This window comes from Antarctobacter sp., from assembly GCF_048262615.1.
GTDB lineage: Bacteria > Pseudomonadota > Alphaproteobacteria > Rhodobacterales > Rhodobacteraceae > Antarctobacter.
The window spans coordinates 21,151-223,109 of record NZ_JBLXFB010000008.1; the positions used below are offsets into that span (position 1 = coordinate 21,151).

The window sequence follows — 201,959 nt, forward strand, 5'->3', positions numbered from 1 at the left end:
TGCGGTCAGCGTTTCTTGAGCGGGACGCCGTAGAGTTCCATGCGGTGGCCCTTGAGCCGGTAGCCGAGTTTTTCGGCAATCTTTTCTTGTAGCGCCTCGATGTCGGGGTCGACGAATTCGATCACTTCGCCGCTGTTGAGGTCGATCAGGTGATCGTGGTGTTCGCGTTCCGCGTCCTCGTAGCGGGCGCGGCCGTCACCGAAATCGACCCGTTCGAGGATGCCCGCCTCTTCGAAGAGTTTCACGGTGCGATAGACCGTGGCGATCGAGATGTTCGGATCGCGCGCCGAGGCGCGGGCATAGAGGTCTTCTACGTCCGGGTGATCGGTCGCGCTGTCGAGCACATCCGCGATGGTGCGGCGCTGTTCGGTCATGCGCAGGCCTTTGGCGGCGCAGCGTTCGGCGATGGTGTCTGTCATGGGCCCGGCGTGATTTGTCTGGGGGTCTTATTAGGCAATGCCGCGCGCGAGGCCAAGCCTCGAACGCGCCGGGCGCGCAGGACGTAGAGCGCAAGGGTGAGCACGACAATTGCACCGCCGATGAGCATGCGGTGCGAGGGCGCCTCTCCGGTGCCGATCCAGACCCAGAGCGGGGCGAGCACGGTTTCCAGCAGCAAAAGCAGGCTGACATTGGCGGCGGCGGTGTGGCGGGAGGCCTGACTGAGGGCGAAGAAGGACAGCGGCAGGACGACGATGCTGGCGGTGAGGATGGCCCAGAGGGTGCCGTCGGTCATCTGCGCCGGGCCGGTGACGATCCAGCCTGCGGTGCCGGCGATCAGCGCGCCGATTCCGATTGCCGGGAGCAGCGGCAGGTCGGGGTTGTGGCGCAGGGTGACGAAGTTGAGCGCCAGCGCGAGGGCCACGCCAAGGCCGCAGGCGGCCCCCGCCAGCGAGGCGGTGTCCAGCGCCGCCGCGCCGGTGTCGGTGACGGCATAGCCCAGCCCCGCCAACACCAGCGCGATGGCGACCCATGTGGCGGTCGAGGTGGATTCGCCATGCAATATGCGGGCCAGCAGGGCCGACCAGACCGGCACCGTCGCCACCCCCAGCAGGACCGGGGCCACCGGCGAGACGGCGATGCCCACCGGGAACAGCGTGGCGTTGAGCGCGTGGCAGAGGATCACCATCGCGGCGGTCGGGCCTGCGAGGCGGCGCAACTCTGTGCGCGGGGCGCGGGTTGTGAGGCCCCATGCGATCATGAAGATCGCGCCCATGCACAGCCCGCGCCAGCCGAGCATCTGGAACCCGTCCATGCCGGAGAGACGCAACAACAGCGCGTCCGGTGTCAGGATAAGCGCCCCGGCCAGGGCAAGGCCGAGGCCGAAGGCGGGAGAGCGCGGCACGACGCGCGCCTCAGGCGTAGAGTGGTTGCAGGCCCATCTGCATGTGCAGCATGTTCACCACCGCCTCATCCAGCTGCATCGCCCTGGCCAGCCGGTCGAGGTATTGCGCCTCTTCCTGGGTGTCGACGCGGATGGTCATGAGCGAGGCGGAATAGACCTGCATGCGCTGCGCCTCGGGGACGTCGGAGGCCAGCGCCTCGGGGTCGACGGGGGCGGCAAGCTGGGCCTTGATGAACGCCCGGTCCGACGGCTCGGCATCGTCGCCGAGGGTTTCGAGGATCTTTGCCTGTTCGGCGCGGTCGATGTCGCCGTCGCTTTTGGCGGCCTGAATCATCGCGCGCAGCATCAGCCCTGCGGCCTCTTCGGCCTCTGGCGGGGCGGCCTGCGCGGTCATTGCGTTCAGCAGTCCGGATGCGCCCTGACCCTGTGCGCTGGCGGTGGTGCCCGCCATGGCGGCGAACATGCCCGCCATGCCGGTGCCGCCCGCGCCCAGTTGCGACAGGAGGCCCTCACCCTTGCCGGTGCCCGCGCGACCCATGATCGCCGACAGGTCGAGGCCACCGGACTGGAGCGATTTCATCATGTCCGCCATCGGGTTGGCGGCACCCGAGGCACCGCCGGACATGCCACCCATAGCGCCCATGCCACCCTTTTGCATGGCCTCCATCATCTCTTGCATGCCGCCGCCCTCCGGCATCTGACCGCCCATGAGCTTGCCCATCTGCGCCTGAAGCGAGGCGGCCTGAGTTTTGGCTGGCACTTGCGCGCCGCCCCCCAGCAGCGCCCCCATCCCCTGACCGCCCGAAAGCCTGTCGACGCCGCGTGCGGCGGCGTATCCGATGGCCACCTTGGCCAGTGTTCCCATGAGACCCATTTGACGTTTCCTCCTTGGCGGTGCTGCATTGCGACCGACTGTGGCAGAAGAACGGGCCTTCGCACAGGGGAAGTATCCGCACAAAGTATCGGTCGCCTGATGTCGTTGCCGGATTGACCTTACGGGTGCGCGGGTGTCCAAGGAGCCATGGAACGCAAGCAACAGATGGACCTCGCCGGGGCGGTGGGGATGGTGGTTTTCGCCACGATGCTGGCCTTTAACCAAGTGGCGATCAAGTTCACCAACGATGGCTTTGGCCCGATTTTTGCCGCCGGGGTGCGGTCTTTGCTGGCGCTGGCGGTGCTGGCGCTGTGGATTCGGTTCAGCGGGCGGCGGGTTGGCGGGCTGCGGCACACGCTGTGGCCGGGGCTGATGCTGGGCCTGCTGTTCAGCGTAGAGTTCATTTTCCTGTTTCTGGCGCTGGATCTGACCAGTGTCTCACGCGCGTCGATCACCTTTTACGCGATGCCGGTCTGGCTGGCGCTGGTGGCGCATTTCACCCTGCCGGGTGAGGCGCTGTCGCCGCGCCGCGCCTTGGGGCTGGTGCTGGCGATGACGGGTGTGGCCTGGGCGCTGGCGAACCCCGAGAGCCGGGGCGCGGGCGATTTCCGGGGTGATATACTGGCGCTGCTGGCGTCCTGGTCCTGGGCGGGAATCGCGCTGACAGTGCGGCTGACGCGGGTGTCGGAGCTGCCCGCCGAGGGGCAGTTGTTTTGGCAACTGGCGGTCTCGGCGGTGGTGCTTTGCGCGGTGTCGCCGCTGTTCGGGCCGCTGCTGCGCGAACCGGACGCGCTCAGCCTGTTCGGGCTGGGCTTTGGCGTGTTGGTCGCTTCATTGGGGTTCTTGTTCTGGCTGCGGCTGATGGGGATTTATCCGGCCTCTGACATCGCCTCTTTCAGCTTTCTGTCGCCGGTGATGGCGGTGGCGTTTGGCTGGATGATCTTTGACGAGCCTGTGGGGCTGGGGTTCCTCGGCGCGCTGGTTCTGGTGGGCGTCGGGATCGTGCTGATCAACCGGCGGCGCAAGAGCCGGAAAGACCCGGTGGTTCCGGCACCCTGATTCGGGTTCCCTAAGGTCTGCGGCCCTGTCAGGTGCCGCAGAAGGTGGCGCGGACGCGTTCGTCCTGTGCCGGGGGGCGGCGCAGATCGGCGGTGGCGTCATTGGCGGCGAAAGGTGTCGCAAGGGCTGCGTTCAGCCGGTGAAACGGCGCGTCGTCGCCTGCGACCGCTGCCTCGATCATCTGTTCGATGCGGTGATTGCGCGGGATCAGCACCGGGTTCACCGCGCGCATCAGGGTTTGCGGGTCGTCTTCCGATTCAAGGCGGGTTGTCCAGCGCGTCTGCCACGCGTCAAAGGCGGCGCGGTCGGTGAACTGGTCGCGTGCGTCCCCTTCGGCCAGCGCGCGGAAGGTGTTTGTGAAATCGGCGTTATTCTCATGCATCAGCACCAGCAGGTCGCCGATCAGGGTCAGATCCTCCTCTGAGGCCTCGGCCAGTCCGATTTTCTGCCCAAAGCGGTGACGCCAGTGCTGGCGCAGCATGTCGGGCATGGTGTGGATGGCTTTGGTGAAATCCTCAACCGCCTTGTCGGTGTCGGGCATCAGCGGCACCAGTGCGGTGGCCAGTTGCGCCATGTTCCAGACGATGATGTCGGCCTGTGCCGCGTAGCCGTAGCGCCCGAAACGGTCGATGGAACTGAACACCGTGTCGGGGTCATAGCTGTCCATAAAGGCGCAGGGGCCATAGTCGATGGTTTCGCCCGACAGGGCGCAGTTGTCGGTGTTCATGACACCGTGGATAAAGCCCACGGCCATCCAGCGGGTGACCAGATCGGCCTGCCGTTCCATGACGGCGGTGAGCAGGTCCAGCGGGTCTTTGGCGTGCGGATAGTGGCGGTCGACCGTGTAGTCGAACAGTGTTTGCAGGCGGTCGGTGTCGCGCTGCGCGGCAAAGACCTGAAAGGTGCCGACGCGGATATGGCTTTGCGCCACGCGGGTCAGGATGGCACCGGGCAGGGGGCGTTCGCGGATGACGTCCTGTCCGGTGCGGATCGCCGCCAGAGCGCGGGTGGTGGGGATGCCAAGGGCGTGCATCGCCTCTGACACCACGTATTCGCGCAGCACCGGGCCCAGCCATGCGCGGCCATCGCCCCGGCGGGAAAACGGGGTCGGGCCAGAGCCTTTGAGTTGAATGTCGCGGCGGATGCCGTCGGTGCCGATAACCTCACCCAGCAACAGGGCGCGGCCATCGCCAAGCTGCGGGTTGAACTGGCCGAATTGGTGGCCTGCGTAAAGCTGGGCCAGAGGTTCTGCCCCCTCGGGGAGCGCGTTGCCGCCCAGCAGCGCCGCCAGCGCCGGGTCGTCCGCGCCGGTGATGCCCAGCAGGGCGGCCAGATCGCTGTTGAAGGCAACGGTGCTGGGGGCCTTGACCGGGGTCGGCCCCTGACGGGCAAAGAAGCCATCGGGCAGGCGGGCGTAGGAATTGTCAAAGGGGATGTGCAGGGTCATGCCCCCGATATAGGCGGGGCGGCTGCGTCGCGCCAGCGGCACGGGTGGAATTCTGCCGTTGGCGGGTTACAGAACGCGCGACATGAACAGGTATTGGTCACGCTGTTTGAACCGGGCGCGGCCGTAAAAGCGGTGGGCGCGGTCGTCCTGTCGGTCGACCTCAAGGTGCAGGGCGCGCACGCCTGCCGGTTTCATCGCCTTGGCGATGCCGTCCAGCGCCTCCAGCCCCATGCCGCGGCCACGCACGGCGGGGCGGATATACAGTTCGTCCACGATGGCATCCAGCCCGCCGAATTCCACCGACCAGCCAAAGGTGAGCACGATGTAGCCCACCGGCGCGCGGCGCGGGCCAACCAGCCAGACCGCCCCATGGGGCGATCCGCTCAGCAACGGGGCGATGGCCCCGGTGCGATGTTCCTCGGTGGTGTCAAAGCCCATTTCGGTGTGAAAGGCGGCCACAAGGGCCAGCAGCTTGTCGGCGTCGTCCTCACCCGCCAGATGAAGCGATTTCATAGACGTGCCAGTCTTTCCGTCAGCAGGGTGAAAAAACCGTCCGCGTCGATGTCGCCCATGAAGGTGGCGTTGGGCGCGCGGTCGGTGACGTGCCACCAGTCGGCGACGGTCATGCCGCGTGTCAGGTCTGATTGCGTCTCGATCTCGACGTTGACGAAGCGTCCGGTGAAAAGGCCGGGCCGGATCAGGTAGGCGGTGACGCAGGGGTCGTGCAGGGGCGCGCCGTCCGAGCCGTATTTCTCTTTGTCGAAGCGTTCGAAGAAATCGGTCATCTGGGCGACCGCATGGCCGACATCGGTGCCCAGTGCGCGGAACGCCTCGTTCCGGGCGGTTGTCACCAGTGCCTTATGGGTGACGTCCAGCGGCATGACGGTGATCGGCGCGCCGCATTTGAACACGATGTCCGCGGCTTCGGGATCGACGTAGATGTTGAATTCGGCGGCGGGGGTGATGTTGCCGACCTCGAAATAGGCCCCGCCCATCAGCACGATCTCACCGATGCGGGCGGCGATGTCGGGGGCTTTTTGCAGCGCGGTGGCGATATTGGTCAGCGGCCCCAGCGGGCACAGCGTCACGGTGCCCGGCGGCCGCGCGCGCAGGGTGTCGATGATGAAATCGACGGCGTGCCGGTCCTGAACGGGCATGGTCGGCTCTGGCAGGTCGGGCCCGTCAAGGCCGGTCTTGCCGTGGACGTGTTCGGCGGTGACGAGTGTATGGGCCAGCGGACGGTCGCAACCGGCGTAGATCGGCGTGTCGGGCTTGCCCGCCAGTTCACAGACCTTGCGGGCGTTGAGGGTGGTCAGCGCCAGCGGCACGTTGCCCGCGACGGAGGTGATTCCCAGAACCTCGATCTCTTCGGGGGAGGCCAGCGCCAACAGGATGGCGACGGCGTCGTCCTGACCGGGATCGGTGTCGATGATGATCTTTTTCGGGGCCATCCGGGATCTCCTGCCTGCTGCCGGAGGAGTGGCACGCAGGGCAGGGCGGTGCAAGGCGGATCGCTGCGTCGGCAAGGGATTGCCGGGGGGTGTCGGGCGGGAGTGGCGCGACGGCGGTCAGGCCGAGCAGCTTGCCCCGCCCAATACGCAGAATTTGGCGCAATGGGGGTGGTTCAGGGGCACGACGGCCTCTGCCTGTTCCAGCGTCTCGCCCATATCGAACTGCGGATCATATGGCAGCAGGGTGCAGGCCACGACCGAGGGGCTGGCCGCGCCTTTGCGTTTGACCACCATGCGCGAGGAGGCGCACATCACGTCCTTGGGCGATTTGCCAAGAATGTCCCAGCAGTCGGTTGTGATCTCGGGGACTTCGACGGTCATGTCCATTTCCGGGAACAGCACGCATTGGCCGGGGTCGGCGGCGTCGATGGCAAAGCCTTCGGCCTTGAACAGGCGGGCAAACCCGGCGCGGGCGTCGGCTTCGGCTTCGTTCCACATGCTGCGGCCCGCCACGGCCATGGCGATGCCCGCGTCGCGCAGCCAGCGCATGCCCTCTATCGTCTTGTCGAAGGTGCCGGTGCCGCGTTCGGCGTCGTGGTTGCCGGGCGACCAATGGTCGAGCGAGATACGCAGGGTGAGTCGGTCCGCGTGCCGGGCCTGCAAGGCCTCCAGCCCCGCGCGCATTGCCGGGCGCATCATCGGGCGCATGGCGTTGGTCAGGATCAGCACCCGGTAGCCGCGTTCCAGACAGCGGCCCGCCATTTCGATCATCTGCGGATTCATGAAAGGCTCACCGCCGGTAAACCCGATCTCGGTCACGCCCCAGTTCCGGGCGTTGAGCTGATCAAGGTACGATGAGACCTCATCGGCGGTGATATAGACAAGGCTGTCGTTTTCCGGGGAGCTTTCGATGTAGCAATTCAGACAGGCGATGTTGCACAGCGTTCCGGTATTGAACCAGAGCGTTTGGGGATCGCTGAGCGCCACTGTGGCGCGCTTTTCACCCTTGGCGGTGAAGTTCGGATCTTTGAATTTGCCTTCGTTGGCGGCAACTGTGTCTTTCATTGAGCATCCTTCACGTCTGATTTACTGACGTAATGGGTTGGCCCTGATGGAACCAGACCCAAGGTTTTGCCTGACGCCATTGTGAAGCTTCACATGGATGTTAGACTTTCACCTGAACATGGGTTATGCGGAGCGCGACAAGGGTCGTTAGCGCTAACGGTGGGTGCCGGAGCGGCACAGGCGACCAAACAGGAAAGGCACGGGACTCATGGTTTCACGCGTTATTCCGGTCGAGCCTTTCGACCTGGTAATCTTTGGGGCGACGGGCGATCTGGCCCGCCGCAAGATCCTGCCGGGCCTGTTCCGGCGCTATTGCAGCGGACAGATGCCCGAGGATGCGCGCATTCTGGGCGCGGCCCGCAGCGAAATGGACACCGCGGGCTTTCGCCAGTTGGTGGCCGATGCGGTGGCCGAATTCGGTGGCGGGCGGCACTGCGAGGATGGCACGCTGGAGCAGTTCCTTGAGCGGGTCGATTATGAGGCCGTCGATGCCATGGGCGATGGCGGCTGGGAGGCGCTGAAAGGCCATCTGCGCGACGGGATTGTGCGCGCCTTCTATTTCTCCGTCGCGCCGTCGCTGTTTGGCGCGCTGGCGGAGCGGCTGCGGCATTTCGCTTTGGCCGACGATGACAGCCGGGTGGTGGTGGAAAAGCCTTTTGGTCACGATCTGGCCAGCGCCAAGGCGCTGAACGCCACGCTGCGCCAGCATTTCGCCGAGGATCAGATTTACCGAATCGATCATTATCTGGGCAAGGAAACCGTGCAGAACCTGATGGCGGTGCGGTTTGGCAATATGCTGTTCGAGCCGCTGTGGAACGCGCAATATGTCGATCACATCCAGATCACCGTGGCCGAAACCGTCGATGTGGGCGGGCGCGGCGGCTATTACGACAAATCCGGCGCGATGCGGGACATGGTGCAGAACCATCTGATGCAGTTGTTGTGCCTGATCGCGATGGAGCCGCCCGCGCGGTTTGAGCCCGATTCCGTGCGCGACGAAAAGCTCAAGGTGATCCGCGCGCTGGACCCGGTGGACTATCACCACATCGTGCGCGGGCAATACGATGCCGACGACACCCAGCCGGGCTATCGGGCGCATGTGGACAACCCGCGGTCGACCACCGAAAGCTTTGTGGCGATGAAATGCCATATCTCGAACTGGCGCTGGGCGGGCACGCCGTTTTATCTGCGCACCGGCAAAAAGCTGCGCGGGCGCACAAGCGAGATCGCAGTGGTGTTCAAGGACGCGCCGCACTCGATCTTTGATTCGGAGTCCGGGCGGCATCGCAACGTGCTGTCGATCCGGTTGCAGCCGAATGAGGGCATGACGCTGGATGTCACCATCAAGGAACCGGGGCCGGGCGGCATGCGTCTGGTCGATGTGCCGCTGGACATGTCCTTTGCCGAGGCGCTGGGCCCGGAGGCCGAAGATGTGCCCGACGCCTATGAGCGGTTGATCATGGACGTGATCCGGGGCAATCAGACCCTGTTCATGCGCGGAGACGAGGTCGAGGCGGCCTGGGCCTGGACCGATCCGATCATCGCCGGCTGGCAAAGCCGGGGCGACGTGCCCAAGCCCTATGACGCGGGCACGGCGGGGCCGGAAGACGCGCTGATGCTGATGCACCGGGACGGACGCCGGTGGCGGGAGATCCGGGCGTAACAGGGAAGGCCTGTCATGAGTTATGAATTCGTCGAGTATCAGGACCGCGAAATGCTGGTCATTGACCTCGCCAACCAGTTGGCCGGGGACCTGCGCGCGGCCTTGGGACACGAGGACCGCGTGGCGTTTGCCGTGCCGGGCGGCACCTCGCCCGGGCCGGTGTTCGATCACCTCTGTGCGGCGGATCTGGACTGGTCGCGGGTGGACGTTCTGCTGACGGACGAACGCTGGGTGCCCGAAGACAGCCCGCGGTCAAACACGGGGTTGCTGCGCGAGCGGCTGTTGGTGGATCGCGCCGCCAAGGCGCGTTATCTGCCGCTATACGCCGATGCGCCGCAGCCCGAGGGCGCGCTGGATGCGCTGGCCGCGCCGATTGCTCAGGAACTGCCGCTGGCGGTTGTCTTACTGGGCATGGGCGCGGACATGCACACGGCCTCGATCTTTCCGGGTGCGGATCTGCTGCAAGAGGCGCTGTCGTCAAAGGCGCCGATTCTGTTGCCGATGCGCGCGCCCGGCGCGCCGGAGCCGCGCATCACGCTGACCGCGCCGGTGCTGAACGGCGCGATGAAGAAACACGTTCTGATCTATGGCGCGGACAAGCGCGCGGTGCTGGAGGCGGCGCGCGGGAAACCGCCCGTCGAGGCCCCGATCAACGCGGTTCTCACCGATGCCGTGGTGCATTGGGCCGCCTGACGGCGGCGGATCACCGTAACGCTGTGACGTGCCGCCCGCACATGGGCGGCCAGACGGAATGAAGAGCACCGCCAACAGGGCGGGCAAGGGGGCACGATGTTCGAAGATCTCAAGGCACTGGCAGCCGCGCAGGGCGATCGCCGGATCGAGGCGCTGTTCGAAGACACCGGCCGCGCGGAGGCGTTCAGCCTCGCGGCGGAGGGTCTGTTGTTCGACTATTCCAAGACGCAGATCGACGACAAGGCGCGCGCGGCCCTGCTGGCGCTGGCCGAGACGCGCGACGTGGCGGTCCGGCGCGACGCCATGTTCGGCGGCGAAAAGATCAACGAGACCGAGGGGCGGGCGGTGCTTCACACCGCGTTGCGCAATCTTGATGGCGCGACGGTCAAGGTGGACGGCGTGGATGTGATGCCGCCGGTGCTGGAGACGCTGGGCCGGATGGAGACGCTGGCGGATGAGATCCGTGGCTCTGAGATCACCGACGTTGTGAATATCGGCATCGGTGGGTCGGACCTTGGTCCGGTCATGGCGGTGCTGGCGCTGGCCCCCTATCACGACGGGCCGCGCACGCATTTTGTGTCCAACGTCGACGGCGCGGATATCACCGACACGCTGAAGGCCTGCAATCCGGCAACGACGCTGTTCATCGTCGCCTCCAAGACGTTTACCACCATCGAGACCCTGACCAACGCCCGCAGCGCCAAGGCGTGGCTGGCCGAGAATGGCGTGTCGGACACGGGCAAGTTTGTGGCCCTGTCGTCGAACCTTGAAAAAGCGGCAGAGTTCGGCATCCCGGCGGAACGAGTCTTTGGGTTCGAGGACTGGGTTGGCGGACGCTATTCGGTCTGGGGGCCGATTGGCCTGTCGCTGATGCTGGCGGTGGGGCCGGAAAACTTCCGCGCCTTCCTGACCGGCGGCATGAAGATGGACCGGCATTTCCAGTCCGCGCCTTTGGCCGAAAACCTGCCGGTGCTGTTGGCACTGGTGGGCATCTGGCACAATCAGGTGCTGGGCCATGCGTCGCGGGTGGTGCTGCCCTATGACAACCGGCTGATGCGGCTGCCCGCCTACCTGCAACAGCTTGAGATGGAGAGCAACGGCAAGGGCGTCAGCATGGACGGTGCCGATCTGCCCTATAACTCTGGCCCCGTGGTCTGGGGAGAGCCGGGCACCAACGGCCAACACGCCTTTTACCAGTTGATCCATCAGGGCACGCGGGTGATCCCGGCAGAGTTCCTCGTGGCGGCGCAGGGGCATGAGCCGGCGCTGAAGCATCACCACGCGTTGCTGGTCGCCAACTGCCTAGCGCAGTCCGAGGCGCTGATGCGTGGCCGGTCCCTGGATGAGGCGCGCGCCAAGGTTGCGGACAAGTTCGAGGGCGATGAGCTGGAGCGGCAGGCGCGGCACCGGGTGTTCCCCGGCAACCGCCCGTCCACCACGCTGATCTATCCGCTGCTGGACCCCGAGACGCTGGGCAAGATCGTGGCCCTGTATGAACACCGGGTGTTTGTCGAAGGGGTGATCCTTGGCATCAACTCTTTTGACCAGTGGGGCGTGGAACTGGGCAAGGAACTGGCCACCGCACTGGGGCCGATGGTGACAGGGGAACAGCCGGTTGACGGCAAGGATGGCTCAACCGCCCAATTGCTGCGGTTCGTGCATACGCACGGGCGCGGTTGAAGTTCCATCAATCGGAAAAAACTTTAACGGGAACGAAGGTGAAAAACGGCGCGTTTTCAAGGCAGATCGAACGAAACAAAGGAGATCGCCATGACACGCTTTTTGCTGACTGTCGCAACGACTGCCCTCGTTCCCGCTCTCGCGCTGGCGGAAAGCCACGCGACCGGTGACACCATGGACCCGGCCGCCGACCCGGCGCCGATGGAACAGGCCGACACGGCCGATCCGATGGCCACCGACGCGGACCCCAAGGCCACCGATATGGCCGAGGATGCAGATCCGGTTGCCCCCAAGATGGACGCGGACAAGATGGACACCGGGCATTCGATTGGCCTGATGGCCTCTGCCAAGGCTTCTGTGATTATCGGCTCGCCGATCTACACGCTGGCGACCGAAGTGCAGACCGACTGGGATCCGAACGTGGACTATACCACCGTTGCCGACGAATGGACGCGGATCGGGTCGGTCAACGACTTGGTTCTGGGCGAGGACGGCAAGATCACCGGTCTTGTGGCCGAGGTCGGCGGCTTCCTTGGGATGGGGGATACGCTGGTGCTGCTGCCGCTGGACCAGACCCGCATGGTCACTGTGGACGAGGCAAGCTATGCGGTCGTGACCCCGTATACCAGCGAGCAACTGACCGAGATGGAAAAGGTCGAGTGACCTGACAGACATGACTGCCAGCGCCCAGGGATTTTCCCTGGGCGTTTTGCGTTCTGGCGTCAGGTCGGAATATCAAAGCCCGGTGCGGCCAGTTCAAACCCGTCGAACCGAAACCCCGGCGAGACGGTGCAGCCGACCAGCGTCCAGTCTCCAAGGGTTTCGGCAGCCTGCCAATGGCCCGGTTCCACGCTGCCCTGCGGGCGTTGCCCGGCGGCCAGATCGGGGCCAAGGATCATGTCCTGACGCGGCCCGCTGTCGGTGGCCGCGCGCATCAGGCGCAGCGGCGCGCCGGAATAGTAATGCCAGATTTCCCCGGCATCGACGCGGTGCCAGTGGCTGCGCTCTGCCGCTTTCAACAGAAAATAGATGCAGGTTCCGGGCGAACGTCCGCCGTCCCCGGCGGCCTGCCATGTCTGGCGAAAATGCCCGCCCTCGGGGTGGGGCGTGAGGTCCAGCAGGGCGATGATCTCATCCGCGGTCATGCAACGTACGGTCCTCTGAGGTTTGGTTAACGCAGCAGGCGCACTTTTTGGCCATCGACAGAAAACCGAGCAGGAGAGACAAGATGTCGACTCTGACGACCGAAGTCCGCAGGATGGCTGAAGAAATCGTTGCCCGTGAGGGCGGCTATGTCAACGACCCCGACGATCCCGGCGGGGCGACGAAATACGGCGTGACGATCCACACCATGCGGCGGCTGGGCCTTGACCTGACCGGAGACGGGCGGGTGGATGCCGAAGACGTGCGCCAGATCACCCGCGATCAGGCGGTGACGATCTTTCTGACACATTATTTTGTGAAGCCGCGCATCGCGGAATTGCCGGGACCGCTGCATGAGACGGTGTTCGACATGTATGTGAACGCGGGCGGGAATGCGGTGAAGATCCTGCAACGCCTGCTGAAGCAGATGGGCGAAGAGGTCAGCGTGGACGGCGCGATTGGCCCGCAGACCATCGCCGCAACGGCGCGCGCCTATGGCAAGGCCCCCGCCCATATGGTCGACGCCTACGGCATCGCGCGGCGGAATTACTATTTCCGCATCGCTGACAATCGGCCCGCGTCGCGCAAATACGCGCGCACTCGGGCTGGCGGCAAGGGCGGCTGGATCAAGCGGGCCGAGGCGTTCATCTCGCCGCGATACCACATGTCGGAGGCCGAGTTTCACGCGCGGGTGGCGGCATGGGGCTGATCGGTCAACTTCTGGGGGCGCTGTTCGGCTCTGGCCGCAACGTGGTGGCCGAAACCGCAGAGGTGTTTCGCATCAACGCCGAGGCGCAGGCGCAGCGTGGCCACGACGCGCAGGGCGCGGCGCTGGCGCAGATGGCCGGAGAGTTCCGGGTGGTGCGGCGGGGCTGGTTCGACCGCTTCATGGATGCGCTGAACCGGGTGCCGCGCCCGGCGATGGCGCTGGGCACGCTGGGGCTTTTTGTGGCGGCGATGGTTGACCCGGTGTGGTTTGCGGCGCGCATGGCGGGCATCTCGCTGGTGCCAGAGCCGTTGTGGTGGCTTTTGGCGGCGATTGTCAGCTTTTACTTTGGCGCGCGCCATCATGCCAAGGGGCAGGATTTCCAGCGCGATCTGGCGGCGACCATGGCAGCGGTGCCGCAGGTGGTGAAGACGGTGCGCGACGTCGAGGCGCTGCGCGATGTGACGCCGGTGGGCGAGGCCCCGCTGGAACCGGCCGGTTTCGACCTGCCCGCCGACAACCCGGCGCTGGCGGATTGGCGCGACGGGCGCGGCTGAGCCCGGCGATACATTGCGACATTGTGATCTGATCCGCGGGCCGATTTCGATTGGCCCGCATTTTTCGCGGCCCTATAGTCCGGCTCATGATTACAGAGCTCGGACATTTCGCCCTCATCCTGGCCTTTCTGGTCTCGATCGTTCAAATGGTCATGCCAATGATCGGCGCGCACAAGCGTTGGCCGGGCTGGATGGCGGTCGGGGAACCGGCGGCAACGCTGCAATTCCTGCTGGTTGCGGCCAGTTTCGCGGCGCTGACCCACGCCTTTGTGGTCTCCGATTTCACGCTGCGGATCGTCTATGAGAACAGCCATTCCGACAAGCCGATGCTCTACAAGATCTCGGGCGTCTGGGGCAATCACGAAGGGTCCATGCTGCTTTGGGTGCTGATTCTGGCGCTGTTCGGGGCCTGCGCCGCATGGTTTGGCTCCAACGTGCCACCGACGCTGCGGGCACGGGTGCTGGCGGTCCAAAGCTCTGTCTCGGCGGCGTTTTACGCCTTTATCCTGTTCACCTCGAACCCGTTTCAGCGGTTGTCCGTCGCTCCGATCAACGGCACCGACCTCAACCCGCTGTTGCAGGACCCCGGTTTGGCCTTTCACCCGCCGTTCCTGTACCTTGGCTATGTCGGGCTTTCGATCTGCTTCAGCTTTGCGGTTGCCGCGCTGATCGAGGGGCGCGTTGACGCGGCTTGGGGGCGCTGGGTGCGGCCCTGGACGCTGGCGGCGTGGATCTTTCTGACCATCGGCATCGCGCTGGGATCGTGGTGGGCCTACTATGAGCTGGGCTGGGGCGGTTTCTGGTTCTGGGATCCGGTGGAAAATGCCTCTTTCATGCCTTGGCTCTTTGCCGCCGCGCTGCTGCATTCCGCCATCGTGGTGGAAAAGCGCGAGTCGCTCAAAAGCTGGACGATCCTGCTGGCGATCCTTGCCTTCGGGTTCTCGCTGATCGGGACGTTCATTGTGCGGTCGGGCCTGCTGACCAGCGTGCATGCCTTTGCCAACGACCCGGTGCGCGGCAAGTTCATCCTGTATATCCTGCTGTTCTTCACCGGCGGTGCCCTCACGCTGTTCGCGGCGCGGGCGCAGGCGATGGAGGCGAAAGGCGTCTTTGGCGTCGTCAGCCGCGAAAGCGCGCTGGTGGCGAACAACATCCTGCTGGCGGTGTCCAGCTTGGTGGTTTTCGTCGGCACCATGTGGCCCTTTATGGCGGAGATGATGTTCGACCGGAAGCTGTCGGTCGGTGCGCCGTTCTTCAACATGGCCTTTACGCCTTTCATGGTGGTGCTGGGACTGATCATGCCCATCGGCGCGATGATCAGCTGGAAACGGGGCAAGCTGGGCCGGGTGTTCCGGGCGTTGCTGCCTGCCTTCGGGCTGGCCGTGGCGCTGATGGGGCTGGTCTGGGCGATGCAGACCGGTCGCAGTCTGATGGGGCCGATTGGTGTTTTCCTTGGCACATGGCTGGTCGCGGGGGCGGCCACCGACCTGATCAGCCGCACCGGCCAGAACCGCGACCTGTCGCGTCTGTTCCGGCTGCCGCGCTCTGAATGGGGCAAGGCGGTGGCGCATTCGGGCCTTGGCGTGACCATGCTGGGCATCGCCGGGATGCTGGCTTGGCAACAAGAGGACATCCGCGTTGCCAGTCTGAACGCCCCGTACGAGGTTGGTGCCTATGAGTTCACCCTGCAAGACGTGCAGCGCGTGCAGGGCCCCAACTATATTTCGACCATGGGGCAGGTGCTGGTCACCAAGGCGGGGCGCGAGGTTACCGTGCTTAGCCCCGAGAAACGCATCTACCCGGTGGCGCAGATGCCCACCACAGAGGCCGCCATCGACTATCGGTTCATGCGTGACGTCTATGTGGTGATCGGCGATGCGCAGGACGGCGGCGGCTGGGTCATGCGGGTCTATATCAAGCCGCTGGCGAACTGGATCTGGGGCGGGGCCATCCTGATGGCGCTTGGCGGCGGCCTGAGCCTCAGCGACCGTCGCTACCGGATCGCGGCGGGCGCGCGCAAGGCGGCCCCGGTGCAGGGGGTGCCTGCGGAATGAGGCGGTTGCGGCGCTACATCCTTGGGTGTGTCCTTGCCTTGGTTTCGACCGTGGGGATGGCGGTGCAGCCCGACGAGGTGTTGGACGATCCGGCGCTGGAGGCGCGGGCCCGCGATATCTCGGCGGGGCTGCGCTGTCTGGTCTGCCAGAACGAGAGCATCGACGAAAGCAACGCCTCGCTGGCGAAAGACCTGCGGCTGCTGGTGCGTGAACGTCTGCTGGCGGGCGACACGGACGCGGAGGTGGTGGCCTTTATCGTCGATCGCTACGGCGAGTTTGTCCTGCTGAAGCCCACGACCGGCGGCTGGAACTGGCTGCTCTGGGCCACTGGTCCGGGGCTGTTCGTGATCGCGCTGGGGATGGGCATTGTCTATATTCGTCGCCGCGGCCAGATGCCCGCAGGCGGAGAGGCGGGGCTGAGCACGGATGAGCAAAAGCGGCTGGATGAGTTGCTGAAAGACTAGGCCGGGCGGTCTCAGGCAGGCGCGCCCATCTGTTTCGCCACAAACCATTGCGTCCCGCAGGGCGCGCGAAAACCGCCGCGCCGGTCGCCATCGCCTTTTTCCATCATCGGTTGGATCTCTGTCGCGCCCTGCGCCAATGCGCGCGCAAAGGCGGCGTCGGGATCGGGCAGGTAGAGATGGATCATCGCATCCGCGCCGCCCTCGGCCCCGCCCATCATCAAGACGGTATCGCCGATCCGGCATTCAGCGTGCATGATGCGGTCGCCGTCGTGGATGACACGCAGACGGGTGGCGCCAAAGACCGCCTCGCAGAATCGCAAGGTCGCCTCGGGATCGGACAGGATCAGGTAGGGGGACAGATCGGTATAGCCGTCGGGTTTGTAGGTCATGGCCAGAGCATGGCAGAGGGCGGGGCGCGTGGTCAACGCTTGCAATGGACCGGCGGGGCGTCCTCTGCTAAGACGCGGGTCAGGGTCCGCAGTTCACCCAGGCGTCGCCGTTTGCTAAACCTGCTTTTCCGACGGTTCCCATGGATTGCTTGCGCGATGCCCATGGACAAGGGCGACCCTCCAATCCCCGATCCGGGGAGGCGGTATCGGTGACGGAGCAAACCCATGTCGCGAGATCCCATATCCCTGACCATTCCGGACCTGTCCGGTTTTGCCAAAACCCTGCGGGCCGGGTTGGATAGCCCGCCCTCACATCTTGAGATGCTGGGGCTGATCGCCCGCGCGGCGGGTTTTCGAAACTACCAACATCTGCGCGCGCGATTGTCCGAGACCCCGCCCGAGCCTGTGGACGACAGGGCCGTGGCGCGGGCGGGACGATTTTTCGACGAAAAATCGCGCTTCACCGATTGGCCGGCAAAGACCAGCGTGCAGGGGTTGTGCCTCTGGGTGATCTGGGCGCAACTGCCGCCCGACACGATCTGGACCGAACGGCAGGTCAGCGGCGTGATCGACGGGCTCTGCACCTTTCGGGACGCGGCGCAGATCCGGCGCGCGATGATCGAGCACGGATTGCTGCGGCGCGAAAGGGACGGCAGCGCCTATGTGCGGGTCGAGCGCAAGCCGACGCCGGAGGCGCGGGCGCTGATCTCTCGGGTTCGGCATCTGTGACGCCGCGTTTGGCTTTGCCTTTCCGGGGGGAGCGATGTTTCATGCGCGGCAACGAAAAGGGAGTTCGCCGATGCACTACGACATGATCACCTACGGGGTGGCCGAGGACGTCGCCACCGTGACGCTGAACCGGCCCGACGTGATGAACGCGCTCAACACCCAGATGCGGGCCGAGATCACCGATGCGGTGGCGCGCGGCGGGCGCGAGGCACGGGTGGTGGTGCTGACCGGGGCGGGCAAGTCGTTCTGCTCGGGTCAGGATCTGGGCGACCGGGCCAATGCCGCCAACCTCGATCTGGAACGCACCCTGCGCGACGAATACGTGCCGATGCTGCGGGCGATCTATGACTGCCCGGTGCCGACGATCAGCGCCGTCAATGGCGCGGCGGCGGGGGCAGGGGCCAATCTGGCGCTGTCGGCGGATGTGGTGATTGCAACCGAGTCGGCGTTTTTCCTGCAAGCCTTTACCCGGATCGGGTTGATCCCCGATGCGGGCGGCACCTGGCTGTTGCCGCGTCAGATGGGGCTGGCCAAGGCGATGGGCGCCGCGCTTTTTGCCGAAAAGATCACCGCCCGGCAGGCGGATGACTGGGGCATGATCTGGGAGGCGGTTGCCGACGACGCCTTTGCCGCCCATGTGGCGGGACGCGCGGCGCATCTGGCCAAGGGGCCGACCGCCGCCTATCTGCGCGTCAAACAGGCGCTGCGGGCCAGCCATGACAACGATCTGGAAACCCAACTGGGCGTCGAATCGAAATTGCAGGGCGAATGCGGCAAGACCCGCGATTTTAAGGAAGGCGTTGTCGCCTTCATGGAAAAGCGCCCCGCGATCTACGAAGGGCGCTGATCCGAAGCGACGGCGAGATCAGATCAATTCCAGCAGCGGGTCGTCCTCGCTGGTCTCGTCGGCGACCGGGGCATGCTCTTCTTCCGGCGCGGCGGCGGCCATGATCGAGGTGTAGAATACGTCGTATTCGTCCGTGCAGTCCATCGGCGGCGGCGGCGTCGGCTCGCAGGTGCCCACCAGCTTCAGCGAGTCTTCGCGGCCGTCCTCTTCCGTGCCGACAGAGGTCAGGCGCAGGGCAAACGCCTGCCCCTCGAAATCATCAAGGCTGAGGCCGTCGGGGTGGCTGAGGACAAACGAGGTGCTCTGGATGTCGTCGCTGCCAATGCCCTGAGAGCCGATCTCGACCCCGCCGTCGAACTCGCCGTAGGTGTTGAGGATATCGCCTTTGATGTTGGCGCCGTGGCCAAGGTTGCTGACGTCGTTGGCGGCGAACTGGCTGCTGGAAACGTCCGCGCCGGACACCATCAGATCGTCAAGCTTGCTTTCGTCGTTCATGTTGAAGAAGACGCCGCGCAGGTCGCCAATGGTGGCGTCGCTGCCGTCGGGCATCTCAACGTCGACCTGCATTTCGCCGTTCGCCAGCTCTGTCAGCGTGACCGTCACCTCCAGCCCGGAGGCATCGGTGATGGTGAATTCGCAGACGCCATCGTCATCGACATCGTCTTCGCCGTCATCCTCTGCGGCCTCACCGTCGTGCGGCAGCAGGACCTTACCCTCGCCACCGTCGGAATTGACCACAAGCGCAAGCTTTTCGAGGTCGATGTCTTCGAGTGTCAGTGGCACGCCGCTGTCGCTGTAGAGCGTAAAGCCCAGACCGGTGACATTGCCCTCGGTGCTGTCGGGCACCTCGCCGAATTGCAGGCTGACGTCATAGCCTTCGGCCAGCGTCGCGCCGTTGGAGAGGGTCATCTGATCGTCGTCGCCGGTGTCGAAACCGGTGATGTTGCCGGTGTTCACAAACGGCCAGACCGTCAGTTCCGCGTCCAGCAAAGCCTCATCCGTCAGGTCAAAGAAGAACCCGTCCAGATCGTTCGGTGCGACGCCGTCGATGTCCGAAAGGCGGATGATGAGAGAGCCGTCGGACACCTCGCTTATCAGGACAGAGACAGAGGGATCGCACCCAAGTTGTACAGTGATCTCACGCGTGATTGTCATGGGTCAGTCTCCTTGCCGCCGCGATGTCTGGATTGCGCGAGACTGCAATCCGGTCAGGATTGAGGCAAGTTTTTGATGATTTCTTCCTGAAAATCAGGCCGTTCAACAGATGATTGGGAAACAGTAGATCGACGGTAAAAAAATTGTCGTCGGTTCGGGGCAGGGCGCAGGACACCAAAAAACCCGCCACGCGAATCGGCGTGGCGGGTCTGGTTTCGGGTCTGGCGGCTGTCAGCGGTTTTCGATGTCCACGTAGTCGCGCTCGGTCTCGCCCAGATACAACTGGCGCGGGCGGCCGATCTTGTTCTGCGGATCGTTCAGCATCTCTTTCCACTGGCTGACCCAGCCAACGGTGCGCGACAGGGCGAAGATTGGCGTGAACATCGAGGTCGGGAAGCCCATCGCCTCGAGGATGATACCCGAATAGAAATCGACATTCGGGAACAGCTTTTTCTCGGCAAAATAGGGATCGGCCAGCGCCTGCCGTTCCAGTTCCTTGGCGGTGGCCAGAACCGGGTTGTTTTCCACCCCCAGCAGGTCCAGCACCTCATCGGCGGACTGCTTCATCACCTTGGCGCGCGGGTCGAAGTTCTTGTAGACGCGGTGGCCAAAGCCCATCAGGCGGAACGGATCGTTCTTGTCCTTGGCGCGGGCGATGTATTCCGGGATGTTCTCGGGCGCGCCGATTTCCTTGAGCATTTCAAGGCAGGCCTGATTGGCGCCACCATGTGCGGGGCCCCAAAGGCAGGCCACACCCGCGGCGATGCAGGCAAACGGGTTCGCACCCGAGGACGAGGCCAGTCGCACGGTCGAGGTCGAGGCGTTTTGTTCGTGGTCGGCGTGCAGGGTAAAGATGCGGTCCATCGCGCGGGCAAGGATCGGGTCGACGACATATTCCTCAGCCGGAACGCTGAAGCACATGTGCAAAAAGTTCGCCGCATAGTCCAGATCGTTGCGCGGGTACACGAAGGGCTGACCGATCGAGTATTTGTAGGCCATCGCCGCAATGGTCGGCATCTTGGCGATCAGGCGGTGGCTGGCGATCTCGCGCTGGCGCGGGTCGGCGATGTCGGTGCTGTCGTGGTAGAAAGCGGCCATCGCCCCGACCACACCCACCATGACCGCCATCGGATGCGCGTCGCGGCGGAACCCACGGAAGAAGTTGTACATCTGCTCGTGGATCATCGTGTGGCGGGTGATCGTGTTCTCGAAGTCTTCAAGCTCTCCGGCCTTGGGCAGATAGCCGTAAAGCAGCAGAAAGCAGACCTCCAGATAGTGCGATTTCTCGGCCAGCTGGTCGATGGGATAGCCCCGGTGCAGCAGCTCACCCTTGTCGCCGTCGATAAAGGTGATGGTCGAGTCGCAGGACGCGGTCGAGGTAAAGCCGGGGTCGTAGGTGAAGACGCCCGCCTGACCATAAAGCTTGCGGATGTCGATCACGTCCGGACCGGCGGTCGGCGAGTGAATCGGCAAGTCAAAGTTGGTTCCGTCGATCGTCAGCGTCGCGGTCTTGGTGGTCTCAGCCATGCTTGTCATCCCTCTGGTATCGTGGGGCGGGGCCGGAATGCGGCCCTGCCGGTTGAAGTCACATGGCCGGTTCCGGGGGCCTCAGCCCTCTTTTTCGGCCGCAGCCCGAGCGAGACGCGCGAGGCTTTCGTCGCGGCCCAGAACGAGCATCATGTCAAAGACCGACGGGGTCACCGCACGCCCGGCAAGCGCGGCCCGAAGCGGGCCGGCAAGCTTGCCGAACTTGGTTCCCTGATCTTCGGCGAAACGGTTCAGCACCGTCTCCAATTCCTCTTTGGTCCAGCTAGCATCTTGCAGCTGCGGCGTCAACGCGGCCAGTATACCACGGGATACCGCGTCGAGGTTCTTCGCCGCCTTCTCATCCGGAACGATCGGCGTGTCCGTCAGAACAAAATGAGCCTTTTCAAGCAGTTCCGGGAAGGTTTTGGCCCGCTCCTTGAGGCAATACATCGCACGTCCCAGACCATCGCGTTTTTCCTCGGGCAGTTTAACCTCACCGGTTGCCTCTAGGTAAGCCTCGATTTCATGCAGCAGCGCAGCATCATCCGCGACAGCGATGTGCTGGCCACACAGATTTTCCAGTTTCTTCAAGTCGAAACGCGCCGGAGACTTGCCGATTCCACCCAAGTCGAACCAGTCTTTTGCCTGCGCATCGGTAAAGAATTCGTCATCGCCGTGGCTCCAGCCCAGCCGCGCAAGGTAGTTGCGCATGCCCGCGGCGGGGTAGCCCATCTTTTGATACTCGTCGGCCCCCAGCGCCCCGTGACGTTTGGACAGCTTTTTTCCGTCGGGTCCGTGGATCAGCGGGATATGGGCGTAGATCGGCAGCGGCCAGCCCATCGCGGTGTAAATGCCCATCTGGCGCGCGGCGTTGTTGAGGTGGTCGTCGCCCCGGATCACATGGGTCACGCCCATGTCAAAGTCATCGACCACCACCGCCAGCATATAGACCGGCGTGCCGTCCGACCGCAGCAGCACCATATCGTCCAGCTGATCGTTGCGGATGGTGACGGTGCCTTGCACCTCGTCTTTGATGACGGTCTCGCCCTCGGTCGGGGTCTTCAGGCGCACCACATAAGGCGCGTCCGGATGCGTGGCGGGGTCCGCGTCGCGCCACGGGCTTTGGAACAGGGTGGACCGTCCCTCGGCGCGGGCGGTTTCGCGGAAGGATTCGATCTCTTCCTGGGTCGAGAAACATTTGTAGGCTGCCCCCTTGGCCAGCAACGCGTGCGCGACCTCGGCGTGACGGTCGGCGCGGGCGAACTGGCTGATCACCTCGCCGTCGTGGTCAAGACCCAGCCAGTCCAGCCCGCGCAGGATCGCCTCTGTCGCCACGGGGGTGGAGCGGGCGCGGTCGGTGTCCTCGATCCGCAACAGGAACTTGCCGCCGCGTCCACGGGCGTACAGCCAGTTGAACAGCGCGGTGCGCGCCCCGCCGATGTGCAGGAAACCAGTGGGCGAGGGAGCGAAACGGGTGACGACTTGAGCGTCGGACATCGTGGTTAACCTTTTCCTAACGGCGGGGAGGGTAAGTTAGGGCGTTCCTTAACGAGCCACCCATCGGGGGGCAAGCATGGGTCAACCCCTCTCTTGGCTGTCATCGGTCCTTCTGGGACAGCGCGGCCACCTGTTTCCATGGGCACCGGTCTGCCTTGCGACCGGCATCGGGATCTTTTTCGCCCTGCGGATTGAGCCGCCGGTGTCTTTGCTGTGGGTGTGCGGGTCGCTTGGCCTGCTGGCGGTGCTGCAACACCGTGCCGGGCCGGTCTGGGGGCCGCTGCTGGCGGCATTGGCGTTGGCCTCATTGGGTTTTGCGCTGGCTGGTGCGCGGGCGCATCGGGTCGCTGGTCCGGTGTTGGATTTCCGCTATTACGGGGCCATCGAGGGGCGGGTGATCCAGATTGATCGCTCTGCCTCGGACGCGCTGCGGCTGACGCTGGACCGCGTGGTGCTGGAACGGATGGACCCGGACGATGTGCCGACCCGCGTGCGCGTCTCTTTGCACGGCACCCAAGGCTATCTTGATCCGAAACCCGGTCAGGTGGTGATCCTGACCGGGCATCTGTCGTCGCCCGGCGGCGCGGTGGAACCCGGCGGTTTTGATTTTCGCCGCCACGCCTGGTTCCTGCGGCTGGGGGCGGTGGGCTATACGCGCACCCCGGTGCTGTTGCTGGAACCGGCGAGCGAGGGGCTGCGCGTGGCGCGGTTGCGGCTGTGGCTATCGGCACGGGTGCAGGCCGCGCTGCCCGGAGAGCGCGGTGCCTTTGCCGCCGCGATCATGACCGGGGACCGCTCTGGCATGGGACAGGACACGTTGCAGGCGCTGCGCGACAGCAACCTTGCGCATTTGCTGGCGATCTCCGGACTGCATATGGGACTGCTGGCGGGGTTTGTCTTTGCGGCGTTGCGGCTGGGGCTGTTGTTGCACCCGCACGTCCGGCATCACTGGCCGGTCAAAAAACTGGCGGCGGGCGGCGCGCTGCTGGCGGCGGCGGGTTACCTTGCTTTGTCGGGTGGTAACGTGGCGACGGAACGGGCCTTCATGATGGTGGCCGCCGCGCTCTGCGCGATGATGCTGGACCGCCGCGCGCTGAGCCTGCGCAGCGTCGCGATTGCGGCGCTGGTGGTGCTGGTGATGCGGCCCGAGGCGCTGCTGGGCCCCGGTTTCCAGATGTCCTTTGCGGCCACCACGGCACTGGTGGCGGTGTTTGAACGGCTGAGCATCTGGCAGCGCGACCATGACCTGCCGCGCTGGATCGCACCGGTGCTGTCGGTGGTCGTGTCCTCGGCGGTGGCGGGCGCGGCGACCGCGCCGGTGGGCATGGCGCATTTCAACCAGATCGCCCAATACGGCCTGCTGGCCAACCTTGTCGCGGTGCCGGTCATGGGCATTTGGGTGGTGCCGCTGGCGGTGCTGGCGGCCTTGCTGATGCCCTTTGGTCTGGACTGGATCGCGCTGAAGGTGATGGCGCTGGGGTTGGGCTGGATCTTGGGTGTGGCGCATACGGTCGCGGGCTGGGACGGGGCGGTGGGGCATATCGTGGCCCCTGCGCCGGTTGTCCTGCCGCTGATCGCGGCGGGTGGGCTGTTCCTCTGCCTCTGGCGCGGGCGCGGGCGGCTGGCGGGGCTTGCGCCGCTGGCGCTGGCCGTTGTGCTCTGGGCAGGGACAGAACGGCCCCCGGTGCTGATCGCCGACAGCGGCACGCTGGTCGGGCTGATGACACCGACGGGACGGGCGCTGTCACGGGACCGCGGATCGGGTTTTGTGGCCGAGGTCTGGCTGGAGAATGACGGACAGGGCTACAGCCAGCCGCAGGCGGCGGCCCTCTGGCCGGACCCTGTCACGGATCGCACGGCGCGGGCGGATCTGGAGGGGCTGCACATCCTGCACCTTCAGGGCAAACGCGCCGCCGCCCGCGTCTCGTCCTGCCAACGCGGTCAAATCGTCGTCTCCAGTGTCGATATCGACCTGCCCGGCGGGTGTGAGATCTTTGACCCGGCGCGCCTGCGCGAAAGCGGCTCTGTCGCGGTCTGGTTGGACGATGGTACACCGCGCATCGTCACAAACCGCGATCTGTCGGGCACAAGGCTCTGGCACGGTGGCGCGCCAGAGGATTTTCGGCTGGCGTGGCGTGCTCAGTAAGTGCGGATCAACCCGACAAGACGCCCCTGCACGGTGACAGAGCCCTCTGGCAGGACGCGCGGTTCATAGGCGGGGTTCGCGGCCTCAAGGATGATCATGTCGCCCTTGCGGCGGAACCGTTTCAGCGTGGCCTCATAGCCCTCGATCTGGGCGACGACGATATCGCCGTCCGACGCATCGGGGGATTCGCGGATCACCACCACGTCACCGTCGTTGATGCCCGCATCGATCATCGAGTCGCCCTTGACCTCAAGCGCGTAGTGGCGGCCCTGTCCGCGCAACATCTGACCGGGAACCGACACCCCCGGCGCGGGATCGTTGATCGCCTCGATCGGGCGACCGGCGGCGATGCTGCCCACCAGCGGCAGTTCCGTCAGGTTCGCGGCCCCCAGATTGAACGCGCCAGAGGGACGGTTGTCGGCGCGGTCGCCGTCGATCACCGTGGGGGTAAACCCGACCGGATGGCCACCAAGGCTTTCGGGCAGTTTCACGATTTCGATGGCGCGCGCCCGGTGGGCCAGACGGCGGATGAACCCACGTTCCTCCAGCGCGGTGATCAGCCGGTGAATGCCCGACTTCGACCGCAGATCCAGCGCGTCTTTCATTTCATCGAAACTGGGCGGGACGCCATCACGGGTCATCCGTTTGTTGATGAACTCCAGAAGATCCAGTTGTTTCTTCGTCAGCATGGCGCAACCCCGTGTTTGTTAACTTTTGTTCTACGGGTGTTCCTGTTTTGTGTCAATAATGCCGTCGATCTTGCGTGGAATTTGTTGCGGGTTGGCGTCAGGACGCCAAAGGGTGCCCGCGCACACGGGTCTCCGGTTTCGGAAAAACCCTCGGGCGGGGTGCCTGCATTGACTACCCCGCATTGACTACAATGGCAGATAGGCGACGGTCTCACCAACTGCGCGCGCGGGGTCTTTGACCGGGCGCACCAGCAGCGCATTTGCGCGGCTCAGCACGCTGAGCAGGCTGGAATCCTGACGGTCGAGCGCGGCAATGCCGTCCCCTGACAACTCTGCCCGCATATAGTGTTCGCGCGGACCGTTTGCCGTCAGCGGTGCGGCAAGCCGTGCCGTCAGGCGCGGCGCAGGGACCGCACCCAGACCCAGCATGGCGCGGATCACCGGGGCTACAAACACATGGCCGCAGACCATCGCGGACACCGGGTTGCCGGGCAGGCCGATCATCATGGCGTCGTTCAGGCGGCCGGACATCAGCGGCTTGCCGGGACGCATGGCGACCGTGTGAAAGGCGCGGTCCATGCCCAGTTCTTCGGCCACTTGCGCCACCAGATCGTGATCGCCCACGGAGGCCCCGCCAATGGTGATCACAAGGTCCGCGTCTTCGACCAGAGAAAACCCGTGGATGAGCGAGGCAGAGGTGTCGCGTGCGATGGGCAAAATGCGCGCTTCGGCCCCAAGTTCACGCAACAAGGCCTGCAACCCGAAGGTGTTCGAGGCGATGATCTGGTCGGGGCCGGGGGTTTCGCCGGGCATAACCAGTTCATTGCCTGTGGAAATCAGCGCCACGCGCGGCCTGCGGGTGACAGGCACCTCGGCGATGTTCATGGCCGCCAGCAGCGCCACATCCTGCGCGGTCAGGCGTTTGGGCGCGTCCACCGACTGGCCGACGCGGAAATCAGTGCCTGCGGGGCGGATGTAAGTGTTTTCGTCAAGGTCGTCGTGCAGGGTGATCCGGTCACCATCGCGGGTGACGTCCTCCTGGATGACGATGCGGTTGGCACCTTCGGGCACCGGCGCGCCGGTGAAGATTCGCACGGCCTCGCCCGGTCCGACAGAGGCGTCAAAGCGTTTGCCGGCCGCGCTTTCGCCGATGACGGTAAAGCTTTGCCCCGCTGCGGCCTCGGGAACCGCATAGCCGTCCATGGCCGACGCGGGAAACGGCGGCTGGTCGCGCCGCGCGGTGACCGGGCGCGCCAACACCCGTCCCGCCGCCTCTGTCAGAGGCACGGTTTCCACCGGCAGCGGAGCGGCCAGAGCAAAGAGGTGGTCGAGGGCTTGGGTGACGGGGATCATGTCGCCTCAAAGCGCCCGGATTTGCCGCCGTCCTTCAGCAGCACGCGGATGCCGCCGATCTGCATTGCCTTGTCCACCGCCTTGACCATGTCATAGACCGTCAGCGCGGCGGTCGAGACGGCGGTCAGCGCCTCCATCTCGACACCCGTCTGGCCGGAGGTCTTGACCGTCGCGGTGATGCGCAGGCCGGGCAGGTCGGGGTCCGCCACCAGATCGACGGTCACCTTGGTCACCGGCAGCGGGTGGCACAGCGGGATCAGTTCGGGCGTTTTCTTGGCCCCCATGATCCCGGCAAGGCGCGCCACGCCGATCACATCGCCCTTTTTGGCGCGGCCCTCGGTGATCAGGGCAAAGGTCTCGGGTGCCATTGTCACATGGCCCTCTGCGGTGGCGATGCGGTCGGTCACGGGTTTGTCCGAGACATCGACCATATGCGCGTTGCCGGCGGCGTCGAAATGGGACAGGCCGCTCATGCCGGCACCGGGTTGGCCAGCAGCGTGCGGGTTGCTTCGGTCACGTTGTCCTGCCGCATCAGGCTTTCGCCAATCAGAAAGGCGCGCGCGCCGTGGGCGGCCATGTCCGCCAGATCGGCGGGGCTGTTCAGACCGGATTCGGAGATCAGGAAACGGTCCTCCGGGATGCGTTTCGACAGGTCGCGGGTCGTGTCCAGCGTCGTCTCAAAGGTCTTGAGATTGCGGTTGTTCACACCGATCAGCGGGCTTTTCAGCGCCAGCGCGCGGTCGAGTTCCGCGCCGTCATGCACCTCGATCAGCACGTCCATGTCCCAGCCCTGTGCGCAATCCTCCAGTTCCGCCGCCTGCGCGTCCGACACAGAGGCCATGATGATCAGGATACAGTCCGCGCCAAGGGCGCGCGCTTCGGCCACCTGATAGGTGTCGTACATGAAATCCTTGCGCAGGGCGGGCAGGGCGCAGGCGGCGCGCGCCGCCGTCAGAAAGGGTTTCGCGCCCTGAAAGGACGGCGTGTCGGTCAGCACCGACAGGCAGGTGGCACCACCGGCCTCATAGGCGCGGGCCAGTGTCGCCGGGTCGAAATCGGCGCGGATCAGCCCCTTGGACGGAGAGGCCTTTTTGATCTCTGCGATCAGGCCATAGCCGGTCTCTGACGCCGTCATCAGCGCCCCGGCAAAGCGGCGCACGGGCGAGGCGTTGCGGGCGTCGGCCTCAACCTCTGACAGGGGTTTGGCGGCCTTGTCGGCGGCCACTTCGTCCAGCTTGTAGGCCTTGATCTTGTCGAGGATGGTTGTGCTCATGGGGCAGGTCTTTCCGGCGTCGTCCAGTTGATCGGCGTCTCGCCCCTGTCTTTAAGCCAGTCGTTGATGCGCGAAAAGGGCCGCGAGCCGAAAAAGCCCCGACGCGCCGACAGCGGCGAAGGATGGGCGCTGGTCAGGATCAGGTGATCCGCGCCGGTGATATGCTTGGCAAATCCCTGCGCGTGCGCGCCCCAAAGCAGGAAGGCGCGGGGGTGATCCGACAGCGCGGCAAGCACCTGTTCGGTCAGGCGCGACCAGCCAAGCCGGGCATGTGCGCCCGCCTTGCCCGCCTCAACCGTCAGCGCGGTGTTCAGCAGCAGCACGCCCTGTTCGGCCCAAAACCGCAGGTCGCCGTTGGCGGGGGCAGCGCCCAGATCCGCCTGCATCTCCTTGTAGATGTTGGTCAGGGAACGGGGCAGGGGGCGCACCTCCGGCTCGACCGAAAAGGCAAGTCCGTGGGCGTGGCCGGGCGTCGGATAGGGGTCTTGCCCAAGGATCACCACGCGGGTGGCTCGCGGCGGACAGGCCTCCAGCGCGGCAAAGATCTGTGGGGCAGGCGGCAGCACCTGCGCGTCGCTTTGGGCAAGATGCGCCGCGATCCGGGGCAGATCCTGCACGAAAAACGGCAGATGCCGCCAGCTTTGTGGCGCGGTCAGGGGCGCGACGCTCACGCCGCCTGTGTCGCCTTGGCCAGCGCCTGCACCTTGGCCAGCGCCGCGCCGCTGTCGATGCTCTGCCGCGCCCGCGCGACCCCGTCGCGCAGGTCGGTGGCCTTGCCCGCGATCACCAGAGCGGCGGCAGAGTTCAGCAGAACCGCGTCGCGATAGGCGGACTGCGCGCCGTCCAGCAGCGCGCGGAAGGCGTGGCCGTTTTCCTCGGGCGTGCCGCCGACGATGTCCTCAAACGGATGCACGGGCAGGCCCGCGTCCTCGGGGTGCAGTTCGGCCTCGTGGATGCTGCCGTCCTCTTCCAGCGCGGCGATCCAGCTGACGCCGGTTATGGTCAACTCATCGGTGCCGTCCGATCCATGTACCAGCCAGGCCCGTTCGGACCCCAGTTTGCCCAGCACCTCGGCCATCGGACGGATCAGATCGCGCGTGAACGCCCCGGTCAACTGGCGCTTGACGCCGGCCGGGTTTGTCAGCGGGCCGAGGATGTTGAAGATGGTGCGCGTCGCCAGTTCTGCCCGCACCGGGCCAACGTGAGCCATGGCCGGGTGGTGCATGGGGGCCATCATGAAACAGATGCCAACCTCGGCCAGCGCTTTTTCCACAACGGCGGGGCCAACCATCACGTTGATCCCCATCTGCCCCAGCGCATCGGCAGCGCCAGATTTCGACGACAGGTTGCGGTTGCCGTGCTTGGCCACGGTCACACCCGCGCCCGCCACCACAAAGGCGGTGGCGGTCGAGATGTTCAGCGTGCCTTTGCCGTCACCGCCGGTGCCGACAATGTCCATCGCCCCCGCAGGGGCGACGACCTTGTTGCATTTGGCGCGCATGACGGCGGCGGCGGCGGCGTATTCATCCACCGTCTCTCCGCGTGTGCGCAGGGCCATCAGCAACCCGCCGATCTGGGCCGGTGTCGCCTGACCGGCAAACAGGATGCCGAAGGCGCGTTCCGCCTCGGCGCGGGTCAGTGGGCGGTCGGCGCTGGTGCCGATCAGGGGGCGGAGATCGTCGCTCATGCCGGCACCTTCAGGACGTCGAGAAAGTTCTGCAACATGGCATGCCCATGTTCGGAGGCGATGGATTCCGGATGGAATTGCACGCCGTGGATCGGCAACTCGCGGTGCATCAGGCCCATGATGGTGCCGTCCTCCAGCTCTGCCGTGACTCTTAATGTCTCGGGCAGGTCTGACCGGCGCACCACAAGGCTGTGATAGCGGGTTGCCTTGATCGGTGATGGCAAGCCTTTGAACACGCTTTCCCCGTGGTGGTGCATTGAACCCATCTTGCCGTGCACGATCTCATCATGGCGCACAACAGTTCCGCCAAAGGTCTGACCGATGGTCTGATGGCCAAGGCACACGCCCAACAGCGGCGTGCCCGTTTCTGCGGCGGCCTCTGTCAGCGCAAGGCAGATGCCCGACTGGTCCGGCGTGCCGGGGCCGGGGGACAGGACGATACCCGCCGGGTTCAGCGCCATTGCCTCTTGCACGTTCAACGCGTCGTTGCGCCAGACCTGCACGTCAGCCCCCTGTTCGCCCAGATAATGGACGAGGTTGTAGGTGAAACTGTCGTAGTTATCGATCAAGAGCAGCATGGCCGGGCCTTCGTCTGCAAGTGGCTTGGCAGGGTCTGTGAGCGGGGACGCGAACGAGGGCTGGCGGCCCGGGGCCACGTCGCGGTATACATGCACAGGCCCTACTGGTGGCGTCAAGACCGGCAAGGGTGCAAGACTACAGGACAAAGGCGCCGGAACAGGCGCACGACAGGTCGGAGAGAGCAGCATGGCAAGGGGAATTCTGTCCGGGGCGATCTGGGGCGCGGTGTTTTCTGGCGCGGGGCTGGCGGCGATCTCGCTGAACACGCCGCTGCCGGAACAGCGTGCGATGGTGCCGCCGCCTGCCGGGCAAGTCGATGGCAGCCTGCTGGTGGAGACGCCCGATCCGGGGCCCGATCCGAGGCCCGACATAAAACCTGACCAGACACCGGTGATGCCGGTGTCCGAACCGAAACCTGACCCGCAGCCTGCCGCGCCCGTTCCTGATGCGCCCGATCCGTCAAAGCCGCGCATTGTGGAAACGCCCGAGGCCGACCCCACGGCCAAACCCGATGTGTCGAAACCCGGCGTCAGACCGCAGCCCGAGGCCGGGGTGGACCGCCCGTTGGCCCCGACAGGCACGCTGCCCGCGCCCGCCGATCCGGTGATCGCCGGGGCCGATACCGCGCCGCCGGAGCCGCCGCAGGTGGGGCCCGCGCCCGATGCACCCGATGGCGCGGGGCCCGATGTGTCCGATGCGCCCCGGCTGGCGGGGCAGGACGCGCCGGTGCTGCCCCCGGCGCAGGCCACCGCCCCCGGCGCGCCGCGTCCAGAGGCGCAGCCGGTCATCGTGACCGGACCGGCGCAACCTCCGGCCCCGGTGGTGCCCGATGTGGACAGCGCCTTGATCCCCGAAAGCCTTGATCCCGCACCGGCCCCGGTTCCCGAGACCCCGGAGACCCCGTTCGCACGAGAGCCTGAACCGGTGGCACCCGCCCCGGACCCCGCCGACACCCCCCCGGCACCAGAGATCGCCGCCCCGGCGCCGACCCCGCTGCCCACGGGCCCCGCCATCGGCAAACCCGCAACCTCGTTGTTCAATCGCGCGCCGGACGCCGCGCCTGACGCCACGCCGGTTCCGGACGCGGACGGGACACTGGTGGCGGAACGCTCCGGTCCCTTGGCGGCGCTGCCCGAGGACAGCCCGCTGGTGCGGTTCTCGGCCCCGGTGACGGTGCCGGACGGCGTGCCGCGCATGGCGGTGGTGCTGGTGGACGACGGCAGCGGGCCGCTGGGGCCGTCGGGGCTCAAGGCGTTTCCCTTTCCGGTCAGCTTTGCCATTTCGCCCGCGCATCCAGATGCGGCGGCGGCGGCGCAAGGCTATCGCGATCTGGGATTCGAGGTGTTGGTGCTGGGCGATATGCCCGACGGCGCGCAGGCCGCCGATGTCGAGGTGACGATGGCCGGGCTGATCCGCGCGATCCCGCAGGCGGTGGCCGTGCTGGAAGACCCCGATGGCAGCCTTCAGGACAGCCGCGAGGTGTCGTCGCAGGTGGCGGCCTTCCTTGGGGACAGCGGTCACGGGTTGATCACGCAGCCCAAGGGCCTGAACACCGCGCAGAAGCTGGCGCTCAAGGACGGTGTGCCCGCGGTCACGCTGTTCCGGGATTTCGACGGCGAAGGGCAGGATGCCTCGATGATCCGGCGGACGCTGGATCAGGCGGCGTTTCGGGCGCGGCAAGAGGGCGGCGTGGTCATGATGGGACGGCTGCGCGCCGACACGATTTCGGCGCTGGTGCTCTGGGGGTTGCAGGACCGCAGCGACACCATCGCGCTGGTGCCGGTGTCGGTTGTTCTGGCCGAAGCGCTGGACGGCTAGCGCCAACGCGGTTGCGAAACCGCGTTAAGGGCTTTGCAAAGCCCTTGTCACCGGCGCGCCTGACGCGTCCTGTTGCGCCCAGCCTTCCAGCACGCGCGCCAGATCGCCGTAGCCGGTGAACCGCCGCTCAAACGCCAGCCCCAGACGTTCGGCCTGCGCCTCGGCCCGCGCGGTCAGGTCCGGATCGTCGGTCTGCGCCAGATAGACCAGCTTTTCATAGTTGCCAAAGTACATCTCACGCAGTTGCGGATGCCGGTCGAGGCCCAGCGGCCGCCAGACAAAGGCGTCGAACTGTCGGCTCAGGAAATCGGTCAGGTAGAAGGAGGTGATCTCATCGCGCGATTCGAACTGGGCCAGCCCGTCGAAAAACGCGTAACAATGCGGGCCGGCCACCATCTCGACCCCCATCCGGTCGCAGGCGGCCTGCAACAGACCGCCGGTGCCGCAGTCGGCATAGACTACGCAGATCCGCGCATACTTGGCGCGATGGCTCTCGACCGCCGCCCGCACCGCATCGGTGATCTTTTCGGGGTGGTTGTGCAGGATGGCGGGCAGACAGGCGAGGTCCATGTGATCCCAGCCGTTCAGCCGCACCAGCGCTAGAATCTCGCGCGCAAGCGCGCCGCAGGCCAGCAGCAGCACGCGCCCCTCGCCGACAGGGCGCAGGCCCTCGGCGGTCAGATGCGCATCGGACAGCTGGTCAGGTGCGGGTGTCGTCATGGGGCACATGCGCCATGGCCCAACGCGCAAGCAGCGCAAGCGCGAGCAGAACGGGAATGACCGTCAGAACCCCGAAGGACGACATTGCCCAGACCGTCAGACCCGCCGCGAAAACCACGGCGCACACCAGCAGGGCAAAGGATGTCACGGGCATATGGGTCTCCTTCCGTCCCTTTTAATATGGGCCAAAGGTGTAAAAAGAAAAAGCCCCTTTGCATCATCGTGATCGCCCGTACCGTGTGTTGACGCAGTGTCAGGCGATATCCCGCGCCTGCGCGGGGGCCAGACGGACAGCGGTGCCGTAGGCGACGATTTCCGACGCGCCCTTGGCAATGGCCGAGGTCTGGACCCGCATGCAGATGATGGCATCGGCCCCCAGCGCCTGCGCCTCTGCGACCATCCGGTCCAGCGCCTGTTCCCGCGCGCCCGCCATCAGCGAGGAATAGCCGGACAGCTCACCGCCGACGAGGGATTTCAGCGCCGCGACGATATCGGTGCCGACATGTTTGGCGCGCACGGTTGCGCCGCGCACAAGGCCCAGCGTTTCGGTCACGGGCCGCCCGGCGACGGTTTCGGTGGTCACGATCAGCATCAGTGGTTCATCCCGTCATAATGGTCTTCTTCGGCATTGCCGACGCGTTCAGAGATGACGCGGTAAAGGACATAGCCCACCAGCGCGGCGGGCAGCAGGGCAAGCGCGCCAAAGGGCACCTGAAACGCCGCCAGCAACAGCGCCGCCAGCCAGAAGGTCGCGACCATGCCTGCGATGACGCAGACCACGATCAATACAAATGTGTCGAGTTTCATGGGCCGGTCCTCCCCGATGACCAGAGTAGCCCCGGAGAGTGACAAAGGAAAGCGGCAGAGAGGCAGGGGGCTTTAGCCCGCCGCCATCTGGTTGTGTTTGCGCGCGATGAACTTCTTGGCGGTTTCCACGGCGACCGCCGCATCACGGCAATAGGCATCAGCCCCGATGGCCTTGCCGAATTCCTCGTTCAGCGGCGCCCCACCTACGAGAACGATGTAATCGTCGCGGATCCCCTGTTCCTTCATCGTGTCGATGACGACCTTCATGTAGGGCATGGTGGTGGTCAGCAGCGCGGACATGCCAAGGATGTCCGGTTTGTGCTCTTCCATCGCGCCAAGATAGGCGTCGACGGCATTGTTGATGCCCAGATCGACAACCTCGAACCCGGCGCCTTCCATCATCATCGCCACAAGGTTCTTGCCGATGTCGTGGATGTCGCCCTTGACGGTGCCGATCACCATCGAGCCCATGCGCGGCGCGCCGGTTTCGGCCAAGAGCGGCTTGAGGATGAACATGCCCCCCTTCATCGCGTTGGCGGCCAGCAGCACCTCGGGGACAAACAGGATCCCATCGCGGAAGTCGTTCCCGACGATGGTCATGCCGCCCACCAGCGCCTCTGTCAGGACGCGGTAGGGGGCCCAACCGCGTTCCAGCAGGATGTTCACACCCTCTTCGATCTCTTCCTTGAGACCGTCGTAGAGGTCGTCGAACATCTGTTGGACGAGTTCCTCATCGTCCAGTTCAGAGAGGATGATGTCGTCTTCTTCGTCGGACATGACGTGATTCCCTTGCTTTGACATGCCGTGACATGCCGTCGTTACAACGACTATTCGTCGTTTTTGCCGAATTTCAATTGGTGGATTGCGACATGGAACGCAGCGGGACCGACCTTGGGCACCCGGCGTGCGTAAAACTTGCACATGTTCCCGTTGTGTTCTAGTTTTCGGGCATGTCGTCTTCCGCCCGCCCTGTCGATCCTGCTCTGGCCCGTGGCCGGGCCGCGCTCAGCCGTGAGTGCGGGCGTTATGAACGGCTGCGGCGTGAGGATGTGCATGACGGCTGGGACCTGCCCGAAGAGGGTGCTGTCTTTCGCACCGAGGTCAGCGAAGAGGTGCCGCGCTCTGTCATCACCTATGTGCGCTCTCCCGATCTGCCGTTTGACCGTTCGCTGAACCCGTACCGGGGGTGTGAGCACGGGTGCATCTACTGTTTCGCGCGTCCGACCCACGCCTGGCTGGGCCTGTCGCCGGGTCTGGATTTCGAGACGCGGCTGGTGGCGCGGCCCACAGCACCGCAGGTGTTGGCGCGGGAATTGCGGGCAAAGAAATACAGCGTCGCGCCGCTGGCCATCGGCACCAATACCGATCCCTACCAGCCGGTTGAACGGGACCGGGGCATCATGCGCGCCTGCCTTGAGGTGCTGCGCGACTTTCGCCACCCGGTTGCGATTGTGACCAAGGGCGCGTTGATCGAGCGCGACATCGACATCCTGTCGGACATGGCGGCGCAGGGGCTGGCGCGGGTGGGGATTTCCGTCACCACGCTGGACGAGGGCCTGTCGCGCCGGATGGAACCGCGCGCGCCGGGGCCTAAACGCCGCTTGCAGGTGATCCGCAGGCTGGTGGAGGCCGGTGTGCCGGTGCGCATCATGGCCTCGCCCATGGTGCCGGCACTGACCGACCCGGAACTGGAGTCGATCCTGACAGCGGGCGCCGAGGCCGGGGCGACCTCTGCCAGCTGGATCATGCTGCGTCTGCCGCTGGAGGTGGCGCAGCTGTGGCAGGACTGGCTGCACGAACACTATCCCGACCGGGCAAACAGGGTGATGAACCACCTGCGCGACATGCACGGCGGAGAGGTCTATTCCTCCAAGTGGTTTGCCCGGATGCGTGGCGAGGGCCCCTATGCGGACTTGGTGGCGGCCCGGTTTGCACGGGCGGCGCGGCAACTGGGACTGGACCGCAGCCAGCCACCGCTGCGCTGTGACCTCTTCGCCCCGCCACCGCAAAGCGGCGATCAACTCAGCCTGTTCTAGGCCGGGCTGCTGCCGTGCGATGATCGGGGGAGGGGACATGTTCAGATCGGGTCCAAGGGGTTCAGGGTAGCGCAATGGGACCGGCGCAAAGGCTGCGCCGGGCGACTGATGCCAATGACGAAACAGGCGCGCCCCACCGGTCCGGCGGGGCTTCGGCTCAGGAGGTCCGCCGACGCTTGTTGCGCCGCTCTCTTGTGGGGCCTTCGCCGTCGGTGCCATCGCTCTCGGATGAGAACCCGCCAAGCGTCTGTGTGATCTGTTCCAGCGTGGGGCGCGGTCCCGGCTCGTTGGTTTCCAGCGCCGCGCGCATCGCGCTCAGGTGATCGGGCATTGTGCCACAGCAGCCGCCGATGATGCGCGCGCCGCAATTGCGGGCCATCAACGCATATTCGGCCATCAGCGCCGGCGTGCCATCATAGTGGATGTGGCCTTCGTGGTATTTCGGAATCCCGGCGTTGCCCTTGGCGATAATGGGGCGTTCGGCCTCCGCCGCGACGAAACCCAACACCGTACGCAACAGGTCCGACGCGCCCACGCCGCAGTTCGCGCCAAAGCCGATCGGCGGATTTGGCAACCCCTCGACCATCTTGACCATATCGGCCGAGGTCATGCCCATCATGGTGCGCCCGGCGGTGTCAAAGCTCATGGTGCCGCACCACGGCATTCCGGCGTTGGCAAAAGCCTCGGCGGCGGCCTTGAATTCTTCGGGGGCCGAGATCGTCTCGACCCACAGCACATCCGCGCCGCCATCCTTCAGGCCGTTGGCGGTTTCCTCGAACATCTCGACCGCGCGTTCATGGCTGAGCGATCCCGCCGCGCCCATGATCTCGCCCGTCGGGCCGACCGATCCGGCCACGATCACCTCACGCCCCGAGGCATCCGCGATCTCACGGCCCAGTTCGGCGGCCAGCTTGGACAACTCATAGGCGCGGTGGCCCGCATCGTGCAGTTTCAGCCGCGAGGCATTGGCGCCAAAGGAATTGGTCAGGAACAGGTCCGACCCGGCATTGACCGCGCCCCGGTACAGCGTGCGGATCTTGTCCGGCTCATTCTCGTTCCAGAATTCCGGCGCGTCACCGGATTGCAGGCCCATGTTGAAAAGATTCGTGCCCGTGGCCCCGTCCGCCAGCAGCCAGTCGCGCTGCGCAAGGGCCCGGGTGAGTGCGTCGGTCATTTGTGTCGCCTTTCCGGAGGTCGTCGCCCGCGTGTTTCACATCCAACCAGCGCAGGCAAATTCATAATTATCATCATTTACATGAGGAAGGTTTGTCGCCGGGTCAATCGGGGGCCGCGGACAGGTGGCCCGACAGGCCCCGGCAGACACGGTGGGTCATGCCAGCAAAGCGGTGGGCATCCGGTCACCAAGGCCGACAAGCTGCGCGAGTGACCACAGGGCCGCGCGCGGAATATTGACACCCCAGGCGGCGGTTTCGCGCGCCAGAACCTTGGCTTTCTGAAACAGAGTCCGGCCTGGGTCGCGGCTGGCGCAGACATCTGCTGGCCGCCCGCCCCATGCAAACGACGCCCAGGCGCGCCAGCCGTGATAGGCCTCTGTCACAAGGATCAATTGGGCATCAGGCGGCAGGTCGGGGCGCGAGAACAGCGCGTTTTGCAGGGTCGAGAGCGACCGCGTCTCAAGCATTAGGGCCGTGACTGGGATGCCATCGGCGCGGGCAATTTTCGCCAGCAACAGCGCGTTGCTGGTGGCCTTGTCCGGGGGGCCGCCGGTCAGGTGCAAGCGCGATACCTTGGCGCGATCATATAGCGAGATCCCGGCGTGGATGCGGCCAGACTTTGCCGTTTGTACCCGTTTCAGGTGCTCCGTGCCGCCGCCCAGCACCACGGCGATATCATAGGTCGTGTCCACTTCGGAACAGTCGCGCGTCAACAGCGTCGATCCTATGGCAAGCAAAAGGCACAGCGCCGCGTACAGCGTCGCGCCCTTCAGCGGTCGGACCAACTGCTGTTTTATTCCCACTCGATGGTGCCGGGCGGTTTCGAGGTCACGTCATAGGTCACCCGGTTGATGCCCTTGACCTCGTTGATGATCCGCGTGGCCGTCTCGCCAAGGAAGTCATGGCTGAACGGGTAATAATCCGCCGTCATGCCGTCGACAGATGTCACCGCGCGCAGGGCGCAGGCGTAGTCATAGGTCCGCCCGTCGCCCATCACGCCCACGGTGCGCACCGGCAGGATCGCCACAAAGGCCTGCCAGATCTTGTCGTACAGCCCGTGTTTGCGGATCTGGTCGATATAGACCGCATCCGCCTTGCGCAGGATCTCCAGCTTTTCGCGGGTGATCTCACCGGGGCAGCGGATCGCCAGACCGGGGCCGGGGAAGGGGTGACGCCCGATGAACGAGGCGGGCAAGCCTAACTCATGCCCCAACGCGCGCACCTCGTCCTTGAACAACTCGCGCAGGGGTTCGACCAGCGTCAGCCCCATCTTTTCCGGCAAGCCGCCGACGTTGTGGTGCGATTTGATCGTTACCGAAGGGCCGCCGCTGAACGACACCGATTCGATCACATCCGGGTACAGCGTGCCCTGCGCCAGAAAGCGCGCGCCCTCGATCCCGTCGGCGTATTTCTGGAACACGTCGATGAACAGCTTGCCGATGATCTTGCGCTTGGTTTCCGGGTCGGAGACGCCGTCGAGTTCGCCCAGAAAGAGTTCCTGCTCCTGCGCGTGGATCACATGCAGGTTCATGTGGTCGCGGAACATGCCGACCACTTCTTCGGCCTCGTGCAGGCGCAACAGCCCGTGATCGACAAAGACGCAGGTCAGCTGGTCGCCGATCGCCTCGTGGATCAGCGCCGCCGCGACAGAGCTGTCGACCCCGCCGGACAGCGCGCAGATCACCTTGGCGTCGCCCACCTGCTCGCGGATCTTGGCAATCGCCTCTTCGCGGTAGGCACCCATGGTCCAGTCGCCCTTGAACCCGGCGGCGCGCACGAAATTCTCGTACAGGGTGGCGCCGTTGGGGGTGTGATGCACCTCGGGGTGGAACTGCACCGCGTAAAACCGCCGCGCCGGATCGCCGGTGATGGCAAAAGGCGCGCCGGGCGAGGTGCCGAAGACCTCGAATCCGGGCGCGATTTCGGACACGTGGTCGCCGTGGCTCATCCAGACCTGCTCACGCCCGGAGCCATCCATGAACCAGCCGGTCAGCATGTCCAGCCGCCGCTCGGTCGGCTGCACATAGGCGCGGCCAAATTCAGAGGTGCCCTCACCGGCGACAACCTTGCCGCCCAGATCCTGCATCATGACCTGCTGGCCATAACAGATGCCCAGAATCGGCACGCCCAGATCATAGACCGCGCGCGGCGGGCGCGGGCTGCCCTCCCGCGTGACCGAATCGGGCCCGCCGGAAAAGATCACCGCCTTGGGCGCGAAATCGCGCAGAAAGGCGTCGGTGACATTCTGGTAAGGGTGGATTTCACAATAGACATTCAGCTCACGCAGGCGGCGCGCAATCAGCTGCGTTACCTGGCTGCCAAAGTCGATGATAAGGAGGCGGTCATGCTGGATCTCGGTCATGCCTTCCATTAGGCAGGACCGCCGCAAAGTTCAATGTGGCCTGTGCTCAGCCAGACAGAAAGGCATCGGTGCGGTCCAGCATGGCGGCCCATGCCGGATCTTGCGGCAATAACATGTGGCTGCGGCTGTTCAGCCGGACAAATTGCGCCCCCGGCAGATGTGCGGCCAGTTTCTGACCCTGGCTCAGCGGATGGATGGCGTCGCCTGCCGCGTGAAAGATCAGCGCCGGGATGCGCACCTTGGGCAGGTCGTCGCGGACATCGAACCGGTCGATCACCTTGCGCAGGGTGACGGCACGCTCCGGGCTGGCGGTCGACAGTTGCATCGCCACCAGTTCGGCGCGCTGCGCGCGTGTGGCGTCGGGGGCAAACAGCGTGGCAAAGGCCTGCATGAAAGGGCTGTCGGCCTTGCCCCATCCGGCGCGGATCATCGCCAGCATGGTGTCCTCGTCCAGATCCTCTCCGGCGGCGGCGCGGTGCACGCGGCCTTCGACATAGCCGCCCACAACCACCAGCCGCCGGACCCGATCCGGCCAGCGCGCGGCAAAGCGGATGGCGACGGGGGCGGCCTGCGAGGCGGCAAACAGGTCAAAGCGGTCCAGCCCCGCCGCATCGGCCACCGCCGCCAGATCATCGGCAAAGACGTCGATCCCGGTCAGGGGGGCGTCGCGCTCTGACAGGCCGGTGCCGCGCAGGTCATAGCGGATCAACCGGCGACCGGCGGCGAGGCGGGCGATCAGCGGCCCCCACAGGGCGCTTTGCGTGTCCATTTCCAGATGCGACAGCCAATGGCCGATCCGCACCAGCGGCGGACCTTCGCCAAGCGCACTCCATGCAATGGCGGTGCCATCGGAGGACAGCGCGTACCTGACATCGGGCGGCGGCATCGCCGCCGGGGCAGGGGGCGCGTCCTGATCCAGTTGCGCGACAAAGGTGAACCCCCGCCGGGGGATCGTGCGCAAAATGCCCTGTTCCTTGCCGGAATCGCCCATGGCGGCCCGTGCCGCGCTGATCCGCGCGCTGATCGTCGCGTCCGAGACGGCAAGCCCCTTCCACACCACCTCGACCAGCCTGTCCTTGGAAACGACGCTGCCGCCCGACTGCGCCATGAAGGCGATGAGGTCAAAGACCTGCGGTTCGACATGCACCTCTTGCCCGGCGCGCACCAGTGTCCGCCGGTCGAGGTCCATGGAACATGAGGCAAAGCGCAGGATCATGGTGCCAGTGTCCCGCGTCCGCGCGGTTTCTCAAAGGGATTTTGAGAGCAGCAGGCCAATGACAAGAGTTTCGCAAGACAATGACAAGCGCGTCTTCAAGCGGCGGCGCGGTGTCGGTGGTCAGATGATCCTATCGAAACGCCAGCCGGAGTGACCGACATGACCCGCCACCCAGACACCTTTCGCACCCGCCCCGACGGGTCCATCGATACCGCCTATTACATGGCCCGTGGCCGCGTGCTGCGCTCTGAGGCGGCGCATGCGATGGTCCGTCCCGATCCCGAAACACCCCGCCCGCGCCGTGGCTTTGCCCGGCTGTTCGGCGGGGCCGCTGTCTGACGGGCCGCCGATCCGTCAGCGCCCCCCCCCGCGTGCCGAAAAAGGCGCCTTTCTGCGGCGCGCGGGGCCCTACCCCATGGAGTAAGACTTGACGCGCCCGCGCTGCCGTCCGCGTTGCACGTCCGCCCGCCACGACCAATACGCCATCCCCGCCGCCGCGCCGACGTACAGCACACCGGCGACGACCAGCAGTTCCCCCGGTACAGGGCCCACATCCGCGCGGGACATGGCATCGTCCCAACTGACCACAGCGGTTGGATGCACCGCCAGCTTGCCGGCAAAGGCCATCGCCTGAATGAGCAGAATCCACAGATAGTTGGACCGCAACCGGCGCCCGACAGAGGTCATCATGCTGACGTGGTAGGTGGGGGCCAGATAGTCCTGCGCCAAGGTCTTTTGCCAATTGTCCTCCAGATGCAGGTCGCCGTCGTCCAGCATCGGGGCGTAGAAGTGCTTTTCCATCCAGCGGCAGCGCGCGCGCCAGACGTTGAAATAGCGATAGCGCCGCGCCTCCAGCATCAGGAACAGCAGGATCAGCACGCCCACCAACACCAGCGGCAGGGGCGACGAATCCGGCGAGGCAAAGCTTATCGACAGCGCCACGCCCAGCGTCACCACGGCCCAGTTTGTCGTGGTGTCCAGCCGGGTCCGCCAGATCGTGCTGCGGTAAACCTCGCCCCGATAGAGATGGGCAACGGCGGTGATCTCGGACGAACTGAGCGTCTTGCGCTCTTTCTTGGGTTCGGGCTCCGGTCTTGTCTGTTGGTCGGTCAGGGCGGCCTCTCCTCCCATGGTGCTGGCCTCCTTTCTTTTTTCCCACTCTGGCGCGAAGTGGCGCGCAGGTCAAAGACGCGGTGAAAGCGGCTTGCGATTCCCGGTGCGACGGGATCGGATGCACCGGGACCATGACAGGGGGCAGAGCAGATGCGGGTACTGACGGAATTCGGGATGGGCACGTCGCTGCGCCGGGGCGACTACACAGAGGCGGCGGCGCGGGCGCTGCGCGATGCGCTGTGGAAATCCTCGATCAACGCGGCAGAGTGGCTGGGCCGCGACAAGGCCGAGATGCGCTTGCAGGTGCAGATCGCCGTGCAAAAGCCAGAGGCCGTGGATGCGGCGGAACTGGCCGGGGTGTTCCCCTATGGCGCGGCGGATATCTCGGTCGGCTTTGGCGGGCTGGATGTGCCGCGCCCCGAAGGCCTCGGCAATCCGACGATCCTTGCCCACGCGGCGATCACCGTCACCTTTGCAAAGGATGCGGCATGACACAGCGACTGATTGTGCAGATGGGCATGGGGGTCGGGGACACGATCAGCGAGGCCGCCACGCGGGCGATTGCGGATGCGCAGGGCCGCGCGCGCATACACATAGAGGCACCCTTTGCCACCCGCCTGACGCTGGGCCTGCCGCAAGCGGCAGAGGTTGACCCCAGCGATCTGGCGCGGGCCTTTGGCACCCCTGACGTGGACCTGCATGTGGTGGCGGGCGGAATGCACCTGCCGCAACCCGGTGGGGGCGCGCTGTTTGTCGTCAGCGCCGCGATTGAGAGGTTCCCGCAATCCCTTCCCGCGCAGGGGTGACCCCGCGTCCGGCCGGTGGCGGTTTTGCCTTGCCACAGGCGCGCCTTGACGATGTGCGGCACACCGGCCAGCGCCTTGGTCCCCCCGATGCGGCGCGTGCTTGACCGGGCATGACAGGAATATGTCGCTTTTTCCTGCCAAGCGCCGCAATCGCGCGAAAGCCGTCGGGGCGAAGCGAGTAGATACAGACCACACCCATTCCGGGCGCTTTTGTGCGCCCATTTCGGTCGAGGACGACAGATGGCAGACGTGGCAGCGCGCAAACGGACACGGGGCGGCGGCGGTGCCGCGCGCCGGGCGGAACGGACCTCGGTTCAGGTGGACACGGCAAAGTACATCGAGCGCAAGATCCCGAACCTTGAAATCCTCGACGAAGCCGCGTTGCAGCTGATCGAGGACCACGCCGAACAGGTTCTTGAGGAAATCGGCGTCAACTTTGTCAACAACCCCGCCGCATTGGACCGCTGGCGCGCCGCCGGTGCAAATGTGGACGGTGAACGGGTGCGGCTGCCGCGCGGCCTTGCCCGTGCGCTGATCAAGACCGCCCCCGCGCAATTCACCCAACACGCGCGCAACCCCGAACGCTCTGTCGAGATCGGCGGCAAGAACCTTGTGCTGGCGCCGGTCTACGGCCCGCCCTTCGTGCGCGATCTGGACGGCGGTCGGCGTTACGCCACGATCGAGGATTTCCGCAAGTTCGTGAAGCTGGGGCAGATGTCGAAATGGCTGCACCATTCGGGCGGGACGGTCTGCGAGCCCACCGACGTGCCGGTGAACAAACGCCATCTGGACATGTTGCTGGCGCACATGACCCTGTCCGACAAACCTTTCATGGGGTCAGTGACAGAACCCAGCCGCGCGCAGGACAGCGTGGACATGTGCAAGATCCTGTTCGGCGAAGAGTTCGCAACCAACAACGCGGTCATGACCTCACTCATCAACATCAACTCGCCGTTGACCTTTGACGACGTGATGATGGGCGCGCTGGAGGTCTATTCGTCGAACATGCAGGCCTGCATCGTCTCCCCCTTTATCGTTGGTGGTGCGATGGCCCCGGTGTCAGTTGCCGGGACGCTGGTGCAGGTGTTGGCAGAGGTTCTGGCCGGCGTCGCCTATTCGCAACTGGTGCGCCCCGGTGCGCCGGTGATCTTTGGTGCCTTTGTGACCTCGATCGACATGAACTCTGGCGCGCCCACATTCGGCACGCCCGAGGCGTCGCAGATCACCTATGGCGCGGGCCAGTTGGCGCGCCGCCTGAACCTGCCGTTCCGGTCGGCGGGGTCGTTCTGCGGATCGAAACTGCCCGACGCGCAGGCGGCCTATGAGACCGCGAATTCGCTGAACATGGGGCTGTTGTCGGGCGTGAACTTCATGCTGCACGCCTGTGGCTGGCTCGAAGGCGGTCTGGTGTCCTCGTTCGAGAAATTTGTGATGGATGCTGACCAGCTTGGCACGCTGCACAAGATGGCGCAGGGCGTCACCGTCGATGAGGATACTCTGGCGATGGACGCCATCCGCGAGGTTGGGCCGGGCGGCCACTACCTTGGCTGCGCCCACACGCAGGCCAATTTCAAGACCGCCTTCTGGCGGTCCGAACTGCTGGATTACAAACCCTATGAGACCTGGTCAGAGGAAGGCGCGCGCGACACCGTCGCGCTGGCCAACGCGCGGGTGCAAAAACTGATCGACACCTACCAGCAGCCGCCGCTCGATCCCGCGATCTACGAGGCGCTGCACGCCTATGTCGCGGAAAAGAAGGCCTCGATGCCCGACGCCTTTACCTGAGGCGTCGCGCAATCCCAAAGGGCAGAGGCGGTCTCAATGGGCCGCCTCGCGCAGGATGCGGGCCTCACCCATCATCGCGGTCAGCACCTCGACATGGCGACTGACCGAATAGGCGGCGTCATTCTTGTGGCGCTTGTCGTCCAGATCCGCTTCCATCTCCATCAATCGCATCAGCGCCGCGCCGGGGCGGGGCAGGGTGCCATAGCCGATCAGGCGATGCAGGTGCGGGTTGCGCCGATAGTCCTGCGCGCCGATCCGGGCGGCCCGGATCAGGATTCGCGGGCGGCGCAGATCGTTCAGCAATCCAAGAATGTCTTTCATGTCGTCGTTCCTCGCTTGATGCGGATATGAGGCGACTATGCACAGCTTGGGCGGGTGTTGCGTTCTGGGCGTCCGCGCCGAACGCCGGCTTCAGACCTGGTTTAAGATTCTCATAAACAATCAATTTTGCGATGTTTGTTAACTCAACAGTAACAAGCACACGCCTAGGTTGCGACTATAGCCATTGGGGACAATTCTGTGGAAAACACCCTTGTTACGATCCGCGCACATGTGTGACACGCGCGCTCTCACCCCGGCAGATCCCCTGCCGAACTGGGTGCCAGAGGCGGCGCGCGTCTATCTTGCGCACACGGAACAGGGGTGCTCGATCAGGGAACTCGCGCGGCAAGCTGGGTGCCACGCGTCGACCGTCCTGCGCCAGGTGCGCAGGATCGAGACCCGCAGGGACGATCCTCTGATAGATGCGGCTTTGTGCAACCTGGGGGCAACCGGACCAGAAAGTCCGGGGCAAGAGACCAGAAAGGACACGGACCCGATGAACGCTGCCACCACCCCTATGCCGCCGGACGAGACGACGCTCGCCCGCGAGGCGAGGCGCGTGTTGCGCCGAATGTGCGAAAGCAGCGCGGTTCTGGCCGTGGCGGCCGAAATGGACAAGGCCGTCGTGGTGCGCGACACCGGTGACGGGGGCAACACCCGGACGGCGGTCATTGATGTGGCGGTCGCGCAGGCGATGGCGCTGAAAGACTGGATCGCCTGCGAAGCACCGGGCCGGATCTCGCGCTATCGCATCACTGCGGCGGGGCGCGCCGCGCTCAACCGGCTGGTGGCCGAACAGGAAAACCGCGTGCGCGGCTTTGCCGAGGCGCAGGCCGGTTTCGACACCGGACGCGCCGCAGAGGCCGCGCTGGATGAGGTCGAACGCGACCCCCGCGCCCGCAAGGGGCGCTATATGCTGGCCGAAAGCCCGCTGACCGCGCTGTCGCGGCGGCGTGGCAAAGACGGTGAGCCCTTCTTGTCGGATGTTCTGATCGCCGCCGGAGAGCGTCTGCGCGAGGATTTCGAACTGGCGCAGATGGGGCCGCGCACGGCGCAGAACTGGGACCAGTTCCTGACCGCGGGCGTCTCGACGGCACCGGGGGACGGCGGCGACAGCGGGGCGGCGGCGGCGCAAGAGCGCCTGCAAGCCGCGCTGCGCGACCTTGGCCCCGGCCTTGGCGACGTGGCGCTGCGGTGCTGCTGTTATCTTGAGGGGCTGGAGACCACCGAACAGCGGCTGGGCTGGTCGGCACGTTCAGGCAAGATCGTGCTGCGGATTGCGCTGCAACGTCTGCGCCGTCACTACGAAGACCGCGCCAAGGGCGGTGGCGATCTCATCCGCTGAGGCGGCGCTTTGCACAGTGGACAAACCGATAGGGCATTCAACGCATGGCCCCGGAGCGGCAACATGCCACTCCGGGGCCTAAGTCTTTGAAACACCAGAGGTTGGTGCAGGGGGACACTCGCTACGTTTGGGGATAGGCCACAGATCCTGCGACCAGGTACACTAGAAACGCCCCCTGCAATCCGGTATTAAAGTCTAAGCCGACTGCACATGAGGGGAAAATTCCGTGCGCGATCTCAAAATGCCCGCCGAACGTCACCCGGAAAAGGCCCATCGCCCGGACAATGCCCAGCCGAAAAAGCCAGCCTGGATTCGCGTCAAGGCCCCCGGCGGCGAAGGCTATGCCGCCACCAAACGCATCATGACCGAACACAACCTGGTGACCGTCTGCCAAGAAGCGGGCTGTCCCAACGTCGGCGAATGCTGGAGCCAGGGCCACGCCACCATGATGATCATGGGCGAGATCTGTACCCGCGGCTGCACCTTTTGCAACGTCGCCACCGGCCGCCCCGATACGCTGGACGCGTTTGAACCGGGACGCGTGGCCGATGCGGTGCAGAAACTGGGCCTCAACCACGTTGTCATCACCTCGGTCGACCGGGACGATCTGGCCGATGGCGGGGCCGAACATTTCGCCCAGACGATTCGCGCCGTGCGCCACCGCGCGCCGGGCACAACGATCGAGATCCTGACCCCCGATTTCCTGAAATGTGGCCCCGAGGCGCTGGAAATTGTCGTCGCGGCCAAGCCGGATGTGTTCAACCACAACCTTGAAACCGTGCCCGGTCTGTACCCCGAGGTGCGGCCCGGCGCGCGTTATTTCCACTCGCTGCGGCTGTTGCAGCGGGTCAAGGAACTGGACCCGTCGATCTTTACCAAGTCGGGGATCATGGTTGGCCTTGGCGAGGATCGCCAGTCGGTGACGCAGGTCATGGACGACATGCGCGCGGCAGATGTCGATTTCCTGACCATCGGCCAGTACCTGCAACCGACCACGAAACATCACCGGATTGACCGGTTCGTGACGCCCGAAGAGTTTGCAGCTTATGAGAAATCGGCCTTTGGCAAAGGGTTCCTGATGGTCTCTGCCACGCCTTTGACGCGGTCTTCGTACCACGCGGGGGACGATTTTGCCCGCCTGCGCGATGCTCGGCAGGCCAAGCTGGCCCGCAACTGACCCCCGATCCCTGCTCAGGACACAACGAATCGCCCGGACATTGTCCGGGCGTTTTCGAATCCATCTTTTCGGGAATGGGCCGGGCCGGGAAATGACCGGCTTGGGCATTGGGGCAGGGCGCTCCGGGCCGTCACCGGCCCGGAGCGAAATGGTCACTCACCAAGCGGCGGCAATGCCTTGATATAGGCGGCAACCGCGTTGCGGTCCTCTGCCGGCAGGTGTGAAAAATTCTCCACCACCTCTGCCATATGGCCACCCACCGCGTCGAAGGTGGGGGTGAACCCCGATTCGAGGTAGTAGGCCACGTCTTCCGCCGACCAGTCGAGCTTGTCCGGTGTCAGCGGCGGGATCGTGCCCTTGCCCGACGGATTGGGCGCGCCGCCCATCCAGCGGCCCTTGTCCAGCGCCCCCACCGGGTTGCGCGGGGTATGGCATTCCGCACAATGGGCCAGCGTCTCGACCAGATACCGGCCACGCTCGTTGCCGTTCGCCTCCATCACGTAGTCATCCGACATGAACAGGAATTTCCAGCCGCCGACAGAGCGGCGGATGTTGAACGGAAAACCCACGTCATGCGGCTTGCTGGCAACATCGCTGGCAGGCAGCGTCTGCACATAGGCCCAAAGGTCGACCAGATCCTGATCCGCCATCTTGGTATAGGCGGTGTAGGGAAAGGCCGGGTAATAGTGCTGACCTTTGGGGTTCACGCCGCGCGTCACCGCGTTGGCGAATTCCTCAAGGGTCCATCCGCCGATACCCGCCGCGGGATGAGGAGAGATGTTGGGCGCGTAGAAGGTGCCAAAGTCCGAGACGAACTCCATCCCGCCGGTCAGCACCAGCTTGTCCTCGGCCCCCTTGGTGTGGTGGCACGAGGCACAGCCCGCAGCGGTGAACACCGTCTCGCCGCGCGCGGCATCGCCGGTCAGCCCGTCGAATTTGGCCGCGTCCACGCGGTTGGGGGCCGTGACCCACAGGCCGATCCCGGCGCCGACAATCGCCGCCAGGACCACAAGTTTCAGGAACGTGCGCACCGCGGCTTACTCGGGCGCGCGGTACGTGTCGTGGCAGGCCTTGCAGGCCGCGCCGAGCGCGCCCATGTTCGGGCCGATTGCGTCTTTGCCAGTGCCCGCGACGGCGGCCATCGCTTTGGCGGCTTCACCGAAACCGGCCCATTTGGCCATCACGTCGTCGATGTTGTCCCAGATGCCGGGCAGCGCGCGGGTGCCGTCGATCGACGACGAGTCGGTGCCTTCGGGCCACAGCGCGGGCTGCGAAATCATCGACACCGCGACCAGCGAATCGGCGGCGGCCTGAGCGGCCTCTGCGTCATAGTCCACGGTCCCGCGGGCCATGCCGCCCAGAATGCCGAGGTTCAGCGCCATGATGTTGAACTGGCCCTGTCGCGCCTTGACCGGCTGCGGAAGTTCCTGAGCAAAGGCGGGGGCGGCAAAAACGGCCAGCGCGGCCAATGCGGTAAACGAGGATCTCATGGGTATCTCCCTGTGTTGAATACCTGCAGCATAATATCGCAGGCGATTGTGACAATCACATTCTTGTTTCCACGATCTTTCGCCACCTTCGCAAGACAATAACGCAAATAAACGTGCCGTCTTGCGGCGTTTGACCGGGACAGGGCGACCTGTCTATCCTCGCCTCAGCAATATTTTTTTCATGAGGTCCATTATGTTTCGTCCCCTTGCCGCGCTGATTGCGCTCTGGCCGCTGGCCGCCCCGGCGCAGGGCGCGCTGGACACCCCGGTTTCCCCGGCGCTGGCCGAGGCGCGCAGCCACTGGCTGAACGGGCGCTATGACGGCATCTGGGACACGGTGCGCAGTGCGGCCGAGGACGGGCACCCGGTGGCGCAGAACATCCTTGGCGCGGGATTGACGGAAAAGGACGGCGGGCAGGGGCTGGCCTATGACCCGGCGGCGGGGCTGGACTGGTACCAACGCGCCGCCGCACAGGGCTTTGCCCGCGCGCATTTCAACATGGCGCTGTTCTGGCAGGACGATCACACCGGCTTTGGCATCGACTACGCCAAGGCCCGCGCCGAGGCCGAAGCCGCCATCGCGCTGGGGTACGCGCAGGCCTACAACATCCTTGGCGACATGGCCCACCACGGGCGCGGCACCCCGGCGGACAAGGCGCAGGCGCTGGACTGGTATCGCAAGGGCGCGGACGCGGGCACCTTCAACGGGCTGCGCGAGGTCGGCTATGCCTATTACCACGGCAACGGCGTGGCGCAGGATGTCGACCTGTCGCGCCTCTACCTCGAACGCGCCGTGGCGGCGGGCGACAAGAAAGCCATCCCCGATCTGGCATGGCTGTACGAAGGCAACGACGGCATCGCGCAGGATCTGGTGAAATCATGGCTGCTTTACCGGCTGGGCGTCGAACGCGGGGTGCCCAAGGCGGCCTATGAGCTTGGCCTGTTTGTCGCATGGGAGGAGTACAAGGGCGTCTGGCACGATCCGGTGCAGGGCTACGGCTACTGCCTCTTGGCCATCGACTGGGGCCATACCCTCAGCGACAGCGACATCGCCGAGGAATGTGAGGCGCTGGCCAAGGATCTTGACGAAGGCCAGCGCGCCGCCGCCCGCAGCTTTGCCGAACAGCTCAAGTCCCGCTAGGCGATCAGTCGGTGAACCGCACCTTGCCGATATAGGGCAGGTTGCGGTTCCGCTGGGCAAAGTCGATGCCGTAACCCACGACAAACTCATCCGGAATCTCGAACCCGGTCCAGTCCGCGCGCACCTCGACCTCGCGCCGCGTCGGCTTGTCCAGCAGCGCGATCACCTTCAGCTTGCGCGGCGCGCGCGCCCGCAACAGGTGGATCACGTGATGCATGGTGAACCCGGTATCGACGATATCCTCGACCACCAGCACGTCGCGCCCCTCGATCCCGCCGCGCAGATCCTTGAGGATGCGCACCTCGCGGCTGCTCTCCATCGCATCCCCGTATGAGGAGGCCTCAAGGAAATCCACCTCCACCGGAAGGCCCAGTTCCCGCACCAGATCGGCGATAAAGACAAAGCTGCCGCGCAGCAGCCCCACCACCACCAGCTTGTCGGTGTCCGCGAACTCGCGGTCGATCTGGCGCGCCAGCGCCTCGATTCGGGCCGCGATGGACTTGGCAGAGATCATCTCATCTACGACATAAGGACGCTGTGTCATGGCTTTCCCTTGAAATCCCGGTCGCACAATACGAAATCCACCGCCATTGTCAGTCCCGAAAAGAGCGACATGCCGACCCACTCAGAGACCCGCAAGCTGCCCTATACCGCCCAACAGATGTACGATCTGGTGGCCGATGTCGGGTCTTATCACGAATTCCTGCCGTGGACGGCGGCGGCGCGCATCCGCTCGCGTGAGGACGCGGGCGATCATGAGGTGATGCTTGCGGACCTCGTGATCTCGTTCAAGGTGTTCCGGGAAAAATTCGGCAGCCGCGTGACCCTGTGGCCGGACGACAAACGGATCGACACGGAATACCTTGACGGTCCGTTCAAGCATATGATTTCCAAATGGAAATTCCGCGACGTCGCGGGCGGGACAGAGGTCGATTTCTTCGTCGATTTCGAATTCCGCAACCGCATCCTGCAAGGCGCGGCAGGCATGTTCTTCTACGACGCCATGCAGCGCATCGTCCGCGCGTTCGAACGCCGCGCGGCAGAACTGTACGGCTAGGCGCGCCCCGCAGATCTCCGCCCGCGTACCCCGTCCCGGACCTGATCCGGGACCTCATTACCCCTTCTCCAAAGCCACCGTTAACCATCTGTTCGGGAATTTGACCGGGGCAGGGCGGTTTGCCCCCGAATTGCCCGATTCCCGGCCCATATCTTACCCGGTCGTTACCACCCGGAACCGGAGCCATGCCCGCCGTCTTCAATATCGCCGCCCTGCTCTTGCCGCAGACGCAGACCCTCGGGATGCCGCAGGCGGCGAAATCCGCCGCCCGTCAGGTGCCGCAAGCTCAGGCGCAAATCGCCGCGCAGGCCGCGCCAACAGCCGCAGCGCCCTTTGGCGCAGGCACGCCGATGGCCACCGGCGCTGTACTGCCGCCCTCGGCGCAACTGCCGGTGCCCGCGCCGCCGCCCGTCGTCTCGACCAATCAGACCGGGTTGATCGCCGCCGCGGCCATCAACGGGCTGGACCGCGCCCCCGACGACAGGCCGCGCGACCCGCATCAGAACCGCCGCGACCACAGGCCCGGCCTGCCAGAACAACGCGCAAAACCGCGCCCCACATCCGCCGCGCAAGAGGTTGCGCCAAAGGGGCTGCCCGGCGGTCCCGCGCCCTCCGCCACCGGCGGCACCGTCCATCAGGCCGCGCCGGGATACGGGGCCGCACGCATGGCGCTGCACGGCTGACTTTACCTCGCCGCACATCCCGTTAGTGTCGCGCCGGACCACAGACCGGAGCGCGCCATGCCATCCTCCTTCACTCCGATCATCGACGCCGCCCGCGCCGCCGACACCGATACCGCCCGCGCCATCATGGCGCTTTCAGCGCTCGACTGGGCGGCCTGCGGCATCGCCGGACAGGCAGAGCCGGTCAGCGTCAAGACCCGCGCCCTGATCGTGGAGGAGGGCGGTGCCGCTCAGGCCACGCTTTTTGGCGGGGGCAGGGCACCGATGCGCGGCGCGGCGCTGGTCAACGGCGCGACCTCACATGCGCTGGATTATGACGACACCCATTTCGCCCATATCGGCCACCCCTCGGTCGCCGTCCTGCCCGCCGCGCTGGCGGTCGGAGAGCGTTACGGCAAGACCCTGCCGCAGATCCTTGAGGCCGCCCGCCTCGGGGCAGAGGCCTCGATCCGCTTTGGCCTGCGCTTTGGACGCGCGCATTATCAGGCGGGCTATCACCAGACCGCCACCGCCGGGGCCTTTGGCGCATGCCTCGCCGCTGCGGAACTGATGGACCTGACCGAAGACCAGACCCTGCACGCCCTCGGCCTTGTCTCGACTCGCGCCTCCGGCCTGAAATCGCAGTTCGGCACCATGGGCAAACCCTTCAACGCCGGAATCGCCGCGTCCAACGGGGTCGAATCCGCGTGGCTCGCCGCGCAGGGGTTCATCTCCAACCCCGACGCGCTCGACACCACCAACGGGTTTGTCCAGACTCACATTTGCGACGGTGACACGGTGCAGCCGCCCGGCGCGCTGCTGGAAACCCTCAGCCACAAATACCACGCCGGTTGCCACGGGTTGCACGCCACGCTAGAGGCGCTGGCCCTGCTGCCGCGCCCCGACGCAACACAGGTCAAAGCCGTCACTATCACCACCCATCCGCGCTGGTTGACGGTTTGCAACATCGCCGCGCCGCGCACCGGGCTGGAGACGAAATTCAGTTATCGCATGGTTGCCGCTCTCGCGCTGCTGGGCCATGACACCGCCGCGCTGGACACCTACTCGGACGCGCTTTGTGTGGACCCGCAGATCACCGCCCTGCGCGACCGCGTGACGGTGCAAACCGACGACACCCTGACGGAAACCGAAGCACTGGTGACGCTCGACACCGATGGCAGTTATGAGGCGCATTTTGATCTGGAGGCGCCGATGCCGCTGGACACCCGCGCCAATCGCCTGCGCGCCAAGGCGGCGGCCTTGGCGGGCCCCGACCGCGCCGCCGCCCTCTGGCAAGCCATCGAGTCCGGGGATCGCGCGGCATTCAGCGCCGAAATCGCGGGGTGAATTGTCCGCCCATTTCGGGGCAAGGTGTTAACGCGCCGTAAAAACGCCTCTGTAACCTCTTGATTTTACAAGACCGGGTTTCTGTCCACGCGTGGACAGAAAAAAACGGGCCCCGCAGGGCCCGCTTTCAAATCGCTCTCGTCAGGGATCAACTCGCGTGATCATAGGCCCGCTCGCCATGCACGGCGATGTCCAGGCCATTCACCTCGGTCTCATCATCGACCCGCAAGGGCGTGATCGCCTTGACCACAAAGATCAGGACCACAGTCACCACCACGGTAAAGACCCCGACCACCGCCAGAGACCCCAATTGCGCCGCCCATGATCCAAGGCCAAAGACCGCAATCATGATCGTCCCAAAAATCCCGCCGACGCCATGCACCGCAAAAACATCCAGCGTGTCGTCGATCTTGAGCTTGTTGCGGATCAGATTGACCGCCTCCTGACACAGGATGCCCGCCACAGCGCCGATGATCAGCGCCTGCACCGGCCCGACAAAGCCCGACGCCGGGGTGATCGAGGCAAGCCCCGCAATCGTCCCCGTCACCATGCCCACCATGGACGACTTGCCGAACTTCACCTTTTCCCACAGCGCCCATGTCAACGAGGCCGCCGCCGCCGACAGATGCGTGACCGTCATCGCCATGGCCGCCCCCCCGTCCGCCGCCAGTTGCGAGCCGCCGTTAAAGCCGAACCACCCGACCCACAGCATCGCCGCCCCGATCATCACATAGCCGGGGTTGTGCGGCGGCGTGGTGTTGTTCCTGCGCGGGCCAAGGAAAACAGCGATCAGCAGCGCCGCAAGGCCCGCCGTCTCATGCACCACGATGCCGCCCGCAAAGTCCTTGACGCCATTGTCGCCAAAGATCCCGCCATCGGCCAGCATCCCGCCGCCCCAGACCCAATGCACCACCGGCGCGTAACACAGCAGCATCCACAGCCCCGAGAACAGCAGCACAAAGCCAAAGCCGACCCGCTCCACATAGGCCCCGACAATCAGCGCCGGGGTGATGATGGCAAAGGTCATCTGGAAGGCAAAGAACAGCACCTCGGGCAGGGTGCCCGCCAGCGTATCCGCAGTGATGCCGCTCAGAAAGGCCTTGTCCAGCCCGCCCCAGATCGCGTTTCCCTCGCCGAAGGCAATGGAATAGCCCGCGACAAACCACAGCACACTCATCAGGCAGGCGATTGCGTAACAATGCATGAAGACGCTGAGCACGTTCCGGGCGCGCACCAGCCCGCCATAAAACAGCGCCAGCCCCGGCAATGTCATAAACAGCACAAGCGCCGTCGCCACGATGATCCAGGCGGTATCCGCTCCGTTCATTTCCCTCATCCCTCCGTTAGGTTGGCAGGCAGGAAGCGGATTTTGACTGCGGAAAAAAGCGGCAAGGGGTCGAACGGTGGCGTAAATTGCCAGCAATTCGCAAAACGCCCCAAAATTAGGCGTGTTTTTGTGTGCATGCCCTGAAATTGGGCGTAAAGAAGTCCGCTGGCGGGGGCTCTGTCACATGCCGGGCAGCGGTGCATTTGCAGGGCATTACGCTGGCACCGCGTGCACCGCACCTAGAACAATTCGGTTCCGCCAAGCCCCGAAATCAGCAGGTGCAAGGCATGCTCCGTCGCCGCCTTGCGCACCTCTGCGCGGCCAAGGGCGCCATGTTCGATGGTCTGTGTCGTGACCCCCTTGGCCGTTGCCAACCCATAGCAAACCCGCCCCTCTGGTTTGAACTCAGAGCCGCCGGGCCCGGCAATTCCGCTGATCGCCACCGCCACATCGGCCCCTGCCGAAGCCCGCGCGCCCACTGCCATCTCGGCCACGACCGCTTCGGACACCGCGCCATGGGCCTCCAGCGTGGCGGGAGACACGCCCAGCATTTCGGTTTTGGCGCGGTTGGAATAGGTGACAAAGCCGCGCTCGAACGCTGCCGAAGAGCCTGCGATATCGGTGATCGCGGCGGCGACCTTGCCGCCGGTACAGCTTTCGGCGGTGGTGACGGTCTGGCCGGTCCGGATAGCGGTCTCGACGATCTGGCGTGCGGTGGTCACATCAACATCCCATGCGAAATTCCGGCCAGCACAACGGCGATCAGCGCCGCAAGGATACCCGCCAGCACGTCGTCCAGCATCACGCCCAGAGGGGTGCCCATACGGTCAATGTAGCCGATGATCCAGGGCTTCCAGATATCGAACAGCCGGAACAGGACAAACCCGGCGATCCAGCCGGGCCACAGCCGCCAGAGATCAACGGACATCAACATTGCGCCGTAACTGACTGGAAAGACGGCAATCCACTGGCCGACAAGCTCATCAATCACAACCCATGACGGGTCTTTTCCGTGGCCTTCGGCGGTCAGCTTGACCACCGACAGCCAGCCCAGCCCGAAGGCGAGCACGGTCAGCGCCAGCAGCAGCCAGAAGCCACCCACCATGTGCACGCCGTAGGCCAGTGGCAGCGCGGCCAGCGACCCCCATGTGCCCGGCGCGGGGCGCAGATAGCCGACGCCGCCCAAAGACGCCAGCCACCTCATGACGCCACCAGCGTTGCGGTGGCAAGGGCTGCGATGCCTTCTTCGCGACCAGTAAAGCCCAACCGCTCCGAGGTTGTCGCCTTGATGGAAATGCGCGTGCTGTCCAGATCCATGACTTCTGCCATTTTTAGTGTCATTTCAGTGGCATGCGGGCCGATCTTCGGGCGCTCACAGATCAGCGTCAGGTCGATATTTCCAATCTCAAAGCCGCGCGACCGTGCCAGATCGACCGCGTGGCGCAGGAAGATATTGCTGGCCGCGCCTTTCCATTGCGGGTCAGAAGGTGGAAAGTGCCGACCGATGTCGCCCTCTGCCAGGGCGCCATAGATGGCATCGGTGACCGCATGCATGCCGACGTCGGCGTCGGAATGGCCCTTGAGTTTGTGCGTGTGCGGCACCTCGACGCCGCAGAGGATGACATGGTCGCCGTCCTCAAACGCGTGCACGTCAAAGCCGTTGCCCAGCCGTATGTCCATTTGTCCTCGTAACTGTCTGGCCGCGCGCGAAAAATCTTCGGGCGCGGTGATTTTCAGGTTGGCCTCATCGCCCGGAACAATGGCCACGTCCATGCCCGCCGCGCGGGCGACGGCGACGTCATCGGCCGCGCCGCCGGGATGGGCGCGATGGGCGGCCAGAATCTGCGCGAAATCAAACCCTTGTGGCGTCTGTGCTCGGTACAGACCCGCGCGGTCGCGGGTTCCGGACACCAGCCCCGCATCGCCGGTCCAAAGCGCATCGGTGACAGGCAGGGCCGGGGCCGCGCCGGAACGGGTCGCCAGCGCGGCCAGAACCGCATCGATCACCGCAGCTGAGACGCAGGGGCGGGCAACATCGTGAATGAGCACCTTGTCCGGTTTGTCCCCGGTCAGCGCCTCCAGCCCGGCCAGAACAGAGGCGGCCCGCTCCGCGCCGCCATCCACCAGCCGCAGGTCCATCCCCTGTGTCGCGGCCTCTGCCAAAGCGCGATCGTCGGGGTGGATCACCAAGACAATCGGCCCGCGCCCGGCAAAGGCCTCCAGCGTCCAGCGCGCCACAGCTTGCCCGCCAAGGCGCTGCCATTGCTTGGGAAGTTCCCCGCCCGCCCGCGTGCCACGACCTGCGGCAACGATGATGATCCCAATGTGCATGGCCCGCCTGACGTTTCCGGTTTCCGTCATAGGCCCTGTCGGCGCGCCACGCAATCTGTCGGGCGTTTTGCCTAATTATTGTGCGGCGGGTGCGGGTGCGCCCGGAAAAAGGGCCTGACTGATTGTAGAAAACGCAGGTTTCCCATAAATCTGACCACCAGAGGACACTCACTCGCCATCGCACAAGGACTGGGCATTTGGGCTTTGATCTTGGAGATCGGCGGATCACCGACCCCGTTTTGCTGGCCCCGCTGGCGGGAATCACCGATCTGCCGTTTCGCACGCTTGTTTCGCGCTTTGGCGCCGGTCTCGTGGTGTCCGAGATGATCGCCAGCGGCGAATTCCTGACCGCACGTCCCGGAACGCGGGAGAAGGCGGAGCTGGGCGCGCAGATCGAGAACACCTCTGTCCAGATCGCCGGGCGAGAGCCGGAACCCATGGCCGAGGCGGCGCGCCGGGTCGCCGACATGGGCGCGCGGGTGATCGACATCAACATGGGCTGCCCGGCCAAGAAGGTCACCGGCGGCTGGTCCGGGTCGGCCTTGATGAGGGCACCGGACCATGCGCTGCGGCTGGTCGAGGCGGTGGTGGCGGCGGTGGATCTGCCGGTGACGCTGAAGACGCGGCTGGGCTGGGACGTGGACTGTTTGAACGCGCCGGATCTGGCCCGCAGGGCCGAAGCTGCGGGGGTGAAGATGATCGTCATTCATGGCCGCACACGCTGTCAGTTTTACAAGGGCGCGGCTGACTGGGCCGCCATTCAAGAGGTGAAGAACGCGGTGCAAGTGCCTGTTATCGCAAATGGAGATGTGGTCAGCGCCCTGACCGCGCGTGAGGCGCTGCGGCTTTCCGGGGCGGATGGTGTCATGATCGGGCGCGGGGCGCAGGGCGCGCCTTGGCGGCTGGCGGAGGTGGCGCATGCCCTGTACGGCGCGCCCAAACCGGAGGTGCCGCAGGGCCGGGCGCTGATCGACATGGTCAGCGGTCATTACGAGGCGATGCTGGGCTTTTACGGCGCGACACTGGGCAACCGCGTCGCGCGCAAACACCTTGGGTGGTACATGGATGCCGCCAACACGCCACCCGCCCTGCGCAAGCGTCTGCTGACCGAACGCGACCCGCGTGCTGTCCTGCATTTGTTGCCAGAGGCGTTGTCAGCCGAGGCGGAGGCCGCATGATGCAAGAGCAGGATCTCAATATCTGGTCGTCGCTTCCGGTTCCGGCGATCCTGATCGATGAGGATGACCGGATCGGCGATCTGAACCCGGCCGCCGAAGGGTTCATGAACAATTCGGCCAAGTGGCTGACCGGCCAGCCGCTGTGGGATCGTCTGGCGGTGGATGCGCCGCTGGAGGAAAGCTTTGCCCGCGCACGCGGGCAGGGCACGCCGCTGTTTGTGAATGACGTGGACGTGGGCACCGGAAGCCGCCCGCCGCTGGTGTGCAACCTGCAAATCTCGCCGCTGGCGGGCAGGCCGGGCTGGATGATCATGCTGATCAGCCCGCGCGAACTTGCGGGGCGGATGACGCAAAGCCACTCGGTCAAATCGGCGGCGAAATCGGCCATCGGCATGGCCGAGATGCTGGCCCATGAGATCAAGAACCCGCTGGCGGGCATTGCCGGGGCGGCCCAGTTGCTCAGCATGAGCCTTGGGCCGGAAGACCTTGAATTTACGGACCTTATCGTGGCCGAGACCCGCCGCATCGTCAAGCTGCTGGAGCAGGTCGAACAATTCGGAAATCTGTCGGCGCCAGAGCGGCGCGAGGTCAATATCCACGACGTTCTGGACCGTGCGCGACGCTCTTCGCTGTTGGGCTACGGCGCGCATATGAAGATCATCGAGGATTACGATCCCTCTTTGCCAATGGCGCTTGGCGATCCGGATCAGCTTTTGCAGGTGGTGCTGAACCTGATCAAGAACGCCTCGGAGGCGGCGGACCCACGGGAGGGGGGCACGATCCGCCTGCATACCTTCTATGAGCACAGCTTTCGCCTGCGCCGCGCGGACGGGTCGGGTCAGACCCTGCCTTTGCAGGTCGAGATCATCGACGACGGGCCGGGCCTGCCACCGGACATCAAGGGCGACATCTTTGATCCCTTCGTGTCGGGCAGGGAGAACGGCACCGGGCTTGGTCTTGCGCTGGTGAGCAAGATCATTTCCGACCACGACGGGTGGATTTCCGTCGACAGCGTACCGGGTCGGACGGTGTTTCGCATATCGTTGCCGCGCGCACCTGCGGCACCAAAGGAGAGCACGTAAATGGATGGTACTGTTCTGGTTGCGGATGATGACCGCACGATCCGCACGGTTCTGACGCAGGCCCTGACCCGCGCCGGCTGCAAGGTCCACGCCACCTCCAGCCTGACGACGCTGATGCGCTGGGTGAGTGAGGGCAAGGGCGACGTGGTGATCTCTGACGTGGTCATGCCGGATGGCAACGGGTTGGAAATGCTGCCGAAAATCGCCGAGGACCGCCCCGGTCTGCCGGTGATCGTGATTTCTGCGCAAAACACCATCATGACGGCGATTCAGGCGGCAGAGGCAGAGGCCTACGACTACCTGCCCAAGCCGTTTGACCTGCCGGACCTGATGAAACGCACCGCGCGGGCGCTGGAAAACCGCAACCGCGCGCCCCGGCGCGAGGAACCGGTCGTCGGCGCGGATGAACCCGATGAACTGCCGCTGGTGGGCAAGACACCCGCCATGCAGGGGCTTTACCGGCTGGTGGCGCGGGTGATGAACACCGATCTGCCGGTCTTGATCACCGGCGAAAGCGGCACCGGAAAATCGCTGATCGCCCGCGCGCTGCATGACTTCAGCGACCGCCGGACGCTGCCTTTCGTGACGGTGAACGGCTCTGATCTGGCGGATCTGGACGGTCCGGCGCGGGTTCTGGCGCGGGTTAAGGGCGGCACGCTGCTGATTGATGAGATCGCCGATATTTCCGATGAGATTCAGGCCCGCATCGTGCGCATGATGGATGTGCCGGGCGATCACGTGCCGCGCTTTCTGGCCTCGTCGCAGCACGATCCCCAGTCGCTGATCGAGGACGGCAAGGTGCGGCAGGACCTGTTCTACCGGCTGGACGGGGCGGCCATCGCGGTGCCCGGCCTGCGCGAACGGGTCGAGGATATTCCGCTGCTGGCCGACCATTTCCTTGCCCGCGCGGAACGCGAGGGCGCGCCAAAACGCTGGCTGTCCGAAGGCGCGGCAGAACTGTTCCGCGTCTATTCCTGGCCCGGCAACGTGCGCCAGCTTGAAAACGCGGTGCGCCGTCTCAGCCTGACCAGCCGCGCCGAGGAAATCACCCGCGCCGAGGTCGAGGCGGTTCTGGGCAACCAGCCCGAAACCGGCCCGGTTCTGCGCGGCGGCGACAGCGACAAGCTGGGCGAAAGCGTGGGCCGCCACCTGCGGCGCTATTTCGACCTGCACGGCGCGATGCTGCCGCCGCCGGGCCTGTATGGCCGCATCGTGCGCGAGGTCGAGGCCCCGCTGATCGAGATCGCGCTGGAGGCGACGGGCGGCAATCAGGCAAAATGCGCCGACCTTCTGGGGATCAATCGCAATACTTTGCGCAAGAAGATCACCGACCTGGATATTCGCGTGACACGCCGCCGCAAGTTGATGTAAAAGAGCCACATATGTGTGACCCCGCCGCCTCGGCGTGGTGAGAAGGTCACAAAATATGGCGGTCGTCGTCATCTGGTCCCCCAGGTGCGGCACATTAACGAGGGTTGGCTGTGGCCACGCGGGCACGCACCATGTTCCGGTCTCCGACCTGGGCGCTGTTTACGCGCCTGAGGCGGACACGGCTTTTTCAGAATGTCGTCACCCTGTTGCTGGTGGCGCTGGGTCCGGTGTTGGCGCTGGCGACCTTTTTGGTGCTGGGCCCGCTTGACCAGAAGGCGGCGGCGCTCAGCCTGCGACTCGTTTTGCTGGCCGATCTTGTTTACGTGTTGCTGCTGGCGGCGCTTGTTCTGGCCCGCGTGGCGCGCATGGTGGCCGACCGGCGGGCGCAATCGGCGGGTTCCCGCCTGCACCTGCGGCTGACCGCGGCCTTTGCCATGATGGCCCTGTTGCCGACGGTCACGGTGGCGGTGTTTGCGGTGCTGACCATCAACATCGGGCTGGAGACGTGGTTTTCCAGCCGGGTGCAGAACGTGGTCGGTGCCTCTCTGGCGGCGGCAGAGGCCTATGAGGCCGAAAGCCGTGCGGGACTGATTCAGGACGCGCGCGCGCTCGGGGCCTTTCTCGATGAGAACCGCCGCCGCAACTTTGTCATGGACGACGGCGAACTGCGGCAGATCCTCAGTCAGGGGCAAAGCCAGATTCAGCGCGGACTGCGCGAGGCCTATGTGATCAACAGCGCGGGCGATATCCGCGCGCGGGGCGAACGGTCCTACCTGTTCGATTTCGAGAAACCCGCGACAGCGGATTTCCTGCGGGCCGATGCCGAGGGGATCTCGGTCATTCCCGACTGGGACAACAATGAGGTCCGCGCGCTGCTGCCGCTGGACGCCTTTGCCGACCGCTATCTTTACGTCAGTCGTCAGGTGGACGGTCAGATCCTCAACCTGCTTGACGAGACGCAGGAAACCGCACGCTTTTACCAGCAACAGGAAAGCGAGCGGGGCAGGCGGCTGTTCGATTTCGCGCTGCTGTATCTGGGGTTTGCGGTGCTGCTGATCCTTGCGGCGACATGGGCGGGCCTGTGGTTCGCCGAACGGCTCAGCCGCCCGGTCGGGCGTCTGACGGGGGCGGCGCAGCAGGTCGGTTCTGGCGATCTTGACGTGCAGGTGCAGGAAGAAGAGGGCGACGACGAGATTTCGATGCTCGGGCGCTATTTCAACCAGATGACCCGCCAGTTGAAGGCGCAGCGCGAGACGCTGCTGGAGAACACCCGCCAGATCGAACGCCGTCAGCGGCTGTTCGATTCCGTGCTGTCCTCTGTCACCTCGGGGGTTGTGGGGCTGGACGCCGAAGGCAAGGTGACCTTTGTGAACCGCTCGGCGGAACGCCTGCTGGGCTGGCATGAAACCCACCGCTCGGTGCCGATGACGGTTGCGGTGCCGGAATTCGGCGCGCTGTTCGACCGGCTGCGGCAGGATGGGCTGGAAACCGCCCAGCAAGAGATCAAGGTCAGCCGTGAGGGCCAGCTGGAACATCTGCTGGTGCGGCTGTCCACCCGTCGGCGCAAGGACCGCTCGCTGGAGGGCTATGTGCTGGCCTTTGACGACGTGACCGATCTGGTCAGCGCGCAGCGCATGGCGGCATGGGGCGACGTGGCGCGGCGCATCGCGCATGAGATCAAGAACCCGCTGACGCCGATCAAACTTTCCGCTGAACGCATCAAGCGCAGCTTCGCGGGCAAGCTCGAAGAGCGCGACACCGAAAAGGTCAGCGATCTGACGGACCGCATCGTGCGCCAGACCGAAACGCTCAAGCGCATCGTCGATGAGTTCTCCGAGTTCGCCCGCATGCCGGAACCCAACCGCAAGCCAGAGGATCTGGGCGCGCTGCTGCGCCATGCGGTGCAGTTGCAGGAAGCCGGGCAGCCGACCGTGCATTTCGTCATGGAAATCCCGGAACAGCCGATGTGGGCCGATCTGGATGCCGACATGATTGGCGGGCAGGCCCTGCTGAACCTGATCAAGAACGCGGGCGAAGCGATCGAGACTTTGCACGAAAACGGCGCACCGGAGGGCCACCGGCCAGAGATCCGTGTCACCGCCAGGGTGGCCGAGGACGGCCGCGCCGAAATCCGCATCATGGACAACGGCATCGGCCTGCCCGAAGACCGGGCGCGGCTGTTCGAACCCTATGTGACGACGCGCGACAAGGGCACCGGCCTTGGCCTGCCGATCGTCAAGAAGATCATTGAGGAACATGGCGGAACGCTGGTGCTGGAAGATGCACCGGCCTTTGCCGAGGGCGCCCATGCGGGCGCCATGGCAGTCATCCGGCTGCCGCTGAACCGTGCAGCAGAAGCGCCCCGCGCCGATGCTTTGGAAGGTGTGTGAGTACCAGCGAATGAGAGGGCAGACATGAGTGACATCCTGATTGTCGACGACGAGCGCGATATCCGCGAGTTGATCGGGGATATCCTTGAGGACGAGGGGTTTGCGACCCGGCTGGCCGCCAACAGCCAGGAGGCGATGACCGAAATCAACGCCGAACCACCCGCGCTGCTGATCCTCGATATCTGGCTGAAAGACAGCAAGATGGACGGGATCGACATTCTCAAGACCGTCAAACGGGACAACCCAGACATCCCCGTGGTGATCATTTCCGGTCATGGCAACATCGAGATCGCCGTGGCGGCGATCAAGCAGGGAGCCTACGACTTTATCGAAAAGCCGTTCAACATCGACCAGCTTCTGGTGGTGATCCGCCGCGCGATGGAAACCTCGCTCTTGCGCCGCGAGAACCAGCAGCTCAAGCGCGGGGAGGTGAAATCCGCCGAGATGATCGGTGACAGCGCCGCCTTCCGGGCGCTGATCAGCCAGTTGGACAAGGTGACCAAATCAAACGGTCGGGTGATGCTGACCGGCCCGGCGGGCGCGGGCAAGGAAGTGGCCGCGCGCTATGTCCATGCCCAGTCGAACCGCGCCAAGGCGCCGTTTGTCACCGTCAACTGCGCCGGGGTGGAACCCGACATGATGGAGGCCATGCTCTTTGGCCGCGAAACCGCGAAGCGCGGGGTCGAACCGGGGCTGCTGGAACAGGCGCACGGCGGGGTGATCTATTTCGACGAGGTCGCCGACATGCCCAACGGCACCCAGTCCAAGATCCTGCGCGTGCTTGTCGACCAGCAGTTCACCCGCGTCGGCGGCAACGACAAGGTGCGCGTCGACCTGCGGGTGATCTCATCGACCAACCGCGACTTGCAGAGCGAGATTGCCGCCGGGCGGTTCCGCGAGGAACTGTATCACCGGCTGAACGTGGTGCCGATCGCCGTGCCCTCCCTTGCCGAACGGCGCGAGGACATCCCGGTGCTGGCGGATCATTTCATCGAACAGTGCAACCGCGCGCAGGGCCTGCCGCTGCGCCAGATGACCGAAGAGGCGGTGGCGCTGATGCAGACGATGACCTGGCCCGGCAACGTGCGCCAGCTCAAGAACCTTGTGGAGCGGGTGCTGATCCTTGGCGATGGCACCGGCCCCATCGAGGCCCGTGAACTGCCGCAGGAAAGCACGCCGGGCGAGGGGGCGGAGGACCGCGTGGTGCTGTCCGGCACGCTGGCCACCCTGCCGCTGCGCGAGGCGCGCGAGGCGTTCGAGCGCGAATACCTGCTGACCCAGATCAACCGCTTTGGCGGCAATATCTCTCGCACCGCGTCGTTTGTGGGGATGGAACGCTCTGCCCTGCACCGCAAGCTGAAGTCGCTGGGGGTTGTGACCTCGGCCAAATCCGGCGCGCGGGTGGCGCGGGTGGACGGCAGCTTTTCCGAAGCGACCTGACGCGGAGGGCGCGGGATGCATGTGACGCGACGCGCGGCATTGGTAATGGGCGGTCTGGCGCTGGCGGGCTGCGCGGCCCCGGCACGGGAACCGGCGCGGTCGTTTGCCGCCAGCCCGTCGGGCCGCGCTGACAAGATCGCGGCGGTGGAACGGGCGGTTCTGGCGCTGGGACCGGATGTGGCCCCCGACGAGGCCGCCGCCGTGGCGCGGATCGCGGTGAATGAACCGCTGGTCTGGGCGCGCGCGTGGGACGTGGTGGACCCGCCGCTGGTACACAACATCAAGGTCAATACCGGGGTGAAACCGCGCGGGCTGTGCAAACACTGGGCCGAAGATCTGGAGGTGCGGCTGCGGCAGGAGCAACTGCAAAGCCTGAGCCTGCACCGCGCCATTGCCAATGCCGACAGCATCAGGATCGAGCATTCGACGGTGATCGTTTCGACCCGCGGCGCGCCGATGGAGACCGGGCTGGTGCTGGACCCATGGCGGCAGGGGCAGGGGCGGCTGTGGTTCGGGCCGGTTGTCGACGATCCGAAATACCGCTGGGTGCCCCGCGCCGAGGTCTTTGCCATGAAACGCGACCGCCGGGCACGGCGGGACGGATTTTAGACGCGGCTGTCGGACGGGACTCGTCGCGGCCCCAAGGGGCCGCAACATCGCCCGCCCGCCAGCCCCGTCGAGTCGCGCCTTGCGGCGCGTTTTCCGCTTCGCGATTCACCCGTGAACACGGCGCCTGTTCCCCGGAGCCATCGCTCGCTTTATTGCTGCCTGAGCCAGCCGCCAGCGCCGCGCAAGGGCAGGCCGCGCAAGCGCGGGGCTGCGCCCCCTTGCGCGGCCCTGACGTCCGGCTCTTTTCGGCATCAAGCGAGAGATGGCTCCGGGGAACAGGCGCGACCGATTGTGGGATCAGAGGGCGCGCGCCATGAGGGCCTCACCGTTGGAGGTATGGCCGGTGCGTCTGAAGCCGTGTCTTTGGTAGAGCGGCAGGGCCGAGGCGGGGGCGTCGACCACGCTGAGCGCCGCGCGGCCCTGCCCGGAGGCGCGGGCGAGGTCGAGAAACCGGTGCAGGGCGGCCTGTCCGTGGCCTTTGCCCTGATGGTCTTTGTCGATGATCAACCGCCAGAGGTAGAACATGTCGGGAGAGATGCCGCTGTCGGGGTCCGGTGCCGCCTCTGGCAGGCCGAAATGGATCATCGACATCAGCCCGACCGCTGTGTCGCCCTCCCAGAGGCCCAGAATCGTGCTGCCCGGCTCATAGGCCTGTTGCGCGATGGTCACGGCGCTTGGCGCGACAAAGTCGCGCTGTGCGGGGTGGACCTCCAGCGCGCAAAGCGGGCGCAGGCAGGCGCGGGTGACGGGACAAAACCGGGTCATGGCGCAAGTCTGTGCGGTCCGGGGCGGCGCTGCAAGACCCGGCTGCCCGTTGACGGCGCTCTTTGCCCATGCGAAGCGATAGGCTCAACCGCCGGGAGACGGCGCATGAGCGGGCTCAGGAACGCATGAAGGTCATCATTTGCGGGGCAGGGCAGGTCGGCTGGCAGATCGCCCGCCATCTTGCCGGAGAGCGCAACGACGTCACGGTTGTGGACAACAACCCCGACCTCGTGCGCCGCGCCACCGATACGCTGGATGTGCAGGGCATCGCCGGGTTCGCCTCATACCCGGATGTGCTGGAGAAGGCCGGGGCGCGCGACGCCGACATGGTGATTGCCGCCACCTATTCCGACGAGGTCAACATGGTGACCTGTCAGGTGGCGCATTCGGTCTTTGCCGTGCCGCGCAAGATTGCCCGCCTGCGCGCCGAAAGTTACCTGACGGCGATTTATTCGGATCTGTACCGGCGCGATCACCTGCCCATCGACGTGGTGATCAGCCCCGAGCGCGAGGTCGCCGAGGCGGCCTTGCAGCGGCTGGCCGCGCCTGCGGCCTTTGACACAGAGACCTTTCTGGATGGCAAGACCCAGCTTATGGGCCTGTCGATCGATGAGGGCTGTCCGATCGTGAACACGCCGCTGCGGCAGTTGACCGATCTCTTTTCGACGCTGCGCTCGGTGGTGGTGGGGGTGCGCCGCGAGGGGCAGCTGTTTGCCCCGGAATCCGGCGACCAGCTGTTCGTGGGCGACAGTTGTTATGTCATGGTGCATTCCGAAGACGTGCAGCGCACCATGGAGATTTTCGGCAAGGCGCACCGCAAGCAGGAGCGGGTGGTGATCGTTGGCGGCGGCAATGTCGGCCTGTCGGTGGCGCGCGCGCTGGAGATGGGCAAGACCCGCATCCGCGCCAAGATGATCGAGCGCAATCGCAAGAACGCCGAACGCGCCGCCGAGGAGTTGGAACGCACCATCGTGCTGCACGGTGACGGGCTGGATGCCGCTCTGCTGGTGGAGGCCGGTGTGGCGCGGGCCGATGCGGCGCTTTGTGTGACCGATGACGACAAGGTCAACCTGCTGGCCGCGGTGCGCGCCAAGGCCGCCGGTTGCCCGATGGTGATTGCGCTGATCAACGACCCCACGCTGGTGCCGCTGATGGAGCCTTTGGGGATCGACGCCTATATCAACCCGCGCTCGACCACCGTCAGTTCGATCCTGCGCCACATCCGCCATGGCCGCGTCAGTCAGGTCTATTCCATCGGCGACGCCGAGGCCGAGGTGATCGAGGCCGAGGTGATGTCGACCTCGCCCATCGCGGGCAGCCTGATCCGCGAGATCGATTTCCCCGAGGGCGTGCTGGTGGGCGCGGTGCGCAAGGGCGACAAGGTGGTCAAGCCGACCGGCACCCTGCGGATCGAGGAAGGCGACCAGATCGTGATCTTTGCCCTGACCGGGGACGTGCCAGAGGTCGAGCGTCTGTTGCAGGTCTCGATTGACTTCTTCTAGGCACATGTCCGGGCCGATGACCTCTGTGATCGCCTGCCCGCGACCGACCGCCAGAACGGGGAGGGCCGGATGACTGCCATCGCCCGCATGCCGCTGTTTCTGCTGATGACCGGGCTGGGCGCGGCCTCGATGTTTTTACCGGCGGCCTTTGCCTATGCCATCGAGGATTTCCACGACGCGCGGACCTTTTTCTATGGCGCTTTGCTGGGGCTGATCCTGACCGGGCTGGTGGCGCTGGCGCTGGGGAACCAGCGCCACAACGACAGCGCGCTGCGGCAGTTGGTGGCGCTGGCGGCGGGCTTTGTGTTTCTGCCGTTGATGTTTGCGGTGCCTTTCCACGAGGCGGTGCGCACCACCGGTTTTGGCAGCGCCTACTTCGAGATGGTGTCCTGTTTCACCACCACCGGGGCGACGCTATTTGATGCCGCCCGGCTGTCGGGGCCGGAGCATCTGTGGCGGGTGCAGGTGGGCTGGATGGGCGGGCTGGTGATGTGGATCGCCGCCTCTGCCATCTTGGCCCCCTTGGCGCTGGGGGGCTTTGAAGTGACCGCCAGCGGCGAGCCGGGCCAGTCCATGGCCGAGGGGTCGATGAATTCCGGTCCCACCGCCCCCAGCCAGCGCCTGATGCGCAGCGCCGAGACGCTGTTTCCGATCTATGCCGGGCTGACGCTGGCGCTGACGGTGATGCTGCTGGTGGCGGGCGACCCGCCGCTGGTGGCGCTGAGCCACGCGATGTCGGTCATGTCGACCTCCGGGATCACGCCGCTGTCGGGGCTGGGGGGCGCGCCCAGCGGGCTGGGCGGCGAGATGGTGCTGTTCTGTTTCTTCTTTTTCGCCCTGTCGCGGATGACCTTTTCGACCGACACCCGGCAAGAGCGGGGGCTGTACTTCGATCCCGAGTTCCGGCTGGGCGTGATCATCGTGGTTGCGGTGCCCTTGCTGCTGTTCCTGCGCCACTGGGTGGCCTCTTTTGAGGTGGGCGAGGAGCAGAACTGGGTGGCGGGGCTGCGCGCGCTCTGGGGCGGGCTGTTCACCGCCGCCTCCTTCCTGACCACCACCGGTTTTGTCAGCGGCGACTGGGCGACGGCGCAGGACTGGTCCGGCCTGCCGACGCCGGGGATCATCCTGATGGGGCTGGCGCTGGTCGGCGGCGGCGTGGCGACCACGGCGGGCGGGGTCAAGCTGATGCGCGTCTACGCGCTGTACCTCAACGGCAAGCGCGAGATCGAGCGGCTGGTTCATCCCCACTCGGTCGGGCGCGCCGGGCCGATGGGCCGCAGGATTCGCCGTGAGGGGGCCTTTATCGCTTGGGTCTTTTTCATGTTCTTCGCTATCACGCTGGCAGGTCTGACCATGGTGCTTGGCCTTTACGGAGTCGATTTCGAACGCGCCATCGTGCTGACCATCGCCACGCTGTCCAACACCGGCCCGCTGATCGGCACCGCCTCGGCTGCGCCCATCGACCTTGCCGCGATGCGCTGGGACGCGCAGTTGATCCTCTGCGGGGCGATGGTGCTGGGGCGGCTGGAATTGCTTGCGATCATCGTCATGATCAGCCCGGACCTGTGGCGTGACTAGTTGCGCGAACACATGAGTCGGACCAGCGCCTGCCGGATTCCGGGATTTTCGGCTGGAAACTCCCGCGCGGGCATACCATACTTGGCAAAACGAGGGCGGCCCGGCGCGCGGGCACGGCAAGAATAAAGGCAATTCAATGGCTTCTGACAGACAGAACCTGCAGGACGCATTTCTTAATCACGTTCGCAAGACCAAGGTTCCGGTGACGGTCTTCCTGATCAACGGGGTCAAACTGCAAGGTGTTATCACCTGGTTCGACAATTTCTGCGTCCTGTTGCGCCGCGACGGGCAGTCGCAGCTTGTCTACAAGCACGCAATCTCGACCATCATGCCCAGCCAGCCGATCAATCTGTATGACGGCGAAGGGGACGCGTGAAGGAACACGCCTCGCCTGTGACCCGCGCTTGGGTCCTGCATCCCGATATCAAGAACGACAAGGACCGGCGTAACGCCCGGATGGCCTTGGATGAGGCTGTGTCGCTGGCACATGCCTTGCCGGGGCTGGAGGTCGTGGGCGATACAATCGTGCCGCTGCCGCGCCCCCATGCGGGCGCGCTGTTCGGCACCGGCAAGATCGAGGAACTGCGCGCTCTGTTCGAGGCGCAGGACATCGAACTGGTGCTGGTCGACGGCCCGGTGACGCCGGTGCAGCAGCGCAATCTTGAAAAGACGTGGAAGGTCAAACTGCTCGACCGGACCGGGCTTATTCTAGAGATTTTCTCGGACCGGGCGGCCACCCGCGAAGGGGTGTTGCAGGTCGAGATGGCGCATCTCAGCTATCAGCGCACCCGGCTTGTGCGGGCCTGGACCCACCTTGAACGCCAGCGCGGCGGATTGGGCTTTGTCGGCGGCCCCGGCGAGACCCAGATCGAGGCGGACAGACGCGCCATCGACGAACAACTGGTGCGCCTGCGCCGCCAGTTGGACAAGGTGGTCCGCACCCGCGAACTGCACCGCAAGGCACGGGCCAAGGTGCCTTACCCGATTGTCGCGCTGGTGGGCTATACCAACGCCGGAAAATCCACGCTGTTCAATCGGTTGACCGGCGCGGATGTGATGGCCAAGGACATGCTCTTTGCCACGCTGGACCCGACCATGCGCGCCGTGCGCCTGCCCACCGGGGCGGATGTGATCCTGTCCGACACCGTTGGTTTCATCTCTGATCTGCCGACCGAACTGGTCGCCGCCTTCCGCGCCACCCTCGAAGAGGTGCTGGCCGCAGATGTGGTGGTGCATGTGCGCGACATCTCGCACCCCGAGTCGGAGGAGCAGGCCAAGGACGTGCGCACCATCCTCGAAAGCCTTGGGGTGGACGATGAAACCACCCAGTTGGAGCTTTGGAACAAACTCGACCGGCTGGAGCCCGAAGAGGTCGAGGCGGTGCGCCAGCGCGCCGCGCGCGATCCTGCGGTCTTTGCGGTTTCGGCCCTGACGGGCGAGGGGCTGCCCAGTTTCCTTGAGGCGGTGACCGCCGCGTTGGACGGCGAACGGCTGCATGACGATCTGGTGTTGGGCTTTGACGAGGGGCGCAAACGCGCGTGGCTGTTCGAAAAGTCTCTGGTCGAGGACGAGCGTCAGGAAGAGGACGGCTTTCACATCGCCGTCAAATGGTCCGCCCGCGACCGCGCCCGGTTCGAGGCGATGGACAAGGACTGAGCCTGCCTCAGATCACCGGCCTGTCGCGGCGCAACAGGTCGTCCGCCACCCCCCATCTGCGCAACTGACGGGCGGACGGGGTGACGGGCGTGTTCGCCCAGACCCAGAGGCAGAAACAGCCTTGCAGGAACAGCCGGACGGCGGGGTCCGTCCCCTCTGCGCCATAGCTCTGCACCAGTCGTGCAACAGCGTCGTCGCCGTCGTGCTGCGTCATCAGGTCCAGCGCCAGCGTAAAGACATCGCGCAGCGGCTCATCTTCGCGCCGGTTCTCGAAATCCAAGCCCCAGATCGTGCCGTCCCGGTCCAGCATCAGGTTTGAAAGCGTCATGTCGCGATGGGTGACCGCGCGGGTCGCGGCACGCCCGGTGACGTCACCCGCCATCGCCTGCACCCCCCGCGCGGCCTTGGCGAAACCGTCCGGGTCGGGGATGGGGCGTTGCCCGGTCAACACCGCCTCGATCAGCCGCGACAGCCAGTTCACCTGCCCCGTGGGGTCAAAGGGGCAGGGGCGCAGGGTCAATCCGTGATAGGTGCCCAGCCAGCGCCCGGCGAGATCGGGCACCTCCGCACGGCGATCCCGCCAAAGTGCGGCAAGGTCCGTGCCGTCGATCCTTGGCATGGCCATCGCCCGACAGGCCTCATCAAAGAACACCACCCCCGGCGCGCGGCAAGGCCCGTCCTTCATTGCCCGCGCCACCTGTCTCTGACGCCGGACCTGTCGCGTGGCGCGGTCCGCATCGGCCCAGACCTTGATCAGGATCGGCCCCTCGGGGCCATTGGCCGCAAACAGATGCGCCGCGCCGCCCCCGGCCCGTGCGGCGCGCGGCTCTGACCCGCCGCCATGGCGCGCCAGCGCCTCGATCGCCAGGGCCCGTGCGGCCCCGGCGGTCAGGCTCATGGCTTGACCAGACGCGTGATTCCGACAGAGGCGGCGCGCGCAAGCCCGATGTCCAGCGACATCGGCAGATACTCGCCGCGCCGCCACAACTGCCCCAGATCGTCGTAATGCCGCGACAGCGGATGCCCCGATTGCCCGGTGGCCGAGACAAAGACCGAACTGTCGGGATCGGCGAAATCATAGACCCCGCGATAGCCCGCGCCGTGCACATTGGCAAAGGGGTCGGGGTCCTGCCCGGACGTGCGCCCCCGCATCAGCGTGTGGTCGCCGCCCGAGGTTTCCTGCCGGATGTTCACGAAATAGCGCAGGATCGGCACCTCGCCCAGCACCGGGTGCCGGTGCGTGGCGGCATGGGCATCGCCCCAGCGCAGCGATTCCAGCGAACTGCCGAACTCTTCGTCGATCCAGATCAGCGCATCGCCCAGCGCCAGCCGGGCGATGTCGCTACAGGTTTCCACCACGGCAGAGCGGATTACGTCGCACCAGACGCTGGCCCCGTCCACGTCGCGGAACACCCGCTCGATGAACAGCGGTTCCACATGGTCGAAGTCATCGGCCAGCGGGCCAAGGTCGTCGCGGATCAGCCGGTCCTGCAAGGCCCGCAGCCATGCGGCATAGATCAACGGCTCTGGCAGATGTTCGTTCATCTCGCCGTTCCAGTCGGCCAGCAGCGCCAGCGCGCGCTGGCGCTGCCGCGCGGGCGTGCCCCGTGCCGCCGCCTCTCCGGTGAACCACAGATCGCGCCCGATCAGCGGCAACAGCGTGCGCGCGGCGGGCGACACGGTGTCCAGCTGCGCCTCGATGAAACTGTCGCGGGTGTGGACCTTGCGGCCCTGCATGACGGTGGTCCAGCGTTGCACCCGTTGGCTGTCGCCCCAGTCGAAACTGACATGGTTGGGGAACGGACGGTCGATCATCTTGTTGTTGGTATTGCCGACAATCCCGCCCTCGGGGGCAAGGAACTCGGGGTTCGACGAATAGGGCAGATAGCCGTCCCAGCGGTTGCTGGCGATCCAGCCGCGTGACGGCAGGCGGCCAAGGCTTTCGTGCGCGGGGTCGCGGCGCGGCATCGCGCCGACCAGCTTCATCGCGACGGTGTCGGCGTCGATCAGCGTCAGGTTCTGCGAGGGCGCCACATACAGCCGCGAGACCTGCAATCCCTCTTCCACCGATCCCGCCATCATCAGCCCCACGGCAGCCGAGGCCGAGGTGTCCTCATCCGACAATGCGGTCCACGACAGCGTCACCAGATGGCCGGGCGGCGTGATCCTGTCCAGATCGAACTGCGACGACGGCAGCACCGGGCCATTGTCCGTCCACAGCAGGGTCAGCGTGACCGGCGGCTCATCCTTGATGCGGATGATGGATTGCCGCCTCTCAAAGGGTTTGAACCCGTCCGGCGTGCGGTATTCGTCGCGGTTGTCGGGGTTGATCTCTTCGAAATACAGGTCCTGATCGTCCAGATAGGACGAGGTGATCCCCCATGCCAGCGCCCGCGACCGGCCCACCATCAGCGCCGGAATGCCGGGGATCGACGCGCCGATCACGCCGCCCGATTGCAGCTCCAGCCGCGCCAGATACCAGATCGACGGCGCGGTGAACCCCAGATGCGGGTCATTGGCCAGCAATGTCCCGCGTGAGGCGGAACGCTCCGCCGCCGCCGCCCAGACGTTGGACGCCCCCGCCAGACCGCGCCGCGGCACCGGCCACAGGAAATCCCCGCCAACGGGCCGCGCCTGCGCGTGCTGCGTGCCGGCACCGGGCATCAGTTGCGCAACCTGCGGCAGCGCCGCCACGCCAGAGCCGGGCATGTCGGGCAGGATGTCGGACAGCCGCGCCTCATCGCCCAGCAGCAGCGAGGTCCGCGCCCGCAGCACCTCATCGCCGATATGGCCCGACAGTTGCAGCGCCATCAGCTTGATGATCGCCAGCGAATCCGCCGGTTGCCATGGCGCGATCTCGGCCTCGAACAGGAAAAACTCGGGCGCGCCGCGCCCCAGACTTTGCATGTTGATCTCACCGATGCGGGCGTTGATCCCGGCGGCATAGGCCTCCAGCGCGTCCAGCGTGCGCGCGTCCTGATGCGCGACAGAGGCTTTGGCCGCGCTGTAGATGTCCAGCCGCCGCAGCAGCGTGTCGGTGCGCAAGGTCCGGCGGCCAAAGATCTCGGACAAACGCCCCTGCGCGGTGCGCCGCAGCACCATCATTTGCCACAGCCGGTCCTGCGCATGGGCATAGCCCAGCCCGAAAAACGCATCCCGGTCCGACAGCGCCATGATATGCGGCACCGCCGAATTGTCGCGCACGATCTCGATATCGGCGGTGATGCCCGACACCGACAGCGTCTTGTCGTAGTCGGGCAGCGACCGCGAGGCGAGGTAGTAGGTGAGCATTCCGCCGATGACGATCAGGGCGACGGCAAGGGTCGCCAGCCGCAGAAGCCATCGGAATACGTGCGCCATTTCCCTCTCCGTCCACATGGGGTAGGTCAGATCGCACCGGGATTAACTTGCCAGCCCGTGCTTGCCAAGGGCGGGCGGGCTGGACCGACGAGGGAGAGAACAATGGCAAAAGTCGCATTTCTGGGTCTGGGCGTGATGGGCTACCCCATGGCGGGCTATCTGGCCAAGGCCGGGCACGACGTCACCGTCTACAACCGCACCGCCGCCAAGGCCGAAAAATGGGTGGCCGAACACGGCGGCGCCCATGCCGCCACCCCGCGTGAGGCGGCAGAGGGGGCCGAATTCGTCATGGCCTGCGTTGGCAATGACGACGATCTGCGCGGTGTCTGCACCGGCGAAGACGGCGCTTTTGCGGGCATGGGGCAGGGGACCACCTTTGTGGATCACACCACCGTGTCGGCGCAGGTGACGGCGGAACTTTATGCCGACGCCAAGGCGCGTGGCCTGTCGTTTGTCGATGCGCCTGTCTCCGGCGGTCAGGCGGGGGCGGAAAACGGCCAGCTTGTGATCATGTGCGGCGGCGATGCGCCGGTCTATGACGCCGCAGAGCCGGTGATCATGTCCTATGCCAAGATGTGCCGCCGTCTGGGTGAGTCGGGCGCAGGCCAGTTGACCAAGATGGTCAACCAGATCTGCATCGCCGGTCTGGTGCAGGGCCTGTCAGAGGGACTGCACTTTGCCGAAAAGGCGGGTTTGGACGGCGCGGCGGTGGTCGATGTGATCGGTGGTGGTGCTGCCGGATCGTGGCAGATGGTCAACCGCTACAAGACCATGATAGCCGATGAGTTCGAACACGGCTTTGCCGTCGACTGGATGCGCAAGGACCTGAACATCTGCCTGCGCACGGCGGATGAGGTGGGGGCCTCGCTGCCGGTCACGGCGCTTGTGGACCAGTTTTACAAGGATGTGCAGAAACTGGGCGGCGGGCGCTGGGACACCTCCGCGCTGATCAAGCGCCTGCGCGCCATGGGCTGACACAGGCTATTGCCGCGTCGCCGGGATCGGCGGCGCGGCGCATTTAGCCTTGTCTGGCGCGACGCCACGTCAGGCCCTCGGGACCGCCCATTTTCGCGTCTTATACCTTTGCGTTCCGCTCCGGCCTGAGAAGGCCTATTGTCTTTGCCCATTTCCTCGCCTTATGTTAGCGGTCAGGCAGCGTGTGTATATTGACCCGCGCCGAAAAGTTTCGCTGACCGTGGACCCTGACAATCCGGACCCGGACAGACCGATCGGGCCGCAAGGCCAAAGACCTGCCCGGACCGCGACATGCGACGGGCGCAATGAATGGGCGCCGCTTCGGATCACTTGCCGAAGACGCGCGTCGGAGAAGAACCGCGATGAAGCGCGCGAATGACATCAGGCATGAGGCAGGGACCAGAGGCTCCCGCCATGCCGTCGCGCACCATCTCGCCCAGACAAGACACGCCGCAACCTCCGGGGCCCCACCTGGGCCCCGGAGGCGTGCGCCGTGCAAACGGATAATATGGCTAAGAAAATGCTCATCGACGCCACCCACGCGGAAGAGACCCGCGTTGTGGTGGTGGACGGCAACAAGGTCGAGGAATTCGATTTTGAATCTGAAAACAAGCGGCAGCTCGCCGGCAACATCTATCTAGCCAAGGTTACGCGGGTCGAACCCTCGTTGCAGGCGGCGTTTGTCGATTACGGCGGCAACCGCCACGGCTTTCTGGCGTTCTCGGAAATCCACCCCGACTACTACCAGATCCCCATCGCCGACCGTCAGGCGCTGATGGCAGAGGAAGAAGAGGCTGCGAAGGCTGCCGCCGAAGAAGAGGACAAGCCCAAGAAGTCCCGCTCGCGCTCGCGCAAGCGGACCGCCAAGCCGTCCGAGACCAAGCCGTCTGAAAACACCGACACGCCTGTCGTGGCCGAGGCTGCGGCAGAACAAAAGCCACGTGAAATCAGCGGTATGGAAACCATCGACCTCGACGATGACCTTGAATCCGGCGCGCCGGGTGAGGGGCTGTCGCCGATGGAAACCGTGCACGAAACCCCGGTCGAAGAGCCGCAGGAGTCTGCGCAGGACACCGCAGAGGCGGCCCCCGCCGCCGCGCCCGAGGCTCCGGTCGAAACCGCAGAGGCCCCCGCCGAGGCCCCCAAGGACGCCGCCCCCGAGGCAGCGCCCGTGGCCGACGCTCCCGTGGCCGACGCTCCCGTGGCCGAAGCGGCCCCCGAGGGCGAACTGACGCCGATGCCCGCGGCAGAGGAAGCCGCCCCGGTCGATACGGACCCGGTCGACACCGCAGAGGCCCCGGCCGCCGACGACGACACGCCGGACACCTCCGACACCCCGCCGCGTCCCATCGCCGAAGGCACCAAGGATGAGGCCGCCGTGGTCTCGCAAGAGCCGCAAGGCGCCGATGCCCCGGCGACCCCGGCCCCCGCTGCCGAAGCCCCCGCACCGACCGCGGACCCTGCGCCGGTTCAGGCCGAGGCCGCGACCCCCGTGGCCACGCCCGACGAGGCCGAAGCCGAGGTGGACGACACCGCCCGCGACGACAGCGACGAAGACGAGGACGACGCGCAGGATGACGCCGCCGCCCGCGATGCCTCGATCGAATCCGTCGCTGACGACGACACCGAAGAAGACATCCGCCCGGTCCGCAAACCCCGCGCGCGCCGCTACAAGATTCAGGAAGTCATCAAGGTCCGCCAGATCATGCTGGTGCAGGTCGTCAAGGAAGAGCGCGGCAACAAGGGCGCGGCCCTGACCACCTACCTCAGCCTTGCCGGTCGCTACTGCGTCCTGATGCCCAACACCGCGCGCGGCGGCGGCATCAGCCGCAAGATCACCAACGCCGCCGACCGCTCCAAGCTCAAGGAAATCGCCAACAGCATCGACGTCCCCAAGGGCGCCGGTCTGATTATCCGCACCGCAGGGGCCAAGCGCACCAAGACAGAGATCAAGCGCGACTACGAATACCTTCAGCGCCTGTGGGAACAGATCCGCGAGTTGACGCTGAAATCCATCGCCCCCGCCAAGATCTACGAAGAGGGCGACCTGATCAAACGCTCGATCCGCGACCTCTACAGCCGCGAAATCGACGAGGTTCTGGTCGAGGGGGAGCGCGGCTACCGCGTGGCCAAGGACTTCATGAAGATGATCATGCCGTCCCACGCCAAGAACGTGCAGCACTACCACGACCAGATGCCGCTCTTCGCGCGCTTTCAGGTCGAATCCTACCTTGGCGGCATGTTCAACCCGACCGTGCAGCTGAAATCCGGCGGTTACATCGTGATCGGCGTGACAGAGGCGCTGGTGGCCATCGACGTCAACTCTGGCCGCGCCACCAAAGAGGGCTCGATCGAGGAAACCGCCACCAAGACCAACCTTGAAGCCGCCGAAGAGGTGGCCCGCCAGTTGCGTCTGCGCGACCTTGCCGGGCTGATCGTCATCGACTTCATCGATATGGATGAGCGCAAGAACAACGCCGCCGTCGAGAAAAAGCTGAAAGACAAGCTGAAAACCGACCGCGCGCGCATTCAGGTGGGCCGCATCTCGGGCTTTGGCCTGCTGGAAATGTCGCGCCAGCGTCTGCGCCCCGGCATGATCGAGGCGACGACACAGCCATGCCCGGCCTGCCACGGCACCGGGCTGATCCGCTCGGACGACAACCTGTCGTTGCAGGTGCTGCGCCAGATCGAGGAAGAAGGCGTGCGCCGCCGCTCGCGCGAGGTGCTGGTGAAATGCCCGGTCAGCATCGCCAACTACCTGATGAACCAGAAACGCGAACACATCCTCCAGATCGAGACACGCTATGGCATGTCGGTCCGGATCGAGGGGGAACCGCATCTGGTGTCGCCCGACTTCACCCTTGAAAAGTTCAAGACCGCGACCCGTGTGGTGCCAGAGGCGACCGCGCCGGTGGTCTCTGTCGACACCTCGCTGATGGATCAGGTGGACGAGGACTACGAGGAAGAGATCGAAGACGCCGAGATCGTCGAGACCACGGCCCCCGAGGCCGCGCCTGCCGCCGCACCGCAGCAGGAAGAGACCGGTGAGGACGACAAGCCGAAAAAGCGCCGTCGTCGGCGTCGGCGCAAGTCCAAGTCCAGAGACAACGGGGACAATGGCGACAACGGGGATAACGGCGACACCAATGGGGCCGACGGGTCGGAGGACGACACCCGCCAGCCGGACACCGCAGAGGCCGCTCCGGCCGGTGACGTTGCCGAAGGGGCCGATGCCCCCGAGGCCGCAGAGGACGCGCCCAAACCCAAGCGGACCCGCACGCGGTCGCGCCGGTCGCGCAGCAAATCCTCCGATACCGTGACCGACACCGCCGATGCGGCCCCGGCGGCAGAGCCGGCGGTGGCAGAGGCGGCCCCGGTTGCCGAAGTTCCGGTTGCCGACGCGCAGCCTGCCGACGCGCCCGCACCCGAGGTGCAGGCAGAGGCAGCGCCTGAAAAGGCCCCGGAGCCGGTTGCGGCCACGACGCCGGACACCGACGAAAAGCCCAAGCGCGCCCGCACCCGGCGAAAGGCCTCGGACGTGATCGCCGCAGCGGTCGGCACACCGATTGCCGAGACGCCGGTGCAACCGGTCGCACCCGCCGCCGAGGCCGCCGAAACGCCGGTCGCCGAGGCGGCCACCGAAGCGGCCCCGGAAGCGGCACCAGACGTGACACCGGAGCCGACACCGGAACCGGAGGCACAGGCGGAACCGGCCCCCGTCGAGGTGGCCAGCGCCGAACCCGCGCCCGAACCGACACCGGAACCCGCCCCGGAACCCGTCGCAGAGACCCCGGAACCCGCAGAGGCTGACGACAAGCCCAAGCGCCGTGGCTGGTGGTCACTGGGCGGCTGACCCGGACCAAATGATCCTGAAAAAGCCCCGCGGCGACGCGGGGCTTTTTTGTGTCACGGACGGGGGACAGGCCCCCACGGACAGGCCCCCACGGACAGGCCCCCACGGACAGGCCCCCACGGACAGGCCCCCACGGACAGGCGGGATGGTGGCCGGGGCCAAGGCGCGGCATGCGGCATGGTCTCTGAACAGCGTCCTCACGCGCGGGCGCAAAACCGCGACATCGTCCAGCGCGGGTGCGTCACGGATTTTGACGCCAGCGTCAGCACCGCCCCGCAGGCCGTGACAATAGCGACCGGCGGGGGCGCGCAATGGCGGGCGGGACAGGGGGGCAGGCCGTTTGCGCCGGGGGCCAGGGGTGTCGGGTTTGGGGCCGCGGGAAGGACAGCACCAATGCAACCCAAGGCTAGGGAAATTCATGAAAATGTGGTAATCCGGCACAAGGATTTGGGGGGGGGTAAGATGACCAACGCACAGGCCATTTCAGATCATTGGGGCAAGGGCGATGTATACGCGCGCATTCTGGAAAAGATGGCTCTGGCCGGGCTTGATCCCGCGACAGTGACCGTCGAACAGCTTGCGCCCGTCGACCATTTTCATGCGCGCGGGTTTCCGGCCACCGTGGAACTGGCGGACGCTTTGCCGATCAAAGGCGGGGATCGGCTTGTAGATATCGGCTGCGGCCTCGGTGGTCCTGCCCGGTATCTGGCCAAGCGGTTTCTTTGTCACGTTGACGGTCTGGATATCACCGCCCCCTTCGTGGACGCCGCCAACAATCTGAGTGCGCTGGTCGGGATGGCGGATGCGGTGACATGTCGACACGGCGACGGGCAAAAGCTCCCGTATGACAACGACGCCTTCGATGGCGGATACGCGCAGCATGTCACGATGAACGTGCCGGATCGCGGCGGCTTTTTCAACGAGGCCTTCCGGGTGCTGAAGCCCGGCGCCTTTTTTGCCCTGACCGAACACGGGCTGGGCGACGGGGGCGAGCCGCACCACCCGGTGCCTTGGTCAGACGACGGAAGCGGGGCCTATCTGATGCGCCCGGCGGATACCGTGGCGGCGCTGGAAGATGCCGGGTTTATCAACATCGAAACCACCGATACCGGCGAAAAATACCTTCAGGGTTACCGGGCCGCCATTGAACTTGCGGCAAAGGGGCAGGCCCCGGTCTTCGGCGTTCACATACTCCTGGGCGACCGCGCCCCGCAGATCGTACAGAATGCCGCGCGGAATATTGAGGAGGGTCGAACCCACCCGGTTCAGATCATCTGCTACAAACCCGGCTAGGGTCCGGGCTTGGGCCTTCGGGCGGCTGCACGGGCGGGCAGGCGCTGACATCTTTGTCGCAACCGGCGACGTGCTGGGCACCACAGCGCACCAATCCGCGCATTGCCCAAACGGCGTTCGCGTCCGGGGGCTGGGGTCTGATCGGCGCGCACATGCCGCCGGACATGGCCAGGCATCCTGGCGAGGACAGGCGCACCGCTTGTGGCCGCCCGCAGGAGTCGCCTTTGTGCCGGGTCGCTCCCGGCGCGTCCCTCGCATGTATGTCTTCGGGAGCCTCTTGTCCCGGCGGGGCTGACACCCCGACCGCGACCGCAGGACCTGAGGCAGGGCATTGACGGCGCATTTGCCATCCCCGCCAGCGGCGTATTTCCTAACGAATGGTAAAATCGTCTCTGTAAGCCGTTGAAGACGCGACGTCACCTTGCTGTCCACGCGTGGACAGCCGCACCGATCACCCCTTGCGGATGGTCCAGACGATCGCCTTGCCCGCCTCTTCATGGGCCACCAGATCATGCCCCGCCTCGGCACAGAAATGGGGCACATCCACCACCGCGGCGGGGTCGTCCGTGCGCAGGACCAATACCTCGCCAGAGGCCAGCGATTGCAGCCTTTTGCGGGCCTTCAGGACCGGCAGCGGACACAGCAGCCCAAGCGCGTCGAGTTCATGAGTCATGCTGCGGATGTAGCCCCTTGTCCGCCCGAAGAAAAGCACGACCCGCCGCCCACGCGGATGTGACACAGCAGCGAGGTGACGCCGCCCGCGCTTTCGCCTAAGACCCGGATATGTTCGGAATCGAAATCATAGACGCATCGCTCTTGCCCGCCATGATCGTGGCGCTGCTCGCCGGGGTCATCTCTTTCCTCAGCCCCTGCGTGTTGCCGGTGGTGCCACCCTATCTGGCCTACATGAGCGGGGTGTCCGTGACCGATCTGGGCTCACGTGAGGGCAGCCGGAACAAGGCGCTGTTGCCGGCCATGTTCTTTGTGCTGGGCCTTTCCACCGTCTTTCTCCTGATGGGCTTTGCCGCCTCCGCCGTAGGCATTGCCTTTCTCCAGTATCAGGACTGGCTGAACACCGCCGCAGGCATCGTGGTGATGATATTCGGCGCGCATTTTGTCGGCGTCTACCGGATCGGCTTTCTGGACCGCGAGGCGCGGCTGGATGCGGGCGACCGGGGCGGATCGGCCTTTGGCGCGTATATTCTGGGGCTTGCCTTTGCCTTTGGCTGGACGCCCTGTATCGGCCCGCAACTGGGCGCGATCCTCAGCCTTGCCGCGTCCGAGGCCTCGGTGGCGCGCGGCACGCTGTTGCTGGCGGTCTATGCCGTGGGGCTGGGGGTGCCGTTCCTGCTGGTCGCCGCCTTCCTGCCGCGCCTGACCGGGGTCATGGGCTGGATGAAACGGCACATGGAACAGATCGAGCGTGCCATGGGGCTGCTGCTCTGGACCATTGGCCTGCTGATGCTGACCGGCGGGTTCTCTTCGCTGTCCTTCTGGCTGCTGGAGACCTTTCCGGCGCTGGCCACGCTGGGCTGACATCCGCGCAAGGTGCCGTGCGGCGCGACCCTGAAGGCGGTTGCCCACAGGCGCTGACAGCGGGCAACCACCCGGCGGATATTGCGCCATTCGCACCCGGACTGCGCCTTACTCTTGCCGAAAATCCGGCGTACCCTGATCGCAACAGAGAGGTGCGAGACATGGGCACTGGGCAGGCCGACAATCCGCAGGACGTCTCACGGCGCAGGGTGTTTTACATTCCCGGCTACGATCCGATTCATCCCCGCCGCTACCGCGAACTGTACCGCAAGGAAGGCGCTGCGCAGGCGCGGATCTCTGGCTACCGGATCGGCCTCAGCCCCAAGCGCACCGGCGGGCTTTATGGCTGGCACGTCGACAGCGAGATGGACGGGCAGGCGGTCACGGCGGATGTCGAGGTTCTGGTCTGGTCCGACATCGTGCGCGACAGCATGTCGACCTCGATCCCCGCGACCTACGCGCAACTGGTCCGCACCGCGTGGGAATACATCGCCACGGGTGCGCTGCGGCGTCTGATGCGGCTGCGCAAGGGGCCGGTGATAGCCGCGCTCTACCCGATCGGGATGCTGTTGCTGCAACTGACCTGCGCGATGGTGCTGGGCTGGGCGGCCTTTGCCGTCATTGGCTGGCTGGCCGGGGGCCTTGGGGCCGTGGCGACGCTTGCGGGCCTTGTGGCATGGGGGGGCATCGTCTGGGCTGTGCTGCGCTGGTTCAAGAAGAAGGATGGTAAGTTCTTTGCCTACTACCTGATGCACGACTATGCCTATTCGGCCCGCTATCGCGGGGCCAATCCGCCCGAACTGGAGGCGCGGATGGCCGCGTTTGGCGAGATCATCGCCGAGGCGCTGACCGACGATGTGCAAGAGGTGCTGGTCGTTGGCCATTCGTCCGGCGCGCATCTGGCGGTCTCGATCCTTGCCGATCTGATCCGGGCGGGTCGCGTGCCGGCCAATGGCCCGAAGCTGGCGTTCCTCAGTCTGGGGCAGGTGGTGCCGATGGTGTCCTTCCTGCGCGGCGCGCACCGTCTGCGCGCCGATCTGCGCTATCTCAGCGCGCGAGAGGAACTGACCTGGGTCGATGTGACGGCGCCGGGCGATGGTTGTGCCTTTGCGCTGTGTGACCCGGTCAGCGTTTCGGGTGTCGCACCCGAGGGCAAACGCTGGCCTTTGGTGTTTTCGGCGCAGTTCACCCGGTCGCTCAGCCCCGAACGCTGGAAGGAACTGCGGTGGAAGTTCTTTCGCCTGCACTTCCAGTATCTTTGCGCCTTCGACCGACCGCTGGACTATGACTATTTCCAGATCACTGCGGGGCCGGTGTCCCTGTCCGCGCGGTATTGTGACCGGCCGCCGTCCAACAGCCGCATCGACGTGCCGGTGTCGAAATATACGAGCATCGCCGCATGATCCCTCCGAAACCGGCGGCGCGCCCGGATCGGGTCTCGCTCTGGCGCTATGTCAAACTGTTCCGGCAGGACATCCTCTCGGCCCAGCCCGCGCGGCTATACCGCGCCAAGATGGCAGAGTTCCGCACGCCGTTTTTCCGCTCTTATCTACTGAACCAGCCCGATCTGGTGAAGACGGTGCTGAAAGAGCGGCCGATGGATTTTCCGAAATCGGCACGCATCAGCGAAGGGTTGCGCCCCTTGCTGGGCAATTCGGTCTTTCTGACCAATGGCGCGACATGGCAGCGGCAAAGGCGGATCATCGACCCGGCCTTTGAGGGCGGACGCCTGCGCGAGACCTATCCGGCGATGTGGGATGCGGCGCAGGCGGCGCGGGACCGGCTGACCGCCAGGGCCGGGCAGAGCGTCGAGGTTGAGGAAATCGCCAGCCATGCGGCGGCGGATGTGATCTTTCGCACGTTGTTTTCGATCCCGATCGAGGATGCGACCGCGCAGGAGGTGTTTCACGAATTCCGCGCCTACCAGCGCACGCAGCCGATCCTGAACCTGGCCGCCTTCATTCCGGTGCCGAGGTGGATGCCGCGCTTCTTTCGGCGCGACACAAAGGCGGCGGCGCGGCGGATTCGCGCGCTGATCACCCGGTTGACCGAGGACCGCCTTGCCGCGATCGAAGCCGGGACGGCACCGGACGATCTGGCCACCAAGATCATGACCACGCCCGATCCCGAAACCGGGCAGCGGTTCTCGACCCAAGAGATGGTCGATCAGGTGGCGATCTTTTTCCTCGCGGGACATGAAACCAGCGCCTCTGCCTTGGGCTGGGCGCTTTATCTAATGGCGACGCACCCGGACTGGCAAGACCGGGTGGCGCAAGAGGCGCAGGCGCTGAAGACCTGCGATTTTTCCGACATTTCAAAGTTGCGCATCAGCCGGGATGTGTTCCGCGAGGCGTTGCGGCTGTATCCTCCGGTGCCGATGATGGTGCGTGAGACGACCTGTCCGGAACGGTTCCGTGACCGCGATATCCCCAAGGGGTCGCAGATGGTGCTCAGCCCATGGCACCTGCACCGGCATGAGGGGCTGTGGGACAACCCGGATGGATTCGACCCCGCACGCTGGCAGACAGAGAACGGCAAGACCTGCGGGCGCGAGGCTTATATCCCCTTTTCCGCCGGGCTGCGGGTTTGCACGGGCGCGGGGTTCGCCATGGTCGAGGGGGTCTTGCTGTTGTCGCTGATCCTGCGCGATCTGCGCGTCGCGCCGATTGCCGACAGGGTGCCGGTGCCGGAGGCGCATCTGACGGTGCGGTCGCGGGCGGGTATCTGGCTGCATGTTGACCGTCGGTGAACCGATTTTTCGTCGAAAAATCGCCTCCGCGCCACAGTTAGCGTTATCAGGACAGACGCCCACTATACCGGCCCGGTCCCCTGCGCTATCGAAAGCGCAAAAGCCTTTCATTTCATCACAAGAGGGTCACATGGGACAGGACGCAGCCACTTTTTCCAAACAAACCGAGCAAATGCGCACGGGCGGGGGATTTATCGCCGCGCTGGACCAGTCGGGCGGCTCGACGCCCAAGGCCCTGCGCCTGTATGGCGTGACCGAGGACATGTACGACGGCGAAGACGCCATGTACGCCGAGATCCACGAGATGCGCTCACGCATCATCACGGCAGCGGATTTCACCAACGCCAAGGTGCTGGGCGCGATCCTGTTTGAGCGCACCATGCGCGGCGCGGTTGAGGGCAAGCCCACCGCACAGGCGCTGTGGGAGGACCGGGGCATCGTGCCCTTCCTCAAGATCGACAAGGGTCTGGAAGACAAGGCCGACGGCGTCCAACTGATGAAACCGATTCCGGGCGTCGAGGAAACCCTGAAAGAGGCCGCTGCGTTCGGCATCTTCGGCACCAAGGAACGCTCTGTCATCCATGAGGCCAATGCGGCGGGCATCAAGGCGATTGTCGCGCAGCAATTCGAATTGGGCATGACCGTCCTCGCGGCGGGTCTGGTGCCGATCCTCGAACCCGAGGTCGATATTCATTCGGCCACCAAGGCCGAGGCCGAGACACTCCTGAAGGCCGAAATCGCGGCGCGGCTGGACCAGCTGGCCGAGGGTCAGGATATCATGCTGAAGCTGACGATCCCGACCGAGGACGGTCTTTATGACGATCTGGCCGACCATCCGCGCGTGATCCGTGTGGTGGCGCTGTCGGGCGGTTATTCCACCGACGAAGCCTGTGAACGACTGTCCCGCCAGCCCAAGATGATCGCCTCTTTCAGCCGCGCGCTGACCGAAGGCCTGACCAAGCAGATGTCGGACGCGGAGTTCAACGCGGCGCTGGGTGCGAATATCGACAAGATCTATCGCGCTTCGGTCTGACACGCCCCCCATCTTGATGGTTCCAGCACCCCCGCTTCCCGACAGGAAGCGGGGTTTTTCGTTCGCCAAGGCGCGCGTTCGGGGGATTTATCCCGCTATTTCAGAGCCTTCCGGTTGAGTGGGGTTTTCCTCACTGATGTGGCCAAGAAACCGGGCCTATCTTGCGTCTCAGTTACGAAGTCCGGAGCACAGGGCGCAATCAAGCCGCTCACCGGATGGACCAAGACCCGCTTCAACCAGACGCCCCCATTTTTCCAAGGAACAGATCCATGAAAACCTTTGCCAAGATCGCTTTCGCCGCCTTCGCGCTGACCGCAACCGCCGCTGCCGCGGATCAGGGCGACAAGATCACCGCCATGGGCTATGGCCCGACCCAGCAGCACGCCAAGATCGTGACCATTCAGACGTGGTCCGCTGCGGCCCATGACTCCTACGGTTATGCCGACTGGAACACCGCCTATATCGGTCACATGGAATGCGTGCAGACCTATGCCACCGCGACCCAGAAATATTCGACTCTGTCGCGTGAGGTCATCAAGATCGGTGGCGACCAGAGCGCACCCTGGTCCTGCATCGTGAGCGGCTATCAGGACGTTAAGACAAGCTACAATGGTGGCTATGACGGCGGATATGATGGCGGCTACAAGAAGGATACCGGCCACACCGGCGGATATACCGATGGCTACACGGGTGGCCACACAGGTCGTTACACCGGTGGCTATACCGGCGGTCACACCGGGGGATACACCGGAGGGTACACGGGCGGTCACACAGGTGGCTACTCTGGGGGCTACACGGGCGGCTATTCCGGCGGCACAACCTACAAATACTGATTTCGGGCTGTCCCAAACGCGGCTCATCCCCATGTCCCACCCTTTGCCGCGTCAGTCCCGATCGGCCCCGGTGCTTGCTCCCTGCACCGGGGCCACTTGCGTGGCGGGGCCGCTTAGCGGCCCTGCTTGCGCCAGTCACCCAGTGTCTTGCCGGGTTCATCGACAAACAGGCCGGGCAGGGGCACGAGGCTATCGATCCGGTCGACCCGCAGGCTGAGAAACCGCGCCTCAGTCTCGTCCCAGCCGACGCAGGTCCAGACCCGGCCAAAGTAATCCAGATGCAGCGGGCGCAGCACATGCATGGCCCCGCCGGTTTCGATCCGCAACCGCTGGCGCGCCCGGATCGCGGCGCGGATGGCGGGCATGTGGACAAAGCCGCGCGCCGCCTCAGCGAAGCTGTCGGTGGCAAATCCAAAGGGGGCGGGCGCGGGGCCTGCGTCCTCGGGCAGGACCGCCTCGATCTTGGCCGAAAGACTGCGCGCGCTGACGGCGTGTTCCGGCAGATCGGACGCGCCAAGCGCCGCCAGCGCAAGGTGCAGCGCCTCAAGCTCTGCCTCGGTCAGGTTCAGCGGCGGCAGCGTGATGGCGGCCTGAACCGAATAACCATAGCCGCGCGCGCCTTCGACCGGCACGCCAGAGGCGGCCAGCGTTTCCATGTCGCGGTAAATCGTGCGCACCGAGACCCCCAGATCCTGCGCCATCGCCTCTGCCGTGTGCAATTGCCTGTCGCGCAGCCGTTGTGTCAGGGCGTAAAGCCGGTCTTTGCGATTCATCGCCGGGTCCTTTTCGGGCGTCCGTATGCCGACCATACTGACAAAAACCTGACAACTGACAACCTCATGACAAAACGAGTGCGGAGTCGCGGCGCTTTGGCGCTTTTCCGGGAGCGGGAGAGCCTATAGATAACCGCAGTGGCATTGATGCGCGGCCCCGGACAGGCGCCGCCGACACTAGGAGAGACATCATGGGTATCGGAAACATCGGCCTTCCCGGCCTTCTGCTGATCGCGGTCGTCGTGCTGGTCCTGTTTGGCCGCGGCAAGATCTCGTCGCTGATGGGCGAAGTGGGCAAAGGCATCACCGCCTTCAAGAAAGGCGTGAGCGAAAGCACCGAAGAACTGGAAGAACAGAAAAAGGCCGAAGAGGCCAAGGACGTCACCCCGGAAGACGAGAAAGACAAGGCGTAAGCTGTTATGTTCGATCTTGGCTTTGCCGAACTGCTGGTGATCGGCATCGTTGCGCTGATCGTTGTCGGGCCCAAGGACCTGCCGGTGCTTTTTCGCAATGTGGGTCGTTTCATGGGCAAGGCGCGCGGAATGGCGCGCGAATTCAGCCGCGCGATGAACGAGGCGGCGGATGACGCCGGGGTCAAGGATATGGCCAAGACGTTCAAATCGGCCACCAACCCGGTGAGCAGCGCGATGGACGGCGTCAAGGATGCCGCCAAGTCCATGACCGATTTCGATCCCGACAGCGAGACCGGCAAGCTGGCCAAGGAACGCGCCGAGGCCAGGAAAAAGATCGAAGCCAGTGCCGCCCGCAAGGCGGCCGAGCGCAAGGCGCGTGAGGCCGCCGATGCCCTGCGCAAGGCTGACGAGCTTGAAGCTTCGATGCAGGACGCCCCTGCGGACGCGGCACCCAAACCCGTCGCGGAAGGGCCTGCCGCAGAAGGAAACGACAAGGCATGAGCGACGCGCACGACGATATCGAGGACAGCTCGGCCCCGCTGATCGAGCATCTGGCCGAACTGCGCACCCGGTTGATCCGCTCTGTGATCGCCCTGCTGGTCGGGATCTGCGTTCTGTTCATCCCGGTCAATGGCGATTTTCTGGCGGAACACATCCTGCAATTCCTGCTTGTTCCGATCGAAGACACGCTGCGCGCGCTGGGTGACCCGTCACCGACGCTGCAATACACCAGCCCGCAGGAATACCTGTTTGTGGTCTTTCGCATCTCGATGGTTTTTGGCTTTGCCTTGGCGTTCCCGGTCATTGCCTTCCAGATGTGGCGCTTTGTGGCGCCCGGTCTCTACAAATCGGAAAAGAATGCGTTTCTGCCCTTTATCATCGCCTCGCCGGTGATGTTCCTGATGGGGGCAAGCTTTGCGCATTTTGTGGTCACGCCGCTGGCGATGGCCTTCTTTCTGGGCTTTGCCGACGCGCCGTCGATCTTTGCCAACCTTCTGGCGGGCGGTGTGGACGTGCCCGATGCGACCGCCGTTGTGCCCGCAACCGAAGAAGGGCTGAGGATCACCTTTTTCGGCAAGGTCAACGAAAGCCTGCACACCTCGCTGGTTTTCATCATGGCCTTTGGCCTGTGTTTTCAACTGCCTGTGCTGCTGACGCTGATGGGCAAGGCCGGTCTTGTCTCTGCCGAGGGGCTGGGCAGCGTGCGCAAATACGCCATGGTGGCCATCCTTGTGCTGGCGGCGGTGGTGACGCCTCCGGATGTGGTGACGCAGCTGATCCTCTTTGTGGTGGTCTATGGTCTCTACGAAGTGTCGATCTTCCTTGTCGGTCGCGTCGAAAAGAAACGCGAGGCCGATCTGCGCGCGCAGGGTCTGTGGTTCGAGGAAGAGCCGGACACTGAGAACGATCCGCTGATGGATGAGTTTGACGAAGACGAGGACGAGGAACCGCAGCGATGAGCGGAAAATCGGTCGGACATAAAACCGCGGCGCTGAAACGCATCGCCGCGGCACTGGAGCGGATGTCGCCCGCACCGCAGGCGGCACCGGCCTTCGACACCGCAGAGGCCTTTGTCTGGCATGTCGATCCTGACCGTCTGGTGCCGGTGCCGCAGGTCAGCCGCGTGGCGCTGGATCTGCTGATCGGCATCGACCGCGCGCGCGACACACTGGTAGAGAACACCCTGCAATTTGCACGCGGACATGCCGCCAACAACGCGCTGCTCTGGGGCGCGCGGGGCATGGGGAAATCCAGCGTCGTCAAGGCGGTTCATGCCGCCGTGCGCGCCGAGGGCCATGACCTGAAACTGGTGGAACTGCAACGCGAGGATCTGGGCTCTGTGGGGCGTTTGCTGGCGGTGTTGCGGGACGCGCCGCTGCGCTTTGTGCTGTTCTGCGATGACCTGTCGTTCAGTCACGACGATGAACATTACAAAAGCCTCAAGGCGGTGCTGGACGGCGGTATCGAGGGGCGGCCCGAGAACGTGCTGTTCTACGCCACCTCGAACCGTCGCCACCTGATGCCCCGCGACATGATCGAGAATGAGCGTTCGACCGCGATCAGCCCCTCTGAGGCGGTCGAGGAAAAGGTCTCCCTGTCAGATCGCTTTGGGTTGTGGCTCGGGTTTCATCCCTGTTCGCAGGACGACTATCTGGCCATGGTGCGTGGCTATTGCGACGCCTACGGGGTCAATGTCAGCGATGAGGACCTGCGCGCAGAGGCGGTCGAATGGCAGGCCACGCGCGGCGCGCGGTCGGGCCGCGTGGCATGGCAGTTTTTCACCGATCTGGCGGGACGCAAGGGCGTGGCGCTGGTCTAGGCGCCACGCAACAAGGTCAGCGCAGATAGCTCATCGGGTCGGTGCTGTCCAATCCTTGCCGGACTTCAAAGTGCAGGAACCCGACATCGCCGGGCGCCACGCGGGCGATCTGCTGACCGCGGCTGACGGAATCGCCGACATTCACGCCGATATCGGCCACGTTCAGATAGACCGTGTTCACGTTGTCCGCGTGACGGACGATGATAAAGCTGGCGCCATCGGTCTTTTTCGACACGCTGATGACCGATCCGCTTGCCGCCGCAGAGACAGGGGTGCCGGGCGACGCGCTGATGTCGATGCCGGGGTTGGTGCCGGGGTTGTATTCTCGGATGATCGACCCGGAGACCGGCATCGACATGGTGCCACCCGCCTTGGCCTTGGTCTGGCCAATGTCAGCCACCGGCTTTTCCGGTTTCGGATCGGGTTTGGCGGCGGTGCGGGCCTCTGGCGTCTCGGCGGGCAGCGGCGTCGCGGCAGAGGGCGGCACCGGGGTCAGCGACCCGGCCCCCGGCGCGGTGGTGTCGCGACCACTGGTCCGGGGGGCGGTTGGCGCGGTGACCGGGATCAGCAGGAACTGGCCTTCGCGGATCGCGAAATCCTTGTCCAGCGCGTTCCATTCGGACAGCGCGCGGGGCGAGACATTGTACAGCCGGGCGATCGTAAAGGCGGTTTCGCCACGGGCGACCTTGTGCCGGACCGGTTCGACGCCGGTCGGCGCGGCCCCGCTCCGCCGCGCGGTATCCGGTGCCTTGTTGATCGCGTTTGAGGCCAGCGTGGTGACATCCACACCCGAGGGCGGACGGATCGGGCCGGTGGTGTCCGCGCCTGTGGCGGGCGAGGGTTCGGCCACGCGACGGGGCAGGGCGACGATTTCCCCCCGGCGCAGCGCATCGCCCGGTTTGATCCCGTTGTACTTGCCCAGTTCGTCGGCGGGCAGGCCGACGCGCGCGGCCACATCGGCCAGCGTGTCGCCGCGTTTGGCGACGGCGACCTGATAGCTGGGATAGGACAGCACGCCCCGGTCATCGGGTTCGGGCCGGGTCGCGGTCGCCTTGAGCGCGGCATCGGTTGTATCGACCCCGCCGCCGATCCCGCCCCGAAGGTCGAAATCCAATCCGTCGGAACAGGCCGACAACAGCGCGATAAGGGCAAGGGCCGTCATGGGGCGGAAGCCAAGTGTCATCTCGATATCCTCACATGCACCCCTTGTCTCCAGGGCGTCACAGGTTGGTGGCGCGATACAAGCGCCGCGCCGACGCGTCAGTCTTTGCCGAGCCCTTCGACCAACGGTACAAAGCGCACGGGCCGCATTTCGTCGTAGTCGTAGCCATTGTCGGTCCGCGTCACGCGGATCAGGCTCTGGACGGCATCGGACTGGCCCACCGGCACCACCATGATACCGCCAATCTTCAATTGCGCCAAGAGCGGGCCGGGCGGGTCTTCGGCGGCTGCGGTCACAATTATGCGGTCAAAGGGGGCCTGATCCGGCAAACCAAAGGACCCGTCGGCGGTGAAGGCGGTGATATTGGTCAGCTCAAGCTCATCGAACACCGCCCGCGCCGCGTGCACCAACCGGCGATGGCGGTCGACGGTGTAGACCCGCCGCGCCAGTTGCGCGAGGATCGCGGCCTGATAGCCAGAGCCGGTGCCGACCTCCAGCACCTTGTCGCGGGCCCCCACCTTCAGCGCCTGCGTCATCAGCCCCACGACCGAAGGCTGTGAGATGGTCTGGCCGCAGGCGATGGGCAGCGGCATGTCGTCATAGGCGCGTTCCGAGAAATAGCCCTGAATGAACCGGCCACGGTCGACCCGCTCCATCGCGTTGAGCACGGCCTTGTCGGTGACGCCCTTGGACCGAAGCGCAAAGAGGAACTGCATCTTGGCTTCGGCGTCGAAGCTCATGAAAAGGCGTCTTTCAGATCGTCGAGCGCTGCGTGATCGGTCAGGTCGGCGCGCATCGGCGTGACGGTGATCCAGCCCTTGAGGTTCATGTCCGCGTCGCTGCCGGGCGCGGTCTCGGCGCGTTGATCGCCGCCGCGCACCCAAAGGAACCGCCGACCAGAGGGCGAATGCGTGGACTCGACGGTAAAGCGGGTATCGCGGCGCAGCCCCTGCGGCGCGGCCACCGTGCCCTCGACCCGTGCGGCGGAGACGGGGGGAAAGTTGACATTGTAGAACCGGCGATAGCCCTCGGTCCGGCCCGGATCGGCGCGCAGGATGCGGCGCACGGTGTCGGCCCCGTGGACGGCGGCGGCCTCGAACGGGTCATCGGCCAGCGCATTGTCCGGGCCATAGTATTGCGACAGTGCGATGGCGGTCAGCCCTTGCAGCGCCGCCTCTAGCGCGCCGCCCAGCGTGCCGGAATATAGCGCGTTCTCGGCCGAGTTGTTGCCCCGGTTCACCCCGGACAGGACCAGATCCGGCGGGTTTTCCTTCAGCACGTCGTGCAGGCCCGCCAGCACGCAATCGGCGGGGCTGCCCTCGGCGGCGTATTGGCGCGGGCCAAGCTGCGCGATCATGGTTGGATGGGTGTAGGAGATGCAATGCGCCACGCCGGATTGCTCAAAGGCGGGGGCAACGGTCCAGACCTCGCCCTCGGGGCCGGCCAGGTCTTCGGCAATGGCGGATAGAACCTTGAGACCCGGCGCGTTGATGCCGTCGTCGTTGGTGATGAGGATGCGCATGAGGGTGTGCCCGTTCTGGTTTGCCCCTCTCTAGTCAAAGGGGGGGCTTGGGGCAAGCAACGCTCCGCCGATGGGCGCGAGGTGCGCCCTGAAAGACTCAGGTTTTGGTGCGGTTCAGGCCAGTTCTGCGAGCAGGCGGTTGGCTTCGGACGCGGGGGTGGCAAGGGCGGCGCGGTCCTCGCCGGGGTGAAACCGCGCGCGGGTGGCGGTGGCCATGGGATTGGGGGTCAGCACATGGACGCGCGGGCCGGTGCGTTCGGTCTCGGCCGCCCAGCTGCGGGCCAGCGCGATCTGCGCCGCCTTGGTGGTGCCGTAGTAGCCGTAGAATTTCTCGCCCTGCACGGGATCATCAAAGAACAGCGCCGCGCCGGTGTCGCCCAGAAGGGGCGCGACGAAGGGGATCAGGTGGCCCATGGCGTCGGCATTGGTGGTCAGGGCCTTGCGCCATTCCTTGGGGTCGATATGGGGCGCGGGGGTCAGGGCGCTGGCGTGAATCGCCGTGTGTGCCCAGAGGGCAAGGCCGCCCCAGCGGTCATGGATCGAGCGGCACAGGTGGGCCATGGCGTCGCGGTCGGTCACGTCCATGGGGGCCAGCGTGGCGCTGCCGCCCTTGGATTGGATGCGGTCATCCAGCTCTTCGAGGCCGCCGACGGTGCGGGCCACGGCGATGATGTGATGGCTAGGCGCGAGGGCCTCGGCGAGGGCAAAGCCAAGGCCGCGAGAGGCGCCGGTGATGAGGGCAAGCTTGGTCATGGCGGCTGCTTTGCCGGGGATTTGCGGCGGGGTCAAGCGCGGCCATGTCGCGGCCCGGTCAGATAAGGGGTGTCCACGCGTGGACAGATTCCCGGATGTGCAAAATCAATGGGTTACAGAGACGAATTTACCTGCGCTTAACCTTTGCCCGCGCTGAGGCAGGGGCAATCCGGCACGGATCGGGACCGGGATCGCGCCCGACCAGTGGACGCCCGAGGTGCAACCAGCGACCTTTGCGTGCTCGGGATATGTTTGGAAACGGGTTTTCCGGACCGGAGGCTCTGAGCGGCGACCGGCGTATTGGGGGCGTCATGCCAAAGGCATGCTTGCAGCATGACCCCCGTCTCCCTGCGGTCGACTCCCCCAGGATATTTTTGGACAGAAGAAATTCAAGGGGCCTGTGGGTGTCGGGCCGGATCGGGGCGTGTTGCAGCGGGTTTGCCACGCAACGTCATGGCAAGGGGAACGTGCCGCGAGGGTGGTCGCGGTCTGGCCGACGCCGGGCCTATTCCCGTGCCGGGGCCGGGGCAAAACCCGGTCAGTCCGCCGTCAGATGGGGGCGGATGTCGTCACCGAAGGCGGCGTAGAGATCGAGCAGATCGTCAAAGGAGAGGCCCTGCGCCTGTGCCTCGGCCAGTGGCCCCTCTGTGGCCGTGACCTGTGGGCGCTGCGCCGGGTCGGGCAGGGTGAGGGTGACGGCGGTGCCAAGCGCCTCTTCGAACTGTGGCAGGGTATTGGCCAGCAGACCCTCGGCAGGCGGGAAGGGGGCCGTGGCCTCGTCGATGGTGGCGAGATAGGCGCGAAACACCGGCTCTGGCACCTCGACCCACGGACCAAAAGAGAACACGTCATCGCTGCCGCGCAGGGGCAGAGTCACCACGCAGCGAAGGAAGTAGCGGCCCGCGATGCGGCAGAACTCGGCCCCGAGGCGGTCCTCTGCGACCTCCAGATCCTCGTCGCCGATGCGGGGGCCGTAGGCCCAGTCGTCCGGCGCATCGAATCCGATGTCGAAAATGCCGGAAAACGCCCGTCCGCAACAGGGGCAGGACCGGGTGTCATCATTGAAGCGCCGCCAGCGGGCATCGAGATCAAGGATATTCATGGCGACGATGTGAGCCGCATTGCCGATGGGGTCAAGGGGCTGGGCAGGTCGGCGTTGCTGCGTCATGCTGGGCGGGCAGCTTTCAGGAGGGAAACGATGATCAGACGGGTCTTGGGTCTGTGTGCGCTGCTGGTGCCGGGGGTGGCGCAGGCGGATGAGATCAGCGGCGCGTGGTGCTCACCGGAGGGGCAAAGCCTGACGATCCGGGGCAGCCGGGTGGTGGCCCCCTCGGGGATCGAGACGGACGGGCGCTATAGCCGCCACCGCTATGAATTTGCGATGCCCGCGGGCGGGGCCGACGCGGGCGCGGCGGTTGTGGTGCAGCAACTGTCCGAAGAGGAGGTGCTGTACAGCATCGGTGGCAGCACGCCGGTCCTTTGGACGCGCTGCCGGGCGGTGACCAGCTAGGCGGGTTACTGCGCCACCGGCTGCATCAGCCAGCGGGTTTCGCCTTTTTGGGTCAGGGCCAGACGCCCGTCCTCTATCGCGATAACGGGATCGCGGCCGATCTGGTCGCCGATCGTCAGCGTCACGACCTTGCCGCGCGAGGTGCGGATCAGGGCCTTGGGCGCGTCGCCGGAACCGAAGGTGCCCAGCAGGATCAGCCCGTCAAGGCTGCCCTTGGCGGGACGGGTGGCTGCCGAAATGACGGCCTGTGGTGTCGGGGTTTCCTGTGCCATGTCTCTTTACACTCGGGTTGATCGGAGCGCGGCAGATACTGCGGTGCAGCATCGGACGAAAGAGGGGGCAGGGCGGATGCGCGGCGGATGGCTGGCGGCGGGTCACGGGCAGGCGCATTTTGGCCTGTGGCCGCCGGGTTGCCTTGTTCGGCCCGAAGGCCGAAGGCGCTTTGCCGCCGACCCAAGGGCGCGGATAGGCCGGATGTTGTGGAAAGCGCAGGTAAAGGCGGCTTATTCGGCCGCCTTCATCTGGAAACCCTTATTGATCATGTCCGCCGGTTCCACCGGGTATTCCCCCGAGAAGCAGGCGTCACAATACTGCGGGCAGGCGGCGTTGCGGCCTGTCGCCTCGCCCACGGCGCGATACAGGCCGTCGAGCGAGATGAACTTGAGGCTGTCAACGCCCAGATGTTCCCGCATCTCGTCCTCGGACATGGTGGCGGCCAACAGCTTTTCGCGCTGAGGCGTGTCGACGCCGTAGAAACAGGGCCATGCGGTGGGCGGCGAGGCGATGCGGAAGTGGACCTCGGCGGCACCGGCATCAAGGATCATCTCCTTGATCTTGCGGCTGGTGGTGCCGCGCACCACGCTGTCGTCCACAAGGATCACCTTCTTGCCCTTGATCAGGGCGCGGTTGACGTTGAGTTTCAGGCGCACACCCATGTTGCGGATCTGCTCTGTCGGCTCGATGAAGGTGCGGCCCATGTACTGGTTGCGGACGATGCCCATGCCGTAGGGAATGCCGCTTTCGTGGGCAAAACCGATGGCGGCGGGGGTGCCGGAATCCGGGACCGGGCAGACAAGGTCGGCGTCCACCGGGGCCTCACGCGCCAGTTCGACGCCGATCTGGCGGCGGGTTTCATAGACCGAGCGGCCGCCGATGATCGAATCGGGGCGCGAGAAATAGACATGTTCGAAGATGCAGAAGCGCGGTTTCGCCTTGCGGAAGGGGTAGTGCGATTCGACGCCCTTGTCGGCGGTGATCACCACCATCTCACCCGGCTCGATCTCGCGCACGAATTCGGCGCCGATGATGTCCAGCGCGCAGGTCTCTGAGCTGAGCGCCCAGCCATCCCCCAGCTTGCCCAGCACCAGCGGGCGGACGCCCAGCGGATCGCGCACGCCGATGAGTTTGGTCCGGGTCATGGCGACGACGGAAAACGCGCCCTCGACCCGGCGCAGCGCGTCTTCCATCCGGGCGGGGATGTCGCGTTGCAGGGACCGTGCCATCAGGTGGATGATACATTCGCTGTCCGAGGAGGACTGAAAGATCGAGCCACGCTCGATCAACTCGCGGCGCAGCGCCTCGGCGTTGGTGATGTTGCCATTGTGGGCAATGGCCGCGCCGCCCATGGAAAACTCACCAAAGAAGGGCTGCACGTCGCGGATCTGGGTCTGGCCCTTTGATCCGGCGGTGGAATAGCGCACGTGGCCGATGGCCAGTTGGCCCGGCAGCGTTTCCATCAGCGATTGCTTGGTGAAATTGTCGCGCACATAGCCGAACCGCCGGGCGGAATTGAACCCGCCCAGATCGGGGTGGTAGGCGACGATCCCGCCCGCCTCCTGTCCGCGGTGTTGCAGCGCGTGCAGACCGAGCGCCACGAAGTTGGCGGCGTCCGCCAGACCGACGACGCCGAAGATGCCGCATTCCTCCTTGAGCTTGTCATCGTTGTCCGGGTCGCGGACAGAGTCGAAGTCAAAAGGATGTGCGGGTGGAAAAATGGGGTCGGGCAAGGGGGCAGCTCCGAATCCGCTTTGCATATGCAGCATTGTTTAATGGGCCGGTCCCGGAATGTCACGAAACGATTACATTTAGTGGCCTCGGGAAAGGCGGGTGAGATGTGGCGCGGGGCGAACCGGCCTAGGCGGGGCGATGCCCGCTGCGCCGCCGTCGGCCCGGCCCGAAGGCAGGGTGCCTGCGGGACGGCGGGTTATTGCGGCGCGTCGCAGACGCTGACAAGTTGTTCATATTGCGCGGTGATCCAGCCAAGCGCCTGTTCGGGGTTCTGGTCTTCGATCCGGCCGGTGAACTGGGCAAAGACCGCCGCAGAGCGGGAGTCGTCGATCATGGCGATGTCCTGCGAGGTGATCACCGTCTCGTAGACAAAAAACGCGATCGCCACGAGCAGGACGCCACGCGCCACGCCGAAAAAGAACCCCAGCGCCTGATCCAGCCCGCCAAGCGCCGAGCGTTTGATGATCGAGGAGAACAGCGGCGTGAACAGCGAGACGACCACCAGCGCGACGGTGAAGATCGCGGCAAAGCTGGCGATGACCGCCAGTTCGCAGCTATCGGCAAGGAATTCGCCGATGACGGGGATTTCCTTGACCAGCGGTTGCACCTGATCGGCAAAGAGAAAGGCCACCACGGCGGCCACGACCCAGCCGAGAATGGCCATCGTCTCACGCACCAACCCGCGCGAGTAGGCAAGCAGCGCCGACAGCAGAATGATGACGCCGACCACGCCATCAACGATTGTAAACCCGTCCATCTGCCTCACTCGCCTCTTGTCGCGCGGCCGTCTGTGGCCTCAGTTCCGTTTGTCATTGTGGTCTCGACCAAGTCAACCGGCCCCGAAGACCTCGCCGACGAAAGTGGTCAGGTCCGGCATGCGGGACAGCGCCATGCCATCCGATGCCGTGGCCTTGCCCCCTTGCGGCAGGATCGCCTTGGAGAAACCAAGTTTACGCGCCTCTTTCAATCGGTTTTCCGACTGGCCGACCGGGCGCAGGCCCCCTGATAAGCTGATTTCCCCGAAAACGACAGTATCGGGGGGCAGGGCGGCGTCCTCACGCGCGGAAAGTAGCGCAGCGGCCACAGCCAGATCGGCGGCGGGTTCCGACACCCGCATGCCGCCCGCGACGTTCAGGTACACGTCGAGACCCGCAAAAGGAATGCCGCAGCGCGATTCGAGCACCGCCAGAATCATCGCCAGCCGACCGCCGTCCCAGCCCACAACCGACCGGCGCGGCTGCGAATGCGGGCTGGGAGAAACCAGCGCCTGAAGCTCGACCAGAAGCGGGCGGGTGCCTTCGATCCCGGCAAAGACCACCGACCCCGGCGCGGGCTGACCGCGTTCGGACAAAAACAGCGCCGAGGGGTTGGCGACCTCTGACAACCCGCCGCCGGTCATCTCGAACACGCCGATCTCATCGGTGGGACCAAAGCGGTTCTTGACCGAGCGCAGGATACGGAACTGGTGGCCGCGCTCGCCCTCGAAATACAGCACCGTGTCGACCATGTGTTCGACCACGCGGGGACCGGCCAACTGGCCTTCCTTGGTGACGTGGCCGACCATCATGATGGAACTGCCGGTGCGCTTGGCGAAGGTCGTCAGTTCGTGCGCGGCGGCGCGGACCTGACTGACAGAGCCGGGGGTGCTGTCGACATTGTCGGCCCACATGGTCTGGATCGAATCGATGATGGCAAGGTCGGGGCGGGTCTCATCCAGCGTGGTCAGGATGTCGCGCAGATTGGTTTCGGTCGCCAGTTTCACCGGTGCCTCGGCCAGATGCAGACGTTGCGCGCGCAGGCGGACCTGTGCGCTGGCCTCTTCGCCGGAGATATAGACCACCTTGAGCCCGGCATTGGCAAAGGCGGCGGCGGCCTGCAACAGCAGGGTGGATTTGCCGATGCCCGGATCGCCCGCCATCAGCACCGCGCTGGAGGGCACCAGCCCGCCGCCCAGAACCCGGTCGAATTCATCCATGCCGCAGGCGGTGCGCGGCGGAGGGGCCTCTTTGGCGGAGAGATCGGTCAGCGCCACGGCACGCCCGCGCGAGGTGCCCAGAGTTTTGCCGGACGGCCCCTGGCTGAGGGGTTTTTCCTCGGCGATGGTGTTCCATTCGCCGCAGGTCTCGCAGCGGCCCGACCATTTGGTGGTGGTGGCGGCGCAGGACTGGCAGACAAATCGGGTGGTCGCTTTGGCCATGGGGTCTCCGGCGGGAATGGGGCGGGGTGGCTTTTGCCCCATCCGGGGCGGGTCGGCTTTCGCCCCATCCGGGGCAGGGTGGCTTTTGCCCCATCCGGGGCAGGGCGGCTTATGCCCCATCCGGGGCGGGAGGCCAATGGCCAAGGGAGGCCCGTCGGAGGTCTGCGTGCGGCAGGATCGCCTGTGCTCTTGGCCGCGTCGCAGGGGTATTTTTACAGAGAAGAAGCCGGGGCGCGGCGCTTTTCGATGGCCCCCAGCGTAATGGAGGTGAGGATGCAGGCGGTGAACAGGTACAGCCCCCAGGCGGGCTCGACACGGCCCACGCCCATGCCCTTGGACAGGGTGATATAGAGCGCGATCAGAAAGATGTCGGCCATGGCAAGTTTGCCGATGACCTCCAGCACCGGCAGGCTGCGGCGGTCGAGCAGGTCAAACTGCACCAGCGCCAGCCCCAGCGTCTTGATCAGCGGCGCAAAGAGCGCGAAGAGCGTCACCAGCAGGGCCAGAAAGACGTCCGAGTCCCACAGCGATTGCAGGCCGGAGATCAGGCTGATTTCGCTCATCCCGAACAGCGGCAGCAGGCCCGCCCGGAGCAGCGGCGCGAACCACGACAGCGGGTAGGCAATAAACAGCGCGAGGTTGAGCCAGCGCAGGTGGTTTTGCCAGTTGCTCATGACACCCACCACCAGAGGCCCAGCAGACCCGCCAGCATCCCCCCGTGCACCCCGTCGATCCAGCGGCCTCGCGCGCCGGGGGAGACGGAACTGAGCAGGAACAGCGCCGAGGCCGCCAGCAGCGCGGTGATGCCGCCCTGTTGGGCCATGGTGCGGGCGGCGGCGGCATAGACCGGGCCGTCGTTCAACCCGGCGGCGGGGGCAAAGACCGTGACGACGCCGCCGATGGCCAGCACAAAGGCCGCCAGCGCGGGCCAGCGCGACAGGCCGCGGCCCCTGATCAGGCGGATCGCGGCCAGAACGGCCAGCACCTCCAGATAGAGGAACTTTTTGGCGAAGAGAAAGAACAGGATCACCGGGTCGGGCTGAATCATGGCGGTCATGTGGCCCTGATCATCGGCCCGCGCAAGCGGGCGACAGGGGCGTCGGCCACAGCGGGCTCCCACGCCGCTCCGGCGTCGCCGACCCGCGGCCCGGCAAGGTCCGCGATGCGGCCCATCGGCGGGCGCAGGGCGCAGTGCAGGATCGGTCGGTCCTGACCCACGGCCTGACGCGGGGGGCGGGCCAGCGGCCGGAGCGGGACGGCCGGCAGCGCGGTGTCTTGATCCTGATGGATCACCGGACGGCCTCGATTGGCCCTGTGGCGCTGCCGGTGATGAACTGGGCGACATAGGGGTCGCCGCTGCGGTCCAGTTGCGTGACCGGGCCGGTCCACTGGATCACCCCGTCGTGCAGCATGGCCACGTTGTCGGCGATGGCGCGCACGCTGGTCATGTCATGGGTGATGGTCATGGCGGTGGCGCCCATTTCCGTGACGATCTCACGGATCAACTCGTTGATGACGCCCGCCATGATCGGGTCGAGGCCGGTGGTGGGTTCGTCAAAGAAGATGATCTCGGGCTCGGCGGCGATGGCGCGGGCGAGGCCGACGCGTTTCTGCATGCCGCCCGACAGTTCCGCCGGCAGGCGGTCGGCGACGTCGGGTTTCAGACCGACGCGGCGCAGTTTCTCGATGGCGATGGCGCGGGCCTCGTCGCGGGGTTTCTTCAGCGAGCCGCGCAGCAGGCGGAAGGCGACGTTTTGCCAGACCGGCAGGCTGTCGAACAGGGCTGCGCCCTGAAACAGCATGCCGAAGCGGGCGAGAAAGGCATCGCGGTCGGTTTTGGTGACGTCAATGCCTTCGAGCGTGATGGTGCCCGCGTCGGGGGCCACAAGCCCGAGGATACATTTCAGCAGCACCGATTTGCCGGTGCCGGACCCGCCGATGATCACCATCGAGGTGCCACGGTCGATGGTCAGATCGACGCCGCGCAGGACGCGGTTGGAGCCGAAGGCCTTGGTGACGCCGTGCAGGTCGATCATCGCGCCGCCTTTGGGTTGCGCCCCTTGGCGGCGGGGCATTGGGGTATTTTGACAGAGAAGAAGCCGAAAGGGGGTGTGCGCAGGGTCATAGCGAGAAGAACGCCCCCGTGAGCAGGAAGTTGGCGGCGAGGATCAGGATGGCGGCGGCCTCGACCGAGCCTTTGGTGGCGCGGCCCACGCCCTGCGCGCCGCGCCCCGAGGCCATGCCGAAATAGCAGCCCATCAGCGCCGCCAGCCCGCCGAAGGCGCAGCCCTTGACCAGCGAGGAGATGATGTCCAGCGGCTCCAGGAAATCGACGGTGTTCTTGAGGTAGGCGGCGGGGTTGAAGCCGAGCGTGCCGGTGGCGACGGCGTAGCCGCCGAAGATGCCGATGATGTCGCCCACCGCCACCAGAAGCGGCACCACGAGCAGCGCCGCCAGCACGCGCGGCGCGACGAGGTATTTCATCGGGTCGGTTGACAGGGTCACGAGCGCGTCGATCTGTTCGGTCACTTTCATGGTGGCGATTTCGGCGGCGATGGACGAGGTCACGCGGGCGGCGATCATCAGGCCCACAAGGACCGGGCCCAGTTCGCGGACCATGCCGATGGCGACGATCTGCGGCACCACCGCCTCGGCGTTGAAGCGCGCGCCGCCGGAGTAGATTTGCAGTGCCAGTGCGCCGCCGGTGAAGATGGCGGTCAGCCCCACAACCGGCAGCGACAGCCAGCCGACGTTCAGCAGCGCCGCGCCGAATTCACGCCCGTAGAACGGCGGGCGGACCATGTGGCTGAGCGCGGCCAGCGCAAACAGCGCCACGCGCCCGACCATCGCCATCATCGACAGCGTGGCGCGTCCCAGCGCGCCGAGTGGGGACAGAAGGCTCATGTCAGGCGCCGGTATAGCTGCGGGCATAGCGCGCGCCCAGCGAGGTCAGGATTTCATAGCCGATGCTGCCGGCCCAGTCGGCCAGCGTGTCGACGCTTTGATGCACGCCCAGCAGTTCCAGCATTTCCGGGTCTCCGGTCACGTCGGTCACATCGACGCCGATCAGGTCCATCGAGATCCGGCCCAGCACCGCACAGCGGGTTTCCTCTGCCCACATATGCGCCCGGTGGCTCATGCTGCGCAGGATGCCGTCGGCATAACCCGCCGCGATGGTGGCGACACGGGTCGGGCGCTCTGCCGTCCATGTATTGCCATAGCCCACGGTTTCGCCGGGCAGGACCTCACGGATCTGGATCACCGGCACATGCAGGTGGGCCACGGGGCGCGCGTCGAGGAAGGGCAGGCCGCCGTAGACGCCGATCCCCGGTCGGGTGACGTCGAAGTGATAGTCGGAGCCCAGCAACACGCCGCCCGTCGCCGCCAGCGAGCGCGGCGCGTCGATCCCGTCGGTCATCTGGAGAAATGTCTGCAACTGCCGGGTGTTCATCGGATGGGCGGGTTCATCGGCGCAGGCCAGATGGCTCATGATCAGGCTGGGCTTTTGCGCCAGCGCGATGTCGCGCAGGGCGCGCCATTCGGCGGGCTCCATCCCCAGACGGTTCATGCCGCTGTCCAGCTGGATGCCAAAGGCGTGGCCCGGCAGCCCCTCGACGTGGCGCAGCATCTGGTCGATGGAGTTGATCATCGGCGTCAGTTGCGCGTCGCGGATCAGCGCGGCGTCGCCCGCCATATGGCCGGAAAAGACGCAGATTTCGGGCCGGGGACCAAGGATTCGGCGCAATTCCGCGCCTTCCTCGGCGATGGCGACGAAAAACCGCCGCGCGCCTTCGTCCGCCAGCGCCGGGGCGACGCGGTCGACGCCCAGCCCGTAGGCGTCCGCCTTGACCACAGCGCCGGTTTCGGTTTGCGACATCTCTGCGAGGGAGCGCCAGTTGGCGCGCAGCGCCGCGAGATCGATGGTAAGCTGTGCCTGTGCCATGACTGAACGTGTTTCTCAGGTTCCGGGTCAGCGTCAAGCGCGAAATCGCCGCGCGGGTGGCCTTGCGGGCGGGGGACCGCCGCTTATGCTGCGTTCGGATGGACCGGCACGGAGGAAGGGTCATGCGCAGCGCGGTGCGGTTGGAGGCAGTGCTTTTCTGGCTGGCGGTCCGCTATCTGACACGCCTGCCGGTGCCGCGCGGCCTGCCGGAGTCCGATGACCTGATGGTGCGGGCGGTGAAATATCACCCCGGCGTCGGGGCGCTGGTGGGCGCGTTTGCGGCGCTGGTGCTGTGGGCCGGGGCGCCGGTGCTGCCATGGCCGGTGGTGGTGCTGCTGTCGCTGGCGGCGACGCTGCTGGTGACGGGGGCATTTCACGAGGCGGGGCTGGCCGGGGCCGCCGAAGGGCTGGCCGCCGGGCGTGACCGGGTCGAGATCATCGCCATGATGGAACGCAGGCAGTTCGGTTTCTACGGGGCGCTGGCCATTGGCATGGGTCTGGCGCTGAAGCTGGCACTGATCGCCGGTTTCCCGCTTGCGGTGGCGGCGGCGGCACTGGTGGCGGGGCATGCGACCGGACGGATGGCGGCGGTGCATGTGACCGCGACAACCTCACATGCGCGCAGCGAGGGAATGCAGAAATTTGTGCCCAAGGTGACGGCGGACGGCTACCGCGTGGCGCTGACCCTGACGCTGGTGGCGCTGGCGCTGCTGACGGCGGTGACGGGCATTGGCGCGGTGCTGTGCGGGTTCGCCGGGGCGGTGCTGTTGGGGCAGGCGTTCCGGGCCTGGTCGGTGTCGCGGATCGGCGGCTACACGGGCGAATGCCTGGGCGGTGCAGAGCAGATGGCGGAACTGGGCTTCTATCTGGGACTGGCGCTCTGGCTCTGAGCCTTTTTCGGGGGTGGCAAGTCTCGACACTCCAGCCCGGCGGGTCTGACGCCTCTTGGTCCGGGTTGGAGTGCCGGTCTGCTCGACGGTCGGCCTGAAGTCAGTGCGCAGCCGTCACATGTCTCTGCCGTCGCCCTGTTGCCAGGGTTTGACGAGGTTGCCGAAGCGGGTGAACTGCGCCTCGAAGGCCAGTTCCACGGTGCCGATCGGGCCGTGACGCTGTTTGCCGATGATCACCTCTGCCTTGGCATGCAGGCGGCTCATGCGTTCCTGCCAGGCGGCCATTTCGTCCAGACGGTCGTCCGAGGGTTTTTCCCGTTCGGCGTAATATTCCTCGCGGAAGACGAACATGACCACGTCGGCGTCCTGTTCGATGGACCCCGATTCCCGCAGGTCCGACAGTTGCGGGCGCTTGTCTTCGCGGCTTTCGACCTGACGCGACAACTGCGACAGGGCCAGAACCGGGATGTTCAGTTCCTTGGCGATGGCCTTCAGACCCATCGAGATTTCGCCGATTTCCTGCACCCGGTTGTCGGCGGTGCCGCGCAGCAGTTGCAGGTAGTCGACGATCACCAGATCCAGCCCGTGGGTCCGTTTCAGACGGCGCGCGCGCGCCGCCACCTGACTGATCGGCAGGGCGGGCGTGTCGTCGATATACAGCGGGCAGGCCTCAAGGTCCTTGGCGGCCTGCACAAACCGGCGGAATTCTGTCTCGTCCATGTCGCCTTGGCGGATCTTGTGCGAGCTGATCTCCGACGCCTCGGCAAGGATACGGCCCGCCAGTTGCTCGGCGCTCATCTCCAGACTGAAAAAGCCGACGACGCCGCCGTCCGTGGCCCCGGTGGTGCCGTCCGGGCGCAGGCCCTTTTTATACGCCTTGGCGATGTTGAAGGCGACGTTGGTCGCCAGCGAGGTCTTGCCCATCGACGGACGCCCGGCGAGGATCAACAGGTCAGAGGGGTGCAGGCCGCCCAGCTTCTTGTCCATGTCGATCAACCCGGTCGAGATACCGGCCAGTCCGCCCTCGCGCTGGTAGGCGGCGTTGGCGACGTTAACAGCCTCTGTTACCGCCTTGAGAAAGCTTTGAAATCCGCTTTCTGTCTGGCCCTGTTCCGCCAGCTTGTAAAGCGCCTGTTCGGCCTCGACGATCTGTTCGCGCGGCTCTGACGCCACATCGACCTTGGCCGCCTTGTCGGCAATGTTCTTGCCCAGCCGGATGAGGTCGCGCCGGACGGCAAGATCGTAGATCATCTGCGCATAGTCGCGCACCGCAAAGGTCGAGACGGCAGAGGCCGCGAGACGCGCCAGATAGGCCGGGCCGCCCAGTTCCTTCAGCCCCTCATCGTCCTCCATGAAGGCCTTGAGCGTGACCGGCGAAGCGAGGTTGTTCTTGGCGATGCGCGCCGAGGCGATTTCAAAGATGCGTTCGTGCACCGGATCATAGAAATGCCGCGCGCCGATGATCGAGGCGATGCGGTCATAGGTGTCGTTCTCGACCAGAATCGCACCAAGCAATTGCTGCTCCGCCTCGATCGAATGCGGCATTGTGTCTGCCGATTGTACTTCGATTCCGGTCGCGTTGATCGTGGCGATCTCGTTCATTTCCATCCCCTGCTGCGTGAACCGACGCCCTATCAGGGGGCGCAGGCGACGGGCAGACTGTATATCTCTGTTGATAAGTCAGATCACAGGATATTGGCATTTTGGCTGGTCAGCCGTCAACATCTGGTATGGATCCGGTGGCGCTGTGATCTTCCTGTCACGTTCAACCGGCAAGATTCAGCGCCTGCCGTTAGGTCAGCTATCGCTGCGCGCGGCGCGCCAGCCGTGCGGGTCTTTGAGAAACGACTCGACCTCGCCCAGCACGCCCGCGTGGCGTTCCGGGGCCTCGGCCAGCACCTCCCACCATGTGCACAGGTGGTGCAGGTCGACGCCGTGATCGCCCAGCGTTTTGATCGTCTCGGGGAAGATGCCGTAGTAAAAGATCACCGCCGTGTGGGCGCAGGTGGCGCCGGTGTCGCGAATGGCGTCGACAAAGCTGATCTTCGAGCCGCCGTCGGTGGTCAGATCCTCGACCAGCAGCACGCGCTCTCCCTCGGACATGGCGCCCTCGATGCGGGCGTTCTTGCCGTAACCCTTTGGTTTCTTGCGCACATACGTCATCGGCAGGGCCATGCGTTCGGCCACCAGCGCGGCAAAGGGGATGCCCGCCGTCTCACCGCCGGCGATGTTGTCGAAGGCCTCAAAGCCCGCGTTGCGCATCACCGTGACGGTGAGAAAATCCATCAGGGTGGAGCGGATGCGCGGGTAGGAGATCAGCTTGCGGCAGTCGATGTAGACCGGCGAAAGCTGCCCCGACGCCAGCTTGTACGGTTCATCGGTCATGAAGTTCACCGCCTCGATTTCCCACAACATGCGCGCGGTCAGGCGGGCCATTTCTTCGGCGGTCGGATAAGATGAGGGGATCATGCGTCTGCTTTCTGTCTTGCGATGCGGCCCGGTGTGTCCTTGGGCCTGAAAATGCCTCGGGGTGAGTCCCGCAGGGACGGGGGCAGCGCCCCTACGGCGCCACCTGCCAATGCAGCGGCATCATCGGATCGAACACCGTGACCGGCCCGTCGCCGGTGTCGATCTTGGCGGGATAGTCGACCGGCGCGCCACGGGTCAGGGTGATCGTGTCGTCATTCGGCGGCAGGCGATAAAACGCGGGACCGTTGAGCGAGGTGAAGGATTCCAGCCTGTCCAGCGCGTTTTCCTGCTCAAAGACCTCGGCGAGGATCGACAGGGTGTTGGTCGCGGTAAAGCACCCGGCGCAGCCGCAGGCGTTTTCCTTGAGCGGGTCGATATGCGGGGCGCTGTCGGTGCCAAGGAAAAAGCTGCTGTCGCCGCTGGTGGCGGCGGCGCGCAGGGCAAGGCGGTGTTCCTCACGCTTGGCGACCGGCAGGCAGTAGTAATGCGGCTTGATCCCGCCCACCAGAATGGCGTTGCGGTTGATCACAAGGTGATGGGTGGTGATGGTCGCGCCCAGATCGTCGCCGCCCGCGCGGGCATAGTCGACGCCCTGACGGGTGGTGATGTGTTCCATGATGACGCGCAGGCCGGGGGTGCGCTGACGGATCGGGTCCAGCACGCGGTCGATGAACACCGCCTCGCGGTCAAAAATGTCGATGTCGCTGTCCACCACTTCGCCATGCACACACAGGGGAATGCCGTTTTCGGCCATCGCTTCCAGCACGCCGCGCACCTTGTCAAAGTCGCGCACCCCGGAGGTGGAGTTGGTGGTGGCCCCGGCGGGGTAGAGTTTGACGGCGGTGATCAGCCCGCTTTGATGGGCGGCGACGATATCCGCCGGATCGCTTTCCTCTGTCAGGTAAAGCGTCATCAGCGGGGTAAAGCCGCTGTCCGCTGGCAGCGCGGCGGTGATGCGGTCGCGGTAGGCCTGCGCCTGTGCGCCTGTCACCACGGGCGGCACAAGGTTGGGCATGATGATGGCGCGGGCAAAGTGCCGGGCGCTTTCGGGGGCGATACCGGCCAGCATGGCGCCATCGCGCAGGTGCAGATGCCAGTCGTCGGGGCGGCGAAGAGTGATGCTATCCATGAATTTGCGGTTAGCACGCGGACCGCAGGCGCGCCAGTAGGATCAGCCCACGTCCTTGACGGCGTCGTCTCCGGCCTCCAGCTCGGCCAGACGGCGGCGAAAGCGCGGGGCCGGCATCCGGCTAACGACATTCTGGCACAAGAGCCGGGCCAGCCCGTCGCGCCCGTCGGCGTCGATCCGTGCCAGAAGGCGGCGCAGATAGGGCGGATGGTTGCGCCGGGCGCGCAGCATGGCGGCAAACAGCGCGGTGTCCAGCCGCCCTTCGGCGGCAGAGGTCAGCAGGCCCGGCAACAGGTCCAGCGCGCGAAAATCGGCCTGCAAGGCGCTGCCCATGAACGGCGCACGCAGGCGCGAGACATTGGGCCGGGCAAACAGCGCCGAATGCATCGCGTCCAGCCGTTCGCGCGGGTCATAGATCACATAGGCCTGTGCGGCGGCGTCGATCATTTCGGGCGCGAAGCCATAGCGCGAGGTGAAATCGCGGCGGCGTTCCTCGGCGAAGCGGTCGTCCCATTCGGCGATGCGCGGGTCCAGCGTGGCCTGCGGCTGCAACATCAGCACCCGCGCGCCGGGGGAGGTGACGGAATAGGCCCCGGCGGCATAGCCGCAGGGACCGGCCCCGTAGAACAGCACGGTTTCGAACTCGTCGAAAAAGCCATCGTCCTGAAGCTGGTCGAAGAAGGCATAGACGCGTTCATCGCGGAACCATGTGTCGCCGTGACTGAGCAGCGACAGCGAGGACCAGCCGTTGGCGTTGACCATGTCGAACCCGAGGGGGGTGCGCGTCTCTGACAGGGCTTCGATGCCGGACATCGTCTCGAATCCGACAACCAGCGTGTCGCCTTCTTCGACAAAGATCGCCGCGTGGCTTTTGCCCATGGGTTCGGCAAACCCGTATTCCTCGCCAATCCGCCGCAGCGTGGCCAGCCACTCACCCCGCGATTGATTGCTGAGATCGGGAGAAAAGCCTTTGGTTTGCGATTCCATTGACCGGGTATCCTCGTTTTGCGCCAAAATTGGCGCGTATTTGGGGGAAACAATGGCTGCGGTTTTCGGCGAAAATGTGGTCACGCGGTGACAACACGGTGCGGCGGGGCCCTATAGCGTGGGCCTGTCGTCGCGTGCGCGTGTTGCGTGACGGGCCAGAAAGCGCGCCGCCCTGAGCGTCACGGGCTGCGCGGGCGGGGTCATCAGCAGGCGGGCAAACAGCGCGCGGTAGGGTTCCTGCGCCAAAAGCGCGTCAAAGCGGGCCTTGCGCCATGCGACGGCGGTGTCGTGCAGGTGCGACAGGTCAGGATCGGCGGCAAGCGCGGCGCGGCGCTCCGTCACGCCTGATAGGCGCTGGATGCTGGTGTCTTCCTCAACGCTCCAGTTGCGTTCGACCCAGTAATCCATGCCAAGCGCTTGGTCGGAATGTACCGCGCGGCCCCGGTCGGATTTGAGCACGTAGCTTTCCATCGCGCCAAGGGCGTAGTGGTTCAGTTGCGCAAGGCCGTAGTTGGAGCGGCCGTATTGCGAGAATATGCGGCGGGTGCGGAACTGCGCGTCCAGCTCGCGGCCCTCACCGTCGAACCAGCGGGCGTTGTTGACCAGTGCCGGATCAGGGGCGCGGGGGCGGTGGACGCCCAGTTTCTTGTAGGTGCCGTCATTACGGTAGAGCGTCTTGAACATCGCCGCGCGCCATGGCCAGTGCATGACAACCGGCGCGGCCTTGGTGAATTGCTCGGTGATGGGGCGGTCGGCGTAGCGCGCCACGCCCGCGTTGCCGAACAGCCGCCATGTCAGGGTGATGGCGGTCGCCTCGGGCAGGGCGGCGATCAGCGCGGGCAGGGTGCGGTCGCCCACATGGACGTTGACGTATTCGTCGATGTCCAGCGGCAACAGCCAGTCGGCGCTTTGCACGGCGGTCGTCTTGTCGGCGCGTTTCAACCCGGTGAACTGGATGCCGCGATCCTCATAGGGGCCGTCGTTGCGGATATGGGTCAGCGGGAGAACCTGCGCCAGCCGGTCCAGCATCGTGTCGGTGCCGTCCTGACAGTCGTTCGACAGGGCCACCACATGGGTGACGCCGCAGGCAAGGTGATGCGCCAGCCAGTCGAGCAGGAATGCGCCCTCATTGCGCACACACAGGATGGCGGTGATGGTCATGGATCGCCCCCGAGGGTGAGCCGATTTTTCGTCGAAAAATCGTTTCGCGTCATTACCAGCCCTTGCGGAAGGTCACGACCTTGGCCTCGGACGCCTTGGGGAAATAGGTCAGCCCGGCGCGCTGCATGCAGTCAAACACCGCCTGAACGCCGCTTTGCCCGATCCACTGCGGGTGCAGTTCGATCACCGCCGCGCGCAGGCCGGACCAGTCGGCGGCGGGCAGCAGATGCGCCTCTGCGCCTTCGATGTCGCAAACCAACACATCCGGCGTTTCGGCCTGCAACACCGGGTTGATGGCGTGCTGCATGACCTTGACCTCTTCGATCACCGTATCGGGGTCCGCGTCGCGGTCCATCGAGGAGCCGAGAAAGTTCTGGCGGACATAGAACGGCACAGGATCGCCCAGTTCGGGGGCCAAAAGCGCGTTGCGCAGGTCGACGTTGGTGACGTCATTGGCGGCGTGCACAGAGCGGATGTAGGGGATCAGCGCCGGGTTTGCCTCATAACTGACGACGCGGGCGACCTTTTTCTTCACCGACAGCAGGGTCGACATGTAGCCGATGCCGCCGCCCAGTTCGAGCACGCGGTCGCCGGGGCGCACCACGCGCATGACCGCGTCGCATTCCTTGCGTTCATAGATGTCCTGTTTCAGCGCGCTGCGTATCCGCCCCCGTGTGATCTGCGGGTTCTTGGGAATCTTCAGCCCGCGCGAATACAGGTACGGGTCGCGCGGGGCGGGGTCTGATCCGTCCATTGTCACGTCTCCATATCCAGAGCCAGCGCATAGGCCACCCGTTCGGTTTCTGTCAGGTCCAGCGCCAGCGCCTGCCGGTAAAGATCGGCAAATTCGGGCATCCCGTGCAGTTCCGCCGCCTTGGCGCGGTGCCATTCCAGCGCCCGGTGATGGGCGGCGCGCAGGGCGTCGTCGCGCAGCAGCCGGTCGTATTCGGCGCGCACGCGGGGGATGTTGCGCTTGATCGTGATGTCGCGGTGGACGGACCAGTCCATGCGAATCCAGTAGTTCAGCCCGATGTTGCGGTCGACGTGCAGGGCGCGACCCCTTTGCCGTTTGATCAGAAAGCTTTCGGCAGAGCGCAGGGCGTAGTGGTTCAGCTGGATCAGGTCATAGCCGATGGTGCGTTTGGAACTGCGCCAGCCGTTGCGAAGCGCCGCCTCTGTCATGTCGCGGCCCGATCCGTTGACCCATTTCACCTTGTCCTCAAACCCCTCCGCCAGCTTGTTTGGACGGTGGCAGGAGATCTTTTCATAGGCACCGATATTGCGGAACAGCGTCTTGAAGCCCCAGACCGTGTGCGGCTTGGGGCAGTATTTCGGCGCGCAGGTGTCGAATTGTTCGATCACCAGACGGTCCTCAAAGCGGCGCACACCGTTGTGGCCGAACAGCCGCCATGTCATCGCGATATTGGTCGCGTCGGGGACGCGGTCAAAGACCTCTGCCAGCGTGCCGTTGCCGCAGCGGATGTTCACAAACTCATCGACGTCGATATGGGCGATCCATTGGGCCTGCTGGATCACAGGTTCATCCAGCGCGGCGTCCAGCGCGTGTTGCTGGGGCGATTTGCCGGACCAGCCGTTGTTGTCGCGGTGCTGAAGGACGCCCAGCTCTTGCAGGCGGTCGAGGATCTCTGTCGTGCCGTCGGAACAGCCGTTGGTGTAGATCAGGAAATTGTCGAAGCCCACGGCGCGGTGATAGGCGATCCATTCAAGGATATAGGGGCCTTCGTTTTTCATGCAGCCGACGATGACGTTGCCGGTGGACCCCTGCGGCAGCACCCGGCGGGGGGCGGGGGCAAAGGCGGCGGCGAGTTCCTCTTCGTTGACGCGGCCCAGTTTGTTGTGCGGCGCGTAGGGAGAGCCCTGAAGGCGGACAAAGTTTTGCTTGGCCTGCGCGGGCAGGGCATCCTCGGCGGCCTCGGTCAGGGCCGGGGCCTCTGGCGTCTCCAGCGGCTCCCCCTTCAGATGGGCCCGTTCGGCGGCGCGGGCCGCGCGTTCGTCCTTGTCGCCCTGCGCGATGCGCCAGCGGAAGGCCATGAGGTACTGGGTGGCGCGATAGCCACGGGTCGGGTCTGCCTCGACCCAGTCGCCGCAGATCGGGTCCGCCTCCATATCGGCGGGGTGCATCGCGGGATGTTCGGCGCACAGCGCGGCGATATCATCCTCAAACCGCATGGACAGCGCCGACAGCGACCCGGCAAGGATCGGGCCGCCGGGCACCTTGATCTCTCCCAAAAGCTTGCGCCACAGCGGGCGCGGCAACAGCACGTCCTGCCGGTCCAGCAGGCGTAGCACGGCGTCGTTGAACTGACGCGCGCGGGTCAGCCACGGAGCGGAGGGCAGGGTGGGCAACTCTTCTGCCTCGGCGCGGCCGATCTGGGCGTCGATGCCGAAGGCGGCACAAATCTCGTCCGTGGCCTCCTCGGACCACAGGGTGTCGCGGTTCAGAGAGCGGAACTGGACCGAACCGGCGCCAAAGACCGCCTCCCATTCCGATTGCAGGCGTTTGTAATCGAGCCAGAAGTTCGCGCCCTGCACCTCTGGGAACATGCCGTCCAGCGGCGCGGTGTCGGGGCGCGTGTCCATCGCCGCCTCCCAGAAGTCGTCAACCTCTGCAAGGGTCAGTTCAAGGTCCAGCCCCCGTGCGCGTCCGTCCAGCACCTGCGCGCCGTAACGGGCGACAAGCGCGCGGGCGGGTTCGTCCAGCCATGCGACAATGCGGATATCGTCGGACAGCGGCGTCAGCAGGGCGCGCAGTCGGTCCAGTTCTGAACGGTCACACAAAGAGGTGCCCAACTGCTGCGCCGAGAGGATCAGCACCTGGGGCGTGTCACGCGCGACCTCTTGCGCCAGTTGATTGGCCAGCTCATCCCGCAGCATTTGCTGTTTTTCCGGCAGCATCACACCGCGATTGAACCGCAGCACGTCGGCGCGGTCCGGGTCGCTGACCGCCATGAACAGGCGGGTGTGGTTCCGCGCCCCCGGCGAACGGGCGTAGAGCACGTTTTCCTCCTTCAGCCGTCCGCGTTTGGCGTCCAGAACCCGCTGTATCCGGTCGGTCGACGGACCATCCGGCCCGATATGAATATATATCCGCATCACGCTGCCCCTCTGGCCGTTTCGGCCTTGTCGTTCTTGCCGGACGGCCCCGTTTCGGGGTTCTCGTTCCGTCTGCCCCACCAGGGCAGGTCCATCTTGATATGTGCCGCCAGCCGGTCGCGCGCGTCATCCGCCGCCACCGGCAACTCCAGATAGCGCGGATCGTCCCCGAAGAGGTCGCGCAGCATGGCATAGTGCCCCTCGATCCAGCGGATGCGCTGGGGGTCTGTCGCGCCGTAGCCCTCTGGCAGGCCGGGAATGTGGCCAGCGGGCAGGCGGTCCTCGCCCAGATTGTTCCAGCGCCGCATGCTGTCCGAAGTCTCTGCCGCCGGACGCCATGTGGCGACAAACAGCATGTCGGGACGCGCGAGGCGCATTGCCTTGATCATCGCATAGTCGCACTGCGGCCAGAGCGTCGCGGCGGGGTTCAGCACGCTGATTTCGGTCAGCGCGTCATACAGCCCGTCGAGATGGCGGAACGGATCGCCGGACTCAAAATAGCCGTTGTACAGTTGCCGCGCGATATAGGTGCCGCCCATGCCGGGGGTACGGTCATGGATGCGCCGGACCTTGTGATCCGCCGCCCGCCACCCCGCCTGCGTCAAGGCGTGATGCAGGGTGGTGGTGCCGGTCTTGGGCAGGCCGAGGTTGACCAGTTTCACGTTCAGATCGCTCATAGCCCCAGCGCCTCGATCAGGTCCGCCTCACCGGGGGGCAAGGCGGGGAGGGCACCCAGATGGGCATACATCTGGGCATAGGCGGGCTGCTGCATCAGCGCGTCGCGCTTTTCGCGGTGCAGCCGGACGCAGTCGCCGTGCAGGCGGGCAATCTGGGGATCGGCCTTGACCGTTTCCAGCGCGGCGGTCAGTTGCGGCAGATAGCGCTGGATCGAGCGGTCCTCGAACGCGGCATCGTTGCGTTCGCGCCAATAGGTGTCGTCAAAGGCGCGTCCCTCGCGGTTGACGTCGCCCCGGTCGTTCTTGACCAGATAACTGTCCAGAGAGCGCAGGGCGTAGTGATTGAGCGTGGCAAAGTCGCGCGCGCCCGCCGCCGGGAACTTGCGGATGCGGCGCGGGTTGGCGGCGGTCAGGAACTTGCCCGGCACCTTGCGGCCCGAGCCATCGGTCCAGCGGGGATGTTTGTCCTCGGGCAGGGATTTGCGGAAAAACGGGCGGTGCGCGCCGAAATACTGCAACGGAAAGTCACCCCGTACGAGGGTTTTGACCTCTATCGCGGTCTGGGCGCACCACAGGTCCGGATTGTGCGAGCGGGTAAACTGGGCGATCACCGGGCGGTCGACAAAATCGGCCACGCCGTTATTGGCAAAGAACTGGAATGTGACCGAAATGACCTGCGGGTCGCCGCAGGCCGCGATCAGCGCCGGGATGGTGTGGTCACCGACATGGATGTTCAGGAACTCATCGACATCGGCAATCCAGACCCAATCGGCCTCTTGCACCACGGGCTGTTTCGCGGCGGCCTTGAGCGCCTCCATCTGATAGTTGCGGCCCTCGGCGGGGTTGGGCAGATGCACAACGCGCCCTATTTCGGGGCGCGGATCGGCGGCCAGCGCGTCCAGCAGGGTATCGGTGCCATCGGTGCAGTCGTTGGAATAGAACAGGAAATCGGTCACGCCGAGCAGGCGATGAAAGGCCATCCATTCCAGCAGGAACGGGCCCTCGTTCTTGACGCAGGTTACAGCGGTGATGCGCCGCGTGGCGCCCGCCTCAGTGTCTACCATGTCTGCTCGTCTGCCTGATGGCCGGGTTTGGTCCCGACTTTTATACCCCGAATCATGACATTGTGTGGACACCCCGTCAATCCGTGCTGGCGTCAAGGGGTGGCAGGCGTGACTTCCGTCCTATTGACGGGTGTGCCTGCGCTTGGGAAAGGGGATGCAGGAGGACTGCCATGACCATTCCCGCATCCATTGATGAGGTACAAGAAACCCTTGGCCGGACCGGCTATGTCTGCGGTCGCGCGCTGGCCACGGTGGTGTTTCTGGCGCTGCGTCTGGGACGCCCGCTGTTCCTTGAAGGTGAGGCAGGCGTCGGCAAGACCGAGATCGCCAAGGCATTGGCCGCCTCGCTGAACCGGCGGCTGATCCGGCTGCAATGTTACGAGGGGCTGGACGCCTCCAGCGCGGTGTACGAATGGAACTTTCCGGCGCAGATGATTGCCATCCGCACCGCCGAGGCGCAGGGCAGCGCGGACCGCGACATGCTGAACCGCGAACTCTTTGGCCCGGATTTCCTGATCGAACGCCCGCTGTTGCAGGCCATGCGCCCGGATGAAAACGGCGCGCCGATCCTGCTGATCGACGAGCTGGACCGCACCGATGAACCGTTCGAGGCCTTTCTGCTGGAGGCATTGAGCGATTTTCAGGTCACCATCCCCGAGATCGGCACCATCAAGGCGCCGGAACCGCCCATCGTCATCCTGACCTCGAACCGCACGCGCGAGGTGCATGACGCGCTCAAGCGGCGCTGCCTGTATCACTGGGTCGATTACCCCGGCTTTGACCGCGAGGTGGAGATCCTGAACGCCCGTGAGCCGCATGTTTCCGAGATCCTGAGCCGTCAGATCGTCGCCTTTGTGCAGGAGTTGCGGACCGAGGATATCTTCAAGAAGCCCGGTGTGGCGGAAACCATCGACTGGGCGAAATGCCTGCTGGCGCTGGACGTGGTGGACCTGAGCCCAGAGGTGATCAGCGACACGCTGGGCGCAATTCTGAAGTATCAGGACGATATCCAGAAAATCCAAGGGTCCGAGGCCAAGCGCATTCTGGACGAGGCCAAGGCCACGATCGAGGCGGCCTGAGCGATGATCGGGGCCTGTGTTACGTTTGAACCGGGGAAAGGGGCGCTGCCCCGTCACAGCATAGCTGTGACTCCCCGGTGGTATTTGGACAAAGAAGAAGCCCTGGGTCGGCGCAAGACCTCGCCGGTGCGTCTGTCTGGCGGATGTGTCGGGGGGCGGGCGGTGCGGCCCCGCCGCAGGGTCCGACATGCCTGAATACATCCCCATCACCATCCCCGACAATCCGCGCCTTGCGCAGAACATCATCCATTTCGCCCGCGCGCTGCGGCGGGCCGGGCTGCCGGTTGGGCCGGGGCGGGTGATCGACGCCATCCGCGCGGTCGAGGCGGCGGGGTTTACCCAGCGGATGGATTTCTACTGGACGCTGCACGCCTGTTTCGTGAACCGGCCAGAGCACCGTCTTGTCTTTGCGCAGATTTTTCGCCTGTACTGGCGTGATCCCCGGTTCCTTGAGCACATGATGTCGATGATGCTGCCCGCCATCCGGGGGGTGCAGGAGGACCGCTCTGCGGTGGCTGCCGAAAAGCGCGCGGCGCAGGCCTTGCTGGGGGACCAGATGCCCGAGGTGCCGCAGGAGGAAGAGGAAGAAGAGGGCACGCAGATCGAGATGGACGCGTCCCTGACCATGTCCGCCGAGGAAAAGCTACGGTCGCTCGATTTCGAACAGATGTCGACAGAAGAGATCGCGCAGGCGAAACGGATGCTGGCGCGGCTGACCCTGCCGGTGAAGCCGATCGAGTCGCGCCGTCGCTTGGCCTCACATATGGGGCGGCATTTCGATGCCCGCCGCACGATCCGGGATGCCCTGCGCAAGGGCGGAGAGATCCATTCGCTGGCCAAGGCCAAGCCCCGGCTGCGCTGGCCCAATCTGGTGGTGCTGTGCGATATCTCCGGTTCCATGAGCCAGTACAGCCGCATGGTGCTGCATTTCCTGCACGCGGTGGCGAATGAAAAGGGGCAGGGCTGGGCCAAGGTGCATGCCTTTACCTTTGGCACCCGGCTGACCAATATCAGCCGCCATCTGGTGACGCGCGACGTGGACGCGGCGCTGAAGGCGGCGGGGGCGGAGGCGCAGGACTGGGAGGGTGGCACCCAGATCGGCACCTGCCTGCATGCCTTCAACCGCGACTGGTCGCGCCGGGTGATGGGGCAGGGCGCGGTGGTGCTGCTGATCACCGACGGGCTGGACCGGGACGGCGCGGGGGCGTTGGAGAAAGAGATGGAGCGGCTGCATCTGTCGGCGCGCCGCCTGATCTGGCTGAACCCGCTGTTGCGCTGGGACGGGTTTGCACCCAAGGCGACGGGCATCCGGGCGATGCTGCCGCATGTGGACAGCTTTCGCGCCGGGCATTCCATTGCCTCGCTGGAGGATCTGGCCGTGGCGATTTCCCGCCCCGACGATCTGGGTGAAAAGGCACGGCTGATGCAGATGCTTTAGGCGGGTCTCCGCCGGAGATCGCGAAGTTGTGCAACCCAAACCGGGTCTGAGCGTTATCTTTGCCAAGCCCCTCGTGGGCGCATGGTAAGGAGACCAGAATGACCCCTATCCGCAATGCCACCGCTCTGGCGAGCGTGCTGACGCTTGTGATCGGCACCGCCGCCGGGGCCCAATCCGGTGCGCAACTCGACGACCCGGAAAAACTGAATATGATGAAGCAGCTCTGTGCCATTCCGGGCGCGGCTCCGAAAGGTGTGGACTGTGACCGCGTCGAGGAGGCTTTGAAAGCCCTCGAAGACGGGGCTCCGGCTGCGACGGTTGACGCGCCTGAGAAACAGGACGCACCCAAGGATGCGCTGGGCGATCTGCTGAAGAAGCCGGAAAAGGCGCAGAAGGCCGACAAGCCGAAGAAGGACAAGAAAGATAAAAAGCCCAAGGAACAGGCTGAAACGCCGGTGCCACCGGCGGCGGAGACGCCGCTGATACCGGCCCCGGAAGCGCCGAAGGATCAGGCCGAAACGCCGGTGCCGCCCGCGGCGGAGACCCCGCCCAAGGCGCAGGCGGAAACGCCTGTGGCTCCGGTCCCGCAAACCCCGCCGAAAGCGCGGGCTGAGGCCGCGCCCGTCCCGGAGCCGGAAACCGGCAGACCGGACCCGCTGGCCCAGATCGAAGCCTTGCGACGTCAGCTTGGCACGCCGCCCGCGGCCGCTGCGGCGAACCCGCCCGATGCGGGCGAGGTGGTCGAGGAAACCGTCGAGCGTGACGACGTGCGCCGGTCCAGCGAGGACTTTCAGACCGATGTCTCTGGCAAGGCCAAGAACAAGAAAAAGGCCAAGAAGGACGATGGCGGCCTTGATCCGCTGGCCAAGATCGCGATCATCGGTCTGGGGGCCGTGGCGCTGTCCGAGATCCTCGACAAGGATGACCGCGTTGTCTCCAACTCCGGCGACCGGGTGGTTGTGGAGCAGGATGGCCAGTTCCGCGTGATCCGCAACGACGACGTGCTGCTGCGCCGTCCGGGGGCCGAGGTCGAAACCCGCCGCTTTGACGATGGTTCGACCCGCACGCGCCTGACCTATGAGGACGGCACCGTGGTCGACACCATCCGCGCCGCCGATGGCCGGGTGCTGCGCCGGGTGCGCCGCTTGCCGGACGGGACGGATGTTGTGCTGTTCGACGACACGCAGGCCAGCCCGGACGTCGAGATCAGCCAACTGCCAAGTGCGCAGGACCGCAACCGGGTCGACTATCGCGACATCGAGGCAGATGACCTGGCCCGCGCGCTGGCGGCCAACGGCACCTCGGGCGTGAACCGCAGCTTTTCGCTGGCGCAGGTGCGCAATATCGACGCCGTGCGCCATCTTGTGCCGGAGATCACCGTGGACACGATCCGGTTTGAGACGAACTCTGCCGCGATCCGCGTCGAAGAGGCCGAAGAGCTTGCCGCCTTGGGCAATGCGATGCGCAATGCGATTGATCGCAACCCGGCAGAGGTGTTCCTGATCGAGGGGCACACCGACGCGGTGGGCAGCTTTGCCTACAACCTTGCCCTGTCGGACCGCCGCGCGGAATCGGTGGCGCTTGCCCTGACCGAGTATTTCGACGTGCCGCCCGAGAACATGGTGCTGCAAGGTTACGGCGAAGGCGATCTGCTGGTGCCCACGGATACGGCAGAGCGGGCCAATCGCCGCGCCGCCGTGCGCCGGATCACGCCGCTGTTGACGGCGCGGTAAACGCTGCCGAAACGGTGCCAAGACACGCTGCAAACGCCCCCGGTGGACCCCCGCCGGGGGCGTTTTGCGTCCGTGGTCGGGAATACCTCCGTTGTCCGAAAGTGGCGAATGGCGTTTCATGACGCGGCGTCAAGGCGTGTGCCGGGATACCCCACGGCCCTGTCCGGTCTGCCGGGCAGATGTCCGCCTCTGGCGTTCAAGGAATTCAAGACGTCCGTCCAAACCCTTTTGGAAAGGAATTGCCGATGAAACGCCTCCTCTTCGCCACGGCCGCGTTCAGCGTGCTGGCGGCGTCCTTCTCCGCGCCCGCAAGCGCCCAGAATTTCGACCTCAAGCAATTGTGCAACCCGGCGCTGGGCATCAAATGTCCCGATGCCCTCAATGGAACTGCAAAGCGGGTGCCGGCGAAACGGACTCCGCCCAAGGTTATCGTTCAACAGCCCAAGAAAAAGGTCTTTGTTCCGCAGGTCATCGTTCAGCAGCCGCAGACAAGGACAAAGCGCCCGGTGCAGGTGATCGTCCCCAAGCAGGTGGTCCCGCAGACCCGTGTGCCCAATATCAGGGTGCCGGATGTCCAGATCGTCACACCCAAGGGCAAGACGCCGACATTCCGCGTGCCAAACGTCAAGGTTGCTCCGTCTGTGCGGGTGCCTGACGTCCAGATTGCGGTGCCGCCGAAGGTGCGTCAGCCCGCCATCAAGGTGAACCCCAATGGCCGGGTGGTGGTCAAACCCGGTGCCGTGAACATCGACGATCTGCGCAAGCAGCTGGCCGGAGAGCTTGCCGGTCGCAAAGGCAAGACCGTCAAGATCGCCCCGCGCCCCGGTCAGGTTGTCCGTATCCCGACGGGGCACATCGACCTTGGCTCCAGTCAGCGCCAGTCGGACATCGTGGCCCTGCGCGACGTGGCCAAGGTGGCCGCCGCCGTGGGGCTTGCCGCCGGTGCGGTCAAGGTGCTGGACCGCACGCTGACGGACCGCGATATCCGCAAATCCTCAGAGGATTTCGGCAAGGTGCTGGGGCAGGTCGGAATCAAGACCGGCACGCTGGACTATCGGCGCGTCGACATGGGCAAGGTGCTGACCACCGGCGACCGCGTTGTGACCAACAGCGGCGACCGCATGGTGGTTGAAAACAACGGCGTCATGCGTGTCTTGCGCAATGACGATGTGTTGCTCAACCGGCCCGGCACCAATGTGCAGGTCTACCAGTTCAAGGACGGGTCCACCCGCAATGTCATGGCCTATGAGGACGGCAGTCAGGTCGAGACCCTGCGCGCGCCGGATGGCCGCGTGTTGCGCCGCTCGACCATCGCCCCAGACGGCACCGAGGTGGTGCTGTTCGACGACACCAAGCAGACCGATCAGGTTCTGGTCAACCAGTTGCCGGACGCCCCGGCAACCACCGTTGTCGCCTATCAGAGCAACAGCGACATGAGCGGCGCGCTGGGCGGCGAAACCAGTGTCGAGGCAGGGCGTCATTTCTCGCTGGCGCAGGTCCGCGACATCGACGCGGTGCGCAAGATGGCGCCGGGGATCAACATTGATACCATCCACTTTGCCTCGAACTCTGCCGCGATCCGCCCCGAAGAGGCCGAGGAACTGGCCGCGCTGGGCTATGCCATGCTGGAGGCGATTGCCGTCGACCCGCGCGAGGTGTTCCTGATCGAGGGCCATACGGACGCACGCGGGCATGAGGCGCACAATCTGGCGCTGTCCGACCGGCGCGCGGAATCGGTGGCGCTGGCGCTGATCGAGTATTTCGGTGTTCCGCCAGAGAATATCGTGCTGCAAGGCTATGGTGAAAGCGATCTGCTGATCGTGACCGAAGCCGCCGAACAGGCCAACCGCCGCGCCGCCGTGCGCCGCATCACACCGCTGCTGACCGATCTCTAGTCAGCAACCGGCAGAGATCAGACCCCCGGTGCCTTGGGTGCCGGGGGCTTCGTTTTGCCCCGACCGGGTCAGTCGATCAGCACGCCCTCGGTCACATAGACCGCGCGATAGGTCTCGGGGCTGTCGTCGATGTGCAGCCTGCCGCGCAGGGTGATCCTTGTGGCCTCGGGAATGTCCGGCATGGCGCGCTTCATCTTGACCTCCAGCGAGGGGCCATAGCCGTTTTCGCCGCAAAACGGGCAGTCCGCCGGGTCCGGGACCAGAATGAAGCTGGAGACATAGGCCTGTGCCTCGACCGGGACGTAATATCCGGTGATCTCAAAGCTGTCGGCCATGGCGCGCAGGTCATCGGGGATGGTCTTGGCCACCGACCAACTGGTTTCGGTCTCTGTCTCCTGGTATTCGATCGACTGGATCAGATCCCAGGGGTTGGCCACGGCCGGTGTGGCCAGAGCTAGCAGGGCAATCAGGGGCAGCGCGCGCATGGGTCCTCCGGTGCGGTTGGGCGCACGATAGGGCCGGGGCCGTCCGCGCGCCAGTCGATTGCGGCGGGTCGGCAGGTCGCCGCCTTTGTCGCGGCGGTCAGATGCGCCGCGCCAGAAAACGCCCGCCGCCCAAGGCGCCGGTGACGTAGCGGCTGACGAAATAATCATAGGCGCTGTCCCATTTCTGAAAATGCGCCGGGCCAAAGCGGTCGATGGTCTGGTCCTTGAGACTGCGGTACATGGCCAGCCGGTCACTCAGGATGTCGCGCCACTCTGCGCCCAGATCGTCGACACTCAGGACATCGAATCCGGCATCGGCCAGCATTGCGCGATAGCTGTCGGCGCTGGCGAGATCGGAAAAGGTCATCTCTGCGGCCAGCCGTACCAGCGCGTCCGGCGTCGTCAGCGGCGTCGACAGAATATCGGTAAAGGCCAACCGCCCGCCGGGCTTCAGGACGCGGGCGACTTCGGCCATGAGGCGCGGTTTGTCGGGGATGTGGCAAAAGGCCTCCTGACTGAGGGCGACATCAAAACCCGCATCGGGAAACGGCATGTCCAGCGCGTTGCCCGCCAGAAAGGTGACGCTGTCGCCCAGCCCGGCCATCGCCGACAGGCGTCTTGCGCCCTCGATCCGGCTGGCGGTGAGGTCGATGCCGGTGACATGACAGCCGAAGTGATGCGCATAGTAGCGCGCCGGCCCGCCAAGGCCGCAGCAGACATCCAGCACTTCGGTCTCGGCCGACAGGCCCGCGCATTGCGCCAGTTTGTCGTTGGCCTCGGTCCCGCCGTAGTGATCCTGATCGTGGGCCTGAAGGATGTCCTGGGTCACGCTGTCCGGCGAAACGCCCTGTGCGGCCAGTTTGTCGAGGATCTGTTTTTCGGAGATCGGATGCGTCTGGTAAAACGCGGTGACGGCGTCAATGGGGGATGGACCGGACATGGGAGGGACTCCGCGCTGGGGGCGATGAGCCACTGTAGCACGGATTATACTTCGCCGGGGCGGGGGCGGTGGCCCTTGCTGCGCAAGAGCACCTTGCCCACCGTAACTTTCGCGCTGGGACGCGGGTTGGGTGGGCGTCCGGAGTGGATGGGTGTGGGCGGTGGCCCTTGCTGCGCAAGAGCACCTTGCCCGCCGTAATTTCGCGCTGGGACGCGGGTTGGGTCGCGTCCGGAATGGATGGGTGTGGGCGGTGGCCCTTGCTGCGCAAGAGCACCTTGCCCACCGTAACTTTCGCGCTGGGACGCGAAAGTTACACCATCATTTCCTTCGTCGCTGACAGGGTGACGTCCGGGTAATCCCGCGCGATCCGGTCAATGTCCCATTGCAGGCGCGTCAGGTAGACGACGTCGCCGTCATTGTCGTAGCTGATGTGCTGCTTGTTGGCGTTGATGAATTTCTCCACCGCGTCTTTGGCCCCATGCACCCAGCGCGCCGAGGTGAACTGCGAGGCGTCAAAGCGGACCGGCAGGCCGTATTCCAGCTCGATCCTCGATCCCAAAACCTCGAATTGCAGCGCGCCCACAACCCCGACGATAAAGCCGGAGCCGATCATCGGTTTGAACACCTTGGCGGCGCCCTCTTCGGCGAATTGCATCAAGGCCTTTTCAAGGTGCTTGGCCTTCATCGGGTCGCCCGCGCGCACGGTCTGCAACAGTTCCGGCGCGAAACTGGGAATGCCGCTGACCTTGAGCGCCTCTCCCTCTGTCAGCGTGTCGCCGATGCGCAATTGCCCGTGGTTGGGAATGCCGATGATGTCCCCGGCCCATGCCTCATCCGCCAGTTCGCGGTCCGAGGCAAGGAACAGCACCGGGTTGGTGATCGCCATCGGCTTTTTCGTGCGCACATGGGTCAGCTTCATCCCGCGGGAGAAATGCCCCGAGGCCATGCGGACAAAGGCGACGCGGTCGCGGTGCTTGGGGTCCATGTTGGCCTGCACCTTGAACACGAACCCGGCGACCTTGGTTTCCTCCGGCGCAATCGCGCGCGGGGTGGCCTTTTGCACCTGCGGCTCGGGGCCGTAGGTGCCGATGCCCTCCATCAGTTCCTTGACGCCGAAAGAGTTGATCGCAGAGCCAAACCAGATCGGGGTCATGTGTCCTTCCAGCACCGACTGCGGGTCCAGTTTGGGCAGCAGTTCGCGTGCCATCTCGACCTCGTCGCGCAACTGTTCCAGCAGGGCGGGGGGAATGTGATCCTCCATCCGGGGATCGTCGAGCCCCTGAAGGGTGATCGTCTCGGCCACCTTGTTGCGGTCGGCGCGGTCCATCAGTTCCAGCCGGTCGTTCAGGATGTCGTAACAACCAAGGAAATCGCGGCCCATGCCGATGGGCCACGAGGCGGGTGTCACGTCGATGGCCAGATTTTCCTGGATTTCGTCGATGATCTCAAAGGTGTCGCGCGCCTCGCGGTCCATCTTGTTACAAAAGGTCAGGATCGGCAGATCGCGCAGGCGGCACACCTCGAACAGCTTGCGGGTCTGGCTTTCGACGCCTTTCGCGCCGTCGATCACCATCACCGCGGCATCCACGGCGGTCAGCGTGCGGTAGGTATCCTCGGAAAAGTCCGAGTGGCCGGGTGTGTCCACCAGATTGAACCGGAACTTGCCGAAATCGAACGACATGGCCGAGGCCGAGACAGAGATGCCCCGGTCCTTTTCCATCTGCATGAAGTCCGACCGCGTGCGCCGCGCCTCCCCCTTGGCGCGCACCTGCCCGGCCATTTGGATGGCGCCGCCAAACAAAAGGAACTTTTCCGTCAAGGTCGTCTTGCCGGCGTCCGGGTGCGAAATGATCGCAAAGGTCCGGCGACGGGCGATTTCGGGAGGCAGGGGGGGGCGATTGGTGTCCAGCATGCGCGCGATATAGACGCGGCGCGGGGCGGGGGCAATCGCCGCCACCAGAGTATCGCGTTTTTCCCGATCCCGTTTCGTTTTGCCGTGTCGCTCACGCAGCGAACACGACATCGGGCGGCTTCGATGACGATACCGCGTTTTACTTTGGCAATGGCACGGCGGCGGAGACGTCCATTGAATGCGCCGGGCGGCGGCAAATTGACCATTTCGCCGAGTATGTGGCGCTCTGTGGCGACGACAGGGGCGGTGCGGCAAGCCCCTTGTCCCGCATCCGCGCGGCGCGTCTGGGGCCGCCTGCGATCCGGCGGCGGAGTGCACCGGACTCTGGCCTTCGCAAGGCGATCAGACCCGCCCGGCGAAATCGCTGGTCTGGCGAAATCGCTAAACCGTGTCTTGAAGGCGGGCCGCTTCCCTGTCATGGTGAACGTACCATGAACATATCGGGGGAGAGACGATGGACCTGAAGGCAATTGCAGACGAACTGGTCGCGGGCTGCCGCGAGGGGCGCGAGCTTGAAAACCTTGACAAGATCTATGCCGCCGACGCCGTCTCGGTCGAGGCGATGCCGATGCAGGGCATGGACAGCGCCGAAACCCACGGCATTGACGGGATCAAGGGCAAACATGCCTGGTGGACGTCCACGTTCGAGGTCGTGGATGTCAAGGTCAGCGGTCCGTTCCTGCATGGCGACAGCAGCTTTGCCGTGATTTTTGAGATGAAGGCCAAGCATCGCGAAAGCGGCGAGATCAGCGATATGCACGAGGTCGGCATCTATACCGTCGGCGGCGGCAAGATCGTGCGTGAGGCGTTTTACTACACCATGTGATCGGGTCGGGCTGAATGGCGGGTGCTGTTCAGCCGCCCGACGACTTGCGCAGCAGATCCGCCGCGTCGGGGCGCGCCAGCAGGTGCTCCTCAACCTCCAGCGCGCGGGGGTCGCTGCGGCGGTGGCCGGGCAGCAGATCCGACAGTTCCAGATCCTCGGGCAGGGCGGCGCGGGTGCGGGTGTCGACCAGCATGGATTCCGCGGCAATCCCTTCGGCATAGATGATCTGATGGGTGTCGAACAGCATCTGGTAATAGTCCACAAAACCGCCTTTGCGCCGGGCCACGGTATCGCCGTTCACAAGGTGTCGCGCGCGGACCAGCAGTTCAGACCGGCCCGCGCCCAGATGGTCGCGCCGCTGGTAGATGAACAGCCGGTGATCGGGAGAGACCAGCAGATCGCGGGTATTGTTCAGCACGCCCTCGCGGATGCAGATCGGCGCAAAGGCCCCCACCGCGCGCACCGTCTGGTGGCCAAGCCAGCGGATCGGCTGCGGGCCGTCGTCGCGGGTCAGGATGCGGTCGCCGACGCGCAGCGCCTCAACCGCGCGCTGCGCGCCATCGGCCAGCGTAATCATGGTCCCGGCGGTGAAGGACACGCAGGCGACCTGTGCGTAGCGCGGCAGCGCGGCCTCTGTATCAACGCCGACCAACACATAGTCGGCGCGCGGGTTCATCGGGGCAAGCGGCAGCAGGTACACCTCGGCGGCATAGCCGTCCCCGTCCACCTCGACCAGCACAAGCGCCTCTGTCGTCTGGCCATCGCCCGACATGAAGGTCACGCAGCAATCCAGATGCAGATCGTTTTCCGGGCTGCCCAATGCGCTGCCCGCCGCGACGCGGAACGGCGGTTTCGCCCCGGTCACCACGCCCAGCGGTTTCAACGCGGCCAGAGGCGACAGGCGATAGACATCGTCATGCACAAGTTCGTCCGCAAACCCGATGGCATCGCCCATGTTGGCACCGTTCACCACCCGCAGCATGTCCGCGCGGTAAACTTGCAGGCTTTGCGTGGCGCGGGCGGGGTCGGTCTGGGACATGGGACACTCGCAACAGGGCGTGGGGTTCTGGATAGCCGCGGTTGACCAGTGTATGCCAGCATAATGTGACCTCAAATGGTCGTATCTCCGACGTTTTGTCGGCACAGGGAAAACAATACCAAAGGGAGCGGAACATGGATCTGGGTATTCGTGGCAAGCGGGCGCTGGTCTGCGCGTCAAGCAAGGGATTGGGGCGCGGCTGCGCCGAGGCGCTGGCAGAGGCGGGCGTCGATCTGGTGATGAACGCGCGTGGCAGCGACGCGCTGGAGGCAGCGGCGCAGGACCTGCGCGACCGCTTTGGCGTGTCGATCAAGACGGTGGCGGCGGACATCGTGTCCGAAGACGGCCGCGCAAAGGTGCTGGAAGCGGCGGGCGACGTCGATATCCTTGTGACCAACGCGGGCGGGCCGCCTCCGGGTATGTGGTCCGACTGGGGGCGTGACGATTTCGTCAAGGCGCTGGACGCCAACATGCTGACGCCGATCGCGCTGATGACCGCGCTGATGCCGTTGATGATCGACAAGGGCTGGGGCCGGGTGGTCAACATCACGTCGGTGTCGGTCAAGGCCCCGGTCGGTGTGCTGGGCCTGTCAAACTCGGCCCGCACCGGGCTGACCGGCTATGTGGCAGGCACCTCGCGGCAGGTGGCCCCCAAGGGGGTGATCGTGAACAACCTGCTGCCCGGCATCCATGCCACGGACCGCGCCGATGCGCTGGACGGGGCGGTGGTCAAGGCCAAGGGGATCACATTGGATGAGGCGCGGGTTGAACGTTTCAGCACCATTCCCGCCGGGCGCTACGGCACGCCGGAGGAGTTCGGCAAGATGTGCGCGTTCCTGTGTTCGCAGCATTCGGGCTTTATCGTCGGCCAGAACATCCTGCTGGATGGCGGCGCCAGCAACATGACGATGTAAGCGGATGGCGCGCGGTCCCGACGGGCAGGGCGGCGGCGCGGGGTTTTCCCTTGCCGACCAGCTTTTCAATGCCGACACCCTGCGCGATCTTGCGCGGGATTACGCGGCGGTGCCCGGCTTCGATACCGCGCGCTTTCACGCCGAGGCGGTGGGTGGTCTGCAGGGGCGCGGGCTGCTGGAGCGTCTCGACTGGATCGCCACCTGCGCCGAAGGGCAATTGCCGGTGGCTTTCCCGGCGATGGCCGAGGCGGTGCAGGCGGCTTTGCCCGATCCGCTGGACCCCTCGCTGAGCGATGATGATTTCGGGCGGTTCATTCACGCGGTGCCGGGCATTCTGGCGGTGCGGCACGGGCTGGAGGATCACCGGGACCGCGCGCTGGACCTGATCTATGAGGCGACCAAACGGTTCTCGATGGAGTTCTACATCCGGCCTTTCCTGAACCGCTGGCCGGAACAGACCTTGGCGCGGCTGGACGACTGGGCGCGCGACGACAACTATCATGTGCGGCGTCTGGTCAGCGAGGGTACGCGCCCGCGCCTGCCTTGGGCGGCGAACATCACGCTGGACCCGGCGGTGCCGCTGCGCTTTCTGGATGTGCTGCACAGTGATCCCACGCGCTATGTCACACGGTCGGTGGCCAACCACATGAACGACCTGTCAAAGGTGATGCCGGACACGGTGGTGGATCGGCTGCGCGAGTGGCAGGGGCAGGGACGGCAGGACGGACAAGAGATCGACTGGATGACCCGCCACGCGCTGCGCACAGCAGTCAAACGCGGAGAGCCGGGGGCGTTGGGCCTGCTGGGCTATCGTCCCGGCCATGTCAACGCGCGTATCGAGGCCATGCCCGCGTCGGTGCGGATCGGCGAGGCCCTGGAGTTTGCCGTGGTGCTGGAGGCGGATGAGGCTTTGCCGGTGCTGGTGGATTACCGGCTGCGCTTTGTTCGGCCCAAGGGGACGGCAGAAAAGGTGTTCAAGTTGAAGACCGGCAAGGTGGTGCCGGGCAAGCCCCTGCGGCTGACCAAACGCCATGTGCTGAAGGGCAATGCCACCACCTACACGCTGCATCCGGGGCGGCACGGGGTGATTGTTCAGGTCAACGGGCAGGATGTGGCAGAGGCAGAGTTCGAGTTGTTGCCCGCGCGGGGCTAAGCCGTCACGCCTGTTCCCAGCGCGCCTCCAGCGCCTCCAGCGCCTTGATCCGCTCAACCGTCTTGGGGTGCGACATCAGCCAGGCGGGCACGGCACCGGAGCGGCTGTTTGTCAGGTCTTCCAGCTTGCCGAACAGGGTTTTTTGCGGACCGACGCCAATCCCGGCCTTGACCAGCAGGGCGGCGGCATAGGCATCCGCCTCATATTCGTCCGAGCGCGACAGACGCGCCGCCAGCAGCGAGGCCAGCCCGTTGGCGATCATGACCCCGACGCCGGGTAGAAACCGGCTGAGCACCATGGCAAGCGCCGTGCGCAGCGCGTTCTGGCCAGAGAAATCAATCATCCGCCGCCGCGAATGCCCCAGCGCAACGTGGCCCAGTTCATGCGCGATCACGCTGGCTATTTCTTCGGCGGAAACCTCACCCTGTTGGTATTTCCGGTAAAATCCGCGGGTGATGAAGATGCGCCCGTCGGGGGCGGCCAGCCCGTTGATCGGGTCGATCTCATAGATGTTGACCCGGATGCGCGGCAGGTCCAGCGCGGCGGCCATGCGGTCGGTCAGACGTTTGAGACGTGGATCGGCCAGTTCAGTTGACTTGTGATCCAGTTCCTTTGCCGTCCGCCATGCGGAGAAACGGTAGTAGACGAGGCCATAAGCGATGGCGAGCAGGATCGGAGTCAGCTTGAGCATACTTGCAATATGGGGCGGCACCGCGCGCAAGGAAAGGCGTGCGGTGCCGCGTTTGTGCGATTCCGGTCGGCTCAGCCGAAAAGCGATTCCAATGCGTCTTCGGACAGCGTCTTCAGTTCGGCGAGCGGGGCCTCGGACCGGCCAAAGCGCACCGTATCGCCGGTGAAGCGGCCAACAGAGGTGACAGGCACACCCGCCTGACCGGCGGCGATCATCAACGCCTCGGCAGAGTCGAAGTTGCAGGCGATCAGGTAGCGGCCCTGATCCTCACCGAACAAGGTTGCGGTGTCGTCGCTGTCGATCTGCACACCCACCCCCGAGGCGGCGGCCATCTCGAAGGCGGCCAGCGCCAGACCGCCATCGGACAGGTCGGTGCAGCAGCGAATCCAGTCGCGGTTGGCGCGGATGAAGTCCCCGGCGGCTTTTTCGGCGGCCAGGTCAACCGATGGCGCGTCGCCGTCTTCGCGGTTGAACACCTCATACAGCAGGGCGGACTGGCCAAGGTGGCCTTTGGTTTCGCCCACCAGAAGGGCCACATGGCCGTCGCGGGCGTAGTCGAGGATCGGCTCTTCATCCGCTGCAATCAGACCCACGGCACCGATGGTCGGCGTCGGCAGGATGCCCTGACCGTCGGTTTCGTTGTACAGCGACACGTTGCCCGACACGATCGGCATGTCCAGCGCGATGCAGGCCTGCCCGATGCCGTCCAGCGCGCCGACGAACTGGCCCATGATCTCTGGCTTTTCGGGGTTGCCGAAGTTCAGGTTGTCGGTGGTGGCCAGCGGCAGCGCACCCACGGCGCAAAGGTTGCGATAGGCCTCGGCCACCGCCTGCTTGCCGCCCTCGACCGGGTTGGCGCGTACGTAGCGGGGGGTCACGTCGCTGGTAAAGGCCAGTTTCTTACCGGTGCCGTGGACGCGGATCACACCCGCGCCGAAACCGGGCACGCGGACCGTGTCGGCCATGACCTGACTGTCGTATTGCTCATACACCCACGCGCGCGAGCAGTAGTTGGCGCTTTGCACCAGCGCGCGCAGCGCGTCGACGGGGTCGATCTGTGGCACGTCCTCCAGCGGCGCGGCCTCTTCGGTCGGCTGCCACGGGCGGTCGTATTCGGGGGCAGAGGAGGACAGCTTGGACAGCGGCAGGTCCGCCATGCAGATGCCGTTGTGCATGATGAGAAAGCGGTCTTCGGCGATGGTTTCCCCGACGATGGCGAAATCGAGGTCCCATTTATCGAAAACCGCCTTGGCCTCGGTCTCTTTCGACGGGTCCAGAACCATCAGCATGCGTTCCTGCGATTCCGACAGCATCATCTCATAGGCGGTCATGTTGGTTTCGCGCTGGGGCACATTCTCAAGGTCGAGGCGAATACCAAGGCCGCCCTTGTCGCCCATTTCCACCGCCGAACAGGTCAGGCCTGCGGCGCCCATGTCCTGAATGGAAATCACCGCGCCGGTCTGCATCAGCTCCAGCGTGGCTTCCATCAGGCGCTTTTCGGTAAAGGGGTCCCCGACCTGAACGGTGGGGCGCTTTTCCTCGATGCTTTCATCGAATTCGGCGCTGGCCATGGTCGCGCCGCCGACACCGTCGCGGCCCGTCTTGGCACCCAGATAGACCACCGGGCGGCCGACGCCGCTGGCGGCAGAGTAGAAAATCTTGTCCGTATCCGCGAGGCCCGCCGCAAAGGCATTCACAAGGCAGTTGCCGTTATAGGCGGGGTGAAAGCGGACCTCTCCGCCCACCGTCGGCACGCCAAAGGCGTTGCCGTAACCGCCGACGCCCTCAACCACACCATGCACAAGCTGGCGGGTCTTGGGGTGGTCCTTTTCACCGAAAGACAGGGAATTCATCGCCGCGATGGGCCGTGCACCCATGGTAAAGACATCGCGCAGGATGCCACCGACGCCCGTCGCCGCGCCCTGATAGGGTTCGATGTAGGAGGGGTGGTTGTGGCTTTCCATCTTGAAGACCACGGCCTGACCGTCGCCAATGTCCACGACGCCCGCGTTCTCACCGGGGCCGCAGATGACCTGCGGGCCGGTGGTGGGCAGCTTGCGCAGGTGCAGCTTGGACGACTTGTAGGAGCAGTGCTCGTTCCACATGGCCGAAAAGATACCCAGTTCGGTAAAGCTGGGCTCCCGCTTCAGGATGCGGAGGATCTGGGCGTATTCATCGGGCTTGATCCCGTGCGCCTCGATCAATTCCTCGGTGATGGCCGGTTCCTGCATCCTCAATCCCCCGTCTGCGTTGTCGAGGGGTCTTTACGCCAAGGGCCGGTACAGGAAAAGGGGGCGGATTCCGACAGCGCAGAGGTTCCGGGCGTCAGCGGTGGTCGGAAAGCCCCTGCTGTCACACGCAGGTCATGCCGCAGGTGCAAAATGATCCGGCGCGGTTCTCTGGATTCGGGGGGCTGTGTTGGCGGTGGATACATCGTATTGTCGTACCAGTCTGGCAGGACTCTCGCTAAAAGTGCGAAGTCCTAAACACTCTGCCCGGATCACAGGGGGCTTGAACAAACGGGTTGGCCCGTCAGCCTGTAGTGAAGTGGTATGGCAGAGGTTCTCAGGCGATGGAAAGGCTGTGACCGTCGTTGGGGCAACCGGACATATGGTGGCGTTGCGGCGGTCGGCGCTACAGTATGTGGTGGCCCATCGGTGCCTGGTTGGATGGCCAAAAAAAAGGCCGAGCTCAAAGCTCGGCCGAAGTCCAACAGGGAGGTATGAAAGATGATCCGCGATTGGGCGTTTCATCATCCATGTGCCAAATATGTCATCAGAACTGACTCGATCAAGCCATTTCACGCCGCATGTGCAGCATTCCCGGTATGCGTGATGCGCATACCACAGTCCGGATTGGTCGATTGGTGGGGTGTTCAGTCGTCAGCCATGGCGCGGATCTGGCGCCGGTGGGCAATGATTTCCTCTTGTACGAAATCTCTGAAGGTGGCTACACGCTTGGATTGTCTCAATTCTTCGGGGTAGGCAAGGAACACTGGCACCTCGACCGACTCCACCTCTGGAAGCACACGTTTCACGTGCGGGAAGTCTTCGATGATGTAGTCAGGCAGCACGCCGATCCCGAGGTTCGAGAGCACAGCCTGCAACACACCGAAATAATTGTTCACGGTCAGCGTGGCGGGTGGTTCAAAGCTCAGCAGATGCTGAACCAGTGCCTTGCCCGCCGAGACCTGCGCCGAATTCGGATTCTGACAGATCAGCCGGTGCCCCTGCATGTCCTCCAGTTGCTGCGGTTCGCCATGCGCGTCGAGGTAATCCGGTGACGCGTATAGACGCATCCGAATGCTCATCAGCCGCTTGCGGATCAGGTCGGCCTGGCTGGGCTCCTTCATGCGGATGGCCACATCGGCCTCGCGCATGGGCAGGTCAAGCACGCGCTCTTCGAGCATCAGGTCGATGTTCAACTCGGGGAACTTGGCATAGAGTTTCGACAGGCGCGGGGCCAGCCAGAGCGCACCAAAGCCGTGGGTGGTGGTCACCCGCAATTCACCGAACACTTCTTCCTCACTGTCGCGGATGCGCGCGGTGGCCGCGTCGATCCGTTTGATCATAGAGGTGGTGGCGTCGAACAGAAGTTCCCCCTGTTCGGTCAGGATCAGCCCCCGCGCGTGGCGGTGAAAGAGCGTGGTGTTCAGTGATTCTTCCAGCGCACGAATCTGCCGGGACACGGCCGATTGCGACAGATGCAGAGCATCTCCGGCGTGCGTCAGGCTGCCTGCATCGGCGACAGCGTGAAATATTCTGAGCTTATCCCAGTCCATGGTGCCTAGTTCGTTTCCTTGGGAACTCATTATACGACAAGATCATATTGTTAAGGGTCTTATGCGATTGACGTGGCAAAACTGCAAAGAATTGTCTGTTCAGGTCAGTCTTTGTGACCTATATTTGCACGCAAATCGACCTATCTCTGCGTTGGGAGGCGCGCCATGAGCCAGCATCAGATTTCCCTGAACGACCGTTTCGATCTCGAAAAGCCTACGGTTCTTCTGAACGGTACGCAGGCCTTGGTCCGTCTGATGCTGATGCAAAAGGCACGCGACCGGGCGGCGGGGTTGAACACGGCCGGATATGTCACCGGCTATCGCGGGTCGCCGCTGGGGGCGGTCGATCAACAGATGCGCCGCGCGGAAAAACTGTTGCGCGGGTCAGATGTGACCTTTCAGGAAGGTCTGAACGAGGATCTGGCCGCCACCGCGATCTGGGGCAGCCAGCAGGCGGAATTGCGCGGCGAAGGCAAGTTCGACGGCGTCTTTGGCCTTTGGTACGGCAAGGGACCGGGGGTGGACCGGTCCGGCGACGCGATGCGGCACGCCAACATGGCCGGCACATCGACACACGGCGGCGTTCTGATGGCGATGGGCGACGACCACACCGGCGAAAGCTCGACCGTGCTGCACCAGTCGGAATGGGCGCTGGTCGATGCCTACATGCCGGTGGTGTCGCCCGCAGGCGTGCAGGAGGTGCTGGATTACGGCATCTATGGCTATGCGCTGTCACGGTTTTCCGGGCTCTGGGTGGGCCTGAAAACAATGAAGGACACGATCGAGGCAACGGCGGTTGTCGATGGCCGGGTCGACCGGATGCAACTGGTCGTGCCGCCGTTCGACATGCCCGAAGGCGGGCTGAACATCCGCCTTGGCGATACGCCGCACGCGCAAGAGGCGCGGATGATCGACTACAAACGCTTTGCGGCAGAGGCGTTCAGCCATGCCAACAAGATGGACAAGCGCATGTGGGGCAAACCCGGCGCCAAGATCGGCTTTGTGGCGGCGGGCAAGAACTGGCTGGACCTGCAACATGCGATGGCGCTGCTGGGCGTCGATGAGGGGGAGGCAGAGCGGCTGGGCCTCACCACCTACAAGATCGGCCAGACCTTCCCGCTGGACATGCGGGGCTTTCACGACTGGGCCGAAGGGCTGGACCTGATCGTTATCGTCGAGGAAAAGCGCAAGCTGATCGAGATTCAGGTCAAGGAGGCGCTGTTCGACGACAACCGGTATCGCGTCTACGGCTGGTATAAAGGCGGGGCAGGCGGGTTGCACCGCGAGGAACTGTTCCCGACACGCGGCGCGCTGGACCCCACATGGATCGCCCGCAAGCTGGGTGAGATTCTGGTCGAAGAGGGCCGTGGCACCGACCGGATCAAGGCCGGGCTCGCGCAGATCGCCGAGGCGGCGCGCGCCGACAACCTGCCAGAGATCGCCGCCCGCCTGCCGTATTTCTGCGCTGGCTGCCCGCACAACTCGTCCACCAAGGTGCCAGAGGGCAGCCGCGCCTACGCGGGCATCGGCTGTCACTACATGGTGCAGTGGATGGACCGCGAAACCACCGGCTTTACCCACATGGGGGCCGAAGGCGCGAACTGGATCGGCGAGGCGCCGTTTTCCAAGCGGCCCCATGTGTTCCAGAACCTTGGCGACGGCACCTATAACCATTCCGGCGTGCAGGCGATCCGCGCTGCGCTCGCCGCTGGCACCAACATCACCTACAAGATCCTGTTCAACGACGCCGTCGCCATGACCGGCGGGCAGCCCAATGAGGGCGGCCTGACCCCGCAGCGCATCGCCGCCGAGGTCAAGGCCATGGGGGTCGAGGCGCTGGCCGTGGTCTACGACGAAAAGGAAGACGTGAACCTTGCCGCCTTGCCCGCGGGCGTGGAAACCTTTGAACGCGCCGAAATGGACGCGGTGCAAAAACGCATGTCCAAGGTCGAGGGCGTGTCGGCCATCATCTATATCCAGACCTGCGCCGCCGAAAAGCGCCGCCGCCGCAAGCGCGGGACGTTCCCGGACCCGGATCAGCGCGTCTTTATCAACACCGATGTCTGCGAAGGCTGCGGCGATTGCGGGGTGCAATCCAACTGCGTCGCCATCGTGCCCGAAGAGACCGAACTGGGCCGAAAACGCGCCATCGACCAAAGCGCCTGCAACAAGGATTTCTCTTGTCTCAAGGGGTTTTGCCCGTCTTTTGTGACCCTGAAGGGCGCGCAGGTGAAGAAGTCCCCGACCACGGCGCTGGACCTGCCGGACCTGCCCGCGCCGACACTTCCCGCCATCGACGGCACCCATAACATCGTCATCACCGGCGTTGGCGGCACCGGCGTGGTGACCATCGGCGCGGTGCTGGCACAGGCGGCGCAAATCGACGGCAAGGGAGCTGCCATGATGGAAATGGCGGGCCTCGCGCAAAAGGGCGGCGCGGTGCATATCCACTTGCGTCTGGCAGAGCAGCCTGCGGACATTTCCGCCGTGCGCGTCGCCACCGGTGAGGCGCATGCGCTGATCGGCGGCGATCTGGTGGTGTCCGCCGGAGCCAAGACGCTGGGCCTGACCAGCACGGGCCGCACCGGCGGGGTCGTGAACAGCCATGAGATCATCACCGGCGATTTCACCCGCAACACCGAATTTTCTTTGCCAACAGACCAGTTGCGGCTGGCTCTTGAAGCGCGGCTTCAGGACAGGGTGGCGTTTTTCGATGCCTCCGATCTGGCGCGGGTGACGCTGGGCGACTCCATCTTTTCCAACATGATGATCCTTGGCGCGGCCTGGCAGCAGGGGCTGATCCCGTTGTCGCATGAGGCCATCGCACAGGCGGTTGACCTGAATGGCGCGGCGGTGGAGCGCAACCTGCGCGCGTTCGAGATTGGTCGCTGGGCGGTGACGCACCCCGAAGACGCCAAGGCGGTGCTGACCCCCAAGGTCGTCAACCTGCCACAGACACTGGAAGAGCGGATTGCCTTCCGCGCCGATCACCTGATTGCCTATCAGGGCAAGGCGCTGTCCAAACGCTATCGCAAGATGGTGGACGGGATTGCCGACACCCGGCTGAAAGAGGCGGTGGCCAAGAGCTATCACAAGCTGCTGGCCTATAAGGACGAATACGAGGTGGCGCGCCTGCTGCTGGACACCCGCGACAAGGCGGCAAGCACCTTTGACGGTGATTTCGAGATGTCGTTTCACCTCGCCCCGCCGATCCTGTCGAAGATCGGCAGCGACGGTCGCCCGGTCAAGAAGACATTCGGTGAGGGGATGTTGCGCTGGTTCCGCCTGCTGGCCCGGATGAAACGTCTGCGCGGCACGCCGTTCGACCCGTTTGGCCGGACCGAAGAGCGCCGCATGGAACGCGCACTGATCGCCCAGTATGAGGGTGACATGGCCGAATGGCTGCCCAAGGCGCGCCCCGAAACCATGGAGGCCTTGGTGGCGCTGGCCGAATTGCCGCTGCAAATTCGCGGCTTCGGCCCGGTCAAGGCCGCGAATGAGGCCAAGGCCGCCAAACGGCGCGAGGAATTGCTGACCGTTCTCCGGCAGGGCGGTGCGCCTTTGAAAGCGGCCGCCGAGTAGGGGAAAGAGTGTCCCGCGCGGGGTCACGAATGCTTCATCAGGATGTCACATAATCTGGTCAGAACGAGTGAACCGCAGTAAAATGCCACAAAGTTCCGGAAAGGATTGAGTGCAGATGCCCAGTCGGCGTCATATTGCCCGTGACATCTCGTACAGCTATTCGGCCACCACGCGCGGCGGCCGCGCCATGATCCGGCTGATGGAAAACGCCACCGGGCGTATCAGCCTGATCAAACGCGCCCAAGGCTATGAAGATGAGGTCGCGCAGGGGCGCGATTTCTGGGAAGTGATTGTCGAACGCTACGGGCTGGGTCTGGAGGTGATCGGCGGGTCGCTGGACAATATCCCCAAGGACGGGCCGCTGATCGTCATCGCCAACCACCCTTACGGCATCCTCGACGGGGTGATCATGGGGCATATCCTGTCGGTGGTGCGCGGCGATTTCCGCATTCTGGCCAACAGCGTCTTTCGCAAGGCCGATGAACTGAACAAGATCATCCTGCCCGTCAACTTTGACGAGACAAAAGAGGCGATGCAGCAGAACATCGCCACCCGCAAAGAGGCGATGAGCTATCTGGGGCAGGGCGGCTGCATCGGGATTTTTCCGGGCGGCACGGTGGCCACGGCGGAAAAGCCGTTTGGCAGGCCGATGGACCCCGGCTGGCGCACCTTTACCGCCCGGCTGATCGCCAAATCCAACGCGACGGTGGTGCCGATCTACTTTGACGGGCACACCTCGCGGCTGTTCCAACTGGCCAGCCATTTGCACACCACCCTGCGGCTGGGCCTGCTGATCAAGGAATTCCGCAAGCGGGTGGACACACCCGTCCGGGTCAGCATCGGTATGCCGATCCCGCCGACAGAGATCGACGCGCGATCAAAAGACGCGCGAGCGATGATGGATTTCCTGCGCAAAGCGACGTATGACCTCTCACCGACTCCCGTGAAATGTTATGATTACGGGTTCGAATTCGAAGAAAAACACCGGGAAAAACCGAAGGCGCGCCATTGAAAGACGCGTGCCAAGGCAACAGCGAGGCACGGCATGGCAGTAGGGGTTTTCGACAGCGGGCTTGGCGGTCTGACGGTTCTCGACGCGGTGACGCGGCGACTGCCGGAGGTGCCGTTTGTCTATTTCGGCGACAACAAACACGCGCCTTACGGGGTGCGGGACGCCGATGACGTCTACAACCTGACCACCGCTGCGGTTGAGCGGTTGTGGGACGCGGGCTGTGATCTGGTGATCCTCGCCTGCAACACCGCCAGCGCAGCGGCGCTGCGGCGGATGCAGGAAAGCTGGATTCCCTCGGACAAGCGGGTGCTGGGGGTGTTTGTGCCGTTGATCGAGGCACTGACCGAACGGCAATGGGGTGACAACAGCCCGCCGCGTGAAGTGGCCGTCAAACATGTGGCGCTGTTTGCCACGCCCGCCACGGTGCGCAGCCGCGCGTTTCAGCGCGAACTGGCGTTTCGCGCCATCGGCGTCGATGTCGAGGCGCAGGCCTGTGGCGGTCTGGTGGACGCCATCGAAGAGGGCGACATGATCCTGGCCGAGGCGCTGGTGCGCAGCCACGTCGACGCGCTGAAGCGCAAGATGCCGGACCCGGAGGCCGCTATTCTTGGCTGCACGCATTACCCGCTGATGCAGGAGATCTTTCAGGATGCGCTGGGGAGCGGGGTCAAGGTCTACTCGCAGGCCAATCTGGTGGCGGATGCGCTGGCCGACTATATGGGACGGCACCCCGGCATGTATGGCTCTGGCACCGAAAGCGGGTTCCTGACCACCGGCAACCCGGTCAAGGTCTCGCAGAATGCCACCCAGTTCCTGCGCCGCAAGATCAGTTTCGAGGCCGCCTGAGCCGGGATGCCCCGATTGATTTTTCGATGCGGATTGACTATATCGACAGGCGAAGGAGATCAGATCATGTCTATGAACGGACCGCTTCCCCCGATCGTCTGACCCGGTGCCGCCTTGGGCACGGGCCTACGCGTTTGGCCAAATGTCCTGACGCGGCGGCAAAGCCCCCATCACCTTGGTATAGACGGACTGCGCCTCTGGCGCGGTTTCCATCGCCGTCGACAGGCGCTGATAATCGGCCTGCACCTTTTCCCCCAAGGCAACCAGCGTATCCAGCGCCTGTTTCTTGCGTTCTGAGCTGAGCGCGGCGAATTCATCCGTCGCCAGATGCGCGTAATAGCCGTGGAACAGCTGCGAGTTGTCAAAGAACCGGTCGCAGGCCACCATCAGTTCAATCTCCAGCCGCCGCCGCACGCCGCGATAGTCGGCAAAGGTCGGGTCGGGGGCCTCTGGCGGCACGAAAGGCCGATAGTCCGAGGGGCCTGAATCGATCTGGTCTTTCAACGCGGTGATGCGGCGCGGGTCGATGATGCCCGCCACGCTGCGGTCGTCGAAATCGGCGTGGATCAGGATATCGACCAGCACCTCTTCAAGATGGTCCTGCCGGTCGACGGTGTCGCGTCGCCTTTGCCGCCAGTCGGCGGCGGTCTGAAAGATGACCTTGCTCAGCCAGCCCAGAACGCCAAGCAGAGAGGTGATCGCAAGCAAAAGCAGCGCGCAGGTCACGCTTTTGGCGTCGCCCTCGAACAGCGATTGCAGCCAGGTCACGGGGTTTCAGCCATCGGTGGGACCGGGCCGCTCGCCCACGTCGCCGGACCACCATGCACGTTTGATACCCTGATAGACGGTGATCGTTTCGCCGGGCCGATAACCGTCAAGCTGTTCTTCCTTGTAGGCAAGGCTTTGGCCCATACGCCCGCTTTGTTCCTTCCACGTCAGGCGATAGCGATGGCGGTTGTTGACGCGGTAATTGGTCGCCTTGGTGCCGGTGACCTGTGCGGTCTCACGGGCGCCGTAGCGTCGGGCGCGCACCGCCGCCACCGCCCAGCGTGCCGGGAACCACATCGCCACCAGCGCCGCGATGCCAAACGCCAGCGCAATCCATTGCGTGATGACGGATGCACTGCGGTTTTCGCCCCGGTTGATCTCGATCCTGTCCGGTTCGCTTTCCAGATACCAGACGGGTATCCGCTCTCCCGGATCGGTGCGCCGGTAGATGCCTGTCCCGACGGACCGGGTGATTTCGATCGTATCGCCGCGCTGCGTTTCGTATTGCAGCACGAAATAATAGGTTGTCTCGCGGTCGCCATCGCTGTCGGTGGTGACGGTCTCGTATTTGTCCAGCACCTCGGCCGAGGTCTCACGCCCCTCGCTGTCAAAGCGATTGGCAAGGTTGAGGGAGAGCACGCTGAACAGCGTCATGGCCGCCAGAAAAACGAGGAAGATAAGCGTGATCCAGCCGCCCATCCGCCAGAAGAGCCGCCAGAGGGGAACCGGATCGTCGCCTGCCACCTGTGCCATGTCGGCATATTGGCGAGGGCGGCGCGCGCGATCAAGATGCCTGTTCCGGTTTTCGTGATTGATCGTGGCAAGAGGGGCGTTTATAGCCTGTGTCCAGAGGAGCCTTTTCATGTTCGCCACTTGCGCCCGACGCCTGCGACGATGATCCGCCCACCGCCCGTTGACCGGCGGTTGTCCTCTCTTTCCATGCCCAAACCCGCGCGTGTTGCCCCGCGCGCCCCTGCATTCAGGTGATCCCATGACCCATTCCATCGCCATCATCGGCGCATCCGGTTATACCGGGGCCGAGCTGATCCGGCTGCTGGCCACGCACCCTTCGTTTCAGATCAAAGCCTTGGCCGCCAACTCCAAGGCGGGGCAAAGCATGGCGCAGGTCTTTCCGCATCTGCGCCACCTTGACCTGCCCGATCTGGTGACATGGGAGCAGATCGACTTTGACGAGATCGACCTCTGTTTTTGCGCCCTGCCGCACAAGACCAGCCAGGAGGTGATCTCTCAACTGCCGAAAACGGTGAAGATCGTCGATCTTTCAGCGGATTTCCGGCTGCGCGATCCGGCGGCCTATGAAAAATGGTACGGCAATGCCCACGCGGCGGTTGAGACGCAGAAAGAGGCGGTTTACGGCCTGACCGAGTTTTACCGCGACGACATCCGCGCCGCGCGGCTGGTGGCCGGGACCGGATGCAACGCGGCGACGGGGCAGTATATCCTGCGGCCCCTGATCACCGCCGGGGTGATCGACCTTGATGAGATCATCCTCGATCTGCAATGCGGGGTCAGCGGGGCAGGGCGGTCGCTGAAGGAAAACCTGCTGCACGCAGAGCTGAGCGAGGGCACCAATGCCTATGCGGTCGGCAGCACGCACCGGCATCTGGGGGAGTTCGATCAGGAATTCTCGGCCCTTGCGGGGCGGGATGTGCAGATCCAGTTCACCCCGCATCTGGGGCCGTTCAACCGGGGCATTCTGGCCACCGCCTATCTGCGCGGCGACCCGAAAGCCGTCCACGCGGCGCTGACTGCGGCCTATGCGGATGAGCCTTTCATTCACGTCCTGCCGTTTGGCGAAACGCCCTCGACCCATCATGTGCGCGGCTCGAATTTCTGCCACATCGGCGTGGCCGGGGACCGGCGTCCGGGCAGGGCGCTTGTGGTGGCGGCGCTGGACAACCTGACCAAGGGCAGTTCCGGTCAGGCGTTGCAGAACGCCAACCTGATGCTGGGCGTGGATGAAACCGAAGGCCTGATGCTGGCCCCCTGTTTCCCCTGATCCAGCGGTGCGCGCCTTGCGCGCGCAGGTCCGTTTGCGTTCAGGCCACGCAGGCCGTCAGGGGGCATTGCCCCCTGAAACCCCACGAAGGAACGCAACGGGGCCGCCGGTTGGGGCGCGGCAAATTGCGCTTGCCCCTCCCCAACCTGTGCCGAGTTCCCTATATTCCCGTCAATACCTGTCGGCGCGCTGAAAGAGAGTCCTCATGGCCCTGAAATCCCTCAAGAAAAAACGCCGCATCCAGATTGTTGCCTTGGCCGCCGTCGCTCTGGTCGTGTCGACGGTCTTGATCGGCTACGCGATGCGGGACGGGATCAACTTTTTCCGCTCCCCCAGTCAGGTGATGGATGAACCGCCTTCGCCGGCAGAGGTGTTCCGCATCGGCGGTCTGGTGGAAGAGGGGTCGCTGATCCGGGGGGACGGCGAACAGATCCGTTTTCGCGTGACCGATGGCGGCGCGACCGTACCGGTGGTCTATACCGGCGTGCTGCCCGATCTGTTCGAAGAGAACCAAGGCATGGTCGGCACCGGGCGCTATGTCGACGGGGTCTTTGAAGCCTCTGAAATCCTAGCCAAGCACGATGAGACCTACATGCCCAAAGAGGTTGTCGATGCGTTGAAGGCACAAGGCGTCTATCAGGAACCCGACAGCTAAGGACCTGTGGCCAAAGCGTCTTTTACGCCCGCTTCGGGAAAGTAGAGGGCCGCGCGCAAGCCGCCGCCAGCCGCGCGCTCTAGCTTTAGTCCACCGCCGGACTGGCGGGTGAATCCGGCCACCGCAGACAGGCCCAGCCCGCGGCCTTCATTCGGGGGCTTTGTCGAGTAGAACGGCTCTGCCAGCAGGGGCAGGGCATCGTCGCCGACCCCCGGTCCGTCATCCTCGAATATCAGAACGACATAGGGCGGCGGGGCATCCGGTGGCGGATCAAGCTCTCCGATGGTGGCGCGCCGCTCCGTGCGGAGACGGATATGGCCGGTGCCGCCAGTGGCCTCTTGCGCGTTCAGGCCCAACTGAATCACACAAGAGCGCAACGCGGCGCTGTCGATCCGCGCCGCCAGAGGCTCTGCCGGGGGCAACACCTCGACCGTCATGTCGGGACTCAACGTATCGGTCAGAGCCTCGCCAAGATCGAAAAGCAGACCCTCCATCGGCACGTCCGCAGGCGACAGCCGGATGCGTCCGCTGGCGGCCATGAGATGTTGCACGGTCTGCGCCGCGCGCGCCGCCGCTGTGCGGCTTTCGTTGATGGCGGTGGCACGGTCTGCGGGGTCGTCCAGTGTGTCGAACAAATCGAGATTGCCAAGGATCACGGTCAGATCGTTGTTGAACTCATGCGCCACGCCACCGACGAACTGGCCCAACGTGCGCGCCTGTTGCGCCGAAGCCGCCCGCCTGCGCGCCGTGCGCAGCTCGGACTGGAGTTTCCAGCCCGACACCTGTGCGCTGATGTAGTAGCCCAGCACCGCAAGTGCGACGACACCGACGGTGGCAACCTCCAGCGCGCTGTCCAGCCGGGGACGCAGGGTCAGGATCAACGCGAAGGTCAAGGCGGTGACGGTGCAACAATCGACGATCACCAAGCCCAGTTCGCGATGTGGCCGCTGAAGCGTGTAGAGCGCCAGACCGACCAGACCCACCGCACCGGCGAATGTCAGATCGGGGGAATAGTCGGCCACCACCAGAAACAACGGCAAGGACATGAAACAGATTTCGGACAGGCCGTAGACCGTGAGCGCGGCAGCGTAGCGCAGCAGCGGCGCGCCAAACTCTTTGCGGATGAGCAGCATCGCCATGCCGACCTCAAGCAGCGCATTGAGCGCCCCCCAACCCAGCGCGAGTCGACTGTTCATGCCAAGGGACAGAACCACGACGAAGGCCACCATGAAAACATACCGCACAATGGTCTCGCCGCAGGCCCCGTATTCGGCACGGCGCATGTCGGCAAGTCTGATTGTGAAACCGTCAAGAGTCTGTGGCCCGGCCATGTTTTCCTGTGCGTCGCCGTTTTGTTCGACCGCAACGGCAGCCGGAAATACCGTTAAACACGCTGCAAGATACGTGTTCAAATCGGTCCCGTCACTTGGATTGGCTTATACCTACCCAAAAGAATAGAACCGCCCCGGTCAAAGGGCGGTTCTTGCAAGATGTTGAAACTAAGAGCTTATCTCAGGATGGATTTGCCCGCGTAGGTTGCGGTGTCTTCCAGCATCTCTTCGATTCGGATCAATTGATTGTACTTTGCCAGCCGGTCGGAGCGGGCCAGAGAACCGGTCTTGATCTGTCCACAATTGGTGGCGACGGCGAGGTCGGCGATGGTGGCATCCTCGGTTTCGCCCGACCGGTGCGACATGACATTGGTCATGCGCGCGCGATGCGCCATCTCGACCGCTTGCAGCGTTTCGGTCAGGGTGCCGATCTGGTTGACCTTGACCAGCATCGAGTTGGCACAGCCTTTCTCGATCCCCATGGCAAGGCGGGCGGGGTTGGTGACAAACAGATCGTCACCCACAAGCTGGATCTTGTTGCCGATCTTGTCGGTCAGCAGTTTCCAGCCTTCCCAGTCGTCCTCCGAACAGCCGTCCTCGATCGAGATGATAGGGTAGTCGGCGCAGAGCGCGGCAAGGTAGTCGACGTTTTCCGCGATGCTGAGCGATTTGCCTTCGCCCTTCATCTCATACTTGCCGTCCTTGAAGTATTCGGTCGCGGCGCAGTCGAGGGCCAGATAGATGTCCTCACCCGGTTTGTAACCGGCCTTTTCGATGGACTTCAGGATGAAATCCAGCGCGTCGCGGGTGGATTTCAGTTCCGGGGCAAAGCCGCCCTCATCGCCAAGGCCGGTGGACATGCCCGCCGCCGACAGTTCCCCCTTCAGGGTGTGGAACACCTCGGAGCCCATGCGGACCGCTTCGCGGATGTTCTGTGCCGCGACCGGCATGATCATGAATTCCTGAATGTCGATCGGGTTGTCGGCGTGTTCGCCGCCGTTGATGATGTTCATCATCGGCACCGGCAGGGTGCGCGCCGAGGTGCCGCCGATGTAGCGGAACAGCGGCTGCTGGGTGAAATCGGCGGCGGCATGGGCCACCGCAAGGCTGACGCCAAGGATGGCGTTTGCGCCCAGACGGCCCTTGTTCTCGGTGCCGTCTAGTTCGATCATGGCAAGGTCGATGGCAACCTGTTCGGTGGCGTCAAAGCCAAGGATCGCCTCGGCAATCTCGCCGTTGACGGCGGCAACCGCCTCCAGCACGCCTTTGCCTTTGTAGCGGGCCTTGTCGCCATCGCGCTTTTCGACGGCCTCATGCACGCCGGTCGAGGCGCCCGAGGGTACAGCGGCGCGGCCGACTGAACCGTCCTCAAGGGTGACGTCGACCTCAACGGTCGGGTTGCCGCGGCTGTCAAGGATCTCGCGGGCGTGGATGTCGATGATGGTGCTCATGGGTTTGGTCCCTCTGGGCTGTGGGTCTTGCACATCTCTTAGCAGCAGGTGACGGAAAGTAAACGTGGCCGATAGCGCTAACGGATCTTTGTCTGCAAAGGTGGCGCTATCAGCTCAGCCGGGGTCGGAGGGGCGGGATCCGTGCCTGTCTCTCTTGGGGCGCGGGCGGCGGTTCAGGCCAGAGCGGCGGCCCGCACCAACCGGCGTTCGCGCAAAAAGGTGTATAGCCCGGCCACAAGGATCAGCGCCGAGCCGGCGAGGGTCCAGAAATCCGGGCGGTCGCCGAACACCAACATCCCAAGCCCGGTGGTGAACACCAGCCGCGAATAGCGAAAGGGCGCCACGATGGACGCCGGGGCCATTCGCATCGCGGAGGTGATCGCAAGATAGCCGGTGGTTGTCACAAGGACCGCGCCAAGAATGGGCCAGAGGGCGGCGGCACCGTAGCTGGACGGTGTCGATGCCAGCGCCCAAAGCGCCAGACCGGGTATGACCGTCGCCCCGAACCCCCATGTGGAAATCGCCAGCGCCGGAATCTCGGGCGGCGACATCCGGGTGACAAGATCGCGCGCCGACAGGGCGGTGATGCCCATGACGGCAAACAACTCCCACCCGGAAAACCCGGTTCCGAAGGGCCGGATCACCATCAGCATCCCGACAATCCCGACCCCGACCGCGACCCAGCGCCGCCAGCCGACCTGCTCCTTCAGAAACAGCGCCGCGCCCAGCGTCACCACCAGCGGACCGGCCTGAATGATCGCGGCAAAAACCGGCAGCGGAATATGTTTCAGCCCGACCACCATGCCGATTGCGCCGATGATCTCGAACAGGTTGCGCAGCAGGACCATCGGGTGCAGCGCCGCCCGCGTCCACAGCGGTACACCCAAGACCCGCGCCATCGCGATGAACAGCGCGGTGCCGCCGATGCTGACCAGTGTCATGACCTGCCCGATGGGGGCGGCATGGGTGGCCAGCTTGAAAAACGCATCCGCCCCGGCCAGCAGCGCCATCGAGAGGATCATCAGGGAAATGGCGCGCAGGATCATGCGCGCACCTGCACAGGGCCGGGCATCAGGGTGGCTTTCGGTGATTGGCGTGTCGCCTAGGGTATCGCCCGCGCGACGGAGGGGGGCAAGCGGAAAGGCTCTGCCGGTGTCTTACCCCGCCGTCAGTTCGGCCAGATGGGCGGCACAGCCGCGCAGCGCGGCGTAATCGTCGGTTACAAGGTCCACCGGAAACTGCGTCATATAGGCGTTGAACCGGCCCTTGTCGGCAAAGGCCTCGGCAAAACCCAGTCCGCGCAGATGCGGGCCAAGGTGCCGGGTGACGCCGCCCACAAGGTAGATCCCGCCAAAGGGCAGGGTGGTCAGGGCCAGATCGCCGGTATACCGCCCCAGAATATGCACGAACAGCCGTGCGGCGCGCCGCGCGCGCGGCTGACCGGCCTCGAACCCGGCCATGACCTCTGCGGCGGGCAGCGGCACGCCATCGCCCTCGTCATGGCAGACCCACGCATACAGCCGTTCCAGACCACGCCCCGACAGCACGTCCTCGACCCCCGGCTGGCCGTGCCGGTCGGCGATCCAGTCGATCAGGCGCAGTTCCTCGGCGGTGCGCGCCAGCAACGAGATATGCCCCGCCTCCGCCGGGGGCACCATGGTGCGGCCGCCTTGGGAATAGACCGGCACCGCGTTCAGACCGGTGCCGACATTGACCACCAGACGCACCGCGTCGGCGGCGGCCTCGCGTCCGGTCAGCACCGGCGACAGGCTGTCGTGACCAAGGTGCGCCACCGCAAACCCCTGCGCCTGAAGATCGTTCAGCACCGCGACCCGCGCCGCGCCGGTTTCTGCCTTCAGGGCGGTGGCGTCGACCTTCCAGTCGAGATTTGTCAGCGTGCCGACCCCGTCGTGCACGGGCCCGGCCATGTCGACGCAGACCGCCACCGGCGTCACCTGCTGCGCGCCAAGGTAATCGTCCAGAACAGGCGCGATGCCAGCGTTGTCGGCGTTGCGATAGCGGCGGATCGTGTCCTCAAGGATCTGCCCGTCACGGCTCAGGGCGACCCGTGTGTTGGTACCGCCGATGTCGGCGACAACGGAAATCTCGGGGGAAATCTCCGGCGAAAGCTCTGGGGAAAGCTCTTGGGTCATGGCGGTGGCCTTTCGGGAGATCAGCTTTTCAGGGCGTGGGCGAGCGCGTGATACGATGCCTTGGGCGTGCGCACCAGCGTGTCGAAGTCGACATGGACCAGCCCGAACCGTTTTTCGTAACCCAGCGACCATTCGTAATTGTCCAGCAGCGACCAGATGAAATAGCCGTTCAGCGGCACGCCTTCGGCGATGGCCCGTTTGGCGCTGTCCAGATGCGCGTCCAGATAGGCGGTGCGGCCGGGGTCACCGATGCTGCCGTCCTTGATCACATCCTGAGAAGCCATGCCGTTTTCGGTGACATACAGCGGCAGATCGCCGGTGTAGTCGCGCGCCGTGCGGGTCAGAAAGTCATACAGCCCTTCGGGATGGATTTCCCAATCCATGAACGTCTTGGGCAGCGGGCCTTCGACTTCGCGGTAGTCGGGCCATGGGGCACCTGCGGGCGCGATCAGCTTGCGGGTGTAATAGTTCAGCCCGCACCAGTCGAGCGGGGCCTGAATTGTGGGGAAATCGTCCTGCCAGCCTGTCGGCAGGTGCGGCTCCAGCCCCTTTAGCGCCAGTGCCGGGTATTCCCCTTTGAAGACACCGCCAAGGAACCAGCGGTTGTAGATCGCGTCATAACGGTCGGCGGCGTGGCGGGCCCCGGCGCTGTCATCTGCCGGGTCGGCCCATTCCAGGTTGAAGACCCCGCCAAGGTTGCCCATGCCCAGACCGCGCATCGTCTCTATCGCACGACCGTGGGCCAGCAGGACGTGATGCATGGCCCGTGCGGCGGCGCGGATGTCGCGCACGCCCGGCGCATGGTGGCCCTCGAAATGGCTGAGCCAGGCCACGCACCACGGCTCATTGATCGGAGCGACCGAAAACATCCGGTCGCCGATGCGGGACATGACGACCTCTGTGTAATCGGCGAACCACCCGGCGATGTCACGGTTGCGCCAGCCGCCCATGTCCAGCAGCGGGGAGGGCAGTTCCCAATGGTACAGCGTGGCGCAGGGCTTGATCCCGCGTTCCAGCATGGCGTCGGTCAGCCGGTCGTAGAAATCCAGACCCTCCTGATTGACCGCGCCGCGCCCCTCGGGCAGCACCCGCGCCCAGCTCAGCGAAAAGCGGTAGCAGTCGAATCCGGCGGCGGCGACCAGATCCAGATCCTCTTCGTAGCGGTGATAGTGGTCGCAGGCGCGCGCGCCGTTTTCGAACCGGACGACATTGCCGGGGGTCGCGGCGAAATCATCCCATTGGGTGCGGCCCGCACCGCCAAAGCCGTGGCCCTCGATCTGGTAGCTGGATGTGGCGGCCCCAAAGAGGAACCCCGTGGGAAAGTCGGAACGCTTGTGTCGCATGGAGAACCTTTATTGCGCGGGGCCGGTCGAAGTGCCGATGATCAATTCGGCCTCCATCAGCTGTGTCAGGGGCGGGGAGCCGGGATTGCGGATCAGGTGCAGCAGCATCTCGGCGGCCTTGGCCCCGGCGCTGCGGACAGAGGACCGCGTGGCGGTAAAGATCGGCACGTCATCGCCGTTCTTGAGATAGCCAAGATCGTCGTCATGGGTGATCACGGATACGTCGCGCCCCATTTCCAGACCGGCCTCGTGGATGGCGCGGCGCACCCCGATCGCGGTGATCATCGACGACACCAGAAAGGCGGTCGGTGGCGCGTCGCTGCGCAGCATGTCGCGGGCACAGCGATAGCCGAAAACCTCTGTCATCTCATCGGAACGCATCAGCGCCGGATCGACCACGGCGCCGCGTTCGGTCAGCGCGGTGAGATAGGCTTCGCGACGCCGATGGGCAAAGTCCATGAACTCCAGCCCGTTGATCAGCGCGATGCGACGGTGCCCGAGGTCCAGCAGGAACTCTGTGGCCCGCCGGAAGGCGCGGCTGTTGTTGGTGTCGAGCCAGGAATAGGGCTGGTTCATCGCCGAGGCGCGGCCATGCACGACAAACGGCAGGCCCAGTTCGCTCAGCAAAGTGATTCGGCTGTCGGCCATACGCGGCCCGTGCACGATGATGCCGTCGACATTGCCCCGGCTGCGGATCGACCGATAGGCCTGTTCCTGATCCCTGTCGCGGACTAGGCTGATGACGACCTCATAGCCTTCCTTGGCATAGGTCTGTCCCGCCCCGGCGATAAAATCGCCGAAGATCGGGTTCACCATCTCATGCTGGTCGCTGATCGGCAGCACGTGGCCGATGGCCTGCGCGCGTCCGGTGGCCAGCCCCTTGGCCCGCGCGTTCGGGCTGTAGTTCAGGTCTCTGGCAGCCCGCAGCACCCGCTCGCGGGTCTTTTCATTGACCTCGGGAAACCCGTTCAGCGCGCGGCTGACGGTGGTCTGTGACAGTTTGAGGTGCTCGGACAGCTGCTTGAGGTTCATAGGTACATATCGTCCAAAGCGCTTCGGATTTGTCAAGAGGTGAGACGTGTCATGCGCGCCGTGTCCAGGCCCGGCTTAGCTGCATCGCAGCATTTGATTTCTTTGCCTGCTTCGGTTGAAATGTTGACAGGTCGGGGCGACTCGGAGATAGTGGCCGCACCCAAAGCGCTTTGAAAATGTAAAAAGAGAGGCGCTGGATGACTGGAAATGACCACGTGGGATGGCGTGGGATTGGGAGGATCAAGAATGAAGTCACCGTTTTACCTGAGCGTCGCGGCCCTGGCCCTGAGCGCGGGCATGGCCCACTCTGAAAAGCTGACCGTCTTCGGTCCGTGGCTTGGCCCCGACCAAGAGGCCGTCCTGTCGGTTCTGAACGCGTTTGCGGCCCAATCGGGTCATGACGTGTCTTACGTCGGCTCTGACAGCTTTGAGCAGCAGATCGTCGTCGACGCAGAGGCCGGGTCGGCCCCCAACGTCGCGGTCTTTCCGCAGCCGGGCCTTGCGTCGGACATGGCGTCGCGCGGGTTTCTGACCCCGCTCAGGGACGGCACCGGTGACTGGATCCGGGAAAACTATGCCGCGGGCGACAGCTGGGTCAGCCTTGGGTCCTATGCGGATGCCTCCGGCGCGGACAAGCTGTTCGGGTTCTTCTACAAGGTCGATGTGAAATCGCTGGTCTGGTACAACCCGGAAAACTTTGCGGATTTCGGCTATGATGTCCCGACCACCATGGAAGAGCTCAAGGCGCTTGAGGCGCAGATGATCGCGGACGGCGAAACGCCCTGGTGTATCGGTCTGGGATCGGGCGGGGCGACCGGCTGGCCCGCGACCGACTGGGTCGAGGACATGATGCTGCGCACCCAGCCGCCCGAGGTGTATGACCAATGGGTCGCCAACGAAATTCCCTTTGACGATCCGGCGGTTGTCGGCGCCATCGAGGCCTTCGGCGCGTTCATCGAGGACGGCAAGGTGGCCGGGGGCCGGGGGGCGGTTGCCTCGACCGACTTCCGCGACAGCCCCAAGGGTCTGTTTGATGCGCCGCCGCAGTGCATGATGCACCATCAGGCGTCCTTTATCCCCGCCTTCTTCCCCGAAGGGACCGAGGTCGGTCTGGACGCCGATTTCTTCTACTTCCCGGCCTATGAGGGCAAGGATCTGGGCCAGCCTGTTCTTGGCGCGGGCACCCTGTGGGCGATCACCAATGAAAACGACGCCGCCCATGATCTGATCGCCTTCCTGCAAACCAATGAGGCGCATGAAATCTGGATGGCGCGTGGCGGTTTCCTGACACCGCTCAAGACTGTGGATTCTTCCAAGTTCTCGGATGAACCCACGGCCAAGATGAACGGCATCCTGCTGGACGCCACCACCTTCCGCTTTGACGGCTCGGACCTGATGCCCGGCGGCGTGGGGGCTGGCAGCTTCTGGACCGGCATGGTCGACTATGCCGGTGGCAAACCGGCCGCCGACGTGGCCAAGGCCATCCAGAACAGCTGGGACGCGCTGAAGTAACAGCGGCGTCACCGGGATGACCGGCTGTCCCGCCTCTGCGGGGCAGCCACCGGGCCACAAGGCCGACACAGCAGCACAAATTTGGGGGGACAGCGCCATGCATCCGGCATTGCAGGGGCTTTTGACAATCGTGATCGGCGTGGGGGCCTGCCTGAGCTATTTCTGGGCGTCGAACGAGGTGCTGGACCGCGTTATCTTTCCAGCCAAGGGAAAACACGCGGGGCGCAACATCAACCGCGCGAATATGGTCCGGCCCTGGCTTTTCCTGTTTCCCGCGCTGTTCGCGCTGTCGCTCTATCTGGCCTATCCGGTGTTCGAGACCATTCGCCTGTCGCTGACGGAACGGGTGACGCAGTCGGACGGGACGACGGTCTATCAGTTTGTGGGTCTGGGCAATTACATCCAGATGTCCGGCGACCCCAAGTTCTGGGAGGCGCTGTGGAACAATATGCTCTGGCTGATCGTGGTGCCGGCCATGTCCACCGCCTTTGGCCTGCTGGCGGCGCAACTGACTGACCGCATTTCGTGGGGCAATCTGGCGAAATCGCTGATCTTCATGCCGATGGCGATCTCCTTTGTCGGCGCGGCGGTGATCTGGAAGCTGATCTATGACGCCCGCCCGCCCGATGCCGCGCAGATCGGCGTGCTGAACGCGATCTACGTGTCGCTGACCGGCAACGATCCGCAACAATGGCTGACGGTGCCGTTCTGGAACAACTTCCTGTTGATGGTGGTGCTGGTCTGGATTCAGACCGGGTTCGCCATGGTGATCCTGTCAGCGGCGCTGCGCGGCATCCCCGAAGAGACCATTGAGGCGGCCATTGTCGATGGCGCCAACCCGTTTCAGATATTCTTCAAGATCAAGGTGCCGCAGATCATGCCGACCATCATGGTGGTCTGGACGACGATCACGCTGGTGGTGCTCAAGATCTTTGACATCGTCTTTGCCATGACCAACGGCCAATGGGGCACGCAGGTTCTGGCGAACTACATGTTCAATCAGCTATTCGTGACACGCGACTGGGGGGTCGGATCGGCCTCGGCCATGGTGATCATGCTGCTTGTGACGCCGATCCTTGTCTGGAACGTGCGGCAGGCCCGCAAGGAAACGCGCTGAGGGAGGCGAAGACATGGAAAATATCGCAGGTCACAGATCCTCGCTCACCTGGGCGGTTCATATCTCGGTCGTTTTGCTGGTGGCGCTCTGGCTGTTCCCGACCGTGGGGCTGTTTGTGTCGTCGTTTCGGACGGCGGACCAGATCGCCAGCTCCGGCTGGTGGAACGCGCTGTTCCCCACGGAACAAAGCCTGACGCTGCGCACCGCCGACCCCGATGCGCAGGTCCAGCAGGACGGCGTCTACGTGATCGAGGGCAATCTGTTCGCCGTCGAAGGGCGCGAGCCTGCGCCGATCTCGACCTTCGGCATCTCGTCGCGCGACGTGTCGGCCTTTCAGCCCGGCGATACCGCCGAGTTGCGCGGCGGTGGCGCGATCACCATTCAGGAGAATGGCGACTATCGTCTGGAAAGCGCCGAGGAGATCACCGGCGGCCGGGGCACCCGTATCTTTGTCAGTGCCGAGATCCCGCCAGAGTTCACCCTGCGCAACTATGACACGGTGCTGGGGCAGGACGTGGTAAAGCGGCTGCTGCTGTTTGTCGGCGCGGGCGTGGTGCTGTGGGGGATTGCACGGTTTGTGCTCTCGGCACAGCCGTCGATTGTAGCGCAGGGTCTGCCTATCGTTGCGGGACTGGCGTTGTTTCTGGCGCTTGCCGCCGCGTTTGGCCTGTCCAGCGGGGCCGCCGAAGGCGCGCAAACCACCGATGACATGGGGCGTGCCTTTCTCAGTACGCTGACGGTGACGATCCCCGCCACCATCATCCCGATCGTGGTGGCGGCCTTTGCCGCCTATGCGCTGGCATGGATGGATTTTCCGGGCCGCGCGCTGCTGATCGCCTTTGTCGTCGGGCTGCTGGTGGTGCCGCTGCAACTGGCGCTGATCCCGCTGCTGAAGCTGCACCTCAGCTTTGGCATCGGCAAGGGCTACCTTGGTGTCTGGCTGGCGCATACCGGCTTTGGCCTGCCGCTGGCGGTCTACCTGCTGCGCAACTACATGGTCGGACTGCCCCGCGACATCATCGAAAACGCCCGCGTGGACGGCGCGACAGAGTTCCAGATCTTTACCAAGATCATTCTGCCGCTGTCGTTCCCGGCGCTGGCCAGCTTTGCGATCTTCCAGTTCCTGTGGACATGGAATGACCTGCTGGTGGCCAAGGTGTTCCTGATCGACGCCTCGGGGCAAACCACCGTCATGACCAACCAGATCGTCGAGCTGCTGGGCACGCGCGGCGGCAACTGGGAGATCCTTGCCACGGCGGCCTTTGTGTCGATCGCGGTGCCGCTGGTCGTGTTCTTTGCCATGCAACGCTACCTCGTGCGCGGCCTGCTGGCCGGCTCTGTGAAATGACAACGCGCCCCGGACCTGCTCCGGGGCCTCTGACAACGACAACGGGCGCCGGGGCCGACAGGTTCCGGGTCAGGCCCGGAACGGGAAACGGACCCCATGACCCTGCATGACAACACCCCCAACGCTCTCTCCGCCGACAAGGACTGGTGGCGCGGCGCGGTGATCTACCAGATTTATCCGCGCAGCTATCAGGACAGCAACGGCGACGGAGTGGGGGATCTGAACGGCATCACCGCGCGGCTGCCCTATGTGGCCAGCCTTGGCGTCGATGCGATCTGGATCTCGCCCTTCTTCACCTCGCCGATGAAGGACTTCGGCTATGACGTCAGCGACTATTGCGATGTCGACCCGATGTTCGGCACCCTGAGCGATTTCGACGTGCTGGTGGACACGGCGCACAAACTGGGCGTGCGGGTGATGATCGATCTGGTGATGTCGCACACCTCGGACCAACATCCCTGGTTTGTCGAAAGCCGGGCCAACCGCGACAACCCCAAGGCCGACTGGTACGTCTGGGCGGACCCCAAGCCGGACGGCACGCCGCCCAACAACTGGCTGTCGATCTTTGGCGGTCCTGCCTGGCAGTGGGATGCGCGCCGTGAGCAGTATTACCTGCACAACTTCCTGACCGAACAGCCGGACCTGAACTTCCACAATCCGGATGTGCAGGATGCCCTTCTGGACAGCGTGCAGTTCTGGCTGGACCGGGGCGTCGACGGGTTTCGTCTGGATACCATCAACTTCTACATCCACGACAAGCAGTTGCGCGACAACCCGCCCCTGCCGGTGGACCAGCGCGATGCCTCGATCGCGCCGCGGGTGAACCCGTACAATCACCAACTGCACCTCTACGACAAGAACCAGCCCGAGAACCTTGCCTTTCTGGAACGCTTTCGCGCCGTGCTGGACGAATACCCGGCCACAACCGCCGTGGGCGAGGTCGGCGACGCCCAAAGCGGGCTGGAGATCATGGGGCAATACACCTCTGGCGATGCGCGGGTGCATATGTGTTACTCGTTCGAATTCCTGTCGGGCGATCAGCCCGACGCCGCGCGCATCGCCCATGTCATGGGCCGGGTGGATGATGTGGTCTCCGAGGGTTGGGCCTGCTGGGCCTTTTCCAACCATGACGTCGTGCGCCATGCCTCTCGCTGGAACCTGACACCGCAGGCGCAAAAGGCCTTTACCACGCTGATCATGTGCCTGCGCGGCTCTGTATGCCTGTATCAGGGAGAGGAACTGGGCCTGCCAGAGGCCGATGTGCCCTTTGAGGATCTGCAAGATCCCTACGGGATCGAATTCTGGCCCGAGTTCAAGGGCCGCGACGGCTGTCGCACGCCGATGGTCTGGGAGCCGTCCAACCAGAACGGCGGCTTTTCCGAGGCGACCCCGTGGCTGCCGGTCAGCCACGCGCATCTGCCGCACGCGGTGGCTGCGCAGGAACAGGATCCGGGGGCGTTGCTGCACCACTATCGCAAGGCGATCCACTTTCGCACCGCGCATCCCGCGCTGGTCAAGGGCGCGCATGACCGGGTGAAATCCACCGGCAGCATCGTGCATTTCATCCGCAGCCACGCGGGTGAGGAGGTCTTTGTCGCGGTCAACCTCAGCGGTGACCCGGCGGTGATGGAGATGCCTGCCGGTGACTGGCAGCAGATCGGGCAGGAACTGGGCAGCGCCTGCGCCGCACCGGACGGCAAGCTGCATCTTGGACCTTGGCAGCCCGCGCTGGCGCGGCGATCACACACATAATTGGGGGAGCGGACATGGCCAATCTGAAACTGACCGATGTCGAAAAGACCTATGGCGGTGCCGTGCAGGTGCTGCGCGACATCAACCTTGATATCAAACAGGGTGAACTGATCGTCTTTGTCGGGCCGTCGGGCTGTGGCAAGTCCACCTTGCTGCGGATGATTGCCGGGCTGGAAAAGATCACCGGCGGCACGCTGGAGATCGACGGGCAGGTGGTCAACGATGTGCCGCCCGCGCAGCGTGGCATCGCGATGGTGTTCCAGAGTTATGCTCTGTACCCGCACATGACGGTGCGGGAGAACATGAGCTTTGCGCTCAAGCTGGCCAAGAAATCCCCGGCCGAGATCGAAGAGGCGGTGAACCGGGCGGCGAAGATGCTGCAACTGGACCCCTACCTTGATCGTCTGCCCAAGGCGCTGTCAGGCGGGCAGCGGCAGCGGGTCGCCATCGGGCGGTCGATCGTGCGCGACCCCAAGGTCTATCTGTTCGATGAGCCGCTGTCGAACCTTGACGCCGCGCTGCGCGTGGCGACGCGGATCGAGATTGCCCAGCTCAAGGAGCAGATGCCCGACCGGACGATGATCTATGTCACCCACGATCAGGTCGAGGCGATGACGCTGGCGACCCGCATCGTGGTGCTGGCGAACAAGGGGATCGCGCAGGTGGGCGCGCCTCTGGAATTGTATGAGCGGCCCAACAGCGAGTTTGTGGCGCAGTTCATCGGTTCTCCGTCGATGAACCTGCTGCCGGGTGAGGTGATCGCCACCGGGGCCCGGACCACTGTCAAACTGGAGGGCGGCGGCACGGCCTTGTCCGATTATCCGACCACCGGGGCGGACATGGGGCTGAAGGTCAACGTGGGCATCCGGCCAGAGGATTTTGTCGCCGCCGAGGGGGAGGCGGCATTCGCTGGCAAGGTCAATATAATCGAAGCTTTGGGCGAGGTGACGCTGCTGTATTTCGAGGCCCAGCAGGGCGGCGATCCGGTCATCGCCAAGCTGCCCGGCATCCACCATGAAATGCGGGGCAAGACCGTCTCTTTGGGGGTGGCCCCGGAAAAGGTGCATCTGTTCGCGGATGGGGTGTCGCTGTTGTATCGGTGAGGGGTGTCCACGCGTGGACAGCCGGTCGGATGTGAAAAATCAATAGGTTACAGAGACGGTTTTACCTCTGGTTAACAAAGGGGCAGGATATTGCCCCTTTGCAAACCCACGTTGCCTTGACCGTTTCGGTCGCTTTGCGGGAAGGATATGCCTGTGTTCTGCCCCGCCAAGGCGGGCGCAGAGGGGTTTACCTGACTGCGCCGTGGCAGGGCAGAAATCCACCGGTCTTGCGGAAGGCGGCGCTTGCCTCCGGGGTGACGGGATTGAAGACGGCCAGCCTACAGCACTTTTCGAAAGTAAACGACGCGGTCGGTTTCCTCGAAGCCCAACGCAAGGTGAAACGCCTGACTTGCCACATTGCCAAGATGGGCGTCGGAGGCAAGTTCCGAACAGCCCCGTTCGCGTGCCCAGGACTGGACCGATGCCAGCAAGTCTCTGCCAATTCCCGACCCCTGTTCGTTCGGGCATACAAAGATGCCCTCAAGGAAAGCAACCGGCGAGGTCTCGCATCCGTTGACGTGATCATGGCGCAGCGCCGCCTCGGCAAAGGCCCGGAGACCGCCCTGAGCCCCGACATCCAGAAAGACGATGCCCTCGGCAGGAGATCTGGCGAGCATCTCTCTGGCTTCGGTCCTGTGTTGATCGAGCGGCGTGTCGCTCCAGAGCCGGGCGCGCAGCGCTACCCAGCTTTGTAAATCCGACTGCGTGGCGACCCGTATTGGCATGCGCCGATCCTTGCAAGGTTCCCTGCAAACAGCGGCAACCTCCGCATTGGCCGCCGTGGGCCAATTTGGAAGCTGCCCGCCCTTTGCCGCGACCAGAGCCTTATTGCGGCTCGTAGGTCAGTTCGATGGGCCTGCGCACCAGCACCTTTTTGTCCTTGCCCATGACATAGCGCAGTTCATACCTGCCGGGGCCTTCGGGCAGTTTCAGCACCAGCGGGCTGTCCTCGTTGGTGTATTTGTAGGTGCTGTAGTCCTTGTCCGGCTCCCCCTCACGGGCGAGGCTGATGAAATCGCCCTTGTAGTCCGGCCCGTCCCAGTTGACGCCCAGCACGGTGCCGGCGGGGATCTTGTCCGGGGCGTCGATGCTGGCGGTGACCTCTGTCAGCGTGATCTGCGTCTTGCCCACCACAGAGGTGCCTTCGCTGGCGGCGACATAGCGGATCTCATAGGTGCCGGGCTCTGACGGCATTTGCAGCAACAAGGGCGTGCCTTCGCGGACGTAGGTATAGGCGTGGTACTTGTTGGCGGGCATGTCGGCATCGGCCACGGTGATGTAGTCGGGCTGATAGCCCGGCCCGTCCCATGCCACCAGAACCGGCGCCCCGGCGCGCGCCTCTGCCACCACGTCCAGCGTGGCGCTGACACTGCTGATCTCGATGGTGGTAGAGGCCAGAACCGTCTTGCCCTGCGCCATGACATAGCGGACCTCATAGGTGCCGGGATCGGCGGGCATGGTCAGCTTCAGCGGTGCGCCTTCGCGGGTGTAGGTATAGGTCTCATAGCCTTTGTCATCGGGTTTGGAGACAGAGAGATAATCGCCCTTGTAGTCCGGTCCGGTCCAGCCGATGGGGATGGCGGCCCCGGCGGGGGCGGTGTCCGGGACGTCCAGCGTGGCGGTCACATCGCTGACGGTGATGGCGCGGGTGGCCAGCACGGTCTTGTCCTGCGCCATGACGTAGCGCAGTTCATAGGTGCCCGGCTCTGGCGGCATCAGCAGGTCCGCCGGGTCGCCGTCGCGGGTGTAGCGGTAGTTGACGTAGCCTTTGTCATCCAACTTGGACACGGCGAGGTAGTCGCCTTTGTAGTCCGGGCCGGTCCATGTCACCGGCAGGGTGGCCCCGACGGGCACGGTGTCGGCGGCGTCCAGCGTGGCCTGCGCCTCTGTCACGGTGATCGGCTGCGTGGCCAGCGTGACCTTGCCGTCGGCCATGATGTAGCGCAGTTCATAGGCGCCGGGCTTTGGCGGCATCACCAGCGCGCCGGGGGTGCCGTCGCGGGTATAGACATAATTGACATAGCCGTCGTCGTCGGGTGTGGCGACAGAGAGGTAATCGCCCTTGGCATCCGGCCCGTCCCAGTCGACCCGGATCGTCGACCCGGCCACCGCCGAGGCGGGACCGCTGACAGAGGCATCGGGCAGCGAGCTGGGCAGTTCCAGCGTCACGGTCTGGCCTGCGTCGACCACGGTAAAGGTTTTCTCGACGCTGGCCTCATCATCGGGGCGCAGCACGGAGACGGTATAGGTGCCGGCCATCAGGTCGCGGGAAAAGCTGGCGTTGCGTTCCAGATCGACCACCAGGTCTTCGCCCTGTTTGACGTCCCAGATCAGCGGGGTTTCGATCCGCCCGCCGTTTGCGCCATCGGTGGCGACGAACAGCGTGGGATAGACCGGCTGCGCCTGCGTGACCTGACCCAGCGCGGTGCCCAGTTCGGTGGCATTGGCGGCCAGCAGGAATTGCCCGCCGGTCTCATCCGCAAGGCACTGCATCTGGCGGCGCGCCTCGGGGTCGCTGACGTCAAAGCCGACCACATGCACGGTCAGATTGGCACCCGCCTCTTCCAGCGCGCGGGCGGCGGCGCAGGGGTCTGGGTTGCAGGTTTCAATCCCGTCGGACACAAGGATCACGGTGGCGGGGTCCTCGGTGTATTTCAGCGCCTCGGCGGCGGCGACCACGGCATCGGTCATCGGTGTCTTGCCGCGCGGGCGCAGTTTGTTCACCGCCGCGCTGATGGCATCGCGGCTGGCGGCGCCGGGCATCACCAGCGTTTCGATGTCGGTGCAGTCGCCCTTTGTCCGGTGGCCATAGGCGGTCAGGCCGATGGATTGCGACTGCGGCAGGGTGCGCAGCAGGTCGCCGACGACACCTTGGGCGATTTCGATCTTGGTGACCCCGTCGATCTGTCCCCACATCGACCCGGACGCATCCAGCACGAGGATAGAAGTCACGTCCTCCTGTGCGAGCGCGAGGCCGGGCAGTACACAAAGCGCCCATGCGGCGCGGCGAAACCGTGTCATGGAAATCCCCCTTTGGCGGCAATGGCCAAAGCCTGCACCCTGCACGCCGTTGGGGCAAGGAATGGTTTCCCTGACTGGTGCGGGGGATATTCGGCGCGCATTGGCTGCTTTCTGCCTCTTGGGCGTCTGTGTTCACACTTCGTTCACGCTTTTCGATTGGCGAAAGCAGGGAATCCGACTATGTACTGCCGGGTTGCAATACCGGGGGTCAGAGATGCCGGAACTCAAGAAGATCGAGGTGCGCGGCGCGCGCGAGCACAACCTGAAATCCATCGACGTGGACATCCCGCGCGACGAACTGGTTGTGATCACCGGGCTTTCGGGATCGGGCAAATCCTCGTTGGCGTTCGACACCATCTATGCCGAGGGCCAGCGCCGCTACGTCGAGTCGCTGAGCGCCTATGCGCGGCAGTTCCTCGACATGATGGAAAAGCCGGATGTGGACCACATCAGCGGCCTGTCTCCGGCGATTTCCATCGAGCAGAAAACCACGTCGAAGAACCCGCGGTCGACCGTTGGCACGGTGACAGAGATCTACGACTACATGCGCCTGCTGTTTGCGCGGGTCGGCACGCCCTACAGCCCCGCCACTGGCCTGCCGATCGAGGCGCAGCAGGTGCAGGACATGGTCGACCGGGTCATGACCATGGAAGAGGGCACGCGCGGCTATCTGCTGGCCCCCATCGTGCGCGACCGCAAAGGCGAATACCGCAAGGAGTTCCTTGAACTGCGCAAGCAGGGCTTTCAGCGGGTCAAGGTGAACGGGGAGTTCCACGAACTGGACGATCCGCCCACGCTGGACAAGAAGTTCCGCCATGACATCGACGTGGTAGTCGACCGGATCGTGGTGCGCGAAGGCATGGAAACCCGGCTGGCGGATTCGTTCCGTACCGCGCTGGATCTGGCCGACGGCATCGCGGTGCTGGAAACCGCGCCGCGCGAGGGTGAGGGCGACCCGGAGCGGATCACCTTTTCCGAGAATTTCTCTTGTCCGGTCAGTGGCTTCACCATCCCGGAGATTGAGCCGCGGCTGTTTTCGTTCAACGCGCCTTTCGGGGCCTGTCCGGTCTGTGACGGGCTGGGCAAGGAGCTGTTCTTTGATGAGCGCCTTGTGGTGCCGGACCAGACGCTGAAAATCAGCGACGGGGCGCTGGCGCCGTGGCGCAAGGGCAAGTCGCCGTATTTCCTGCAAACCATCGAGGCCATCGCCAAACACTATGACTTCGACAAGAAGGCCCGTTGGAAAGACCTGCCCGCCCATGTGCAACAGGTGTTCCTGTATGGCTCTGGCGACGAGGAAATCCCGTTCCGCTATGACGAGGGCGGGCGCATCTATCAGGTAAGCCGCGTCTTCGAGGGGGTGATACCCAACATGGAGCGCCGCTATCGCGAGACCGACAGCAACTGGATTCGCGAAGAGTTTGAACGGTATCAGAACAACCGGCCCTGCGGCACCTGCGGCGGCTACCGGCTGCGGGAAGAGGCGCTGGCGGTCAAGATCGCCCAGCAACATGTCGGACAAGTGGTCGAGATGTCGATCAAACAGGCGTTCGACTGGTGTGAGACCGTGCCCGGCAACCTGACCAAGCAAAAGAATGAGATCGCCCGCGCCATCCTCAAGGAAATCCGGGAACGGCTGGGGTTCCTGAACAATGTGGGACTTGAATATCTCACGCTAAGCCGTTCATCTGGAACGCTTTCCGGCGGTGAGAGTCAGCGTATCCGGCTGGCCTCGCAGATCGGGTCGGGGCTGACCGGGGTGCTGTATGTGCTGGATGAGCCGTCGATTGGCCTGCACCAGCGGGACAATTCGCGGTTGCTCGACACGCTCAAGAACCTGCGCGATCAGGGCAATACGGTGATCGTGGTCGAACATGATGAAGAGGCGATCCGCGAGGCGGATTACGTCTTTGATATCGGTCCCGGTGCCGGGGTGCATGGCGGGCAGGTGGTGGCCAAGGGCACGCCCGAGGAAATCCAGAACGACCCGGCCAGCCTGACCGGGCAGTACCTGTCGGGGGCGCGTGAGATTGCTGTGCCCGCCGAGCGGCGCAAGGGAAACCGCAAGAAAATCAAGGTGGTGAAGGCCACGGGCAACAACCTCAAGGAGGTGACGGCCGAGTTCCCGCTGGGCAAGTTTGTCTGTGTGACCGGCGTGTCCGGTGGCGGCAAATCCACTCTGACCATCGAGACCCTGTTCAAGACCGCCAGCATGGCGCTGAACGGTGCCCGCCAGACGCCCGCGCCCTGCGAGACGATCAAGGGGCTGGAACACCTCGACAAGGTCATCGACATCGACCAGCGGCCCATCGGGCGGACTCCGCGTTCTAATCCAGCCACTTACACCGGGGCCTTCACCCCGATCCGCGACTGGTTTGCCGGTCTGCCAGAGGCCAAGGCGCGCGGGTACAAGCCGGGGCGGTTTTCGTTCAACGTCAAGGGCGGGCGCTGTGAGGCCTGTCAGGGGGATGGTGTCATCAAGATCGAGATGCACTTTCTGCCGGATGTCTACGTCACCTGCGAGACCTGCAAAGGCGCGCGCTACAACCGGGAAACTTTGGAAATCCGCTTCAAAGGCAAGAGCATAGCCGACGTTCTTGATATGACGGTCGAGGACGCGCAGGAGTTTTTCAAGGCGGTGCCGGCGATCCGCGACAAGATGGATGCGCTGGCCCGTGTGGGGCTGGGCTACATCAAGGTCGGTCAGCAGGCGACCACCCTGTCGGGTGGTGAGGCGCAGCGGGTCAAGCTGTCCAAGGAACTGGCAAAACGGTCCACCGGTCGCACGCTGTATATTCTGGATGAACCAACCACCGGCCTGCACTTTGAAGACGTGCGCAAGCTGTTGGAAGTGCTGCATGAACTGGTGGATGGCGGCAACACCGTTGTGGTGATCGAACACAATCTGGACGTGGTGAAAACCGCCGATTGGGTCATCGACATTGGCCCCGAAGGCGGCGACGGCGGCGGTGAGATTGTCGCCGTGGGCACGCCAGAACAGGTGGCCGAGGAGGAACGCTCTCACACCGGGCGGTATCTCAAACCGATGTTGCAACCGCGCAAAGTCGCGGCGGAGTGACAGCGGCGGAAGGCGGGAGTTGGTGCGGGCCCCCGGAAACGGGGCCCGCAGCCGTCAGGGTCAGGATGGTGTGGGTCAGCGCTTGGTCTTGCAGGTGGTGATGCCCAGCAGGGCGTAGGGCGGGCAGGTGCCCAGGGCTGCGGTGGCCAGCATCACGATGCCCGCCACCAGAAACAGCCACGACCAGCCGCCCGACACCACGGCATAGGCGATGATCGCGACCACGCCGACGATGGCGCGGATAAGGCGGTCCGTTTGGCCGATATTTTTAGCAAACATTTTTATCCCCGATACAGGTTGATCCCAAAGGGGCATTATCTCGCATCAGGATGTCTGCATATGATCTGGATCAACCGGACCGGGTCAGCGACTGAGTTGCGACAGCGCGCCGATGATGTTCAGGACCGCGCGGGTGTCCGGGTCAATCCGGTAGACCTGATTTTCGACAACGACATAAGAGCGGTCGGGGTTCAGGCCATAGCGGGTGGGGTCCGTCAGGGGCGCGTGGATGTCGTCGATAAAGTCACCCCGGTTGTATATGACAACATGCTCGCGGGTCTGATGGTCGCGGGTCTGCTGCTCGCGGACCGGGTAGGTGTGCTTCTTGGCCTGACCCGGCGGCACGCAGGGCACGGCCTTTTTCGCAAGCCCCGGCGGGCAGTTGTCGGCAAGGGCGGGCGCGGCCATGGTGGTCGACAGCAGGGCGGCGGCCAGCAGGGAATACAGGGGCGGACGGGTCATGACGGATCTCCGGTTTGCGTGCGGTTCCGTATAGAACGCACCAGACCGGAGATCCGTCGCATGCGGAAAACGGGTCCGGCGGAAACCCGCCGTCAGACCGTCAGCCGCGGCCGCGTTTTTCGAACCGTGGCAGCATCGCGGAGAAGTCGCGGCCCTTGCCGTCCTCTTCCTCGACAAAGCGTTGGTACAGCTCCATCGCGGCCTGACCCAGCGGCGTGTCGGCGTCGGCGTCGGTTGCGGCCTGCTGGCTCAGGCGCAGGTCCTTCAGCATCAGATCGGCGGCGAAACCGGGCTGATAATCGTTGTCGGCGGGGCTTTTCGGGCCAACACCCGGCGCGGGGCAATAGGCGTTCATCGACCACGAATAGCCAGAGGAGGTGGAGACCACGTCAAACATCGCTTCGCGCGACAGGCCCAGTTTGTCGGCCAAGGCAAACGCCTCACAGGTGGCGATCATGGTCACGCCAAGGATCATGTTGTTGCAGATCTTGGCGGCCTGACCGTTGCCCGAGGGGCCGCAATGCACCGCCTTCTGGCCCATGATCTCGAACAGCGGCAGGGCGCGGCCAAAGGCGGCGTCCGAGCCGCCCACCATGAAGGTCAGGGTGCCGCCGGCCGCGCCGCCAACGCCGCCCGAGACCGGCGCATCCAGCGCCTCGATACCCTTTGCGGCGGCCTCTTCGGCGACCACGCGGGCGGAGGCGACATCGACGGTAGAGCAATCCAGATGAATGGCGCCCTTGTCCATGACTGGCAGGATTTCCGCCGCGACCTTTTTGAGGATCTCGCCATTGGGCAGCATGGTGATGACGATCTCTGACCCCTGCGCGGCCTCTGCGGCGGTGGCGATCGACGTGACGCCCTCTGCCTGTGTGCCGGCCACGTCAAAGCCTTTGACGGTGTGACCCGCCTTGGCGAGGTTGGCGGCCATGGGGGCACCCATGTTGCCCAGTCCGATAAAGCCGATCTGCATAGTGCTCTCCTTGAAATCCAACGTATCCTTGCCCAGCGGCATCAGCATCTTGGCGACGTCGATCAGTGGAACATTGTCCAGTGTGTGACGCCACTTGGGCGCTTTGTCCTTGTCGATGATGGCCGCGCGGATGCCTTCGAGGAAGTCCCCTTGGTCCATGATCCGGTGCGAGACGCGGTATTCCAGTTCCAGCGCCTTGCGGATGCTGAGCGAAGGCGTCCGCAGCCGGTGGATCATCTCCAGCGTGACGGCCATGGACAGGGGCGCGTTGCGCGACATGGATTTCAGCGCCTTCTGCGCGATCTCGCTGTCACTGTTGCGCAGGGTGTTGAGCACGTCGCGCAGCGCCTCACCGGCAAAAAGCGCGTCGATTTCGGCCTGTTGCGCGGCCAGCGGGCTGTCGGGGGGCGTGGGCGCGTCGCCCAGTTCCGATACGTCGCCGCTGTCGATCAGCGCCTGTTTCAGCTCGGGCCAGTGGGCTTGCGGGTGATAGCGGTCGGCAAAACCGGCGTGGATCGCATCCCCCGGTCCCATGCGCGCGGCGGTGATCCCGAGGAATTCGCCCAGCCGCCCCGGCGCGCGGGCCAGCACATAGGTGCCACCCACGTCGGGAACAAAGCCGATGCCAACCTCTGGCATGGAGATCTGGGTGGTCTCACCGACGATGCGGTGTGAGCAATGCCCACCAAGTCCGACGCCGCCGCCCATGACAAAGCCGTGCAGGAAGCTGACGATGGGTTTGGGATATTCCGCCAGTTTGGCGTTCATGCGGTATTCGTCGCGCCAGAAGCGGCGGCCATAGTCGAGGTCGCCCGCCGTGCCGGTGCGGTACATCTCGGCGATGTCGCCGCCTGCGCAAAAGGCGCGGTCGCCCTCGGCGTCGAGGATCACCAGCGCGATGGCGTCATCCTTGGCCCAGGCGTCCAGCGCCTTTTCCGCCGCCAGACACATGTCCCATGTGAGCGCGTTCAGCGCCTTGGGGCGGGTGAGGGTGATGCGGCCAGCGCGGCCTTCGGTGCGGATATGGATATCGGTCATGGTGTGGCCTGTCTTGACGTTGCAAGGGGGCTGTCTGCCCCCTCTGGACCTTTGGTCCATTCACCCCCGAGGATATTTTCGGACAGAAGAAACCGGGGGCCGGGCGCTTTGCGAGGTTACCCGGCCAGCATCTGGCGCGAGATGATCAGGCGCATGATCTCATTGGTGCCTTCGAGGATCTGGTGCACACGCAGGTCGCGGACGATCTTTTCGACGCCGTAGTCTGCCAGATAGCCGTAGCCGCCAAACATCTGCAAACAGCCGTTGGCCACGTCGAAGGCGTTGTCGGTGACCATGAGCTTGGCCATGGCGCAGAATTTGGTGGCGTCGGGCGCGCCGGTGTCCAGTTTCCATGCGGCTTGGCGCAGGAAGATGCGCGAGGCTTGCAGTTTGGTTTCATACTCGGCAAGGCGGAATTGCAGGGCCTGGAACTGGTCGATGGTTTTGCCAAAGGCCTTACGTTCGGACATGTATTGCAGCGTAAGGTCGAGGGCGTTTTGCGCGGCCCCCAGCGCGCTGGCAGAGATATTCAGGCGACCGCCGTCCAGCCCCGCCATGGCATAGGCAAAGCCGCGGCCCTCTTCGCCGATGATGTTTTCGGCGGGCACCGGGCAATCGTCGAACTGGACCTGGGCGGTGGGCGAGGATTTCCAGCCCATCTTTTGTTCCAGCGCGCCAAAGCTGAGGCCCTTGGCGCCGTCCTCGACATAGAAGGTGGAGATGCCTTTGGGGCCGTCCTCACCGGTGCGGCACATGACGACATAGGCATCGGAATAGCCGCCGCCGGAAATGAACGCCTTGGTGCCGCTCAGGCTGTAGCCTTCGTTGGTGCGGCTGGCGCGGGTGCGCAGGGCGGCGGCGTCTGAGCCGCTGCCCGGTTCGGTCAGGCAGTAGCTGAGCACGGTTTCCATGGTCAGCACGCGTGGCAGCACGCGGGCCTTGAAGTCGTCGCTGGCAAAGCTGTCGATCATCTTGGCGCACATGTTGTGGATCGACAGGAAGGCCGCGACCGAGGGGCAGGCCATGCTGAGCGCCTCGAACACCAGCGCCGCGTCGAGGCGCGACAGGCCGGAGCCGCCCGACTCCTCTGAGACGTAGAGTCCGCCAAAGCCGAGTTGCGCGATCTCTGGCCAGAGATCCTTGGGGATGGTGCCTGCGGCCTCCCACGCGCGGGCGAAGGGCGCGATGCGCTCTTGCCCGAAGGCATGGGCCATGTCGAAGATGGCTGTCTGTTCCTCTGAAAGCGCAAAATCCATCGCGGCCTCCTCCCTCGGCTGAAATGAACACTTGTTCAGATTGTCGCGCGAAGGCGCGCGCAATGCAACAGGGGCGGATGCAGGTCCGCTTTGCAATTCTGCAAAGCGCGCGGAGTGATTTGGCCTGAATGTTTGCGGTAACTCAGGTGTTGGCGCAGGTCTGGCGGATGATATCCTCGACGCGGGCGAGGCCGATATCATTGTCGAACTTCGCCTCGGCGGTGGCGCGGGCGGCGCGGGCCATGGCGCTGCGGTCGGGCGTGTCGAGGATCCGGGCAATGCGCGCGGCAAAGCCGTCTTCGTCCCATTCCTGCACCAGCAGACCGTTGACGCCGTCCTCGACCGCCTCGGGGATGCCGGCGTGATGGGTCGAGATGGTGATGCAGCCGCAGGCCAGCGCCTCTTGGATGGCGGTGGGCAGGCCCTCGGTGTTGCCGTTCTTGGCGGTCACCGAATGCTGCAAAAAGACCTCTGTCGTGCGCAGGTGCTCGCGGACCTGATCGTGGGGCAGGGCGCCGGTAAAGGTGACCTGATCCTCGACCTCGAACAGACGGGCCTTGGCCTTGCAGTCGTCCAGCAGGGGGCCGTCGCCGATGAAGGTCAGATGCGCGTCGCGTCCCTTGGCGGCCTTGGCAAAGGCGCGCAGGGTGATGTGCGGGGCCTTTTTCTCCACCATGCGACCGACCGCAAGGAAACTGCCAGGGCGCTTTTCGCCGGGGGTGAAGCGGCGGACATCGACGCCCGAGGGGACGACATGGGCGTTGGGATGGGAAATCCCGTGCTTGGCAAGGTTGTCCAACAGGAACTGGCTGACCGAGAACATGCCCGCAAGGCGCGGCATCATCAGCCGGTACGAACGAATCCGCTGTTTGGAGCCAAGCGCGGCGGAGGCATCGGTGCCGCGCCAATAGGTAAAGACCGGAATACCCATGTCGTTGCCCAGCTTCGCCAGAACCAGCGCCTGGGTGCCAAATTCCGCGAGGATGACCTGCACGCCCTGATCGCGCAGAAACGCGGTCAGGTGGCGGCGGTTGTCGCCAAAAGGCAGGCGCGAGGTGCCGTGGCGGGCCGCGCCGATGGCGGCGGCAAAGGGCGCGCGGAGCTTGTCCATCGGGCCCAGCGGCGCGCGGCGGGTGAACAGCGGCTTGCCCAATGGGTCCTCGCCGTTGAACCGGCCGCAGATGACGCAGGTGTCACCGCCAAACAGCGTCTGGATATGGCGGTTGATGAAGGTCTCGCCCATCACGAAATAATCCGAGGTGGCGATGGCGGTTCTCATGAGGCGACGTCTCCGGGCTGGCCCCGGCGTCCTAACGCGGGGCGCGCGCGCTGCCAAGGGGCATGGGCGCAGTGCCGCCGGTAACGGGGATGCGCCACCTGGGGTTTCTTCTCTGTCCAAATACCCCAAAAAAACGATGCCGACCAAAGCAAGACACGGACCCTGCTGAAAGCAGGCCACTGAAGAGCAGGCCACTGGCAAGACGCGCCTTCACCGTCACTTGATCACAGATCGGCGTGGTATTCCTCGATCAGGTGATGGACGATGGCGCGCATCTGGCCTTCGTGATCGTCGCCGTTTTCCGCGGCCTTGGCACAGACCGCGCGCTGGCGGTCGGCCGAGGTGCCGTGGTCGACAATTTCACGCACGCGGGCGACTTCTGTCAGACATTTCAGCGCTACGGCGTCCTCTTCGATCAGGCCCATCAGCTCTTCGGCCAGTTGGTCAAATGGCACAACCTGCGCCGCGCCGAAATCGATCAGCCCCTCGCTGACGCCATAGCGTTGCGCGCGCCAGCGGTTTTCGCCGATCAGGAACCGGTCATATAGCCGCCAGCGCTGGTTGCGCACGCGCAGACGCCAGAGCATCCGCATCAGGCACTGGATCAGCGTCGCCAGCGTCAGGGCGTGTTCCAGACGCGGTTGCACGTCCATGATGCGCGCCTCCAGCGTCGGATAGCGGGCCGAGGGGCGCAGGTCCCACCAGATGCGGGTGGTGTCCTCGATCGCGCCGGTGTCGACAAGGATCTGGGTCGAGCGTTCAAAGTCCTGCCAACTGTCGAACTGCGGCGGCAGGCCGGTGCGCGGCAGGTTGTCGAAGACCGAGATGCGGTAGCTGGCCAGCCCGGTGTCGCGCCCCTGCCAGAACGGCGAGGAGGTCGACAGCGCCAGCAGGTGCGGCAGGAAATAGCTGGTCTGCGCCAGCAGGTCGGCGCGCAGCGGGTCGTCGTCCAGCCCGACATGCACATGCATCCCGCAGATCAGCATCCGGCGCACCACGCCGCCCAGATCGCGGTGCAACTGGTTATAGCGCTGCTTGTCGGTGTGGTGCTGGTTTTTCCAATCGGCCAGCGGATGGCACGAGGCGGCGATGGGCGACAGCCCGTGGTCCGCCGCATGGCGCGACACCGCCCCGCGCAGGCGGCGCAACTCGTCGCGCGCGTCGGCCACTCCGGCGCAGGGGCGGGTGCCGATTTCGACCTGACATTGCAGGAACTCGGGGCTGAACTGACCTTCGAGTTCCGCCGCGCAGGCCGCCATCAGGCCCTCCGGCGCTTCGACCAGCGCGCAGGTGTCGCGGTCAACCAGCAGGTATTCTTCTTCGATTCCGATGCTGAAGGGTGGTTCGGCCATGGTGTCCCCCGCTTTTGGTCAACAAAAGCAGAGGCTTTGCCGAAAGGAAAGGCGGCAATCCGCGCCGTCGGCGCGGTTAACCGGTCTGGGGCGTCTGTGCGAACGCCGCGTGCAGCGCGTCAAAGCTGGGCTCGGGCTGGCCCGCCCGCGACAGGGCCTCTGCCTCGCCGCGCAGGATCTCGAACCGGAGATGCGACAGCGGTTCAACCACCTGTTGCAGGACCCGCGCCATCCCGAAGGCCACGTCCTGCGGGGCGTAGATGACGCTGCGGGCCTCTTGGCGGAAGCTGCGTATGAGGGTCAAAGATCGATGCACGCCGCCGACGATGGCCCGGAACCGCGCGTCCACATCGCTGACTTGGCGGGTGTCGGTGAGCATCACGAAAGCCGGGTCAAAATGCGGATGTTCGACGTATTCGCGGAACGCTCCGATGGCATCCGGCACATCTATGACGCCGGTCATGCGGAACAATCCGAGCTTTCGCTCCGGGTGAACGGAGACCCTTACCGGCATGGTGATGTATTGAGCCTGTATCCCGTGGCCGACCGGTGCGAACCGCATGGCGGCAGCGGGTCGGTTGTTCCCTGAAAACGGACAAAGCCGCTGTGCGCCTATCGCTGGGTCGGGACATACCTGAAAGGCGGGTCCGACGATCACGGCGAATTTGCCCCGTTTCATCTGCCGGGTCCATGGCAAAAGCGCGGCCTTGGCCCGATGCGGGCCTGTCGGGAGGAGGAGGCGCCGGATATCGGCGCCCCCCAATGTTCAGGACATGACCGGGATCAGTCCATTGCCTTGAAGTTGAACTCGCCACCGTCCTTGATACCCGAGAACCAGCGCGCGGTGACGGTCTTGGTCTTGGTGTAAAAGCGGAAGGCGTCGGGGCCATACTGGTTGAGGTCGCCAAAGGCCGATTTCTTCCAGCCGCCGAAGGTGTGGTAGCTCAGCGGCACCGGGATCGGGAAGTTGATGCCGACCATGCCGACGTTGACCCGGTGGGCAAAGTCGCGCGCGGTGTCGCCATCGGCGGTGTAGATCGCGGTGCCGTTGCCATAGGGGTTGTCGATCACAAGGTTCAGCGCGTCCTCATAGGTGTCGGCGCGCACGGTGGTCAGCACCGGGCCAAAGATCTCTTCCTTGTAGATATCCATGTCCGGGGTGACGTTGTCGAACAGCGAGGGGCCACAGAAAAAGCCGTTCTCGTAGCCTTGCAGTTCAAAGCCGCGCCCGTCGATGACCAGTTTGGCCCCCTGGTTCACGCCGCTGTCGACCAGTCCGTCAATGCGCGACTTGGCGGCGGCGGTGATGACCGGGCCGTAATCCACATCCGCGCCCGAGGTATAGGGGCCAACCTTGAGCTTTTCGACACGCGGGATTAGGCGTTCGATCAACCCGTCGGCGGTGTCCTTGCCCACCGGAACGGCGACAGAGATCGCCATGCAGCGTTCGCCAGCGGCCCCGTAGCCGGCCCCGACCAGCGCATCGGCGGCCTTGTCCAGATCGGCGTCGGGCATGATGATCATGTGGTTCTTGGCACCGCCAAAGCACTGGGCGCGCTTGCCGTTGCTGGCGGCACGGCCATAGATGTACTGCGCGATCGGGGTCGAGCCGACAAAACCCACGGCGGCGATATCTTCGTTGTCGAGGATCGCATCGACCACGGATTTGTCACCGTTGACGACTTGCAGCACGCCATCGGGCAGACCGGCCTCTTGCAGCAGTTCCGCAAGGCGCAGCGCGGTCGAGGGCACACGCTCGGACGGTTTGAGGATCATGGCGTTGCCGGAGGCCAGCGCCGGGGCCATTTTCCACAGCGGGATCATGGCGGGAAAGTTGAAGGGCGTGATGCCCGCAACGACACCCAGCGGCTGGCGCATGGAATACAGGTCGATGCCGGGGCCGCCGTTGTCGGTGAACTCGCCTTTCAACATGCTGGGCGCGCCCATGCAGACCTCGACCACCTCAAGGCCACGCTGCACGTCGCCCTTGGCGTCGGGCAGGGTCTTGCCGTGCTCGCGGCTGACCAGTTCGGCCAGTTCGTCCATGTGCTCGTTGATGAGGGCGCCGAACTTCATCATCACGCGGGCGCGGCGCTGCGGGTTTGTGGCCCCCCATGCGACCTGAGCCTCGGCGGCCTTGGCCACGGCGTCGTTGAGTTCCTCGACGGAGGACAGCGGCGTCTTGGCCTGCACTTCGCCGGTGGCGGGGTTGAAGACGTCCGAAAAACGGCCCGAGCCGCTTTTGACGTGCTGGCCGTTGATCCAGTTGGTGAGTTCGGTCATGGAATCCTCCTGCTTGTCTTGCGGGTGATCCTACTCTTGCAAAAATGCTGTGAACAGGCAGAATGCGGCAAAGGTATTTTGCGTTTTTGCAAAGGGTACGCCTTGGACAATTGGGACGACCTGCGGATTTTCCTTGCTGTTGCACGGGATGAAAGCCTGTCGGCGGCGGGGCGGCGGCTGCGGATGGATGCGGCGACCGTGGGGCGAAGGGTTGCCCGGCTGGAGGAATCGCTGGGCGCGCCGCTGTTTGCCAAGTCGCCGCAGGGCTATGCGCTGACCGAGGCGGGCTCACGTCTGGTGCGCTTTGCCGAAGAGGCGGAGCAGGCCACCAGTCAGGCCTCCGAGGCGCTGGTGGGCCGGGCCGAGGGACTGTCGGGGCAGTTCCGGATCGGTGCGCCGGATGGCTGTGCGAATTTCCTGCTGCCGCAGGTCTGTGCCCGCATCGTCGACCGCAACCCCGATCTGGATGTGCAGATTCTGGCGCAGCCACGGGTGGTCAACCTGAGCCGGCGGGAGGCGGATATGGCGATTTCGGTCTCACCGCCCTCCGGCGGGCGGCTGGTCGTGCAGAAAGTGACCGATTACCGGCTGCACCTTGCCGCAAGTGACGACTATCTTGCACAAAACGCCCCCGTGACGGCCCCCGAAGACCTGAAGGGGCATCGCGTCATTGGCTATATCCCGGACATGATTTTCGACAAGGAACTGGATTACCTGAGCGATCTGGGGCTGGAGCGGGTGCCGTTGGCCTCCAATTCGGTCGCCGTGCAATTCCACTGGCTGCGGCAGGGTGCGGGGCTGGGCATTGTGCATGACTTTGCCCTGCCGACCGCGCCGGGCCTGCGGTTTGTCCTGCGCGATGCGATCTCGCTCACCCGCAGTTTCTATCTGGTGCGCCACGCCGATGACCGGCGTCTGGAACGCCAGACCCGGTTCGCTGAGGCGCTGGTGGCCGGAATGCGCGAGGAATTGACCCGGTTGGAGATGATGGCCGGGCAGGGCGGGGCGACAGCCTGACCGCCCCCGGATCGGGCAGCGGCGGGCCGTCTGCGCAGGTTGAGGGGGGCTTAAGACTTTCAACCACTTGACAGGTTGTATCCCGCCAAGCCACGCTGCTGTTATGGCCATTTTGCAGGGAGGTCACGCGATGCAGGTACACCAGATCCTCAAGAGCAAGGGCACCGACGGGGTTTATACCGTCACGCCCGGAACCAAAGTTTCGGAGGCCGCTCGGATTCTCACGGAGAAACGCATCGGGACCGTGGTCGTCTCAGAGGACGGCGAAACCGCCTTGGGCATCCTGTCGGAACGCGACATCGTGCGTGAACTGGCCTCCAAGGGGGCGGCCTGTCTTGACGCCTCGGTGGACACCTACATGACCTCCGATCCCTATACCTGCGCCCGCGAGGATTCCGCCGACGCCATCCTGACCCGGATGACCGAAGGCCGGTTCCGGCACATGCCGGTGGTCGAGGACGGCAAGATGGTCGGTCTGGTCACGCTTGGCGACGTCGTCAAGGCGCGGCTGACAGAGCTTTCGGCCGAAAAGGACGCGCTTGAGGACATGATTTCCAACCCCTGGTAAGATGAATTGCCGCGACGCGGCGGATCATGGTTGCAATCCGTGGCGCAATATTGTTGCGTGCGATTGGGAAAACCAGAAGGGAAGCTGCGATGCGCGTCGGTCTCTACCCCGGAACCTTCGACCCGATCACACTGGGGCATATTGATATCATCCGGCGCGGAGCGTCGCTGGTGGACCGGCTGGTCATCGGCGTGGCCATCAACCGGGACAAGGGACCGCTTTTCTCGCTGGAAGAGCGTGTGGCGATGATCGAGTCCGAATGCCGGCAGTTGTCCGAACAGACCGGCACGGAAATTGTCGCCCATCCGTTCGAGAACCTGCTGATCAACTGCGCCCATGACGTCGGTGCCCAGATCATCATCCGCGGCCTGCGCGCGGTGGCGGATTTCGAATACGAATTCCAGATGGTCGGAATGAACCGGGTGCTGGATGACAGCGTCGAGACCGTGTTTCTGATGGCCGATGCCCGCCATCAGGCGATTGCCTCCAAGCTGGTCAAGGAAATCGCCCGGCTGGATGGGGATGTGTCGAGTTTCGTCACCCCCGCCGTGAAACGGGCGCTGGACGGCCGGTTCCGGTGAGGGCGGCCCGCGCCCTTGCGCTGGTCGGGGTGCTGGGGATCGCGGTCTACGCGCTGTACGCGGCGGCGATGGTGGCGCTGCATCCGCGCTATATCTATCCCTTCGGGCAAGACCGCTTTGACAACCCGCGCTTTGTGCAGCGCGCGGTTGACGATGTGCCGGTCTATGTCTTTGACGGCGGGGCGGACGCGCCGGTGATCGTCTATTTCATGGGAAATCTGGGGGCGTTGGGCGGCTTTGCCCCGATGCTGGATCACCATGCGGACAAGGGGCGCAGCGTCGTGGCCATGGGCTATCGTGGCGGTGGCGGTCTGCCGGGGCAAAGCTCGGAGACCAGTCTCAAGGCGGATGCGCGCCGGGTGATTGCCGGATTGGGCGACGTTCTGCCGAACCGTCGCGGACCGGTGATCGTTCAGGGCTATTCGCTGGGCACCGGGCTGGCGCTGCATGTGGCGGCGCACTCCAACCGGGTGGACGGCGTGATCCTTGCCGCCCCGTATGCGCAACTGTGTGACTTGATGACCACCGCCGGACACGTGCCCGCCTGCTATCTGCCGGGCGTTCAAAAGTGGCAAACGCTGAAAGACGTGCCGCAGGTTCGGTCCCCGGTGTTGATCCTGCATGGGGACCGGGACGACCTTGTGCCCCATGCGCAGGGTCTGGAACTGGCCGAGGCGTTGCAGGCGGCGGGCAAGTCGGTGGATTTTGTCACCGTGGCGGGGGCGGGGCATGTCGATTTGTTCGGACGGCCCGACTATATGCAGCCGCTGGATGCCTTTATCGAGGCCGCGCGCGAATAATCCGCCGTGCGGGTTCCTGCCTGTGGATGTCCGGCGCGGGGCAGATGCGGGGGTCTTGCTTGTCGTCCTGCGGGTGCGCGATCCGCCTTGACGATCGGACAGGCATGGAGCCGGTGCCGAAGTTCGCTTTTGGGGCCTGCGGTGCAGAGAACGCGGTATGGCCGGTCTGATGCCCGGTGTTGTCAACCGGGTGCCGAAAGGTGCTGTGCCGCTGCCAAAAAAGGCCCAACAAAAAAGAGGCGCCGCACCGGTGGTCCGGGTACGGCGCCTTGTCGCGCACAGTGCGGCGGTCTTAGCCGTAGACGGCCTGACGCGCGATGCGTTGGATGTCCGAGGGGGCGATGTCCAGATCGCGGGCGACGGCGGAGTCGAGCGATGCCAGTTCGCGGACGGTGGCGCGGAATTGCGCGTGTTTGTTCATACGGTCGCGGATATCGGAAAAGAGGGACATGTGAGTGCTCCAGTGCGTGTTTCTGTGTTTCTGTTGATCCCAACATAGTCATGCTGCGGTGCAGCACAATTGCTGGAACTGGATAGTCGCCTTGCGTTTCTTGCAGGTCTTCCCTTGCGGAAAGTCAAAGGGGGGCTGTGAGGTATCCACGCCCCGGAAACGCAAAAGGCCGCCCGAAGGCGGCCTTTCCCGGTCACTCAGGTCCGGTGTCAGATGAGCTTGCCGATGGCGACGGCGGTGTCGCTCATGCGGTTGGAAAAGCCCCATTCGTTGTCGTACCAGGTCAGGATGCGGCACATGGTGCCTTCCATGACCTTGGTCTGGTCGGTGTGAAAGATCGACGAATGCGGATCATGGTTGAAGTCGACGGAGACCAGCTTTTTGTCGGTATAGCCCAGCACGCCCTTGAGCGGGCCATCGGCGGCGGCGCGGATCACGGCGTTGATTTCTTCGACGGTGGTGTCGCGCGCGGCCTCAAACGTCAGATCGACGACAGAGACGTTGGGCGTGGGCACGCGGATCGCAACGCCGTCCAGCTTGCCGTTGAGTTCCGGCAACACCAGACCCACGGCCTTGGCCGCGCCGGTCGAGGTGGGGATCATCGACAGCGCCGCCGCGCGGGCGCGGTACAGATCCTTGTGCATGGTGTCCAGCGTCGGCTGGTCGCCGGTATAGCTGTGGATCGTGGTCATGAAGCCTTTGACGATGCCGATTTCGTCGTTGAGCACCTTGACCACCGGCGCAAGGCAGTTGGTGGTGCAGGAGGCGTTGGAGACCACCAGATCCTCGGAGGTCAGAACGTTGTCGTTGACGCCGAAAACGATGGTCTTGTCCGCGTCCTGGCCGGGGGCCGAGATCAGCACGCGGCTGGCGCCGTTGTCCAGATGCGCCTGACAGGCCTCTTTTGAGGTGAAGATGCCGGTACATTCCAGCACCACATCCACGTCCGACCACGGCAGGTCGGCGGGGTTGCGGATGGCGGTCACGCGGATCGGACCACGGCCCACGTCAATGCTGTCGTCGCCATGCGTCACCTCGACCGGGAACCGGCCATGCACGCTGTCGTATTGCAGTAGATGCGCGTTGGTTTCGACCGGGCCGAGATCGTTGATGGCGATCACTTCGATGTCGGTGCGGCCGGATTCGATGATGGCGCGCAGGACATTGCGTCCGATGCGGCCGAAGCCATTGATGGCGACTTTGACGGTCATGGGGAAGATCCCTTTTGTGTCGTGGGGCGGAAACGGATGAAATAAGCCTTGTTACCGCTAACAATCACCTGAGCGTTGCAAAGTCAACCCAAGCGACCCCTGCAAGCTTAGCGCCAGAAGGCCAACCAGTCGATCAGGACAAAGAACTTTCGCCCGAGAAACAGCAGGTTGCTGCCATCCTTCAGATACAGGTCCGCGACAATCGCGCCGACAAGTAGTAGCCCGATGATGATGGCAAGCCGGTTGGTCATGACGGGTGGGCCTTTGCTGGGGGTCTTTGCGTCCCGTCATGCCAGAGCGCGCGGGCCATGTCACGCCGGGCGCCTTAGCGCGATTTTGCCGCCAGCACGAAGAGGCCCGCAATCGCCGCCGAGGCAAAGACGTTGTAATTGGCCATCGACAGACCGAACAGCTCCCACGGGATCTGATCGCAGGGCACCATGGGGGCGTTCATGATCGCCTCCAGCGCCTCGGCAGGTGTCAGCCCCTCGATCGAGGGCGCGGTGCAGCTTTTCAACCCGTCCCACCATTTGCGTTCCACCCCGCTGTGAAAGATGCCGACCAGCGCGCTGGACAGCGCCGCCAGCGCGCCCAGACCCAGCAGGATGCGCGAGGGGATCAGCAGGGCAATGGCCCCGAACCCCAGCGCGCCGAAATGCCCGTAACGTTGCCAGTAACACAACTGGCAGGGCGGCAAGCCGCGGAAATACTGAAAGTAGAGCGCGCCCAGCAACAGCCCGGCGGAACCGGCAAGCGCAAGCAAGGTGTAGGTGCGGCGGGTCATGGGAATCTCCGGTGTCAGATGTACTTGAGCAGGACAAAGCCGCCGATCAGCACGATCACAAAAGCGGTGAAGACCAGTCCAAGGTATTTCTCGATGAATGCGCGGACCGGGGTGCCGAAGGCGCGCAACAGGCCGGCGACCACAAAGAACCGCAGGCTGCGCGCCACAATAGAGGTGACGATAAAGGTGCCCAGCGGCATTGCCGTCCAGCCCGACATGATGGTGATGACCTTGTAGGGAAACGGCGTGATCCCGGCGATCAGCACCGCCCAGAAGCCGACATCGTTGAACTTGGCGTTGAAGGCGGCCATCTTGTCGGCCTTGCCAAGGCTTTCGAGGATCGGCTGGCCAAGGCTTTCGTAGAAGAAATAGCCGATGCCGTAACCCAGTATCCCGCCCAGAACCGAGGACACGGTGGCCACCAGCGCGATCAGCCAGGCCCGGCGCGGGGCGGCCAGCACCATCGGAATCATCAGCACGTCGGGCGGAATCGGAAACACCGAACTTTCGATGAAGGCGACCCCGGCCAGAACCCAAAGGGCATAGGGGCTTTCGGCCTGGGCCATGGTCCAGTCGTAAAGGCGGCGCAGCATGTGGCACTCCGAATTGGCGGTCGCGGACGTCAGACCATGGGCCGGTCGGGGCGTCAAGCGCGTGATATCCCCCCTTTACGAGGCGCGGCGACGGCGATAAACACCGGGCTCGGGCCCAAGTGGCGGAACGGTAGACGCAGGGGATTCAAAATCCCCCGCCGCAAGGCGTGTGGGTTCGATTCCCACCTTGGGCACCAATATCCGCAATAAATCGTTGAAAATGCGCGTCGTCTCGGCCTTGCCGGTTGGCGATACCGCCTGTGTGATACCGCCTGTGTCCCGTCTGCGGCGTCTTGATGGGTAACGCCCAATTGATCGAGGCGCGGTCGGCGCCGGAGCAGGATTCGCCGAGGTTCGTTGCCGGTCGCCATTCCGGCGCGGGGCGGTGCGCTGGTCGCTTTGGCGACAGGGATGGGCCGTGCGGAGCTGCGCCGGTGATGTGGTATCGGTGTCCCGTGGGCCGGATTGTGTGCGCCGCTTTCGACGTGCCTGCCCGGATCTTGGCAATGACCGGCGGGGGCTGGCCGATCTGCCGATTGCGCCCGGAGAGCGGGGGCCGTTCAGGCGGGCGTATTCCCCTGCGTCGGACCCGATGGTCGCGGGGTGACAAACGCCGGACGGCAAGCGGAGCAATCAAGCGCGCGCAGGTGACGCCTTGGTGCTTGTCGGGGCATCGACCTTGGCCAAAGCGGGTCAGGTGATCCGCGACAGCAGTCGGAGCAGGGTGTCCTGTTCGCTGCTTGACAAGGGCGACAGCGTTTCCGCCGTCACGCGGGCGGCGGCCTTTACCGCTTCGGTTATCAGCGCTTCGCCCTGCGGGGTCAGCGACAACAGATGTCGCCGCCTGTCCTCGGGGTCGCGTCGGGCCGTCAGCAAGTCCCGCGCGATCAGCCGGTCGACCACCCCTTTGGTCGTTGCCCCGTCCATGGCGACAGAGCGCCCCAGCCTGTTCTGCGAAATCGGTCCGCCCACCGCGATCTGCCGCATGATCGAGAACTGCATGGTGGTCAAATTCCCCGGCACAAGGGTCAGAAAGATATTGGAATTGCGCTGATACGCCTTGCGCAGAAGAAACCCGATCTGCTCTTCAAGGACATAGGATTGAACCTCGGCATCAGGTGTTTTTGTCACCGGCAGGTTCCCTCGTCAGACCGACAGATAGGCGTCGCGGATTTCGGGTTGGGCTTCGAGTTCTTCGAAACTGGCGTCGAATTTCTTCTCGCCGCCCTCGATGATGATGGCGCGGTCGGCCACGGCGCGGGCAAAGTGAAGGTTCTGTTCCGAGATCATCACCGTCAGCCCTTCGGACTTCAGCTTGAGGATCGTTTCGGCCATCTCTTCGACAATCACCGGGGCGATCCCTTCGGATGGCTCATCCAGCAGCAAGAGCATCGGGTTGCCCATCAGGGTGCGCGCGATCGTCAGCATCTGCTGTTCGCCGCCCGACATATGCTTGCCCCGGTTGGTGCGCCGCTCCGCGAGGTTCGGGAAGATGTCAAAGAGTTGCTCGACGGTCCATTCCGGTGCGCCCTCGCGCCTTGGCTGGCGGCCAACTTCGAGGTTTTCCATTACCGTCAGGTCGGTGAAGATGCGCCGGTCCTCGGGGACATAGCCGATGCCGGACTTGGCGACGCGAAAGGCGGGGGCCCCGGTCAGGTCGCGGTCCTGAAAGACGACGCGCCCGCTGCGGGGACGGACCAGTTGCATGACCGATTTCATGGTGGTGGACTTGCCCGCACCGTTGCGCCCCAGCAGCGCGACGACCTCACCCCGGTTGATCCCGAAAGACAGGCCGCGCAGGATTTCGGCCTTGCCATAGTAGCTGTGAATGCCTTCGACACTAAGCATCGGCTGCCTCCTTGAAGAGGGTTCCGCCACCCAGATAGACTTCCTGCACCTGCGGATTGTTGCGCACCTCGTTGGCCGATCCGTCAGCGATCAGCTCACCCCGGTTCAGCACCATGATGTGATGGGCATGGGCAAAAACCACGTCCATGTCATGTTCGGTGAACAGGACTGAAACCCCCTGCGCCGCCACGATATCGGCGACCAGTTGCATCAGCGCGACCCGCGCGGTCGGGGACATGCCAGCGGTCGGTTCGTCCATCAGCAACAGGCGCGGCCGGTGGGTCAGGGCAATCGCCAGTTCCAGCCGCTTGAGGTCGCCATACGCGAGGATAGAGCAGGGGCGGTCGGCCTGATCTTCCATCGACACCGTCTTAAGAAATTCGAACGCTTCGTCGCGGTACAGCTTCCACGCGCGCGGGGCGATGGAAAACAGCCGCCGATGATGGCTGATCAGCGCCATCTGGACGTTCTCGATCACCGTCATGGACTGGTAGGTCCCGGTGATCTGAAAGGTCCGGCCGACGCCTTTGCGCCAGATCTCGCGCGGCTTTTTGCCGGTGATGCGTTCCCCGTCAAGAAAGACATCCCCGGCGGTCGGCTTCAACTGGCCCATGAGCATGTTGAAACAGGTGGACTTCCCGGCACCGTTCGGTCCGATCAGGGCCTTCAGCTCTCCCTGCTGGACGGAAAAGGAGACGCCGTTGACCGCGAGAAAGCCGTCATAGGACTTTTTCAGGTTCTCGACCCGCAGGATCTCGGTCATTGCACCGCCTCCTCATCCTTGCCGCGTATCTTCTGCCACAGGGTGCGCAGCGATCCGACGATGCCCTCTGGGGCGATGATGACGACGGCGATGATGACAAGGCCCAGCACCAGCCGCCAGTATTCCAGCCGGGTCAGCCAGTCTTCGGCGACGGTCATAAAGCCCGCGCCGACAACACCCCCGGCCAACGTCTTTACGCCGCCAAGGAAGACCACGATCAGCGCGTCAAAGCTGGCGGCGATCTCAAGTTCGGTCGGAAAGACAGAGCCTTTGGAGAAGACGAAAATGCCGCCCGCCAGCCCGGCCATGACACCGGCCAGAGCAAAGGCAAGGTACTGGATGCGCTTGACGTCGATCCCCATCGCCTCGGCCTGACGGGGGCTGTCGCGACCGGCGCGCAGGGCGTAGCCAAAGGGCGAATGGATCACATGGCGCAGAAAGAGGATGCCGCCGACGGCAAAGATAAGGGTGAAGTAGTAGTAGGGCAGGGTGCCGGACAGCCACGGCGACGGCCAGATGTTCACAAGGCCATCATCGCCGCGTGTCACGCCGCGCCACTGAAAGGCCAGCGACCAGACAAGTTGCGAAAAGGCGAGGGTGAGCATGGCGAAATAGACGCCGGTCAACCGGATGCAGAACCACCCGATGCCAAGCGCCAGCAGACCGGCGGCGAGGGGGGCAAACAGGAAGGCCAGTTCCATCGGTGTGTCGGTGTGAAAGACCAGCAGGGCCGCCGCATAAGCGCCGCCGCCGAAAAAGGCGGCATGGCCGAAACTCACCAGTCCGCCAGAGCCAAGGATGAAATGCAATGAGGCGGCAAAGAGCGCGAAGACCAGCATGTCGATCATCAGGATCAGCAAAAAGCGGTCTGCGAACAGCGGCAGGGCGGCCAACAGGGCCAGCAGGGCCACGATCAGCAGTTGCCCGGTGGTCCCATAGGGCCGGATCGGCGTTTCGGGTGCGCCGACCTGACCGTGTTCTCCGGCGACCTCCTCCCGGCCCAGCAGGCCGTAGGGCCGGATGATAAGCACCACCGCCATGACCACGAACATCAGGACAAGGGTCGACTGCGGCAGGTAGGTCACGCCAAGCACGTTGAGCACAGAGATCAGCACCGCCGCGATAAAGGCGCCGGGCAAAGAGCCCATGCCGCCGATCACCACGACGACAAAGACCGCGCCGATGATGTTGAAATCCATCAGCAGATCCGCCCCGCCTTTGGGCAATTGCAGCGCGCCGCCCCAACCCGCCAGTGCCGAGCCAAGCGCGAACACCCCGGTAAAGAGCCACGCCTGATTGACGCCAAGCGCCCCGACCATCTCTCGGTCCTGCGTCGCGGCGCGGACAAGGATGCCGACACGGGTCCGGGTGATCAGATACCACAGGGCAAAAAGGATAAAGGGCGTGATCGCAATGATGACGATGTCGTATTTCGGCACCGGCTCTCCGAACACGCGCCAGACGCCGCGCAATCCGGGTGCCCGTGGTCCCAGCCGGTCCTCTGCGCCCCAGATCATCAGCGCAAGGTCCTGGATTACGAGGATTACGCCGAAGGTTGCAACCAGTTGAAACAGTTCCGGCGCGCGGTAGATCGGTCGCAGGACGACCACTTCGACAAAGGCCCCCACGGCCCCGATGGCAAGCCCGGTCAGCAGGATTGCTCCCCAGAAACCAACGGAACCGGGCAACACCTCCATCAGCGTGACGCCGACAAAGGCCCCCAGCATGTAGAAAGATCCATGGGCAAAGTTCACGATCCGGGTGACGCCAAAGATCAGCGACAGGCCAGAGGCCACAAGGAAGAGCGAAGACGCATTGGCGAGGCCAGTCAGGAACTGGGCGAAAAGAAAGGCCATTCAGTCAAGTCCTCAGGAATATCCGGCGGCCCTGCGGCCCCGGTCTTCTACGTGCCGGTAACAGTCTTGGGGGGGAGGCACCGGAGGTATCGGGAGGCACACAGCCTCCCGATACCGGTTGGTCAGGTGCGCCGGTTACTCCGCGGGGCGCATCGCCTTGATTTCTTCGTCCGACGGCATGTAGCCATCCGGACCCTTGTAGGACCAGTCGACCATGACGCCTTTGCCGTCTTGCAGCGCGATGGTCCCGACATAGGCCCCCATCGTCGACTGGTTGTCGACGGCGCGGTACATCAGCGGCCCGATTGGCGTATCCGGGATCTCCAGCCCTTCGAACGCGGCGATCAGGCTGGCGGTGTCCGTGGCCCCGGCCTTTTCGATGGCGGCGGCGATAGAGAGCACGTCAAGGTAGCCGACAAGCGAGCCGATCTTCGGCGTCTCGCCGGTTTCTGCGGTATAGGCGTCGGCAAAGGCCTTTTCCGGGGTGCCATCCTCGAATGCGTACCAGGGATATCCGGTGACGATCCAGCCCTCGGGCGCCTCATCGGCGAGGGGCTCAAGGTATTCCGGCTCTCCTGTCAGCAGGCCGTACACCTGACGGCCCTCGAACAGGCCGCGGTCGCCGCCTTCGCGGACAAACTTGGCAAGGTCGGTGCCGAAGGTCACGTTGTAGATCGCGTCGGGCTTGGCGCGTTCGATGGCCTGCACCTCGGCACCGGCGTCAATCTTGAACAGCGCGGGCCACTGTTCGGCGACAAATTCAACCTCGGGCTTCAGGCGCAGGAGGTTTTCCTTGAAGGCCGCGACCGCGTCCTGCCCATAGGCATAGTTCGGCGCGATTGTGGCGTATTTCACCGCGTCGGTCTTGGCGGCCTCTTCGGCCAGCATGGCGGCCTGAATCCATGTCGAGGCGCGCAGGCGGAAGGTGTTGGGGTTGCCCGAGGTCCAGACAAGGCTGTCGGCAAGCGGTTCCGCCGCAAGGTACAGATAGCCTTTTTCAGCGGCAAAGGACGACAGCGCAAGGCCCACGTGCGACAGGATAGAGCCGGTCAGCATCACCGCGCCATCGCGGGTCATCAGTTCCTCGGCGATCTTCACCGCTTCGGCCGGGTCGCCCTGATCATCGCGGTAGATGAACTCCAGCGGCTTGCCCAGCACGCCGCCCTTGGCGTTGATCTCTTTCAGCCCCAGCTCGATCCCCTTCTTGTAGGGATCGGCGAAGGCGGCCATGCGTTTGTAGTGATTGATCTCGCCGATCTTGATGGTGTCCTGCGCCGTCGCGGCGGCAGGGGCCAGCGCCAGGGCGGTGGCGGCGGCGAGCATCATACGTCTCGTCAGGGTCATGCGGTGTGTCCTCTGTTGGCTGGCCGTTTTGGCCGGGTTATCCGGTCTGACGCCGGTCAATCGTGGTAGACATACGCCGGGGAAGGATGAGACGCGAGGTCCTCTGTCCGTTCCAGTTCCAGCAACTCGTTGATCCGTTTGCGGTAAACCAGCGGCCCCTTGTCGATGGCGATGCGGATGGGACGGCGCTTGGCGGGCCGGTTTTCTTCTTCCTGAATGGCTTCCAGCACCTCCTTGTCCTCGGCAAAGGCGACGCGGAACATCTTGTCCATTGTCGCCTCCGCGTTGGGATCATCGAGGGCGGAATTGCGGATGTGCATCCAGCGGTCGATTGTATAATCCTCCGTCACTGGGGTGACGAAATGCAACGCAAAGATGCGGACGCCCCTGTCGCGCTCGTCCTCGCCGATCTTGTCCTCGACGGGGGCAGAGCCAAAGTCGATGACGGCGGTGCTAGGGGTATAAAGATAGTAGTAGTGCCAGCGGTCCACGTTGCCGGTGAACCCGCCAAAGCCCTTGAAGAAGCCCACCGGTTCCGCGTCCCGAATCCAGCGCCACGCCAGAATGGCATCGCCGTCGGTCTGGACATGCACGGGCACGTTTTCCGACGCGGATGAGCCAAGGGTGGTGGGATGCACAAAGCTGATATGGGCCGGGTCGACAAGGTTTTCGGCCACGTTGAGGTAGTTGGCCTTCAGGTGCAGCGCGTCGCCGTGATGGACCTTCCAGCCGGGGGCGTCGAATTGCGGCAAGTCGAAGATCTTGGAGCGGTCCGCCTTGTCCGGGTCGCCCATCCAGATCCAGACGATGCCGTGGCGTTCCTCGATCGGGAAGCTCTCGACATAGGCGGATTTCGGCAGATTTGTCTGTCCGGGGACGCGGGTACACATGCCTGTCGTGCCGTCGAAGGTCAGGCCGTGATAGCCGCATTGCACGGTATCGCCGATCCGCTTGCCCATGGACAGCGGCAGTTGACGGTGCGGGCACCTGTCTTCGAGCGCGGCGATGGACCCGTCTGATTTGCGAAACATGACCACATGTTCATTCAGCAGCGTATAGCGTCGCAGCTGATCGTCGACCTCCGTGGACCAGGCGACCACATACCAGGCGTTGCGGACGAATTGGGTCATCGTGTCGGCTCCTTGTGGTCTGTACGAAGCGGCGCGCGGGATGCGGCGTGGGCGCGGCGGTCCGTATGTGGTCTGCGTTTTGTCTCAGGCAGGTGATGGTCTAGCTGACCGGCCAATGCCCGGACCAATGCGTCCTTGCGGGCAGCGGGGAGAGGGCGGTCCACGTGATCTCTACCTGTGGGAACAGGCGACATATGGCGCAAGCCGTGCATCATCTCAGCCCGTCCTCGCCAACCATATCGTCATGCGTCAGCCCGCCGACGCGCGGCAGAGGCCGCCCGGTCAGGTGCAGGGCCACGGCGACGACAATCTCTGCCGGGCGCGGGGCATCCGGGATCGAAACCCGCATCCCGTCGAAATGGCTGCGGACATAGGCGGCGTCCTTGTGGCCCAGCGGCACGTCCAGCACGACACCGGGACCGCCCATTGATTTCGACGAGGGCACCAGCGCCTTGCCGCCCCCCAGCACAGCGCGCAGCGGCGCGCCCAGTTGCGGGTGCAGCAGTGCCGCGGCATGTTCCAGCTCGCCGGACTCGCCGACAAGTGCGGCCTTGCCGTAGCCCTGAACATCCGATGTGGCGCAGCCCAGGGCGGCCAGTGCCTCACGGCCCAGCAGGTCACCCAGCTTTGCGCCGGTTTCCATCAGGTCGTTCAGGTCATCGGCATAGACCCCGGCAAAGGGGTTTTCGATCACCGCCGCCGCCAGCGCCCGGCGCGACGGCGAGGCCAGCGTCTGCCCCATCTCGGTCCGGACCTCTTCGGCCAAAGTGATGATCTTGCGTATCTTCACCGAAGCCCGTCCTCGCCCTTGACGTCCTCGGCCCTGAGGCCCCCGGCGCGGTTGTGGACGCGCGCGCCGGTGGTCATCACCAGCACCAGCAGCATCTCATCGGCCTTTGGCGCATCCGCAAGCCCCACTTCGATCGAGTCGAAATGCGACCGCACGTATGAGGCATTGGCATGGGTGATCGGCACGTCCAGCTTTGTTCCCGGCCCGCCGACCTTTTTGGTCGAGGGCACGATGGCCATGGATTTCTCGATCTTGGCGCGCATCGCATAGCCGCCGGGCGCGTGCCAGAGCGCGCCATGCTCCAGCTCTCCGTTTGTGCCGATGATTGCGCCCTTGCCATACCCCTCGATCACCGAGGCGTCACCGCCAAGCGCGTCGATCAGGTCCTGCGCCATCTGCTCGCCCAGCGGTTCGAGGTCTTTCATGAAGGGCTGGATGTCCTCCACGTAGCGTCCGGCAAACGGGTTGGCGATCACCGCCATGATGGCGGCCCGGCGCAGCGGCTTTTCGGCGACGGGGCCGCCTTCGTGCCAGATGGTTTCGGTCAGGATCGCGGTTTTGCGGATCTTGGGTTCAGGCATGGGCAAGGGTCTTTCCATATTCGGCGACGTTGGACCCAACGGTGCGCCGCATGCCCTGGCAAGCCAGACATGCGGCGACGATCAGGCCGCGGTCGCGGTACGCTTTGGCTACGATCAGACCGGCCGCAAGGGCGCGGGTCAGGGCGCGGTCCGACAGCGGGGCGACATCGGTGGTCACCAGACGGTCGCCAAGATCGCTGTCGGGGGCAAGGCTGCGCGCGGGCGTGCGGCGGATGCCGGGATGGTCCGGCAGGTTGACCGCATTGGCGATCAGCGTGGCGGCGGCATCGGCGGTTGCGGCATCCCGGCCAAGGACCGTCACAGCGTCGGCGATGCCCAGCGAATGTGAGCGGCCACGCCAGCCAGAGGTGGCGATGCCGCCGATCCCGTCACCGGCGGCGACAGAGGCACGCGCCCCTGCGGCCCCGGTCACCGGGTCTTCGCAGATGGCAAGGCTCAGGGGCGTTGTCCCGGTCCAGAGGGCGATATCGCCGCCGTTGTTCACATGCGCCCGGTCAAGGCTGTGGTCCGGGATCAGCATGGCGGCAAGGATGTGGTCGGCGACCGACCCGGCGACGGCGGCCATCGGGGTGACAAAGGTCGGGGCAAAGCGGTCGGTGGCCAATTGCATCCGGCGGGCGACGGGACCGGTCAGGTCCGGACCCTGCGGCGCGCGCAGGCGGGGCAGTTCAGAGGCAAGGGTGGTCAGAACCGGGGCAAAGGCATCGCGGGCGCGGGCATAGGCGGCGCGGATGGCCTTAACCGGGCCTTCGGCGGTGACGATGAGGTCAATCGGCCCGTGGATCAGGCGCAACCGCCCATTCGGGGACAGGCCCGCCGTCGGAGATTCGAGCCAGCTCATGACGCATCTTCCTTGGGGCCGTGCGACACTGGCCACGGGGCCCCCGGCTTGCGCCCCTCGGACCGGCGGCCGGACAGGCGGTGATCGTTCTGGCGTCCTTTCATCCCGCGTAGGGCGTCCTCGATCGGCATGACATAGTCCATGTGCCCGCCAAGTGCGGCATAGTCGGCGGCGGACATGGTGAACTCTATCGGGGCGACAAGGGCCGGTGTGGGGACATAGCCAAAGGCGTTCTTTGGCATCTGGGTCACATCGGCCATGTAGGTGATGCCGCCGCCCGGCCACATAAAGACCGGCGCGCCGCCACAGGTCACGCGGGTCAGGCGCGACTGCACAGACCGGGTGAGCGAGACCGGATTTTCTGTCACACCGGACCGCAGCGATCCCCCGGCACCCGCCATGAAGAGGACAGAGGTCAGCGATGGCTCACAGTTTTCCTCGATCCGCGCGACGGAAGGGAAAAGCCGCTCGGGCATCTCCTTCTGGACCGGTTCGAGGGCGTCGTTCAGTTCGTAATAGGCAGAATGCTCCCCGGTGGTAGAGACCATCAGCAGCGACAGGCCGGGGCGCGCGCCCTTGGCCTCTTGCCACGCGTCGAGGATCGTCAGCGGGTCGGTCAGGTCGGTGCCGCCCCAGCCGGTGCCCGGCTCGGCCACCTGAAAATATCGGCCGGGGGTCGAGCGGCGGCCCTTGATGCGAATGCCAGAGGGCTCCCAGCCGATGACCTTGCCCGCCTGATGTTCGGACATGATGCCGGTGATGTGGTCATCGACCACCACAACCTCGTCCACCAGCCCTTTCCACTGGGCGGCGAACATGCCGACCGTGGCAGAGCCGCAGCCGACGCGCATCCGCTGTTCCTGCTGGCCGTTGACCACGGGGGCCTTGCCGGCCGTGATCTCAAGATCGGCACCGTCGTCGATGGTCAGCGCCACCGTTTCACCATTGCACAGCGCAAGCAGAGAGGCGCAGGTGACGCGGCCCTCTTTCTTTGATCCGCCGGTCAGGTGATGCACACCGCCCAGCGACAGCATCTGAGAGCCGTATTCAGAGGTCGTGACATGGCCGATGATCTCGCCGTCCGCGCGGACGGCGGCGCATTCGTTGCCAAGGTGGCGGTCGGTGTCGATCTTCACCTTGGCACCGCAGTAGGAAAAGATCCCCTCTGTCACCACGGTGATCATATCCGCGCCCGCTGTCCTTGACGCGACGATGAACGGCGCGGGCTTGTAATCGGGGTAGGTCGTGCCGGACCCGACGGCGGTGATAAACGTGTCCTCGCCACTGACAAGCTCGCCGTCCCATTCCCGGTCCAGAAAGGGGACCAGTTCTACGTCGGCGCGGTTTTCAAGGATGGTCAGCGGATCGAGGCGGACAAGTTCACCGCCCTCGTTGGCGTATCGGTCACAGGCCCCGGCGCGACCGTCGGCGATGTAGCACATGACCGGACAGGCATCGCAGCGGATCTTTTCCGGTCTATCGGGGCGTTGTGTCGCTGCGTCGGTCACGAGGCTTGCTCCGGGATATTCGTTTGTACACGAACGCACGGGCGTCCGGGGTGAGTCAACAGGTTTGAATCGATCAGGATCATGGTTCAGGTCACGAAAGCCTTTTCGACCACGAATTCAGCAGGCCTGTTGTTCGCCCCTTCCTCCAGCCCGCGGGTCAGGCAAATCGCCTTGCAGTCCCCCAGCATCGCGATAGAGCCGCAGATCATCACCCGGTCGTCCTGCGCCGAAATCGGTGGCACATCCAGCATACTGTAAATGTCGCCGGATGTGATCAGATCGGTGACCCTTTTGCGCACCGGATAATCCTCACGCGTGGCGGAACTGAGCAGACGCAGGCGGTCGTGGGCCAACTCTCCGACCAGCGGATCGTGGCGGGTGGCATGGGTGATCTCTGCGCCATAGGCCAGTTCAGCGACCTCCCGGCAACCGTGCATCAGAATGACCTGCTCGAACCGGTCATAGGTGTCTGGGTCGCGGATCAGCGAGGCAAAGGGCGCGATGCCGGTGCCGGTCGACAGCATCCAGAGCCGCTTGCCCGGCTTCAGCGCGTCAAGCACCAGTGTGCCGGTGGCTTTCTGGCGCATCAGGACGGTGTCGCCTGCGCGGATTTGCTGAAGGTGCTGGGTCAGCGGCCCGTCGGGCACCTTGATCGAATAGAACTCCAGCGTGTCATCCCAAGCGGGGGAGGCGATGGAATAGGCGCGCATCACCGGGCGTTCGGCATTGGGCAGGCCGATCATCACAAACTCGCCGGACCGAAAGCGAAAGCTGGCCGGGCGGGTCACGCGAAAGCGGAAAAGGCGGTCCGTATAGTGGTGAACCTCGGTCACCGTCAGGGCGTGACATCCGGCGGGGGCGGCGTATCCGGCAGGCGCGCCGCGTAGAATCAGGTCTGGGTGATGGTCATCCATGGGCCGCTCCTGCTGCAACATTTCAGGGCAAATGCTGCGACAAAATTCATTCGTACACAAACAATATTTTATTTTTCTGCTGAAACGCGTCACGGCGATTGACAACTTTTCAGGCAAGTTCCTACCGTGCGTGTATTGTTTGCATACAAATGATGTTCCGGTCCGCTCCGGAACGGGAAAGAGGCCCGGATGACGCTGCATCGCCCCGAATCGCTTGATGCCGCCCTTGCGCTGCTCGCACAGGGGGGCGTGCTTTTGGCCGGGGGGACGGATGTCTACCCGGCGCTGCGGGACGGTGCACCGCCTGCGCAGATGATAGATGTCACGCGGGTGGACGGCCTGCGGGGGATCACCCGCAAGGACGGCCTGTGGCGCATCGGTGGTGCAACAACATGGACGGACATCCTGCGGGCGGATCTGCCCGACTGTTTCAACGGGCTCAAGTTGGCCGCGCGAGAGGTCGGGTCGGTCCAGATCCAGAACGCTGGCACCGTGGCAGGCAACATCTGCAATGCCTCACCCGCTGCGGACGGCGTGCCGCCGCTGCTGACGCTGAACGCCGAGGTTGAGATAGCCGGGGCACGCGGTGTCCGGCACGTGCCTTTGGCCGGTTTCATCACAGGGCCGCGTCAGACGGACCTGCGCGCGGGCGAGATCGTGACCGCCCTGCGGATCCCGGATGCACCGGGGCAGGCGGCGTTCCAAAAGCTGGGCGCGCGCAAGTATCTGGTCATCTCGATTGCGATGGTTGCCGTTGTGGTCGACGCCCCAGACGGCCGGATCGACCGGGCCGCCGTCGCGGTTGGCGCCTGCTCCCCGGTGGCCCGCAGGCTGCCTGCGCTGGAGGCGGCGCTGGTCGGGGCCTCGGCCAATGACCTTTCGTCGATCTGCGCCACTGCCCCGATTGACCTGTCGCCGATCGATGATGTCCGCGCCTCCGCCGCCTATCGGCACGAGGCGGTCCGGACCTTGATTTCCCGCACGCTGCTTCAGGCTATGGAGGCCTCTCATGTCGCTTGACGAACCGCAGGGCCACATCGGCTTTACCCTCAACGGTGATCAGGTGTCCGTCCCCGCGCCATCAACCGCCCGCCTGTCAGAGGTGCTGCGCGAGGCCGCCGGGGCGACAGACGTCAAGGTCGGCTGCAACGCGGGCGACTGCGGGGCCTGCACCGTGCTGGTTGACGGCGCGCCGGTCTGTGCCTGTGTGACCGCAGCGGGGCAGGTGCAGGGACGCACTGTGGAAACCCAGTCAGGGCTGGTCGCCGGGGACGAGATCGCCAAACGGCTCGCCCGGTCGTTCCAGCGCCATCAGGCCGCGCAATGCGGCATTTGTACGCCGGGGATGATGGTTGCGGCGGTGGCGCTGCTGCGCTCTGGCGCGGCACTGGATGAGGCGCGGGTGGCGGATGCGCTGGGCGGCGTGCTGTGCCGCTGCACCGGGTATCGCAAGATCATCGCGGCGGTGCTGGATGCCTCAGAGGCTGAACCGGTGACCGAAGGCGGCGTCGGCGCGCGGATCGAGCGGCTGGACGGCTGGCCCAAGGTCTCTGGCACAGAGCGGTTCGGCGATGACGTTGCGCCGTCCGATGCGCTGACCGTTGCGGTGATCCGGTCGCCCTTTCACCGCGCCGGGTTCGTGTTCGGAGACTTGGACGCCTATCGCAAGGACACCGGGCTGGACCTGATCCTGACGGCGCGGGACGTGCCGGGCGACAACCTCTTTGGCGTGATCCCCGGCTTCATCGACCAGCCGGTCTTTGCCGTGGACGAGGCCAGACACAAGGGAGAGGCGGTCGCAGCCGTGGTCGGCCCCGCCGCGCTGCTGGCAGAACTGCCGCCGTTCCCCGTGACGTGGGAGGAACGCCCCGCCACCCTGACCCCGGAGGGCGCGGGGCAGGCCGACCTTCTTCATACCACGCGGGCCGGGAACGTCATGTGCCGGGGCTATGTCGCGCGCGGCGATGCCGCGGGGGCGATGGCAAAGGCTGCGCACCGGGTATCGGGCGATTTTTCGACCGGGTTCATCGAACACGGCTATATCGAGCCCGAAGCCGCCAGTGCCCGCCGCGTCGGCGACCGGATCGAAGTCAGTTGCTGCACGCAGGCCCCCTTCATGAACCGCGACGGGCTGGCGGGCATCCTCGGGCTGAAACCCGAGGACGTGCGGATCATCCCGACCGCGACCGGCGGCGGCTTTGGGTCCAAGCTGGACCTGTCGGCCCAGCCCTTTGTCGCGCTGGCGGCTTGGAGTCTCAACCGCCCGGTCCGCATGGCCTATACCCGCACTGAAAGCATCGCGACCACCACCAAGCGGCACCCCTCGGCGGTCCATATGGAAATCGGCGCGGATGCGACCGGCCGTATCGTCGCCGCGCAGTTCGACGGGGTGTTCAACACCGGCGCTTATTCCAGTTGGGGACCGACGGTCGCCAACCGCGTGCCGATCCATGCGTCGGGGCCGTATCTCACGCCGAACTATGAGGCCAAAAGCGTCGGGATTCACACCAACACCGTCTCCTGCGGCGCGTTCCGTGGTTTTGGCGTGCCGCAATCGGCGGTGGCGCAGGAACAGCTTTACGACATGCTTGCCGACAGGCTGGGCATCGACAGGCTGGAACTGCGCCGGATCAACGCGCTGAAGAATGGCGCGCCGACCGTGACGGGGCAGGTTTTTGAGACCGGCATGGGGATCGACGCCTGTTTCGACGCGCTGAAACCGGCGTGGGACCGGGCGCTGGCAGAGGCGGCGGCGCACAATGCCACGGTGTCGACGACACGGCGCGGGGTCGGCGTGGCGGGTGGCTGGTACGGCTGCGGCAATACCTCGATGTCGAACCCCTCGACCATCCGGGCGGGGGTTACTCCGGCGGGTGAAATCGTGTTGCATCAGGGCGCAGTGGATATCGGTCAGGGGTCGAACACGGTGATTTCGCAGATCTTCGCGACCGCCCTTGGCGTGCCGGTCGGGCAGATCACCCTCGTCGGTGCCGATACGGATGTGACGCCGGATGCGGGCAAGACCTCGGCCTCACGCCAGACCTTTATCACCGGCAATGCGGCGCGGTTGGCGGGAGAGGCGCTGCGGGCGCAGATCCTGCGGCTGGGAAACGTCGGAGACGGGGCCAGTATCCTCCTTGGCGCAGGCGGGATCGACCTTGTCGAAGACGGCATGACCCGGCGCATCGCCTTGCCCGAAAGCGACGGTTACGCGCTTGAGGTGCTTGAAACCTATGACCCGCCGACCCTGCCGCTGGATGCAAACGGACAGGGCGCGCCCTATGCCGTTTTTGGCACAACCGCGCAGATGGTCGAACTGGAGGTCGACATGGAACTGGGAACGGTGCGGTTGCTGAAGTTCACCGCCGCCCATGATGTCGGTCGCGCGATCAACCCGCTGCTGGTCGAGGGCCAGATCGAGGGCGGGATTGCGCAGGGCATCGGGCTTGCACTGATGGAAGAGTTTATTCCCGGTCGGACCGAGAACCTGCACGATTACCTGATCCCGACCATTGGCGACGTCCCCGAGATCGCCTCGATCATTCTCGAAAGCGGCGACCAGCATGGCCCCTATGGTGCCAAGGGGCTGGGAGAGCACTGCCTGATCCCGACCGCGCCCGCGGTGCTGAACGCCATCGCCCATGCCTCGGGTGTCCGTATCCACCATCTGCCCGCGACGCCTGACAAGCTGCGCGCGGCGATCCTTGCGAAAGGCCTTGAATGACGCGCTCTGACCTGACCGGCAGTTTCGCCGGGATCGACGTTGGCGGGACGTTTACCGACCTCGTCCATTACGACAGCCGCGCGGGGCGGGTGCGTCTGGCCAAAGTGCCGACAACGCTGGACAATCAGGCGCATGGCGTGCTCGCCGCGCTGGACGCGGCTGAGGTCGATGCGGCCACGCTTGACCTTATCGTGCACGGGACAACGACGACAACCAACGCGGTTTTGGAACGGCGGCTCTGCAAGACCGGGCTAATCACCACGCAGGGGTTTCGCGACGTGCTGGAACTGGGGCGGCGGACCCGCCCGCAGGCCTATGGCATGTCCGGCCAGTTCCGCCCGCTGATCCCGCGCGACCTGCGGCTGGAGGTGCCGGAACGCATGCTGGCGGACGGGACCGAATACCTGCCCTTGGATGAGGACGCCCTGCGCGCGGCCCTGCGCCAGTTGGTGGCCGAGGACTGCGAGGCGCTGGTGATCCATTTCCTGCACGCCTACGCCAACCCGGCGCATGAGCGCCGCGCCGGGGAGATCGCGCATGAGGAATGGCCGAACGGCAACATCACCCTTGGCCATGCCCTGCTGTCGGAAAGCCGGGAATACGAACGCGGCGTGACGGCGGCGGTCAATGCGTCGGTCCAGCCCCTGCTGCGCCGGTATGTCGAACGGCTGGCCGACCGCCTGTCCGAGCGCGGCTATCAGCGCGACCTGCTGGTGATGAACGGCAATGGCGGCATGGTCTCGGCCCGGATCGTGGCCGAAGAGGCGGCAAAGACGGTGATGTCTGGCCCCGCGTCGGGCGTGATGGCGGCGGCCTATACCGGGCGGCGGGCGGGCATACCGGATCTGTTGACCTATGACATGGGCGGCACCTCGACCGACGTGGCGATGATCCGGGGCGCGGACCCGGCGGTGTCGCATGAGATCGAGATCGAATACGCCATGCCGATCCACGTGCCGATGGTCGACGTGCGGACCGTGGGCGCGGGCGGCGGATCAATCGCGCGGGTGAACGCGGCTGGACTGTTGCAGGTCGGGCCAGAAAGCGCCGGCTCCTCCCCCGGTCCGATCTGCTATGGCAAAGGCGGGACAGAGCCGACCATCTCGGATGCCAACATGCTGCTGGGCCGGATGAACCCGGACCGGCTGAACACCGGGGCAGGGGGCGTTTCGCTCGACACGATCCGCGCGGCGTTTGCGGCCAGGATCGGGACACCCCTCGGGCTGGACCCGACAGAGGCCGCCGCCGCCGTGTTGCGGATTGCAACCGCAAAGATGGCCGATGCGGTGCGTATGGTGTCGATCTCGCTGGGCGAGGACCCGCGCGATTTCGCGCTCTTCGCCTTTGGCGGTGCCGGGCCGTTGCATGCCTGCGCCATCGCGCGGGAACTGGGCGTGCCTCGGGTTCTGGTGCCCGCGCGACCGGGGATCACCAATGCGCTTGGCTGTATCGTCGCGGACCTGCGGCACGATTTCGTACAAACGATCAACCGGCCGCTCGACCTGTGCGACATGGATGAGGTCCACGCCGCCTTTGCGGCACAGATCGAGGCCGGGACAGCGGCGGTCAACCGCGAACGGGTCGAGATCGCCGAACAGTTGGTTGTGCATTCGGTGGACATGCAGTTCATCGGCCAGACACATCTGTTGCGGGTGCCTCTGTCGGACGCGGTGCCGTCCCGCGAGGCGCTTCAGGCGCTGTTCGAAGAGGCCTATTTCCGGCGCTTTCAGGTCAAACTGCCAGAGATCCGGCCCGCCCTTGTCAACGTGAACACCTCGGTGATCGGACGGCGGCCAGAAGTTGACCTGTCGTTGCTGATCAATGCCTCCGACCGGCGGGAAACACTGGCCGAGGCGCAGACCGGCACGCGAGAGGTCTTTTTCGACGGCTGGGTGGCGGCTCCGGTGTTCTGGCGGGATTTTCTGCCCGCCGACGCGACGGTGACCGGACCCGCGATCATCGAACAGATGGACTGTACTCTGGTGATGGAACCCGGTGACAGCGCCACGCAGGATGCCGACGGCAACCTGATCGTCACCGTGGGGCGGCGGACATGACCGCCGTGCGCCGCCACGGGTGTTCCCGGCAACCGTTGCGGGACCATGACGGACCCCGGCCCCATCTTTCCGCAAAACACCGCCGCCAGAGACAGGCCGGTTTGCCAGACGGCCCCAAGGCCGGGACAGGAGCGCGCCCATGACCATCGACCCGATCACTCTGACCGTCATCCAGTCCGGTCTTCAGCAGGTCTGCGACGAGATGGACCTGAGCTTTTCGCGCGCGGCCTTCTCGCCGGTGATCGCCGAGGCGAACGACCGTTCCGACGGGATTTATTCGGCAGAGGACGGCAGCCTGATCGCGCAGGGCTCTATGGGGCTGCCGGTCTTTGTGGGCACGATGCAGTTTTCCACCCGGACGCTGATCGCGATGATTGCCTCGGGCAAGGCTGCCGCGCCAAAGCCCGGCGACATCTATATCGTCAACGATCCCTATCTGGGCGGGACGCATCTGATGGATGTGCGCTTTGCCATGCCGGTCTATCGCGACGGGCAGATTTTCTGCTGGCTGTCCAACACCGGACACTGGCCCGATACCGGCGGCGCGGTGCCGGGCGGGTTTTCGGCCTCGGCCACGGAGGTCGAACAAGAGGGGCTGCGGCTGCCGCCAGTGCGGCTGTTCAAGGAGGGGGAGCTTGATCCAGAGATCTACGGCATCATCTGTTCCAACATCCGCGTCGCGGACCAGCGGATCGGCGACGTCAAGGCACAGGCGGCGGCGCTCTACGTGGGAGAAACGCGGCTGAAGCGGCTGCTTGACCGCTATGGCGACGACACCGTGCGGGAGGCAATCGGAGAGTTGCGGACCCGCGCCGCGCACCAGATGCGGGCCAACATCGCGCGCATCCCACCGGGAACCTATACCTCGGTCGCCTATGTGGACAGCGACGGCGTTGTGAACGAGCCCTTGGAAATCCGGCTGGCGATCACCGCCGATGGCGAGGCGCTGACCTTTGATTTCACCGGCTCATCGGCCCCCTGCACCGGCCCGATGAACTCTGTTCTGGCGACCACTCAATCCTCTGTCTACCTCGCCATGCGCCACATTTTTCCGGATGTGCCGATCAGCGCCGGAGCGTTTGAGCCGCTAAAGATACGGCGGCCAGAGGGCACCTTTCTGGACGCGCAATATCCGCGCCCGGTGTCGGGCTGTGCGGCAGAGGTCAGCCAGCGGCTCGCCGAGGCGGTTTTTGCGGCGCTGGTCGGCCCCTTGCCCGATATCGTCACCGCGGCACCCGCCGGGACATCGGGGAACTTTGCCCTTGGCGGCGACGTGCCCGAAGAGGGCCGAAGCTATGTGATGTACCAGATTTCAGGCGGCGGCTACGGCGGTTATGCGGGGGGAGACGGGATATCGAACGGCTGTTCGACCATCGGGATTTCCAAGTCTCCGCCGGTCGAGATCATGGAACAGCAGTTTCCCGTCCTGTACCACCGCTACGCGCTGCACGAGGGATCGGGCGGGGCCGGCAAGCATCGCGGCGGGCTTGGCCTCGACTATGAGGTCGAGATCCTGCGCGGCACGGCGCGGGCCAGTTTCGTGATGGATCACGGCAGATTCGGCCCGCAAGGCGTGCTTGGCGGCGATGACGGGGGGGTGAACCGTGTTGTCGTCACCCAGTCCGGGCACAGCTTCGTGCCAGAACATCTCTCGAAAGCGCAGGGCATCGCCTTGGCTGTGGGCGACCGGGTGCGGGTCCGGACGCCGGGCGGTGGCGGGTATGGCGACCCGTCCCAGCGCGATCCGGCCCTTGTCGCCGAAGACGTGCGGCTGGGACGGTATAGCGCGGACGAGGCATTGAGGCTTTTTGGCCCTGACGGCGGCAGCCAGTCCGGCGGCGGCGGGGACCACGGCGCTGATGTTCCACCGCTGTCATCCGGCGGTTGAGGCGTCGTCTTCCTTGGCCCGGAACGCGCGTCTGTTCGCAGGCGTGCCTTGCGACGCGCGGGGCCGGGGCGGGACAGCCGCGGCTCAGCGGACGGAGTTGATGGAGCTATCCAGCAGGTGCCGGGTGTAGGGGTCCTTGGCCTCTAGCCGTCGCATGTCATCGACGGCCAGCACCTCGACAAAGCGGCCTTCTTTCATCACCCCGATCCGTTCGCAAAGGTGCCCGACCACACCCAGATCATGCGAGACCATCACATAGGTCAGGTTGTGCTCGCCGCGCAGGTCCGTCAGCAGGTTCAGGATTTCGGCCTGCACCGAAACATCCAGCGCGGAGGTCGGCTCATCCAGCAGCAGGATCGACGGATCACAGGCCAGCGCGCGGGCAATGGCGACGCGCTGCCGTTGCCCCCCCGACAATTGGTGCGGATAGCGAAAGCGAAAGCCAGCCCCAAGGCCCACATCGTCCAGCAATCGCCCGATCCGTTTGTCAATGTCCTGCACGCCGTGCAGACCCATCGCCTCAGACAGGACGCGGTCAACCGTTTGCCGCGGATGCAGAGAGGCATAGGGGTCCTGAAAGACCATCTGAACCTTGCGGTAAAACGCCTTGCTGCGGCGCGCGCCAAGGGCCTCTCCGGCGACGGTCATGTCGCCGGACCATGTTGGCACCAACCCGGCGATGGCCCGCAGGATCGTCGATTTGCCAGAGCCGCTTTCGCCCACAAGGCCAAAGCTTTCGCCGTCGGCCACCTGAAAACTGACGTCCTTGACCGCCATCGCCCGCTCGGTGCCAGAGCCGAACCAGACGTCGAGATTGCGGATTTCGATGGCGCTCATTGGCGGGCACTCACAGACGGGGCCTCACGCCAGGCGGGGTCGCGTTGCAGCACCTCCAGCCTGTCGCGGGGGTGTTCCAGATCGGGAACCGAATTCAGCAGGCCCAGCGTATAGGGGTGTTTCGCTTGGCCCAACTCGCTGGCCTTGCAGGTTTCGACGATGCGACCTGCGTACATGATGGCGATGCGGTCGCAGAACTTGGCGACAAGGTTCAGGTCATGGCTGATGAACATCAACCCCATGCCACGATTGCGCACCAGCTTGTCCATGATGTCCAGAACTTGCAGTTGCACAGACACATCCAGCGCCGAGGTCGGCTCATCCGCGATGAGGATTTCGGGGTTGGGCAGCAGCATCATGGCAATCATGATGCGCTGGCCCATGCCGCCGGACACCTCGTGCGGGTATAGGTCAAAGACCCGCTCGGGTTCGCGGATCGCGACCTCATCCAGCACTTCGATGGCGCGTTTGCGGGCCTCGCTGCGCGAGATGGGCTCATGCGCGCGCAGGGCCTCGACCAGTTGCTGGCCGACGCTCATCACCGGGTTGAGCGAGAACTTGGGGTCCTGCATGACCATCGACACCCGGCCGCCACGCAGTTTCCGCATCCGCTTTTCCGAGATCGACAGGATATCCTCGCCGTGAATCTCAAGCTTGTCGGCCTTGATGGAACCGGGGGGGCGGATCAGGCGCAGCACGGCGCGGCCCGTCATCGACTTGCCCGATCCGCTTTCGCCGACAATGCCCAGACGCTCACGTCCAAGGGTGAAGGAAATGCCGCGCACAGCATCAAAGACACCGGATCGGGTGCGGAACCGCACCCAGAGGTTCTCGACATCCAGAAGAGGGGTTTCGTCGGTCATGCGTCGCCTTCCTTGGGGTCCAGAACGTCGCGCAACCCGTCACCCAGCAGGTTGAAGGCAAGGCTGATGGCAAAGATCGCGATGCCGGGGATCGTGGCGACCCACCAGTAATCGAGGATATACTTGCGCCCCTCAGAGATCATTGCGCCCCATTCCGGGCTGGGCGGTTGCGCACCAAGGCCAAGAAAGCCCAGACCCGCTGCCGTCAGGATTATCCCCGCCATGTCCAGCGTCACCCGGATCACCAGCGACGAGATACACAGCGGCCAGATGTGACGCGTGACGATGCGCAGCGGCCCCGCGCCTTGCAGGCGGATTGCGTGGATATAGTCGGAATTGCGGATGGTCAGCGTTTCCGCCCGCGCGATCCGCGCATAGGGCGGCCATGCGGTCAATGAGATGGCCAGCACCGCGTTTTCGATCCCGGCCCCCAGCGCCGCCACAAAGGCCAGCGCCAGAATGAGCCGCGGAAAGGCCAGAAAGATATCGGTGACCCGCATCAGCAACACGTCCACCCAGCCCCCGGCATAGCCGGAGACGGTGCCGACGATCAGCCCGACAAGCGGGGCGACCATGACCACCAGCAGCACGATATAGATCGAGATGCGCGCGCCGTATAACAGCCGCGAATACAGGTCCCGCCCCAGACTGTCGGTGCCCAGAAGATGCCCGTTGTCGCCGGGCGCAAGCAGGCGCTGTCCCAGATCCTGTGCAAAGGGATCGTGGCTGGCCAGCAGCGGCGCAAAGATCGCCGCCAGGATCAGGAACGCCAGAACGGCAAGACCGAACATCGCCAGCGTGTTCGACCGGAACGTCAGCCAGCCCTTGTACCACGAGGCAAACCGGGCCTGTCGGCGCGAACTGGGTTCTTCTGACAGCAGCCAGCTGCGCAGTCCTTGTGTGCCGGGTGTGCTGGTCATTTGGACCTCGGATCAAAGAAGCGGTAAAGCAGGTCGGAAAAGATGTTGATCCCCACGAAAATGGTGCCGATCACGATGGTGCCGCCAAGGACAGAGTTCATGTCGTTGGCCAGCAGCGAGGTCGTGATGTATTGCCCCAGACCGGGCCAGGCAAAGATGATCTCTGTCAGCACCGACCCTTCCAGCAGGTTGGCATAGGCCAGCGCAATCACGGTTATCAGCTGGATACGGATGTTGCGAAAGGCATGGCCCCAGACCACTTGCCATTCACTCAGCCCCTTGACCCGTGCTGTGGTGACATATTCCGTGCCCAGCTGTTCCAGCATGAACGACCGCGTCATCCGGCTGATATAGGCGAGGCTGTAGTAGCCCAGCAAAGAGGCGGGCAGGATGATGTGCGAAAAGGCATTCTTGAAGACGGTCCATTCGCCGCGCAATGCGCTGTCCACCAGCAACATGCCGGTGATCGGCTCGACGATCCCCTGATAGAAGATCCCCAATCGTCCGGGGCCGGCGACCCAGCCAAGAATGCCGTAAAACACCAGCAACCCCACAAGGCCCAGCCAGAAGATGGGCATGGAGTAGCCGATCAACCCGACAAAGCGCGCCAGTTGGTCAATCCAGCTGCCGCGCCGGACGGCGGCCAACACCCCCAGAGGCACGCCCAGCACCACGCCAAAGAGCGTGCCCAGCGTCGCCAGTTCCAGCGTCGCGGGAAAGACGCGGGCGATGTCGGTTGTGACCTCCTGACCGGTGCGGATCGATTTGCCGAAGTCGCCATGCAGGATGTCGTTCACATAGATCCCGAATTGCACCAGCAGCGGCTGATCAAGCCCGAGATCGATATAGGTCTGGTCGTATTGTTCCTGTGTCGCCCGTTCGCCGATCACGGCCAGAACCGGGTCGATCGGCATCACCCGGCCGATCATGAACGTCACGAAAAGAAGACCGAGGATTGTCGCCGCCACGGTCGCAACCGTGGCAAGCGTCTTTCTCAGCCACGGAGGGAAGGACGGCATCTGCCGTCCTTCGCCACGAGCTTGGGTATCGGTCATTTACTTTGTGATGACCCAGTAAGAGACCGCCGTCGTCGCGCCGCCGGCGACAAAGTTCTCGACGCTGGCACCCATGCCGTTCTGTTCGATCTGCTGGAACATCACGCCAAAGGGGCTGACCTTTTGATGTTCGGCCTGCAAGGCCAGATACATCTCGCGCCGTTTGTCGGTGTCGTTCTCGACCACGGCGGCAAGGGTCTGCTCGCTCATTTCCGGGATACCCCATGCGTTGCGCCATGCCAGAAGGCCGGTCGCGCCTGCCGCGTCAGAGTTGTCGGGGTTGAACGCGAAGGTGCCTGCGTTGGTGTTCGGGTCCGGATAATCCGGGCCCCATGCGCCAAGGTAGATGTCATGCTCGCGCGCACGGTAACGATCCAGCGTTTGCGCGCCGGTGCCGACGATCAGTTCGATATCGCAGCCCAGCATCCCCCATGTGTTTTGCAGCGACTGCGCGATGTCCAGACGTTCCTGCGCGTCGCGAACAGAGATCTTGATCGGTCCGCACTCCGGAAATCCGGAGTCCGCCAGCGCGGCCTTGGCGGCCTCGATGTCATAGGTATACGGCTTGTTCTCCAGAGCGCCGAGGAAGGTCAGCGGCAGGAAGGCCTGATGCACCGTGTACTGCCCCTTGAGGAACGACCCGGACATGCCCTCATAGTCGGTGGCCAGTTTCAGCGCCTCCAGCACCTTGGGATCGGACAGCATCGCGTTTTTCTGGTTGGCCGAGAAATACATCAGGCGCCCGCGCAGTTCGTCGACGATCTTGACGCCGTCGACCTTTTCCAGACCGGCCACATCCTCGGGTGACAGGTTGCGCGCCACGTCGATGTCGCCGCGTTCCAGTTGCAGGCGCTGTGTCGCGCTTTCCTGAATGTGCTGGACGATCACCCGTTCCATCGCGGGCTTTTCGCCGCTGTAGTTCGGGTTCAGGTCCATCAGGACGCTTTCATTCGGCTTCCATGAGACAACCTTGTAGGGGCCGGAACCGGCGGTATTGGTGCGCAGCCAGCCGTTGCCCATGTCGCCGTCGACCTCATTGGCCATCGCGGTCTTCATGTCGACGATCCCGCCGATGGTGGCGGTCAGGCAGTTCAGGACAAAGGACACGGCGTAGGGCTTGTCCAGCGTCAGCACCAGCGTCTTGTCATCGGTTGCGACGATGGTCTGTTCCACGTTCTCGGCGGTAAAGCCGAACTGCGTCAGGATAAACGCCGGAGTCTTGTTCAGCAGCACCGCACGACGCAGCGAGAATTCCGCATCCTTGGCCGTCACCGGATTGCCCGAGGCAAACACATTCCCGTCCGCCATGGTAAAGGTGATGGTCTTGCCGTCGTCGGAGATCGTCCAGCTTTCGGCCAGATCGGGCTGATACCCGGCATCAAGGTCCAGCGGATCGAAGTTCACCAGCTTGTTGTAGACATTGCGGCTGACGTCCGCGCCCGCGAACTCAAAGCTTTCAGCCGGGTCAAAGGTCTTGATGTCGTCGATCCGGTTGGCGATCACCAGCATGTTCGGCGGCGTTTCCGCCATGACCGGCGCGACTACGCCTGCCGACAGCATTGCGGTCACCACCGCTGCTACAAATGACTTTTTCATTGTTTAACTCCCTGTTTGTTATCAAACGCCCCAAGTTTTTCTCAGGACGCGCAGCCAGTTCCCATGCGTGACCTTGGCCAACAGGCCATCATCGACACCATGGGATCGCAGTGCCTCGATAAGGTTGGGCAGGCCCGCGCAGTCTTTGATCGGGGCGGGAACCAGCGCCCCGTCAAAATCCGATCCCAAGCCTACGCGATCCTCACCCAATCTTTGGACCAGATGGTCAAAATGTTGGAGCATGATGTCAAGCTCAAACTCGGCATCCATGCGCCCGTCGGGCCGCAGGAAGGCGCTGGCAAAATTGATGCCCACCATTCCATCGCTGTCGCGGATCATGTCCAGCTGTCGGTCGGTCAGGTTGCGCGAATGCGGACAAACGGCCCATGCGTTTGAATGTGTCGCCACAAGCGGCGCATCACTGATGCGGGCGACGTCCTCGACACCCTTGGCGTTCAGATGCGACAGATCCACCAGTATCTTCAGTTGGTTACATTCCCGGACCAGCGCCTTGCCCGCCTCCGTCAGTCCCGGCCCGATGTCCGGGTCAGAGGGATAGCGGAAGGGCACGCCATGGCCCCAGACGGTGTCCCGGCTCCAGACCGGACCAAGAGAGCGCAACCCGCGTGCGTGCCAAGCGTGCAACCGCTGGAAGTCGCGGTCCACGGCCTCTGCGCCCTCGATATGCATCACGGCGGCCATTTCCGGGGCGGGCAGGGCGGTCTCTACCTCGGCGGCCGTCCGGCAGAGGCGCACGGCACCCGCCGCCTCCAGATCCTCCAGCGCCGTGAACCCGCGTTCCGTCCAGTCGCGTGCCTCGTCCTCAGGCACGATCTCTGGCAGGGGAATGTCATAGGCGGGTTTTGTCATCTCTTCGTGACGCACGGCTTTGTTGCCGGGGCTGGGCACAAAAATCGCGAACATCCCGCCACCAAAGCCGCCGCTTTGCGCGCGCGGCTTGTCGATATGGCCATCGGGCAGGCCCTCGGCCACTTGCTTTGCGGTCACATCGCCCCGCAGCAGGCGCAGAACCAGATCGTTGTGTCCGTCAAAGACCGGGAATTTGGTCATGGTGTCTCCAGTGACAGTTTGAATCCGAAATGCGTCGGCTCGAACCCGGCGCGTTCGTAGAAACGATGGGCCTCTGCGCGGCGGCGGTCCGAGGTCAGTTGCACCAATGAACATCCTCGACGTCGCGCCTCGTTGATGGACCAGTCGAGCAGGGCCTGACCCAGCCCCTGACCGCGCAGCGCCCGCGCCACACGCATCGCCTCGATCTGCGCGCGCCATGCGCCGTGCCGGGACAGGCCGGGGATAAACGACAACAGCAATGTGGCCGCGATGGTGCCCTCTGCCTCACCGACAAGCAGCAGGTGGTTGGGGTCAGCGTCTATGACGTCAAACGCGCTCTGATAGGCATGATCGGGAGTGGCAAAGTCTCGGGTCTGGCCGATGTCGTCGTCTGCATAGAGCGCGATCAGCGCGGACAAGTCACCCTGCCGGGCGAGTCGGATAGAGAGTCGGCTGTGGATCATGCGCCAACCCTTGGCGAAGACGCGGTAATTAGCAACACATGCGCCGCCTTGGCATGACGGTCCGGAACCGCCCGGCGTGCATGTGCGATTGCGGGTTCGTCTCAATATAACAGGGTATTACCGGTGTGGCCCAAGACTACCGAGGTGCAAGGTGTTGACCTTGCCAATCGATAATAAAGTACGCAGACCCTGTGTTGCCGGGCAGAGGATACGCCGTTAGCACCTGCGGGACCTGCCGTTGCATGGCGCGGATCATGGCACGGAACCTCGCCCGTCTGGTGGCGGCGCGCCACAAACGGATCGCCGTCCGGATCAATTGCGTAGGGCGCGGCATGATCCCCCCTGAAGCCGTGGGATGACGCTGGCAGGGGACAGAGGTCTTTCCCCCTTCAGCCGGTTTGCACAACATGGCCGGGCCAAGGCTTATACGGTTTTGTCAGCGCGCCCAAGCGGCTGTCCGGTTGGCTGGATTAACTGAGCTACCTCCCGAAATTCGGACACTGACATAAGCTATGATTTGCAGTCTGCTGATCTTCGACGAGAAGGAGATC

Annotated in this window: 188 protein-coding genes and 1 tRNA gene; 75 read left to right on the top strand and 114 right to left on the bottom strand. The window is 64.7% G+C overall.

Annotated elements, in window-relative coordinates:
• Nucleotides 1–5: 5 nt before the first annotated feature.
• The 3 genes from ACN0S5_RS10620 to ACN0S5_RS10630 are packed head-to-tail and all read right to left on the bottom strand — an operon-like array spanning nucleotide 6 to nucleotide 2,216.
• Complete coding sequence (locus ACN0S5_RS10620; RefSeq protein ID WP_417208162.1) at nucleotides 6–419, bottom strand: Fur family transcriptional regulator; 414 nt, start codon at nucleotides 417–419, stop codon at nucleotides 6–8.
• Entirely contained in the window at nucleotides 416–1,342 is a 927-nt protein-coding gene (locus ACN0S5_RS10625) for a DMT family transporter (RefSeq protein ID WP_417208163.1), read from the bottom strand. Before ACN0S5_RS10625 ends, ACN0S5_RS10620 begins: the two co-directional genes overlap by 4 nt.
• Nucleotides 1,343–1,352: 10 nt before the next feature.
• Entirely contained in the window at nucleotides 1,353–2,216 is an 864-nt protein-coding gene (locus tag ACN0S5_RS10630; protein WP_417208164.1) for a DUF533 domain-containing protein, read from the bottom strand.
• A gap of 147 nt (nucleotides 2,217–2,363) precedes the next feature.
• On the opposite strand from ACN0S5_RS10630, the gene ACN0S5_RS10635 reads away from it, so the two are divergent.
• Nucleotides 2,364–3,275 carry a DMT family transporter gene (locus tag ACN0S5_RS10635; RefSeq protein WP_417208165.1) on the top strand — a complete coding sequence of 304 codons (912 nt, stop codon included), beginning with the start codon at nucleotides 2,364–2,366 and terminating at the stop codon, nucleotides 3,273–3,275.
• Between the two features lie 28 nt (nucleotides 3,276–3,303).
• Here ACN0S5_RS10635 and ACN0S5_RS10640 read toward each other — a convergent pair whose 3' ends face one another.
• From ACN0S5_RS10640 to ACN0S5_RS10655, 4 genes are all read right to left on the bottom strand, one after another.
• On the bottom strand, nucleotides 3,304–4,722 hold the full coding sequence (locus tag ACN0S5_RS10640) for a protein adenylyltransferase SelO (protein ID WP_417208418.1): 1,419 nt from the start codon (nucleotides 4,720–4,722) through the stop codon (nucleotides 3,304–3,306).
• Between the two features lie 66 nt (nucleotides 4,723–4,788).
• A complete protein-coding gene (locus ACN0S5_RS10645; RefSeq protein ID WP_417208166.1) occupies nucleotides 4,789–5,235 on the bottom strand; it encodes a GNAT family N-acetyltransferase in 447 nt (148 codons plus the stop codon).
• Nucleotides 5,232–6,173, bottom strand: coding sequence for a nucleoside hydrolase (locus ACN0S5_RS10650; protein WP_417208167.1), 942 nt, complete (start codon nucleotides 6,171–6,173; stop codon nucleotides 5,232–5,234). Before ACN0S5_RS10650 ends, ACN0S5_RS10645 begins: the two co-directional genes overlap by 4 nt.
• A 117-nt stretch (nucleotides 6,174–6,290) precedes the next feature.
• Nucleotides 6,291–7,238, bottom strand: a complete 948-nt coding sequence (locus ACN0S5_RS10655; protein WP_417208168.1) for a radical SAM protein — start codon at nucleotides 7,236–7,238, stop codon at nucleotides 6,291–6,293.
• Between the two features lie 208 nt (nucleotides 7,239–7,446).
• On the opposite strand from ACN0S5_RS10655, the gene zwf reads away from it, so the two are divergent.
• The 4 genes from zwf (at nucleotide 7,447) to ACN0S5_RS10675 (ending at nucleotide 11,937) form a co-directional block, all read left to right on the top strand.
• Nucleotides 7,447–8,901, top strand: coding sequence for a glucose-6-phosphate dehydrogenase (zwf, locus tag ACN0S5_RS10660; protein WP_417208169.1), 1,455 nt, complete (start codon nucleotides 7,447–7,449; stop codon nucleotides 8,899–8,901).
• 15 nt (nucleotides 8,902–8,916) lie between these two features.
• The gene (gene pgl / locus ACN0S5_RS10665; RefSeq protein WP_417208170.1) at nucleotides 8,917–9,594 is read left to right on the top strand and encodes a 6-phosphogluconolactonase; all 678 of its coding nucleotides are present in this window, start codon (nucleotides 8,917–8,919) and stop codon (nucleotides 9,592–9,594) included.
• A gap of 96 nt (nucleotides 9,595–9,690) precedes the next feature.
• On the top strand, nucleotides 9,691–11,274 hold the full coding sequence (gene pgi, locus ACN0S5_RS10670; RefSeq protein WP_417208171.1) for a glucose-6-phosphate isomerase: 1,584 nt from the start codon (nucleotides 9,691–9,693) through the stop codon (nucleotides 11,272–11,274).
• Nucleotides 11,275–11,364: 90 nt separating this feature from the next.
• The gene (locus ACN0S5_RS10675) at nucleotides 11,365–11,937 is read left to right on the top strand and encodes a PRC-barrel domain-containing protein (RefSeq protein ID WP_417208172.1); all 573 of its coding nucleotides are present in this window, start codon (nucleotides 11,365–11,367) and stop codon (nucleotides 11,935–11,937) included.
• A 59-nt stretch (nucleotides 11,938–11,996) separates the two neighbouring features.
• Here the strand turns inward: ACN0S5_RS10675 and ACN0S5_RS10680 are convergent, their stop codons facing one another.
• Entirely contained in the window at nucleotides 11,997–12,419 is a 423-nt protein-coding gene (locus ACN0S5_RS10680) for a cupin domain-containing protein (protein WP_417208174.1), read from the bottom strand.
• An 83-nt stretch (nucleotides 12,420–12,502) separates the two neighbouring features.
• Here ACN0S5_RS10680 and ACN0S5_RS10685 point away from each other — a divergent pair, with 83 nt between their 5' ends.
• The 4 genes from ACN0S5_RS10685 (at nucleotide 12,503) to ACN0S5_RS10700 (ending at nucleotide 16,198) form a co-directional block, all read left to right on the top strand.
• Nucleotides 12,503–13,126: a holin-associated N-acetylmuramidase gene (locus ACN0S5_RS10685; protein WP_417208176.1), complete on the top strand. Its 624-nt coding sequence runs from the start codon at nucleotides 12,503–12,505 to the stop codon at nucleotides 13,124–13,126.
• Nucleotides 13,117–13,680, top strand: coding sequence for a holin family protein (locus tag ACN0S5_RS10690; protein ID WP_417208178.1), 564 nt, complete (start codon nucleotides 13,117–13,119; stop codon nucleotides 13,678–13,680). Before ACN0S5_RS10685 ends, ACN0S5_RS10690 begins: the two co-directional genes overlap by 10 nt.
• 86 nt (nucleotides 13,681–13,766) lie before the next feature.
• On the top strand, nucleotides 13,767–15,734 hold the full coding sequence (locus tag ACN0S5_RS10695) for a heme lyase CcmF/NrfE family subunit (RefSeq protein WP_417208180.1): 1,968 nt from the start codon (nucleotides 13,767–13,769) through the stop codon (nucleotides 15,732–15,734).
• Entirely contained in the window at nucleotides 15,731–16,198 is a 468-nt protein-coding gene (locus tag ACN0S5_RS10700; RefSeq protein ID WP_417208181.1) for a cytochrome c-type biogenesis protein CcmH, read from the top strand. Before ACN0S5_RS10695 ends, ACN0S5_RS10700 begins: the two co-directional genes overlap by 4 nt.
• Before the next feature lie 11 nt (nucleotides 16,199–16,209).
• Here the strand turns inward: ACN0S5_RS10700 and ACN0S5_RS10705 are convergent, their stop codons facing one another.
• The gene (locus tag ACN0S5_RS10705; protein WP_417208182.1) at nucleotides 16,210–16,587 is read right to left on the bottom strand and encodes a VOC family protein; all 378 of its coding nucleotides are present in this window, start codon (nucleotides 16,585–16,587) and stop codon (nucleotides 16,210–16,212) included.
• A 225-nt stretch (nucleotides 16,588–16,812) separates the two neighbouring features.
• On the opposite strand from ACN0S5_RS10705, the gene ACN0S5_RS10710 reads away from it, so the two are divergent.
• Nucleotides 16,813–17,316 carry a DUF2087 domain-containing protein gene (locus ACN0S5_RS10710; protein WP_417208183.1) on the top strand — a complete coding sequence of 168 codons (504 nt, stop codon included), beginning with the start codon at nucleotides 16,813–16,815 and terminating at the stop codon, nucleotides 17,314–17,316.
• A gap of 70 nt (nucleotides 17,317–17,386) precedes the next feature.
• Entirely contained in the window at nucleotides 17,387–18,163 is a 777-nt protein-coding gene (locus ACN0S5_RS10715) for an enoyl-CoA hydratase-related protein (protein WP_417208184.1), read from the top strand.
• A gap of 18 nt (nucleotides 18,164–18,181) precedes the next feature.
• Here the strand turns inward: ACN0S5_RS10715 and ACN0S5_RS10720 are convergent, their stop codons facing one another.
• The 3 genes from ACN0S5_RS10720 to gltX form a co-directional block, all read right to left on the bottom strand.
• A complete protein-coding gene (locus tag ACN0S5_RS10720) occupies nucleotides 18,182–19,318 on the bottom strand; it encodes a hypothetical protein (protein WP_417208185.1) in 1,137 nt (378 codons plus the stop codon).
• A gap of 231 nt (nucleotides 19,319–19,549) precedes the next feature.
• Nucleotides 19,550–20,845 carry a citrate synthase gene (gene gltA / locus ACN0S5_RS10725; RefSeq protein ID WP_417208186.1) on the bottom strand — a complete coding sequence of 432 codons (1,296 nt, stop codon included), beginning with the start codon at nucleotides 20,843–20,845 and terminating at the stop codon, nucleotides 19,550–19,552.
• A gap of 81 nt (nucleotides 20,846–20,926) precedes the next feature.
• Nucleotides 20,927–22,342 (bottom strand): glutamate--tRNA ligase, encoded by a 1,416-nt coding sequence (gene gltX, locus ACN0S5_RS10730; RefSeq protein ID WP_417208187.1) that lies wholly within the window; start codon nucleotides 22,340–22,342, stop codon nucleotides 20,927–20,929.
• A gap of 76 nt (nucleotides 22,343–22,418) precedes the next feature.
• On the opposite strand from gltX, the gene ACN0S5_RS10735 reads away from it, so the two are divergent.
• The gene (locus tag ACN0S5_RS10735) at nucleotides 22,419–24,488 is read left to right on the top strand and encodes a ComEC/Rec2 family competence protein (RefSeq protein ID WP_417208188.1); all 2,070 of its coding nucleotides are present in this window, start codon (nucleotides 22,419–22,421) and stop codon (nucleotides 24,486–24,488) included.
• On the opposite strand, the gene lexA is transcribed toward ACN0S5_RS10735, so the two are convergent.
• The 7 genes from lexA to ACN0S5_RS10770 form a co-directional block, all read right to left on the bottom strand.
• Nucleotides 24,482–25,177 (bottom strand): transcriptional repressor LexA, encoded by a 696-nt coding sequence (lexA, locus tag ACN0S5_RS10740; protein ID WP_417208189.1) that lies wholly within the window; start codon nucleotides 25,175–25,177, stop codon nucleotides 24,482–24,484. The genes ACN0S5_RS10735 and lexA overlap by 7 nt on opposite strands.
• 186 nt (nucleotides 25,178–25,363) lie before the next feature.
• A complete protein-coding gene (gene glp / locus ACN0S5_RS10745) occupies nucleotides 25,364–26,530 on the bottom strand; it encodes a gephyrin-like molybdotransferase Glp (protein ID WP_417208191.1) in 1,167 nt (388 codons plus the stop codon).
• Nucleotides 26,527–27,003: a cyclic pyranopterin monophosphate synthase MoaC gene (gene moaC / locus ACN0S5_RS10750; protein ID WP_417208193.1), complete on the bottom strand. Its 477-nt coding sequence runs from the start codon at nucleotides 27,001–27,003 to the stop codon at nucleotides 26,527–26,529. Before moaC ends, glp begins: the two co-directional genes overlap by 4 nt.
• Nucleotides 27,000–27,803, bottom strand: a complete 804-nt coding sequence (gene trpC, locus ACN0S5_RS10755) for an indole-3-glycerol phosphate synthase TrpC (RefSeq protein WP_417208195.1) — start codon at nucleotides 27,801–27,803, stop codon at nucleotides 27,000–27,002. Before trpC ends, moaC begins: the two co-directional genes overlap by 4 nt.
• Nucleotides 27,800–28,474 (bottom strand): uracil-DNA glycosylase, encoded by a 675-nt coding sequence (locus ACN0S5_RS10760; protein WP_417208196.1) that lies wholly within the window; start codon nucleotides 28,472–28,474, stop codon nucleotides 27,800–27,802. The genes trpC and ACN0S5_RS10760 overlap by 4 nt, the downstream gene beginning before the upstream one ends.
• A complete protein-coding gene (gene trpD / locus ACN0S5_RS10765; RefSeq protein WP_417208197.1) occupies nucleotides 28,471–29,490 on the bottom strand; it encodes an anthranilate phosphoribosyltransferase in 1,020 nt (339 codons plus the stop codon). The genes ACN0S5_RS10760 and trpD overlap by 4 nt, the downstream gene beginning before the upstream one ends.
• A complete protein-coding gene (locus ACN0S5_RS10770; RefSeq protein WP_417208198.1) occupies nucleotides 29,487–30,068 on the bottom strand; it encodes an anthranilate synthase component II in 582 nt (193 codons plus the stop codon). The genes trpD and ACN0S5_RS10770 overlap by 4 nt, the downstream gene beginning before the upstream one ends.
• A gap of 187 nt (nucleotides 30,069–30,255) precedes the next feature.
• On the opposite strand from ACN0S5_RS10770, the gene ACN0S5_RS10775 reads away from it, so the two are divergent.
• A complete protein-coding gene (locus tag ACN0S5_RS10775) occupies nucleotides 30,256–31,887 on the top strand; it encodes a divergent polysaccharide deacetylase family protein (protein WP_417208199.1) in 1,632 nt (543 codons plus the stop codon).
• A 24-nt stretch (nucleotides 31,888–31,911) separates the two neighbouring features.
• On the opposite strand, the gene ACN0S5_RS10780 is transcribed toward ACN0S5_RS10775, so the two are convergent.
• The 5 genes from ACN0S5_RS10780 to ACN0S5_RS10800 form a co-directional block, all read right to left on the bottom strand.
• The gene (locus ACN0S5_RS10780) at nucleotides 31,912–32,607 is read right to left on the bottom strand and encodes a DUF1638 domain-containing protein (RefSeq protein WP_417208200.1); all 696 of its coding nucleotides are present in this window, start codon (nucleotides 32,605–32,607) and stop codon (nucleotides 31,912–31,914) included.
• Nucleotides 32,588–32,761, bottom strand: coding sequence for a hypothetical protein (locus ACN0S5_RS10785; RefSeq protein WP_417208201.1), 174 nt, complete (start codon nucleotides 32,759–32,761; stop codon nucleotides 32,588–32,590). The genes ACN0S5_RS10780 and ACN0S5_RS10785 overlap by 20 nt, the downstream gene beginning before the upstream one ends.
• Before the next feature lie 99 nt (nucleotides 32,762–32,860).
• Nucleotides 32,861–33,199: a YbjQ family protein gene (locus ACN0S5_RS10790; RefSeq protein ID WP_417208202.1), complete on the bottom strand. Its 339-nt coding sequence runs from the start codon at nucleotides 33,197–33,199 to the stop codon at nucleotides 32,861–32,863.
• The gene (locus tag ACN0S5_RS10795; RefSeq protein ID WP_417208203.1) at nucleotides 33,199–33,414 is read right to left on the bottom strand and encodes a hypothetical protein; all 216 of its coding nucleotides are present in this window, start codon (nucleotides 33,412–33,414) and stop codon (nucleotides 33,199–33,201) included. The genes ACN0S5_RS10790 and ACN0S5_RS10795 overlap by 1 nt, the downstream gene beginning before the upstream one ends.
• A 72-nt stretch (nucleotides 33,415–33,486) precedes the next feature.
• Nucleotides 33,487–34,191, bottom strand: coding sequence for a corrinoid protein (locus ACN0S5_RS10800; RefSeq protein WP_417208204.1), 705 nt, complete (start codon nucleotides 34,189–34,191; stop codon nucleotides 33,487–33,489).
• Nucleotides 34,192–34,364: 173 nt separating this feature from the next.
• Between ACN0S5_RS10800 and ACN0S5_RS10805 the strand changes: the two genes are divergently transcribed.
• Nucleotides 34,365–35,450, top strand: coding sequence for a PA0069 family radical SAM protein (locus ACN0S5_RS10805; RefSeq protein WP_417208205.1), 1,086 nt, complete (start codon nucleotides 34,365–34,367; stop codon nucleotides 35,448–35,450).
• Between the two features lie 157 nt (nucleotides 35,451–35,607).
• Here the strand turns inward: ACN0S5_RS10805 and bmt are convergent, their stop codons facing one another.
• From bmt to ACN0S5_RS10825, 4 genes are all read right to left on the bottom strand, one after another.
• Nucleotides 35,608–36,624: a betaine--homocysteine S-methyltransferase gene (bmt, locus tag ACN0S5_RS10810; RefSeq protein ID WP_417208206.1), complete on the bottom strand. Its 1,017-nt coding sequence runs from the start codon at nucleotides 36,622–36,624 to the stop codon at nucleotides 35,608–35,610.
• Between the two features lie 156 nt (nucleotides 36,625–36,780).
• Complete coding sequence (locus tag ACN0S5_RS10815; protein ID WP_417208207.1) at nucleotides 36,781–37,410, bottom strand: YdcF family protein; 630 nt, start codon at nucleotides 37,408–37,410, stop codon at nucleotides 36,781–36,783.
• 8 nt (nucleotides 37,411–37,418) lie between these two features.
• Nucleotides 37,419–38,987, bottom strand: a complete 1,569-nt coding sequence (guaA, locus tag ACN0S5_RS10820; RefSeq protein WP_417208208.1) for a glutamine-hydrolyzing GMP synthase — start codon at nucleotides 38,985–38,987, stop codon at nucleotides 37,419–37,421.
• A 46-nt stretch (nucleotides 38,988–39,033) separates the two neighbouring features.
• Nucleotides 39,034–40,203 (bottom strand): alpha/beta fold hydrolase, encoded by a 1,170-nt coding sequence (locus ACN0S5_RS10825; RefSeq protein ID WP_417208209.1) that lies wholly within the window; start codon nucleotides 40,201–40,203, stop codon nucleotides 39,034–39,036.
• A gap of 159 nt (nucleotides 40,204–40,362) precedes the next feature.
• On the opposite strand from ACN0S5_RS10825, the gene ACN0S5_RS10830 reads away from it, so the two are divergent.
• Nucleotides 40,363–40,542, top strand: a complete 180-nt coding sequence (locus tag ACN0S5_RS10830; RefSeq protein ID WP_417208210.1) for a hypothetical protein — start codon at nucleotides 40,363–40,365, stop codon at nucleotides 40,540–40,542.
• A gap of 69 nt (nucleotides 40,543–40,611) precedes the next feature.
• On the opposite strand, the gene ACN0S5_RS10835 is transcribed toward ACN0S5_RS10830, so the two are convergent.
• Entirely contained in the window at nucleotides 40,612–41,334 is a 723-nt protein-coding gene (locus tag ACN0S5_RS10835; protein WP_417208211.1) for a DUF2270 domain-containing protein, read from the bottom strand.
• A gap of 132 nt (nucleotides 41,335–41,466) precedes the next feature.
• On the opposite strand from ACN0S5_RS10835, the gene ACN0S5_RS10840 reads away from it, so the two are divergent.
• The 3 genes from ACN0S5_RS10840 to ACN0S5_RS10850 all read left to right on the top strand — a co-directional run bounded on the left by ACN0S5_RS10840 (nucleotide 41,467) and on the right by ACN0S5_RS10850 (nucleotide 43,907).
• Entirely contained in the window at nucleotides 41,467–41,808 is a 342-nt protein-coding gene (locus ACN0S5_RS10840) for a Lin0512 family protein (protein ID WP_417208212.1), read from the top strand.
• Nucleotides 41,805–42,122, top strand: coding sequence for a Lin0512 family protein (locus ACN0S5_RS10845; RefSeq protein WP_417208213.1), 318 nt, complete (start codon nucleotides 41,805–41,807; stop codon nucleotides 42,120–42,122). Before ACN0S5_RS10840 ends, ACN0S5_RS10845 begins: the two co-directional genes overlap by 4 nt.
• A gap of 240 nt (nucleotides 42,123–42,362) precedes the next feature.
• A complete protein-coding gene (locus tag ACN0S5_RS10850) occupies nucleotides 42,363–43,907 on the top strand; it encodes a trimethylamine methyltransferase family protein (RefSeq protein ID WP_417208214.1) in 1,545 nt (514 codons plus the stop codon).
• 33 nt (nucleotides 43,908–43,940) lie between these two features.
• On the opposite strand, the gene ACN0S5_RS10855 is transcribed toward ACN0S5_RS10850, so the two are convergent.
• The gene (locus ACN0S5_RS10855; RefSeq protein WP_417208215.1) at nucleotides 43,941–44,228 is read right to left on the bottom strand and encodes a DUF6477 family protein; all 288 of its coding nucleotides are present in this window, start codon (nucleotides 44,226–44,228) and stop codon (nucleotides 43,941–43,943) included.
• A 229-nt stretch (nucleotides 44,229–44,457) separates the two neighbouring features.
• Between ACN0S5_RS10855 and ACN0S5_RS10860 the strand changes: the two genes are divergently transcribed.
• Nucleotides 44,458–45,573, top strand: a complete 1,116-nt coding sequence (locus ACN0S5_RS10860) for a DUF6456 domain-containing protein (RefSeq protein WP_417208217.1) — start codon at nucleotides 44,458–44,460, stop codon at nucleotides 45,571–45,573.
• Nucleotides 45,574–45,799: 226 nt separating this feature from the next.
• Entirely contained in the window at nucleotides 45,800–46,750 is a 951-nt protein-coding gene (gene lipA / locus ACN0S5_RS10865; RefSeq protein WP_417208218.1) for a lipoyl synthase, read from the top strand.
• A gap of 152 nt (nucleotides 46,751–46,902) precedes the next feature.
• Here the strand turns inward: lipA and ACN0S5_RS10870 are convergent, their stop codons facing one another.
• Both ACN0S5_RS10870 and ACN0S5_RS10875 read right to left on the bottom strand, forming a co-directional pair.
• Complete coding sequence (locus ACN0S5_RS10870; RefSeq protein ID WP_417208220.1) at nucleotides 46,903–47,781, bottom strand: c-type cytochrome; 879 nt, start codon at nucleotides 47,779–47,781, stop codon at nucleotides 46,903–46,905.
• Nucleotides 47,782–47,787: 6 nt separating this feature from the next.
• The gene (locus tag ACN0S5_RS10875; protein WP_417208222.1) at nucleotides 47,788–48,240 is read right to left on the bottom strand and encodes a c-type cytochrome; all 453 of its coding nucleotides are present in this window, start codon (nucleotides 48,238–48,240) and stop codon (nucleotides 47,788–47,790) included.
• A 193-nt stretch (nucleotides 48,241–48,433) separates the two neighbouring features.
• Here ACN0S5_RS10875 and ACN0S5_RS10880 point away from each other — a divergent pair, with 193 nt between their 5' ends.
• Nucleotides 48,434–49,381, top strand: coding sequence for a tetratricopeptide repeat protein (locus ACN0S5_RS10880; protein ID WP_417208224.1), 948 nt, complete (start codon nucleotides 48,434–48,436; stop codon nucleotides 49,379–49,381).
• 4 nt (nucleotides 49,382–49,385) lie between these two features.
• Here ACN0S5_RS10880 and hpt read toward each other — a convergent pair whose 3' ends face one another.
• Nucleotides 49,386–49,925, bottom strand: a complete 540-nt coding sequence (hpt, locus tag ACN0S5_RS10885) for a hypoxanthine phosphoribosyltransferase (RefSeq protein WP_417208226.1) — start codon at nucleotides 49,923–49,925, stop codon at nucleotides 49,386–49,388.
• Nucleotides 49,926–49,994: 69 nt separating this feature from the next.
• On the opposite strand from hpt, the gene ACN0S5_RS10890 reads away from it, so the two are divergent.
• The 3 genes from ACN0S5_RS10890 (at nucleotide 49,995) to ACN0S5_RS10900 (ending at nucleotide 52,447) form a co-directional block, all read left to right on the top strand.
• Nucleotides 49,995–50,438, top strand: a complete 444-nt coding sequence (locus tag ACN0S5_RS10890) for a type II toxin-antitoxin system RatA family toxin (RefSeq protein ID WP_417208228.1) — start codon at nucleotides 49,995–49,997, stop codon at nucleotides 50,436–50,438.
• Nucleotides 50,439–50,623: 185 nt separating this feature from the next.
• Nucleotides 50,624–51,121, top strand: coding sequence for a hypothetical protein (locus ACN0S5_RS10895; protein WP_417208230.1), 498 nt, complete (start codon nucleotides 50,624–50,626; stop codon nucleotides 51,119–51,121).
• A 57-nt stretch (nucleotides 51,122–51,178) separates the two neighbouring features.
• Entirely contained in the window at nucleotides 51,179–52,447 is a 1,269-nt protein-coding gene (locus ACN0S5_RS10900) for an MmgE/PrpD family protein (protein ID WP_417208232.1), read from the top strand.
• Between the two features lie 148 nt (nucleotides 52,448–52,595).
• On the opposite strand, the gene ACN0S5_RS10905 is transcribed toward ACN0S5_RS10900, so the two are convergent.
• The 4 genes from ACN0S5_RS10905 to ACN0S5_RS10920 form a co-directional block, all read right to left on the bottom strand.
• Nucleotides 52,596–53,774: an ammonium transporter gene (locus ACN0S5_RS10905; protein WP_417208234.1), complete on the bottom strand. Its 1,179-nt coding sequence runs from the start codon at nucleotides 53,772–53,774 to the stop codon at nucleotides 52,596–52,598.
• 239 nt (nucleotides 53,775–54,013) lie between these two features.
• Nucleotides 54,014–54,496 carry a CinA family protein gene (locus ACN0S5_RS10910; protein WP_417208236.1) on the bottom strand — a complete coding sequence of 161 codons (483 nt, stop codon included), beginning with the start codon at nucleotides 54,494–54,496 and terminating at the stop codon, nucleotides 54,014–54,016.
• Complete coding sequence (locus ACN0S5_RS10915) at nucleotides 54,493–54,978, bottom strand: phosphatidylglycerophosphatase A (RefSeq protein ID WP_417208238.1); 486 nt, start codon at nucleotides 54,976–54,978, stop codon at nucleotides 54,493–54,495. The genes ACN0S5_RS10910 and ACN0S5_RS10915 overlap by 4 nt, the downstream gene beginning before the upstream one ends.
• The gene (locus ACN0S5_RS10920; protein ID WP_417208240.1) at nucleotides 54,975–56,105 is read right to left on the bottom strand and encodes a bifunctional 2-C-methyl-D-erythritol 4-phosphate cytidylyltransferase/2-C-methyl-D-erythritol 2,4-cyclodiphosphate synthase; all 1,131 of its coding nucleotides are present in this window, start codon (nucleotides 56,103–56,105) and stop codon (nucleotides 54,975–54,977) included. The genes ACN0S5_RS10915 and ACN0S5_RS10920 overlap by 4 nt, the downstream gene beginning before the upstream one ends.
• A gap of 197 nt (nucleotides 56,106–56,302) precedes the next feature.
• Here ACN0S5_RS10920 and dusB point away from each other — a divergent pair, with 197 nt between their 5' ends.
• From dusB to ACN0S5_RS10950, 6 genes are all read left to right on the top strand, one after another.
• Complete coding sequence (dusB, locus tag ACN0S5_RS10925; protein WP_417208242.1) at nucleotides 56,303–57,283, top strand: tRNA dihydrouridine synthase DusB; 981 nt, start codon at nucleotides 56,303–56,305, stop codon at nucleotides 57,281–57,283.
• Nucleotides 57,280–58,365, top strand: a complete 1,086-nt coding sequence (locus tag ACN0S5_RS10930; protein ID WP_417208244.1) for a two-component system sensor histidine kinase NtrB — start codon at nucleotides 57,280–57,282, stop codon at nucleotides 58,363–58,365. Before dusB ends, ACN0S5_RS10930 begins: the two co-directional genes overlap by 4 nt.
• The gene (locus ACN0S5_RS10935; protein WP_417208246.1) at nucleotides 58,366–59,736 is read left to right on the top strand and encodes a response regulator; all 1,371 of its coding nucleotides are present in this window, start codon (nucleotides 58,366–58,368) and stop codon (nucleotides 59,734–59,736) included.
• Nucleotides 59,737–59,867: 131 nt separating this feature from the next.
• Nucleotides 59,868–62,126, top strand: coding sequence for an ATP-binding protein (locus ACN0S5_RS10940; protein ID WP_417208248.1), 2,259 nt, complete (start codon nucleotides 59,868–59,870; stop codon nucleotides 62,124–62,126).
• Between the two features lie 24 nt (nucleotides 62,127–62,150).
• Nucleotides 62,151–63,566 (top strand): sigma-54-dependent transcriptional regulator, encoded by a 1,416-nt coding sequence (locus tag ACN0S5_RS10945; RefSeq protein ID WP_417208250.1) that lies wholly within the window; start codon nucleotides 62,151–62,153, stop codon nucleotides 63,564–63,566.
• A gap of 15 nt (nucleotides 63,567–63,581) precedes the next feature.
• The gene (locus tag ACN0S5_RS10950) at nucleotides 63,582–64,175 is read left to right on the top strand and encodes a hypothetical protein (RefSeq protein ID WP_417208252.1); all 594 of its coding nucleotides are present in this window, start codon (nucleotides 63,582–63,584) and stop codon (nucleotides 64,173–64,175) included.
• Between the two features lie 297 nt (nucleotides 64,176–64,472).
• On the opposite strand, the gene ACN0S5_RS10955 is transcribed toward ACN0S5_RS10950, so the two are convergent.
• Nucleotides 64,473–64,940, bottom strand: coding sequence for a GNAT family N-acetyltransferase (locus ACN0S5_RS10955; RefSeq protein WP_417208254.1), 468 nt, complete (start codon nucleotides 64,938–64,940; stop codon nucleotides 64,473–64,475).
• 125 nt (nucleotides 64,941–65,065) lie between these two features.
• Here ACN0S5_RS10955 and trkA point away from each other — a divergent pair, with 125 nt between their 5' ends.
• The 4 genes from trkA to hflX all read left to right on the top strand — a co-directional run bounded on the left by trkA (nucleotide 65,066) and on the right by hflX (nucleotide 69,676).
• Nucleotides 65,066–66,442: a Trk system potassium transporter TrkA gene (trkA, locus tag ACN0S5_RS10960; RefSeq protein WP_417208256.1), complete on the top strand. Its 1,377-nt coding sequence runs from the start codon at nucleotides 65,066–65,068 to the stop codon at nucleotides 66,440–66,442.
• 69 nt (nucleotides 66,443–66,511) lie between these two features.
• Entirely contained in the window at nucleotides 66,512–68,020 is a 1,509-nt protein-coding gene (locus tag ACN0S5_RS10965) for a TrkH family potassium uptake protein (protein WP_417208258.1), read from the top strand.
• Between the two features lie 136 nt (nucleotides 68,021–68,156).
• Nucleotides 68,157–68,396: an RNA chaperone Hfq gene (hfq, locus tag ACN0S5_RS10970; RefSeq protein WP_023849333.1), complete on the top strand. Its 240-nt coding sequence runs from the start codon at nucleotides 68,157–68,159 to the stop codon at nucleotides 68,394–68,396.
• Nucleotides 68,393–69,676: a GTPase HflX gene (gene hflX / locus ACN0S5_RS10975; protein WP_417208261.1), complete on the top strand. Its 1,284-nt coding sequence runs from the start codon at nucleotides 68,393–68,395 to the stop codon at nucleotides 69,674–69,676. Before hfq ends, hflX begins: the two co-directional genes overlap by 4 nt.
• 7 nt (nucleotides 69,677–69,683) lie before the next feature.
• On the opposite strand, the gene ACN0S5_RS10980 is transcribed toward hflX, so the two are convergent.
• Together ACN0S5_RS10980 and ACN0S5_RS10985 are read right to left on the bottom strand one after the other, a co-directional pair.
• Nucleotides 69,684–70,574, bottom strand: coding sequence for an aminoglycoside phosphotransferase family protein (locus tag ACN0S5_RS10980; protein ID WP_417208263.1), 891 nt, complete (start codon nucleotides 70,572–70,574; stop codon nucleotides 69,684–69,686).
• Nucleotides 70,571–73,036: a penicillin acylase family protein gene (locus ACN0S5_RS10985; protein WP_417208265.1), complete on the bottom strand. Its 2,466-nt coding sequence runs from the start codon at nucleotides 73,034–73,036 to the stop codon at nucleotides 70,571–70,573. The genes ACN0S5_RS10980 and ACN0S5_RS10985 overlap by 4 nt, the downstream gene beginning before the upstream one ends.
• Nucleotides 73,037–73,138: 102 nt before the next feature.
• Here ACN0S5_RS10985 and ACN0S5_RS10990 point away from each other — a divergent pair, with 102 nt between their 5' ends.
• The 3 genes from ACN0S5_RS10990 (at nucleotide 73,139) to ACN0S5_RS11000 (ending at nucleotide 79,157) form a co-directional block, all read left to right on the top strand.
• Entirely contained in the window at nucleotides 73,139–74,011 is an 873-nt protein-coding gene (locus ACN0S5_RS10990; RefSeq protein ID WP_417208267.1) for an NAD(P)-dependent oxidoreductase, read from the top strand.
• Nucleotides 74,012–74,519: 508 nt separating this feature from the next.
• Entirely contained in the window at nucleotides 74,520–77,864 is a 3,345-nt protein-coding gene (locus ACN0S5_RS10995) for an Rne/Rng family ribonuclease (RefSeq protein ID WP_417208269.1), read from the top strand.
• A 462-nt stretch (nucleotides 77,865–78,326) separates the two neighbouring features.
• Nucleotides 78,327–79,157 (top strand): class I SAM-dependent methyltransferase, encoded by an 831-nt coding sequence (locus ACN0S5_RS11000; RefSeq protein WP_417208270.1) that lies wholly within the window; start codon nucleotides 78,327–78,329, stop codon nucleotides 79,155–79,157.
• Between the two features lie 451 nt (nucleotides 79,158–79,608).
• Here ACN0S5_RS11000 and ACN0S5_RS11005 read toward each other — a convergent pair whose 3' ends face one another.
• Nucleotides 79,609–79,830, bottom strand: coding sequence for a sulfurtransferase TusA family protein (locus ACN0S5_RS11005; protein WP_417208272.1), 222 nt, complete (start codon nucleotides 79,828–79,830; stop codon nucleotides 79,609–79,611).
• Nucleotides 79,831–79,940: 110 nt separating this feature from the next.
• On the opposite strand from ACN0S5_RS11005, the gene ACN0S5_RS11010 reads away from it, so the two are divergent.
• From ACN0S5_RS11010 to ACN0S5_RS11030, 5 genes are all read left to right on the top strand, one after another.
• Nucleotides 79,941–80,693 carry a cytochrome c biogenesis CcdA family protein gene (locus ACN0S5_RS11010; protein ID WP_417208274.1) on the top strand — a complete coding sequence of 251 codons (753 nt, stop codon included), beginning with the start codon at nucleotides 79,941–79,943 and terminating at the stop codon, nucleotides 80,691–80,693.
• Nucleotides 80,694–80,854: 161 nt separating this feature from the next.
• Entirely contained in the window at nucleotides 80,855–82,096 is a 1,242-nt protein-coding gene (locus tag ACN0S5_RS11015; RefSeq protein WP_417208276.1) for a hypothetical protein, read from the top strand.
• Nucleotides 82,093–83,442 carry a cytochrome P450 gene (locus ACN0S5_RS11020; protein WP_417208278.1) on the top strand — a complete coding sequence of 450 codons (1,350 nt, stop codon included), beginning with the start codon at nucleotides 82,093–82,095 and terminating at the stop codon, nucleotides 83,440–83,442. Before ACN0S5_RS11015 ends, ACN0S5_RS11020 begins: the two co-directional genes overlap by 4 nt.
• 130 nt (nucleotides 83,443–83,572) lie before the next feature.
• Nucleotides 83,573–84,475: a fructose bisphosphate aldolase gene (locus tag ACN0S5_RS11025; RefSeq protein ID WP_417208280.1), complete on the top strand. Its 903-nt coding sequence runs from the start codon at nucleotides 83,573–83,575 to the stop codon at nucleotides 84,473–84,475.
• Nucleotides 84,476–84,744: 269 nt separating this feature from the next.
• The gene (locus ACN0S5_RS11030; protein ID WP_417208282.1) at nucleotides 84,745–85,308 is read left to right on the top strand and encodes a hypothetical protein; all 564 of its coding nucleotides are present in this window, start codon (nucleotides 84,745–84,747) and stop codon (nucleotides 85,306–85,308) included.
• Between the two features lie 113 nt (nucleotides 85,309–85,421).
• Here the strand turns inward: ACN0S5_RS11030 and ACN0S5_RS11035 are convergent, their stop codons facing one another.
• Nucleotides 85,422–86,081: a helix-turn-helix transcriptional regulator gene (locus ACN0S5_RS11035; RefSeq protein ID WP_417208284.1), complete on the bottom strand. Its 660-nt coding sequence runs from the start codon at nucleotides 86,079–86,081 to the stop codon at nucleotides 85,422–85,424.
• Nucleotides 86,082–86,272: 191 nt separating this feature from the next.
• On the opposite strand from ACN0S5_RS11035, the gene ACN0S5_RS11040 reads away from it, so the two are divergent.
• From ACN0S5_RS11040 to ACN0S5_RS11055, 4 genes are read left to right on the top strand one after another with little or no spacing between them, the layout of a single operon-like run.
• Nucleotides 86,273–86,494 carry a twin-arginine translocase TatA/TatE family subunit gene (locus ACN0S5_RS11040; protein WP_417208286.1) on the top strand — a complete coding sequence of 74 codons (222 nt, stop codon included), beginning with the start codon at nucleotides 86,273–86,275 and terminating at the stop codon, nucleotides 86,492–86,494.
• Nucleotides 86,495–86,500: 6 nt separating this feature from the next.
• Entirely contained in the window at nucleotides 86,501–86,995 is a 495-nt protein-coding gene (tatB, locus tag ACN0S5_RS11045) for a Sec-independent protein translocase protein TatB (RefSeq protein WP_417208288.1), read from the top strand.
• A complete protein-coding gene (gene tatC / locus ACN0S5_RS11050) occupies nucleotides 86,992–87,954 on the top strand; it encodes a twin-arginine translocase subunit TatC (RefSeq protein ID WP_417208290.1) in 963 nt (320 codons plus the stop codon). Before tatB ends, tatC begins: the two co-directional genes overlap by 4 nt.
• The gene (locus tag ACN0S5_RS11055; RefSeq protein ID WP_417208291.1) at nucleotides 87,951–88,814 is read left to right on the top strand and encodes an ATP-binding protein; all 864 of its coding nucleotides are present in this window, start codon (nucleotides 87,951–87,953) and stop codon (nucleotides 88,812–88,814) included. Before tatC ends, ACN0S5_RS11055 begins: the two co-directional genes overlap by 4 nt.
• A gap of 16 nt (nucleotides 88,815–88,830) precedes the next feature.
• On the opposite strand, the gene ACN0S5_RS11060 is transcribed toward ACN0S5_RS11055, so the two are convergent.
• The 5 genes from ACN0S5_RS11060 to ACN0S5_RS11080 form a co-directional block, all read right to left on the bottom strand.
• Nucleotides 88,831–89,997: a peptidoglycan DD-metalloendopeptidase family protein gene (locus tag ACN0S5_RS11060; protein WP_417208293.1), complete on the bottom strand. Its 1,167-nt coding sequence runs from the start codon at nucleotides 89,995–89,997 to the stop codon at nucleotides 88,831–88,833.
• A gap of 77 nt (nucleotides 89,998–90,074) precedes the next feature.
• The gene (locus ACN0S5_RS11065) at nucleotides 90,075–90,716 is read right to left on the bottom strand and encodes a protein-L-isoaspartate(D-aspartate) O-methyltransferase (RefSeq protein ID WP_417208294.1); all 642 of its coding nucleotides are present in this window, start codon (nucleotides 90,714–90,716) and stop codon (nucleotides 90,075–90,077) included.
• The gene (surE, locus tag ACN0S5_RS11070) at nucleotides 90,713–91,498 is read right to left on the bottom strand and encodes a 5'/3'-nucleotidase SurE (RefSeq protein ID WP_417208295.1); all 786 of its coding nucleotides are present in this window, start codon (nucleotides 91,496–91,498) and stop codon (nucleotides 90,713–90,715) included. Before surE ends, ACN0S5_RS11065 begins: the two co-directional genes overlap by 4 nt.
• Nucleotides 91,499–91,612: 114 nt before the next feature.
• Nucleotides 91,613–92,251, bottom strand: a complete 639-nt coding sequence (locus tag ACN0S5_RS11075; protein ID WP_417208297.1) for an SDR family NAD(P)-dependent oxidoreductase — start codon at nucleotides 92,249–92,251, stop codon at nucleotides 91,613–91,615.
• Nucleotides 92,252–92,789: 538 nt separating this feature from the next.
• The gene (locus tag ACN0S5_RS11080) at nucleotides 92,790–93,419 is read right to left on the bottom strand and encodes a DUF2199 domain-containing protein (protein WP_417208298.1); all 630 of its coding nucleotides are present in this window, start codon (nucleotides 93,417–93,419) and stop codon (nucleotides 92,790–92,792) included.
• Between the two features lie 30 nt (nucleotides 93,420–93,449).
• Here ACN0S5_RS11080 and ACN0S5_RS11085 point away from each other — a divergent pair, with 30 nt between their 5' ends.
• Entirely contained in the window at nucleotides 93,450–93,761 is a 312-nt protein-coding gene (locus ACN0S5_RS11085; protein ID WP_417208299.1) for a hypothetical protein, read from the top strand.
• Nucleotides 93,762–93,766: 5 nt separating this feature from the next.
• Here the strand turns inward: ACN0S5_RS11085 and ACN0S5_RS11090 are convergent, their stop codons facing one another.
• The 10 genes from ACN0S5_RS11090 to alr all read right to left on the bottom strand — a co-directional run bounded on the left by ACN0S5_RS11090 (nucleotide 93,767) and on the right by alr (nucleotide 101,908).
• On the bottom strand, nucleotides 93,767–94,033 hold the full coding sequence (locus tag ACN0S5_RS11090) for an amidophosphoribosyltransferase (protein WP_417208301.1): 267 nt from the start codon (nucleotides 94,031–94,033) through the stop codon (nucleotides 93,767–93,769).
• Between the two features lie 231 nt (nucleotides 94,034–94,264).
• Nucleotides 94,265–95,767 (bottom strand): amidophosphoribosyltransferase, encoded by a 1,503-nt coding sequence (gene purF / locus ACN0S5_RS11095; protein ID WP_417208302.1) that lies wholly within the window; start codon nucleotides 95,765–95,767, stop codon nucleotides 94,265–94,267.
• Between the two features lie 197 nt (nucleotides 95,768–95,964).
• A complete protein-coding gene (locus ACN0S5_RS11100) occupies nucleotides 95,965–96,525 on the bottom strand; it encodes a CvpA family protein (RefSeq protein WP_417208304.1) in 561 nt (186 codons plus the stop codon).
• A gap of 72 nt (nucleotides 96,526–96,597) precedes the next feature.
• The gene (gene radA, locus ACN0S5_RS11105) at nucleotides 96,598–97,965 is read right to left on the bottom strand and encodes a DNA repair protein RadA (protein ID WP_417208305.1); all 1,368 of its coding nucleotides are present in this window, start codon (nucleotides 97,963–97,965) and stop codon (nucleotides 96,598–96,600) included.
• Nucleotides 97,966–98,177: 212 nt separating this feature from the next.
• Nucleotides 98,178–98,639 (bottom strand): paraquat-inducible protein A, encoded by a 462-nt coding sequence (locus ACN0S5_RS11110; protein WP_417208306.1) that lies wholly within the window; start codon nucleotides 98,637–98,639, stop codon nucleotides 98,178–98,180.
• The gene (locus tag ACN0S5_RS11115) at nucleotides 98,636–99,022 is read right to left on the bottom strand and encodes a hypothetical protein (protein WP_417208307.1); all 387 of its coding nucleotides are present in this window, start codon (nucleotides 99,020–99,022) and stop codon (nucleotides 98,636–98,638) included. Before ACN0S5_RS11115 ends, ACN0S5_RS11110 begins: the two co-directional genes overlap by 4 nt.
• Entirely contained in the window at nucleotides 99,019–99,258 is a 240-nt protein-coding gene (locus tag ACN0S5_RS11120; protein ID WP_417208308.1) for a hypothetical protein, read from the bottom strand. Before ACN0S5_RS11120 ends, ACN0S5_RS11115 begins: the two co-directional genes overlap by 4 nt.
• Nucleotides 99,255–100,001, bottom strand: a complete 747-nt coding sequence (locus tag ACN0S5_RS11125) for an ABC transporter ATP-binding protein (protein ID WP_417208419.1) — start codon at nucleotides 99,999–100,001, stop codon at nucleotides 99,255–99,257. Before ACN0S5_RS11125 ends, ACN0S5_RS11120 begins: the two co-directional genes overlap by 4 nt.
• Before the next feature lie 85 nt (nucleotides 100,002–100,086).
• Nucleotides 100,087–100,869 carry an MlaE family ABC transporter permease gene (locus ACN0S5_RS11130; protein WP_417208309.1) on the bottom strand — a complete coding sequence of 261 codons (783 nt, stop codon included), beginning with the start codon at nucleotides 100,867–100,869 and terminating at the stop codon, nucleotides 100,087–100,089.
• Nucleotide 100,870: 1 nt separating this feature from the next.
• Nucleotides 100,871–101,908, bottom strand: coding sequence for an alanine racemase (gene alr / locus ACN0S5_RS11135; protein ID WP_417208310.1), 1,038 nt, complete (start codon nucleotides 101,906–101,908; stop codon nucleotides 100,871–100,873).
• Between the two features lie 122 nt (nucleotides 101,909–102,030).
• Between alr and ACN0S5_RS11140 the strand changes: the two genes are divergently transcribed.
• Entirely contained in the window at nucleotides 102,031–102,798 is a 768-nt protein-coding gene (locus ACN0S5_RS11140) for an adenosylcobinamide-GDP ribazoletransferase (RefSeq protein ID WP_417208311.1), read from the top strand.
• A gap of 114 nt (nucleotides 102,799–102,912) precedes the next feature.
• Here ACN0S5_RS11140 and ACN0S5_RS11145 read toward each other — a convergent pair whose 3' ends face one another.
• The 9 genes from ACN0S5_RS11145 to ACN0S5_RS11185 all read right to left on the bottom strand — a co-directional run bounded on the left by ACN0S5_RS11145 (nucleotide 102,913) and on the right by ACN0S5_RS11185 (nucleotide 113,399).
• The gene (locus tag ACN0S5_RS11145; protein WP_417208313.1) at nucleotides 102,913–104,400 is read right to left on the bottom strand and encodes a replicative DNA helicase; all 1,488 of its coding nucleotides are present in this window, start codon (nucleotides 104,398–104,400) and stop codon (nucleotides 102,913–102,915) included.
• 195 nt (nucleotides 104,401–104,595) lie between these two features.
• Entirely contained in the window at nucleotides 104,596–105,267 is a 672-nt protein-coding gene (locus ACN0S5_RS11150; RefSeq protein ID WP_417208315.1) for an orotate phosphoribosyltransferase, read from the bottom strand.
• 91 nt (nucleotides 105,268–105,358) lie between these two features.
• The gene (gene pyrC / locus ACN0S5_RS11155; protein ID WP_417208317.1) at nucleotides 105,359–106,396 is read right to left on the bottom strand and encodes a dihydroorotase; all 1,038 of its coding nucleotides are present in this window, start codon (nucleotides 106,394–106,396) and stop codon (nucleotides 105,359–105,361) included.
• Between the two features lie 42 nt (nucleotides 106,397–106,438).
• Nucleotides 106,439–107,383, bottom strand: a complete 945-nt coding sequence (locus ACN0S5_RS11160) for a phosphoadenosine phosphosulfate reductase (RefSeq protein WP_417208319.1) — start codon at nucleotides 107,381–107,383, stop codon at nucleotides 106,439–106,441.
• Between the two features lie 111 nt (nucleotides 107,384–107,494).
• Nucleotides 107,495–108,544, bottom strand: coding sequence for a glycosyltransferase family 2 protein (locus ACN0S5_RS11165; RefSeq protein ID WP_417208320.1), 1,050 nt, complete (start codon nucleotides 108,542–108,544; stop codon nucleotides 107,495–107,497).
• Nucleotides 108,545–108,596: 52 nt separating this feature from the next.
• On the bottom strand, nucleotides 108,597–109,298 hold the full coding sequence (locus ACN0S5_RS11170; RefSeq protein ID WP_417208321.1) for an FkbM family methyltransferase: 702 nt from the start codon (nucleotides 109,296–109,298) through the stop codon (nucleotides 108,597–108,599).
• 2 nt (nucleotides 109,299–109,300) lie between these two features.
• Nucleotides 109,301–111,658: a glycosyltransferase family 2 protein gene (locus ACN0S5_RS11175; RefSeq protein WP_417208323.1), complete on the bottom strand. Its 2,358-nt coding sequence runs from the start codon at nucleotides 111,656–111,658 to the stop codon at nucleotides 109,301–109,303.
• Nucleotides 111,658–112,335, bottom strand: coding sequence for a hypothetical protein (locus tag ACN0S5_RS11180; protein ID WP_417208324.1), 678 nt, complete (start codon nucleotides 112,333–112,335; stop codon nucleotides 111,658–111,660). The genes ACN0S5_RS11175 and ACN0S5_RS11180 overlap by 1 nt, the downstream gene beginning before the upstream one ends.
• Nucleotides 112,332–113,399 carry a glycosyltransferase family 2 protein gene (locus ACN0S5_RS11185; RefSeq protein WP_417208326.1) on the bottom strand — a complete coding sequence of 356 codons (1,068 nt, stop codon included), beginning with the start codon at nucleotides 113,397–113,399 and terminating at the stop codon, nucleotides 112,332–112,334. Before ACN0S5_RS11185 ends, ACN0S5_RS11180 begins: the two co-directional genes overlap by 4 nt.
• Before the next feature lie 170 nt (nucleotides 113,400–113,569).
• Here ACN0S5_RS11185 and ACN0S5_RS11190 point away from each other — a divergent pair, with 170 nt between their 5' ends.
• The 4 genes from ACN0S5_RS11190 (at nucleotide 113,570) to ACN0S5_RS11205 (ending at nucleotide 119,544) form a co-directional block, all read left to right on the top strand.
• The gene (locus tag ACN0S5_RS11190; protein ID WP_417208328.1) at nucleotides 113,570–114,478 is read left to right on the top strand and encodes an AAA family ATPase; all 909 of its coding nucleotides are present in this window, start codon (nucleotides 113,570–113,572) and stop codon (nucleotides 114,476–114,478) included.
• Between the two features lie 187 nt (nucleotides 114,479–114,665).
• Nucleotides 114,666–115,916, top strand: a complete 1,251-nt coding sequence (locus tag ACN0S5_RS11195; RefSeq protein WP_417208329.1) for a vWA domain-containing protein — start codon at nucleotides 114,666–114,668, stop codon at nucleotides 115,914–115,916.
• 98 nt (nucleotides 115,917–116,014) lie between these two features.
• Entirely contained in the window at nucleotides 116,015–117,649 is a 1,635-nt protein-coding gene (locus tag ACN0S5_RS11200) for an OmpA family protein (protein WP_417208330.1), read from the top strand.
• Between the two features lie 245 nt (nucleotides 117,650–117,894).
• Nucleotides 117,895–119,544 (top strand): OmpA family protein, encoded by a 1,650-nt coding sequence (locus ACN0S5_RS11205; protein WP_417208331.1) that lies wholly within the window; start codon nucleotides 117,895–117,897, stop codon nucleotides 119,542–119,544.
• Between the two features lie 68 nt (nucleotides 119,545–119,612).
• Here the strand turns inward: ACN0S5_RS11205 and ACN0S5_RS11210 are convergent, their stop codons facing one another.
• The 3 genes from ACN0S5_RS11210 to ACN0S5_RS11220 all read right to left on the bottom strand — a co-directional run bounded on the left by ACN0S5_RS11210 (nucleotide 119,613) and on the right by ACN0S5_RS11220 (nucleotide 122,881).
• Complete coding sequence (locus tag ACN0S5_RS11210; RefSeq protein ID WP_417208332.1) at nucleotides 119,613–120,029, bottom strand: hypothetical protein; 417 nt, start codon at nucleotides 120,027–120,029, stop codon at nucleotides 119,613–119,615.
• A 97-nt stretch (nucleotides 120,030–120,126) separates the two neighbouring features.
• Entirely contained in the window at nucleotides 120,127–120,969 is an 843-nt protein-coding gene (locus tag ACN0S5_RS11215) for a class I SAM-dependent methyltransferase (RefSeq protein ID WP_417208334.1), read from the bottom strand.
• A 310-nt stretch (nucleotides 120,970–121,279) separates the two neighbouring features.
• Entirely contained in the window at nucleotides 121,280–122,881 is a 1,602-nt protein-coding gene (locus tag ACN0S5_RS11220) for a peptide chain release factor 3 (RefSeq protein WP_417208420.1), read from the bottom strand.
• A gap of 454 nt (nucleotides 122,882–123,335) precedes the next feature.
• On the opposite strand from ACN0S5_RS11220, the gene ACN0S5_RS11225 reads away from it, so the two are divergent.
• Nucleotides 123,336–123,707 carry a SnoaL-like domain-containing protein gene (locus ACN0S5_RS11225; protein WP_417208336.1) on the top strand — a complete coding sequence of 124 codons (372 nt, stop codon included), beginning with the start codon at nucleotides 123,336–123,338 and terminating at the stop codon, nucleotides 123,705–123,707.
• Between the two features lie 28 nt (nucleotides 123,708–123,735).
• On the opposite strand, the gene ACN0S5_RS11230 is transcribed toward ACN0S5_RS11225, so the two are convergent.
• Entirely contained in the window at nucleotides 123,736–124,746 is a 1,011-nt protein-coding gene (locus ACN0S5_RS11230; RefSeq protein WP_417208337.1) for a Hint domain-containing protein, read from the bottom strand.
• A 134-nt stretch (nucleotides 124,747–124,880) separates the two neighbouring features.
• On the opposite strand from ACN0S5_RS11230, the gene ACN0S5_RS11235 reads away from it, so the two are divergent.
• Together ACN0S5_RS11235 and ACN0S5_RS11240 are read left to right on the top strand one after the other, a co-directional pair.
• Entirely contained in the window at nucleotides 124,881–125,660 is a 780-nt protein-coding gene (locus ACN0S5_RS11235; protein WP_417208339.1) for an SDR family oxidoreductase, read from the top strand.
• Nucleotides 125,661–125,664: 4 nt separating this feature from the next.
• Nucleotides 125,665–126,813, top strand: coding sequence for a hypothetical protein (locus tag ACN0S5_RS11240; protein ID WP_417208341.1), 1,149 nt, complete (start codon nucleotides 125,665–125,667; stop codon nucleotides 126,811–126,813).
• A gap of 4 nt (nucleotides 126,814–126,817) precedes the next feature.
• Here ACN0S5_RS11240 and ACN0S5_RS11245 read toward each other — a convergent pair whose 3' ends face one another.
• From ACN0S5_RS11245 to ACN0S5_RS11255, 3 genes are all read right to left on the bottom strand, one after another.
• Nucleotides 126,818–127,504 carry a M48 family metalloprotease gene (locus ACN0S5_RS11245; protein WP_417208342.1) on the bottom strand — a complete coding sequence of 229 codons (687 nt, stop codon included), beginning with the start codon at nucleotides 127,502–127,504 and terminating at the stop codon, nucleotides 126,818–126,820.
• Between the two features lie 71 nt (nucleotides 127,505–127,575).
• Nucleotides 127,576–129,735: a phosphoribosylformylglycinamidine synthase subunit PurL gene (gene purL / locus ACN0S5_RS11250; RefSeq protein WP_417208344.1), complete on the bottom strand. Its 2,160-nt coding sequence runs from the start codon at nucleotides 129,733–129,735 to the stop codon at nucleotides 127,576–127,578.
• Between the two features lie 644 nt (nucleotides 129,736–130,379).
• Nucleotides 130,380–131,285 (bottom strand): LysR family transcriptional regulator, encoded by a 906-nt coding sequence (locus ACN0S5_RS11255; RefSeq protein WP_417208345.1) that lies wholly within the window; start codon nucleotides 131,283–131,285, stop codon nucleotides 130,380–130,382.
• A 165-nt stretch (nucleotides 131,286–131,450) separates the two neighbouring features.
• On the opposite strand from ACN0S5_RS11255, the gene ACN0S5_RS11260 reads away from it, so the two are divergent.
• The 3 genes from ACN0S5_RS11260 to murI all read left to right on the top strand — a co-directional run bounded on the left by ACN0S5_RS11260 (nucleotide 131,451) and on the right by murI (nucleotide 136,725).
• Entirely contained in the window at nucleotides 131,451–134,867 is a 3,417-nt protein-coding gene (locus tag ACN0S5_RS11260) for an indolepyruvate ferredoxin oxidoreductase family protein (RefSeq protein ID WP_417208347.1), read from the top strand.
• A 115-nt stretch (nucleotides 134,868–134,982) separates the two neighbouring features.
• Entirely contained in the window at nucleotides 134,983–135,879 is an 897-nt protein-coding gene (locus ACN0S5_RS11265; protein ID WP_417208348.1) for a lysophospholipid acyltransferase family protein, read from the top strand.
• Nucleotides 135,880–135,912: 33 nt separating this feature from the next.
• Nucleotides 135,913–136,725: a glutamate racemase gene (gene murI / locus ACN0S5_RS11270; protein ID WP_417208349.1), complete on the top strand. Its 813-nt coding sequence runs from the start codon at nucleotides 135,913–135,915 to the stop codon at nucleotides 136,723–136,725.
• A 126-nt stretch (nucleotides 136,726–136,851) separates the two neighbouring features.
• Here the strand turns inward: murI and ACN0S5_RS11275 are convergent, their stop codons facing one another.
• Entirely contained in the window at nucleotides 136,852–137,493 is a 642-nt protein-coding gene (locus tag ACN0S5_RS11275; protein ID WP_417208350.1) for a hypothetical protein, read from the bottom strand.
• 6 nt (nucleotides 137,494–137,499) lie between these two features.
• A complete protein-coding gene (locus ACN0S5_RS11280; protein WP_417208351.1) occupies nucleotides 137,500–138,246 on the bottom strand; it encodes a DUF3592 domain-containing protein in 747 nt (248 codons plus the stop codon).
• 238 nt (nucleotides 138,247–138,484) lie between these two features.
• Here ACN0S5_RS11280 and argC point away from each other — a divergent pair, with 238 nt between their 5' ends.
• On the top strand, nucleotides 138,485–139,513 hold the full coding sequence (argC, locus tag ACN0S5_RS11285) for an N-acetyl-gamma-glutamyl-phosphate reductase (protein WP_417208352.1): 1,029 nt from the start codon (nucleotides 138,485–138,487) through the stop codon (nucleotides 139,511–139,513).
• A 205-nt stretch (nucleotides 139,514–139,718) separates the two neighbouring features.
• The gene (ccmE, locus tag ACN0S5_RS11290) at nucleotides 139,719–140,168 is read left to right on the top strand and encodes a cytochrome c maturation protein CcmE (protein ID WP_417208353.1); all 450 of its coding nucleotides are present in this window, start codon (nucleotides 139,719–139,721) and stop codon (nucleotides 140,166–140,168) included.
• Here the strand turns inward: ccmE and ACN0S5_RS11295 are convergent.
• From ACN0S5_RS11295 to ACN0S5_RS11320, 6 genes are all read right to left on the bottom strand, one after another.
• Nucleotides 140,165–141,451, bottom strand: coding sequence for a sensor histidine kinase (locus ACN0S5_RS11295; protein ID WP_417208355.1), 1,287 nt, complete (start codon nucleotides 141,449–141,451; stop codon nucleotides 140,165–140,167). The genes ccmE and ACN0S5_RS11295 overlap by 4 nt on opposite strands.
• Before the next feature lie 224 nt (nucleotides 141,452–141,675).
• Nucleotides 141,676–142,950 (bottom strand): phosphopyruvate hydratase, encoded by a 1,275-nt coding sequence (eno, locus tag ACN0S5_RS11300; protein ID WP_089275837.1) that lies wholly within the window; start codon nucleotides 142,948–142,950, stop codon nucleotides 141,676–141,678.
• Between the two features lie 173 nt (nucleotides 142,951–143,123).
• Nucleotides 143,124–143,996, bottom strand: coding sequence for a DMT family transporter (locus tag ACN0S5_RS11305; RefSeq protein WP_417208357.1), 873 nt, complete (start codon nucleotides 143,994–143,996; stop codon nucleotides 143,124–143,126).
• A 111-nt stretch (nucleotides 143,997–144,107) separates the two neighbouring features.
• Nucleotides 144,108–145,103 (bottom strand): glucokinase, encoded by a 996-nt coding sequence (locus ACN0S5_RS11310; protein ID WP_417208358.1) that lies wholly within the window; start codon nucleotides 145,101–145,103, stop codon nucleotides 144,108–144,110.
• A gap of 20 nt (nucleotides 145,104–145,123) precedes the next feature.
• On the bottom strand, nucleotides 145,124–146,446 hold the full coding sequence (locus tag ACN0S5_RS11315; protein ID WP_417208359.1) for a GH1 family beta-glucosidase: 1,323 nt from the start codon (nucleotides 146,444–146,446) through the stop codon (nucleotides 145,124–145,126).
• Nucleotides 146,447–146,455: 9 nt separating this feature from the next.
• Complete coding sequence (locus ACN0S5_RS11320; protein WP_417208360.1) at nucleotides 146,456–147,478, bottom strand: substrate-binding domain-containing protein; 1,023 nt, start codon at nucleotides 147,476–147,478, stop codon at nucleotides 146,456–146,458.
• A 246-nt stretch (nucleotides 147,479–147,724) separates the two neighbouring features.
• On the opposite strand from ACN0S5_RS11320, the gene ACN0S5_RS11325 reads away from it, so the two are divergent.
• From ACN0S5_RS11325 to ACN0S5_RS11345, 5 genes are all read left to right on the top strand, one after another.
• A complete protein-coding gene (locus ACN0S5_RS11325; protein ID WP_417208361.1) occupies nucleotides 147,725–148,990 on the top strand; it encodes an ABC transporter substrate-binding protein in 1,266 nt (421 codons plus the stop codon).
• A gap of 97 nt (nucleotides 148,991–149,087) precedes the next feature.
• Nucleotides 149,088–150,107 (top strand): carbohydrate ABC transporter permease, encoded by a 1,020-nt coding sequence (locus ACN0S5_RS11330; RefSeq protein WP_417208362.1) that lies wholly within the window; start codon nucleotides 149,088–149,090, stop codon nucleotides 150,105–150,107.
• A gap of 13 nt (nucleotides 150,108–150,120) precedes the next feature.
• Nucleotides 150,121–151,455: a carbohydrate ABC transporter permease gene (locus ACN0S5_RS11335; RefSeq protein WP_417208363.1), complete on the top strand. Its 1,335-nt coding sequence runs from the start codon at nucleotides 150,121–150,123 to the stop codon at nucleotides 151,453–151,455.
• 96 nt (nucleotides 151,456–151,551) lie between these two features.
• Complete coding sequence (locus ACN0S5_RS11340; RefSeq protein ID WP_417208364.1) at nucleotides 151,552–153,207, top strand: alpha-amylase family glycosyl hydrolase; 1,656 nt, start codon at nucleotides 151,552–151,554, stop codon at nucleotides 153,205–153,207.
• Between the two features lie 14 nt (nucleotides 153,208–153,221).
• Nucleotides 153,222–154,310 (top strand): ABC transporter ATP-binding protein, encoded by a 1,089-nt coding sequence (locus tag ACN0S5_RS11345; RefSeq protein WP_417208365.1) that lies wholly within the window; start codon nucleotides 153,222–153,224, stop codon nucleotides 154,308–154,310.
• A gap of 278 nt (nucleotides 154,311–154,588) precedes the next feature.
• Here the strand turns inward: ACN0S5_RS11345 and aac(6') are convergent, their stop codons facing one another.
• On the bottom strand, nucleotides 154,589–155,035 hold the full coding sequence (gene aac(6') / locus ACN0S5_RS11350) for an aminoglycoside 6'-N-acetyltransferase (protein WP_417208367.1): 447 nt from the start codon (nucleotides 155,033–155,035) through the stop codon (nucleotides 154,589–154,591).
• 100 nt (nucleotides 155,036–155,135) lie between these two features.
• A complete protein-coding gene (locus tag ACN0S5_RS11355; RefSeq protein WP_417208369.1) occupies nucleotides 155,136–157,331 on the bottom strand; it encodes a VWA domain-containing protein in 2,196 nt (731 codons plus the stop codon).
• Between the two features lie 214 nt (nucleotides 157,332–157,545).
• Between ACN0S5_RS11355 and uvrA the strand changes: the two genes are divergently transcribed.
• Complete coding sequence (gene uvrA / locus ACN0S5_RS11360) at nucleotides 157,546–160,410, top strand: excinuclease ABC subunit UvrA (protein ID WP_417208371.1); 2,865 nt, start codon at nucleotides 157,546–157,548, stop codon at nucleotides 160,408–160,410.
• A 75-nt stretch (nucleotides 160,411–160,485) separates the two neighbouring features.
• On the opposite strand, the gene ACN0S5_RS11365 is transcribed toward uvrA, so the two are convergent.
• The 8 genes from ACN0S5_RS11365 to ACN0S5_RS11400 all read right to left on the bottom strand — a co-directional run bounded on the left by ACN0S5_RS11365 (nucleotide 160,486) and on the right by ACN0S5_RS11400 (nucleotide 169,332).
• Nucleotides 160,486–160,689 carry a DUF2892 domain-containing protein gene (locus ACN0S5_RS11365; RefSeq protein WP_417208373.1) on the bottom strand — a complete coding sequence of 68 codons (204 nt, stop codon included), beginning with the start codon at nucleotides 160,687–160,689 and terminating at the stop codon, nucleotides 160,486–160,488.
• 84 nt (nucleotides 160,690–160,773) lie between these two features.
• Nucleotides 160,774–161,151 carry an excinuclease ABC subunit A gene (locus tag ACN0S5_RS11370; protein ID WP_417208375.1) on the bottom strand — a complete coding sequence of 126 codons (378 nt, stop codon included), beginning with the start codon at nucleotides 161,149–161,151 and terminating at the stop codon, nucleotides 160,774–160,776.
• A gap of 100 nt (nucleotides 161,152–161,251) precedes the next feature.
• Nucleotides 161,252–163,162: a 3-hydroxyisobutyrate dehydrogenase gene (gene mmsB, locus ACN0S5_RS11375; RefSeq protein ID WP_417208376.1), complete on the bottom strand. Its 1,911-nt coding sequence runs from the start codon at nucleotides 163,160–163,162 to the stop codon at nucleotides 161,252–161,254.
• Nucleotides 163,163–163,278: 116 nt separating this feature from the next.
• Nucleotides 163,279–164,418 (bottom strand): acyl-CoA dehydrogenase family protein, encoded by a 1,140-nt coding sequence (locus ACN0S5_RS11380; protein ID WP_417208377.1) that lies wholly within the window; start codon nucleotides 164,416–164,418, stop codon nucleotides 163,279–163,281.
• Between the two features lie 142 nt (nucleotides 164,419–164,560).
• Nucleotides 164,561–165,697: a glycosyltransferase gene (locus ACN0S5_RS11385; protein WP_417208378.1), complete on the bottom strand. Its 1,137-nt coding sequence runs from the start codon at nucleotides 165,695–165,697 to the stop codon at nucleotides 164,561–164,563.
• Nucleotides 165,698–165,921: 224 nt separating this feature from the next.
• On the bottom strand, nucleotides 165,922–167,049 hold the full coding sequence (locus ACN0S5_RS11390) for a carboxylate-amine ligase (protein ID WP_417208379.1): 1,128 nt from the start codon (nucleotides 167,047–167,049) through the stop codon (nucleotides 165,922–165,924).
• A gap of 76 nt (nucleotides 167,050–167,125) precedes the next feature.
• The gene (locus ACN0S5_RS11395) at nucleotides 167,126–167,512 is read right to left on the bottom strand and encodes a hypothetical protein (protein WP_417208380.1); all 387 of its coding nucleotides are present in this window, start codon (nucleotides 167,510–167,512) and stop codon (nucleotides 167,126–167,128) included.
• 320 nt (nucleotides 167,513–167,832) lie between these two features.
• Nucleotides 167,833–169,332, bottom strand: coding sequence for a CoA-acylating methylmalonate-semialdehyde dehydrogenase (locus ACN0S5_RS11400; RefSeq protein WP_417208381.1), 1,500 nt, complete (start codon nucleotides 169,330–169,332; stop codon nucleotides 167,833–167,835).
• A gap of 102 nt (nucleotides 169,333–169,434) precedes the next feature.
• On the opposite strand from ACN0S5_RS11400, the gene ACN0S5_RS11405 reads away from it, so the two are divergent.
• The 4 genes from ACN0S5_RS11405 (at nucleotide 169,435) to ACN0S5_RS11420 (ending at nucleotide 172,298) form a co-directional block, all read left to right on the top strand.
• Nucleotides 169,435–170,349: a LysR family transcriptional regulator gene (locus ACN0S5_RS11405; RefSeq protein WP_417208383.1), complete on the top strand. Its 915-nt coding sequence runs from the start codon at nucleotides 169,435–169,437 to the stop codon at nucleotides 170,347–170,349.
• Between the two features lie 130 nt (nucleotides 170,350–170,479).
• The gene (locus tag ACN0S5_RS11410; RefSeq protein ID WP_417208384.1) at nucleotides 170,480–170,917 is read left to right on the top strand and encodes a CBS domain-containing protein; all 438 of its coding nucleotides are present in this window, start codon (nucleotides 170,480–170,482) and stop codon (nucleotides 170,915–170,917) included.
• A gap of 89 nt (nucleotides 170,918–171,006) precedes the next feature.
• Complete coding sequence (gene coaD, locus ACN0S5_RS11415) at nucleotides 171,007–171,498, top strand: pantetheine-phosphate adenylyltransferase (RefSeq protein WP_417208385.1); 492 nt, start codon at nucleotides 171,007–171,009, stop codon at nucleotides 171,496–171,498.
• On the top strand, nucleotides 171,495–172,298 hold the full coding sequence (locus ACN0S5_RS11420) for an alpha/beta hydrolase (RefSeq protein ID WP_417208386.1): 804 nt from the start codon (nucleotides 171,495–171,497) through the stop codon (nucleotides 172,296–172,298). The genes coaD and ACN0S5_RS11420 overlap by 4 nt, the downstream gene beginning before the upstream one ends.
• A 292-nt stretch (nucleotides 172,299–172,590) precedes the next feature.
• Here ACN0S5_RS11420 and ACN0S5_RS11425 read toward each other — a convergent pair whose 3' ends face one another.
• From ACN0S5_RS11425 to ACN0S5_RS11445, 5 genes are all read right to left on the bottom strand, one after another.
• The gene (locus ACN0S5_RS11425; RefSeq protein WP_417208387.1) at nucleotides 172,591–172,749 is read right to left on the bottom strand and encodes a hypothetical protein; all 159 of its coding nucleotides are present in this window, start codon (nucleotides 172,747–172,749) and stop codon (nucleotides 172,591–172,593) included.
• A gap of 209 nt (nucleotides 172,750–172,958) precedes the next feature.
• On the bottom strand, nucleotides 172,959–173,960 hold the full coding sequence (gene gap, locus ACN0S5_RS11430) for a type I glyceraldehyde-3-phosphate dehydrogenase (protein WP_417208389.1): 1,002 nt from the start codon (nucleotides 173,958–173,960) through the stop codon (nucleotides 172,959–172,961).
• Between the two features lie 107 nt (nucleotides 173,961–174,067).
• Nucleotides 174,068–174,211: a glyceraldehyde-3-phosphate dehydrogenase gene (locus ACN0S5_RS11435; RefSeq protein ID WP_417208390.1), complete on the bottom strand. Its 144-nt coding sequence runs from the start codon at nucleotides 174,209–174,211 to the stop codon at nucleotides 174,068–174,070.
• 74 nt (nucleotides 174,212–174,285) lie between these two features.
• Complete coding sequence (locus ACN0S5_RS11440) at nucleotides 174,286–174,744, bottom strand: disulfide bond formation protein B (protein WP_417208391.1); 459 nt, start codon at nucleotides 174,742–174,744, stop codon at nucleotides 174,286–174,288.
• A gap of 14 nt (nucleotides 174,745–174,758) precedes the next feature.
• Entirely contained in the window at nucleotides 174,759–175,337 is a 579-nt protein-coding gene (locus ACN0S5_RS11445; RefSeq protein WP_417208392.1) for a YqaA family protein, read from the bottom strand.
• A 113-nt stretch (nucleotides 175,338–175,450) separates the two neighbouring features.
• Between ACN0S5_RS11445 and ACN0S5_RS11450 the strand changes: the two genes are divergently transcribed.
• Nucleotides 175,451–175,534: transfer RNA gene (locus ACN0S5_RS11450), tRNA-Leu, on the top strand.
• 496 nt (nucleotides 175,535–176,030) lie between these two features.
• On the opposite strand, the gene ACN0S5_RS11455 is transcribed toward ACN0S5_RS11450, so the two are convergent.
• From ACN0S5_RS11455 to ACN0S5_RS11505, 11 genes are all read right to left on the bottom strand, one after another.
• A complete protein-coding gene (locus tag ACN0S5_RS11455) occupies nucleotides 176,031–176,468 on the bottom strand; it encodes a MarR family winged helix-turn-helix transcriptional regulator (RefSeq protein WP_417208393.1) in 438 nt (145 codons plus the stop codon).
• A 15-nt stretch (nucleotides 176,469–176,483) separates the two neighbouring features.
• Nucleotides 176,484–177,185 carry an ABC transporter ATP-binding protein gene (locus tag ACN0S5_RS11460; RefSeq protein WP_417208394.1) on the bottom strand — a complete coding sequence of 234 codons (702 nt, stop codon included), beginning with the start codon at nucleotides 177,183–177,185 and terminating at the stop codon, nucleotides 176,484–176,486.
• The gene (locus tag ACN0S5_RS11465) at nucleotides 177,178–177,948 is read right to left on the bottom strand and encodes an ABC transporter ATP-binding protein (RefSeq protein WP_417208396.1); all 771 of its coding nucleotides are present in this window, start codon (nucleotides 177,946–177,948) and stop codon (nucleotides 177,178–177,180) included. The genes ACN0S5_RS11460 and ACN0S5_RS11465 overlap by 8 nt, the downstream gene beginning before the upstream one ends.
• Nucleotides 177,945–179,804 (bottom strand): ABC transporter permease, encoded by a 1,860-nt coding sequence (locus tag ACN0S5_RS11470; RefSeq protein ID WP_417208397.1) that lies wholly within the window; start codon nucleotides 179,802–179,804, stop codon nucleotides 177,945–177,947. The genes ACN0S5_RS11465 and ACN0S5_RS11470 overlap by 4 nt, the downstream gene beginning before the upstream one ends.
• 135 nt (nucleotides 179,805–179,939) lie before the next feature.
• Complete coding sequence (locus ACN0S5_RS11475) at nucleotides 179,940–181,148, bottom strand: ABC transporter substrate-binding protein (protein WP_417208398.1); 1,209 nt, start codon at nucleotides 181,146–181,148, stop codon at nucleotides 179,940–179,942.
• A gap of 56 nt (nucleotides 181,149–181,204) precedes the next feature.
• Nucleotides 181,205–182,278, bottom strand: a complete 1,074-nt coding sequence (locus tag ACN0S5_RS11480; RefSeq protein ID WP_417208399.1) for a Rieske 2Fe-2S domain-containing protein — start codon at nucleotides 182,276–182,278, stop codon at nucleotides 181,205–181,207.
• Nucleotides 182,279–182,489: 211 nt separating this feature from the next.
• Nucleotides 182,490–183,068 (bottom strand): amino acid synthesis family protein, encoded by a 579-nt coding sequence (locus ACN0S5_RS11485; protein WP_417208400.1) that lies wholly within the window; start codon nucleotides 183,066–183,068, stop codon nucleotides 182,490–182,492.
• The gene (locus tag ACN0S5_RS11490; RefSeq protein WP_417208401.1) at nucleotides 183,065–183,649 is read right to left on the bottom strand and encodes an amino acid synthesis family protein; all 585 of its coding nucleotides are present in this window, start codon (nucleotides 183,647–183,649) and stop codon (nucleotides 183,065–183,067) included. Before ACN0S5_RS11490 ends, ACN0S5_RS11485 begins: the two co-directional genes overlap by 4 nt.
• A complete protein-coding gene (locus ACN0S5_RS11495) occupies nucleotides 183,642–184,511 on the bottom strand; it encodes a UPF0280 family protein (protein ID WP_417208402.1) in 870 nt (289 codons plus the stop codon). The genes ACN0S5_RS11490 and ACN0S5_RS11495 overlap by 8 nt, the downstream gene beginning before the upstream one ends.
• A complete protein-coding gene (locus ACN0S5_RS11500; protein ID WP_417208421.1) occupies nucleotides 184,508–185,953 on the bottom strand; it encodes a 6-hydroxynicotinate reductase in 1,446 nt (481 codons plus the stop codon). Before ACN0S5_RS11500 ends, ACN0S5_RS11495 begins: the two co-directional genes overlap by 4 nt.
• Nucleotides 185,954–186,105: 152 nt before the next feature.
• Nucleotides 186,106–186,933 carry a ferredoxin--NADP reductase gene (locus tag ACN0S5_RS11505; protein WP_417208403.1) on the bottom strand — a complete coding sequence of 276 codons (828 nt, stop codon included), beginning with the start codon at nucleotides 186,931–186,933 and terminating at the stop codon, nucleotides 186,106–186,108.
• 189 nt (nucleotides 186,934–187,122) lie between these two features.
• Here ACN0S5_RS11505 and ACN0S5_RS11510 point away from each other — a divergent pair, with 189 nt between their 5' ends.
• The 4 genes from ACN0S5_RS11510 (at nucleotide 187,123) to ACN0S5_RS11525 (ending at nucleotide 194,602) form a co-directional block, all read left to right on the top strand.
• On the top strand, nucleotides 187,123–187,953 hold the full coding sequence (locus ACN0S5_RS11510; RefSeq protein WP_417208405.1) for an FAD binding domain-containing protein: 831 nt from the start codon (nucleotides 187,123–187,125) through the stop codon (nucleotides 187,951–187,953).
• Complete coding sequence (locus ACN0S5_RS11515) at nucleotides 187,943–190,657, top strand: molybdopterin-dependent oxidoreductase (RefSeq protein ID WP_417208406.1); 2,715 nt, start codon at nucleotides 187,943–187,945, stop codon at nucleotides 190,655–190,657. The genes ACN0S5_RS11510 and ACN0S5_RS11515 overlap by 11 nt, the downstream gene beginning before the upstream one ends.
• Nucleotides 190,654–192,714 (top strand): hydantoinase/oxoprolinase family protein, encoded by a 2,061-nt coding sequence (locus ACN0S5_RS11520; protein WP_417208407.1) that lies wholly within the window; start codon nucleotides 190,654–190,656, stop codon nucleotides 192,712–192,714. The genes ACN0S5_RS11515 and ACN0S5_RS11520 overlap by 4 nt, the downstream gene beginning before the upstream one ends.
• A 139-nt stretch (nucleotides 192,715–192,853) precedes the next feature.
• Nucleotides 192,854–194,602 carry a hydantoinase B/oxoprolinase family protein gene (locus ACN0S5_RS11525; protein WP_417208408.1) on the top strand — a complete coding sequence of 583 codons (1,749 nt, stop codon included), beginning with the start codon at nucleotides 192,854–192,856 and terminating at the stop codon, nucleotides 194,600–194,602.
• Nucleotides 194,603–194,686: 84 nt separating this feature from the next.
• Here the strand turns inward: ACN0S5_RS11525 and ACN0S5_RS11530 are convergent, their stop codons facing one another.
• From ACN0S5_RS11530 to ACN0S5_RS11560, 7 genes are read right to left on the bottom strand one after another with little or no spacing between them, the layout of a single operon-like run.
• The gene (locus ACN0S5_RS11530; RefSeq protein ID WP_417208410.1) at nucleotides 194,687–195,439 is read right to left on the bottom strand and encodes an ABC transporter ATP-binding protein; all 753 of its coding nucleotides are present in this window, start codon (nucleotides 195,437–195,439) and stop codon (nucleotides 194,687–194,689) included.
• Nucleotides 195,436–196,302 carry an ABC transporter ATP-binding protein gene (locus tag ACN0S5_RS11535; RefSeq protein ID WP_417208411.1) on the bottom strand — a complete coding sequence of 289 codons (867 nt, stop codon included), beginning with the start codon at nucleotides 196,300–196,302 and terminating at the stop codon, nucleotides 195,436–195,438. The genes ACN0S5_RS11530 and ACN0S5_RS11535 overlap by 4 nt, the downstream gene beginning before the upstream one ends.
• Nucleotides 196,299–197,222 (bottom strand): ABC transporter permease, encoded by a 924-nt coding sequence (locus ACN0S5_RS11540; RefSeq protein ID WP_417208412.1) that lies wholly within the window; start codon nucleotides 197,220–197,222, stop codon nucleotides 196,299–196,301. Before ACN0S5_RS11540 ends, ACN0S5_RS11535 begins: the two co-directional genes overlap by 4 nt.
• Nucleotides 197,219–198,241: an ABC transporter permease gene (locus ACN0S5_RS11545; RefSeq protein ID WP_417208413.1), complete on the bottom strand. Its 1,023-nt coding sequence runs from the start codon at nucleotides 198,239–198,241 to the stop codon at nucleotides 197,219–197,221. The genes ACN0S5_RS11540 and ACN0S5_RS11545 overlap by 4 nt, the downstream gene beginning before the upstream one ends.
• Nucleotides 198,242–198,277: 36 nt before the next feature.
• Entirely contained in the window at nucleotides 198,278–199,873 is a 1,596-nt protein-coding gene (locus ACN0S5_RS11550) for an ABC transporter substrate-binding protein (protein ID WP_417208414.1), read from the bottom strand.
• A 21-nt stretch (nucleotides 199,874–199,894) separates the two neighbouring features.
• The gene (locus tag ACN0S5_RS11555; RefSeq protein WP_417208415.1) at nucleotides 199,895–200,944 is read right to left on the bottom strand and encodes a dipeptidase; all 1,050 of its coding nucleotides are present in this window, start codon (nucleotides 200,942–200,944) and stop codon (nucleotides 199,895–199,897) included.
• On the bottom strand, nucleotides 200,941–201,408 hold the full coding sequence (locus ACN0S5_RS11560) for a GNAT family N-acetyltransferase (RefSeq protein ID WP_417208416.1): 468 nt from the start codon (nucleotides 201,406–201,408) through the stop codon (nucleotides 200,941–200,943). Before ACN0S5_RS11560 ends, ACN0S5_RS11555 begins: the two co-directional genes overlap by 4 nt.
• Between the last annotated feature and the right edge of the window lie 551 nt (nucleotides 201,409–201,959).

Coding starts and splice junctions, on each gene's coding strand:
- ACN0S5_RS11365 (WP_417208373.1), bottom strand. CDS start 160,689: ATGTTTGCTAAAAATATCGGCCAAACGGACCGCCTTATCCGCGCCATC.
- ACN0S5_RS11075 (WP_417208297.1), bottom strand. CDS start 92,251: ATGACCAAGCTTGCCCTCATCACCGGCGCCTCTCGCGGCCTTGGCTTT.
- ACN0S5_RS11390 (WP_417208379.1), bottom strand. CDS start 167,049: ATGGCCGAACCACCCTTCAGCATCGGAATCGAAGAAGAATACCTGCTG.
- trpD (WP_417208197.1), bottom strand. CDS start 29,490: ATGAGCGACGATCTCCGCCCCCTGATCGGCACCAGCGCCGACCGCCCA.
- ACN0S5_RS11380 (WP_417208377.1), bottom strand. CDS start 164,418: ATGGATTTTGCGCTTTCAGAGGAACAGACAGCCATCTTCGACATGGCC.
- murI (WP_417208349.1), top strand. CDS start 135,913: ATGGCAGTAGGGGTTTTCGACAGCGGGCTTGGCGGTCTGACGGTTCTC.
- ACN0S5_RS11335 (WP_417208363.1), top strand. CDS start 150,121: ATGGAAAATATCGCAGGTCACAGATCCTCGCTCACCTGGGCGGTTCAT.
- ACN0S5_RS11085 (WP_417208299.1), top strand. CDS start 93,450: ATGATCAGACGGGTCTTGGGTCTGTGTGCGCTGCTGGTGCCGGGGGTG.
- ACN0S5_RS11025 (WP_417208280.1), top strand. CDS start 83,573: ATGGGACAGGACGCAGCCACTTTTTCCAAACAAACCGAGCAAATGCGC.
- ACN0S5_RS11010 (WP_417208274.1), top strand. CDS start 79,941: ATGTTCGGAATCGAAATCATAGACGCATCGCTCTTGCCCGCCATGATC.
- ACN0S5_RS10785 (WP_417208201.1), bottom strand. CDS start 32,761: ATGCCCGTGACATCCTTTGCCCTGCTGGTGTGCGCCGTGGTTTTCGCG.
- ACN0S5_RS11040 (WP_417208286.1), top strand. CDS start 86,273: ATGGGTATCGGAAACATCGGCCTTCCCGGCCTTCTGCTGATCGCGGTC.
- ACN0S5_RS11525 (WP_417208408.1), top strand. CDS start 192,854: ATGACCATCGACCCGATCACTCTGACCGTCATCCAGTCCGGTCTTCAG.
- ACN0S5_RS10940 (WP_417208248.1), top strand. CDS start 59,868: ATGTTCCGGTCTCCGACCTGGGCGCTGTTTACGCGCCTGAGGCGGACA.
- ACN0S5_RS10890 (WP_417208228.1), top strand. CDS start 49,995: ATGCCGACCCACTCAGAGACCCGCAAGCTGCCCTATACCGCCCAACAG.
- mmsB (WP_417208376.1), bottom strand. CDS start 163,162: ATGACCGATATCCATATCCGCACCGAAGGCCGCGCTGGCCGCATCACC.
- ACN0S5_RS11180 (WP_417208324.1), bottom strand. CDS start 112,335: ATGAGCGATCTGAACGTGAAACTGGTCAACCTCGGCCTGCCCAAGACC.
- guaA (WP_417208208.1), bottom strand. CDS start 38,987: ATGACCGAGATCCAGCATGACCGCCTCCTTATCATCGACTTTGGCAGC.
- gltA (WP_417208186.1), bottom strand. CDS start 20,845: ATGGCTGAGACCACCAAGACCGCGACGCTGACGATCGACGGAACCAAC.
- ACN0S5_RS10710 (WP_417208183.1), top strand. CDS start 16,813: ATGTCGCGAGATCCCATATCCCTGACCATTCCGGACCTGTCCGGTTTT.
- ACN0S5_RS10835 (WP_417208211.1), bottom strand. CDS start 41,334: ATGGGAGGAGAGGCCGCCCTGACCGACCAACAGACAAGACCGGAGCCC.
- ACN0S5_RS11510 (WP_417208405.1), top strand. CDS start 187,123: ATGACGCTGCATCGCCCCGAATCGCTTGATGCCGCCCTTGCGCTGCTC.
- ACN0S5_RS11230 (WP_417208337.1), bottom strand. CDS start 124,746: ATGTCCCAGACCGACCCCGCCCGCGCCACGCAAAGCCTGCAAGTTTAC.
- ACN0S5_RS11140 (WP_417208311.1), top strand. CDS start 102,031: ATGCGCAGCGCGGTGCGGTTGGAGGCAGTGCTTTTCTGGCTGGCGGTC.
- ACN0S5_RS10685 (WP_417208176.1), top strand. CDS start 12,503: ATGTCGACTCTGACGACCGAAGTCCGCAGGATGGCTGAAGAAATCGTT.
- ACN0S5_RS11150 (WP_417208315.1), bottom strand. CDS start 105,267: ATGATCCCCTCATCTTATCCGACCGCCGAAGAAATGGCCCGCCTGACC.
- tatC (WP_417208290.1), top strand. CDS start 86,992: ATGAGCGACGCGCACGACGATATCGAGGACAGCTCGGCCCCGCTGATC.
- ACN0S5_RS11540 (WP_417208412.1), bottom strand. CDS start 197,222: ATGACCAGCACACCCGGCACACAAGGACTGCGCAGCTGGCTGCTGTCA.
- ACN0S5_RS10690 (WP_417208178.1), top strand. CDS start 13,117: ATGGGGCTGATCGGTCAACTTCTGGGGGCGCTGTTCGGCTCTGGCCGC.
- ACN0S5_RS11060 (WP_417208293.1), bottom strand. CDS start 89,997: ATGACACTTGGCTTCCGCCCCATGACGGCCCTTGCCCTTATCGCGCTG.
- ACN0S5_RS10715 (WP_417208184.1), top strand. CDS start 17,387: ATGCACTACGACATGATCACCTACGGGGTGGCCGAGGACGTCGCCACC.
- ACN0S5_RS11465 (WP_417208396.1), bottom strand. CDS start 177,948: ATGACCGAGATCCTGCGGGTCGAGAACCTGAAAAAGTCCTATGACGGC.
- ACN0S5_RS11065 (WP_417208294.1), bottom strand. CDS start 90,716: ATGAGCTTCGACGCCGAAGCCAAGATGCAGTTCCTCTTTGCGCTTCGG.
- ACN0S5_RS11090 (WP_417208301.1), bottom strand. CDS start 94,033: ATGGCACAGGAAACCCCGACACCACAGGCCGTCATTTCGGCAGCCACC.
- ACN0S5_RS10720 (WP_417208185.1), bottom strand. CDS start 19,318: ATGACAATCACGCGTGAGATCACTGTACAACTTGGGTGCGATCCCTCT.
- ACN0S5_RS11240 (WP_417208341.1), top strand. CDS start 125,665: ATGGCGCGCGGTCCCGACGGGCAGGGCGGCGGCGCGGGGTTTTCCCTT.
- ACN0S5_RS10900 (WP_417208232.1), top strand. CDS start 51,179: ATGCCATCCTCCTTCACTCCGATCATCGACGCCGCCCGCGCCGCCGAC.
- ACN0S5_RS10995 (WP_417208269.1), top strand. CDS start 74,520: ATGGCTAAGAAAATGCTCATCGACGCCACCCACGCGGAAGAGACCCGC.
- ACN0S5_RS10645 (WP_417208166.1), bottom strand. CDS start 5,235: ATGAAATCGCTTCATCTGGCGGGTGAGGACGACGCCGACAAGCTGCTG.
- ACN0S5_RS11475 (WP_417208398.1), bottom strand. CDS start 181,148: ATGACCCTGACGAGACGTATGATGCTCGCCGCCGCCACCGCCCTGGCG.
- ACN0S5_RS11505 (WP_417208403.1), bottom strand. CDS start 186,933: ATGGATGACCATCACCCAGACCTGATTCTACGCGGCGCGCCTGCCGGA.
- ACN0S5_RS10800 (WP_417208204.1), bottom strand. CDS start 34,191: ATGTCCGACGAAGAAGACGACATCATCCTCTCTGAACTGGACGATGAG.
- ACN0S5_RS10985 (WP_417208265.1), bottom strand. CDS start 73,036: ATGGCGCACGTATTCCGATGGCTTCTGCGGCTGGCGACCCTTGCCGTC.
- ACN0S5_RS11530 (WP_417208410.1), bottom strand. CDS start 195,439: ATGAGCGCCATCGAAATCCGCAATCTCGACGTCTGGTTCGGCTCTGGC.
- ACN0S5_RS11500 (WP_417208421.1), bottom strand. CDS start 185,953: ATGTGCTACATCGCCGACGGTCGCGCCGGGGCCTGTGACCGATACGCC.
- ACN0S5_RS11295 (WP_417208355.1), bottom strand. CDS start 141,451: ATGCGCCGTGCCGAATACGGGGCCTGCGGCGAGACCATTGTGCGGTAT.
- ACN0S5_RS11220 (WP_417208420.1), bottom strand. CDS start 122,881: ATGCTGGACACCAATCGCCCCCCCCTGCCTCCCGAAATCGCCCGTCGC.
- ACN0S5_RS10630 (WP_417208164.1), bottom strand. CDS start 2,216: ATGGGTCTCATGGGAACACTGGCCAAGGTGGCCATCGGATACGCCGCC.
- ACN0S5_RS10650 (WP_417208167.1), bottom strand. CDS start 6,173: ATGGCCCCGAAAAAGATCATCATCGACACCGATCCCGGTCAGGACGAC.
- ACN0S5_RS11255 (WP_417208345.1), bottom strand. CDS start 131,285: ATGGACTGGGATAAGCTCAGAATATTTCACGCTGTCGCCGATGCAGGC.
- ACN0S5_RS11460 (WP_417208394.1), bottom strand. CDS start 177,185: ATGCTTAGTGTCGAAGGCATTCACAGCTACTATGGCAAGGCCGAAATC.
- ACN0S5_RS10780 (WP_417208200.1), bottom strand. CDS start 32,607: ATGACGACACCCGCACCTGACCAGCTGTCCGATGCGCATCTGACCGCC.
- argC (WP_417208352.1), top strand. CDS start 138,485: ATGACCCATTCCATCGCCATCATCGGCGCATCCGGTTATACCGGGGCC.
- surE (WP_417208295.1), bottom strand. CDS start 91,498: ATGCGCATCCTCATCACCAACGACGACGGCATCAACGCGCCGGGTCTC.
- gap (WP_417208389.1), bottom strand. CDS start 173,960: ATGACCGTCAAAGTCGCCATCAATGGCTTCGGCCGCATCGGACGCAAT.
- uvrA (WP_417208371.1), top strand. CDS start 157,546: ATGCCGGAACTCAAGAAGATCGAGGTGCGCGGCGCGCGCGAGCACAAC.
- ACN0S5_RS11160 (WP_417208319.1), bottom strand. CDS start 107,383: ATGGAATCGCAAACCAAAGGCTTTTCTCCCGATCTCAGCAATCAATCG.
- ACN0S5_RS11130 (WP_417208309.1), bottom strand. CDS start 100,869: ATGAGCCTTCTGTCCCCACTCGGCGCGCTGGGACGCGCCACGCTGTCG.
- ACN0S5_RS11005 (WP_417208272.1), bottom strand. CDS start 79,830: ATGACTCATGAACTCGACGCGCTTGGGCTGCTGTGTCCGCTGCCGGTC.
- ACN0S5_RS11020 (WP_417208278.1), top strand. CDS start 82,093: ATGATCCCTCCGAAACCGGCGGCGCGCCCGGATCGGGTCTCGCTCTGG.
- ACN0S5_RS11125 (WP_417208419.1), bottom strand. CDS start 100,001: ATGATCGACCTGCACGGCGTCACCAAGGCCTTCGGCTCCAACCGCGTC.
- ACN0S5_RS11080 (WP_417208298.1), bottom strand. CDS start 93,419: ATGACGCAGCAACGCCGACCTGCCCAGCCCCTTGACCCCATCGGCAAT.
- ACN0S5_RS11535 (WP_417208411.1), bottom strand. CDS start 196,302: ATGACCGACGAAACCCCTCTTCTGGATGTCGAGAACCTCTGGGTGCGG.
- ACN0S5_RS11370 (WP_417208375.1), bottom strand. CDS start 161,151: ATGACCCGTCCGCCCCTGTATTCCCTGCTGGCCGCCGCCCTGCTGTCG.
- ACN0S5_RS11470 (WP_417208397.1), bottom strand. CDS start 179,804: ATGGCCTTTCTTTTCGCCCAGTTCCTGACTGGCCTCGCCAATGCGTCT.
- ACN0S5_RS11520 (WP_417208407.1), top strand. CDS start 190,654: ATGACGCGCTCTGACCTGACCGGCAGTTTCGCCGGGATCGACGTTGGC.
- ACN0S5_RS11490 (WP_417208401.1), bottom strand. CDS start 183,649: ATGCCTGAACCCAAGATCCGCAAAACCGCGATCCTGACCGAAACCATC.
- ACN0S5_RS11225 (WP_417208336.1), top strand. CDS start 123,336: ATGGACCTGAAGGCAATTGCAGACGAACTGGTCGCGGGCTGCCGCGAG.
- ACN0S5_RS11340 (WP_417208364.1), top strand. CDS start 151,552: ATGACCCTGCATGACAACACCCCCAACGCTCTCTCCGCCGACAAGGAC.
- ACN0S5_RS10930 (WP_417208244.1), top strand. CDS start 57,280: ATGATGCAAGAGCAGGATCTCAATATCTGGTCGTCGCTTCCGGTTCCG.
- ACN0S5_RS11545 (WP_417208413.1), bottom strand. CDS start 198,241: ATGCCGTCCTTCCCTCCGTGGCTGAGAAAGACGCTTGCCACGGTTGCG.
- pgl (WP_417208170.1), top strand. CDS start 8,917: ATGAGTTATGAATTCGTCGAGTATCAGGACCGCGAAATGCTGGTCATT.
- ACN0S5_RS10965 (WP_417208258.1), top strand. CDS start 66,512: ATGACTGCCATCGCCCGCATGCCGCTGTTTCTGCTGATGACCGGGCTG.
- hpt (WP_417208226.1), bottom strand. CDS start 49,925: ATGACACAGCGTCCTTATGTCGTAGATGAGATGATCTCTGCCAAGTCC.
- ACN0S5_RS11555 (WP_417208415.1), bottom strand. CDS start 200,944: ATGACCAAATTCCCGGTCTTTGACGGACACAACGATCTGGTTCTGCGC.
- ACN0S5_RS11515 (WP_417208406.1), top strand. CDS start 187,943: ATGTCGCTTGACGAACCGCAGGGCCACATCGGCTTTACCCTCAACGGT.
- ACN0S5_RS11320 (WP_417208360.1), bottom strand. CDS start 147,478: ATGAACCTCAAGCAGCTGTCCGAGCACCTCAAACTGTCACAGACCACC.
- moaC (WP_417208193.1), bottom strand. CDS start 27,003: ATGAGCGGCCTGTCCCATTTCGACGCCGCCGGCAACGCGCATATGGTC.
- ACN0S5_RS11325 (WP_417208361.1), top strand. CDS start 147,725: ATGAAGTCACCGTTTTACCTGAGCGTCGCGGCCCTGGCCCTGAGCGCG.
- ACN0S5_RS10920 (WP_417208240.1), bottom strand. CDS start 56,105: ATGCACATTGGGATCATCATCGTTGCCGCAGGTCGTGGCACGCGGGCG.
- ACN0S5_RS11115 (WP_417208307.1), bottom strand. CDS start 99,022: ATGACCGCCATGATTCAGCCCGACCCGGTGATCCTGTTCTTTCTCTTC.
- ACN0S5_RS11235 (WP_417208339.1), top strand. CDS start 124,881: ATGGATCTGGGTATTCGTGGCAAGCGGGCGCTGGTCTGCGCGTCAAGC.
- ACN0S5_RS10825 (WP_417208209.1), bottom strand. CDS start 40,203: ATGATCCTGCGCTTTGCCTCATGTTCCATGGACCTCGACCGGCGGACA.
- ACN0S5_RS10850 (WP_417208214.1), top strand. CDS start 42,363: ATGGCAGACGTGGCAGCGCGCAAACGGACACGGGGCGGCGGCGGTGCC.
- ACN0S5_RS11440 (WP_417208391.1), bottom strand. CDS start 174,744: ATGACCCGCCGCACCTACACCTTGCTTGCGCTTGCCGGTTCCGCCGGG.
- ACN0S5_RS10675 (WP_417208172.1), top strand. CDS start 11,365: ATGACACGCTTTTTGCTGACTGTCGCAACGACTGCCCTCGTTCCCGCT.
- ACN0S5_RS11265 (WP_417208348.1), top strand. CDS start 134,983: ATGCCCAGTCGGCGTCATATTGCCCGTGACATCTCGTACAGCTATTCG.
- ACN0S5_RS11400 (WP_417208381.1), bottom strand. CDS start 169,332: ATGACCGAACTCACCAACTGGATCAACGGCCAGCACGTCAAAAGCGGC.
- glp (WP_417208191.1), bottom strand. CDS start 26,530: ATGATCCCCGTCACCCAAGCCCTCGACCACCTCTTTGCTCTGGCCGCT.
- ACN0S5_RS11305 (WP_417208357.1), bottom strand. CDS start 143,996: ATGATCCTGCGCGCCATTTCCCTGATGATCCTCTCGATGGCGCTGCTG.
- pyrC (WP_417208317.1), bottom strand. CDS start 106,396: ATGGATAGCATCACTCTTCGCCGCCCCGACGACTGGCATCTGCACCTG.
- ACN0S5_RS10655 (WP_417208168.1), bottom strand. CDS start 7,238: ATGAAAGACACAGTTGCCGCCAACGAAGGCAAATTCAAAGATCCGAAC.
- ACN0S5_RS10860 (WP_417208217.1), top strand. CDS start 44,458: ATGTGTGACACGCGCGCTCTCACCCCGGCAGATCCCCTGCCGAACTGG.
- ACN0S5_RS11395 (WP_417208380.1), bottom strand. CDS start 167,512: ATGACCGGCGTCATAGATGTGCCGGATGCCATCGGAGCGTTCCGCGAA.
- purL (WP_417208344.1), bottom strand. CDS start 129,735: ATGCAGGAACCGGCCATCACCGAGGAATTGATCGAGGCGCACGGGATC.
- ACN0S5_RS10620 (WP_417208162.1), bottom strand. CDS start 419: ATGACAGACACCATCGCCGAACGCTGCGCCGCCAAAGGCCTGCGCATG.
- ACN0S5_RS10695 (WP_417208180.1), top strand. CDS start 13,767: ATGATTACAGAGCTCGGACATTTCGCCCTCATCCTGGCCTTTCTGGTC.
- ACN0S5_RS11200 (WP_417208330.1), top strand. CDS start 116,015: ATGACCCCTATCCGCAATGCCACCGCTCTGGCGAGCGTGCTGACGCTT.
- ACN0S5_RS11215 (WP_417208334.1), bottom strand. CDS start 120,969: ATGTCCGGTCCATCCCCCATTGACGCCGTCACCGCGTTTTACCAGACG.
- pgi (WP_417208171.1), top strand. CDS start 9,691: ATGTTCGAAGATCTCAAGGCACTGGCAGCCGCGCAGGGCGATCGCCGG.
- ACN0S5_RS10805 (WP_417208205.1), top strand. CDS start 34,365: ATGTCGTCTTCCGCCCGCCCTGTCGATCCTGCTCTGGCCCGTGGCCGG.
- ACN0S5_RS11035 (WP_417208284.1), bottom strand. CDS start 86,081: ATGAATCGCAAAGACCGGCTTTACGCCCTGACACAACGGCTGCGCGAC.
- ACN0S5_RS10830 (WP_417208210.1), top strand. CDS start 40,363: ATGACCCGCCACCCAGACACCTTTCGCACCCGCCCCGACGGGTCCATC.
- ACN0S5_RS11385 (WP_417208378.1), bottom strand. CDS start 165,697: ATGAGAACCGCCATCGCCACCTCGGATTATTTCGTGATGGGCGAGACC.
- ACN0S5_RS10945 (WP_417208250.1), top strand. CDS start 62,151: ATGAGTGACATCCTGATTGTCGACGACGAGCGCGATATCCGCGAGTTG.
- ACN0S5_RS11550 (WP_417208414.1), bottom strand. CDS start 199,873: ATGAAAAAGTCATTTGTAGCAGCGGTGGTGACCGCAATGCTGTCGGCA.
- lexA (WP_417208189.1), bottom strand. CDS start 25,177: ATGCTGACGAAGAAACAACTGGATCTTCTGGAGTTCATCAACAAACGG.
- trkA (WP_417208256.1), top strand. CDS start 65,066: ATGAAGGTCATCATTTGCGGGGCAGGGCAGGTCGGCTGGCAGATCGCC.
- ACN0S5_RS11165 (WP_417208320.1), bottom strand. CDS start 108,544: ATGACCATCACCGCCATCCTGTGTGTGCGCAATGAGGGCGCATTCCTG.
- ccmE (WP_417208353.1), top strand. CDS start 139,719: ATGGCCCTGAAATCCCTCAAGAAAAAACGCCGCATCCAGATTGTTGCC.
- ACN0S5_RS11310 (WP_417208358.1), bottom strand. CDS start 145,103: ATGACCCAAGAGCTTTCCCCAGAGCTTTCGCCGGAGATTTCCCCCGAG.
- ACN0S5_RS11260 (WP_417208347.1), top strand. CDS start 131,451: ATGAGCCAGCATCAGATTTCCCTGAACGACCGTTTCGATCTCGAAAAG.
- ACN0S5_RS11410 (WP_417208384.1), top strand. CDS start 170,480: ATGCAGGTACACCAGATCCTCAAGAGCAAGGGCACCGACGGGGTTTAT.
- ACN0S5_RS10950 (WP_417208252.1), top strand. CDS start 63,582: ATGCATGTGACGCGACGCGCGGCATTGGTAATGGGCGGTCTGGCGCTG.
- ACN0S5_RS11210 (WP_417208332.1), bottom strand. CDS start 120,029: ATGCGCGCGCTGCCCCTGATTGCCCTGCTAGCTCTGGCCACACCGGCC.
- ACN0S5_RS10840 (WP_417208212.1), top strand. CDS start 41,467: ATGCGGGTACTGACGGAATTCGGGATGGGCACGTCGCTGCGCCGGGGC.
- ACN0S5_RS11145 (WP_417208313.1), bottom strand. CDS start 104,400: ATGAACGAGATCGCCACGATCAACGCGACCGGAATCGAAGTACAATCG.
- ACN0S5_RS11055 (WP_417208291.1), top strand. CDS start 87,951: ATGAGCGGAAAATCGGTCGGACATAAAACCGCGGCGCTGAAACGCATC.
- ACN0S5_RS10880 (WP_417208224.1), top strand. CDS start 48,434: ATGTTTCGTCCCCTTGCCGCGCTGATTGCGCTCTGGCCGCTGGCCGCC.
- ACN0S5_RS11015 (WP_417208276.1), top strand. CDS start 80,855: ATGGGCACTGGGCAGGCCGACAATCCGCAGGACGTCTCACGGCGCAGG.
- ACN0S5_RS10635 (WP_417208165.1), top strand. CDS start 2,364: ATGGAACGCAAGCAACAGATGGACCTCGCCGGGGCGGTGGGGATGGTG.
- ACN0S5_RS11560 (WP_417208416.1), bottom strand. CDS start 201,408: ATGATCCACAGCCGACTCTCTATCCGACTCGCCCGGCAGGGTGACTTG.
- ACN0S5_RS10955 (WP_417208254.1), bottom strand. CDS start 64,940: ATGACCCGGTTTTGTCCCGTCACCCGCGCCTGCCTGCGCCCGCTTTGC.
- ACN0S5_RS11110 (WP_417208306.1), bottom strand. CDS start 98,639: ATGAGCAACTGGCAAAACCACCTGCGCTGGCTCAACCTCGCGCTGTTT.
- ACN0S5_RS10980 (WP_417208263.1), bottom strand. CDS start 70,574: ATGAGCCTGACCGCCGGGGCCGCACGGGCCCTGGCGATCGAGGCGCTG.
- ACN0S5_RS10735 (WP_417208188.1), top strand. CDS start 22,419: ATGGGTCAACCCCTCTCTTGGCTGTCATCGGTCCTTCTGGGACAGCGC.
- ACN0S5_RS10640 (WP_417208418.1), bottom strand. CDS start 4,722: ATGACCCTGCACATCCCCTTTGACAATTCCTACGCCCGCCTGCCCGAT.
- ACN0S5_RS11030 (WP_417208282.1), top strand. CDS start 84,745: ATGAAAACCTTTGCCAAGATCGCTTTCGCCGCCTTCGCGCTGACCGCA.
- ACN0S5_RS10705 (WP_417208182.1), bottom strand. CDS start 16,587: ATGACCTACAAACCCGACGGCTATACCGATCTGTCCCCCTACCTGATC.
- ACN0S5_RS11195 (WP_417208329.1), top strand. CDS start 114,666: ATGCCTGAATACATCCCCATCACCATCCCCGACAATCCGCGCCTTGCG.
- ACN0S5_RS11170 (WP_417208321.1), bottom strand. CDS start 109,298: ATGGACGGATCAGACCCCGCCCCGCGCGACCCGTACCTGTATTCGCGC.
- ACN0S5_RS10700 (WP_417208181.1), top strand. CDS start 15,731: ATGAGGCGGTTGCGGCGCTACATCCTTGGGTGTGTCCTTGCCTTGGTT.
- ACN0S5_RS10775 (WP_417208199.1), top strand. CDS start 30,256: ATGGCAAGGGGAATTCTGTCCGGGGCGATCTGGGGCGCGGTGTTTTCT.
- gltX (WP_417208187.1), bottom strand. CDS start 22,342: ATGTCCGACGCTCAAGTCGTCACCCGTTTCGCTCCCTCGCCCACTGGT.
- ACN0S5_RS11435 (WP_417208390.1), bottom strand. CDS start 174,211: ATGACCAACCGGCTTGCCATCATCATCGGGCTACTACTTGTCGGCGCG.
- ACN0S5_RS10875 (WP_417208222.1), bottom strand. CDS start 48,240: ATGAGATCCTCGTTTACCGCATTGGCCGCGCTGGCCGTTTTTGCCGCC.
- trpC (WP_417208195.1), bottom strand. CDS start 27,803: ATGAGCACAACCATCCTCGACAAGATCAAGGCCTACAAGCTGGACGAA.
- zwf (WP_417208169.1), top strand. CDS start 7,447: ATGGTTTCACGCGTTATTCCGGTCGAGCCTTTCGACCTGGTAATCTTT.
- eno (WP_089275837.1), bottom strand. CDS start 142,950: ATGAGCACCATCATCGACATCCACGCCCGCGAGATCCTTGACAGCCGC.
- ACN0S5_RS11280 (WP_417208351.1), bottom strand. CDS start 138,246: ATGGCACAGGTGGCAGGCGACGATCCGGTTCCCCTCTGGCGGCTCTTC.
- ACN0S5_RS10990 (WP_417208267.1), top strand. CDS start 73,139: ATGGCAAAAGTCGCATTTCTGGGTCTGGGCGTGATGGGCTACCCCATG.
- ACN0S5_RS11355 (WP_417208369.1), bottom strand. CDS start 157,331: ATGACACGGTTTCGCCGCGCCGCATGGGCGCTTTGTGTACTGCCCGGC.
- bmt (WP_417208206.1), bottom strand. CDS start 36,624: ATGACCGACGCACTCACCCGGGCCCTTGCGCAGCGCGACTGGCTGCTG.
- ACN0S5_RS10915 (WP_417208238.1), bottom strand. CDS start 54,978: ATGAGGTGGCTGGCGTCTTTGGGCGGCGTCGGCTATCTGCGCCCCGCG.
- ACN0S5_RS10795 (WP_417208203.1), bottom strand. CDS start 33,414: ATGAAACTCGACACATTTGTATTGATCGTGGTCTGCGTCATCGCAGGC.
- ACN0S5_RS11425 (WP_417208387.1), bottom strand. CDS start 172,749: ATGTCCCTCTTTTCCGATATCCGCGACCGTATGAACAAACACGCGCAA.
- coaD (WP_417208385.1), top strand. CDS start 171,007: ATGCGCGTCGGTCTCTACCCCGGAACCTTCGACCCGATCACACTGGGG.
- ACN0S5_RS11480 (WP_417208399.1), bottom strand. CDS start 182,278: ATGACCCAATTCGTCCGCAACGCCTGGTATGTGGTCGCCTGGTCCACG.
- ACN0S5_RS10855 (WP_417208215.1), bottom strand. CDS start 44,228: ATGAAAGACATTCTTGGATTGCTGAACGATCTGCGCCGCCCGCGAATC.
- ACN0S5_RS10935 (WP_417208246.1), top strand. CDS start 58,366: ATGGATGGTACTGTTCTGGTTGCGGATGATGACCGCACGATCCGCACG.
- ACN0S5_RS11445 (WP_417208392.1), bottom strand. CDS start 175,337: ATGCTGCGCCGCCTTTACGACTGGACCATGGCCCAGGCCGAAAGCCCC.
- ACN0S5_RS11245 (WP_417208342.1), bottom strand. CDS start 127,504: ATGCTCAAGCTGACTCCGATCCTGCTCGCCATCGCTTATGGCCTCGTC.
- ACN0S5_RS11315 (WP_417208359.1), bottom strand. CDS start 146,446: ATGCGACACAAGCGTTCCGACTTTCCCACGGGGTTCCTCTTTGGGGCC.
- ACN0S5_RS11495 (WP_417208402.1), bottom strand. CDS start 184,511: ATGAGCTGGCTCGAATCTCCGACGGCGGGCCTGTCCCCGAATGGGCGG.
- ACN0S5_RS10790 (WP_417208202.1), bottom strand. CDS start 33,199: ATGCTGATCGTGACCACCGAAACCGTCGCCGGGCGGCCCGTGACCGAA.
- ACN0S5_RS11000 (WP_417208270.1), top strand. CDS start 78,327: ATGACCAACGCACAGGCCATTTCAGATCATTGGGGCAAGGGCGATGTA.
- ACN0S5_RS11185 (WP_417208326.1), bottom strand. CDS start 113,399: ATGGTAGACACTGAGGCGGGCGCCACGCGGCGCATCACCGCTGTAACC.
- ACN0S5_RS10680 (WP_417208174.1), bottom strand. CDS start 12,419: ATGACCGCGGATGAGATCATCGCCCTGCTGGACCTCACGCCCCACCCC.
- ACN0S5_RS11175 (WP_417208323.1), bottom strand. CDS start 111,658: ATGCGGATATATATTCATATCGGGCCGGATGGTCCGTCGACCGACCGG.
- ACN0S5_RS10895 (WP_417208230.1), top strand. CDS start 50,624: ATGCCCGCCGTCTTCAATATCGCCGCCCTGCTCTTGCCGCAGACGCAG.
- ACN0S5_RS10770 (WP_417208198.1), bottom strand. CDS start 30,068: ATGCTGCTCTTGATCGATAACTACGACAGTTTCACCTACAACCTCGTC.
- tatB (WP_417208288.1), top strand. CDS start 86,501: ATGTTCGATCTTGGCTTTGCCGAACTGCTGGTGATCGGCATCGTTGCG.
- ACN0S5_RS11190 (WP_417208328.1), top strand. CDS start 113,570: ATGACCATTCCCGCATCCATTGATGAGGTACAAGAAACCCTTGGCCGG.
- ACN0S5_RS11330 (WP_417208362.1), top strand. CDS start 149,088: ATGCATCCGGCATTGCAGGGGCTTTTGACAATCGTGATCGGCGTGGGG.
- ACN0S5_RS10845 (WP_417208213.1), top strand. CDS start 41,805: ATGACACAGCGACTGATTGTGCAGATGGGCATGGGGGTCGGGGACACG.
- radA (WP_417208305.1), bottom strand. CDS start 97,965: ATGGCCAAAGCGACCACCCGATTTGTCTGCCAGTCCTGCGCCGCCACC.
- ACN0S5_RS10905 (WP_417208234.1), bottom strand. CDS start 53,774: ATGAACGGAGCGGATACCGCCTGGATCATCGTGGCGACGGCGCTTGTG.
- alr (WP_417208310.1), bottom strand. CDS start 101,908: ATGGCACAGGCACAGCTTACCATCGATCTCGCGGCGCTGCGCGCCAAC.
- ACN0S5_RS11205 (WP_417208331.1), top strand. CDS start 117,895: ATGAAACGCCTCCTCTTCGCCACGGCCGCGTTCAGCGTGCTGGCGGCG.
- ACN0S5_RS11345 (WP_417208365.1), top strand. CDS start 153,222: ATGGCCAATCTGAAACTGACCGATGTCGAAAAGACCTATGGCGGTGCC.
- ACN0S5_RS11100 (WP_417208304.1), bottom strand. CDS start 96,525: ATGGACGGGTTTACAATCGTTGATGGCGTGGTCGGCGTCATCATTCTG.
- hfq (WP_023849333.1), top strand. CDS start 68,157: ATGGCTTCTGACAGACAGAACCTGCAGGACGCATTTCTTAATCACGTT.